The 230,686-nt window shown below is 72.1% G+C and carries 173 protein-coding genes and 2 pseudogenes (2 of these 175 only partly in view); 71 read left to right on the top strand and 104 right to left on the bottom strand.

Annotation, left to right across the window (positions count from 1 at the left end; genetic code table 11):
- The 6 genes from ACWC5C_RS18095 to ACWC5C_RS18070 all read right to left on the bottom strand — a co-directional run.
- Positions 1 to 152: the 5' end (the start) of an AMP-binding protein gene (locus ACWC5C_RS18095; RefSeq protein WP_450876345.1), read on the bottom strand. Its footprint begins 1,432 nt before the window's first position; 152 of the gene's 1,584 nt are visible here — the first part of the coding sequence; it begins with the start codon at positions 150 to 152; its stop codon lies beyond the left edge, outside the window.
- The gene (locus ACWC5C_RS18090; protein WP_450876344.1) at positions 149 to 2,500 is read right to left on the bottom strand and encodes a CoA transferase; all 2,352 of its coding nucleotides are present in this window, start codon (positions 2,498 to 2,500) and stop codon (positions 149 to 151) included. The genes ACWC5C_RS18095 and ACWC5C_RS18090 overlap by 4 nt, the downstream gene beginning before the upstream one ends.
- A gap of 43 nt (positions 2,501 to 2,543) precedes the next feature.
- The gene (locus tag ACWC5C_RS18085; protein ID WP_450876343.1) at positions 2,544 to 3,410 is read right to left on the bottom strand and encodes an alpha/beta fold hydrolase; all 867 of its coding nucleotides are present in this window, start codon (positions 3,408 to 3,410) and stop codon (positions 2,544 to 2,546) included.
- Between the two features lie 98 nt (positions 3,411 to 3,508).
- Positions 3,509 to 4,462 (bottom strand): quinone oxidoreductase family protein, encoded by a 954-nt coding sequence (locus ACWC5C_RS18080; RefSeq protein WP_450876342.1) that lies wholly within the window; start codon positions 4,460 to 4,462, stop codon positions 3,509 to 3,511.
- The gene (locus tag ACWC5C_RS18075; protein ID WP_450876341.1) at positions 4,459 to 5,280 is read right to left on the bottom strand and encodes an ABC transporter permease; all 822 of its coding nucleotides are present in this window, start codon (positions 5,278 to 5,280) and stop codon (positions 4,459 to 4,461) included. Before ACWC5C_RS18075 ends, ACWC5C_RS18080 begins: the two co-directional genes overlap by 4 nt.
- Before the next feature lie 73 nt (positions 5,281 to 5,353).
- Positions 5,354 to 6,208 carry an ABC transporter ATP-binding protein gene (locus ACWC5C_RS18070; protein WP_450876340.1) on the bottom strand — a complete coding sequence of 285 codons (855 nt, stop codon included), beginning with the start codon at positions 6,206 to 6,208 and terminating at the stop codon, positions 5,354 to 5,356.
- Positions 6,209 to 6,444: 236 nt separating this feature from the next.
- Here ACWC5C_RS18070 and ACWC5C_RS18065 point away from each other — a divergent pair, with 236 nt between their 5' ends.
- Genes ACWC5C_RS18065 through ACWC5C_RS18030 form a run of 8 tightly spaced genes read left to right on the top strand, consistent with a single transcriptional unit; the run spans position 6,445 to position 12,733 of the window.
- Entirely contained in the window at positions 6,445 to 7,686 is a 1,242-nt protein-coding gene (locus ACWC5C_RS18065; RefSeq protein WP_450876339.1) for a Rieske 2Fe-2S domain-containing protein, read from the top strand.
- Positions 7,683 to 7,805, top strand: coding sequence for a hypothetical protein (locus tag ACWC5C_RS18060; protein ID WP_385443461.1), 123 nt, complete (start codon positions 7,683 to 7,685; stop codon positions 7,803 to 7,805). The genes ACWC5C_RS18065 and ACWC5C_RS18060 overlap by 4 nt, the downstream gene beginning before the upstream one ends.
- Positions 7,802 to 9,154, top strand: coding sequence for a M20 family metallopeptidase (locus ACWC5C_RS18055; RefSeq protein ID WP_450876338.1), 1,353 nt, complete (start codon positions 7,802 to 7,804; stop codon positions 9,152 to 9,154). Before ACWC5C_RS18060 ends, ACWC5C_RS18055 begins: the two co-directional genes overlap by 4 nt.
- Positions 9,151 to 10,137, top strand: coding sequence for a DODA-type extradiol aromatic ring-opening family dioxygenase (locus ACWC5C_RS18050; RefSeq protein ID WP_450876337.1), 987 nt, complete (start codon positions 9,151 to 9,153; stop codon positions 10,135 to 10,137). Before ACWC5C_RS18055 ends, ACWC5C_RS18050 begins: the two co-directional genes overlap by 4 nt.
- Complete coding sequence (locus ACWC5C_RS18045) at positions 10,134 to 10,997, top strand: alpha/beta fold hydrolase (RefSeq protein ID WP_450876336.1); 864 nt, start codon at positions 10,134 to 10,136, stop codon at positions 10,995 to 10,997. The genes ACWC5C_RS18050 and ACWC5C_RS18045 overlap by 4 nt, the downstream gene beginning before the upstream one ends.
- A gap of 13 nt (positions 10,998 to 11,010) precedes the next feature.
- Complete coding sequence (locus ACWC5C_RS18040) at positions 11,011 to 11,793, top strand: IclR family transcriptional regulator (protein WP_450876335.1); 783 nt, start codon at positions 11,011 to 11,013, stop codon at positions 11,791 to 11,793.
- The gene (locus tag ACWC5C_RS18035; protein WP_450876334.1) at positions 11,790 to 12,320 is read left to right on the top strand and encodes an FAS1-like dehydratase domain-containing protein; all 531 of its coding nucleotides are present in this window, start codon (positions 11,790 to 11,792) and stop codon (positions 12,318 to 12,320) included. Before ACWC5C_RS18040 ends, ACWC5C_RS18035 begins: the two co-directional genes overlap by 4 nt.
- Positions 12,317 to 12,733, top strand: coding sequence for an acyl dehydratase (locus tag ACWC5C_RS18030; RefSeq protein ID WP_450876333.1), 417 nt, complete (start codon positions 12,317 to 12,319; stop codon positions 12,731 to 12,733). The genes ACWC5C_RS18035 and ACWC5C_RS18030 overlap by 4 nt, the downstream gene beginning before the upstream one ends.
- Here the strand turns inward: ACWC5C_RS18030 and ACWC5C_RS18025 are convergent.
- On the bottom strand, positions 12,730 to 13,707 hold the full coding sequence (locus ACWC5C_RS18025) for an ABC transporter substrate-binding protein (protein WP_450876332.1): 978 nt from the start codon (positions 13,705 to 13,707) through the stop codon (positions 12,730 to 12,732). The genes ACWC5C_RS18030 and ACWC5C_RS18025 overlap by 4 nt on opposite strands.
- A gap of 138 nt (positions 13,708 to 13,845) precedes the next feature.
- Between ACWC5C_RS18025 and ACWC5C_RS18020 the strand changes: the two genes are divergently transcribed.
- The 7 genes from ACWC5C_RS18020 to ACWC5C_RS17990 all read left to right on the top strand — a co-directional run bounded on the left by ACWC5C_RS18020 (position 13,846) and on the right by ACWC5C_RS17990 (position 19,962).
- Entirely contained in the window at positions 13,846 to 14,868 is a 1,023-nt protein-coding gene (locus ACWC5C_RS18020; RefSeq protein ID WP_450876331.1) for an NAD(P)/FAD-dependent oxidoreductase, read from the top strand.
- Position 14,869: 1 nt separating this feature from the next.
- Positions 14,870 to 15,196: a ferredoxin gene (fdxA, locus tag ACWC5C_RS18015; protein ID WP_385443439.1), complete on the top strand. Its 327-nt coding sequence runs from the start codon at positions 14,870 to 14,872 to the stop codon at positions 15,194 to 15,196.
- A complete protein-coding gene (locus ACWC5C_RS18010; RefSeq protein ID WP_450876330.1) occupies positions 15,193 to 15,999 on the top strand; it encodes a 2-keto-4-pentenoate hydratase in 807 nt (268 codons plus the stop codon). The genes fdxA and ACWC5C_RS18010 overlap by 4 nt, the downstream gene beginning before the upstream one ends.
- 3 nt (positions 16,000 to 16,002) lie before the next feature.
- Positions 16,003 to 16,950: an acetaldehyde dehydrogenase (acetylating) gene (locus ACWC5C_RS18005; protein WP_450876329.1), complete on the top strand. Its 948-nt coding sequence runs from the start codon at positions 16,003 to 16,005 to the stop codon at positions 16,948 to 16,950.
- Entirely contained in the window at positions 16,947 to 17,969 is a 1,023-nt protein-coding gene (dmpG, locus tag ACWC5C_RS18000) for a 4-hydroxy-2-oxovalerate aldolase (RefSeq protein WP_450876328.1), read from the top strand. The genes ACWC5C_RS18005 and dmpG overlap by 4 nt, the downstream gene beginning before the upstream one ends.
- Positions 17,966 to 19,015: an LLM class flavin-dependent oxidoreductase gene (locus tag ACWC5C_RS17995; protein WP_450876327.1), complete on the top strand. Its 1,050-nt coding sequence runs from the start codon at positions 17,966 to 17,968 to the stop codon at positions 19,013 to 19,015. Before dmpG ends, ACWC5C_RS17995 begins: the two co-directional genes overlap by 4 nt.
- 122 nt (positions 19,016 to 19,137) lie before the next feature.
- Positions 19,138 to 19,962, top strand: a complete 825-nt coding sequence (locus ACWC5C_RS17990) for an IclR family transcriptional regulator (RefSeq protein ID WP_450876326.1) — start codon at positions 19,138 to 19,140, stop codon at positions 19,960 to 19,962.
- A gap of 28 nt (positions 19,963 to 19,990) precedes the next feature.
- Here the strand turns inward: ACWC5C_RS17990 and ACWC5C_RS17985 are convergent, their stop codons facing one another.
- Complete coding sequence (locus ACWC5C_RS17985; protein WP_450876325.1) at positions 19,991 to 21,190, bottom strand: ROK family protein; 1,200 nt, start codon at positions 21,188 to 21,190, stop codon at positions 19,991 to 19,993.
- A 238-nt stretch (positions 21,191 to 21,428) separates the two neighbouring features.
- Between ACWC5C_RS17985 and ACWC5C_RS17980 the strand changes: the two genes are divergently transcribed.
- From ACWC5C_RS17980 to ACWC5C_RS17950, 7 genes are all read left to right on the top strand, one after another.
- Positions 21,429 to 22,532, top strand: a complete 1,104-nt coding sequence (locus ACWC5C_RS17980) for a Gfo/Idh/MocA family protein (RefSeq protein ID WP_450876324.1) — start codon at positions 21,429 to 21,431, stop codon at positions 22,530 to 22,532.
- 48 nt (positions 22,533 to 22,580) lie between these two features.
- Complete coding sequence (locus ACWC5C_RS17975; RefSeq protein WP_450876323.1) at positions 22,581 to 23,468, top strand: sugar phosphate isomerase/epimerase family protein; 888 nt, start codon at positions 22,581 to 22,583, stop codon at positions 23,466 to 23,468.
- A gap of 35 nt (positions 23,469 to 23,503) precedes the next feature.
- Positions 23,504 to 25,009, top strand: coding sequence for an ABC transporter substrate-binding protein (locus ACWC5C_RS17970; RefSeq protein ID WP_450876322.1), 1,506 nt, complete (start codon positions 23,504 to 23,506; stop codon positions 25,007 to 25,009).
- A gap of 20 nt (positions 25,010 to 25,029) precedes the next feature.
- Positions 25,030 to 25,971 (top strand): ABC transporter permease, encoded by a 942-nt coding sequence (locus ACWC5C_RS17965; RefSeq protein ID WP_450876321.1) that lies wholly within the window; start codon positions 25,030 to 25,032, stop codon positions 25,969 to 25,971.
- Positions 25,968 to 27,803: a dipeptide/oligopeptide/nickel ABC transporter permease/ATP-binding protein gene (locus tag ACWC5C_RS17960; RefSeq protein WP_450876320.1), complete on the top strand. Its 1,836-nt coding sequence runs from the start codon at positions 25,968 to 25,970 to the stop codon at positions 27,801 to 27,803. The genes ACWC5C_RS17965 and ACWC5C_RS17960 overlap by 4 nt, the downstream gene beginning before the upstream one ends.
- Positions 27,800 to 28,678 (top strand): ATP-binding cassette domain-containing protein, encoded by an 879-nt coding sequence (locus ACWC5C_RS17955; RefSeq protein WP_450876319.1) that lies wholly within the window; start codon positions 27,800 to 27,802, stop codon positions 28,676 to 28,678. The genes ACWC5C_RS17960 and ACWC5C_RS17955 overlap by 4 nt, the downstream gene beginning before the upstream one ends.
- A gap of 85 nt (positions 28,679 to 28,763) precedes the next feature.
- The gene (locus tag ACWC5C_RS17950) at positions 28,764 to 29,693 is read left to right on the top strand and encodes an NADP-dependent oxidoreductase (protein WP_450876318.1); all 930 of its coding nucleotides are present in this window, start codon (positions 28,764 to 28,766) and stop codon (positions 29,691 to 29,693) included.
- Between the two features lie 7 nt (positions 29,694 to 29,700).
- On the opposite strand, the gene ACWC5C_RS17945 is transcribed toward ACWC5C_RS17950, so the two are convergent.
- The 6 genes and pseudogenes from ACWC5C_RS17945 to ACWC5C_RS17920 all read right to left on the bottom strand — a co-directional run bounded on the left by ACWC5C_RS17945 (position 29,701) and on the right by ACWC5C_RS17920 (position 33,798).
- A complete protein-coding gene (locus ACWC5C_RS17945) occupies positions 29,701 to 30,993 on the bottom strand; it encodes an MFS transporter (protein ID WP_450876317.1) in 1,293 nt (430 codons plus the stop codon).
- Between the two features lie 54 nt (positions 30,994 to 31,047).
- The gene (locus tag ACWC5C_RS17940; protein WP_450876316.1) at positions 31,048 to 31,998 is read right to left on the bottom strand and encodes a catechol 2,3-dioxygenase; all 951 of its coding nucleotides are present in this window, start codon (positions 31,996 to 31,998) and stop codon (positions 31,048 to 31,050) included.
- A 28-nt stretch (positions 31,999 to 32,026) separates the two neighbouring features.
- Positions 32,027 to 32,209, bottom strand: a pseudogene (locus tag ACWC5C_RS17935) (4-oxalomesaconate tautomerase); the annotation flags it as partial.
- Positions 32,210 to 32,380: 171 nt separating this feature from the next.
- A pseudogene (locus tag ACWC5C_RS17930) lies at positions 32,381 to 32,464 on the bottom strand (PIG-L family deacetylase); the annotation flags it as partial.
- A gap of 66 nt (positions 32,465 to 32,530) precedes the next feature.
- Positions 32,531 to 33,181, bottom strand: coding sequence for a GntR family transcriptional regulator (locus ACWC5C_RS17925; RefSeq protein WP_450876315.1), 651 nt, complete (start codon positions 33,179 to 33,181; stop codon positions 32,531 to 32,533).
- 140 nt (positions 33,182 to 33,321) lie between these two features.
- The gene (locus ACWC5C_RS17920) at positions 33,322 to 33,798 is read right to left on the bottom strand and encodes a hypothetical protein (RefSeq protein ID WP_450876314.1); all 477 of its coding nucleotides are present in this window, start codon (positions 33,796 to 33,798) and stop codon (positions 33,322 to 33,324) included.
- Positions 33,799 to 34,032: 234 nt separating this feature from the next.
- Here ACWC5C_RS17920 and ACWC5C_RS17915 point away from each other — a divergent pair, with 234 nt between their 5' ends.
- From ACWC5C_RS17915 to ACWC5C_RS17900, 4 genes are read left to right on the top strand one after another with little or no spacing between them, the layout of a single operon-like run.
- Positions 34,033 to 35,913 (top strand): glycoside hydrolase family 2 protein, encoded by a 1,881-nt coding sequence (locus ACWC5C_RS17915; protein WP_450876313.1) that lies wholly within the window; start codon positions 34,033 to 34,035, stop codon positions 35,911 to 35,913.
- Complete coding sequence (locus ACWC5C_RS17910) at positions 35,910 to 37,214, top strand: extracellular solute-binding protein (protein ID WP_450876312.1); 1,305 nt, start codon at positions 35,910 to 35,912, stop codon at positions 37,212 to 37,214. The genes ACWC5C_RS17915 and ACWC5C_RS17910 overlap by 4 nt, the downstream gene beginning before the upstream one ends.
- A 34-nt stretch (positions 37,215 to 37,248) precedes the next feature.
- Positions 37,249 to 38,121, top strand: coding sequence for a carbohydrate ABC transporter permease (locus tag ACWC5C_RS17905; RefSeq protein WP_450876311.1), 873 nt, complete (start codon positions 37,249 to 37,251; stop codon positions 38,119 to 38,121).
- Between the two features lie 58 nt (positions 38,122 to 38,179).
- The gene (locus tag ACWC5C_RS17900; RefSeq protein ID WP_450876310.1) at positions 38,180 to 39,070 is read left to right on the top strand and encodes a carbohydrate ABC transporter permease; all 891 of its coding nucleotides are present in this window, start codon (positions 38,180 to 38,182) and stop codon (positions 39,068 to 39,070) included.
- On the opposite strand, the gene ACWC5C_RS17895 is transcribed toward ACWC5C_RS17900, so the two are convergent.
- The 6 genes from ACWC5C_RS17895 to ACWC5C_RS17870 all read right to left on the bottom strand — a co-directional run bounded on the left by ACWC5C_RS17895 (position 39,064) and on the right by ACWC5C_RS17870 (position 45,795).
- Positions 39,064 to 40,161, bottom strand: a complete 1,098-nt coding sequence (locus tag ACWC5C_RS17895) for a LacI family DNA-binding transcriptional regulator (RefSeq protein WP_450876309.1) — start codon at positions 40,159 to 40,161, stop codon at positions 39,064 to 39,066. The genes ACWC5C_RS17900 and ACWC5C_RS17895 overlap by 7 nt on opposite strands.
- A gap of 32 nt (positions 40,162 to 40,193) precedes the next feature.
- Positions 40,194 to 41,132, bottom strand: a complete 939-nt coding sequence (locus ACWC5C_RS17890; RefSeq protein ID WP_450876308.1) for a carbohydrate ABC transporter permease — start codon at positions 41,130 to 41,132, stop codon at positions 40,194 to 40,196.
- Positions 41,132 to 42,016 (bottom strand): carbohydrate ABC transporter permease, encoded by an 885-nt coding sequence (locus ACWC5C_RS17885; RefSeq protein ID WP_450876307.1) that lies wholly within the window; start codon positions 42,014 to 42,016, stop codon positions 41,132 to 41,134. Before ACWC5C_RS17885 ends, ACWC5C_RS17890 begins: the two co-directional genes overlap by 1 nt.
- 8 nt (positions 42,017 to 42,024) lie before the next feature.
- Positions 42,025 to 43,365: an ABC transporter substrate-binding protein gene (locus tag ACWC5C_RS17880; RefSeq protein ID WP_450876306.1), complete on the bottom strand. Its 1,341-nt coding sequence runs from the start codon at positions 43,363 to 43,365 to the stop codon at positions 42,025 to 42,027.
- 207 nt (positions 43,366 to 43,572) lie between these two features.
- The gene (locus tag ACWC5C_RS17875; RefSeq protein ID WP_450876305.1) at positions 43,573 to 44,661 is read right to left on the bottom strand and encodes a LacI family DNA-binding transcriptional regulator; all 1,089 of its coding nucleotides are present in this window, start codon (positions 44,659 to 44,661) and stop codon (positions 43,573 to 43,575) included.
- A 120-nt stretch (positions 44,662 to 44,781) separates the two neighbouring features.
- Positions 44,782 to 45,795 (bottom strand): hydroxyacid dehydrogenase, encoded by a 1,014-nt coding sequence (locus ACWC5C_RS17870; RefSeq protein WP_450876304.1) that lies wholly within the window; start codon positions 45,793 to 45,795, stop codon positions 44,782 to 44,784.
- A 230-nt stretch (positions 45,796 to 46,025) separates the two neighbouring features.
- Between ACWC5C_RS17870 and ACWC5C_RS17865 the strand changes: the two genes are divergently transcribed.
- The 4 genes from ACWC5C_RS17865 to ACWC5C_RS17850 all read left to right on the top strand — a co-directional run bounded on the left by ACWC5C_RS17865 (position 46,026) and on the right by ACWC5C_RS17850 (position 53,512).
- The gene (locus ACWC5C_RS17865; protein WP_450876303.1) at positions 46,026 to 47,561 is read left to right on the top strand and encodes a glycosyl hydrolase family 28 protein; all 1,536 of its coding nucleotides are present in this window, start codon (positions 46,026 to 46,028) and stop codon (positions 47,559 to 47,561) included.
- Positions 47,558 to 50,959, top strand: coding sequence for an alginate lyase family protein (locus ACWC5C_RS17860; RefSeq protein WP_450876302.1), 3,402 nt, complete (start codon positions 47,558 to 47,560; stop codon positions 50,957 to 50,959). Before ACWC5C_RS17865 ends, ACWC5C_RS17860 begins: the two co-directional genes overlap by 4 nt.
- Complete coding sequence (locus ACWC5C_RS17855; RefSeq protein ID WP_450876301.1) at positions 50,956 to 52,212, top strand: alginate lyase family protein; 1,257 nt, start codon at positions 50,956 to 50,958, stop codon at positions 52,210 to 52,212. Before ACWC5C_RS17860 ends, ACWC5C_RS17855 begins: the two co-directional genes overlap by 4 nt.
- Positions 52,213 to 52,306: 94 nt before the next feature.
- The gene (locus tag ACWC5C_RS17850) at positions 52,307 to 53,512 is read left to right on the top strand and encodes an alpha/beta hydrolase (RefSeq protein ID WP_450876300.1); all 1,206 of its coding nucleotides are present in this window, start codon (positions 52,307 to 52,309) and stop codon (positions 53,510 to 53,512) included.
- Positions 53,513 to 53,518: 6 nt separating this feature from the next.
- On the opposite strand, the gene ACWC5C_RS17845 is transcribed toward ACWC5C_RS17850, so the two are convergent.
- From ACWC5C_RS17845 to ACWC5C_RS17815, 7 genes are all read right to left on the bottom strand, one after another.
- A complete protein-coding gene (locus tag ACWC5C_RS17845) occupies positions 53,519 to 54,733 on the bottom strand; it encodes a 2-oxoadipate dioxygenase/decarboxylase family protein (protein ID WP_450876299.1) in 1,215 nt (404 codons plus the stop codon).
- 39 nt (positions 54,734 to 54,772) lie between these two features.
- A complete protein-coding gene (locus tag ACWC5C_RS17840; protein ID WP_450876298.1) occupies positions 54,773 to 55,783 on the bottom strand; it encodes a LysR family transcriptional regulator in 1,011 nt (336 codons plus the stop codon).
- Positions 55,735 to 56,439 (bottom strand): hypothetical protein, encoded by a 705-nt coding sequence (locus tag ACWC5C_RS17835; protein ID WP_450876297.1) that lies wholly within the window; start codon positions 56,437 to 56,439, stop codon positions 55,735 to 55,737. Before ACWC5C_RS17835 ends, ACWC5C_RS17840 begins: the two co-directional genes overlap by 49 nt.
- A gap of 5 nt (positions 56,440 to 56,444) precedes the next feature.
- On the bottom strand, positions 56,445 to 57,773 hold the full coding sequence (locus ACWC5C_RS17830) for an MFS transporter (protein WP_450876296.1): 1,329 nt from the start codon (positions 57,771 to 57,773) through the stop codon (positions 56,445 to 56,447).
- Between the two features lie 70 nt (positions 57,774 to 57,843).
- A complete protein-coding gene (locus ACWC5C_RS17825; RefSeq protein WP_450876295.1) occupies positions 57,844 to 59,574 on the bottom strand; it encodes a thiamine pyrophosphate-binding protein in 1,731 nt (576 codons plus the stop codon).
- Positions 59,575 to 59,661: 87 nt separating this feature from the next.
- Positions 59,662 to 60,825: an NAD(P)/FAD-dependent oxidoreductase gene (locus tag ACWC5C_RS17820; RefSeq protein ID WP_450876294.1), complete on the bottom strand. Its 1,164-nt coding sequence runs from the start codon at positions 60,823 to 60,825 to the stop codon at positions 59,662 to 59,664.
- A gap of 156 nt (positions 60,826 to 60,981) precedes the next feature.
- Positions 60,982 to 62,490 (bottom strand): cryptochrome/photolyase family protein, encoded by a 1,509-nt coding sequence (locus ACWC5C_RS17815; RefSeq protein WP_450876293.1) that lies wholly within the window; start codon positions 62,488 to 62,490, stop codon positions 60,982 to 60,984.
- A gap of 232 nt (positions 62,491 to 62,722) precedes the next feature.
- Here ACWC5C_RS17815 and ACWC5C_RS17810 point away from each other — a divergent pair, with 232 nt between their 5' ends.
- Positions 62,723 to 63,742, top strand: a complete 1,020-nt coding sequence (locus ACWC5C_RS17810) for a DUF5954 family protein (protein ID WP_385443347.1) — start codon at positions 62,723 to 62,725, stop codon at positions 63,740 to 63,742.
- Positions 63,743 to 63,755: 13 nt separating this feature from the next.
- Here ACWC5C_RS17810 and ACWC5C_RS17805 read toward each other — a convergent pair whose 3' ends face one another.
- The 5 genes from ACWC5C_RS17805 to ACWC5C_RS17785 all read right to left on the bottom strand — a co-directional run bounded on the left by ACWC5C_RS17805 (position 63,756) and on the right by ACWC5C_RS17785 (position 68,330).
- Positions 63,756 to 64,640 (bottom strand): SDR family oxidoreductase, encoded by an 885-nt coding sequence (locus ACWC5C_RS17805; RefSeq protein WP_450876292.1) that lies wholly within the window; start codon positions 64,638 to 64,640, stop codon positions 63,756 to 63,758.
- Positions 64,641 to 64,820: 180 nt separating this feature from the next.
- A complete protein-coding gene (locus ACWC5C_RS17800) occupies positions 64,821 to 66,122 on the bottom strand; it encodes an MFS transporter (RefSeq protein WP_450876291.1) in 1,302 nt (433 codons plus the stop codon).
- Positions 66,119 to 67,249, bottom strand: a complete 1,131-nt coding sequence (locus ACWC5C_RS17795; RefSeq protein WP_450876290.1) for a PLP-dependent cysteine synthase family protein — start codon at positions 67,247 to 67,249, stop codon at positions 66,119 to 66,121. The genes ACWC5C_RS17800 and ACWC5C_RS17795 overlap by 4 nt, the downstream gene beginning before the upstream one ends.
- A gap of 57 nt (positions 67,250 to 67,306) precedes the next feature.
- Positions 67,307 to 67,741, bottom strand: coding sequence for a hypothetical protein (locus ACWC5C_RS17790; RefSeq protein ID WP_450876289.1), 435 nt, complete (start codon positions 67,739 to 67,741; stop codon positions 67,307 to 67,309).
- A gap of 181 nt (positions 67,742 to 67,922) precedes the next feature.
- The gene (locus ACWC5C_RS17785) at positions 67,923 to 68,330 is read right to left on the bottom strand and encodes a DUF6153 family protein (protein ID WP_450876288.1); all 408 of its coding nucleotides are present in this window, start codon (positions 68,328 to 68,330) and stop codon (positions 67,923 to 67,925) included.
- A 253-nt stretch (positions 68,331 to 68,583) separates the two neighbouring features.
- Here ACWC5C_RS17785 and ACWC5C_RS17780 point away from each other — a divergent pair, with 253 nt between their 5' ends.
- The 3 genes from ACWC5C_RS17780 to ACWC5C_RS17770 all read left to right on the top strand — a co-directional run bounded on the left by ACWC5C_RS17780 (position 68,584) and on the right by ACWC5C_RS17770 (position 73,154).
- Positions 68,584 to 71,265 carry a SpoIIE family protein phosphatase gene (locus ACWC5C_RS17780; protein WP_450876287.1) on the top strand — a complete coding sequence of 894 codons (2,682 nt, stop codon included), beginning with the start codon at positions 68,584 to 68,586 and terminating at the stop codon, positions 71,263 to 71,265.
- Between the two features lie 153 nt (positions 71,266 to 71,418).
- Positions 71,419 to 72,432 carry a permease gene (locus tag ACWC5C_RS17775; RefSeq protein ID WP_450876286.1) on the top strand — a complete coding sequence of 338 codons (1,014 nt, stop codon included), beginning with the start codon at positions 71,419 to 71,421 and terminating at the stop codon, positions 72,430 to 72,432.
- The gene (locus tag ACWC5C_RS17770; RefSeq protein ID WP_450876285.1) at positions 72,429 to 73,154 is read left to right on the top strand and encodes a TIGR03943 family putative permease subunit; all 726 of its coding nucleotides are present in this window, start codon (positions 72,429 to 72,431) and stop codon (positions 73,152 to 73,154) included. Before ACWC5C_RS17775 ends, ACWC5C_RS17770 begins: the two co-directional genes overlap by 4 nt.
- 24 nt (positions 73,155 to 73,178) lie before the next feature.
- On the opposite strand, the gene ACWC5C_RS17765 is transcribed toward ACWC5C_RS17770, so the two are convergent.
- A complete protein-coding gene (locus ACWC5C_RS17765) occupies positions 73,179 to 74,744 on the bottom strand; it encodes a GMC family oxidoreductase (RefSeq protein WP_450876284.1) in 1,566 nt (521 codons plus the stop codon).
- A gap of 366 nt (positions 74,745 to 75,110) precedes the next feature.
- On the opposite strand from ACWC5C_RS17765, the gene ACWC5C_RS17760 reads away from it, so the two are divergent.
- The 3 genes from ACWC5C_RS17760 (at position 75,111) to ACWC5C_RS17750 (ending at position 78,037) form a co-directional block, all read left to right on the top strand.
- The gene (locus ACWC5C_RS17760; protein WP_450876283.1) at positions 75,111 to 76,067 is read left to right on the top strand and encodes an FkbM family methyltransferase; all 957 of its coding nucleotides are present in this window, start codon (positions 75,111 to 75,113) and stop codon (positions 76,065 to 76,067) included.
- Positions 76,068 to 76,150: 83 nt separating this feature from the next.
- Positions 76,151 to 76,717, top strand: coding sequence for a hypothetical protein (locus ACWC5C_RS17755; protein WP_450876282.1), 567 nt, complete (start codon positions 76,151 to 76,153; stop codon positions 76,715 to 76,717).
- A gap of 39 nt (positions 76,718 to 76,756) precedes the next feature.
- Entirely contained in the window at positions 76,757 to 78,037 is a 1,281-nt protein-coding gene (locus tag ACWC5C_RS17750; RefSeq protein ID WP_450876281.1) for a DUF1266 domain-containing protein, read from the top strand.
- Positions 78,038 to 78,041: 4 nt separating this feature from the next.
- Here ACWC5C_RS17750 and ACWC5C_RS17745 read toward each other — a convergent pair whose 3' ends face one another.
- The 7 genes from ACWC5C_RS17745 to ACWC5C_RS17715 all read right to left on the bottom strand — a co-directional run bounded on the left by ACWC5C_RS17745 (position 78,042) and on the right by ACWC5C_RS17715 (position 86,331).
- On the bottom strand, positions 78,042 to 78,773 hold the full coding sequence (locus ACWC5C_RS17745) for a GntR family transcriptional regulator (RefSeq protein ID WP_450876280.1): 732 nt from the start codon (positions 78,771 to 78,773) through the stop codon (positions 78,042 to 78,044).
- Between the two features lie 38 nt (positions 78,774 to 78,811).
- Positions 78,812 to 80,683, bottom strand: coding sequence for a bifunctional sugar phosphate isomerase/epimerase/4-hydroxyphenylpyruvate dioxygenase family protein (locus tag ACWC5C_RS17740; RefSeq protein ID WP_450876279.1), 1,872 nt, complete (start codon positions 80,681 to 80,683; stop codon positions 78,812 to 78,814).
- Positions 80,680 to 81,663, bottom strand: a complete 984-nt coding sequence (locus tag ACWC5C_RS17735; protein ID WP_450876278.1) for a C-terminal binding protein — start codon at positions 81,661 to 81,663, stop codon at positions 80,680 to 80,682. Before ACWC5C_RS17735 ends, ACWC5C_RS17740 begins: the two co-directional genes overlap by 4 nt.
- A gap of 8 nt (positions 81,664 to 81,671) precedes the next feature.
- Positions 81,672 to 82,532 (bottom strand): isocitrate lyase/PEP mutase family protein, encoded by an 861-nt coding sequence (locus ACWC5C_RS17730; protein ID WP_450876277.1) that lies wholly within the window; start codon positions 82,530 to 82,532, stop codon positions 81,672 to 81,674.
- 43 nt (positions 82,533 to 82,575) lie between these two features.
- Entirely contained in the window at positions 82,576 to 83,943 is a 1,368-nt protein-coding gene (locus tag ACWC5C_RS17725) for an MFS transporter (protein WP_450876276.1), read from the bottom strand.
- A gap of 51 nt (positions 83,944 to 83,994) precedes the next feature.
- Positions 83,995 to 84,804: an SDR family NAD(P)-dependent oxidoreductase gene (locus tag ACWC5C_RS17720; RefSeq protein WP_450876275.1), complete on the bottom strand. Its 810-nt coding sequence runs from the start codon at positions 84,802 to 84,804 to the stop codon at positions 83,995 to 83,997.
- Between the two features lie 171 nt (positions 84,805 to 84,975).
- Positions 84,976 to 86,331: a hypothetical protein gene (locus ACWC5C_RS17715; protein ID WP_450876274.1), complete on the bottom strand. Its 1,356-nt coding sequence runs from the start codon at positions 86,329 to 86,331 to the stop codon at positions 84,976 to 84,978.
- 131 nt (positions 86,332 to 86,462) lie between these two features.
- On the opposite strand from ACWC5C_RS17715, the gene ACWC5C_RS17710 reads away from it, so the two are divergent.
- Together ACWC5C_RS17710 and ACWC5C_RS17705 are read left to right on the top strand one after the other, a co-directional pair.
- Positions 86,463 to 86,543 carry a putative leader peptide gene (locus tag ACWC5C_RS17710; protein WP_450876421.1) on the top strand — a complete coding sequence of 27 codons (81 nt, stop codon included), beginning with the start codon at positions 86,463 to 86,465 and terminating at the stop codon, positions 86,541 to 86,543.
- Positions 86,544 to 86,685: 142 nt separating this feature from the next.
- Positions 86,686 to 88,002, top strand: coding sequence for an MFS transporter (locus ACWC5C_RS17705; protein WP_450876273.1), 1,317 nt, complete (start codon positions 86,686 to 86,688; stop codon positions 88,000 to 88,002).
- A 48-nt stretch (positions 88,003 to 88,050) separates the two neighbouring features.
- Here the strand turns inward: ACWC5C_RS17705 and ACWC5C_RS17700 are convergent, their stop codons facing one another.
- The 11 genes from ACWC5C_RS17700 to ACWC5C_RS17650 form a co-directional block, all read right to left on the bottom strand.
- Positions 88,051 to 90,009, bottom strand: a complete 1,959-nt coding sequence (locus tag ACWC5C_RS17700) for an RICIN domain-containing protein (protein ID WP_450876272.1) — start codon at positions 90,007 to 90,009, stop codon at positions 88,051 to 88,053.
- A 270-nt stretch (positions 90,010 to 90,279) separates the two neighbouring features.
- Positions 90,280 to 91,392 (bottom strand): class I SAM-dependent methyltransferase, encoded by a 1,113-nt coding sequence (locus tag ACWC5C_RS17695; protein ID WP_385442970.1) that lies wholly within the window; start codon positions 91,390 to 91,392, stop codon positions 90,280 to 90,282.
- Entirely contained in the window at positions 91,389 to 92,699 is a 1,311-nt protein-coding gene (locus ACWC5C_RS17690) for a glycosyltransferase (RefSeq protein WP_450876271.1), read from the bottom strand. Before ACWC5C_RS17690 ends, ACWC5C_RS17695 begins: the two co-directional genes overlap by 4 nt.
- A complete protein-coding gene (locus ACWC5C_RS17685) occupies positions 92,696 to 93,565 on the bottom strand; it encodes an alpha/beta fold hydrolase (RefSeq protein WP_450876270.1) in 870 nt (289 codons plus the stop codon). Before ACWC5C_RS17685 ends, ACWC5C_RS17690 begins: the two co-directional genes overlap by 4 nt.
- A gap of 2 nt (positions 93,566 to 93,567) precedes the next feature.
- The gene (locus ACWC5C_RS17680) at positions 93,568 to 93,837 is read right to left on the bottom strand and encodes an acyl carrier protein (RefSeq protein WP_450876419.1); all 270 of its coding nucleotides are present in this window, start codon (positions 93,835 to 93,837) and stop codon (positions 93,568 to 93,570) included.
- A 68-nt stretch (positions 93,838 to 93,905) separates the two neighbouring features.
- The gene (locus tag ACWC5C_RS17675; protein ID WP_450876269.1) at positions 93,906 to 98,798 is read right to left on the bottom strand and encodes a beta-ketoacyl synthase N-terminal-like domain-containing protein; all 4,893 of its coding nucleotides are present in this window, start codon (positions 98,796 to 98,798) and stop codon (positions 93,906 to 93,908) included.
- A 2-nt stretch (positions 98,799 to 98,800) separates the two neighbouring features.
- A complete protein-coding gene (locus ACWC5C_RS17670) occupies positions 98,801 to 105,799 on the bottom strand; it encodes an SDR family NAD(P)-dependent oxidoreductase (RefSeq protein WP_450876268.1) in 6,999 nt (2,332 codons plus the stop codon).
- Between the two features lie 446 nt (positions 105,800 to 106,245).
- The gene (locus ACWC5C_RS17665) at positions 106,246 to 106,923 is read right to left on the bottom strand and encodes a YoaK family protein (protein WP_450876417.1); all 678 of its coding nucleotides are present in this window, start codon (positions 106,921 to 106,923) and stop codon (positions 106,246 to 106,248) included.
- Between the two features lie 79 nt (positions 106,924 to 107,002).
- A complete protein-coding gene (locus ACWC5C_RS17660; protein ID WP_450876267.1) occupies positions 107,003 to 107,665 on the bottom strand; it encodes a hydrolase in 663 nt (220 codons plus the stop codon).
- A gap of 89 nt (positions 107,666 to 107,754) precedes the next feature.
- Entirely contained in the window at positions 107,755 to 109,638 is a 1,884-nt protein-coding gene (locus ACWC5C_RS17655) for an amidohydrolase (RefSeq protein ID WP_450876415.1), read from the bottom strand.
- 156 nt (positions 109,639 to 109,794) lie between these two features.
- Positions 109,795 to 112,920 carry an AfsR/SARP family transcriptional regulator gene (locus ACWC5C_RS17650; protein ID WP_450876266.1) on the bottom strand — a complete coding sequence of 1,042 codons (3,126 nt, stop codon included), beginning with the start codon at positions 112,918 to 112,920 and terminating at the stop codon, positions 109,795 to 109,797.
- A 141-nt stretch (positions 112,921 to 113,061) separates the two neighbouring features.
- Between ACWC5C_RS17650 and ACWC5C_RS17645 the strand changes: the two genes are divergently transcribed.
- Together ACWC5C_RS17645 and ACWC5C_RS17640 are read left to right on the top strand one after the other, a co-directional pair.
- Positions 113,062 to 114,219, top strand: a complete 1,158-nt coding sequence (locus ACWC5C_RS17645) for a helix-turn-helix domain-containing protein (RefSeq protein ID WP_450876265.1) — start codon at positions 113,062 to 113,064, stop codon at positions 114,217 to 114,219.
- An 81-nt stretch (positions 114,220 to 114,300) separates the two neighbouring features.
- Positions 114,301 to 115,278: an alpha/beta hydrolase gene (locus ACWC5C_RS17640; protein ID WP_450876264.1), complete on the top strand. Its 978-nt coding sequence runs from the start codon at positions 114,301 to 114,303 to the stop codon at positions 115,276 to 115,278.
- A gap of 11 nt (positions 115,279 to 115,289) precedes the next feature.
- Here ACWC5C_RS17640 and ACWC5C_RS17635 read toward each other — a convergent pair whose 3' ends face one another.
- Both ACWC5C_RS17635 and ACWC5C_RS17630 read right to left on the bottom strand, forming a co-directional pair.
- Complete coding sequence (locus ACWC5C_RS17635) at positions 115,290 to 115,616, bottom strand: branched-chain amino acid transporter permease (RefSeq protein WP_450876263.1); 327 nt, start codon at positions 115,614 to 115,616, stop codon at positions 115,290 to 115,292.
- The gene (locus tag ACWC5C_RS17630) at positions 115,609 to 116,394 is read right to left on the bottom strand and encodes an AzlC family ABC transporter permease (protein ID WP_450876262.1); all 786 of its coding nucleotides are present in this window, start codon (positions 116,392 to 116,394) and stop codon (positions 115,609 to 115,611) included. Before ACWC5C_RS17630 ends, ACWC5C_RS17635 begins: the two co-directional genes overlap by 8 nt.
- Positions 116,395 to 116,474: 80 nt before the next feature.
- Here ACWC5C_RS17630 and ACWC5C_RS17625 point away from each other — a divergent pair, with 80 nt between their 5' ends.
- Positions 116,475 to 116,915 (top strand): Lrp/AsnC family transcriptional regulator, encoded by a 441-nt coding sequence (locus ACWC5C_RS17625; RefSeq protein ID WP_385442982.1) that lies wholly within the window; start codon positions 116,475 to 116,477, stop codon positions 116,913 to 116,915.
- On the opposite strand, the gene ACWC5C_RS17620 is transcribed toward ACWC5C_RS17625, so the two are convergent.
- From ACWC5C_RS17620 to ACWC5C_RS17540, 17 genes are all read right to left on the bottom strand, one after another.
- On the bottom strand, positions 116,899 to 118,152 hold the full coding sequence (locus tag ACWC5C_RS17620) for an amidase (protein WP_450876261.1): 1,254 nt from the start codon (positions 118,150 to 118,152) through the stop codon (positions 116,899 to 116,901). The genes ACWC5C_RS17625 and ACWC5C_RS17620 overlap by 17 nt on opposite strands.
- Positions 118,153 to 118,175: 23 nt before the next feature.
- The gene (locus ACWC5C_RS17615) at positions 118,176 to 119,126 is read right to left on the bottom strand and encodes a PDR/VanB family oxidoreductase (RefSeq protein ID WP_450876260.1); all 951 of its coding nucleotides are present in this window, start codon (positions 119,124 to 119,126) and stop codon (positions 118,176 to 118,178) included.
- Between the two features lie 12 nt (positions 119,127 to 119,138).
- Positions 119,139 to 119,612 (bottom strand): aromatic-ring-hydroxylating dioxygenase subunit beta, encoded by a 474-nt coding sequence (locus tag ACWC5C_RS17610; protein ID WP_450876259.1) that lies wholly within the window; start codon positions 119,610 to 119,612, stop codon positions 119,139 to 119,141.
- Between the two features lie 34 nt (positions 119,613 to 119,646).
- Positions 119,647 to 120,897 (bottom strand): aromatic ring-hydroxylating oxygenase subunit alpha, encoded by a 1,251-nt coding sequence (locus tag ACWC5C_RS17605; RefSeq protein WP_450876258.1) that lies wholly within the window; start codon positions 120,895 to 120,897, stop codon positions 119,647 to 119,649.
- Positions 120,894 to 121,202, bottom strand: coding sequence for a hypothetical protein (locus ACWC5C_RS17600; RefSeq protein ID WP_450876257.1), 309 nt, complete (start codon positions 121,200 to 121,202; stop codon positions 120,894 to 120,896). Before ACWC5C_RS17600 ends, ACWC5C_RS17605 begins: the two co-directional genes overlap by 4 nt.
- On the bottom strand, positions 121,202 to 121,681 hold the full coding sequence (locus ACWC5C_RS17595) for a nuclear transport factor 2 family protein (protein ID WP_450876256.1): 480 nt from the start codon (positions 121,679 to 121,681) through the stop codon (positions 121,202 to 121,204). Before ACWC5C_RS17595 ends, ACWC5C_RS17600 begins: the two co-directional genes overlap by 1 nt.
- Complete coding sequence (locus ACWC5C_RS17590) at positions 121,645 to 123,003, bottom strand: MFS transporter (protein ID WP_450876255.1); 1,359 nt, start codon at positions 123,001 to 123,003, stop codon at positions 121,645 to 121,647. Before ACWC5C_RS17590 ends, ACWC5C_RS17595 begins: the two co-directional genes overlap by 37 nt.
- Positions 123,004 to 123,145: 142 nt before the next feature.
- Positions 123,146 to 123,901 (bottom strand): IclR family transcriptional regulator, encoded by a 756-nt coding sequence (locus ACWC5C_RS17585; protein ID WP_450876254.1) that lies wholly within the window; start codon positions 123,899 to 123,901, stop codon positions 123,146 to 123,148.
- 166 nt (positions 123,902 to 124,067) lie between these two features.
- Positions 124,068 to 125,189 carry a glycoside hydrolase family 53 protein gene (locus tag ACWC5C_RS17580; protein ID WP_450876253.1) on the bottom strand — a complete coding sequence of 374 codons (1,122 nt, stop codon included), beginning with the start codon at positions 125,187 to 125,189 and terminating at the stop codon, positions 124,068 to 124,070.
- Entirely contained in the window at positions 125,186 to 127,591 is a 2,406-nt protein-coding gene (locus ACWC5C_RS17575; RefSeq protein WP_450876252.1) for a glycoside hydrolase family 44 protein, read from the bottom strand. Before ACWC5C_RS17575 ends, ACWC5C_RS17580 begins: the two co-directional genes overlap by 4 nt.
- A gap of 125 nt (positions 127,592 to 127,716) precedes the next feature.
- Positions 127,717 to 128,928: an FAD-dependent monooxygenase gene (locus tag ACWC5C_RS17570; protein ID WP_450876251.1), complete on the bottom strand. Its 1,212-nt coding sequence runs from the start codon at positions 128,926 to 128,928 to the stop codon at positions 127,717 to 127,719.
- 62 nt (positions 128,929 to 128,990) lie between these two features.
- Positions 128,991 to 129,287 (bottom strand): muconolactone Delta-isomerase, encoded by a 297-nt coding sequence (gene catC / locus ACWC5C_RS17565; RefSeq protein ID WP_450876250.1) that lies wholly within the window; start codon positions 129,285 to 129,287, stop codon positions 128,991 to 128,993.
- A 6-nt stretch (positions 129,288 to 129,293) separates the two neighbouring features.
- Positions 129,294 to 130,160 carry a catechol 1,2-dioxygenase gene (gene catA, locus ACWC5C_RS17560; protein ID WP_450876249.1) on the bottom strand — a complete coding sequence of 289 codons (867 nt, stop codon included), beginning with the start codon at positions 130,158 to 130,160 and terminating at the stop codon, positions 129,294 to 129,296.
- Between the two features lie 61 nt (positions 130,161 to 130,221).
- A complete protein-coding gene (locus tag ACWC5C_RS17555; RefSeq protein WP_450876248.1) occupies positions 130,222 to 131,325 on the bottom strand; it encodes a mandelate racemase/muconate lactonizing enzyme family protein in 1,104 nt (367 codons plus the stop codon).
- Positions 131,252 to 132,262 carry a LysR substrate-binding domain-containing protein gene (locus ACWC5C_RS17550; protein ID WP_450876247.1) on the bottom strand — a complete coding sequence of 337 codons (1,011 nt, stop codon included), beginning with the start codon at positions 132,260 to 132,262 and terminating at the stop codon, positions 131,252 to 131,254. The genes ACWC5C_RS17555 and ACWC5C_RS17550 overlap by 74 nt, the downstream gene beginning before the upstream one ends.
- A 119-nt stretch (positions 132,263 to 132,381) precedes the next feature.
- A complete protein-coding gene (locus ACWC5C_RS17545) occupies positions 132,382 to 133,308 on the bottom strand; it encodes an SDR family oxidoreductase (RefSeq protein ID WP_450876246.1) in 927 nt (308 codons plus the stop codon).
- Positions 133,305 to 133,490, bottom strand: a complete 186-nt coding sequence (locus ACWC5C_RS17540; protein WP_450876245.1) for an RraA family protein — start codon at positions 133,488 to 133,490, stop codon at positions 133,305 to 133,307. The genes ACWC5C_RS17545 and ACWC5C_RS17540 overlap by 4 nt, the downstream gene beginning before the upstream one ends.
- A 159-nt stretch (positions 133,491 to 133,649) precedes the next feature.
- On the opposite strand from ACWC5C_RS17540, the gene ACWC5C_RS17535 reads away from it, so the two are divergent.
- The 3 genes from ACWC5C_RS17535 to ACWC5C_RS17525 all read left to right on the top strand — a co-directional run bounded on the left by ACWC5C_RS17535 (position 133,650) and on the right by ACWC5C_RS17525 (position 137,994).
- Positions 133,650 to 134,540: an FCD domain-containing protein gene (locus ACWC5C_RS17535; protein ID WP_450876244.1), complete on the top strand. Its 891-nt coding sequence runs from the start codon at positions 133,650 to 133,652 to the stop codon at positions 134,538 to 134,540.
- A gap of 76 nt (positions 134,541 to 134,616) precedes the next feature.
- Positions 134,617 to 137,265, top strand: coding sequence for an aconitate hydratase AcnA (gene acnA, locus ACWC5C_RS17530; RefSeq protein WP_450876243.1), 2,649 nt, complete (start codon positions 134,617 to 134,619; stop codon positions 137,263 to 137,265).
- 42 nt (positions 137,266 to 137,307) lie between these two features.
- Positions 137,308 to 137,994, top strand: a complete 687-nt coding sequence (locus ACWC5C_RS17525; RefSeq protein WP_450876242.1) for a GAF and ANTAR domain-containing protein — start codon at positions 137,308 to 137,310, stop codon at positions 137,992 to 137,994.
- Positions 137,995 to 138,146: 152 nt separating this feature from the next.
- Here ACWC5C_RS17525 and ACWC5C_RS17520 read toward each other — a convergent pair whose 3' ends face one another.
- Positions 138,147 to 140,123, bottom strand: coding sequence for an aconitate hydratase (locus tag ACWC5C_RS17520; protein WP_450876241.1), 1,977 nt, complete (start codon positions 140,121 to 140,123; stop codon positions 138,147 to 138,149).
- A 137-nt stretch (positions 140,124 to 140,260) separates the two neighbouring features.
- The gene (locus tag ACWC5C_RS17515; RefSeq protein WP_450876240.1) at positions 140,261 to 141,193 is read right to left on the bottom strand and encodes an EamA family transporter; all 933 of its coding nucleotides are present in this window, start codon (positions 141,191 to 141,193) and stop codon (positions 140,261 to 140,263) included.
- A 68-nt stretch (positions 141,194 to 141,261) separates the two neighbouring features.
- Here ACWC5C_RS17515 and ACWC5C_RS17510 point away from each other — a divergent pair, with 68 nt between their 5' ends.
- The gene (locus ACWC5C_RS17510; protein ID WP_450876239.1) at positions 141,262 to 142,116 is read left to right on the top strand and encodes a LysR family transcriptional regulator; all 855 of its coding nucleotides are present in this window, start codon (positions 141,262 to 141,264) and stop codon (positions 142,114 to 142,116) included.
- A 12-nt stretch (positions 142,117 to 142,128) separates the two neighbouring features.
- Here ACWC5C_RS17510 and ACWC5C_RS17505 read toward each other — a convergent pair whose 3' ends face one another.
- Complete coding sequence (locus tag ACWC5C_RS17505) at positions 142,129 to 142,284, bottom strand: DUF6131 family protein (protein ID WP_385443032.1); 156 nt, start codon at positions 142,282 to 142,284, stop codon at positions 142,129 to 142,131.
- Between the two features lie 153 nt (positions 142,285 to 142,437).
- Here ACWC5C_RS17505 and ACWC5C_RS17500 point away from each other — a divergent pair, with 153 nt between their 5' ends.
- Entirely contained in the window at positions 142,438 to 143,988 is a 1,551-nt protein-coding gene (locus ACWC5C_RS17500; RefSeq protein ID WP_450876238.1) for a carboxylesterase/lipase family protein, read from the top strand.
- Here the strand turns inward: ACWC5C_RS17500 and ACWC5C_RS17495 are convergent.
- Positions 143,981 to 144,478: a MarR family winged helix-turn-helix transcriptional regulator gene (locus ACWC5C_RS17495; protein ID WP_450876237.1), complete on the bottom strand. Its 498-nt coding sequence runs from the start codon at positions 144,476 to 144,478 to the stop codon at positions 143,981 to 143,983. The genes ACWC5C_RS17500 and ACWC5C_RS17495 overlap by 8 nt on opposite strands.
- Positions 144,479 to 144,599: 121 nt before the next feature.
- Here ACWC5C_RS17495 and ACWC5C_RS17490 point away from each other — a divergent pair, with 121 nt between their 5' ends.
- Both ACWC5C_RS17490 and ACWC5C_RS17485 read left to right on the top strand, forming a co-directional pair.
- Positions 144,600 to 145,064 (top strand): low molecular weight protein-tyrosine-phosphatase, encoded by a 465-nt coding sequence (locus ACWC5C_RS17490; protein WP_450876236.1) that lies wholly within the window; start codon positions 144,600 to 144,602, stop codon positions 145,062 to 145,064.
- Positions 145,061 to 145,921, top strand: coding sequence for a fructosamine kinase family protein (locus tag ACWC5C_RS17485; RefSeq protein ID WP_450876235.1), 861 nt, complete (start codon positions 145,061 to 145,063; stop codon positions 145,919 to 145,921). Before ACWC5C_RS17490 ends, ACWC5C_RS17485 begins: the two co-directional genes overlap by 4 nt.
- Before the next feature lie 6 nt (positions 145,922 to 145,927).
- Here the strand turns inward: ACWC5C_RS17485 and ACWC5C_RS17480 are convergent, their stop codons facing one another.
- Positions 145,928 to 146,908, bottom strand: coding sequence for a helix-turn-helix transcriptional regulator (locus ACWC5C_RS17480; RefSeq protein ID WP_450876234.1), 981 nt, complete (start codon positions 146,906 to 146,908; stop codon positions 145,928 to 145,930).
- Positions 146,909 to 147,000: 92 nt separating this feature from the next.
- Here ACWC5C_RS17480 and ACWC5C_RS17475 point away from each other — a divergent pair, with 92 nt between their 5' ends.
- Together ACWC5C_RS17475 and ACWC5C_RS17470 are read left to right on the top strand one after the other, a co-directional pair.
- Positions 147,001 to 147,393, top strand: coding sequence for a VOC family protein (locus ACWC5C_RS17475; RefSeq protein ID WP_450876233.1), 393 nt, complete (start codon positions 147,001 to 147,003; stop codon positions 147,391 to 147,393).
- Between the two features lie 33 nt (positions 147,394 to 147,426).
- On the top strand, positions 147,427 to 150,240 hold the full coding sequence (locus ACWC5C_RS17470; RefSeq protein ID WP_450876232.1) for a SpoIIE family protein phosphatase: 2,814 nt from the start codon (positions 147,427 to 147,429) through the stop codon (positions 150,238 to 150,240).
- On the opposite strand, the gene amaB is transcribed toward ACWC5C_RS17470, so the two are convergent.
- The 3 genes from amaB to ACWC5C_RS17455 are packed head-to-tail and all read right to left on the bottom strand — an operon-like array spanning position 150,227 to position 154,401.
- On the bottom strand, positions 150,227 to 151,756 hold the full coding sequence (amaB, locus tag ACWC5C_RS17465; RefSeq protein ID WP_450876231.1) for an L-piperidine-6-carboxylate dehydrogenase: 1,530 nt from the start codon (positions 151,754 to 151,756) through the stop codon (positions 150,227 to 150,229). The two genes, ACWC5C_RS17470 and amaB, sit on opposite strands and share 14 nt — an antisense overlap.
- Positions 151,757 to 151,785: 29 nt before the next feature.
- Positions 151,786 to 153,189, bottom strand: coding sequence for a 2-oxoadipate dioxygenase/decarboxylase (gene hglS / locus ACWC5C_RS17460; protein WP_450876230.1), 1,404 nt, complete (start codon positions 153,187 to 153,189; stop codon positions 151,786 to 151,788).
- Between the two features lie 27 nt (positions 153,190 to 153,216).
- A complete protein-coding gene (locus ACWC5C_RS17455; RefSeq protein ID WP_450876229.1) occupies positions 153,217 to 154,401 on the bottom strand; it encodes an NAD(P)/FAD-dependent oxidoreductase in 1,185 nt (394 codons plus the stop codon).
- A 176-nt stretch (positions 154,402 to 154,577) separates the two neighbouring features.
- On the opposite strand from ACWC5C_RS17455, the gene ACWC5C_RS17450 reads away from it, so the two are divergent.
- Both ACWC5C_RS17450 and ACWC5C_RS17445 read left to right on the top strand, forming a co-directional pair.
- Positions 154,578 to 155,516 (top strand): LysR substrate-binding domain-containing protein, encoded by a 939-nt coding sequence (locus ACWC5C_RS17450; RefSeq protein ID WP_450876228.1) that lies wholly within the window; start codon positions 154,578 to 154,580, stop codon positions 155,514 to 155,516.
- 108 nt (positions 155,517 to 155,624) lie between these two features.
- On the top strand, positions 155,625 to 156,770 hold the full coding sequence (locus ACWC5C_RS17445; protein WP_450876227.1) for a Glu/Leu/Phe/Val family dehydrogenase: 1,146 nt from the start codon (positions 155,625 to 155,627) through the stop codon (positions 156,768 to 156,770).
- Between the two features lie 20 nt (positions 156,771 to 156,790).
- Here ACWC5C_RS17445 and ACWC5C_RS17440 read toward each other — a convergent pair whose 3' ends face one another.
- On the bottom strand, positions 156,791 to 158,581 hold the full coding sequence (locus ACWC5C_RS17440; RefSeq protein WP_450876226.1) for an FAD-binding dehydrogenase: 1,791 nt from the start codon (positions 158,579 to 158,581) through the stop codon (positions 156,791 to 156,793).
- Between the two features lie 269 nt (positions 158,582 to 158,850).
- Here ACWC5C_RS17440 and ACWC5C_RS17435 point away from each other — a divergent pair, with 269 nt between their 5' ends.
- From ACWC5C_RS17435 to ACWC5C_RS17425, 3 genes are all read left to right on the top strand, one after another.
- Positions 158,851 to 160,029: a PucR family transcriptional regulator gene (locus tag ACWC5C_RS17435; RefSeq protein ID WP_450876225.1), complete on the top strand. Its 1,179-nt coding sequence runs from the start codon at positions 158,851 to 158,853 to the stop codon at positions 160,027 to 160,029.
- 185 nt (positions 160,030 to 160,214) lie between these two features.
- Positions 160,215 to 160,865, top strand: a complete 651-nt coding sequence (locus tag ACWC5C_RS17430; RefSeq protein WP_450876224.1) for a YceI family protein — start codon at positions 160,215 to 160,217, stop codon at positions 160,863 to 160,865.
- Between the two features lie 64 nt (positions 160,866 to 160,929).
- Positions 160,930 to 162,924, top strand: a complete 1,995-nt coding sequence (locus tag ACWC5C_RS17425) for a phosphatase PAP2 family protein (protein ID WP_450876223.1) — start codon at positions 160,930 to 160,932, stop codon at positions 162,922 to 162,924.
- A gap of 10 nt (positions 162,925 to 162,934) precedes the next feature.
- Here the strand turns inward: ACWC5C_RS17425 and ACWC5C_RS17420 are convergent, their stop codons facing one another.
- The 7 genes from ACWC5C_RS17420 to ACWC5C_RS17390 all read right to left on the bottom strand — a co-directional run bounded on the left by ACWC5C_RS17420 (position 162,935) and on the right by ACWC5C_RS17390 (position 173,858).
- Positions 162,935 to 164,272, bottom strand: a complete 1,338-nt coding sequence (locus ACWC5C_RS17420) for an NAD-binding protein (protein ID WP_450876222.1) — start codon at positions 164,270 to 164,272, stop codon at positions 162,935 to 162,937.
- 90 nt (positions 164,273 to 164,362) lie between these two features.
- Positions 164,363 to 166,261 carry a glycoside hydrolase family 9 protein gene (locus ACWC5C_RS17415; protein WP_450876221.1) on the bottom strand — a complete coding sequence of 633 codons (1,899 nt, stop codon included), beginning with the start codon at positions 166,259 to 166,261 and terminating at the stop codon, positions 164,363 to 164,365.
- Positions 166,262 to 166,379: 118 nt separating this feature from the next.
- Complete coding sequence (locus ACWC5C_RS17410; protein ID WP_450876220.1) at positions 166,380 to 168,422, bottom strand: RICIN domain-containing protein; 2,043 nt, start codon at positions 168,420 to 168,422, stop codon at positions 166,380 to 166,382.
- Between the two features lie 29 nt (positions 168,423 to 168,451).
- Positions 168,452 to 170,515 carry a beta-galactosidase gene (locus ACWC5C_RS17405; RefSeq protein ID WP_450876219.1) on the bottom strand — a complete coding sequence of 688 codons (2,064 nt, stop codon included), beginning with the start codon at positions 170,513 to 170,515 and terminating at the stop codon, positions 168,452 to 168,454.
- A gap of 45 nt (positions 170,516 to 170,560) precedes the next feature.
- Positions 170,561 to 171,901, bottom strand: a complete 1,341-nt coding sequence (locus tag ACWC5C_RS17400; protein ID WP_450876218.1) for an ABC transporter substrate-binding protein — start codon at positions 171,899 to 171,901, stop codon at positions 170,561 to 170,563.
- A 78-nt stretch (positions 171,902 to 171,979) separates the two neighbouring features.
- The gene (locus ACWC5C_RS17395; protein WP_450876217.1) at positions 171,980 to 172,927 is read right to left on the bottom strand and encodes a carbohydrate ABC transporter permease; all 948 of its coding nucleotides are present in this window, start codon (positions 172,925 to 172,927) and stop codon (positions 171,980 to 171,982) included.
- Between the two features lie 4 nt (positions 172,928 to 172,931).
- Complete coding sequence (locus ACWC5C_RS17390; protein WP_385443084.1) at positions 172,932 to 173,858, bottom strand: carbohydrate ABC transporter permease; 927 nt, start codon at positions 173,856 to 173,858, stop codon at positions 172,932 to 172,934.
- A gap of 283 nt (positions 173,859 to 174,141) precedes the next feature.
- Between ACWC5C_RS17390 and ACWC5C_RS17385 the strand changes: the two genes are divergently transcribed.
- Positions 174,142 to 175,131 (top strand): LacI family DNA-binding transcriptional regulator, encoded by a 990-nt coding sequence (locus tag ACWC5C_RS17385; RefSeq protein ID WP_450876413.1) that lies wholly within the window; start codon positions 174,142 to 174,144, stop codon positions 175,129 to 175,131.
- 77 nt (positions 175,132 to 175,208) lie between these two features.
- Here ACWC5C_RS17385 and ACWC5C_RS17380 read toward each other — a convergent pair whose 3' ends face one another.
- Positions 175,209 to 176,804, bottom strand: coding sequence for a solute symporter family protein (locus tag ACWC5C_RS17380; RefSeq protein ID WP_450876216.1), 1,596 nt, complete (start codon positions 176,802 to 176,804; stop codon positions 175,209 to 175,211).
- The gene (locus tag ACWC5C_RS17375; protein WP_450876215.1) at positions 176,801 to 177,196 is read right to left on the bottom strand and encodes a DUF485 domain-containing protein; all 396 of its coding nucleotides are present in this window, start codon (positions 177,194 to 177,196) and stop codon (positions 176,801 to 176,803) included. Before ACWC5C_RS17375 ends, ACWC5C_RS17380 begins: the two co-directional genes overlap by 4 nt.
- Positions 177,197 to 177,752: 556 nt before the next feature.
- On the opposite strand from ACWC5C_RS17375, the gene ACWC5C_RS17370 reads away from it, so the two are divergent.
- The 5 genes from ACWC5C_RS17370 to ACWC5C_RS17350 all read left to right on the top strand — a co-directional run bounded on the left by ACWC5C_RS17370 (position 177,753) and on the right by ACWC5C_RS17350 (position 183,574).
- Complete coding sequence (locus tag ACWC5C_RS17370) at positions 177,753 to 179,246, top strand: L-lactate MFS transporter (RefSeq protein WP_450876214.1); 1,494 nt, start codon at positions 177,753 to 177,755, stop codon at positions 179,244 to 179,246.
- On the top strand, positions 179,246 to 179,389 hold the full coding sequence (locus tag ACWC5C_RS17365) for an MFS transporter small subunit (protein WP_385443091.1): 144 nt from the start codon (positions 179,246 to 179,248) through the stop codon (positions 179,387 to 179,389). Before ACWC5C_RS17370 ends, ACWC5C_RS17365 begins: the two co-directional genes overlap by 1 nt.
- A gap of 228 nt (positions 179,390 to 179,617) precedes the next feature.
- Complete coding sequence (locus ACWC5C_RS17360; protein ID WP_450876213.1) at positions 179,618 to 182,476, top strand: nitrate- and nitrite sensing domain-containing protein; 2,859 nt, start codon at positions 179,618 to 179,620, stop codon at positions 182,474 to 182,476.
- A gap of 32 nt (positions 182,477 to 182,508) precedes the next feature.
- Positions 182,509 to 182,943: a roadblock/LC7 domain-containing protein gene (locus tag ACWC5C_RS17355; RefSeq protein WP_385443097.1), complete on the top strand. Its 435-nt coding sequence runs from the start codon at positions 182,509 to 182,511 to the stop codon at positions 182,941 to 182,943.
- A 16-nt stretch (positions 182,944 to 182,959) separates the two neighbouring features.
- Positions 182,960 to 183,574 (top strand): DUF742 domain-containing protein, encoded by a 615-nt coding sequence (locus ACWC5C_RS17350; RefSeq protein WP_450876212.1) that lies wholly within the window; start codon positions 182,960 to 182,962, stop codon positions 183,572 to 183,574.
- Here the strand turns inward: ACWC5C_RS17350 and ACWC5C_RS17345 are convergent.
- The 5 genes from ACWC5C_RS17345 to ACWC5C_RS17325 all read right to left on the bottom strand — a co-directional run bounded on the left by ACWC5C_RS17345 (position 183,571) and on the right by ACWC5C_RS17325 (position 189,983).
- Entirely contained in the window at positions 183,571 to 184,995 is a 1,425-nt protein-coding gene (locus ACWC5C_RS17345; protein ID WP_450876211.1) for an alpha/beta hydrolase family protein, read from the bottom strand. The genes ACWC5C_RS17350 and ACWC5C_RS17345 overlap by 4 nt on opposite strands.
- Positions 184,992 to 186,374: an MFS transporter gene (locus ACWC5C_RS17340; RefSeq protein WP_450876210.1), complete on the bottom strand. Its 1,383-nt coding sequence runs from the start codon at positions 186,372 to 186,374 to the stop codon at positions 184,992 to 184,994. Before ACWC5C_RS17340 ends, ACWC5C_RS17345 begins: the two co-directional genes overlap by 4 nt.
- Positions 186,375 to 186,550: 176 nt before the next feature.
- On the bottom strand, positions 186,551 to 187,372 hold the full coding sequence (locus ACWC5C_RS17335; RefSeq protein WP_450876209.1) for a PaaX family transcriptional regulator: 822 nt from the start codon (positions 187,370 to 187,372) through the stop codon (positions 186,551 to 186,553).
- A gap of 173 nt (positions 187,373 to 187,545) precedes the next feature.
- The gene (locus tag ACWC5C_RS17330; protein ID WP_450876208.1) at positions 187,546 to 188,529 is read right to left on the bottom strand and encodes a quinone oxidoreductase family protein; all 984 of its coding nucleotides are present in this window, start codon (positions 188,527 to 188,529) and stop codon (positions 187,546 to 187,548) included.
- A 53-nt stretch (positions 188,530 to 188,582) separates the two neighbouring features.
- Entirely contained in the window at positions 188,583 to 189,983 is a 1,401-nt protein-coding gene (locus tag ACWC5C_RS17325) for an MFS transporter (RefSeq protein WP_450876207.1), read from the bottom strand.
- A 231-nt stretch (positions 189,984 to 190,214) separates the two neighbouring features.
- Here ACWC5C_RS17325 and ACWC5C_RS17320 point away from each other — a divergent pair, with 231 nt between their 5' ends.
- A complete protein-coding gene (locus ACWC5C_RS17320) occupies positions 190,215 to 191,270 on the top strand; it encodes an aldo/keto reductase (protein WP_450876206.1) in 1,056 nt (351 codons plus the stop codon).
- An 82-nt stretch (positions 191,271 to 191,352) separates the two neighbouring features.
- On the opposite strand, the gene ACWC5C_RS17315 is transcribed toward ACWC5C_RS17320, so the two are convergent.
- Both ACWC5C_RS17315 and ACWC5C_RS17310 read right to left on the bottom strand, forming a co-directional pair.
- Positions 191,353 to 191,982 carry a TetR/AcrR family transcriptional regulator gene (locus ACWC5C_RS17315; RefSeq protein WP_385446664.1) on the bottom strand — a complete coding sequence of 210 codons (630 nt, stop codon included), beginning with the start codon at positions 191,980 to 191,982 and terminating at the stop codon, positions 191,353 to 191,355.
- 83 nt (positions 191,983 to 192,065) lie between these two features.
- Entirely contained in the window at positions 192,066 to 196,820 is a 4,755-nt protein-coding gene (locus ACWC5C_RS17310) for a beta-ketoacyl synthase N-terminal-like domain-containing protein (RefSeq protein ID WP_450876205.1), read from the bottom strand.
- A 261-nt stretch (positions 196,821 to 197,081) separates the two neighbouring features.
- Between ACWC5C_RS17310 and ACWC5C_RS17305 the strand changes: the two genes are divergently transcribed.
- Entirely contained in the window at positions 197,082 to 197,879 is a 798-nt protein-coding gene (locus ACWC5C_RS17305) for an AfsR/SARP family transcriptional regulator (protein ID WP_385446666.1), read from the top strand.
- On the opposite strand, the gene ACWC5C_RS17300 is transcribed toward ACWC5C_RS17305, so the two are convergent.
- From ACWC5C_RS17300 to ACWC5C_RS17280, 5 genes are all read right to left on the bottom strand, one after another.
- Positions 197,848 to 198,636 carry a thioesterase II family protein gene (locus ACWC5C_RS17300; protein ID WP_450876204.1) on the bottom strand — a complete coding sequence of 263 codons (789 nt, stop codon included), beginning with the start codon at positions 198,634 to 198,636 and terminating at the stop codon, positions 197,848 to 197,850. The two genes, ACWC5C_RS17305 and ACWC5C_RS17300, sit on opposite strands and share 32 nt — an antisense overlap.
- Before the next feature lie 80 nt (positions 198,637 to 198,716).
- Entirely contained in the window at positions 198,717 to 199,421 is a 705-nt protein-coding gene (gene fabG, locus ACWC5C_RS17295; RefSeq protein WP_450876203.1) for a 3-oxoacyl-ACP reductase FabG, read from the bottom strand.
- Positions 199,422 to 199,449: 28 nt separating this feature from the next.
- The gene (locus ACWC5C_RS17290; protein WP_450876202.1) at positions 199,450 to 200,670 is read right to left on the bottom strand and encodes a beta-ketoacyl-[acyl-carrier-protein] synthase family protein; all 1,221 of its coding nucleotides are present in this window, start codon (positions 200,668 to 200,670) and stop codon (positions 199,450 to 199,452) included.
- Positions 200,670 to 200,909 (bottom strand): acyl carrier protein, encoded by a 240-nt coding sequence (locus tag ACWC5C_RS17285; protein WP_385446670.1) that lies wholly within the window; start codon positions 200,907 to 200,909, stop codon positions 200,670 to 200,672. Before ACWC5C_RS17285 ends, ACWC5C_RS17290 begins: the two co-directional genes overlap by 1 nt.
- Positions 200,910 to 200,962: 53 nt before the next feature.
- The gene (locus ACWC5C_RS17280) at positions 200,963 to 201,964 is read right to left on the bottom strand and encodes a beta-ketoacyl-ACP synthase III (protein WP_450876201.1); all 1,002 of its coding nucleotides are present in this window, start codon (positions 201,962 to 201,964) and stop codon (positions 200,963 to 200,965) included.
- A gap of 286 nt (positions 201,965 to 202,250) precedes the next feature.
- On the opposite strand from ACWC5C_RS17280, the gene ACWC5C_RS17275 reads away from it, so the two are divergent.
- The 7 genes from ACWC5C_RS17275 (at position 202,251) to ACWC5C_RS17245 (ending at position 218,311) form a co-directional block, all read left to right on the top strand.
- Complete coding sequence (locus ACWC5C_RS17275; protein WP_450876200.1) at positions 202,251 to 203,276, top strand: ScbA/BarX family gamma-butyrolactone biosynthesis protein; 1,026 nt, start codon at positions 202,251 to 202,253, stop codon at positions 203,274 to 203,276.
- Positions 203,273 to 204,382 (top strand): 3-oxoacyl-ACP synthase, encoded by a 1,110-nt coding sequence (locus tag ACWC5C_RS17270; RefSeq protein WP_450876199.1) that lies wholly within the window; start codon positions 203,273 to 203,275, stop codon positions 204,380 to 204,382. The genes ACWC5C_RS17275 and ACWC5C_RS17270 overlap by 4 nt, the downstream gene beginning before the upstream one ends.
- A complete protein-coding gene (locus ACWC5C_RS17265) occupies positions 204,379 to 205,971 on the top strand; it encodes an FAD-dependent monooxygenase (protein WP_450876198.1) in 1,593 nt (530 codons plus the stop codon). Before ACWC5C_RS17270 ends, ACWC5C_RS17265 begins: the two co-directional genes overlap by 4 nt.
- A gap of 31 nt (positions 205,972 to 206,002) precedes the next feature.
- Entirely contained in the window at positions 206,003 to 206,998 is a 996-nt protein-coding gene (locus ACWC5C_RS17260) for an aldo/keto reductase (protein WP_450876197.1), read from the top strand.
- 82 nt (positions 206,999 to 207,080) lie between these two features.
- Positions 207,081 to 207,803, top strand: coding sequence for an HAD family hydrolase (locus ACWC5C_RS17255; RefSeq protein ID WP_450876196.1), 723 nt, complete (start codon positions 207,081 to 207,083; stop codon positions 207,801 to 207,803).
- 120 nt (positions 207,804 to 207,923) lie between these two features.
- Positions 207,924 to 210,146, top strand: a complete 2,223-nt coding sequence (locus ACWC5C_RS17250) for a family 43 glycosylhydrolase (protein WP_450876195.1) — start codon at positions 207,924 to 207,926, stop codon at positions 210,144 to 210,146.
- Positions 210,147 to 210,217: 71 nt separating this feature from the next.
- Positions 210,218 to 218,311, top strand: a complete 8,094-nt coding sequence (locus tag ACWC5C_RS17245; protein ID WP_450876194.1) for an SDR family NAD(P)-dependent oxidoreductase — start codon at positions 210,218 to 210,220, stop codon at positions 218,309 to 218,311.
- On the opposite strand, the gene ACWC5C_RS17240 is transcribed toward ACWC5C_RS17245, so the two are convergent.
- The 4 genes from ACWC5C_RS17240 to ACWC5C_RS17225 all read right to left on the bottom strand — a co-directional run.
- Positions 218,290 to 219,744, bottom strand: a complete 1,455-nt coding sequence (locus tag ACWC5C_RS17240; RefSeq protein ID WP_450876193.1) for a glyceraldehyde-3-phosphate dehydrogenase — start codon at positions 219,742 to 219,744, stop codon at positions 218,290 to 218,292. The genes ACWC5C_RS17245 and ACWC5C_RS17240 overlap by 22 nt on opposite strands.
- Before the next feature lie 139 nt (positions 219,745 to 219,883).
- A complete protein-coding gene (locus tag ACWC5C_RS17235) occupies positions 219,884 to 220,450 on the bottom strand; it encodes a cupin domain-containing protein (protein WP_385446680.1) in 567 nt (188 codons plus the stop codon).
- A gap of 1 nt (position 220,451) precedes the next feature.
- The gene (locus ACWC5C_RS17230; protein WP_450876192.1) at positions 220,452 to 222,428 is read right to left on the bottom strand and encodes a class I adenylate-forming enzyme family protein; all 1,977 of its coding nucleotides are present in this window, start codon (positions 222,426 to 222,428) and stop codon (positions 220,452 to 220,454) included.
- Positions 222,425 to 230,686, bottom strand: partial view of an amino acid adenylation domain-containing protein gene (locus tag ACWC5C_RS17225; RefSeq protein WP_450876191.1) — the 3' portion only. Its footprint extends 3,480 nt past the window's final position; 8,262 of the gene's 11,742 nt are visible here — the last part of the coding sequence; the start codon falls outside the window, past its right edge; its stop codon occupies positions 222,425 to 222,427. Before ACWC5C_RS17225 ends, ACWC5C_RS17230 begins: the two co-directional genes overlap by 4 nt.

Raw genomic sequence — 230,686 nt, 5'->3', positions numbered from 1 at the left:
GCGAGCGCCCCCGCCATGGTGGCCGCCGCCTCGCGGGACTGCCGGTAGGTGCGGGTCACCCCGCCGACCCGCAGGAACACCCGGTCGCCGAATCGCGTCGCGGCGGCGTCGAGGAGAGCGGGAAGCGTCATCGCCGCGCCCGGTGTGGTCACCGCAGGACCCCCGCGTCGCGGAGGTGCCGGATGCGTTCGGCCGTCAGTCCTGCCACCTCGCGCAGCACCGTGTCGGTGTCGGCGCCGAGGACGGGTGCGGGGGCGCGGACGGCGCCGGGGGTGCGGGTGAGGTGGATCGGCAGGCCCTCGTGGAGGAAGCCGCCCGCGACCGGGTGTTCGGCGTGGACGTAGAAGCCGCGCGCCCGCAACTGCGGGTCGTGTTCGACGAGTTCACGTCCGTCCTGCGCCGCTCCGGCCGGTACGCCCCGCTCCTGGAGCCGTTCGGCCGCGGCGTCGGCGGGCATGCCGCGCGCCCATCCGCTGAGCGCGCCGTCCACGAGGTCGGCGGCCCGGCGGCGGCCCTCGGCCGTGCGGGTCCGCTCGTCGGTGGCCAGCTCCGGGCGCCCGATCACCTCGCACACGGCCGCCCACTCCGCGTCGGTGCGGACACTGACGGCCAGCCACCGGTCGGCGCCCAGACAGCGGTAGACGCCCTGCGGGCTCCACCGCGGATGGGCGTTGCCCATCGGCCTCGCCACGTCCGCACCCGGGCGCGACGCGGCGAGGAGGCTGGTCCCCATGTGGGCGGAGATCGCCTCCAGCTGGGACAGGTCGATGTGCTGTCCACGGCCGGTCTCGTCACGGTGTTCCAGCGCGGCCACGGTGGCGAGCGCGGCCTGGAGGCCCGCGACGATGTCGCCGTGGCCGTAGATCACCCCGACCACGTCGTCCGGCCCCCAGCCGGTGAGGCCAGTCAGCCCGCTGCTCGCGGACACGGTGTCCGCGTACGACACCCAGCCGTTGCGCGGCCCGGTGTGGCCCATCCCGGACATGCTCACGTACACGATGCCGGGGTTGATCTCGCGGAGCGCGTCATAGCCGAGACCCAGTTTTCTCATGACCGTGGAGCTGAAGTTCTCGACCAGCACATCGCAGGAGGCGATGAGTTCGCGGAGCACCGCGATGCCGTCCTCGGTGCGGGTGTCGAGGGCGATGCTCTGCTTGTTGCGGTTGACCTCGTTGAAGTAGCCGTTGGTGTTCGGGTCGGTGTGGTCTCCCCGGGAGAGGTGCATGAAGGGGGCGAACCGGGTGGGGTCGGGGCGGCCCGCGGACTCGACCTTGATGACCTCGGCGCCGTGGTCGGCCAGCACCTTGGTGCAGTACGGACCGGCCAGCACCCAGGTCAGGTCCAGCACCCGGACACCGTCCAGCGCGGGACGTACGGGCTCCTCGACAGCGGTGGCGGTGGCCGCGCGCACCGGGCGGCGCTCGTCGAGCAGGCCCTGATCGGCGCCGCATCCGGGGACATCGAGCTTCCCGGGCCGGTGGCCCTCGGGGAACGCGAAGGGGAAGCCGAGGTCGGTCCGTTCCCCCTGCGGTGTCCGCAGCCGGGTGAAGAAGCCGCGCGCGGCGAGCTGTGGGTTGTCCGGCAGCTCATGCGGCAGGTCGACGGCCGCCCAGGGCAGCTTCCTGGCCTGGGCCCGCTCCGCGAACTCGGCCTTGGGCCAGCGGTTCAGGAAGTCCTGGACCACCGCGAACACATGCTCCTGGCCCTTCTTGCGCTCGACGGGGTCCTGCCACCGGGGTTCGGCGAGATCGGCCTCGGCGCCCTCCTCGCGCAGCCACTCCAGCAGCGCGTCCCACATGCGCGGACTGCCCCCGAGCCCGCCGCCCAGATAGCCGTCGGCGGCCCGGAACAGCCCGTGCGGCACCAGCGGATGCACCCGCCCCGGGCGGCCCGGGGTCCGGTCCTCGTGCAGATAGGCGAGGGTGCCCGCCTCCAGGGCGGCCGCCACGCACTCCTGCGCGGAGACGTCGATGAGCTGCCCCGGGCCGCGCCGCCGGGCCCGCAGCCCGAGCACGGCGGCGATGGCCGCGCCCACGCCCGCGAGGTGTTCCGCCTGGCCCTCGGGCATCCGCAGCGGCGGGCCGCCCGGGTCGCCCACCTGCGCGAGCATCCCGCCCAGCGCCGCCACCACGAAGTCGCTGCCCTGCCAGCCGCTGCGCGGCCCGGTCAGGCCGAACGGGGTGACCCGTACGTGCACCAGGTGGCCGAGGCCTTCGGCGCTCGCCTCCGCGCCGCCGGGAGTCCCGTCGAGCAGGATGTCGGCGCCCTCCAGCAGCCCGCGCAGCCCGGCCGCGCCGTCGGGCGCGGCCACGTCGAGGGTCACCGAACGCTTCCCGGCGTGCCAGTGGGCGAACGCGTCACCGCCGTCCTCACGCCGGGTGGCGTCGCCTTCGGGCGGCTCGACCAGCACCACCTCGTACCCCAGTCCGACCAGCAACCGGCCCGCGAACCGGGCGAACGGGCTGGACAGTTCGACGACTCGCAGAGCGGGCTCGCTCACGTTTCCTCCGCGTTCTTTCCGATGTGTCAGGCGTGCTGCTGGTTCAGGCGTGCTGTTGATTCAGGAAGGCGGAGACGACGGTGTAGTAGTCGTGGGGGCGTTCTTCCTGGAGGTGGTGCGAGACGTCGTTCATCACATGCAGATTGCCCCGGGGGATCATGCGGGCCAGCATCAGCGGATAGTCCGGGGTGAGGAACGCGTCGTACATGCCCCACATGAAGAGCGTCGGCGCCTGGATGCGGCCGAGCGCGCCGGTGAGGTCCTGCCAGTCGCCGCGCGGGTTGTCGGAGGCCCCGGCGAGCGCCCTCTCCTCCGGGTCCAGGCTCTGTTCGTAGCGCATCGTCACCGTGGCGTCGGGGATGGCGTCGGGGTCGTACCACTCCAGGCGCGCCATCAGCTCGCGCATCTTCTGCCACGACGGGCCGGTCCCGCCGTAGTACACGTCCCGGGCGTTGCGGCCGCGGCGGCCGCCCTCCGGCAGCGGGGCCAGCGGCCCGTGGAAGACGGGCATGCTGCCGGTGACGACGAGGGACCGGACCCGCTCCGGGTACAGGGCGGCCAGGTTGAGCGCGATGGTGCCGCCCCAGGAGTTGCACACGAAGTCGGCGCGCTCCAGGCCGAGGGTGTCCATCAGCGCCACGGTCTTGGCGGCGTGGTAGTCCCACATCGGGCCCTTGATGACCGGCTTCGCGGACGTGCCGTACTGCAGGATGTCCACCAGGAAGCACCGGCGGTCCGCGGCGAAGAGCCGCGAGACCTGACCGAAGTCCGACCAGCCGGTGCACCCGGGGCCGCCTCCGTGGAGGAAGACGGTGGGGCTGCCCTGGCCCGTCTCGATGTAGTGGTACGTGACGCCGTCCGCCTCCGCGGAGGCCCCGGCCGGGGGTGCCTGGATGTCCATGAGGTCCATGCACCGATGGTGTGGTGGCCGGGCGTTTCGCCCAAGCGATCCGGTCCACTGAGCGGGCCGCCGGGGCAGCCCGCTCACGCGCGTCAGCGTCAGGCGGCTCAGGACAGGTCGAGCGCCACCTTGCCCACCGCGGCCCCGGTGCGCAGCCGTTCCACCGCCTCGGCCAGCCGGTCGGGCGTGTAGCGCTCGATGGGCAGGGTCAGCTCGCCGGACGTCAGATCGCCGAGCAGCGCGTCGGCGTCGGCGGCGACTTCCTTGCCGCGCCTCATCAGGTTGACGGGCAGCAGCGCCACGTCGGCCAGCAGCCAGTCCGCGAGGTCGACGGCCAACTCGCGCCCGGCGGTGTAGCCGACCAGCGCGGCCCGGCCGCCCGGGCGGACCAGCCCCAGCGCGTCGCGCAGCACCGGGCCGCCCACGGTGTCGATGAGCGCGTCCACCGGCCCGCCCACGGCCTCCGGCGACAGCTCCGTGGCCAGCACCGCCTTGCCGGGCGCGGGGACGTGGGCGAGCTTGGCCGGGCGGCCGACCACGCCGATGACCTCCGCCCCGGCGCGCGCCGCCACCTGCACCGTCAGGGCGCCGACCGCGCCCGCCGCGCCGGTCACCAATACCCGCTCCCCCGGCTGGATCGCCGCGACCGAGTGCACCGCGGCCCAAGCCGAGCCCGCCGGGGAGAAGTAGCTGCATGCCAGGGCGGGGTCGGTGCCCTCGGGCACCGGGGACACAGCGGCGTCGGGCGCCACGGCGTGGTCGGCCCAGCTGCCGTCGCGGCGCATCCCCAGCCCCTTGCCGTTAATCTTGACGAGGGCGCCCTCGGGGTGGGTGTCGGAGGCCACGACGACACCGCATCCGGTGGTGCCGGGCACGGTGGGCAGATCGGGCAGGATGCCGAACGCGCCGTCCACGATGTTCAGGTCGAGGTGGCCCACTTGCGCGGCACGCACCCGTACGAGCGTCTGGCCCGGCTGCCGCTCCGGCACCGGGCGCTCCGACAGCCGGGGCAGGGTGCCGAAGCGCTCCAGGACGAGGGCGCGTGACGTCTGGCTGCTCACAGTTTCACTCCATAACGACTCAGGGCACGGGAGGCGACGACGCGGAGCACGCGGTCGTAGACGAACCCGAGGATGCCCAGGGTGATGATCCCGACGAATACCCAGTCGATGCGACCGTAGTTGCGGGAGGTCCAGATCAGCGATCCGAGGCCGACCTGCGAGGCGACGATCTCCGCGGACACGATGGTCAGAAAGCTGTTGCCCATCGCCAGCCGCGCCCCCGTGACGATGTGGGGCACGGTCGACGGCAGCACGACGCTCCGCAGGATCTGGCGGCGGTTCGCGCCCAGGCTGGCGGCGGCGCGCAGCTTCGACTCGTTCACGGCCATCACACCGGCGCTGGTGTTCAGGGTGACGATGAAGACCGACGTGTAGAAGATGAGGACGACCTTCGACGACTCGCCGATGCCCAGCCACACCACCGCCAGGGTCACGAACGCGACCGGCGGGATGAACCGGAAGAACTCGATGTAGGGGTCGAGCAGATGCCGCACCAGCGGGATCTGCCCGATCAGCAGGCCGACCGGTACGCCCACGGCGAGACCGAGCCCCCAGCCGATCAGGATGCGGCGGCCGGAGGCGACGACCGAGTTGAACAGGGTGCCGTCGGCCGCCAGCTCCCGGGCCGCCGACAGGGTCTGGCTCGGGGAGGCGACCAGGGCGGAGCCGTACGTCGCCGCCAGCAGCTGCCACACGGCGACCCCGGCGAGGACGGACACCGCGTACAGCCCGGCGGTGCGCAGTCTTACAACGGTGGCGCGGCGCTGCCGCCGCCCCGGGCGCGGGGTGGCGGAGGTGCCCGCCGTCACGGTGGTCATCGCGTCTCCTCCACCATCGTGTCCTCGGTCATCGTGTCCTCGGTCATCGTGTCCTCGGTCATCGTGTCCTCGGTCATCGTGTGTCCTCGAGGTCGAGCCCCTGGTCGCGCAGGGCCTTGCGCACCTCTTCGCCGATGTCCTCGCGCAGGGCGCGGCGGAGTTCGACTGCGGCCGGATCCGTCTCGTCGCGGGGCCTGGGCAGGTCCACGGGGTAGACGGCCTTGACCGAGGCGGCCGGGCCCGCGGTCATCACGGCGATCCGGTCGGCCAGCAGGATGGCCTCGTCGATGTCATGGGTGACGAAGACGACCGTGCAGCCCGACGCCTTCCAGATGCGGCCCATCTCGTCCTGCATCACCTGGCGGGTCTGGGCGTCGAGCGCGCCGAACGGCTCGTCCATCAGCACCACGCGCGGCTCGTTCGCCAGCACCCGGGCGATCTGCACCCGCTGGCGCATGCCGCCCGAGAGCTGGCCGGGAAACCGGTCGGCGCAGTGGCGCAGCCCCACCAGGCCGAGGTAGGTGTCCGCCAGTTCGGCCCGCGCCGCCCGGGACTGGCCGCGCATGCGCGGGCCGAAGGCCACGTTCTGCCGTACGGTCATCCAGTCGAACAGGGCCTCGCTGCTCTGGAAGACCATGCCGAGGTCGGGGTCGGGGCCGCTGATCTGGGTGCCGTCGACGGTGAGGCCACCATCGGACACCGGGACGAATCCGGCCATGGCGGACAGCAGGGTGGACTTGCCGCAGCCGCTCGGCCCGAGCAGGCAGAGGAATTCACCGGCGGCGATGTCGAGCGAGATGTCCCGTACGGCCTCGAAGGAGCCGAACCGGATGCCGACCCCGGTGGCGGACAGGGCCGCGCCGCGGGTGCCGCCGCTCCCGGGCGCCGAGCCGTCCGGGGGCCGGGGGGTGGCGATGGTCTTCGTCATCGTGCTCCCTTCACCGAATTGGCGCACGGTAGACCGCGGCGGCGCGCCCGCGCATGGAGGTGGTTCCGCTCAACGGGACATGGCCCTTCCGGGCGGTGCGGCGCCAGGTGAATGCCACCTCCGCGCGCCTCCCCGGACACCGGGCGTTCTGCTGAGCGGGACGAGTCCGTAGGCGAACGCGCCGGGCCCGCGCATGCTCGGTGCCACGTTTCCACGGCAGCGGGAGGACAGGCACGATGACGGTCGAGGGCTCGCCCGATACCAAGCACACCGGCCGGGGCCGCGGCAGACCTGCCGGGGAACCCGGCCGCCAGGACTGGAGCTCATGGCCCCACTACGATGCGGCGGGCGCGGGCTTCCGCGGGTACTGGTACCCGGTCACCTGGTCCAGCCACATCACCGGCAAGCCACTGCCGTTCACCCTCTGCGGCGAGAAGATCACCCTGATCCGGGACGGTGGCACGGCGTACGCGCTGCACAACCGCTGTCCGCACCGCGGGGTGCCGCTGTCGGAGGGTGACCAGCAGTTTCCGGGCACCGTGAGCTGCCCGTACCACGGCTGGACGTTCGATCTGCCCACCGGCAAGCTGGCCGCGGTCATCACCGACGGGCCCGGCTGCCGCCTCACCGGCAAGGTCGGGGTGCGGACGTACCCGGTGGAGGAACGCCTCGGCATGGTGTGGGTGTACATCCCGCTCGCCGACGAGGAGCCGCACTCCATCGACTCGCAGCTTCCCGAGGAGCTGGTCGGCAACGGGTTCGTCATGGGCGGCCGGATCGAGCCGCGCGGTGGCAACTGGCGCTTCGCCTGCGAGAACGGCTTCGACGAGGGCCACGCGAAATATCTCCACCGGACCGCGCTGTGGCGGCTGTTCAAGCCGATGCCCACGTGGAACATCACCCGGATCGTGCCCAAGGGGCGCTGGATCTTCCGGGTGCAGGACGAGGTCCACTGGGAGGCCGACTACCCGGGTGTCGGGCACTGGTCCAACAAGCGGTGGTGGAAGATGCAGCCGCCCAAGGAGACCTTCAACATCGGCAACACCGGCAAGGCCGACAAGATCAACCCGACGATCGAGGCGCAGGAGTTCCCCGGCTTCGCGTCCCTGTCGATGCCGGGTGTGCTGCGCATCGCGTACCCCAAGTTCATCCACTACGAGTTCTACGTGCCGGTGGACGAGGACAACCACCGCTACGTCGGGGTAATGGTCAACTTCACCGAAGGCTGGAAGACGCTCGGCTTCTACGCCAAGTACCTGGGCGCCGTCCGCTGGCTGTTCCACGGGCAGTTCTCCGGCCAGGACGCCTGGATGGTCGACGTCACGGACGCGCCGCCGGAGAAGCTGTACCGCCCCGATGTCTCGCTGACCTCCTGGCGGAACCTCAGCGAGGAGGAGTACGGCAAGAAGCTGGCCGCGGTCGGCGCCGAAGCCGACTCCCCCGCACCCACGAAACCCACCCGCGAGAAGAAGGCATGACCATGGGCCGCACCCTGCTCACCCTGCTGGCCGGAGCCGCGATCGCCGTGTGCCTCCCCCTGGCCAGGAAGCGCGTCGCGCGCACCACCATGACCCAGGTCCACCGGGTCAACCAGTGACCGGCGGCGGACCGGACGGACCGGACAGCCTGGCCGGGCTGGACGAGCGACGTCGCGCCTGGGTTTCCGAGGCCTGGCGCCACATCACCCCCGGCCGGTTGCGCGAGCTGATCGTCGGGCTGGTCGACGTCCCGAGCCCGACGGGCGACGAGGGGCCGCTCGCCACCCACATCGCCGACACCCTCGCGGCCGCCGGATGCCACGCCCGGGTGCAGCCGGTCGACGACCGGCAGGCCAACGCCTGGGCGCGGCTGACCGGCGACGGCACCGGCCCCGACCTCATGCTCTACGCGCCCATCGACACCCTCACGGTCGGCGAGGAGAGCGAAGACCTCCCGTGGATCGGGCCCGAGCTGCGGGACGACATGCGTCCGCGCGCCACCGTCCACGGCGATCTGGTGACCGGGCTCGGGGCGTCCAACCCCAAGGGCCACGCCGCGTGCGTGATGATGGCCACCGAGGCCATCCGCCGGGCGGGGATCCCGCTCACCGGCGATCTCGTCGCGGCGTTCGGCGCGGGGGGCATGCCCACCAACGCCCGGCCCGGTGGCGTCCGGTACAACACGGGCCAGGGCGTGGGGTGTTCGTTCCTGCTGGAACAGGGGGTGTGGACCGACTACGCGCTGATCGCCAAGCCCGGCTGGACGGTGTCCTGGGACGAGGTCGGGCTCGTCTGGTTCGAGGTCACCGTGCGCGGCCTGCACACCTATGTGGGTTCGCGCCACCGGCTGCCGTACGACAACGCGATCGCGAACGCGGGCACGGTGGCGCTGCGGCTGGAGGAGTGGTTCGCGACGTACGCGCTCCACCACACCGGTGGCACCGTCGCACCGCAGGGCGTGGTGGCGTCGGTGCGTGGCGGATGGCCGCGCATGGCGGCCACCACCCCGGCGGCCTGCACGCTCCGGGTGGATCTGCGGATCGGCCCGGACACGACACCGATGCGGGCCAAGCGGGAGTTCCTGGCCGCGCTCGCCACCCTCCGCGAGGACACCGGGATCGATGTCACCGCCGAGATGATCCTCGCCATCCCCGGTACCCGGACCGATCCGGACAGCTGGGTGTGCCGCAGCGCGATCGCGGGCTGGGAGGCCCTGGAAGACCGTCCGCATGAGGTGATCCGTGGCAACAGCGGCGCCACCGACGCCAACATCCTGCGCGGCCGGGGCGTGCCCACGGTGCGCGTCGGCATGCCGAAGGTCACCGAGGCGCCCTTCGAGATCGACTTCGCGCGGGGGATGAACACCGTCGACGTCCGGGCCATGGAGCGGCTGACCCGCCATCTGATCCGTACGGCCGTCGACACCGTCACCCGCACACGCGACGAGGTGGAAGGAGAGCCGGAATGACCGAGATCGTCCTGGGTGTGGGCGCGTCGCACAGCACGCTCATGAACACCCACTGGGAGGAGACCTTCCACAAGGACCGCGCCGAGCGGTTCCGGGACGCGCTGCGCGAGGCGCGCGACGAGATCGCCGCCGCCCGGCCCGACACCGTGATCCTGGTGGGCTCGAACCACTTCCGCGGCTTCTGGCTGGACCTCATCCCCAGCTTCACCCTCGGCGTCGGCGAGTGCGTGGCCAGCGGCGAGTCCGGCACCCCGGAGGGCCCCCAGCCGGTGGACGTGCCGCTCGCCCGGCACATCGCGAACACCCTGGTGGAGGGCGGCCGTTTCGACCCGGCGTACTCGGCCAGGCTGCAGATCGACCACGGCCAGTCGCACGCCATCCAGTATCTGCTGGACGGTCTTGACGTGGAGATCGTGCCGCTGGTGGTCAACGTCTTCGCGCATCCGCTGCCCACGCTGGAGCGCTGCGAGCAGCTGGGCCGGGCCATCCGGGACGCGGTGCTGGCGTTCCCCGGCAACCGCCGGGTGGCGGTGATCGGCTCCGGCGGGCTCTCGCACCGGCTGCCGTGGCCGGACTGGCGCGATCCACGGGGCGACGACGAGGAGTTCATGGTGGGCGCGTGGCTGAACGGCCGCGACCACTGGAAGGACTACGACGTCAGGCGCCGCGAGATCATCCGGGCCGCCGAGGCCGCCATCAACGAGGACTTCGACGACGAGTTCCTGCGCCTGGTGACCAGCGGCCGGACCCACGAGGTGACCCGGTACACCACCGAGGAGCTGGAGAAGGTGGCGGGCAACGGCGCCCAGGAGGTGCGCACCTGGCTGCTCATGGCGGCCGTGCTCGGCCACGTCCCCGGGCGGCGGCTGGCGTACGAATCCCTGCCCGAATGGCTCACCGGCATGGGCGTCGCCGTCCTCGACCCCACCCAGAACCCCACGCAAGACCCCGCAGAGCACACCGCGAGCGAAAGGCAGCCATGAGCATCTGGACGGAACTGTCGGGCATCGACTACCGGCACGCCTACGTGGAAACCGGCGACCTCACCACCCGGGCCCTGCAGGCCGGTCCCGAGGACGGCGAGCACGTGGTGTTCCTGCATGGCACCACCGGCCACCTGGAGGCGTTCGTACGGAACATCCCCGCGTACGTCGAGCGGGGCTACCGCTGCCACGCCATCGACATGCTCGGCCACGGCTACACCGGCAAGCCGGACCACCCCGCGGAGATCCCCGCCTACGTCGATCACCTGATCGCCTACCTCGACGCGGTGGGGGCCCAGCGCGCGCATCTGGTCGGCGAGTCGCTGGGCGGCTGGGTGGGGTCCTGGCTGGCGAGCGAACACCCGGACCGGGTGGCCTCCCTCCAGCTGCTCTGCATGGGCGGCACCAAGGTCAACCCGGAGGTGATGGAGCGGCTGAAGACCTCGACCCGCGCCGCCGTCCTCACCGACGACATCTCCGCCACCCGCAAGCGGCTGGAGCTGCTGTGGGCGCACTGGGACGAGGAGCTGGGCGAGGAGCTGACCCAGGTCCGCTACGAGATCTACCACCACCCCGACTTCCAGGCCAACGTGGACAACCTGCTGGCGCTCCAGGAGGTCGAGCGGCGCGAGCGCAATCTGCTGCGGCCGGACCGGATGGCGAGGATCAAGGCGCCGACGCTGGTGGTGTGGGGCAACAAGAACCCGTTCGGGGCCGTGCCGGAGGCCGAGGCCATCACCGCCGCCATCCCCGGGGCCCGGCTGGAGATCTTCAACGAGTGCGGGCACTGGCCGCAGCACGAGAAGGCCGAGGTCTACAACCCGCTCAGCCTGGCGTTCCTCGACGAGGCGACGCGATAAGGAGGTACGTGGCATGACCGTCGTCCCGCTCGACCCCGCCGCTCCACCCGATCCGGGCTCGATGAACTCCGTCCTGGGCAAGGTGCGCCCGATCCTGGAGGCGTTCACCGCCGACGACGACACCCTCTCCCTCGCCGATCTGGTGCGCCGTACGGGCGTGGCGAAGGCCACCGTGCACCGGCTCGCCCAGGAGCTGGTCGTCTGGGGGCTGCTGGAGCGGGCGAGCTGCGACTACCGGCTGGGGCTGCGCCTGTTCGAGATCGGCCAGCGGGTGCACCGGCAGCGGATCCTGCGCGAGGTGGCGCAGCCGTACATGGAGGATCTGCTGCTGGCCACCCGCGAGACCATCCACTTCGCGATCCACGACGGCCTCGACGTGGTCTATCTGGAGAAGATCCTGCCGCATCGCGGGCTGAGCGAGGAGTCCCGGGTGGCGGGGCGGCTTCCGCTGTACTGCACCGCCACCGGCAAGGCCATCCTGGCCTTTTCGCCGAAGTCGCTGGCCGGTGAGGTGATCGGCAACGGACTGAAGCCCTTCACCCGGTACACGATCACTTCGCCCGCGCGGCTGCTGTGCCAGCTGGAGCGCGTCCGGGAGCAGGGCATCGCGACCGAGGCGGAGGAGATCCGGCTGGGCTATCTCAGCATGGCCGTACCGGTCTTCGCCCGTGGCGGCTCGCTGGCGGGCGCGCTGTCCATCACCGCGCCCACCTACCGTTTCGACATGGGCGCCCACACGGGCGCGCTGCGCACCGCTGGTCTGGGGATCAGCCGAGCGTTGCGGGCCGCCCTGTGACGGCGCTGGAGGAGGTGGTGGCGCGGGCCCGGACGCTGATCGGCCGGTGGGAGACCGAGGACTGCGGGGTGCTGACGGTCAAGGAGTTCTGCCGGTACGCGGCCGCGGTGGGCGATGGCGGGTACGTGGCGCGGGCCCGCGCCCGGGAGGCGGCCGGGGAGCCCGTCGAGGCTCCCCCGCTGTTCCTCGCGGCGATGATGAGCTGGGAGGACGGTCCGGACGAGGACGCGCTGCGCCCGGACGGCCTGGCCGCCCGGGAGTCCCCGTGTACGCAGGGGTTGCCGGTGCGCCAGGTGCACGGCGGCCAGTCGGTGCGGCTCGCCGGGGTCCCGGTGGCGGGCGTGCGGATCACCGCGTCCCGGTCGGTGACCTCGGCGGACCGTAAGGGCGGCCGCTCGGGGGAGTTCGTCCTGCTGGGTGTCACGACCCGGTTCACCTCGGGGGGCGGGAAGGAGCTGATGGCCGTGGACGAGACGATCGTCGTGCTGGACGGTGGCATGGTGCCGAACGGGGGTGCCGCCGCGTGAACACCCCCGCCGCCGGGCAGGTCTGCCCGCCACGCCGCTACACCCACAGCAGGGTGCAGCTGTTCCGGTTCAGCGCCGTGTCCTGGAACGCCCACCGCATCCACTACGACGGGGAGTTCGCCGCCTCGGAGGGGTTCCCCGACGCGGTCGTGCAGTCCACCCTGCACGGCGAGATGCTCGTGCGATACGCCCTCGACTGGTCCGGGCCGGGCGCGCGGCTGGAGGGGGTGAGCTGGCGCAACCGGGCGACCGCCGTGGCCGGTGAACCGCTCACCTGGACCGCGACGGTCACCGCCATCGAGCCCACCGACCAGGGGCATCGGGTCTCGCTCGACGTGTCCGTCCTCAAGGACGACGGCACCGCGTGCGTCACCGGGACGGTCGAGCTGAGCCATGCTGGTGGACCGGCCTAACCGGCGTACCGCTCGTACCAGCCCTGCAGCAGGGCGCGGTCCAGATCGGGCGACTTCTTGATGAGGTTCTGCCCGGTGAGGAATCCGGTGATCCTGGCGGACTGCTGGATATCGGCGCCGGTCAGTCCGCGGACGCGGAAGGTGATCTCCGGGAGCACCTTCCGTGTCTGCGCCTCGGGCAGTTTCACCTGCCGGTTGGTGGCCTCCGCGGCGGCGCCGGGGTCGCGGGTCACCAGCCGGTCGGCCTCGGCGAGGACCTTGAACACCTTGGCCGCGACCGCCCGGTTGCTCTTCAGCCAGCGCTCTTCCGCCAGCAGCCACTGCACATACGTCACCCCGAAGTCGCCGCTGTGGCCCGCGATGTGGCCGCCCGACTCGGCGCCCTTGGCCGCCCACGGCTCGTAGAGGACGTAGGCGTCGATGGTGCCGCGCTGGAGCAGCCCGGGCATCTCCGGCGGGGAACTCTGATGGATCTTCACGGACCCGGGGTCGATGCCGTGGCGGCGCAGATACGTGTGGGTCGCGTACAGGCCGAGGCCCTGGATGGACGCCATCGTCTTGATCTGGCGCGGCGAGGTGATGCCATCGCGCATCACGACCTTGAGATAGCGGTCGGAGGACTGGAAGACGCCCAGCGCCCGCAGCCCCGGATCGCCCGCCATCAGCGGCAGCGCGGTGGAGTCGGCGTTGGCCGCCAGCTGTGCGGTACCGGCCGTCACCGCCTGGCCCGCGGTCGGGCCGCCCTCGGTGCGCATCAGCTCGACGTTCACGCCCGCCTTGGCGAACATCCCGCGCTCCTTCGCCAGGTAGAAGGGCGCGTACGAGGCGTCGACGCCGAGGGCGACGCGCACCGTGGGGCCGCCCTTCACCTCCCCCGCGTCGGAGTCCACCGTCCCCGCCATGCAGGCGGGGACGAGGAGGAGCGCCGTACAGGCGACGAGCAGCCGCCCCGCTCTGCTGTTGTCCGGGTTCATGAGCCATGACCTCCGAGCGCGGGATCCCTGTGGTCGCGCCACGTTCCCAGGCGCGGGTGCCTCTCCCGAAGCGCGGTGTCCCGCCAGACGGAACGGTTTCATTGGGCCCGGCCACGGCGGTGCCTACGCTCCCGGGCCATGAGCGTTCTTACCGATGTTCCGGCCACCGCGTCCGCCCCGGACGTGGTGGACACCGACATCCTCATCATCGGCGCCGGTCCGTCGGGACTCTACGGCGCGTACTACGCGGGGTTCCGCGGGCTGCGCGTGGCGGTCATGGACGTCCTTCCGCAGTGCGGCGGCCAGATCAGCGCCATGTACCCGGAGAAGCCCATCTTCGACATCGCCGGTTTCCCCTCGGTGCGCGGCCGCGACCTGGTGGACAGCCTGGTGGCCCAGGCGGAGCCGTACGGGCCCGTGTATCTCCTCGGTCAGCGGGCGGTCGAGCTGTCCCACGGGGAGGACGGACGGCCCGTGGTGCGCGGCGACGGCGGGACCACGGTCCGGGCCGGAGCCGTCGTCATCACCGGCGGGGTGGGGACGTTCACGCCCCGGCCGCTCCCGGCGGGCGAGGACTATCTCGGCCGTGGGCAGGTGTACTTCGTCCCGGATCCGTCCGGCCACACCGGTCATGACATCGTGATCGTCGGCGGCGGCGACAGCGCCTTCGACTGGGCGGCGACGCTCGCTCCGCTGGCCCGGTCCGTCACCCTGGTCCACCGCCGGGACCGGTTCCGGGCGCATGGCGCGACCGTGGAGAAGGTGCGTTCCCTCGGCATCGAGATCATCACCGACACCGAGGTGACCGGGCTGCACGGCGCGGAGCAGCTCGAAGAGGTGACGATCCGCCACCGGCTGACCAAGGACACCCGTACCCTCCCGGCGCAGACCGTCGTCGCCGCCCTCGGCTTCACCGCCGACGTCGGCCCGCTGCAGAACTGGGGGCTTGAGCTGCGGGCGCGGCGGATCGCCGTGGACACCCGGATGGCCACCAACGTGCCGCGGGTGTTCGCCGCCGGGGACATCACCGACTACCCGGGCAAGGTGCGGCTGATCTCCGTGGGCTTCGGCGAGGTCGCCACCGCGGTGAACAACGCGGCCACCGTCATCGATCCGGAGGCGATGTTGTTCCCCGGGCATTCCACAGAGAAGGAGAACTGACATGGCCTACGTCATCGGCCCGGCCTGCGTCGACATCATGGACCGCTCCTGCATGGAGGAATGCCCGGTCGACTGCATCTACGAGGGGGAACGCAAGCTCTACATCAACCCGGTGGAGTGCATCGACTGCGGCGCCTGCGAAACCGCCTGCCCCGAGCAGGCCATCGCGGTGGACCGGCTGGCCAGGCCCGAGCACCGGGAGGACAACCGCCGCTTCTTCACCGAGCCGCTGCCCGGCCGTACGGAGCCGCTGGGCACCCCGGGCGGCGCCACCGGGCTCGGTCCGGTCGGCGTCGACACCCCGCTGGTCGCCGGGGCCGCCTCATGACCGGCCAGGGACTTCCCCCGGAGGTGGCCAAGGCGGCCGACACGCTGCTGGAGGCCACGCGGAGCGGTGTGGTGTGCCCGCCGGTGCGCACGTACCTCGCCGAGGGGGACATCGGGGCCGCGTACGCGGTGCAGCGGGTGAACGTCGGGCGCGGTGTGGCCGAGGGGCGGCGGATCGCGGGCCGTAAGATCGGCCTGACCTCGCCTGCGGTACAGGCTCAACTGGGCGTCGATCAGCCGGACTTCGGGACGCTGTTCGCCGACATGGCGGTGACCGAGGGCGGTGTGGTGGCGGCCGGGCGACTGCTGCAGCCCAAGGTGGAGGCGGAGGTGGCGCTCGTCCTGGGCGCCGATCTGCCGCACCGCGACTGCACGGTGGCCGATGTGCTGCGCGCGGTCGACTTCGCGCTGCCCGCGCTGGAGATCGTGGACAGCCGCATCGCCGGGTGGAACATCGGCATCGTGGACACCGTCGCCGACAACGCCTCCTGCGGGCTGTACGTGCTCGGCGGTACACCCGTGCCGCTGACCGGGCTCGATGCGCGCGGGGCGCGGATGTCCCTGACCCGCGGCGGCCGGACGGTCTCCGAGGGCAGCGGCGCCGACTGCCTCGGCAGCCCGCTGAACGCCGCGGCCTGGCTGGCCTCGGCCGTCGCCGCCCAGGGCGATCCGCTGCGCGCCGGGGAGATCCTGCTGACCGGGGCGCTGGGCCCGATGGTGCCCGCGGCGCCGGGCGACCGGTTCGAGGCCCACATCAGTCAACTGGGCCGGGTCACGGTCGAGTTCGCGACGGAGGGAGAGTAGGCCATGAGCACCCGTACCAAGGTCGCCGTCATCGGCTCCGGCAACATCGGCACCGATCTCATGATCAAGGTGCTGCGGCTGTCCGACACCCTGGAGGTGGCGGCGGTGGCGGGCATCGACCCGGACTCCGACGGCCTCGCCCGGGCCCGCCGCCTGAAGGTGGCCACGACCCACGAGGGCGTGGACGGGCTGGTGGCGCTGGACGAGTTCGCCGATGTGCGGATCGTCTTCGACGCCACCTCGGCCGGTGCCCACCGCCGCCACGACGAGGTACTGCGCGCCCTCGGACGTACGGTGGTCGACCTCACCCCGGCCGCCATCGGCCCGTATGTGGTGCCGCCGGTGAACCTCGACGCCCAGCTGGACAGCCCCAACGTCAACATGGTGACCTGCGGCGGACAGGCCACGATTCCCATCGTGGCCGCCGTCTCGGCCGTCACGCCCGTGCACTACGGGGAGATCGTCGCCTCCATCGCCTCCCGCTCGGCCGGTCCGGGCACCCGCGCCAACATCGACGAGTTCACCGAGACCACCGCCTCCGCCATCGAGCGGGTCGGCGGAGCGGGCCGGGGCAAGGCCATCATCGTCCTCAATCCGGCCGAACCGCCGCTGATCATGCGGGACACCGTGCACTGTCTGGTGTCGGAGTGCGACGACGCGGCGGTCACCGCCTCGATCGAGGCCATGGTGGGCCGCGTCCAGGCGTATGTCCCCGGCTACCGCCTCAAGCAGAAGGTGCAGTTCGACCGGATCGCCGACGACGACCCGCTGCGCACCCTCGTACCCGCCGGAGCGGGGCACGGCGCGGTGAAGGTGTCGGTGTTCCTGGAGGTCGAGGGCGCCGCCCACTACCTCCCGGCCTACGCGGGCAACCTCGACATCATGACCTCGGCAGCGCTGCGCACCGCGGAGCGGCTGGCCGCACACCGGACCGTGGAGGCAGCCCAGTGACCACGCCAGAGGCCTCCCTGTACATCCAGGACGTCACCCTGCGGGACGGCATGCACGCCCTCCGCCACCGCTACACCACGGACCAGGCCCGCACCATCGCCGCCGCGCTCGACGCCGCCCGTGTCGGCGCCATCGAGATCGCCCACGGCGACGGGCTGTCCGGGTCCAGCGTCAACTACGGCGTCGGCGCGCACACCGACTGGGAGTGGATCGAGGCGGTCACCGACGCCGTCCGGCACGCCGTGCCCACCACCCTGCTGCTGCCGGGCATCGGCACCCTGCGCGATCTGAAGCAGGCCCACGCGCTCGGCATCCGCTCGGTGCGCGTCGCGACCCACTGCACCGAGGCGGACATCTCCGCCCAGCACATCTCCGCCGCCCGCGAGCTGGGCATGGACGTCGCGGGCTTCCTGATGATGTCGCACATGGCGCCCCCGGCCGAACTCGCCCGGCAGGCCGTGCTCATGGAGTCCTACGGCGCCCACTGCGTGTATGTCACCGACTCCGGCGGGCGGCTGACCATGGACGGAGTGCGCGACCGCTTCCGCGCCTACCGCGACGTCCTCTCCCCCGACACCGAGCTGGGCATCCACGCCCACCACAATCTGGGGCTCGGCGTGGCCAACAGCGTGGTCGCCGTGGAGAACGGCGTCACCCGCGTCGACGCCTCGCTGGCCGGGCAGGGCGCGGGCGCCGGAAACTGTCCGCTGGAGGCCTTCATCGCGGTGGCCGATCTGCAGGGGTGGTCGCACGGCTGCGAGCTGTTCCCGCTGATGGACGCCGCCGACGACCTGGTCAGGCCGCTCCAGGACCGGCCGGTGCGGGTGGACCGGGAGACCCTGAGCCTCGGCTACGCGGGCGTGTACTCCAGCTTCCTGCGCCACGCCGAGACGGCGGCGGCCCGCTATGGCCTGGACACCCGCTCCATCCTGGTCGAGGTCGGGCGGCGCGGCATGGTCGGCGGCCAGGAAGACATGATCACGGATGTGGCGCTGGACCTGGCGGAGGGGCGGGCATGAGCGCCGGGGCGACGCGGCCACGGATCGGGATCCGGGTGCCGCCGTGCGACCGGGCGGACCGGATCGCCCGGACCGTGCGGCGGGCCGAGGAGCTGGGCTTCGACGAGGTGTGGTTTCCCGACTCCCAGCTGCTGTGGCGGGACGTGTTCACCACCCTGACCGCCGCCGCGCTGGCCACCGAGCGCATCGGCCTGGGTACCGCGGTGACCAATGTGGCGACCCGCCATCCGGCCGTCGTGGCATCGGCCGCCCGCAGCGTGGCCGAGCTGGCGCCCGGCCGGTTCACCCTCGGCCTCGGCGTGGGCAACAGCTCGGTCGGGCCGGTCAATCTGCGGCAGACCACCTCGGCGGCGATGCGCGACGGAGTGGCCATGCTGCGGGGGCTGCTGGACGGCCGGGAATGGGACTTCGGCGGCGGTGTCCGCTCCCGGCTGCGCGATCCGGGGCCACGTATTCCGGTGCACCTCGCGGCGAGCGGCCCGAAGAACCTGCGGCTCGCGGGGGAGATCGCCGACGGCGCCATCCTGCTCAGCGGCGTGTCCCAAAAGCCCCTGGCCGGGGCCGCCGCCCGGGTGCGTGAGGGCGCCGAGGCCGCGGGCCGGGCGGCCTCGGAGGTACCGCTGACGGTGTCCGCGTTCTGCGCGGTCACCGATGACATCGAGGCCGAGGCGCGGCTGATCAAACCGATCTGCGCGTCGATCGCGCAGAACGGCGGGGCGCCCTTCCTCGCCCTGGCGGGGATAGAGGTGGACGTCCCGGCCACGGTGGAGGGCGTCTACCCGGATCTGGTGCACGCCGAGGACTGGGACGCGGCCGTCGCCGTGTGTTCGCGGTGGATCAGCGACGAGGCGGCCGTGCGGTTCGCCCGGGAATTCTGTCTGTTCGGCACCGCCGCGCAGATCGCCGAGCGGCTCACGGCCCTGCACGGCGCCGGGGTGTCCGGGGTCTTCCTCCAGCATGTGGGTTCGTACGACCCGCCGACCGAGCTGATCGAGGCGGTCGGTTCCGGGGTGCTGCCCGCCCTCGGCGGCCATTCCGGGCATTGACACGGGCATGGACACGGGGATCGACACGGGTATTGACAAAGGGGGGCCGATAGGCGTGGATCACGCTCCCTACCGGCCTCCCCGAAAAGCGCCTATCGTTCCTTTCCTCGGCTTTGGCGGCCGTGAGGAGGTCAGGTGCGGTGACTGGGTACGTGTATGTCGAAAAGGACAAAGAGCCGCGGCAGATCCCGGAGACTCCCAAGTCGGTTCTCGGTAAGGTCGGCCTTATTCTGTCCGCATTCCGGGACAACGACTTCGCTCTCAGTCTCGCGGAGTTGACGGCCCGTACCGGGGTCGCCAAGGCCACCGTCCACCGGCTGTGCCAGGAACTCGTCGCCGGAGACCTCCTGGAGCGGGAGGGCGCCAAGTACCGGCTCGGGCTGCAGCTCTACGAGATCGGCCTGCGCGCGCCCCGCCAGCGCACCCTGCGCGAGGCCGCCCGGCCCGTCATCGAGAACCTCGCGCAGCAGCTCGACAACGCCGTGAACCTGGCCGTGCCGAGCGCCCCGGAACTGCTGGTGATCGAGAACGCCGGACGCCACCGCAACCGGGCCCGCTCCACGGCGGGCGGCCGTCACCTCCCGCTGCACTGCAGCGCCGCGGGCAAGCTCACCCTCGCCATGCTGCCCGAGCAGTACCCGCTGTCCAACGTCCTCCCGCTGATGGACCGCCGTACGCCGCACACCCTCACCCCCGCCCGGCTGGCCGCCGAGCTGGTCCGGATCAGGGAGCAGGACTACGCCGTGGAGGTCGAGGAGGCCCGTCGCGGCTATCTCGCCGTCGCGGTGCCGGTGCGCGGTCTCGACCACGCGTATCTGGCCGCCCTCGCGGTGATCGCCCCCACGGCGGGCAGCAGCATCCCCCGGCTGCACACCGCGCTGACCGAGGCGTCCCGCGACATCACCGCGCGGCTCGCCGTCTTCGAGGCCCACCGCGCCCCGCTCTGAGCACACTTCAGCGACGCTCTGACCCGCTTCAGCGGTCGGCCACCGGCGCTCCCGCCGCGTCCTCCACCAGCATCCGCGCAATGCCCTCGGCACTGAAGACGTCCCGGGAGGCGAGGGCGACGCCGCCGTGGATCCCGGAGTCGCTGCCGAGCTGGGCCGTGGTGATGGTCAGCTTGCGGGTGGCCAGGGGCAGGGCGCGCTGGTAGACGGCGGCGCGGACCCCGGAGAGGAGGTCGTCGCGCAGCTCGCTCAGCGGCCCGCCGAGCACCAGGGTGCGCGGGTTGAACATGTAGACCAGCATGGCCGCGATCTCGCCGATCTCGGTGGCGGCCTGGCGCAGCGCGCGCACGGCGGGCGGGTCGTTGTCGGCGACGCGCTCCGCCAGGACGTGCACGCCGTACAGCGGGTCCTCGTCGGTCGACTCGGGGATGCCGAGGCCACGCAGGATGCTCCGGTGGGAGGCGATCGCCCCGACGCAGCCGACGTTGCCGCAGGAGCACAGGGCGTCGCCGCCGCCGATGGCGCGGATGTGGCCGACGTCCCCGGCGGCGCCGTCCGCGCCCCGGTACACCTCGCCGTCCGCGGTGATGACTCCGGCCCCGATGCCGGTCGAGATCTTGAGGCACAGCAGCGGAGTGTCCATGCCGTCCTGGCAGGCCTCGCCGAGCGCCATCAGGTTGGAGTCGTTGTCCACGATGGCCGGGGCGCGGAAGGTCCTGGTCACCCACTCGGCGACCGGATAGCCGTCCCAGCCGGGCATGCCGGTCGGCTGCACCGGGCAGCCGCGCTGGAAGTCCACAGGCCCGGGCAGCCCCACCACCACTTCGCGGACCCGGTCCGGATCGCGCCCGTACGCCGCCAGCAGGCCCGACAGCCGCTCGGCCACCGCGGCCAGGACCGCGTCCGGCCCGGCGGCGACCCGGATGTCCACGGCCTCCCGCGCGATCACGCGCCCGGTGAGATCCGCGATCGCCACCCGGGATTCCAGCGTGTCCACGTCCGCCACGGCGATGGTCCCCGCCCTCGGGCTGAGTGTCAGCACCCTCGGCGGCCGCCCCCGCACCGACTCGCTCGACCCCAGCTCCTGCAGCAGGCCCCGCCCGACGAGATGGTCGACCTGCTGGCCGACCGTCGACCGGGCCAGGCCGCTGCGCCGCGCGATCTCGGCGCGGCTGGTCGCCTCCCCTGACACCACGAGATCCAGCACGCTGCGCAATGCGGAAGGCACCGCGGGCAGCAAGGCCCTATCGGTAGCGCGCGCCTCGGGTTTATGCACTTTCACGTACCTAATCTCTCCCTCTCGCGCCCAACGGCGTTGCCGCCTGCCCGACAGGCTGTTCATTGGACCGGCTTTAGTCAAGAGAAAAAACTAAAAACGGCATCTTGCCTTGGCCATGCGAACTAACAGACGGTGTGGGCGGCAGAACCCGCACGGTCCCATCCCTTTCCGGAGAGGAATCACCTCCATGGCCAAGCAGACGCATCGGATCGGCATCCTGGGCAGCGGCAACATCTTCGGCCGGTACGTCACCGGGCTGGCCCGCTACCCGGAGCTGGAGATCGTGCGCGTGGCCGACATCGACGTGGCGCGCGCCAAGGCGGCCGCCGCCGAATACTCCATACCGGCCTGGGGCGATGACGCGGAACTGTATGCCGACGCGTCGGTGGACATCGTCGTCAATCTGACCCCGCCGGTGCACCACGGGCGCACCATCATCACCGCGCTGGAGTCCGGCAAGCATGTGTACGTGGAGAAGCCCCTGGCCACGACGGTGGCCGAGGGACGGACCGTACTCGAAGCGGCCGCCCGCAGCGGACGCCTCCTCGGCTCGGCGCCGGACACCTTCCTCGGCAGCGCGGGCCAGACCGCGCGCAAGGCCATCGACGACGGGCTCATCGGCACACCGATCGGCGCCTCGGCGTTCATCCGCCACAGCAAGGCGGAGACCTGGCATCCGGACCCGCGCTTCCTGTTCCAGGAGGGCGGCGGCCCGGTGATGGACATGGGGCCGTACTACTTCGCCCTCCTGGTCAACATGCTGGGCCCGGTCAGGACCGTCACCGGGTCGAGCCGGATCGGGGCGGAGCGGCGGACGGTGACCGCGCCCGGCCGGGCCGTCGACTCGATCGACGTCACGGTCCCCACCCACGCCGCTGCCGTGCTCACCTTCGCTTCCGGAGCCATCGCGACGATGCAGATGAGCTTCGACATCTGGGACACCGACCTGCCCTTCATGGAGATCTACGGCACCGGCGGCACGCTGTCCCTGCCGAACCCGAACCACTTCGACGGCGATGTGCGGCTCAGGCGGCACGGCGACGCCGAGTGGTCCGTACTGGAGCCGGTGGTCGACCTGTTCGGCGCTGTCGGCACCAAGGAGCAGGCCCGCCGCGGTCTCGGGGTGCGCGACCTGGCGAACGCCGTCGAGGGCGGCCCGCACCGGGCCGACGCCCCGTTCGCCTTCCATGTGCTGGAGGCGATGTGCGCCGTGGAAGCGGCCTCCGTAGAGACGCGTGTCGTGACGCTGGACAGCACCTGCGAACGCCCCGAGCCCCGCTTCTCCGCCTGAGCGCGCAGCCCCCTTCAGCCACCAGCCGCGTAGGAAAGAGGACACCGCATGACGATCGGCGAGAAGAACATCGCGATCAACCCCCTGCAGTTCGTGCAGACCGAGGACGGCTGGATCGACCCCGCCCTGGCGCCGCCGCTCCCCGAGCGGCTGAAGATCATCAGCGATGCGGGGATCCGCGCGGTGCACGCTGACGTCCCCGCCGACATGACGGCCGCCGAATACGGCAAGCTGCTCTCCGACCACGGTCTCGCGCCCGCCCCGGGCTACATATCCGGCCCGCTGCCGGAGGATGACGCGAGCCTGCGGGCGCATCTCGACAAGACGGCGCGGATCAGCGAGCAGCAGGCCGAACTGGGCCTGTCCACGGTTTTCGTGGCCACGGGCATGTCCAAGGAGGCACCCCGGGTGAAGCGCCCGGCGGTCGGCGCGGAGTCCGACCCCGCCCGGCTGGAGCGGGTCCGCGACGTGTTCGCGAAGATGGGCGAGACCACCCGGGCCAACGGGGTGGCCTCGGCCTTCCATCCGCATGTGGGCACCTGGGCGGAGACGGAGGAGGAGACCCGGTTCATCCTCGACACCGTGCCCGCGGACACCCTCTCCTTCGGCCCGGACATCGGCCACCTGGGCTGGGCCGGTGCCGATGTCCCCGGCCTCCTGCGCGACTACGGGGACCGGGTGGCCGCGATGCACATCAAGGACTACCACGCCGAAGTGGCCGCCCGGGGCAAGGCCGAGGGTCTGGACTACCGCGCCACGGTCCTCGCGGGCCTGTGGGCCGAACCGGGGCACGCCTCGGTGGACATCCCCGGGCTCATCGCGGCACTGCCCGGCACCTTCGACGGCTGGCTGATCATCGAGGTCGACCGGGGTGCGCGGGACACCGCCGAGGAAAGCATCCGGCTGTGCGGCAAGTGGGCCCGGCAGAACCGCTGAACGACGCGCGACAGCACAAGGTGAGGAGGTGCGCGATGCGACGAGTGGGGCTGACCGGGGCCGTTCTCGCCCTCGTGTCCGCGACGGCATGCGGTGGCGGCGGCGTCTCCGGCATGGGGAACGGGGACAAGACCCTGACCCTCGCGGTGGGGGTCACCGCCACCCCCTGGGATCTGGCCTCGGCCGGTCTGGGGGACTACATCAACTACTACGAGCCGGTCTTCGACTCGTTGGTCCGCCTGGACAAGAACGCGGAGGCCACCCCCAACCTGGCCACGTCGTGGCGGTACGACACCTCGCGGACCGTCCTGACGATGAAGCTCAGGAAGGGGGTGAGGTTCACCGACGGCACCGCCCTGGACGCCACCGCGGTGAAGGCGAATCTGCTGCACACCAAGGAGGGCACGAACGAGGCCGCCGGAAAGCTGAAGGCCATCGACACCGTCGAGGCCGTGAACCCCTCCACGGTGGCCATCCACCTGTCGGCGCCCGATCCCTCGCTCGTCACCAGCCTGGGCGACCCGTCCGGCATGGTGGCCAGCCCGAAGGCGCTGGACGGGAAGCGGGGCCCGGTCGGCTCGGGGCCGTATGAGCTGGACAAGGCCGCCTCGACCAACGGCAGCGTCTACACCTTCACCCGCAACCCCCGCTACTGGAACACCAAGGCGTTCCCCTTCAACAAGATCGTCATCAGGACGATCAGTGACCCGACCGCCCGCCTCAACGCGCTGCTGGGCGAGCAGGTGGACTGGGCGCGGATCGATCCGCGGAGCGCGAGCCAGGTCAAGGGCCGTGGGCTGCGGGTGAGTTCACATGTGGACGCCGTCGAGGGCCTGTACATCTGGGACCGCGCCGGAAAGATCGTTCCGGCCCTGGGCAAGGTGAAGGTCCGCCAGGCCCTGAACCACGCCTTCGACCGCGACGCCATCGCCAAGAAGATCAACATGGGGTATGCCACCGCGACCTCCCAGATGGCCATCCCCGAGAGCAGCGCCTACGAGAAGTCGCTGCAGAGCAAGTACGCGTACGACCCCGAGAAGGCCAGGAAACTGCTCGCCGAGGCGGGTTACCCGCATGGTTTCACGGTGACGATGCCCGACGTGTCCTCGGTGGCGGCGGCCCAGCAGGCGGTGATGACCCAGGCGCTGGAGGACATCGGCATCAGGGTGAAGACCAAGAAGGTGCCGAGCACCGAGCTGTTCACCTCACTCCAGCGGGGCAAGTACGCGATGTCCTGGTTCAAGCTCGCCTCGTACCGGCCCTGGGACTACATCTCCACCCAGCTCACCGAGAACGGCGCCTGGAATCCGGCGGGGGACTTCGACCCGAGGCTCAACCAGCTGATCGGCAAGGCCCGGAAGGCGACCGGCGCCACCCAGCTGCATCTGTTCCAGCAGATCAACCGGTATGTGCAGACGAACGCGTTCAACGCCCCCTGGGACGTTCTCGACTCCGTCCACGGCGTCTCGAACAGCATCAAGGTGACCCCGCAGCCGTTCGAGTCATCCATACCGATCTACCAGATGACCCCGGCATCCTGAGGAAACGAAAGAGGGTTGCGATGCTGACATTCCTCATACGCCGCGTGGCGGCCGGGGTGGTGCTCCTCTACGTCCTCGCCACGGCGGCGTTCGCGATGATGAGCCTCACCGGCACCGATGCCGTGCGCAACATCTCCGGCAACACGGCCACCGAGGCGCAAGTGGCGGCCAAGACCCATGAACTGGGCCTCGACCGCCCGTGGCTCAGCCAGTACGGAAGCTGGCTCGGCCACGCCGTCCGCGGTGACTTCGGCGTCTCCTGGTTCAGCGGTGACTCGGTGTCCGCCAGCCTGGCGCTGAAGGTGCCGGTGACCCTGTCGGTCGTGGTGGCCGGGCTGGTCCTCGCGACGGTGCTGAGTGTCGTCCTCGGGGTGGCCGCGGCCGTACGGCGGGGCTGGCTCGACCGGGTCGTCCAGCTGCTGGCGATCCTCGGCTACGCGGTCCCCAGTTTCCTGGCGGCGCTGGCGCTCTCCGTGATCGTCGCGGTGAAGCTGCGCTGGCTGCCCGCGACCGGATACGTGCCGTTCGAGGCGTCGCCCTCGGGATGGTTCACCTCGATCACCCTGCCCGCCGTCTCGCTGTCCATCGGTGTGATCGCGGCGACGGCCCAGCAGGTCCGGGGCTCGGTGATCGACGTACTGCGCCAGGACTTCGTCCGGACGCTGCGCAGCCGGGGACTCAGTGAGCGCCGGGTGCTGTTCCGGCATGTGCTGCGCAACGCGGCGCCGCCCGCGCTGACGGTGCTGTCCGTGCAGTTCATCGGCCTGGTCGGGGGCGCCGTCATCACCGAGAAGGTGTTCGGGCTGCCCGGGGTCGGCTCGGCGGCGGTCACGGCGTCGACCAACGGCGACACCCCGCTGGTGATGGGCGTCGTGGTGTATCTGGTGTTCATCGTGGTGGCGGTCAACCTCCTGGTGGACGTCGCCTACGGCTGGCTCAACCCGAAGGTGCGCGTACGATGACCGACTCCCCCGGCGAGACCACGCTCGCCACCTCGTCCGCGCCCGGTACGGCCGACGCGCTCCCCCGCCGCAGCGGTGTGTGGCGCCGTCTGCTGCGCAACCCGGTGGCGGTGGTCTGTCTGGCGGTGCTGGCGCTGCTGGTCCTGGCCAGCGTGTTCGCGCCGCTGCTCACCTCCTACAGCCCCACCCGCCCGACGCTGCTGGACACGTTCGCCCCGTTCGGCGCCGACCATCCGCTCGGTGCCGACAGCGTGGGCCGGGACGTCCTGACCCGGCTGCTCTACGGCGGGCGGGTGAGCCTGCTGGGCGCGTTCATCGCGGTCGCGGTGGCGCTGCTGATCGGTGTCCCGGCCGGGCTGGTCAGCGGCTACTACCGGGGCTGGGTCGACGCCGCGTTCAGCTGGGTGGCGAGCCTGGTGATGGCCGCGCCCGCCATCATGGTGCTGCTGGTGGCCATCGCGGCGATCGGGCCCAACGCCAACGCGGCCATGGCGGTGCTCGGTGTCATCCTCGCGCCGGGCGTCTTCCGCCTCGTCCGCGCCTCGGTGACCTCGGTGCGCGAGGAGCTGTACGTCGACGCGGCCCGGGTCTCGGGCCTCGGCGATCTGCGGATCGTGCGCCGCCACATCCTGCCGGTGGTGCAGGCGCCCACGATCATCCAGGCGGCGCAGATGTTCGGTGTCGCCGTCGTCATCCAGGCGGGCATCGAGTTCCTCGGCCTCGGCTCGGCGAGCGAGGCCAGCTGGGGCGCGATGCTCAACGAGGCGTTCGCCAACCTGTACATCATGCCCACGCTGCTGGTGGGGCCCGGAGTGGCCATCGTCGTCACTGTCGCCTCGATCGGGCTGCTGGCCAACGCGCTGCGGGACACCCTCCTGGAGAGCGGTTACGCGGCTCCCGCCCGCCGCCCGGGGCGTACCAAGGCGCCTGATGCCCCGCCTGCCAAGTCTGCCGCTGCCGACTCTTCCGCCAGTGACGATGACAGCGGCGCGCTGCTGACCGTACGGAATCTGAGGGTGTCGTATCCCACCCGCGACGGTGAATCCACGGTCGTCGACGGGGTCTCGCTCAGTGTCCGCGATGGCGAAGTCGTCGGGCTGGTCGGCGAGTCGGGGTCGGGGAAGAGCCAGACCGCCTTCTCCGTCCTGGGCCTGCTCCCGCCCGAGGCGCGGCGCGAGGCCGACGGCCTCTCGTTCGCCGGACAGGATCTGCGGCGCCTGAGCGGCAAGGCCATGAACGGTCTGCGCGGTCGGCGGATCGCCTACGTACCGCAGGAGCCGATGTCCAACCTGGACCCGTCCTTCCCCATCGGTACCCAGCTCGCCGACCCCATGCGGCTCCATCTGAAGATCTCGGCCGGTGAGGCGCGCAAGCGGGCGCTGGCTCTGCTGGAGCGGGTGGGCATCGCCCAGCCGGAGCGGGTGTACGACGCGTATCCCCACCAGATCTCCGGTGGCATGGCGCAGCGGGTGCTGATCGCCGGTGCGGTCTCCTGCGACCCCGATCTGCTGATCGCCGACGAGCCGACCACGGCACTGGATGTCACCGTCCAGGCGGAGGTGCTGGACCTGCTGCGGGAGCTGCAGCGGGAGCGCCGGATGGGCATGATCCTGGTGACCCACAACTTCGGTGTCGTCGCCGACATCTGCGACCACGTCGTCGTCATGCGGTCCGGGAAGGTGGTCGAGTCGGCCCCCGTCGGGCAGCTCTTCGCCAACCCGCACCACGCGTACACCCGGATGCTGCTGGCGTCGACGCTGGAGGACGCCCCGCACCGTACCCCGCTCGCCGACGGCCCCGCGGCCCACGCCACCGTGCAGGAGAAGGCATGACGACGATCCCGACACCGCAGCCGGACACCCCGGGCACCCCGGCTCACGGCAGCGTCCTGGAAGTCGACCGGGTGGTGGTGGAGTACCCCGCCAAGGGGTGGCGCACCCCGCCGTTCCGGGCGCTGCACGGGGTCTCGCTGGACATCCGGGCGGGCGAGACCGTGGGGCTGGTCGGCGAGTCCGGCTCCGGGAAGACCACGCTCGGGCGCGCCGTGCTCGGCCTGGCCCCCGTCTCGGAGGGCCGGATCGCTTACGCGGGCCGGGACATCTCACGGCTCGGCGCGCGCGAGCGGCGTGCGCTCAGCGACGAGATCCAGGTGGTGTTCCAGGACCCGTACACCTCGCTGAACCCGGCGATGACCGTGGGCGACATCCTCACCGAACCGCTGCTCGTGGCCGGTGTGTCACGCGGTACGGCACACGGGCGCATCCGCGAACTCCTCGACCAGGTGAGCCTGCCCACGGACGCCGCTCACCGGCTGCCCCGGGAGTTCTCCGGCGGACAGCGCCAGCGCATCGCGATCGCGCGGGCGCTGTGCCGCGACCCCAAGCTCATCGTGTGCGACGAACCGGTCAGCGCGCTGGACCTGTCCACCCAGGCCCGGGTGCTGGATCTGTTCATCGACATCCAGGAGCGCACCGGGGTCGCGTATCTGTTCATCACCCATGACCTGTCCGTCGTGCGCCGCATCAGCCACCGGGTGGCCGTCATGTACGGCGGGAAGATCGTGGAATCCGGTGACACCCGTGCGGTGACGGCCCAGCCCCGCGACCGCTACACCCAGCGGCTCATGCTCGCGGCCCTCGTACCCGACCCGGACCGGCAGCGGGACCGCCGTGAGCAGCGTCGCGGGCTCGCGGCGGCGGGCTCGTAGCCCCGTGTCCAGGAGCCATGTGTCCCGTAGCCATGTGTCCCGTAGCCATGTGTCCGGGACAGCCACCGACGCGGGGAGACACACCGTGCCCGACGCTTACGGATTCACCCGGTACGGCGGACCGGAGACGCAGGCCTTCCTCGATCCGCCGACACCCGTGCCCGGCCCCGGTGAGCTGCTGATCGCGGTGTACGCGGCGGGCGTCAACCCGGTGGACTGGAAGGTCCGCGCCGGTATGCACCGCGACTTCCTCCCCCTCGACCTCCCGGCCGTTCTCGGCCGGGAGGCGGCGGGGGTGGTCGAGCGGGTCGGCGAGGGTGTCACCGGCTTCGCCGTCGGCGATCCGGTGTTCGGCAGCAGCGCGGCGGGCTGCGGCGGTTACGCACGCTTCGCCGTCCTGACCGCGAACCGGACGGCGCGGAAGCCCGACGGGATCTCGTTCACCGACGCCGCGGCGCTGCCCGTGGCGGCGGGGACCGGCTATGACGCGGTGCGTCTGCTCGGTCCGGCGCCCGGCGAGACCCTGCTGATCCTGGGCATCGGGGGCGGTGTCGGCGTCGCGGCGGCACAGATCGCGCGCGAGGCCGGGGTGGCGGTCGTCGGCACCTCGGCCGAGGCCAAGCGGGAGTTCGTCACCTCGCTGGGCGCCACCTCGGTCCCCTACGACAGCGGCCACTTCGGCGAGGAGCTGAAGGCGGCCCTGCCCGAGGGCCCCGACATGGTTCTGGACCTGGTGGGCGGCGCGGCGCTGGAGGGTGTCGCGGCGCTGATCCCGCCGCGCTACCGGGTGCTGACGGTGGCCGACGCTCGTACGGCGGCCCGGTTCGGCGCCCGGCCGCTGACCCGTAACAGCTCGCCACAAACCCTCACCGAGCTGGCCCGCCGGGTGGTGGCGGGACGGCTGGACCCACGGGTGACCAGGGTCTTCCCCTTCGAGGAGGCCGAAGCGGCGCTGCGCGAAGTCGAGTCCGGCCACCCGTGGGGCAAGGTGGTGCTGGAGATGCGCCGAACCTGACGCACCGTTATGCGCCGGTCCGGACAAGGCCGCTCAGGACCATCAGGACGGTGGCGCACAGCGCGGTGACGGCGAACACGGTGAACCCCCAGCCCTCCGCGTTGCCGTCGACGAGACGGCCGCCGAGCCACGGGCCGAAGACGGCGCCGAAGCGGCCCATCCCGGACGTCCAGCCGATCGCGGTGGCCCGGTTCTCGGTGGTGGAGCGCCCGGCCACCGTCGCGTACACCATGGTCTGGGCGCTGAAGAGCCACAGACCGGTCAGGAAGACGACGGCGTAGGTGAGTGCCAGGGGCATGTGGACGCCCAGCAGATAGATGCCGAGGGCGGTGCACCCGAACCAGATGGCCGCGACGCGGGCGGCGCCGAAGCGGTCGGCGGTGCGCCCGGCCAGCAGCATGCCCACGATGCCACCGAGGTTGATGACGATGAGGAAGGACAGCGCGGAGCCGAGTTCATAGCCCTGGCCGCGCATCATCGTGGGCAGCCAGGTGCTGACGCCGTAGACCAGGAGGAGCCCGCCGAAGGAGGCACACCAGAAGAGCACGGTCTGCGGCCAGCGGCCGTCGCGGAAGAGCGCTGCCAGGGCGCCCCAGCGGTCGGGCGGCGCCGTGGGGGCGTGGGTGGTGGCGGGCAGTTCGACCTCGTAGTGGCGGGCGAGGCGGCGCGCCTCGTCGGTGCGGCCCCGGACGATGAGGAAACCGAGGGATTCGGGCAGGAACTTCGCCACCAGTGGCACGGCGATGACGAGCGGCGCCACCCCGATCCAGAAGGCGGAGCGCCAGCCGAACGGCTCCACCACCCACAGGCCCAGGCAGGCGGCGAGGATGCCGCCCGCTTGGTGGGCGGTCATCAGCAGTCCGATCATGAGGTTGGAGCGGCCGCGCGGGGCGTATTCGGCGACGAGCGTGATGGTGGTGGGCAGCAGCCCGCCGAGGCCGAGCCCGGCGATGAACCGGGCCAGCCCGAACACTTCCAGGGTGGGGGCGGCCGCGCACAGGGCCGAGGCCAGCGAGAACACCACGGTGCACCCGATGATCACCTTCTTCCGCCCGGCCCGGTCGGTGAGCGTGCCCGCCGACAGGGCGCCGAGCAGCATGCCGAACGTGGCGTAACTGCCGAGGTCACCGGCCCGGCCGGGGGTGAGTCCGAGGTCCGGGTCGTCGAGCATGCCCGGCAGCACGGCGCCGTAGATGAACAGATCGAGGCCGTCGAAGAGGACGACCATCCAGCACAGGCCGACGACCACGGCGGCCAGTCGTATGCCGTGTGTTCCGGCGGGGGCGGTTGTCGGGGACATGGGGGTTTCCTCTCGTCCTGGAGGCCGAGGCCCCTCGAAGGGATGGAGGGAGGGTCAGTCGACGGGCGGTGTGCCGTGGGTGTGGAAGGACTCGATGGTCTTCAGACCCCAGGCCTGACCCTTGGCGCGCTCGGCCTGGGTCCAGGTGATCAGCGGCCAGTCGGGGGCCAGGACGAGGCGGGTGAGCGGGTTGCACAGCTCGATACGGTTGCCGCCCGGCTCGTAGACGTAGAGGAAGAACGTCTGCTGGATGGCGTGCTTGTGCGGGCCGGTCTCGATGTGGACACCGTTGTCCAGGCACAGATCGGCGGCGCGCAGGATGTCCTCGCGGGTGTCGGTGGCGAACGCGATGTGGTGCAGCCGGGCGTGGGAGCCGGACCAGTCCTCGGTGTAGACGAGGTCGTACGACTTGTTGGTGAAGGTCAGCCACTGGGCGGCGAGCCGTCCGGTGTCGAGGACGATCTGCTCGGTGGGGCGGGCGCCGAGGAGGTCGCGGGTGAAGACCGCGTTGGGTTCGACGTCGGCGGCGAGGAAGTTGACGTGGTCGAGGCGGCGGACGCCCACGCCGTGGGCGGGTTTGGCCTGGGGCTGGTTCTTCAGCCCTGGCGCCAGCTCGGGCGGTGCCTCGTACCACTCGCTCTCCCAGTACAGGGCGAGTTCATGGCCGTCGGGGTCACGGGTGACATAGAGCGGGCCGATGCCCGGTTCGTCCTCGGCCCAGTGGCCGTCGTGTCCGGCCTTCTCCAGCGCCTCCACCCGGCGCCGCAGGGCCTCCTCGCCGGACACGCGCAGCGCGGTGCGGCGGATGGCGGCGGTCCGGTGTGCGGTGAGGGTGAGGCTGTGGTGTTCGTAGTCGTCCCAGGTCCGCAAGTACACCGAGTCGCCGGAGCGGCCGTTCTCGGTCAGGCCGAGGATGGTGGTGAAGAACCACAGGCTGCGGTCCGGGTCGGGGGTGAGCAGTTCGACATGCCCGAGGTGGGCGATGTCCCCGAGCGGCGGGGCCATCGGCAACTCCTTTGAGGTGAGGGGGAGTTCAGACGGGACGGGGGAAGACCGTGCCGTCGAAGAGCTTGCGCGCGGTACGGACGACCGCGGCGATGTCCTCGCCGACGTTTCCGGGGACGCGCAGCCCCGCGGCGACGCTCGCGGCGCCCAGCACGCCGATGGCCGTATGGCAGCGGACGGGGACGAAGGTGCGGGTCATGACGGTGCCGCCGTAGGCGCGTCGGGCAGATCCTCGGCCAGGAAGTACGCGCCCTTGGAGGTGCCGCCGCGCATCAGCATGCAGCGCCCCCCTCGGGACCGCTCATGCCAGCTCCCCCGTGACCTGCGGGGTGACGTCGCACAACTCAGGCTGGTGCGGTTCGGAGAAGAACACCGGCGGCGTGCCCGCCCGCCACACGAAGTCACCGGCGTGCGCGCTGATCACCAGCGTCGAGCGGGTGGCGGTGGGCGCCTTGCCGTGCGTCATAGCCGAACTCTCCTTGATGGACGGGTCGTTGACCCTCCACCCCTGCCGCGCCATGCGCGCGACGCGTCATTCGCGCAACGCGTCGATCACACCCGCGAGGTGGGTACGGACGGCCGACTCGGCCGCCCGTGGGTCCCGGGCCCTGATCGCTTCGATCATGGCCAGATGCTCGCTCAGGGACTGCTGGGGCCGCCCCGGCCGCAGGGCGAGCTGGAAACGGTGGCGCACCAGCTGCGCGTTGAGCCGCTCCAGCAGTTCCACGGCCACCTGCTGGCCGGAGATCTCCCTGATGCGGGCGTGCAGCTCGTGGTTGAGCCGGGAGTACGTCATCGGTTCGCCGTCGGCGACCGCCTTGGACATCGCCGCGCCCAGGTCGGCCAGCTCGGTCAGCTGCTCCTCACTGGCCTCGGCGGCCGCCTTGGCCGCGCAGAGGCCTTCGAGGACCATGCGGCACTCGGTGATGGCCACCGCCTCCTCGACGGTCACCACCCGCACCCGCGATCCGCGGTTGCGGATCCGTTCCACCAGCCCCTCGGACGCCAGGTCGATCAGGGCCGCGCGGATGCTGGCCCGGGTCACCCCGAACTGCTCGGCGAGTTCGTTCTCCACCAGCCGCTGGGCGGGCGCCATGTCGCCGCGCAGGATCGCCTCCCTCAGCTGCGTCAGCGCGTGCTGCTTGGCCTGTTCTCCGGTGCCTGGACGGGCTTCCTTCGGCATCGTGCTCTCCCTGAGTGAGTGCGTGTCGAAGGTAAATCTAGGCCAACAAGATTGTCAACGATTTTGTTGGCTACATTGCCGACAGAGCACTCCGCTCGTACGGGCGGCCATCGAGGGCATCAGGGGCGAGGTCTGGCCCCTCAGAGCTGATGGATGGCGAGCTTGAACTCGGCGAGCACCAGCCTCACCGGAGAGCGGCTGTTGTGAGAGACCATCAGCGCCAGTGGTGTCCCCGGATGCACGAAGATCTCATGGTGCTTGGTGAAGCACTGCATGCCGCGGCTCGGGGGACGGTGATCGGTGGCGGTCGAGTCCGCACCCGTGGACAGCCCGAGCGGATCCCGTACGAACCGGTCCCGTAATTCGCTGTAGCCCCCGGCCTCCCACTGGACCATCGCCGTCAGCGCGCCCCACCCGTCGGCCGAGGGCCAGATCAGCCCCGCGCGGTCATCGGTACGCCAGTTGCGGATCGTATAGCCGTCGGGCTGGGCCACTTGATGCATGCCCCGCGCGTCGTAGGCCTCGGCAGTGCCGAAGGGGAACCGCACCACGCGGTAGCCGCCGGGCTGGATCACCTGCGGTTCAGCGACGATCAACGAACAGATCTGCACGGCCACGATGTCTCCAGCGGGTCGGCCGGGGCGCACCCCGGGACGTATGCGGGGTGGCTCCTGAAGCCTTGTACGGGGTGACTCCTGGAGCCTGGGGCCAGTCTGCGACGGCGTGTGCCGAGTGTCCATGAACCCCACCAGACCCGGAAACCCGCGCTGCACCAGCTCTTTACAACGATGTAAGCGGGTGATGGCATACCCCTGCCCGCTGAACCGCACTTCCGCGCCCCGGAGTTGACCATGCCCAGCGCCGCCACCGCTCCGCCCGATATCCCGAACGATGTTCCACGACCCGAATATCCGCGTCCCGGTTTCGTCCGCGAAGACTGGCTGAACCTCAACGGCACCTGGCAGTTCGCGTTCGACCCCGGCGACAGCGGTCTGGAACGCGGCTTGGTGCACGCGGAGTTAGGCGGGCGGATCCTCGTCCCGTTCTGCCCGGAGTCCGAGCTGTCGGGGATCGGGGACACCGACTTCCACCCCGCCGTCTGGTACCGGCGTACGGTGCGGATCCCGGCGTCCTGGGCCGGGCGTCGAGTGCTGCTGCACTTCGGGGCGGTCGACCACGACGCCACGGTGTGGGCCGACGGGCGCGAAGTGGCCCGGCACAGCGGCGGGTTCACCTCCTTCACCACCGACCTCGGCGATGTGGCGGGCGCGGCCGGGGGCGGCGAGGCCGAGGTGACGATCGTCGTACGGGCGCGGGACGCCCGCCACGGGCCGCAGGCGCGTGGCAAGCAGGCCACCGACTACGCCAACAGCGACTGCCACTACACCCGCACCACCGGCATCTGGCAGACGGTGTGGATGGAGCCGGTGCCCGAGGTCCATCTGCGCAGGCCCCGGATCACCCCCGACCTCGGCTCCGGCGCGTTCCACCTCGAACTGCCGCTCAGCGCCAACCGCCCCGGCCACCGGGTCACGGCCACGGCACGCGACGCGGACGGCGCCACGGTGGCCGAGGCGACGGTACGCGCCGACCTGGACTTGGCGCCACGGCTGGTGCTCACGCTGCCCGAGGACGCCGTCAGGCCGTGGTCGCCGGAGGACCCGCATCTGTACCGGATACGGATCGAGCTGCGGGACGCCGACGGCCGGGCCGTCGACCGCGCCGAGTGCACCGCCGGGCTGCGGTCGGTGGCCATCGACGGCAAGCGGCTGCTGCTCAACGGCCACCCCGTCTTCCAGCGGCTCGTCCTCGACCAGGGCTGGTACCCGGACGGGCTGATGACCGCGCCGGACGATGCCGCCCTCGTCCGCGACATCGAACTGTCGCTGGCCGCCGGGTTCAACGGGGCCCGGCTGCACCAGAAGGTGTTCGAGGAGCGGTTCCTGTACCACGCGGACCGGCTGGGCTATCTGGTGTGGGGCGAGTTCGGCGACTGGGGGGCGAACCAGGGGCGTACCACCGGGGACAACCAGCGGCCGACCGCCGGTTTCGTCGCCCAGTGGCTGGAAGCCGTGGAGCGGGACTACTCCCATCCGTCGATCATCGGCTGGTGTCCGCTCAACGAGACACACCAGGAACTCCACGACCGGCAGACCGTCCTGGACGACGTCACCCGGGCCATGTTCCTGGCCACCAAGGCCGCCGACACCTCCCGCCCGGTGCTGGACGCCTCCGGCTACTCCCATCGCGTGGCCGAGACCGACGTCTACGACTCGCACAGCTACGAGCAGGACCCGGAGGCGTTCCGCCACCAGATGGCGGGGCTGGACAAGGACGAACCGTTCATCAATCCAGACCGCACGGGCAATCCCGGGAAGCGGGACACCGACGCGGTGTGGTCGCTGACGTACCGTGGCCAGCCGTACTTCTGCAGCGAGTTCGGCGGCATCTGGTGGAATCCGGAGGAGGCCGCGGCCGCCGGGGACGACCGCGATGTGTCCTGGGGTTACGGGGAACGGCCACGGAGCGAGGAGGAGTTCCACGAGCGCTTCGCGGGGCTGACGGCGGCGCTGCTGGACGACCCCCAGATGTTCGGCTACTGCTACACCCAGCTCACCGATGTGTTCCAGGAACAGAACGGCGTCTACCGCTTCAACCGCGGGCCCAAGCTGGACGTGGCGCGGGTGCGAGCGGCCCAAGTGCGCCCCGCAGCCTTCGAGGAGGGGCGGTGACCGACCCCTCACGGCGCGGTCTGCTGCGCGGGGCGCTGTACGGCGCGGGCGCCGCCGCCACCGGGTCAGCGCTCACCGGCTGCGGGTCGATCGCCGGAAGCGTGGCGAGCCCGGACGAGATCAATTACTGGAACCTGTTCACCGGCCCGGACGGCGCGCTGATGAAGCAGCTCACGCGCGACGTCGAGAAGCGCACAGCGGGTCTCAAGGTCAGGACGACGGTCCTGGAGTGGGGCCCGCCGTATTACACCAAGCTCGCGATGGCCTCGGCCGGTGGCCGCTCGCCCGACGTGGCCATCATGCACCTCACCCGGCTGGCGGGCTACGCCCCCGGCGGTCTGCTCGACCCGTGGGACATGGATCTGCTGGCCGAGTTCGGCCTGAAGCGGGACGACCTCAACAGCACGCTCGTCAAACGGAGCCTGTACGAGGGGACTCCGTACGCCATCCCGCTGGACACCCACCCCTTCGTGGTCTTCTTCGACCGGGACGTCCTCGACAAGGCGGGTCTGCTGACCGGCGAAGGGCGGCTCGTGCCCTTCGAATCGCCACGGCACGCCCTGGAGCTGATGGACAAGCTCCGCAAGGACGGTGGCAAGCTCGGGCCCGTCTTCGGCCACTCCAACGACCCGGCGATGAGCTGGCGGATGTTCTGGACGCTGTTCAGCCAGACCGGCGCCACCTTCGACCTCAGTGGCGAGCGGGCCGAGATAGACGAGGACACCGCCGTCGAAGTGGTGCGTTTCATGGCCGAGCTGGCACGCGACAGCCGCACCATGGACGTGCAGACGGCGATCGCCGCCTTCGCGGGCGGCCGGTCACCGATGATCTTCTCGGGCGAGTGGGACATGGCCACCTACCAGTCAACCCTGAAGGACCGGCTGGGCGGCGCCCCCATCCCCACGTTCTACGACCGTCCGGCGGGCGCCGCCGACAGCCACGCGCTGGTGCTGCCGCACCAGGACAACCCGGATCCCGAACGGCGCCGCCGCACCCACCAGTTCGTCGCCGGGCTGGTCAAGTCCGGGCTCCAGTGGGCGGCGGCCGGTCATATCCCGGCGTACACCCCGGCGGTCTCGTCCGCCGCGTACGCCAAGCTGCGCCCGCAGTCCGAGTACGCGGCCGCCGCGCAGCAGCTCGCGCTCGACCCTCCGGTGTGGTTCGCGGGCTCCGGCTCGGACTTCCAGACGCGGATGTCCCAGGCGCTCGACCCCGCGATCGGCGGCTCGTCCCCGGCGAAGGCGGTCCGCACGATGGTCTCCCAGATCAACACCCTGCTGGCCCAGCCGAATCCGGCCTGATGGCGAGGGAAACACAACGGAAAGGAGCATCGTCATGACGCCACGCCCTCAGGGCGCCACCGGCTGGCTCTTCGCCACCCCCTTCCTGGTGTTCTTCGGGCTCTTCCTCGCCGTGCCGCTCGGCATCGGCCTGTGGATGAGCTTCACCGACGCGAGCCTCACCGGGGCCGGTGGCAGCAGCTTCACCGGCCTGGACAACTACACCGAGGCGCTCGGCGACGGCCAGGTGTGGCAGACCCTCGGCAACACGGTCTGGTTCACCATCCTGTCCACGGTCCCGCTCGTGCTCGTCGCCCTCGTGATGGCCCTGCTGGTGTACACGGGGCTGCCGGGGCAGTGGCTGTGGCGGCTGTCCTTCTTCGCCTCGCATCTGCTGCCGGTCGCGGTGGTCTACCAGATCTGGAACATGGTGTTCCAGCCGGATCGCGGCATGCTCAACGGCCTGCTGGACGTGGTCGGCATCGAAGGGATCGGCTGGCTGACGGACGAGAAGTACGCGATGTGGTCCATCGCGCTGGTGACCCTGTGGTGGACCGTGGGCTTCAACTTCCTGCTCTACCTGGCCGCGCTGCAGGCCATCCCCGACCACCTCTACGAGGCGGCCGCGCTCGACGGCGCCGGGGCGTGGCGCAGGCTGTGGTCGGTGACGCTGCCGCAGCTGCGCCGGATCACCGTGATGATCGCGGTGTTGCAGGTGATGGCGTCGCTCAAGGTGTTCGACCAGATCTACCTGCTGACCAAGGGCGGTCCCGACGGGGCCACCCGGCCGATCCTGGAGTACATCTACGACACCGGCTTCACCAACTACCGGCTGGGCTACGCCTCGGCGATCTCGTACGTGTTCTTCGCGGTCATCATCATCCTCTCGCTCGCCCAACTGAAGATCTTCTCGCGCAGGGAGGACTGATCACCCCATGGCCCCCGGGACACTCTCACCCCGTACGCGGAGAAAACCGCGCTCGACCATGCCCCGCGAGGTGGCCCGGCGGCGCCGCCCCGGCGGCGACCGCGCCTGGCACCCCACCCTCGGGACAGGTCCCCTCCCCCGTGTGCTGACGCTGCTGGCGCTGGCGCTGATGGCGGTGGTCTGGCGGGTGCCGTTCGGCTGGGGCGTGGACACATCGTTCAAGTCGGAGGTCGACGCGAGCGCGTCGGGCGTCGACTGGCTACCCGACGCGGGCTTCACCCTCGACGCCTACCGGACCATCTTCGGGCAGGGCAACCTTCCGGTGTGGGCGGTGAACAGCGTCGTGGTCGCCGTGTGCGTCACGGCGCTCACCGTGGCGGTGTCGGCGATGGCGGCGTACGCCTTCTCGCGCACCCTCTTCCGCGGCCGCCGGGTGCTCTTCGCCGTCATCGTCGCCTCGATCATGGTGCCGCCGCAGATCCTGATCGTGCCGCTGTTCCGGCAGATGCTCGCGATGAACCTCGTCGACACCTACGCGGCGGTGATCCTGCCGCAAGTGGTGGCGCCCGCGATGGTGTTCATCCTGAAGAAGTTCTTCGACGGCATTCCGCGCGAGCTGGAGGAGGCGGCCCGGATCGACGGGGCGGGAAGCTTCCGGGTGTTCTGGAACGTGGTGCTGCCGCTTTCCCGGCCGATCCTGGCGGCGGTGGCCATCTTCGTCTTCATCAACACCTGGAACAACTTCCTCTGGCCGTTCATCAGCACCAGCGATCCCCAGCTGATGACGCTGCCGGTGGGGCTGTCGACCGTCAAGGACTCCACCGGGCTCCGGAACGCGCAGGAGTCGGCCGCCTCGGTCCTCGGCTCCCTCCCGCTGCTCATCGTCTTCATGCTCTTCCAGCGCCGCATCGTGAAGTCGGTGGCCACCACGGGCCTGGGAGGTCAGTGACCGTACTCGTGCATCGCGCCGCCCTCGGTGGACTCGCGGGCGCGCAGCGTGTGCCCGACGACCACCTCCCGGGGCGGTCTGCCCGGCGCGTCGATCCGCTCCAGCAGCAGGCTGACGGCGTGCCGGGCGATGGCGCCCTTGTCCGGGGCGACGGTGCTCAGGCTGGGCGTGCTGTAGCGGGTGGCCTCGATGTCGTCGAACCCCATCACGGCCACGTCCTGCGGGACCCGCAGCCCGCGCTCGTACAGGGTGCGCAGCGCGCCGAGGGCCAGCGCGTCGTTGAAGCAGAACACGGCGTCCGGTGGTTCGGCCCCGTCCAGCAGCGCGTCCATCGCCCGCGCGCCCTCCCGCAGGTGGTAGCGGGGGGTTTCGTGCTCCAGCCGGGGGTCCAGCGGCAGTCCGGCCTCCTCCAGCGCCTGGCGGTAGCCGGTCCTGCGCAGCAGCGGCGTGCCGATGTACGGCTCGGGCTGCGGGCCGACGGCGGCGATCCGGCGGCGCCCGCCACGGATCATATGGGTCACCGCCTCCCGGGCGGCGGCCACGTTGTCGATCACCACACGGTCGGTGAGCCCGCCGCTGGGCCGTTCGCCGATGAGCACGAGCGGCACGGCGCCGAGGTGGCCCGCGAGCGCGCTGCCGTGCAGGGCGAGCGGGCTGACCACCAGGCCGTCCACGATGCGCTCGCCGAGACCGTGGATGACGGACGCCTCGCGGTCGCGGTCGCCGAGGGTCTGCTCGATGAGCAGGGTGCGGCCGTGTGCCTCGGCCGTGGTGAGGAAGTGGCGCCCCAGTTCGGCGAAGTACGGGACGTCCAGCTCGGGCAGGACCAGCGCGATCATGCCGGTGCTGCCACGGCGCAGATTGCGGGCGGCCCGATTGGGCCGGTAGCCGAGCTGCCGGATGGCCCGCTGGACCCGCTCCCGGGTCGCGGGCGACACATGCACGAAGCCGTTGATGACGTTCGACACGGTCTTCGGGGAGACCCCGGCGAGCGTCGCCACGTCCTTGACGGTGGCGCTCCGGGCCGCGCCCGCACGCGTATCGCCCGGCGACGCCTCACTCTTCCCGGTCTGCTGGTTCGCGGCGGTCACCGGGCGATCCTAGGCGTTGCGGAGCGCCACGGTCACTTGAGGGCGCCCAGGGTGACACCGGTCCGCCAGTAGCGGCGCATCGCGGTCATCATGACGGCCAGCGGCACGATCGACAGCAGTGCGCCGGTCAGGACGAGGCTGGTCAGGTCGATACCCGACTCCAGCCGTTTGCCGGTCCAGTTGTACAGGCCCAGGTTGAGGGTCCAGTTCTCCTCGCCGCGCAACACGGTGAGCGGCAGGAAGAAGGCGTTCCAGGTGTTGACGAAGGCGAGCAGGAACACGGTGGCGCCGCCGGTGGCCATCATCCGCAGCACGATGCTGAAGAAGATCCGCAGTTCCCCGGCGCCGTCCAGGCGGGCCGCTTCCAGGAGTTCGAAGGGGACCGTGGACTCGGTGTAGACCTTGGCCAGGTACACGCTGAACGGGTTGATCAGGCACGGGATGAGCATGGCCCAGGGGGTGTCGACCAGCCCGATGGACGAGAACATCAGATACAGCGGGAGGGTGAGCAGGGCGATCGGGATCAGGAAGGAGCCCACGACGCACGCGAACACCACGCCGCGCCCGGGGAAGTCGAAGCGGGCGAGGCCATATCCGGTGGCCAGGGCGATGAGGGTGCCGCCGAGCGACCCCACTCCGGCGTACAGGAACGAGTTGGCGGTCCAGCGCAGGAAGATGCCGTGGTCGTAGGTGACCAGCTGGTGCAGGTTGTCCCACAGGTGCATGCCGGAGAACCACAGACCGCTGGTCTGGTACAGCCCGGTCCGGTCCTTGGTGGCGGCGACGATCAGCCACCACACCGGGAAGAGGCTGTACGCCCCGGCCAGGATCAGGCCGAGCAGCAGGAAGCGCTGGCCGCCTCGCCCGCGCGCGGCCGGATCGGGGCGGGCGAGCCGCCGTACCGTGCGCGCCTCGGGCCGCTCGGTGGCGGATTCCGGGGCGGATTCCGAGGCGGGTTCCGTCATCACCATCAGTCGGTCTCCTTCGAGGTCAGCCGGTAGAAGAGGAAGGAGGCCGCACCGAGGACGAGGGCGAGCAGCACCGACAGCGCCGCGGCGTAGTGGTAGTCGCCCGCGTTGAACGCCTGGTTGTAGACGATCATGATCGGGGTGAAGCTGTCGCTGACCGTCTGCGGCGTGACGTTCCGGAACAGCGCGGGCTCGTTGAAGATCTGCAGCATCTGGATGATGGAGAGCATGCCGGTCAGCACCAGTGCACCGCGCACCCGTGGGACCTTGATGCTCAGCGCGATGCGCGTCTCGGAGGCGCCGTCCAGCCGCGCGGCCTCGAACAGCTCGCGGGGCACCGTCTGGAGTGCCGCGTAGATGATCACCATGTTGTAGCCGATGCCGTGCCAGGTCAGCAGGTTGCCGATGGACGGCCAGACCATCGAGGGCGCGAAGAAGTTCCAGGAGAGCCCGAAGAACCTGCCGAGTGCGGTCAGCGGGCCGACATCGGGGCTGTAGAGGTTGATCCATACGATGGCGGCCACCACCCCGGGGATCATGTACGGGATCAGCAGCAGCATCCGGAACCGGGCGGCCGCCCGCGAGGTGAGCGCGTCCAGGCACAGGGCGAGCAGCAGGCTGATGGCGAGCATCACCGGGATCTGGACACAGGCGAACAGCACCACCCGCAGGACGGAGGCCATGAACGCCGGGTCGGTCAGGCCGTGCCGGTAGTTGTCCAGTCCGGCGAACGTCACCGTGGCGCCGCCGAGTCCGAGGCCGGAGCGCTGCTCCCGGAACAGGGACTGGTGGACCGCGTAGCCGATCGGGACGAGGTAGAGGAAGACGAAGCCGAGCTGGAAGGGCACCGTGAAGGCGGCCCCCTTCCAGCGCTGGGAGCGGATCATGCGGGCCCTCAGTCCTTGACGCTGATGCCGCGGGACTTCAGGTCTGCCACCGTCCACCTCTGCATATGGGCCAGCAGGTCGGTGACCTTCTGCTGCTTGTTCAGGACCTTGGCCCAGCCGGACTGCAGTTCGGTGAACATCGCGGTCCAGTCCGGACCGAAGATCCAGTCGGTGGTGACGGTGTTCAGGCTGTCGGTGACCACCTTCTTGCCCGGTTCGTAGTGGTCCCCGAGCAGCTTGGCGGAGAGCGGCTTCTCGACGTACGCCGCGCTGTCGGCCAGCGCGGGCATGACGCCGTTGCCGGTCTCCGGACTCGCCATGGTGGACACGGCGCCGCTGTCGGTGGACATCCACAGCGCCGCGGCCGCGGCCTGCTCCTGGTGCGCGCACTGCTCGGTCACCAGGGTGAGCCCGCCGCTCTGGTTGGTCCCGGCCGGGGTCTTGGCCGGTTCGCCCGGGAAGGCGGGCCACGGGGACAGCGCCCACTTGCCGTTGGATTTGGTGAAGTTCTGGACCATACCGGCCATCTGCCAGGTGGAGATGTGCCGGGTGGCGGTGCGGCCGTTGTCGTAGTTGCGCTGGACCGCCGCGTAGTCGGCGAAGGAGAGCGTGGAGTTCAGATCGTTGTCGATGATCCGCTGGATCACCTTCGCCGCCTTGAGGGTGCCGGGGCCTTGGAAGTTCACCCGCCAGGCGTTGCCGTCGATGGCGTACCAGTGCGCCCCCGCCTGCATCGCGAGGATTTCGAGCGTGCTCGGGTCCTCGCCCGCGTAGTTGGTGATGTGGATGCCGTGCTTCTTCAGCACCTTTCCGGCGGCGATGAAGTCGTCCCAGGTCGCGGGCGGCTTCAGGCCGTACTTCCGGAAGATGTCGGTGCGGAGGATGGTGAAGGCGGGCGCGGAGCTGGTGGGAACGCCGTAGACCTTGCCCTGCACCCCGGCCCCCGCCCACGCACCGGCGTTGAACTTGTCCTTCGCGGAGCGGACGTACCGGGTGATGTCGGCGAGCACACCCTGCGAGACGAGGGTGGTCACGTATTCGGCGGTGTTCTGGACCAGACAGGGGGCCTTGCCCGCCTTGACGGCGTTGGCCAGCTGCTTCTGCGTCGTCAACTGGTCGGTGACCTTGGTGTATTCGAGCTTGATGTCCTGGTGGCTCGCGTTGAACGCCTTGACGACGGCCTCATGGCCATTGGCCCAGCCCCAGTAGGGGAGGGTGACCGGGCCCGAGTCCCCGGATGACCCAGGACCCCCGGAGCCGGATCCGCCGCAAGCGGAGAGCAGACCTGTCAGCGCGAGACCCGCGACGGCGGCGCGGGAGAACCTTCTCCGGGGCAGGGTGAAGTTCATCTGACCGTGATCCTTTGACTGTTGGCGTTACCGGAACGCGAGGACGGCGGGTCGGTGGCGGCCAGGCGCGGCAGGCGGAGGCCGGGCAAGCGAAAGCGGTAGTAACCGGTTGCTGTGGACGGTAGGCCGGTTGGCCTGGACTCGACAAGAGGCCGGACGCGATGAGTTGCGGAAACCGTTTACGACAGTGGTCCGCCGGGGCGGTGGTCAGGAACGGCGGGCCGGCGGCTGGACGGAGTTCCGTACGACGACATGGGTGCCCAGCACCAGATGGTCGCCGTCACCGCCCGCACGGCGGCCACCGCCACCCTCGCGCCGGTCGGCCACCGCGCGCAGCGCGGCCCGCCCCATCTCCTCGTACGGCACATGAACGGTCGTCAGCTGCGGGGTGAGCTGAGAGGCCAGCGGAATGTCGTCGTAGCCGACGATCGAGACGTCCTCGGGGACCCTCAGCCCGGCGGCGCGCAGCGCCTGCATGGCGCCCGCGGCGACCACGTCGGTCCCCGCCAGCACCGCCGTGAAGTCCAGCGCGCGGCGCAGGCCCTCCTCGACCGCCTCGTACCCGTGGCCGTAGTCGTACGGGCCGTGGAGCACCATGCCCGGGTCGAACGGGACGCCGTACGCCTCGAAGGCCCGCTGGGCGCCCCTCAACCGGCCCTGGGCCGTGGTGAGTTCGGCGTGGCCAGGCAGCACGAGGACCCGGCGGTGCCCGGCGGACAGCAGGTGGCTGGCCATGGCGTAGGCGCCGCCCTCGTTGTCGTAGTCGACCGTGGTGGCCGCCACGTCGCCCTCCAGCGGCGGCCTGCCGACCAGGACGAGGCGCGATCCGGCCGCGTCGAGGGAGCGGGCGAACCGGGCCATCCTCAACTGGTACTCGTCGACGTCGTACGCGCCGCCGAGCAGGACCACCGCGGCGACGCCCTGCTGGCGCATGAGGTTCACCAGCGTGAGTTCCCGCTCGGGGTCGTCTCCGGTGGTGCCGACCAGCGAGAGCCAGCCGCGCAGCGTGGCCGCGCCCTCGACTCCCTTGGCCACGTGGGCGAAGGCGGCGCCGGTGATGTTGTTGATGAGGATGGCCACGGTGGGCGTGCCGCCGCCGGCCAGTGAGCGGGCGTGGGCGTTGGTGACGTAGTCCAGGTCCCGTACGACCTTCATCACCCGGCGACGCAGCTCGTCCGACACCGGATAGTTGCCGGACAGGACGCGCGAGACGCTGGCGACGGAGACACCCGCGCGCTCCGCCACGTCGCGGATGGTGGCCCGTCCGGCGCCGTCCGACGCCTTGCGCTCGCTCACCGTAGCGGCTCCTTCACCGTAGCGACTCCCCCCGCCGGCCGGGCCGGGTCCCGTGGCTTGCGCCGGTGCGGAAACCGTATCCCATCGTTACTCCGCGGCGGCGGGCCGCAGGGGCGGTCCTCAGGCGACGCGCGCCAGGTCCGCATGGCGCACCTCGTGGGCCAACGGCAGTCCCGCCACCATGCGTTCCAGCTCCTCGGCGACGACGCGGCCGAGGCGGGCCAGCTCGTTGCCGAGCGAGCCGGCGATGTGCGGGGTGAGGAAGACGTTGGGGAGTGTGTACAGCGGGGACCCGGCGGGCAGCGGTTCGGGGTCGGTGACGTCCAGCACCGCGCTCAGGCGGCCCGTGACCAGCTCGTCGGTGAGGGCCCGGGTGTCGACCAGCGCGCCCCGGGAGGTGTTGACCAGCACGCCGCCGTCCCTGATGAGGGCGAGCCGCTTACGGTCCAGCATCCGGTGGGTCTCGGGGATGTCGGGGGCGTGCAGGCTCACGATGTCACTGCGGCGCAGCAGGTCTTCCAGCGGCAGCGGTTCGGCGCCGAGCTCCGTGGCCTCGGCGGCGTCCACGTAGGGGTCGTACAGCGAGACGGCGAAGTCGAACGGCCGCAGCAGCTCCAGCAGTCGGCGGCCGACGCGTGAGGCGCCGATGACGCCGACCCGGCGGCCGAGGTTGCCGGTGGCCGAGGTCTCGGCGGGGGTGGGAAAGGTGTGGGTGTCCCGGAAGCGTTCACGGTGGGCCAGGGCGTCCTTGCCCGCGAGCAGGATCATGGCGAGGGTGTATTCCGCGACCGGCAGGGCGTTGCCGGTGACCGCGCTGGACACGGTGATTCCGCCGTCCCACAGGGCGTCGCCGATCAGTGAGCGCACGGAGCCCGCGGCGTGCAGGACGGTGCGCAGCTCGGGCGCCGCGGCGAGGGCGGAGGCGTCGAGGCGGGGGCAGCCCCAGCCGGTGATGAGCACCTCGGCCCGGGCCAGCGCGGGGGCGGCGGCGGGGTCGGTGAGGTCCCGTACGACGAGCGCGGTGTCGATCTCGGCCACCTGCCGGAGCCGGTCCATGAGCGGCGGCGGGAAGAGCAGCGGGAGGTGCACCGGGTCCATGGCGAACACGGCTCTCGGCGGCTGGGCACTGGGCATGACTCTCCTGAGGCGCCGGGGAAACACTCTTGTAGAAACACTGCCAGAAAGCGTCTTCTAACGTAGATCTGACGGGGAGGCAGGTCAATCGGCAGACCGTACGCCGCCGGGGCGACCGATCCTTTCGAAAGTGCGCCCGGACCCTTGACTCCGTTTCCGGACAGGGCGGAAGCTCTGGCCACTTGGCCGCAGTAACCGGTTTCCGTTTTCCACTGCGCAGGGAGTCAGCCATGAACCCACCCTTGTCCCGTCGCGCCACCCTTCAGGCGGCAGGTGCCACCGCGCTCGCCACGGGTCTGACCGGCACCACCGCCACGGCCGCCACCGACGCCCGGGCCGGTGAAGCCGGTGAGGCCGGTGGCGCGGCACGGCTCGTCACCTATCCGGTGCCGTCGGGAGCCCCCGTGAAGACCGACAGCTTCACCGTCAAGGTCCGCACTCCCGGCGGCAGATGGCGGAGGCTCGGCACCTATCTGGCCACGCTGAACCTGGTCGACACCACCACCGGCAGCGGCCGTCAGCAGAACTCGACGCTCGCGTACTTCGACTTCTCGGGCAGCGTCGACGTCGAGGTGACCTTCATCAAGGGCGGCGTCGGCAAGGTGCGGATACGGCCCGACTCCTACGGCATCACTCCCGAGGTGCGCGGAGACACGGTCCGGTTCCGGCTCACCGAGCCGCGCAACCTCGTCGTCCAGGCCGACGACCAGATCTTCGACTGTCTGCATCTGCTCGCCCGCCCCCTGGAGACGGACCGCCCGGCCGTGGACGATCCGGATGTCATCCACTTCGGCCCCGGGGTGCACACCACCCCGTCAGGCACCCTGACCGTGCCGTCCGGCAAGACCGTCCACCTGGACGGCGGTGCCGTCCTGAAGTCCCGGGTGATCTTCAAGGACGTCGAGAACGCGGGGCTCACCGGGCGCGGTGTCATCCACGCGGCGCCCGGCGGCGGCGCCACCGTCGAGGGGTCGAAGAACATCACCATCGGCGCCGTGACGATGCTCAACCCGGGCGGATACGCCGTCACCATCGGCGAGTCCGAGCACATCACCCTCAGCGGCATGGCCGCCTTCAGCTCCAAGGGCAACGGCGACGGCATCGATGTCTTCTCCAGCTCCGACGTCACGATCGACGGTGTCTTCATGCGCAACGCCGACGACTGCGTGGCCATCTACGCCCACCGCTGGGACTACTACGGCGACACCCGGAACGTCACTGTCAAGAACTCCACCCTGTGGGCCGACGTGGCGCATCCCATCAACGTGGGCACGCACGGCAACACCGACGCGCCCGAGGTCCTGGAGAACCTGACCTTCAGCAACCTCGACATCCTCGACCACCGCGAACCCCAGACCGGCTACCAGGGCTGTATCGCGCTCAACTCCGGCGACAGCAACCTCATCAGAGACGTGCGCGTCGACGGTGTCCGGGTCGAGGACTTCCGGCAGGGCCAGCTCATCCATATGCGGGTCATGTACAACGCGAAGTACAACACCTCGGTCGGCCGGGGCATCGAGAACGTGTACGTCAAGGACCTCAGCTACTCCGGGACCCACGGCAGCCCGTGTCTGCTGCTCGGCTACGACGCCGAGCACGCCATCAGGAACGTGACCTTCGAGAACCTGGTGGTGGGCGGCACGGTCATCGCCGACAGCATGAAGAAGCCGACCTGGTACGTGGCCGCGGACTTCGTCCCCATGCACGTCAACGAGCATGTGACGAACCTCAGGTTCCTCACCACCGCCGAGGCCGCCGCGTCATGACGGCCCCCGCACCGGGCCGCCGGGGCTTCCTCGGCGGCGCCGCGGCCCTGCTGCTCGCACCGGGCGCGGGCGGCCTCGCCGCGCCTGCGTTGGCACAGCCGGGCCGGGACACCGGCCGGACCTTCACCCACCCCGGGCTGCTGCACGGCGCCGCCGACCTGGCCCGGATGAGGGCCGCGGTCGCCGCCGGGGAATCCCCGGTCCACGACGGCTTTTCGGCGCTCGCGGCAAGCCCCCGCTCGTCGTCCGTGTACACCGTGCGCAACACCGGCCAGATCACCTCCTGGGGCCGCGGTCCGGCCCGGTTCATGAACGAAGCCGTCGCCGACTCCGCCGCCGCCTACCAGAACGCCCTCATGTGGTGCGTCACCGGCGACCGTGCCCACGCCGACAAGACCCGCGCCATCCTGGACGCCTGGTCGGCGTCGCTCACCGCCATCACCGGAGCGGACGGACCCCTCGGCGCCGGGCTGCAGGCCTTCCTGTTCGTCAACGCGGCCGAGCTGCTGCGGCACAGCGGCTACGACGACTGGGACCCGGCGGCCATCGCGCGCTGCGAGGAGTCCTTTCTGCGCGTCTGGTATCCGGCGGTGTCCGGGTACATGCTCTACGCCAATGGCAACTGGGACCTCACGGCGGTCCAGACCATCCTGGCCATCGGTGTGTTCTGCGAGGAGCCCGCGCTCTTCGAGGACGCGCTGCGGTACGCGGCGGTCGGCGCGGGCAACGGAAGCGTCCGGCACCGCGTCGTCACCGACGCGGGTCAGGGCCAGGAGAGCGGCCGTGACCAGGGCCATGAGCAGCTCGCGGTCGGCCTGCTCGGCGACGCCGCCCAGGTGGCCTGGAACCAGGGCGTCGACCTGTGGGGATTCGACGGCAACAGGATCCTGGCGAACGTCGAGTACGCCGCCCGCTACAACCTCGGCGGCGACGTCCCCTTCTCCCCCGACCTGGACCGCACCGGCAAATACCTCAAGACGTCGGTGTCCGACAAGGCGCGCGGCGCCCTGCCACCGGTCTACGAGATGGCGTACGCGCACTACGCGGGCGTACGCGGCCTCGCCACCCCGCACACCAAGCGCGCGGTCTTCCGCGGCACCGGCGGCGCCCGCGCCGTCGAGGGCGGCAACGACGACCTGCCCGGGTGGGGCACACTCACCTACGCCGGGGCCAAGGCCACCCCCGCCGTGCCGACAGCGCCCGCCGGGCTCACCGCGACCGGCGCCCGGCACGCCGTCACCTTGGCCTGGCTGCCGTCCGCGTGGGCGACCGGCTACACGGTCCGGCGCGCCACCGGACCCGACGGGCCGTACGAGCCGATCGCCTCCGGCGTCGGGACACCCGCGTACACCGACCGTGCCGTGCGCACCGGACGGACCTACTACTACACGGTTACTTCTTCCAACTCCCTTGGCATCAGCCGCAGTTCGGACTGGACGGCGGCGACGGCCGGGCTGCCCCGGCCGTGGTCGACCGGGGACGTGGGGACACCGCGCACAGCGGGCTCCGCCGCCTTCGACGGTGAGCGCTTCGTCCTGGAGTCGGGCGGAAGCGCGGACACCTGCCGCCTGGTGCGTCTGCCGCTGCACGGCGACGGCACGGTGACCGCACGGATCGTGTGGCCGCTCAGCTCTCAGTACTCCACCATCGGCGTCACGGTCCGCGGCTCCCTCGACCCGGACGCCCCGTATGCCTCGATGCTGATCCAGGGGCTGCCGCTGCACACCTGGAGCGGTGTGTGGTCCGTACGCCGCTCGGCCGGTGCTCCCGTCTCGGCCACCGGCAGCACGCCCGTGCCGCCGTCCCAGCGGCAGGCCATCACCACCGCCGCGGCGTTCCCGATCTCCGACCTGGGCACCCTGCCCGCGTCGGCCACGCCACTGGAGGCTCCCTGGGTCGAGGGCGCGGGCGACGGCTACCGGCTGCGGGCTCCGTACTGGGTACGGGTGACCCGCCGGGGCGGCCGCTGCACCGGCGCCATCTCCCCGGACGGAGAGCGGTGGACCGAGGTGGGCTCGACCGAGGTCCGGCTCGGCCGCACCACCTGCGCGGGCCTCACCCTGACCTCCTGTCTGGGCGCGGACGAGGCGTACGCCGAGACCGGTACCGGCGCCTTCGACAACGTCAGCGTGGTCTCCCCGGCAGGACCGCTGTGGACCGTGCCGCGCCCGGTGCGCACTGCCACCGGCCTGCGGGCGTCGGCCGAGGCCGACGCCATCGAGCTGGCCTGGACCGATCCGGACCCCGCCGCCCGGTACACGGTGCTGCGGGCCGAGCGCGCCCTCGGCCCGTACGAGACCGTCGCCACCGGCGTGGGCCCGGTCGGCTTCGGCACCCGCGTCCGGTACGCGGACGCCACCGGGGCGCCCGGGCGGACGTACCACTACGCCGTCGCGAAGACGAACCGCGGCGGGCGCGGGCCGCGCTCCGCTCCCGCGAGCGCCCGCATGCCGACCCCTTCGATGCCCCAACTCACCTCAGCGGAGACGGCGTTCGCGAACCTCGGTGTCCCGTTCCGCCATCTCCTCCGCGCCACGCACGAGCCGGTACGGTTCACCGCGACCGGCCTGCCCGGTGGCCTGCGCGTCGACGAACGCACCGGGCTGATCTCCGGACGGCCCTCGGCGACCGGCACCTTCACGCTCACCACCAGGGCGGGCAACGCGTCCGGCACCGCCACCGGCAGCCTGACCCTTGACGTCGGCACGCCACCGCCCGCTCCCTGGTCGTACGGCGATCTCGGGGATCCGGTCCTCGACGAGCGCGCCTTCGGCACGTACGGCGTCGTGGCCGTACGCACCCCAGGAATCACCGCGTACGACGCGGGGACGTTCACCGTGCGCGGCGCCGGGACCGATCTCACCGTCAACGGGCAGGGAATGACGGGACAGTTCGCGCGCAGGTACGTCAGCGGCGACTGCGAGTTCACCGCCCGGCTCGTCTCGCGGACCGGCGCCACGGCCGCGGACCGGGTCGGGCTGCTGATGGCCAAGTCCCTGTCGCCGTTCGACCAGGCGGCCGGGGCGATCGTCACCGGCGGGACCACCGCGCAGCTCATGCTGCGCCCGGTGGTGGCGGGCCCGTCCGCCTTCACCGGAAACGGCCGCCTCGCGGGAAACGGCCGCCTCACCGGAGACGGCCACCTCGCGGGAGACGGCCGCCTCGCCCTGCCCTGCCTGCTGCGGCTGAAGCGCACCGGGACCGCCTTCGCCGCCGCCATGTCCACCGACGACGGCGCCACGTGGATTCCCCTCGCCGAGGGCACCGTCCCCGGCTTCGGTGACGCCCCGTACCACGTGGGCCTCGTAGTCTGCTCCCGCGACCCACTGGCCCGCACCACCACGCGGTTCGACCGCGTGCACATCACCCCCGCACAGAGCGGAGACACCCCACGATGAGCTGTGAACACACCCCCACTCCCCCGCCCGCACACCGGCCGACCCGCCGCACCCTGCTGCGGTCCGCGGGCGGCCTCACCGCCGCCCTCGCCGTCGGCGCCGGAGCGGCCGCCGTCACCGGCGGCAGCGCGGACGCCGCGCCCGCCGCCTTCACCCACCCGGGCATGCTGCACGCTTACGGCGAACTCAACCGCGCCAAGGTACGGGTCGCCGCGGGCGCCGAGCCGTGGCTGTCCGGATGGAACCGCCTGACCGCCAACCGCCACTCCGCGAGCACCTGGGCCCCCAACCCGCAGAAGACCATCATCCGCGGCGGGACCGGCGAGAACTACGGCATCCTCTACAACGACATCCACGCCGCCTATCAGAACGCCCTGCGCTGGAAGATCGCGGGCACCACCGCCCACGGCGACACCGCCGTCGCGATCCTCAACGCCTGGTCGGCCACCCTCACCACCGTCACCGGCAACGCGGACCGCTTCCTGGCCGCCGGGCTCTACGGCTACCAGTTCGCCAACGCCGCCGAACTCATGCGCGGCTACAGCGGATTCGACCTCGGCCGCTTCCAGACGATGATGCGCGACGTCTTCTACCCGCTCAACAACCAGTTCCTCAACCAGCACAACGACGCCTGCGTCACCAACTACTGGGCCAACTGGGACCTGTGCACCATGAGCTCGATCCTCGCCATCGGGATCCTGTGCGACGACGCCGCGAAGTACGACCAGGCGGTGAACTACTTCAAGAGCGGCGCGGGCAACGGCTCCATCCGGCACGCCGTCCCGTTTGTGTACGACAACGTCGACGGCTACGCCCTCGGCCAGTGGCAGGAGTCCGGCCGGGACCAGGGCCACACCATGATGGGCATGGGCCAGCTGGGCGCCTTCTGCGAAATGGCCTGGTCCCAGGGCGACGATCTGTACGGCTACGACGGCGACCGCTTCATGAAGGCCGCCCAGTACGTCGCCAAGTACAACCTCGGCCACGATGTGCCCTTCACCACCTACACCTGGGGCACCGGCCAGAACTGCGCCCAGCGGTCGCACACCGTGATCTCCGCCGCGAGCCGTGGACAGGTCCGCCCGGTCTGGGACCTCCTGTACTACCACTACGGCCGCAGGCGCGGCCTGGACGTGCCGTACATCAAGGCCATCGCCGAGAGCGTCCGGCCCGAGGGCGGCGGCGGTGACTACGGCTCGACCAGCGGCGGCTTCGACCAGACCGGCTTCGGCACCCTGCTGTACGCCAAGTAGCCATGCGCTGGCTACCCTGAATTCCGAGCTGGGCCCTCCTCACTGCTGACGGCGCCTGAGCCAACGACGACAGCGAACAGGAGAACGGCCCGATATGAACACCCGTGTCCGCATATCCTCACGCAGCGCCGTGCCCCGATGGGTGCGCCGCTCGGCCCTCGGCCTGGGGCTGGTGGTCTCGGGGCTGGTGGCGCTGGTCACACTCGGCACGCTCGTCCCGGCCGTTCCCGTGCTCGGCTATTACGCGACCACCTGGGTCGGGCCCCGGCCGCTGTGGTACGTGGTCTTCGGCCTGCTCATCGCCGCGGGCGCGGTGGTGGCGTGGAAGCGCGGGAAGCGCCGGACGGCGGTGTGGACCACCGCCACCTCGGCCATCACCGCCATCGGCGCGGCCACCGTGCTGATCACCCAGCTGCTCTACGCCCACGCCCAGCACGTGCCCGTGTCCACCGCCGACGTCCTCGCCGTCGATCAGCCCACCGCGCCGCCGGACCATGTGATCGGCTACGCCCGCGCCGAGGGCCGGACGCTCGCGGCCGGGCTGTGGGCACCGCGCGCGGAAGACAGCCAGGGCGACAAGCCCATGGTGGTGTGGATCCACGGCGGCGGCTTCGCCACCGGCAGCCGGAACCAGCGGGAGGGCGACTACCGCTGGCTGGCGAACCACGGCTACCCCGTCCTGTCCATCGACTACCGGCTCAGCCCGCCGCCGCGCTGGCAGGACGCCTCGGGCGATGTGGTCTGCGCCATGTCCCGGCTCGCCAGGAAGGCCCGCCAGTACGACGTCAACACCTCCCGCACCGTGCTGGTGGGCGGCTCCGCGGGCGGAAGCCTCGCGCTGAACGTGGCGTACGGGCTGAAGACCGGCCAGGTCAGCAGCAGCTGCACGGAACGGCTGCCCGACCCGCCGGTCGCCGTCGCCGGGTTCTACCCCGCCGCGGACCTCAAGGGCACCTGGCAGGACAACGGCCTGCTGGGATACGGGCGCGAGATCACCGAGGCCTACACCGGCGGCACCCCCGCCCAGCACCCCCAGCGCTACCGCTACGCCTCCGCCACCAGCCGCGTCCGCCCAGGGCTGATGCCGTCGCTGCTGGTCACCGGCGCCTCCGACCACCTCATCCGGGAGTCCCGGGTCCACGGGCTCGCCGACCAGCTGCGCCAGGCCGGTGACGATGTGCGGTTCAACGCCATCCCCTACAGCGACCACGCCTTCGACGACACGTACCACAGCATCGCGGGCGCGGTCGGCCGCAACCTGCTCCTGCGCTTCCTGAACGGCACGGTGCCGCGCACCTGAGGGCGCTCAGCCGTTGGCGTCGGCGTCGGCGGGGGCGGGGGCGACCGGAGGTGCGATGGGGGCGATGCCGAGGGCTCGCGCCGCCTCGTCCAGAGAGTCCCTGCGCTGCCGGGCGTAGTGCTCGTCGGGGTCGTGTACGGGGCGCTCCAGCACCCCGGCCAGCCAGTCGGCGCCGAGGGGCGTGGAGTCCGGGTCCGGCGGGGGCAGGGCGTCCTCGTAGACGATCGGCCGCGCGGTGATCCAGCCGCCGTGGAGCAGCCCGGCCAGCCCGGCGGGCGGGCCCAGGCCGTCGCGGCGGTGGGCGGGGTCGGTGGCGTGGTAAGTGAAGTACGCGAGATCCCGCCGGGCGAGTCCGGCCTGTGTGTCGGGCAGGCACATGGCCCAGATCTTGGCGGCGGCCTCCTGGCGGGAGAGCCCCGGATCGATGGCGAGCAGCCGGTCGGTCTCGGCCGTCATCGCCTCGTAGCGGGCCCATCCGGCGGGGGTGAGCGCGATGCCACGGGTCTCCGCCGCGCACCGTGGGCCGAAGGAGGTCCGGCGCAGCAGGATGTCCGGGCCGTCCCAGCGGGGCGGGCCCTGGATCTCGTCGGCCACCGCGACGCCGCGTTCCGCCATGCGCCGGTGCAGCTCGTCGATGTCGAGGACCCGGGGTGTGAGGTCGACCGGTGCGCGGGAGGGCCGGAAGGCGGCGGTGGCGAGGTCGAGGAACCGCCGCGCGTCCTCGGGCGGCAGCCCGTGTTCGGCCTCGGCGCGTTCGGCGAGGCCCAGCAGCTCCGGCGGGAAGACGCACTGTCGGCGTTCGGCGGTGCAGGACCGGCGGTCGCCGGGGACGAGGACGGAGGCGAACACCCGGAAGGGAGCGCGGGCCAGTTCCCCGGGGTCGACCGGCCGGAACAGCGTCGAGACGGCCGGGGCCGGGCGGGCCGCCGCGTCCCCCGGGTCGTAAGCGCCGACCGGGTGCATCCCCAGGGCGGCGAAGATCTGGCCCGCCCGGCGCAGCTCGGCGGGTGTGCCGACCCCGATGGCGGCGTGCCGCTCGGCGGTCACCCGCTCGATGCCGCCCAGCTGCTGTGCCGTGGCGCCGTCCCGGCGCAGCACATCGGCGTTGACCCGTGCGGTCATGTCCACGAGCGTGGTGTGGCCGGACACCTCGTGGGCGTACAGGTCGGATAGGGAGCGGGCGAATCGGGCCCGCAGCTGCCAGGGGGGAACCACGTTCATGGGAAGGTCCTTGTGCGGGGTGGCCCGGCTGTCGCGGGCTCAGCCGGGGGTCGTGGCGAGGGGGGAGTCGACGCGGGCGCCGAAGGCCTCGGTGGTCCAGGTCACGAACTCCTCCGCCGCCTCGCGGATGGCGTCGACGGCCGCGGGCACCAGCGGGTTGGGGTCCGTGGACCGGTGCACGGCGAGCACTTTGCGGCGCGGGCCGGGGGGCCGCATGCGGCGCATCGTGATCGCCCGGTCGATGCCGAGGGAGAGCGCGGGGACCAGCGCGACGCCGAGGTTCTCCCGCACGATGCCACGGATGACGTCGTAGTCGTTGCTGGTGAAGCGGATTTCGGGGCGGAATCCGCACTGGGCGCAGAGCCGCAGGAGGTTCTGGTGGGCGGCGGTGCCCTCCTCGTTGGTGACCCAGATGGCGCCGGAGAGTTCGCGCGGGTCCACGGTGTCCGCGTCGGCGGTGTGCTGTTCCGGTCCGCAGAGGATGAGCAGTTCCTCGTCGAGGATCGGGCGGAGCGTCAGTTCGCCCGGCCAGGTTTCGGGGACGAGGTCGTACGCGTAGACGAGGCCGAGGTCCGCCCGGCCCTCGCACACGGCCAGGGCCACGTCCGTGGGGTCGTCGTCGTTCTGCAGGGTGATCTCGGCGTCGGGGAGCCGGGCGACCAGTCGCCGCAGCGCCCTGGGCAGGAGCCCGGCGCTCACGGTCGGGAACGCGGCCACTCTGAGCCGCCCCCGGTTGCCGTCGGCGTACCCGCGGATGTCCTCCTCGGCCTCCTCCAGCCGGGACAGGAGGGCGGTGGCGTGGCGGCCCATCTGGAGGGCGGCCGTGGTCGGCCACAGATTGCGCGGGCCGCGTTCGAAGAGCCGTACGCCGAGCGCCCGCTCCAGCGCGGCGATCTGCTGGGACACCGCCGAGGTGGTGTAGCCGAGTTCCTTGGCGGCCCCGCTGAGCGAGCCGGTGGCCAGCACCGCCTGGAGGGTCTGCAGATGCACCATGTTCAGCATCATCGTGTCCCGGGTGCCGTCGTCCCCGCGCATCCGCCGTGCAGCCATCGGATGAGGGTGAGCGCGTCCCAGACGGGGCGGCCGGTGGCAGCCTTGATGGCGGCGGAGTAGGGCGGGAGGTTGGTGCATTCGAGGACGAACGCGCCGACGTCGGGGTGCTCGCCGAGCACGGCCTGTGCCACGGCCACCACCTCGGCCTCCGCACGCGCCACGTCGAGGGTCTCGTCGTCGCCGGTGAGCACGTGGAAGAGGTGTTCGGTGTGTTCCAGCCCCGCGAGGTGGACGCGGTCGCGCAGGCCGGGTCCGACGCCGACCGCTCGCAGATGGGCGTCGGTGAGCGTGCCCGCGTTGACCGTGAGCACGCAGCACGTCTGGTCGTGGCGCAGGGTCTGGAGCACCAGGGGGACCTGGAGGAGGCTGGAGGTGGCCACCGGGACCCGCAGGGCGTCGGCCAGCTCCGGCTGGTGCACGGCGAGGAAGCCACAGCAGGTGGTCACCGCGGCCGCCCCGTCCTCCTGGAGGCCGACGGCGGCGGCCGTCAGCGCGGGGAGCAAGCCCTCGGCCGAGCGCTCCACCACCCGGCGGGTACCGGCCCCGGGGGCGACCGCCATGGCGACGGGGAAGTCGAAGCTGGCGGGATTGCCCACGTCACCGGCCGGGCGGGGAATCCGGTTGTCCAGCATGACGATCCCGATGTCCGCCATCGTCTCTACTCCTTCGTCAGTTCGGTGCGATGGGTCTCCTTGAGCGCGATCACGCAGATCAGCGAGATCACCGACGCCCCGATCACATACCAGGAGACTGCCATGCCCGATCCGGTGGCGGACACCAGCGCGGCGGCGACCAGTGCCGCGGGCGCTCCAGCGACCACGCTGGACATCTGGTAGGCCACCGAGGCTCCGGTGTAGCGGTAGCGCGTGGGGTACTGCTCGGCGTACAGGACGCTGTTGAGCGCCCCGGTGGGACCGTAGCCGCACACCAGCGCCAGGATGATGGCCAGCGCGATGAGATACGGGTTGCGGGTGTCCAGCAGCCAGAAGAAGGGGACCGCGAACAGGGCGATGAACAGGGTTCCGGCGAAGTACACCGGGCGGCGTCCGATCCGGTCCGACAGGGCGGCGTACAGCGGCATCGCGACCAGCAGCAGCGCGGCGCCGATGAGCACTCCGCTCAGCGCCCAGGACTGCGGCAGTCCCAGATCGCCTTCGACGTAGGACAGCGAGTACACCGTGAAGAGGTAGTAGCCGATCGTGGACGCGGCCTGCACGAAGATCAGCAGGAGGGTCTGTTTCTTCGCATGGCGCAGGACCTCCGCGAGCGGCAGTTTGGGCCGCTTCCGCGCGTCCTTCAGCGCCTGGAACTCGGGCGGTTCGGGCAGCCGCTTGCGCAGGTAGAGGCCGAAGGCCACGAGCAGGCCGCTGAAGAGGAACGGGATCCGCCACCCCCAGCTGAGGAACTGGTCCTCGGGCAGCATCGAGAACAGGGCCACCATGCCCGCGGAGGCCAGTTGCCCGGCCGGTACGCCGAGCTGGCAGGCCGACGCGTACAGCCCGCGGCGTTTCGTGGGGGCGCTTTCGACGATGAGCAGCGCCGCGCCACCCCATTCGCCGCCGAGTCCGATGCCCTGGAGCATGCGCAGGAACACCAGCAGGATCGGGGCGAGGACACCGACCTGTCCGACGGTGGGCAGCAGCCCGATCGCGAAGGTGCCGATACCCATGATCAGCAGCGTGGCCACCAGGGCCTGCCTGCGGCTGAGCCGGTCGCCGAAGTGACCGAAGATCACGCCGCCGAGGGGCCGGAAGAAGAAGGCGACACCGAAGGTGGCCAGGGAGGTGAGCGTGCCCGCGGTGGCGCCGAGGTCGGAGAAGAACACCTTGGGGAACACCACGGCGGCGGCGCTGCCGTAGAGGAAGTAGTCGTACCACTCGATGGCGGTGCCGGTGAAGCTCGCCCGGGCGGCCCGCATGGCGGTCGGATGATCGACCACGGGGGTGGCGGAGTCAGGCGGCGTGGAGAGTGTTGCGGGAGCCTCCATGAGCGGATCCTTCCGGAAACCTGCGAGTGCTGTGAAGTGGGCGGACGAGCGGGGGCGGGAAGCGGCGGGGTCAGTACACGGGGCGGCCGGTGGACCGTCCGGTCAGCGCGGCCTCCCAGGGTGCGACGGGCGGCGGCGCGTCCTTGTGCTCGGGGACGGGGACGTGGACGACCGACGGCCCCTGGCGGCCGGCCGACTCCTTGACCAGCGCTTCCAGCTGGTCAAGCGTGGTGGCCTTGGCGCCGGGCAGACCCATGCCGGTGGCCAGCGGGACCGGGTCGATCGGCCCGGGGTCCACCCCGAAGTAGCGCTGTTCGAGGAACAGGTGCTGGAGCATCTTGATCCAGGCCATCGAGGTGTTGTCCAGCACGACGTAGGTGATGGGGAGCGCGAGACGGGCCGCGGTCTCCCAGTCGCCGACGCCCATGGCGAGGCTGCCCTCGGTGGTCACGCACAGGACCCGCTCGCCGGGGTGGGCGACGGCCACGCCGATCGCCGCCGGGACGGCGTAGCCCATCGGGCCGTGGCCACGGGGTATCACCACCCGCCAGCCCTCCCCCGCGCTCACCCAGTACGCCGAGAGGTTCGGCGTCGGTGTGCCGGGGTCGGCCACCACCCAGCACCGCGGGCCGAACACCCGGTGCAGGACCCGGATCACCTCGCGCGGCTGGAGCACGCCCTCGCCCGGGTCCGGCAGCGCCTCGGCGGCGGTGCGCGCCCAGGTCTCCCGTACCTCGGCGATGCCCGCCTCCCGGGCCGCCACGACCTCGGCGGGGGCGGCCGGGAGCTGCCCGCGCAGCTGGTCCAGGACGGTCGCCGCGTCACCGACGAGGGGCACGCTGCCGGGGAAGTTGCGGCCCGCCCGGGAGGCGTCCGTGTCGATCTGCGCCACCCGGACACCGGGGTCGCGGGGCGGGGCGGTGTAGCCGTTGGTGTCGGTGGCGTTGGCCCGGCTGCCCACGAGGAGAACGGCGTCGGCACCGGCCAGGTACGCGTTGGCGTAGCCTCGGCAGCCGTTGCCGCCCGCCACGCCGAGGGAGAGCGGATGGTCCTCCGGGACCGCGCCCTTGCCGTGGATCGTGGTGGCCACCGGGAGCGCGCCGTGCTCGGCGAGCGCGCGCAGTTCCCGCCAGGCGCCCGAGGCGTGGACACCGCCGCCCGCGAAGATCACGGGCCGCTCCGCGCGGGCCAGATCGGCGGCGACGCCCGCGACGGCGAACCCGGAGGCGCCGGGGCGGGCCGCCGGGAGCGCCGGATCCCCCTCGGGGACGTCGGCCGCCGCGTGTTCCTCCAGGATGTCCTCGGGGAAGATCAGCGCGACCGGTCCGGGGCGGCCACGGGTGGCGGTGGCGACGGCCTCCGCGACCAGTGCGGGAATGTCCGCGGCGCGCTCGGCGGTGCGGCACCACTTGGTGACGGCGCCGAAGAGCGCCGCCTGGTCGATCTCGGTGATGGCGCCGGAGCCCCGGCTGCGCCGGTGGATGTCGCTGGTGATCGCCAGGACCGGCACGCTGGAGGCGTATGCCTCGCCCAGGCCACCGGCCAGATAGACGGCGCCACCGCCGCTGGACGCCTCGCACACACCGAGCCGCCGGTGGGTCCTGGCGTAGCCGTCGGCCATGTAGCCCGCGTGGCGTTCGTCCCGGGCGAGCACGTGGCGGAGGGTGCCGGTGTGCCGTGCGAACACGTCGTACAGGACGACGCCCGTGTCGCCGGGGACGCCGAAGACGGTGTCGACGCCGTGCCGGACGAGCGTTTCGACGAGCAGTTCGGCCCCGGTCGGATTCGGGTCGCAGGCCATGGCGGGCTCCGTTCGGAAGACGGCTCGGAAAGACGGCTCGGAAAAGCGGCTCGGAAAGGTGGCTCAGCAGACAGACCGGAAGACGGCTCAGAAGACGGCGGTTTCGAGTTCGAGCGCCCGGTCGGTGAACCGGGACAGCCGCAGCGCGGAGAGGTCCAGGGGCGGAGCGCCCGTCAGCCACCACTCGGCGAGCGCCGCGCCGACGGCCGGGGACTGCATGAAGCCGTGGCCGGAGAAGCCCGCCGCGACCCACAGCCCGGGCACCGCGTCGACCGGGCCGACGATCGCGTGGTCGTCGGCGGTCATCTCCCGCAGCCCGGCCCAGCCCCGGGTGACCTCCAGCCCTTCCAGCGAGGGGAACCGGTGGGACAGCGCACCGGCCAGGGACTCGACCCGCGACCAGTCCACCGCCGCGTGTTCGCTGCTGGGCGCGTCGCGGTCGTTGCCTCCGACGATCGCCGTCCCGGCCGCCTCGGGGTGCACATACGCGCCACTGGCCATGTCGACGGCGAGTGGCAGCCCGCCGTGCAGGGCGGGCAGCGGGCCGGTGGCGAACGCCTGCCGGGGGTGCGGCCGTACGGGGATGTCCACCCCGCACAGCCGCCCCACCCCGCGGACCTGCGGCCCCGCCGCGAGCACGACCAGCTCGGCGTCGAGCGTGCCGTGCGCGGTGCGGACGCCGCGTACCGCGCCGTCGGCGTCGGTGATGAGCCCGCGGAACTCGGTGTGCTGCCGGACCTCGACCCCCTGGGCCCGCGCGGCGCGCAGATATCCGGCGACGGCGTCGGCCGGGGAACCGGACCCGTCGTCGGCGGAGTAGGTCGCGCCCAGCAGGTCATCGGTCCGGATTCCGGGAAAGATGTCGGCCGCCTGCCGGGGGTCGAGCATCGTGACGTCGACGCCGAGGGACCGCTGCAGTTCCACGTTCTTCTCGAAGACACGGAGGGTGGCGGCATCCGAGATGAGGAAAAGGTAACCGTGCTGCCGGAAATGCATCGGCGCCCCGGTCATTTCCTCGAAGTCCCGCCAGAACGGGAGCGAGCGCCGCACCAGCTCGATATTCACGCGCGTCGAGAACTGCTGCCGGATGCCTCCGGTCCCGTACGCCGTCGTCCCCTCTCCCGGCAGTCCGCGTTCCACCACGGTGATATCGCGGTATCCGCGTTCACTCAGGTGGAATGCGATGGAGGTGCCGATAACGCCGCCGCCGACAATGACGACGCGGCCGCCGTTCAGTGTTTCCGGGCGCAAGGGGAACCTCCTGAAGGGCGTGCGGGTCTCGGTGTTGCGTCAGTTGTAGACCCGGCACCCACGGCGGACAAGAGGCTTGAGATTCAGCGATACTTCACATGCCGTAAAGCAATTGTTGGGGAAGCAGGGAGCCGACATCTCACGCGCGCTTTTACCTCACGGCGGCGCGTCGCCCCGCGCCGTGGCCCGCTCCAGCACCTCCGGCAGATCGCCCAGCCGGTCCAGCCCCCGCACCGCCCGCACCATGCGGTGGTTCCCGGCCAGGCGCTCGCGGTGCCGGTGCAGAAAGGACCAGTAGCCGGTGGTGTACGGGCAGGCCCGCTCCCCGGTCCGGTCCGCCGGGCGGTAGGCGCAGGGGCCGCACAGGTCGCTCATCCTGTTGATGTACGCCCCGCCGGAGGTGTACGGCTTGGTCGTCATGAGCCCGCCGTCCGCGTACTGCGACATGCCGACGACGTTCGGCAGCATCACCCAGTCGTACCCGTCGACGAAACAGCGGTGGAACCAGTCGGTGACCGCCACCGGGTCCCAGCCCTCCTGCAGCGCGCGGCTGCCGAGCACCATCAGCCGGGGGATGTGATGGGTCCACCCGGTGTCCCGGACCTGGGCCAGCACCGTGGCGAGGCAGCGCGCGGTCACCGCGTCGGCGTCCAGGTCCAGGAACCAGCCGGGCAGCGGGGCGGTGTGGCGCAGCGCGTTGCGGCCTCGGTAGTCCTCGCCGAAGTGCCAGTACAGCTGCCAGACGTACTCCCGCCATCCGGCGATCTGCCGTACGAACCCCTCGACCCCGGCCAGCGGCGCGGCACCGTCGCGCCACGCGCGCTCCGCCCGGTCCACGCACTCGGCCGGATGCAGGAGCCCGAGGTTGAGCGGCGCCGACAGCAGGCTGTGGCACATGACCGGGTCCGCCGCGAGCATCGCGTCCTCATGCGGCCCGAAGCAGGGCAGCCGGTGGGTCACGAAGTGGCGCAGCGATGCCAGCGCCTCGCGCCGGGTGGCGGGGAACCGCCGTGGGCCGTCCCGGCCGACGAAGGAGACCGTGCCCTCGCGTTCCCAGCGGTCCAGGTCGTGCCGTACCCGCTCGTCGATCTCGTCCTCGTCGGGGCGCCAGGGGCCGGGGGCGTCGAGGGTGCGCGCGCCGCGCGGCGGGGGTTCGCGGTTGCGCTCGTCGAAGTTCCACCGGCCGCCCGCGGGCTCGTCGCCCTCCATCAGCAGCTCGTGTCCACGGCGCACCCAGCGGTAGAAGTCCTCCATCCGGAGGCGGCCGCTGGTGTGCCCAGCGGCCCAGGTGGCGAAGTCCTCCCTCGTCACCAGGAAGCCCTTCGCGGGCAGGACGTCGACCTGGTCGAGCGACCCGACCAGCTCCAGCGCCCGGCGGGAGGTCGGGTGGCAGACCGTCACCCGGTCGCGTCCGGCGGCCTCGGCCAGCCCCTCGCGGTAGGTCCGGGCCTGGACGTACGTCACCCGGTCGCCGAGTTCGGCCGCCCGGTGGCGCATCGCCGACAGCAGCAGCTGCGCCTTGGCCCGGTGGAAGCGGCGGCGGCTCAGCACCGACCGCGCCTCGATCATGATCAGCTGGGCCCGGGCGTCGGGGCCGTGGTGGCGGTGGTCGGCGAAGTGGGGACCGAGCTGATCGCCGAAGAGCCAGTGCTGACGTGCCGTCATCGTTCGAACGCCTCCCGGCAGACACGGATATGTCAGGCTATGCGCCGCACCCCATCGCCCTTCCGCGACGCGCCACGCCGAGCGCTCCGTCGACCACCTCGCGACCATTCCGCCGACCACCTCGCGACCGGCCCGGCTCGGCGAACACACAGTAGTGACATCGGATTTAAGGCTTTTGATCACTTGAGGCGTTCCCGCCCGTGTGCCGCCCCGAAGCCTCGACAATGTGCGCATGGCCGAACACTGGAAGCGAAAGCTGGACCGGCTCCACGCGGATCTGGTGCGGCGCGACGACCCCGCCGCCTGGGTGACCGAAGCCGACGCCGTGGACGCGTCCTCCCGCTATCCGCATCTCGCCCTCCGCGGACCCGTCTTCGGCCTCGCCATACAGGACCCCGCCGCCGGACCGCACTGGCGGCTGGTGAAGCCCGTGACCAGCGGCATGCCGCAAGAGGTCCGCGACGAGCTGAACTCGTACCTGTGGTTCAAGGCCAAGGACGACACCGACGACCCCGCCACCCGCCGCGCGCTGCTGGCGGCGGTCGCCCAGCTGGAGAAGAAGCCGCTGAACGAGGTGACGGTGCTCGGGGTGCGCTACCGGGTGGTGCGCGGGGACGAGTTCGCCCGTACCGGCGAGCACAACCTGGAGCCGCCCCGGCCCACCGACCCCGAACCGTCCCTCATCTCCTGGGACGGGCGGCACGAGGCCCGGTCGCCCGACACCGGGTTCGTCCTGGACGCCGAGCAGGACGAGGCCGGGCTGATGGCGGGCGCCATGAAGCTGGCGCTGAGCACCTTCGCCTACTCCGGCTCGCGCTTCCCCGCCGTCGTCCGCAAGCACTCCGAGCGGGCCGTCGCCACCCACCCCGACATCATCCTGCTGCCGGTCGGTTTCGGCGTGGCCGAGCGCTCCGGGCAGCGGTGGCGGCCGCAGGGCGCCCTGATGCCCACCCCGCACGACGCGCGGCGGCTGCTCTACCAGGGGATGGCCGAGATGTGGCCGCTGCTCTACGAGTACGACGACCACAAGCGCGCGGTGTACGCGCGGGCCGCCGAGGAATTCCGGCGCGCCCGCCGGGCCGACGAAGCCCGCGTGGAGGGCCGTCTGTTCCGGATCTGCCGCATCGAGCGGATGGTGCGCAGCGGCCCCGAGGGGCCGGAGACCCCCCGCCCCTCGGACCTCGACACCTACGGCCCCATGAAGATGCACCCGACCATGGACGAGCACGGCACCATCCTCGACAACGGCTGACCCCGGTGGCGTCTCACCCCTCGGCGGCCGCCTGGTCCGCGCGGCCACCGGCCCCGAGGAGTCCGGTGGCCTCGAAGCGGGTCCGCTCGGCCAGCCGGGGCAGCTCGCGCGTGGACAGCCAGGTGACCAGCGGCGGCAGCAGCGGGCGGACCGGCTGGGCGAGGCGCAGCCAGGGCGGTGCGTAGACGGTGGCGGCGCGGCGTTCGACGGCGGTCACCATGCGCGCGGCCACCGTGGCGACGGGGTGGACGCGCCGGGCCGGTGGCGGCATATGGGCACGCAGTTCCCTCAGCACCCCGTACCGGTCCGCGTCGCGGATCATGTCGGTGTCGGTCCAGCTCAGATAGCCGATGCCGACACCGACCCCCTGGTGGGCGAGTTCGGCGCGCAGGGACTGGGCGAAGGACTCGGCGCCCGCCTTCGATGCGCAGTACGCGCTCATCATGGGCGCGGAACCGAAGGCGGCCGTCGAGGCGATCTGGAGGAAGTAGCCGCGGGTGGCGAGCAGGCCGGGCAGAAAGGCCCGCGCGGTGTTCGCGCTGCCGATGAGGTTCACCTCGATGACGCGCCGCCAGGTGGCCGGGGTCGACTCCCCGAAGGGCCCGCCCTCGGCCACGCCCGCGTTGGCGACGACGACCGACGGGCTGCCGACGCGGTCGTGGATCCGGTCGGCCACCCGGGCCATCGCCGCGTCGTCGGCCACGTCCACCGCGTAGCAGTGGGTCTCCGTGGCGGCCGGGAGCGAGTCCGCCACCTGCACGAGGGTGTCCTCCTCCCGGCCCAGGAGGACGATCCGTGCGCCGCGCCCCGCCAGTTCCCGGACCATGGCCGCGCCCAGTCCACGGGCGGCACCGGTCACGACGGCGAGCCGTCCGGTCAGGGGGCTGGTGTTCCGCACGTGGCGCTCCCGGGGGTCGGCTGGGCGGGTCCAGACGACCGTACGAGCCTGATCCGGGCCCCGGCGCGACCACCGCCGCGGCCGCCCGGCGGTGGCACCTGTTCGGCGGTGGCCGGGAACGCCCCCGCCGGTGGCCGGGCGTGGCCACCGGCGGGGGCGTCGTCGCGACTCTTCGCCGGGTCAGGCCGCCGCGGGGCGCCGCTCGGGCACCACCGGTGCCAGTCGGCCCGTACGGTGCAGCCCGAACAGCGCGGCCGCGCAGGCCAGGCCGAGGGCGAGCAGCACAAGCCACGGGACGGCGGGCATGCCCGCTTCGCGGGCCGCGTCCAGCGAAGCGCCGGTGAGCAGGTTCCCGAGCGTGATGCCGACTCCGCAGATGGTGTTGTACAGCCCGTAGTGGGTGGCGACGAGCCGCTCCCCCGAGAGCCGGACGATGGTGTCCATCTCGAACGGGTACGCGATCATCGTGCCCAGCGCCAGCAGGAACGCGGCGAGCGCGGGCGGCACGGCCGCGAGCACCCACCGGCCGGGCCCGCCGTCCGGGACCGGCAGCGCGGTCGCCACCAGCAGCGGCAGGAAGGCCACGCCCATGAGGGCCAGCCCCCAGCCCAGGGCCCGGCCGGGCGCCATGCGGGCCTTGCACCACGCGGTCACCCGGGTCTGGCCGACGATGGTGCTGAGCCCCGAGACGGCGAAGAGCAGCGCCACCGCCGCGGTGCCGAACTCCCCTTCGCCGCCCAGCCGTCGTACCTCCAGCGGCAGCGCCAGATAGACCTGGAACGACAGCACATACGAGCCGATCATGGCGAGGGAGAACAGCAGGAACGGGCGGTTGGCCAGGATCCCGCGCCACTGGGTCAGCACCCGCTCCCGGCCGTCCTGCCCCGGGGTGGCCGGGTCGTCATCGGCGCGGCGGGCGGGCAGCGCCCGGATCTGTACGACGCTCAGCAGGGCGAAGATCCCCGCCGAGACCAGACAGGTGACCTGGAAGTCGACGCCGGTCAGCACCATGCCCACCAGCGGGCCGAGCAGGATGCCCGCCTGGTAGAAGATGTTGAACAGGGCGAACGCCTCCACCCGGCGTTCCCCCGCGTCCGCCGCCAGATAGGCCCGGACCGCCGGGTTGAACAGGGCCCCGGCGAGCCCGGTGGCCGCGGAGGCGGCCAGCAGCGCGGGCAGCGACTCCACGAGCCCGAGCGTGGCGAAACCGGCGGTGCGCAGCACACAGCCCGCCACGATCAGCGGCTTGTAGCCGAACCGGTCGGCGAGCGCGCCGCCGACCAGGAACATGCCCTGCTGGCTGAAGTTCCGTACGCCCAGGACGAGTCCGACCAGCCACCCGGCGAGCCCGAGCGTCCCGGACAGATGGGCGGCGAGGTAGGGCATGAGCATGTAGAAGCCGAGGTTGATGGTGAACTGGTTCACCATCAGCAGCTGGACGCTGCGCTCGTACGACCGCACTTGGGTGAGTGTCGCCTTCATCGGGCGGCCTCCGAGGCGACGGCCTCCGGCGCGGCGGTGGCGGCGGTGGCGGCCCGGGCGGCGAGCGGGTCGGCCACGGCGGTGCAGCGGGTCCAGCGGGACACTTCCCGCTCACCGGGATGCCCCACCACGTCCGGTTCGGACGCGGGCGGCTGGTCCAGCAGGCCGTTGGCGGCGCAGTAGTCGTCGTTGTACACGGTGTCCAGGTACCGCTGCGGGCCGTCCGGGAAGACCGTGACGATCCGCGCGTCCACGGGGTGGGTCCGGGCCAGCCACCCGGCGACCAGGGCGACCGCGCCCACGCTCCAGCCGCCGGTGGCGTAGTGCGAGGAGGCCAGTTGGCGGCAGGTCCACACCGCCTCGTGCGGGGCGACCCAGTGCACTTCGCTGAAGTTGTCGTAGGCCACGTTGCGTGGGTAGATGCTCGATCCCAGGCCGCGCATCAGCCGGGTGCGGGCGGGCTGTCCGAAGATGGTGGAGCCGATGGTGTCCACGCCGACCACCGTGATCTCGGGGTAGAGCTGGCGCAGCACGCGGGAGATCCCGGCGGAGTGTCCGCCGGTGCCGACGCTGCACACCAGGATGTCGATGTGGCCGAAGCGGGAGGCCAGTTCGAGGGCGAGCGGGGTGTAGGCGGCGGTGTTGTCGGGGTTGTTGTACTGGTCGGGGCACCAGGAACCGGTGTCGCGGGCGAGGAGTTCGGTCACCCGCTCGCGGCGGGCCTGCTGCCACCCGCCCTCCGGATGCGGTTCGGTCACCATGTCGACCCAGGCTCCGTAGGCGGTGAGCAGCCGGGTCATGGACGGCTCCAGGCCGGGGTCGGTGACGAGGGTGACGGGGTGGCCGTACACCAGTCCGGCCAGGGCGAGGCCGAGCCCCAGCGTACCGCTGGTCGACTCGACGATCGTGCCGCCGGGGCGCAGGTCACCCCGGGCGCGGGCCCGTTCGACCATGTGCAGACCAGGCCGGTCCTTGATGCCGCCAGGGTTGAAGCCCTCCAGCTTGGCCCAGAAGCCACGGCCGGCCGGGGTCAGGGGCTCGGACACCCGCAGGACGGGCGTGTTGCCGACCAGCCCGGACAGGCCGGGGGTGGTGGGGGTGGCGTCGTTGAGGGTCAGAGATCGCATCTGTCCGCTTTCGGTGGTTGATGGCTCGTCGGATGCTCATCTCGGGCACGGGCAGGTCTATATGCGCCACCGACTGGTCGAGCAGAGGGTGGATCTGACGGGCGGCGCCCGCAGAGCGGGCGTGTGCGGGCGGTCCGGATCCGCCACGGGGACCACGGTCCGGGAGGCCTCGGTCGCGGCGGAGGCGGGCAGGGCCCGCGCCGACGGCTGGGCGGCCCGGCCGGACGTCTCGCGGGGAGAGGGCGCGCAGTGCTCGTCGCCCGCCGGGCCGTCGGCGGAGGGCTGCGCGGCGGGCCCGGTGGCCGGGGACTGCCGCGCGTCGTACGCGGCCCGCGAACCCTGGGCGTGTTCGGCACCGGTCAGGTGGCCGAGGCAGGTGGGTCCGGTCAGCAGCAGGGCGCCGAGGACGAACGCCAGGATCCGGCGAGGCCACCACGGACCCCACGGACCCCGAGCGGCCCGGGGAGGTGGGCAGGAGACAGGAATCGGCACGGTTTCTCGGTTTCTCCGCACGGCGGCCGCCCTCCCGCCACGTGGGCGGGAGGTGGCGGACGGGAAGTGGCAAGGAAACGGAAGACGGGCGCCGGTGGGCATGGCGCGGGGCCGGAAGACCCCGGACGCGGAAGGCCGCTACGACGCCATCACGGCGCGGAACTCGTCGCGCCGGTCCGTGCTAGATGCGCAGAACCGTGGTCCGCTGGAGATCGGGCGGTGTGAAACCGGTGGCCGTGGCCGGGTGCGAGGAGGACGTACGCCGCGCGGCATCGGCTACGGCACCGGCCGGGAGAGCCGGGCACGGGGCCGCCACGTCGGGACCCTGCTCCGGCTGGGCGAGGACGCATTCGTGCGTGGAGTGGGCCGACTCGTCGTCGTGATGCCCCTCCGCATCGCCGCGCTCCCCGGTCTCCGCGCTCGCCGATGCCGAGGACGCGCAGCCGGTCAGGTGGCCGGAAACGGCTTCGGCGCTCACCGCGTGCAGCGAGACGAAGCCGAGCAGGAGCGCGACCAGGCACAACAGACGCAGCGGGCTCGCCACCACGCGAGCCAACTGGATACCGAAAAGCGACCGGGCCGTGACCATGCGGTGATCCTAAGCGTTTGACACGGCTACGCTGCGACACCGCCGGGAACGCGTCGTTAACAAGCCAGGCGCACCCCGCGCACGGCCCACGAAGCAAGGCACCTCTCCCGGCGACGGGCGGAATCCCCGGCGGCGATCCGCCGGATGACCAGGCAGATCACCCTCGTCCCCGGATCGGCCGGAACATGATCCTCCACAGCGGATGGCGGGCGCACGGGTCAGCCACCCGAAGCCAGATGTTATAAATGCCGACATGAGCAATTTTGCTCGTATGGTCCGGGGCCGAATATGGGCGCTGTCACGGGCGCCGAGCCTCGCCGGACAGGTCTTCATCCTCCAGGTCCTGCTGACGCTCGTCCTCGTCTCCTTGGCGGTGGCCGCGCTCGCGCTGGAGGCCCGCAGCCACGCCTCGGCGGAAGCCCGCCAGCGGTCCCTGAGCGTCGCCAGGGCGTTCGCGGGCGGCCCCGGGGTCCCCGAGGCCATGACCGGCGACCGCCCGACGTCGCTGCTCCAGCCCCGCGCCGAGGAGGTGCGCGAGCGCACCGGCGTCGACAGCGTCGTGGTCTTCGACCGGCGCGGGCTGCGCCTCACCCACCCCGAGACGGCGCTGATCGGCAAGCGCATCGTCGGCCCCGACGAGGTGGTGCGTCAGGAACTGGCCGGGAAGACGGTCGCGCGGACCTTCCGGGCGAGCCAGGGCCCCTCCGTGATCTCGGCGGTCCCCATCACCGGGGCCGACGGCAGGCTGCTCGGCGGGGTGTCGGTCGGGGTCAGGATCGACAGCGTGAACAACGAGGTCCACCGCCAGCTGCCGCTGCTGTTCGGCGCCGGTGGCGCCGCCCTCGCCCTGGCGACGGCCGGGACAGCCCTGGCCAACAGGCGGCTGCGGCGGCAGACCCATGGGCTCGGGCCCGCCGAGATGACGCGCATGTACACCCACCACGACGCGGTGCTCCACTCCGTCCGGGAAGGCGTACTGATCTCGGACGCCGACGGGCGGCTGCTGCTGGTCAACGACGAGGCCCGGCGGCTGCTCCAGCTGACCGCCGAACCCGAGGGGCGGCACGCCGCCGAACTCGGCCTCGAACCGCCACTGACCCGGCTGCTGACCGCGGGGCAGCCCGTCACCGACGAGGTGCACGCCGCCGGGAACCGGCTGCTGGCCGTCAACATCCGGCCCACCGACCGGGCGGGCGGCCCCGCCGGAAGCGTGGCCACGCTGCGGGACACCACCGAACTGCGCGCACTGTCCGGCCGGGCCGAGGCGGCGAGCGAGCGGCTGCGGCTGCTGTACGACGCGGGCGTACGGATCGGCTCCACCCTGGAGCTGAGCGGCACCGCCGAGGAGCTGGTGGGGGTGACCGTCCCCCGGTACGCCGACATCGCCACCGTCGAACTGCTGGAGCCGGTACTGCGGGGCGAGGAACCGGCGACACCGCACGGCGTACTGCACCGCACGGCGGTCGGCGGCGTACCGCCCGGGCACCCCCTCTTCCGGCCGGGCGAGAAGGCCGTCCACTCACCGTCCTCGCCGCAGCGCCGGGCGCTGGAGAGCGGGCAGGCCGTCCTGCACGCCGATCTGAGCGACCCCGCCGGATGGCCCGAGGGGTACGAGTCCGAGGCCCGCCGCCTGCTCGACCAGGGGATCCACTCGCTGATCACGGTCCCGCTGCGGTTCCGCGACGTACCCCTGGGCGTGGCCACCTTCTGCCGGACGCGGCCGAGCGGGCCGTTCGACGACGAGGACCGGGTGATCGCCGGGGAGCTGGCCACGCGCACCGCGGTGTGCGTCGACAACGCGCGCCGCTACACCCGCGAGCACACCATGGTCACCACCCTGCAGCGCAACCTGCTGCCCGGCGCCCTGCCCGACCAGGACGCCGTCGAGGTGGCCTCCCACTATCTGCCCGCGCGGGCCGGGGTCGGCGGGGACTGGTTCGACGTCCTCCCGCTCCCCGGGGCACGGGTCGCCCTGGTCGTCGGGGACGTGGCCGGACAGGGGCTGCACGCGGCGGCCACCATGGGGCGACTGCGCACCGCGGTGCAGAACTTCTCCGCCCTGGACCTGCCGCCCGACGAGGTCCTCGCCCTGCTGGACGAGCTGGTCGCCCGGCTCGACCTGGAGCGCGAGACGGACGCCGACAGCGCGCGCATCACCGGCGCCACCTGCCTGTACGCCATCTACGACCCGGTCTCCGGCCGGTGCAGCGTGGCCCGGACCGGGCACCCGGGCCTCGTTCTGGCCCGCGCGGACGGCACCGTACACGTCCCCGAGATCCCGGCCTCCCCGCCGCTGGGCCTGGGAGGGGAACCGTTCGAGGCGGCCGACCTGGAGGTGCCCGAGGGCAGCCGTCTGATCCTCTACACCAACGGACTCGTCGCCAGCCACGACCGGGACCACGACACCGGTCTCGACCTCCTGTGCCGCACCCTCGCCGCCGCACCGGAACTCAACCCCGCCCAGACCTGCCGTGAGCTGTTCGCGACCGTCCTCCCCGCGCGTCCGACCGACGACGCGGCCCTGCTGGTGGCCCGCACCCGGCTGCTCGACCCCAAGGACGTGGCCCAGTGGGAGGTGCCCACCGACCCGGCGGCGGTCGCCCCGCTGCGCGCGGCCTGCGCCGAGCGGATACGGGACTGGGGGCTGGACGATGTCGCGTTCTCCGCCGAGCTGGTCATCAGCGAGCTGGTCACCAACGCGCTGCGGTACGGCGCCCCTCCCGTACGGATACGGCTGCTGCACGGGCGCAGCCTGATCTGCGAGGTGTCCGACGGCAGCAGCACCTCGCCCCATCTGAGGCGGGCCGGGGTGACCGACGAGGGCGGCCGGGGCCTGTTCCTGGTCTCCCAGCTCGCCCGGCACTGGGGCACGCGCTACACCGCGCAGGGCAAGGTCATCTGGGCCGAGCAGGCGCCGCAGGGCCTCGACGGCTGACCGCCCGGGGCCCCGGCGGCCCACTGGCCGCTCGGAGATCACGAGATTGCGAAGATCACGAAGATCACAGTGAGAAGCCGCGCCTGAACCGGCGTACTGAACGGCGAGGGAAACCCACCCTCGACGCTCGTCCACGCCGGAGGTACCTCACCCGTGACCCTCACCAAAGCGCCCCCGGCCCGGGGCGGCCGCCGGGACGACGCGGACGGCCCCCGGGAGCGGCGGTTCAACTCCTCCCTCGCGCTGACCCTGTTGCTGGTCCTGGTGGTGGCGCTGCAGGGACCGGTGCGCGGGGCGCTGTCCGCACCGGTGATGCAGAGCTGGATGACGGTGTTCGTGGCGGTCATCGTCCAGGCCCTGCCGTTCCTCGTCCTCGGCGTACTGCTGTCGGCCGTCATCGCGGTGTTCGTGCCACCGTCGTTCTTCGCCCGCGCGCTGCCCGGGCGGCCCGCCCTCGCGGTGCCGGTCGCCGGGATGGCCGGGGCGGTGCTGCCCGGCTGTGAGTGCGCCTCCGTACCGGTGGCCGGGGCGCTCGTACGACGGGGTGTCACCCCGGCGGCGGCGCTGGCGTTCCTGCTGTCCGCCCCCGCGATCAACCCGGTCGTGCTGACCGCCACGGCCGTCGCGTTTCCCGGCGAACCGCGCATGGTGCTCGCCCGGTTCGTGGCGAGCCTGCTCGTGGCCTGCGCGATGGGCTGGCTGTGGCAGCGGCTGGGCCGCACCGACTGGATGCGGCCACCGGCCCACCCGTCGCTCGACGGCGCGGGCAAGGGCGCGGCGTTCTGGGGATCCATCCGCCACGATGTGATGCACGCCGGTGGCTTCCTGGTCGTGGGCGCGATGGCCGCGGCCACCCTCAAGGCCGTGGTGCCCGCGAGCTGGCTGCACACGGCGGCGGACAATCCCGTGGTGGCGATCCTCGCCCTGGGGCTCCTCGCGGTGGTGTTGTCGATCTGCTCCGAGGCCGACGCGTTCGTGGCCGCGTCGCTGTCGCAGTTCTCGCTCACCGCCCGGCTGGCGTTCCTCGTCGTCGGGCCGATGATCGACCTGAAGCTGTTCGCCATGCAGGCCGGTACCTTCGGCCGCGGGTTCGCGCTGCGGTTCGCGCCCGCCACCTTCGCGGTGGCCATTCTCGTATCGGCGCTGGTCGGGGCGGTGCTGCTGTGAACCGCCAGGCCCAGGCAGCCGTGCTGTTCCTGCTCGGCGTGGCGGTGCTGCACGCCGGGTTCACCGACCTCTACCTGCGCTACGTCAAGGCCGGGTTGCGCCCGTTGCTGCTCGCCGCCGGTGTCGTCCTCATCGCCACCGCGCTGGCCACCGTCTGGTACGAACTGCGGCAGCCGCGCGACGACCACGAGCACGGCCACGGGCACGGCCACCGCGAACCACGCGTGTCCTGGCTGCTGGTGCTGCCCCTGTTCGCCCTCATCCTGGTCGCCCCGCCCGCGCTGGGCTCGTACAGCGCCATGCACACGGGCACGGCGCTGCAGCGGCAGCCCTGGGGCTTCCCCGACCTCTCCGCGCGCGGCCCGCTCACCCTCAACGTGGCCGACTACGCGGGCCGCGCGGTCTACGACCACGGCCGGTCCCTCCGCGACCGGAACATCAAGATCACCGGCTTCGTCGCCCTCGACCGCCACGGCGCGCCCTATCTCGTGCGCATGGCCCTCAACTGCTGCGCCGCCGACGCGCAGCCCGTCAAGGTCGGCCTGTCCGGGCGCACTCCCCCGGTCCTGCGGCCGGACACCTGGCTCGAGGTCACCGGCACCTACACCGCCAAGCGGACGAAGGATCCGGTGGGCGGGGGTGTCATCCCGTATCTCGACGTCAGCCGCGCCACCCCGGTCCCGGCCCCGCGCGACCCGTACGACGAGAGCTGGAACGGCTGAGCCGGGCCGGGTGCGGTGAGGGCGTCAGCGTATGGCCGCGGGGAAACCCCGGATGAGGTCGGCGGCCTTCTCCGCGGCCATGATGACGGGCGCGTTGGTGTTCCCCCGCGTCACCGTCGGGAACACCGACGCGTCGACGACCCGCAGCCCCTCCGTGCCGAACACCCGCAGCTCGGGGTCGACGACCGAGCCGATGGCACAGGTCGACGTCGGGTGGTAGAGGGTCTGCCCGACCCGCTGCGAGAAGGCGAGCAGGGCCGCGTCGGAGTCCGATTCCGGCACGTCGAACGGCCCGGTGGTGACCGCCGTCAGCGCGTCCTGGGCCGCGATGCGCAGCGCGATACGGACCCCCTGGACCATGCAGTACTGGTCCTCGGCGGTCATCAAGTAGTTGTGCGTGATGCGGGGTTCGGCGTCCGGGCGGGCGGAGCCCAGCGTCACCCGGCCACGGCTGGTCGGGGCGAGCACGCACGGACCCAGCGCGAAGCCGTGCTCGGTGGCGGGGCCCAGCCCCTCCTGGTGGAAGAGCACCGGCGCCATGTGGAACTGCACATCCGGTATGTCCAGTCCGTCGCGGCTGCGGAAGAAGCCACCGGCCTCGCCGATGTTGCACGTCAGCGGGCCGCGCCCCTCATTCGCCAGCAGCGCCGCGTTCTCCGGGCTCGCCGCGGTCATCAGCGATTCGACATCGGTACGGAAGTTCAGCAGCGCCATGTAGTGGTCCTGCAGGCCCTCCCCCACCGGGAGGTCGCTCACCACGTCGAGTCCGAAGGCCGACAGCGTGGCGGCGGGCCCGATCCCCGACAGCATCAGCAGCTTCGGGGACTCGTAGGCACCCGCGGACAGGATCACCTCGCGCTCGGCGCGGAGCACCTCGACCGCGCCGCCACGCTCCACCTCCACGCCGGTGGCCCTGCCCCCCTCGATCCGCACGCGGTGGACCCGCGCCGACGAGAGCACGGTGAGGTTCGGCCGCTTCAGAACGGGATGCAGATAGGCGACCGCCGCGCTGCAGCGCATGCCACCCCGCTGGGTCACCTGATGCCGCCCGACGCCGAACTGCGTCGGGCCGTTGAAGTCCTCGTTGCGCGGATATCCGGCCTGCACCGCGGCCTCGATGTACGCGGTGGCGAGCGGGTGGTTGGACCTGCTGTCGCTGACGGCGAGCGGTCCGCCCACCGAGTGGAACCTGTCCTCGCCGCGCTCGTTGTCCTCCGCACGCCGGAAGTACGGCAGCACCTCGGCGTACGACCAGCCGGTGGCCCCGGCGGCGGCCCAGCCGTCGTAGTCGGCGCGGTTGCCGCGCATATAGATCATCGCGTTGATCGAACTGGAGCCGCCCAGCACCTTGCCACGGGGCAGATAGGTTCGTCGGCCGCCGAGCCCCGGTTCCGGGCCCGTGTGGAGGTCCCAGTCGACCTCGCTCTTGAGCAACTGCGGGAAGGCGGCGGGAGTGTGGATCTCCTGCGCCGTGTCCGGGCCTCCCGCCTCGATCAACGCCACCCGGACTTCGGGGTCCTCCGACAACCTGGCCGCCAGCACGCACCCCGCGGATCCGGCGCCGACGATGACGTAGTCGTGAGTGTTCATCCGATTTCCTTTGACCGAGACTGCGTTGACCGTGCGCAAACCATTGTGCTGGTGTCCATCATGTGCGGCCCAGCCAGGTACATCTGACGGACCGGTAGGCCCCGGCCCGCGCCACCATGACGGCCGCGTGGACCGTGGAGGTGGGGCCTGCTCATTCCCGGCCGTTTTCGGCCACCTCCCGTTAACCCGAGCACGGCTCAGTCACTCTCGGCGGTCGAGCCGCTTGGCACATTTTTTCTTAAGAAATAGGAGGCCAGCCCGGGGAGGCGGCAGAGAAGTCAATCAATTGGCCGCAAGGGGGGAGCCGAGCGGGCCGAGACCTGCGACGCTGTCTGAATGCAAACCCTTTACAGAAGACTGCTGAATGTGCTTCCCCGGATCGGTGTGCAGGTGCTCGACCTCGGCTCGGGCACCGCGGTGCTCTCCCGGCGCGGTAAGCGGAAGCGCGTCGCCGTGGGCCGGGACGCCGATCTGGTGACACGCGGCGGCGGCCGCTTCGCGGTGACGCGGGTGCGACCGGATACCTGGGTGGTGGCCCGCGGCCGCGGCGACCCGCCGGACACGTGGACGAACGTCCGGCTCGGTGACACCGGCGCCCATCTGCTCTTCGACGCGAAGGCCTCCGACGAACGCTCGCTCCAGCTGGCGGCCGCCGCGTATCTGTGCGGCCACCACGTGGCCGGGCTGCTGGAGAAGTACGAGGTGAACTGCGTCTTCGACGTGGGTGCCAACGCCGGTCAGTACGGCAGGCGGCTGCGCAGCCTCGGCTATACCGGCAGAATCGTTTCCTTCGAGCCCACCGACGAGGCGTTCGCCAAGCTGGAGAAGGCCGCCGAGAACGATCCCGAGTGGTGGGTGTTCCCCTTCGCCCTCGGGCGCGAGGAGTCCAGCCAGTCCATGCACGTGGGCTGGGCCACCATGAACTCCCTGCTCCCGGCCAGCGATTACGGCAAGGACCGCTACCGCCGGTTCGCGAAGGACCGTACGGAGGAGATCGAGATCCGCAGGCTGGACAGCGTGCTGGACAAGGCGCTGGCCGGTCTCACCGATCCCCGCCCCTATCTGAAGATGGACACCCAGGGATACGACCTGGAGGTGTTCGCGGGCGCCGGGGACCGGATCAAGGAGTTCGTGGGGTTGCAGTCGGAGGTCGCGGTGCTGCGGCTCTACGAGGGAAGCCCGCCGATGAGTGAGGCCGTCGCCGTGTACGAGGACAACGGCTTCGGGATCACGGGCATGTACCCGGTGACGCGCGAGAACACGACGGGACGCGTGGTGGAGTTCGACTGCGTGATGATGCGCGCGGACGCCGCCCCCAAGTGACGACAACACCCGTACGGGGCCGGTGCGTCCGGCCCCGTACGGGCAACCTGGGCCGCGCACGGCGCGTCGCATAGGGTGACATCGTGAGGAAGTCGATATCGCCGCCGACACTGCCCGCCAGCAACCCTTATGGCGCGGTTCCCGGTACGGGGTACGGAACAGCGCAGCCCGTGGCCGATCGGCCACCGCTGCCGGGGTATCCCCTCCGCCCCGCCCCGTCGGCGCGCCAGGCCGGGCCGGAGGCCCCGTATGCCGCGCCGGAGCAGCTCGCCTGCCAGATGTGCGGCGGGTCGCCCGCGGCGCAGATGGCGATCCGCCATCACCAGGGCTTGGTCCTCTTCATGCTGTTCCGGAAGCGGAAGGGACACTTCTGCCGGACCTGTGGCACGGCGCTGCTCCGGAAGCACACCGCCATGACGCTGTGGCAGGGGTGGTGGCATCCGCTGTCCGCGCTGCTGTTCAACCCCGTCACCCTCCTGCTGAATTGGCGGGTCCACTCAAAGATCGAGCGCCTGCCGGGCCCCGGCCCCGACCCCTTCGCCTCCCGGCTCGCCCCCGGCAAACCCCTCTTCCTCCGTCCGGGCGCCCTCATCGGGCTGCCGCCCGCCGCGTTCGTCGCGTACATCCTGGCCATGGTGATCGCGGGGTGACGCACGGCGGACCGGAAGGGCTCGGTAGAGTCCTGTGGCATGGGTGACGGGGAGGGAATCGCGGTCGGCCGGACGGAATACCAGGCGCCGCCCGCATGGCAGGCGCCGGGTGCGGTCGAGCGGACGCTGTACGAGGCCAAGCTGCGCGGCGACTGGCCCGCGTTCTTCGATGCGCTGGCCGAGGCGGATCTCTTCTTCGCCGACTCCGTCGCCAAGATCGAAGCCCATCCGGGAACACATCTGTTCACGTCCTACTGGTACTCCCAGGTCCGGACCAACTGTCTGCCCCTCCTCACCGAGGGCATGCTGCCCGCTCCCGATGCGGAGACCGCCTTCTGCCGCACCTCCCTGGACTGGCTCGCGGACGGGTGGCAGGACAGCGCCGTCTCATGGATCGTGATCAACCCGGGAAGTCCGTGCGAGGTGTTCTTCCCCGCGACACCGGCCCATCGCGCCCTGTGGCAGCAGCATGTGCGGCGCATCGAGCAATCCGACTGCGATCACTCGCACCAGCACATGCGGTTGCGCGCCGTGGAGGGAGACATGGCGGCCTCGGGAGCGCTGGCGCACGGGCTGGGGCTGATCGGGCTGCTGTCCGTCAGCAACGGTGATCTGTGGAACACCAGGGCCTACCACGGCACGGGCTACACCGGGGAGAAGAGGCGCCTCAAGGAGTGGTGGGGCATCACCAGCCGCGAGGAGTGGCGCAGCTGCGAGGAGCGGCTGCTGGACGCGGAACTGGTCAGCGGCGTCTGGGAGTTCGTGCTCGGCGTCCGGCGGGCGCTGTCCCGGGAGTTCGGCGGCCATGTCGAGGTGGACCAGTGGCGGCAGGCGGCCGAGCAGGTGCTGCGGCGGGGCTCCGAGGAGACCGAATACCGGCTGAGTGCCGACGGGGTGACCAAGGTCGGCCCCCGCGACAGCGCCGATGTGACGGCGCAGATCGCGGGAGTGCAGCGGCTCATCGGCCGTATCGCCCGCTACGAGAAGCGGTTCCGGGCCGACGGTCTGCTGGCGGAGGGGAAGTTCATCCCCACCGTGGAGGCGTGGGACTACGGGCGGGCCGTCGGAATGGCCCGCTGGGGACTGGGTGCCCGCTACTGCGACCAGCGAGAGGCTGAGAACGCGATCCTCCGTGCCAGCAGGCTCGGCCGGGCCAACTACCGCTCCTGGGAAGAGTTCTCCGCGTCGTACATTCTGGGCCGCTGCCTCCACTTCGACGAAGAGGAATTCGGCAGCTGGTACCAGGACATGCTGGAAGCGCATCGCATCCTGACCACCGACCCCACCAGCCCGTGGCTGACGATCCCCTGGAAGCCGTGAGCGGTCAGCTGGACAGGCCCAGCTTGCGGCGCAGGCCCGCCGCCTTGGACTCGGTGTCGCGGGCGGCGCGGGCGCGCAGGGCCAGCAGGTAGTTCTCGCGGGTCCGCATGATGTGCGCGTTCAGGATGTCCTCAAGTTCGTCCATACGGCCCGCCGCGAAAATCTCGGTGATCCGCCGGTGTTCCTCGAAGGAGCGCGCCGGTTCGGTCGTGGCGAGGAAGGTGAGGTGGACGCGGAGGGCCGAGACGCGGGCCAGGCTCATCTGGTACGCGTCGCTGAGGTAGCGGTTGCCGCAGTGGGCGAAGAACGCCTCGTGGAAGGCGGTGTCGGCGGTGCCGTACGCCTTGGTGTCATTGCCCGCCAGGGCGTCGGTCATGGCCTCGACGGCCCGGCGCATGGCGGCGAGGGTGGCATCGGGGTTGCGTTCGAGGGCGAGCTGGGCGGCGCGGATCTCCAGGGTGGTGCGGTATTCGCACAGCTCGAAGATCTCGTCCTCGGTGGGCTGGAAGACATACGTCCCGGACTTCGGCACGATCTCGACCAGGCCCTGGAGCCGCAGCATGCGCAGGGCCTCGCGGACCGGGGTGCGGCTCACTCCGAGGGCGGAGGCGAGGCCGTCCTCGGAGAGTGCCTCGCCGAGGTCGAACTCGCCGTCCACGATGGCCGCGCGCAGACGCCGTGCCACCTCGGAGGCCAGCGAGGATGACCGTCCGCCGCCGCCCGTTGTGCCTGTCATGCCCCTCCCAGCGCTAATGTCCATCGGTATACCGAACGTTACCGTAGCTGCCGTATCGCCTGATCCGGTCCGGGCTGAGTGAGGGCGAGGCGGGCGGTGCGGTGGGCGGCCATGCGGACGGGGGCGTTGGCGGCGCCGTAGCCGGTGTAGCGGCCGAGGCGCTGGACGAGTTCGAAGAACACCGCGCCGCCCAGGATCTCCGTATAGCAGTGGAGGAACGCGCCGTCGGCGTCGCGGTCGTAGAAGATGCCCAGCTCTCGGAGGTCGGCGAGGAGCGCGGGGTCGGGGCCGAGCCGGGCGTCGAGGTCGTCGTAGTAGTTGTCCGGGACGGCCAGCAGGGGCGCTCCGCGGTCGCGTACGGCACGGGCGGTGGCCACGATGTCGTCGGTGGCGAAGGCGATGTGCTGGGGGCTGGCCACCGGCGGCGCCCAGTCGCCCCGGCGCAGCAGGGTGACCGACAGTGCGATGCGGAGCCGCTCGGCGGGGTCGGTGAAGGCGCGGCTGCGGACCAGGCCGAAGGGCGCGGCGTATTCGGCGGTGGGCTGCGGGGTGAGGCCGAGGACGGCGCGGTAGAAGAGGGTGGCCTCGTCGTAGTGGTCGAACGGCTGGGTCAGCGCGATGTGGTCGATGCGGGTGACGCCCGCGCCGGGCCGGTCGGGCGGCGCCGCGGCGGGTGTGAAGTCGGCCAGCCAGTCGTCGCCGGTGCCGCAGAAGAAGACCTCGGTGCCGTCCGGGGCCGCGACGGCGGCGAGGTCGGCCTCGGCCGGGCCCCGGGTGCGCGGCAGGACCGGTGCGAGCAGTGCCTCGGCGCGCGCGGCCGAGGCGTGCGGGTCGGCGGTGTGCAGGCCCAGCGCGCTGATGGCGCCGCCGGGGCGGGTGGCGCCGGTGTTGAGGAGCAGCCGGGCCTCGCCCTGGGTCCACAGCTGGACGGGTTTGGTGCGGTGGTGGCCGGTGTGGACGAAGCCGAGCCCGGCCAGCGCCTGGGCGATCAGCGGCCCGGACTCCGTGTCGACGGCGACCTCGGCGAACGCCACGCCACTGGGCGCCGAGGCGGCCGGTACGGCGGGCACGGCGCCCGCCGTACGCCCGTCCGCGTGGCGGGCGGTGGCGTCCCGCAGGGCGAGCAGCGAGCGGTGGGCGTCGATGGCGGTGCGGCCCGGGTCGGCCTGCCGGAAGACATCGTTGAACACTTCCAGCGACAGCGGTCCCCGGTAGCCCGCGGCCAGCACATGGGTGAGGAACGCGGAGAGGTCCCAGGCGCCCTGGCCGGGGAAGAGCCGGTGGTGGCGGCTCCACTGGAGGACGTCCATGTCCAGGTGGGGCGCGTCGGCGAGCTGGAGGAAGAACAGCTTCTCGGCCGGGATGTCGCGGATGCCCGCCGGGTCCGAGCCCCGGGAGAGGATGTGGAAGCTGTCCAGGCACAGCCCGAGCGCCGGGTGGTCGGCGCGGGCGGCCACGTCCCAGGACGCCTCGTACGTGTTGATGTGGGCGCCCCAGGCGAGGGCTTCGTAGGCGATGCGGATGCCGTGTGCGGCGGCGCGTTCGGCGGCCGTGTGCAGCTGCCCGGCGAGCAGGTCGGGGTCCGGCACCACGTCCGGGGAGACCGAGGAGCACACCAGCAGGGTGTCGGTGCCGAGCGCCCGCATGACCTCAAGCTTCCGCTCCAGCCGGGTGAGGTTGGCGGCGAAGCGGTCCGGCGAGGTGGAGTCGAGGTCGCGGAAGGGCTGGTAGAGGTCGATGGACAGGCCGAGGTCGGCGCACCGGGCCCGGATCGCGGCGGGGGCGAGCGGAGAGGCGACGAGGTCGGGTTCGAAGATCTCCACCCCGGCGAATCCGGCGTCCGCCGCGGCGGTGAGCTTGTCGTCCAGGGTTCCCGACAGGCAGACCGTGGCCACCGCTGTACGGGTCATGTGTGCCGTCCTCCTACGGTGAGGTTCACGTCGTTGACCAGGTACGTGGGCAGCCGCCCCTCGGCGACGTCTACCACATTGCGGGCCGTCTTCGTACGGATCTCGATCTCGGAGTCCTCCGAGTACCAGGCGGTGTGCGGGGTGAGGACCACGTTCTCGCAGTGTGCCAGGGGGCTGTCGGGGCCGATGGGCTCGTGGGCGAAGACGTCCAGGGCGGCGCCCGCGATACGTCCCGAGCGCAGCGCCTCGATGAGCGCGGCCTCGTCCACCACCGGGCCGCGCGCGGTGTTGACCAGGCAGGTGGTGGGCTTCATGGCGGCGAACTGCGCGGGCCCGAGCATCCCTTGGGTCCGCTCCGTCAGCGGGGCGTGCACGGACACCACGTCGGCCTCGCGGCAGAGGGTGTCGAGGTCCACGAGCCGGACGCCGAGCGCCGCCGCCCGGGAGGCGTCCGGATAGGGGTCGTGGGCGAGGAGGGTCATCCCGAAGCCGCTCATCTTCTCGGCGAGCCGCTGCGGGATGCGGCCGAATCCGACGAGCCCGAGGGTGCGTCCGCGCAGCCGCCGCAGTGGTTTCGCGACGGTGTAGTCCCAGGTGCCCCGGCGGATGGCAGCGTCGTAGCGGTGCAGTCCCCGGGCGAGGGTGAGGATCTGGGCGGCGGCGTGGTCGGACACCTCCTCCAGGGAGCCGTCCGGCACGTTGGCGACGGCGATGCCCGCTTCGGTGGCGGCCGGGACGTCGATGGTGTTGAGCCCGATGCCGTAGCGGGAGATCACCTGGCAGCGGGTCAGGTTGCGGATGACCTGGGCGGTGACGGGGGCGTACTGGTTGATCACGGCGTCGGCGTCGGCGCAGATCTCGATCAGCTCGTCCTCGGTGCGGGCCTGGGCGGGGACGAGGGTGAGTCCCGCCCCCTCCAGGACCCGCCGCTCGGGCTCCAGGTCGGCGAATTCGTAGTCGGTGACGACCACGGTGAACATGATGGCGCTCAGCTCCCGAAACGGTGGTCGAGGTCCTGGTGGAAACCGAGGTCGACCAGGTCGCAGAACTCGGCGTAGGTGTGCTGGGCCGGGCCGCCCGCGGGGGTTCCGGCGGTGCGCAGATGGTCCAATGCGTCGGCGACCGCGCGGGTGGCGGTGAACAGCGCCGTGACCGCGTAGAAGACGAGCGAGAATCCCATGTCCGCCAGGTCGGTGGCGGTGAGCCGGGTGGTCTCGTTGCCGTCCACGATGGAGACCACCTTGGGTCCCTCGATGGCCTTGGCGACGGCCTCCACCTCCTCGACGCGTTTGATGCCGTCCACGAAGACCAGGTCGGCGCCCGCGTCCCGGTAGCGGCGGGCGCGGCGTACCGCCTCGTCGATACCGGCGGCGGGCAGGGCGTCGGTGCGCCCGATGACCAGCAGGTCGTCGGTGCCGCGGGCCTCGACGGCGCAGGCGATCCGGGCGGCGCTCTCGTCCTCGTCCATCAGCCGGATGCCGCTCATCTGGCCGCACCGCTTGGGCGCCACCTGGTCCTCCAGGTGGATGGCCGCCACCTGGGCCTGGAGGTATTCGCGCACGGTGCGGTGGATGTTGGAGGGGCCGCCGTAGCCGGTGTCGGCGTCCGCGATGACCGGGATGGACACGGCGCGGGTCATGTTGCGGGCGTGTTCGGTCATCTCGGTCTGGGTGAGCAGCCCGATGTCGGGGGTGCCGAGTCGGCTGGCGGTGGCGCCGAAGCCGGTCAGGTAGACGGCCGGGAAACCGGCGGCTTGGACGAGGCGGGCCGTGGCCGAGTCGGGCGCGCCCGGGGCCTGGACGATGCCGGGGCCGTCCAGCAGGGCCGTGAGCGACGTGGCGGCTGACACGGTCGGCTCCTTTCGGTGGGTGTCACGGGTCGTCAACGGACGGTCAACGGGCGGCGGCGGGTGTGTCGGCCACCGCCGCCGGGCCGGTTTCGGAGCCGGGCTGCCGCGCGGGGCTGCGCCACAGCAGGATCAGCACGACGGAGACGGCCAGGGACACGACGGGGATGAGCAGGCCCGCGGTGACGGTGCTGCCGTCCGTCTCCTTGCCGACGATGTACGGGCCGAAGAACCCGCCGAGGTTGCCGATGGAGTTGATGGCGGCGATGCCGACCGCGGCGTGGGTCTTGGACAGGCTGTCGGTGGTGAGCGCCCAGAACGGCGGCAGCCAGGCGAAGGCGCCGATCCCGGTGATCGCGAGCGCGACCACCGCGGGCCCGGGGTGGTCGCGCAGGGCGATGACGGCGGCGAGGCCGACGGCCCCCATGGCGAGGGGGATGGCGACCAGGTATTTGCGTTCGCGGGCGCGCTTGGACAACTGGGCGGTGACCAGCAGCGCGAGCGCGGCACAGATATAGGGGACGGCCGCGGTGAAGCCGATGTTGGTGGCCGAGTAGGAGGGGTTGATCTGCTTGATGATCAGTGGCAGGAAGAGGTTGAACCCGTAGGTGCCGATGGCGAGCGCGAGATGGGTGGCGGCCAGGTGCAGCACCCGGCGGTTGCGCAGGGCGGCGAGCTGCGCCCGTACGCCCTCGTCGTGGCCGGTGCCCTGCTCGGACTCCAGGGAGGTGCGCAGCCAGTCGCGGTCGGCGGGGGCGAGCCAGCGCGCGGTGGCCGGGGAGTTGGGGAGGAAGGCGTACGTCACGACGGCCATCAGGACGGCGGGGACGCCGGTCAGGATGAACAGCCAGCGCCAGCCCGCCATGCCGAACCACCCGGTGTGGTCCAGGATCAGACCGCCGAGCAGCCCGCCGCAGATGAACGAGACCGGCTGGGCCAGCACCAGCCAGCCGAGCGCGACGGCCCGGTCGCCGGAGCGGAACCACAGGGTGAGGTAGACGATGATGCCGGGGAAGAAACCGGCCTCCGCGATGCCGAGCAGGAAGCGCATCACGTACAGCATCTGCACGTTGGTGGTGAACCCGGTGAGTACGGTGATGATCCCCCAGGTCGCCATGATGCGGGCGAGCCAGGCGCGGGCGCCGAAGCGGCGCAGCAGCAGATTGCTCGGCACCTCGAAGAAGAAGTACGCGACGAAGAAGATCGAGGCGGCAAGGCCGTACGCGGCGGCCTTGATGCCCAGTTCGGTGCCCATGCCCAGCTGGGCGAAGCCGATGTTGGTGCGGTCGACGTACGCGATGACGTAGCCGACCGCGATGAGCGGGAGGATGCGCCAGGAGATGCGCGAGACGGCCGCGCGCTGCCCGGCCTCGTCCAGGGCCGGGGCGGGGGTGCCGCTGGGTGCGTGTGTCATGTGCTTCCTCGATCGTGCGCTTCGTTGCGCGTCGTGCGGGAGGAGGGCGGCTCAGCTCATGATCAGTCCGCCGTCGATGTTGACGGCCTGGCCGGTCATGTAGTCGGAATCGGGTGAGCAGAGGTAGAGGGCGAGGCCCGCGACGTCGTCCGGTGTCTGCGGGCGGCCCATCGGTACGGTGGCGGTGCGCCGCTGCCACGCCTCGCCCGCGGTCCACCCCTCGGTGGCGGACCACTCCTGGTCGATCTGGCGCCACATGTCGGTGCCGACCAGGCCGGGGCAGATGGCGTTGACGGTGATGTCCGGTGCCAGCGCGTAGGCCGCGGTCTGGGTGAGGCTGATGACGGACGCCTTGCTGGCGCGGTAGTGGGGGGTGAGGGGCGCCATCGGACCGGCGCCGTAACGTCCGGCGATCGACGACATCGTGATGATCTTCCCGCGCGGACGGGCGGCTTGCGGGGGTTCCTGCGTGCGCATCCGGGCGGCGGCGGCCTGCATGGTCAGGAACGCGCCCTTGACGTTGACGGCGAAGGTGGCGTCCCAGTCCTCTTCGGTGATGTCCAGGAAGGGTTTGACCTGCACGATGCCCGCGTTGCAGACCATGACGTCGAGCCGCCCGAGGCCGTCGGCGGTGCGCGCCACCATCTCGGCGCAGTCGGCGGCCCGGGTCACATCGCCCGCTACGGCGAGCGCCGGGCGGCCGAGGGCGGCCACTTCGGCGCGTACGGCCTCGGCGCGGGCGGCGTCGCGGTCGATGACGGCCAGGTGCGCGCCCGCCGAGGCGAGCCGCAGGGCGATGGACCGTCCGATGCCGCGCCCGGCACCGGTGACCGCGACGCAGAGACCGCTGAGGTCTGCCACTCTCGTCCCTTTCGTCGATGCGCCCGGCGGGAGAGGGTGGGCAGGCCGGGCCGCTGAGACTGGGACACTAGAGTTCAGCAATCTGGGATACAAGATGTGTGCACAAGATTGCTCGGCAGATTTGAGAGGTCGGGTTCCGGCCGGGCTTCGGTCCGGCCGGGGCGGGTGACGTCACCCTCCGCCGAAGTCTCCCCCGCCGAAGCCGCCGCCATCGAAGCCGCCGCCGAAATCGCCCGAGTCGAAGTCGCCGCCCGACTGGTCGCCGCCGGAGTAGTCGCCCGCCGGACCGGCGCCGTAGTAGTCGCCGTACGCGAGGGGTGAGGCGAGCGAGGTGCCGAGCAGGGTGCCCGCCAGCAGGCCCGGCAGCAGCGCGCCGCCGTAGTAGCCGGTCGCCCAGGGCGCGTAGACGGGTCCGGCGTCCCAGTACGGGCGCCGCCCCTTGGCGGTGTCGACCTGCCGGGCCAGCGGCTCCTCGCCGTCATCCAGCCGGGCGGCGTCCGCCGCGCACACCGGTACGGTCCGCTCGGATGTGCTGCCCGCCGGGGTCCACTGCCGGTCCTCGACCGAGGGGCCGTGGCGTGGGTCGAAGAAGCACGGCGGGCGGCGCTCCGGCAGCGGCCTGCCGTCCTGCCTGGCCTCCAGGGTGGCCAGCGAGAACCGGCCGTCCTCCAGGGCCTCGCTCACGTCCCGTACGTCCCTGGGCGACCGCGCCTTCTCCATCCCGGTCTTCGCGTGCTCGTAGGAGTCCAGGGCCCGGGCGTAGTCCTCGCGCATCGCGTCGTCGGCCTTCGGGGACGACGGCTCGAAGCCGATCCGGGTCAGCTCCTCGCCGAAGGCGGTGATGTCCTCGTCCACCACCGGGCGGAGTTCTTCCAGCCGGGCCCGGTCCTGCTGCTGCCGTCGCTTGGTGACGCGCCTGCTCACCAGGAAGGTGCCGCCGACGCCGACGATGACGAGCACGCCGAGCGTGATGAGCAGGCCCAGCGCGCCGGTGCTGCTGGTGGGCGTGGCGCCGTTGTTCCAGGTGGCGGGCGCGTCGCCCTTGGCCTGCTGCACGGCCTGGTCGACGAAGTCGGTGAGCATGGCCCCGGAGTCGCCGGGGTGGGACCGCTGCGCGGCGCCGGTCAGGTTGTGCACGGCGTCGCGGGACAGGACGGATCGGTCGGCGCCCGCGTCGAAGCGGTCACCGAGCGCGACCGCGTACACACCGGTGACGCCGACCTTCGTCCGCAGATCCCGCAGCAGGGTCGACCGGTCGTGCTTCTCGGCGGCGGGGAACGCGGCGACGAAGACCGGCTTGCCCGCCTTCTCGATCTTCTGCGACAGGGCGTCGGCCTCGGTCCTGGGCAGGATGTCCCGGGCTCGTGGATCGACGTAGACCGGCCCGTTGCGCAGCGAGGCCGCGGCGGTGTCGAGGGAGTCGGCGGCCCGCGCGCCGGGAGCCGCGACGATGGCGGCGAGCAGCAGCGCGAGCACGACCAGCGGAAGCACCAGCGTCATCCGGAAGACGCGTCGTACGGTCTTCATATCTACGACGCTAGCCCATTTTGCGCAATTTTGTGGCTTTTACCCAGAAGGGACCGTCGCCCGTCCCAGCCGGTGAGACTCTTCCGGCGCCGCCTTGAGCCGGGTGGCGGAGGCCGACCATACTGGCGGCCATGTTGAGTACTGTCGGCCCGCTCGTGGAACGCCTCCACGTCGACCTGTGCCGTCAGTCCAGCGCCTGCTGTCGCCCCTGATCCCGGCTTCTTCCCCGCGGATGGCGACGCTTCCGGCCCCGTAGCGGGCTTCTGACGGTTCGTCACCGCATTTCCGGCGCTCCGGCATGCAACGAAACGGTAGTTCCCCGTGCCCGACACGTCTCGTCGGCCACTTCGTACCGTGGTGCTGTCCAGCCTCCTGGGCACCACGGTGGAGTGGTACGACTTCTTCCTCTACAGCACCGCCGCGGGCCTCGTCTTCGGCGACTTGTTCTTCCCCACCGGCAACGACACCGTCGGAACCATCCTCTCCTTCGCCACCTTCGCGGTCGGCTTCCTGGCCCGGCCCATCGGGGGCCTGCTCTTCGGGCACATCGGCGACCGGATCGGCCGCAGACGTACCCTCGCCGTCACCATGAGCGTGATGGGCGGCTCCACCACCCTCATCGGCCTGCTGCCCACCTATCAGCAGATCGGCATCTGGGCGCCCATCCTGCTGCTCGTCCTGCGCGTGGCGCAGGGCGTGGCGCTCGGCGGGGAGTGGGCCGGTGCCGTGCTGCTGTCGGTGGAACACGGCCCTGCGGGCCGCGAGGGCCGCTACGGCAGCTACCCGCAGATCGGACTGGCCCTCGGGCTGGCGCTGGGGACGGGCGTGTTCGCCCTGCTCAGCAATGTGCTCAGCGACGACGCCTTCCTCAGCTACGGATGGCGGGTGGCCTTCCTGGTGAGCCTGCTGCTCGTCGTCCTCGGCATCACCGTGCGGCTCAAGGTGGACGAGACCCCCGCCTTCCGTCAGATCGAGCAGCGGCAGTCGGCGTCCCGGATCCCGCTGGCGCGGCTGCTGCGGGACCCGGACACCCGGCGGCACACCGTGCTGGGCATGCTGGCCAGGTGGGGCGAGGGCGCCGCGTTCAACACCTGGGGGGTGTTCGCCATCTCCTACGCCACCTCGACGCTGGAGTTGCCGCGCACCCCGGTCCTGCTCGCCGTCACCTTCGCCGCACTGCTGATGGCCGTACTGATCCCGCTGTCCGGCTCCCTGGTGGACCGGCACGGGGCGCGCCGGATGTACATGGTGGGCATGGCGCTGTTCGGGCTGAGCGTGTTCCCCGCGTTCTGGCTGTTCCACTCCACCGGCGTGTGGGGATTCGCCGCGGCGATCGCGCTGACACTGGGCGTGGTCCACGCCACCTTCTACGCGGCCCAGGGCACCCTGTTCGCCTCCCTGTTCCCGACGGAGGTCCGGTACACCGGCATGTCCGTGGTCTACCAGCTGTCCGGTGTGTACGCCTCCGGCATCACACCGCTGCTCATGACGACCTTCCTCGCGCTCGGCCACGGCACTCCGTGGATCGCCTGCGGCTATCTCGCGGCCACCGCGGTCGTCAGCGTGTGGGCGACCTCGCGGGTGCGGCCGTCCGACGTGTACTTCGCGTCCGGCACCGCCGACCGTCCGGTGCGCCCCTCGGCTCCGAGGTCGGCGGTGGCCGTGAAGTAGCGTCCTCGCGCCGGGCCGCGTCAGGCCACGTCGCGCCACGCCGCGTCGTCAGCGGTGGCCGCCGCGCCCCCAGCCGCGGTCGTGTCCGGCCCGGCTCCAGGGCTGCCCGTACTGCCCGTGCCACCCGTGGCGCCCGTGCCATCCGGGCTGCCCCTGCTGGCCGTACCAGGGGCCTGCTTGCCGTCCGGGCGGGTCCGCCGCCGGGGGCTTGGGACGGGGCTGTTTCGAGGGCTTCGACGGGGGCGGTGGCGCGGCGGACCGTGGCGGCGCCGAGGGCTCGGGCGGAGGCGCCGGGGGCGCGGTGCGGGCGGGCTTCTCGGGCTTCGGGCGGACGACGGACACCTGGCGGGTCGCCGTCTCCCCGCCCCGGTCCGGGCGGGCCGTCTCGGTCCGGTGCCGGTTCCCGGCCGCCGGGTCGCCCGCCAGCCAGCGCTGCGACATCGCGGAGTCGTCCCGTGTTTTGACGACCAGCCCGGCCCCCTTCTCCGTGGAGTCGGGGGTCAGGGCCAGCTCCTGGTTCCAGCGCGGCACCAGGGTGCCCTGGAGGGTGAAGTCGTACCGCACGTTCGCGGCGTCCCGGCGTGAGGTGGTCTCGCAGGCGCCGAGCCGGATCGAGAAGCTCAGGCGGGAGTTGAGGCAGAGGTCGGGGTCGGCGCCACTGCGCAGCAGGCCGTCGGCCTCGTACGACCACTCCTGGGTGGCCGCGGAGGCGCAGGAGACGGCCTCGGTCTCGGCGCCCGCCGTGGGCTTGCCGCCCGCGATGTCGAGGCACAGCCCGCTCGTGGCGTTGCGCAGTGGCCCGCGCAGGGTGTCCGTGCCACTGCCACCGGCGCCGATCCAGGAGGGCTTCGAACCGGGAGCGTCGGTGCCACCCGCGCCCGGTGTCGTCGAGGGGGTATCGCGGTCGTACGCCGCGTCGTCGCCACCGCCGGACGGGAGGACGGACGCCACCGCCACCGACACCAGGACGCAGCCGCTCACCGTGGCCGCCGCCACGACGAGGAGCCGTCCACGGGTGACACGTGGCCGCCTTCGGCGCGCGGGCGGGCGGGCCGCCAGGCGCACTGCCTGGCGCAACGCCGGGCCCGCCGCCGGGCGCGCCTTCCACCAGGGGTCCTTCCGCGCCGAGTGGCGAGGGCCACCGGCCCGTAGCGCGCCGATCCGTGGCGGGGTGGAGGGCATGGGTGGTACGGGGGAGGCATGCGCGGCCGGGTCGGGCTCGGAGGCGCGGCGGCCGGGCCGGGAGTCGAGATAGTCCCGCGCACCCCACCCCAGGACCGCTTCGGCGAGCAGGACGCCCGGCCGGCCGGTGGAGTGGTCCAGCTGGTCGGCGGCCTGACGGCAGTGTTCGCACCGGGACAGATGCTGCCGCAGATCGGGGTCGAGGTGGGTGTCGCCACGGTGGAGCGAGACGTCCAGCAGACGGCTGTAGTGTCGGCACTCCTCCTCGGGGGCCGTGTCGCAGTGGGCTTCGAGACAGGCCTGACGCCAGCGCTCACGGGCCCGTTCCAGCTCGGCGTGGGCCCCGTCGGTCATCCCCAACAGCCCTGCTGGTACAGCCAGTTGATCCGCCTCGACCTCCGTGTGCCACAGCAGACAGCGGGCGCTGTCGGGGAGCCGCTGGAACGCGCGGAACACCAGTCGCCTGTTCTCCGGCGGCCGCAGCCGCCCGTCCAGGTGTCCCCGCTCCCTGGGGGCGGCCCGCAGGCCGGGGTGGAGCAGCGCGCCACGCGGGCCCGTGTTCCACTCCTCCGCGATGCCCCGCACGGTGGCCAGCACCCGTGGCCGCCACGCGGTGGCCGGTGCGGTCCGCCGTAACGCTTCCCCGAACAGTCTGGTGAACGCGGTGGAGGTGAGGATCCCCGCCGGGTGGGCGCCCGTGGTGCACAGGCTCGCGTAGGAGAAGGCCGCCTCCCAGTGACGGCCCAGCAGCTCCCCGACGGGGTGTTGCTCGGACAGTTCCCCAGAACACTTCTTGAGTTCGGCCGTGAGCTGTTCATCCGTCATGCCGAAGAGGGGGGTGGGGGTCAAGAAATGCGTCAGGGCAGCATCGTTCACGTCTTTTCCCTTTCACAGGGCAGCGAGAAAAGTCCGTACCAATGGGGGGTGTCGGCCCTGTCGGTGGCGCGGAAAAACACCTGTCCCACGTGGCGACACCTGCACCTTTGCATACGGAACCGATGCGGCTCAAGGGAGTTCACATTATTCGAGTTCAGGCGCTACGAAGGGCCACTGACATGTCCACTGGCGTTACGAAACGCAAAGTGCTGAACGAATTCACCCATTGCGCCGGGCTACTACTCGGTAGGCATTGGACATCTTCCCCAGCCCGGCCAGTGGCTTGAGCAGCAGCCGGTCCAGGGTGGTGGCCACGACGAGGGCGGGAATGGCCGCCACCAGGCCCGCGCAGCGCAGCAGCCAGCGCGCGCGGCCGGGCGGCTTGGCCAGCCAGGGGGCGTCGTCGACGGGCAGGGCCGCGTTGGCCGCCAGCCACACGGCGCCGAGCAGGTCGACCGTGTCGGACGACTCGCGGTGCTGTTCGAGGACCACGGTGAAGCCGAGCGCTTCCAGCTCCTTGCGCAGGGCCGCCACCGGGAGGAAGTACAGGTGCTGGGGCTGGAGCCAGGGCAGCCAGAAGCGGCCGAAGAGGCGGGCGAACCAGCACTCCGGGTCGGGCACTTCGATGAGCAGATGGCCACCGGGACCGAGAGCGCGGTGGGCCGCGCGGAGTTCCGCGCGGGGGTCCGTACTGTGCTCCAGGTAGTGGAACATGCTGACCACGTCGTAGCGGCCCGCCAGCCGCTCCCCGGCCAGCTCCGGGAAGCTGCCCCGGATGCCGTGGTCGATCCGGCCCTCCCGCTCGGCCAGTTCGACGCCCTCGGTGAAGTCCAGCCCGTCGAAGACCGTGTCGGGGAAGACGGTGCGGGCCACTTCGGGGAAGTGGCCGTGGCCGGTGCCGACGTCGAGCCACTTCGCCGGGGCGTCGGCGGCGGGTCTCAGCGCCTCCGCGCGGCCGCGGTACATCTTCTGCCGCCCGGAGAACACGTTGCCCATGCCCTCCTCTCCCAGCCCGTCGTAGAAGTCGCGGTAGTAGAACTCCAGCCCGTCGCCGTTCAGCCGGGGGTTCTGGAACACCAGGTGGCAGTCCCGGCACAGGTCCAGTCCGAAGCGGCCCGGCTTGTTCTGGAACCGGTCCCTGGTGCGCAGCCGCCGCTTCAGCCGGGATGAGCCGCACAACGGGCAGTCCGTGCGGCGCGGTTCGAAGAACCGCTCGGTGCCCTGGTCGAGGTCGGCCTGGTAGCGCGGCCGGAGAGCGGCCACGGCCTCGGCGCGGGACGGTCGCGGGGCTTCCGCGCCGGGTATGGACGAGGTGGCGTTGTCCTGGCTCATCGTTCCCCCTCGGGGGTCGTGGTGGCGTGGGTGGTGGCCGTGGTGGCGGCCAGTCGCTCCAGGTGTCGCGCGGCCGCGCGGGCGCCGCCCGCCGCGCGGAAGGACGCGCCGACGCGCTCGGCGGCGGCGCGGTGGCCCGGTCCGTCCAGCACGGCGTCGATGGCCTCGCCGAGCGCCGCCGCCCGCGCCCTGCCGAACCTGACCCGGACGCCCGCGCCCGCGGCCACCACCTGGGCGGCCACCACGGGCTGGTCGTCCCGGATCGGGGCCACGACGAGCGGGACGCCGTGCCACAGGGCCTCGCACACGGTGTTGTGTCCCGCGTGGCACACGACCGCGGACACCTTCTCCAGCAGGCGCAGTTGGGGGATGCGCGGGATCGTGAGCAGGTTCTTGTCCCCGTCGATGGGTGGTCCGAGGGTGCCCGCCGGGTCGACGATGACCGTCTGGAAGCGGTCGGCCCTGGCCCGTACGGCGTCCCGCGAGGCGGCGAGGAAACGCGCCCCGGCGTCGGTGTTCGCGGTCCCGAGGGTGATCAGGACGGTGGGGCGGGCGGGGTCCAGCCACTCCCAGGGAAAGTCCGGTTCGGCCGGGCGCCCGGCGATGGACGGGCCCACGTACCGGATGTGGTCGGCCGCCCGTACGGGCCGCCCGGCCAGCTCCTCGGTGGTGAACGCGAGCACCAGGCCGGGCGAGAACCGGGGGTCGGCCGTGCCGTACCGGTCGCCGATCCGGCCCCGTAGCGTGGCCAGCAGCCCGTCCAGCCAGGCGTCGATCTTGGGCATGCCGTCCAGCGCGCCGGTGAACTCCGCCGAGGTGGTGGCGGAGGTGGCCCACCGTATGCCCAGCCGCTCGGCCACGAGCGGGCCCGCCACGGTCTGCTGGTCGGCCACCACCACGTCCGGGCGGAACTCCTCGATGGCCCGCGCCACGCCGGGGGCCATGGCCTCGGCGAGTGGCACCAGGAAGTCCTCCCACAGGAACTTCAGCGCGCCCGGGCCGCGCACCTCGGGCGGGCGCTCCGCCCCGCCGTCGCCGATCACCGGCCCGGCGCAGCGGTGGACCGTGGCGTCGGGGCCGACCAGCGGCTGGACGACCTCCGGCAGCCCGGCCCAGGCCACGTGGTGGCCACGGGCGGTCAGTTCGGCCGCGACGCCGACGGTGGGGTTGACGTGGCCGACGAGCGGCGGGACGACGAAGAGGAAGCGGCTGCCGGGCGCGGGTGCGGATGCGGGCGCAGGTACGGGTGCGGGTACGGGTACAGGTACGGGTACGGGTACAGGTACGGGTACGGCCATGTCGCTCACGACACATCAGCCCCTTCGAACCCGGCCGCCACCGGGACGGCGGCGCTCTCCTGTTCGCTGATCCAGGACAGCAGCAGTGCGCGGATCCGCGCGGGCGCCTCGGCCAGCACCGAGTGCCCCTCCCCCGGCAGCATGACGGTCCGGGTGCCGGGTGGCAGCGCCCTGAGCCATCCGTCCTCACCGGCGAGTTCGGAGTCGGCGCCGTACACGGCCAGCGCCGGGCAGCGCAGGGAGCGGGCCCGCTCCTCGCTCACCGTCCGGCTCGCCGCCACGTCCTCGGCGATGGTGGTCGTACGGACCAGCCGGGCCGCCGACTTGGCCAGCCGCGCGGTGTGCGCGCCCCGGTGGGCGGTGACCCAGGCCAGTGACTCGGCCTCGTGGGCGACGAGTTCGACGACGATGCGGCGCATGATGCCGCTGATGTCCGTCAGCCAGCCCTCGGTGGCGGGTTTCGCCTCGATCGTGGCGATACCGGCCACTCGTTCCGGGTGGCGCAGGGCGTATCCGTACGCCACCGTGCCGCCGAAGCAGTTGCCGACCAGGTGAACGGGGGTGGTGATGTCCAGCTGGTCGAGCAGCCGCTCCAGATCGCTGACGAACGTCTCCAGCCGGTAGCCGGAGCCGGGGCGCTCGCTGCGGCCGTGCCCCCGCTGGTCGTACATCACCACGTCCAGCCCGGCGGCGGCGAGGTCGGGGGCCACCGTGAAGTACCAGCTGGCCAGGGAGTCGGTGAGCAGTCCGTGGACGAGGACGACGGTGGCGGTGGGCGGGCGGCCGCCGGGCGGGGACAGCCGCTGTACGTGCAGACGGATGCCGTCCGGTCCGTCGCCGGTGCCGGGCGGGCCGCCGAGGTGGATCATCGCCATGATCAGCTCCCCTCGCCCACTCTGACATTGGTCACGGCGAGGCACCTCACGATGTATTCCACGAGCTGTCCGACGGTGAGGCCGATGATCTCGTCCAGCTCCAGATCGGCCACGAACTCGGCGAAGTTGACCTCCTGCCCGTACCGGTCCTGAAGGGTGCCCGCGAGGGTCACCAGGTCGATGCTCTCCAGCTCCAGGTCGTCGGTGAAGCGGGTGTCCATGGCGACCTCGATGTCGTCGAGGCCCTCCTCGTCGAGCATGGTCCGGAGCATTCCGGCGACGTCCGCGAGCACGGTCGATGGTGTATGCGCGGGTGCCGGGGCGGTGGGTTCGACGGTGGTCACTGATCGGTCTCCTCGTCCTGATCCCGGTGGCCCGGACCGGTCGTCCAGGCCACGGCGTACTCCCTGCCCGGCAACCCGGACGGGTTGGCGGTCGTCGTGCGGTGCACCCGGTAGCGGCGCGGCGGGTGTCCGGGGGCGGCGGCCACCTCGACGGTGAGCGGCGTCGTGTCCGCGCCGACGATGGTGATGTCCCGGCCGGTGCCGTCCGCCTTCGCCACCGCCTCCTTGGCGGCGGTGGCGAAGGCGGTGGCGAGGGCCGCCCGGTCGAGGTCGGCGATCTCCTGGATGGCGATGCCGGGGCCGCCTTGCGCGCTTTCCGCGTGGCGCGGCACCACGAGGGCGACCCCGGCCTCGGCCGCGTGTGCCAGCGTCAGATCCAGCGGGGGCAGGGTCCGGCCATGGACGCCGACGGCGTACGGGCGGCCGTCTTCGTCGTCGTACACCCGGATCTCGGCCGGGAAGACCGGCCCCTCTCCGTGCTCCCACAGCCATCGCCGTACCGCGTCCTTGGCCGCGATCCGGCCCAGCAGCCACTGTCTGCGGCCGAGCGGTGGCCGCCGCGCGTACTCGGCGCGTTCGGCGCTGCCCAGGTGATTGCGCATGATCAGATCCCGCGAGGCCAGATCCGGCCAGCGCTCGTACACCAGCGACCAGCCGCCCGGCTGGGGCTGCGACAGCGTGTTGCGCTGCGGGAAGCGTTCCACCGGGCGGGTCTGCGGATCGTTGTCGAACCGGCGGTCGTGCCAGCCGTTCAGCTCGGCCCACACCTGACCGCCGGTCAGCAGCTGGACGTCCGCTTCCAGCGCCGCATCGGTCAGCGCGACGATCCTGACCAGGCACTCCACCTCGGTGCCGGGCTGAGGAGGCGGACCGTAGAAGCGCATCAGGCGCATGCCGACCGGGAAGACGACGGAGCGCTTGGTGCGGGTCGCCATGATCCAGTACCCGAGGAGCTGACCGACGTTGTCCAGAAGCGCGCCGGGCGCGGCCGGGGTGGCGATCGTGCCGCGCACATGCGACTCCCCGATCGCGGTGAGCCGGGTGAGCCCCTGGAACGCCGGGCCGTGGAACATCCAGCGCTCGCCGTAGATCTGCGCCGCCGTGTGCTCGGGTTCGCGCTCGGCGGCGGGGTCGATACGCCACGGCGCGGGCCGCTCGGCGGCGTCCGGGTAGCAGGCCGCGACCTGAACGGTGCCGCGTGCACTGCGCCCGAACGTAGCGGTGTAGGACGCCGGATCGGCGGCGGACGGTGTCACGGTGACCGCGACGGTGCTGGGCGGCGTCGCGGTCACCCACTGATCGAACCGCGCCCCCCGCACGGCCACGGCCACGGCCCCGTTTCCCGCTGCGTGCTCCACCGCGTCGATGAGGTGCTGCACGATCGTGGTGGCCGGAACAACGGGCCACCGGTCGGACTCATCGGGCCAGCCGGGCCGCTGCGGAAAGAAGCAGTGATCGCGGAGGTAGGGCATGGACTCGGTGGAAACGCGCACGTCAAAGGTCCGCGCGACCCGCCTGCTACGCCCCGCCGCGACCACCACGGCCGCCGTGTCGGCGGTCTCCCGGAGAAGCGCGTCGAACTCGGCGGCCCAGGGCGGGGACGAGGGCGTGGCGTGACGGGTGCCCGCCACCCCTGCGAACGGCGGCGCGACGTTGGGCGCGCCGACCGTCGCGGAGTACAGCGACCCGGCGTGGGGCAGCACGGCCTGCACCGGACCCGCCGTCGCGGGATACGGCGACGCGGCCTGCTGGACACCCACCGTCGGCGCCTGCGGCGAGGCGGCCTGGCTCGTGCCCGCCACCGAGTGCGGCAGCGCAGCCTGGCCCGCACCCACCGTCGCGGGGTACGGCGGTGCGGCGGGGGGCGTGCTGGCCGTCGCCGGGGGCGGTGGCGCGGGCTGGGGCGCGTATGGCGGCGTGGGCTGGGGCGTGCCCGCCGTCGCGGGGTACGGCGGCGGGGCGTAGTAGGTGTCCGCCGTTGGCGTCTGCGGCGGGGCGACCTGGCCCGTGCTCGCCATTGCCGCGTGCGGCGGTGCGGCTGGGGGCACGTTCGCTGTCGCGGGGTGTGGAGGCGCTGGCTGGCTCGTGGCGGCCGTCGCCGGAAGGGGGGCCGGGGGGCGGAGCCCCCCGGTTTCGGGAAGGGGCGGGGTGGGGGAATCGCCCAGCAGCGCGCGCAGCTCCGCCAGGCGGGGCTCGGGCAGGGAGATCAGGGCGGCGTTCAGGTTCAGGCGTACTGGGGAGGAAGGGCGCGTCGCCCGGCCTGGGCGCGGGAGGGTGGGGTCCGTGGGGGCGCCCTCCGTCCATAGGGCCGTGGCCACGCGGCGCAGCTGGGCGACGCCGTCGCGGTGGGGCGAGTTGGCGGCCACCGCGATGTGGTCGCGGCCCTGCAGGGTGTCGCCGATGAGCGAGGTCAGCTGGCCGGTGCCCAGCTGGACGAAGGCGCGGAAGCCCGCGTCGTGCAGGGCCTCGGTCAGCCGCCGGAACCGCACCGGTTCCAGGAGGTGCCGGACGAACAGCCGCCGCACCTCGGCCTCGGTGTCCGGATACGGCGCGGCGGTGGTGCCGGACCAGACGGGGACACGGGGTGGCAGGAGGAGTTCGAAGCGCTCCGCCAGGGTCCGGATGGGGTCGAGGTAGGGGGCCAGCATGGGGGTGTGGAAGCCGGATTGGAACGGCAGGACCTGCGCGATCACGCCCGTCGCGCGCAGCGACCGGACGAACGCCTCGACGTCGGCCCGGGGTCCGCACACCATCGACTGGCTGGGCGCGTTGTCGTGTGAGAGCACGATGCGGCTCTCCGGCAGCTCCGCGAGCGCGCCGAGGACGCGTTCCGCGCCCGCGCCGAGGGCGGCGAAGGTCACGCCGGGGACGCGCAGCGCGTCGGGGTCGAAGGAGTCGAGGAAGGCGTCGACCGCGTCGCCCGCGTAGAGGCCGCCCGCGGCCATCGCGGACCACTCGCCGACGCTGTGTCCGGCCACCGCGTCCGGCACGATTCCCATGCGCCCGAGCGCCGCGTGGAGCAGTCGTCCGACGCCGAAGACACCGACGCCGTGGCGGCCGATGTCGCCCACGCGGGCGGCCTCACCGTACTGGTCACGAGTCTTGCGGGACAGCCCGAAGTACTCGGCGATCCCGTCCGTGCGGGGTTCGAACTCGGCCTCCAGGCCGGGGAAGACGAAGGCCAGCTTCCCGCCGGTCGCGAGCAGCGGCTCCGGGGTGAACCACACGTCGTTGCGGCCGCGCCACGGGCGGCCCTTGGCGACCACGCGCCGCGCGAGGGCGAGGCGTTTGGCGGTGGGGTCGACGATGCCGAGCCGGGTGGGGCCGCCCCGAGCGGACGCGGGCGCGGCGGCCCGTACGGTCGCGTCGTCGGCCGCGAGCAGTTCGGCCAGCCGCTCCGGCGTGTCCACGGCCAGGGCGAGCACCCGCTCGGGTTCCGTCACGACCGCCGCCGGGCGGCGCTTCACCGCCTCGGTCGGCTCCTGCTCCAGCACCACATGCGCGTTGATGCCACCGAACCCGAAGGCGTTGACCGCCGCGCGCCGCACGGTGGCCTCCCACGGCGTGGCCGCGTCGAGGGTACGGAAGCGGGTGGCCATGAGCCCCGGGTGGGGGTCGTCGCAGTGCAGGGTGGGGAGCAGCCACCCGTGGTGGACGGCGAGGGCGGCCTTGACGAGCCCCGCGACCCCGGCGGCGGGCATGGTGTGGCCGATCATCGACTTCACGGAGCCGATGACGGCGGGCTCGCCACGAGCCGAACCGGGCCCGAACGCCTCGGCCAGCGTGGTGAGTTCGGCCGCGTCCCCGGCAGGGGTGGCCGTGCCGTGCGCCTCCAGCAGGCCGATCGAGCCCGGTGCGCGCGGGTCGAGGCCCGCGGCGCGCCAGGCCTGCCGTACGGCGCGGGTCTGGCCGCCCGGGTCGGGGTTGACCAGGCCGGTGGCGCGGCCGTCCGAGGCCACGCCCGTACCGCGGATGACGGCGTACACGCGGTCGCCGTCGCGCCGCGCGTCGGCGAGCCGTTTGAGGACGACTACTCCGGTGCCCTCGCCGATCAGCAGGCCGTCGGCGGCGCGGTCGAAGGGCCGGATGCGCTGGCTCGGGGACAGCGCGCGCAACTGCGTGAAAACACTCCACAGGGTGATGTCGTGGCAGTGGTGCACACCGCCCGCGAGCATCACATCGCACCGCCCGGAGGCCAGTTCCGCCACCGCCTGGTCGACGGCGACGAGCGACGACGCGCACGCCGCGTCCACGGTGTAGGCGGGCCCGCGCAGGTCGAGCCGGTTGGCGATGCGGGAGGCGGCGAGGTTGGGCACCAGCCCGATGGCCGCCTCGGGGCGGTCCGGGCCGAGCTGTTCGGTGAAGGCGTCCCGGATCCGGTCCAGGTGGCCGGGGCCGAGGCCGGGCAGCAGCTCGCCGAGGGTCCGTACGAGCTGGTGCGCGGTACGGACCCGCTGGTCGAGCCGGACCAGCCCGGGGGTGAGGTAGCCGCCCCGGCCCAGTACGACGCCCACCCGCTCGCGGTCGGGCAGCCGGTCGCCACCGCCCGCGTCGGCGAGGGCGGCCGCCGCGACACCGAGGGCGATCAGCTGGTCGGGCTCGGTGCCGGACACCGAGTTCGGCATGATGCCGAACCGGGCCGCCTCCACCTCCGCGTACGTGTCGACGAAGCCGCCCCGGCGGCAGTACACCCGGTCGGGCGCGGCCGGGGTGCCGGTGCCGCCCTGCGGGTCGTAGAACCCCGCGTCCCACCGCCCGGCCGGGACGTCGGTGATGGCGTCCACGCCACCGGTCAGGTTGCGCCAGTACGTGTCCAGGTCCGGGGAGCCGGGCAGCAGGACGGACATCCCGACGATGGCCACCGGTGGCAGCTGGTGACGGTCGGTCATGGTCACCAGCCCGAGGCGGTGTAGACGACGGCCTGGTCCGGCTCCTCGCCCCAGGCCAGCTCGCGCAGCAGCGCCAGCGCGCCCTCTTCGGGGTCGATGAGCGAGATGCCACGCCGGGCGTACTCCCGGCCGAGTTCCGGGGTGACCATGCCGCCGTGGGCGCCGCTCGGGGCCCACGGCCCCCAGTGCACGGTCAGCGCCCGGCGGCCGGTGCGGTCCCGCCACCGCGCGGCGAGGGTTTCCAGCGCGTCGTTGGCCGCCGCGTAGTCCACCTGACCCCGGTTACCGAGGGCGGCGGAAATGCTGCCGAACAGCACCGTGAACGCCGGAGGTTCGGGCAGTTCCGCGAGGGCGTCCAGCAGGGTCCGCGCGCCGTCCACCTTGGTGCCGAAGACCCGCCCGAAGGACGCGGCGGACTTCTCCGCGATCAGCCGGTCCTCGATGACACCGGCCGCGTACACGACGCCGTCCAGCCGCCCGTGGTCGGCGTGGATCTGCTTCACGGCCTGGAGCACCGCCGCGTCGTCCCGGACGTCCAGCGAGCGGTAGCGCACCCGGCTGCCCAAGGCGGTCAACTCCGCTACGGTCACGGCGACTTCGCGCCGCGCGAGGATCCGGGCCACCTCCCGCTCGATCTCGGCCGGTGTCGCCCCGCCCCGGGCGGCGAGCACCGCGCGCAGCGCCGTCTCCTCGCGCGCCGAGGCGGTGTCCGGGTCCTCCGGTCCGGTGGGCTCGGGCGTGCGGCCGAGCAGTTCGATCCGGCAGCGGGCGGCGGACGCGAGGGCGAGGGCGCACCGGGCGGTGATGCCACGCGCCCCGCCGACCAGGACCACCACGGAGTCGCGGTCGAGGCCGAGCGCGGCGGCCTCCGCCACGCCGTCTCCGGCGGGCCCGGCGCCCGAGGCCGCGAGCGGCCCGAGCGGGGCCTGTGTCAGGTCCAGCCGGTGGCGGCGTCCATCGGCGGTGCGCAGGACGACGGGCGTACGGGCGGGTGCGGACAGCTCGTCGAGCAGGGCGTCGGCCACGTCATCGGCGGACACGGGCGCGTCGGTGGCCAGCTCCACCAGGGTGGCGGCCGTGTCCGGGTACTCCCTGGCCACCGTACGGAACACTCCGCGCAGCCCGGCCGGGCGCGGGTCGAGCGGGTCGGCCGCGCGCACGGCCAGCAGCCAGTGCGGTCCGTGTCGCAGCGCCGCCTGGAGCACGGCGAACGCCTCGGGCAGCAGGGGCGCGCCGGACCCGGCCAGCGGGTCGAGCAGCACCACGCCATCCACCGGGCCGTCCGCCTCGGCGAGAAGGTGGCCTGCGGCGAGGGGCAGGGCCTCGGCCCCGTGCGCGGCCAGGCGGGTGGCGACGGCGGTGGCTATCCCGTCCGTGTCCCCGCCGAGCAGGGCGAAGCGCTTGCCGGTGAGATCGGGCCGCCCGCCTGTCTCCTCCAGAGGTACGGGCACCAGCCGCATCCGCCGGGGTGCCACGCCCGGCGCAGGCGTGGGTTCCTCCTGTACGACCACGGTGTCGGCGGGGGCGGTGTCAGCGACGGCGGGGGCGAGCCGCGCGGTGAGCCATTCGGTGACGGCCGCCGTCGTACGGGCCTTGGCCAGCTCCTCCAGCTCCTCATCGCCCAGCGCGGCGGTTCCGGCGCCCGCGACACCGAGGCGTCTGGCCAGCTCACCGGCGATCTCGGCGCGCTTGATGGAGTCGATGCTGAGGTCGGCTTCGAGGTCGAGATCGGGGTCGATCATGTCGACTGGATAGCCGGTGCGTTCGCTGATGATCTCGGAGACCGCGCGCAGGACATCGGGCCCGGTGGCGGGTGCGGCCGGTTCTTCCGCCACGGGTGGGACGGCGGCCGGTACGGCGGTGGCGGGCACCGGAGTGGGCGCCACGTGCTGCGCGGGCAGGGGCAGCGCGGTGGCCGGGGCGGCCAGGGGCACGGGTGCGGCGGCGGCCACCGGTGGCGGGGCAGTGGGCCGCTCCCCCGGCGCGCCACCGAAGTAGGTCAGCAGGACATCGCGCTGAGCGGCGATCATCTCGCGGCTGGTTCTCAGGTATTCGGCGATCAGGGCATCCCGGTCGGCCTCCCGGTCCCCGTGTCCGCCGTTGTCCGTGCGGTCCGTCTGGCTCACCGTCGCCTCCACGACACGTCGGGCCGGTGCCAGCGCACCGGGGAGAAGGTCACCGTCAGCGGTGCGGACCAGGTGTCCGTCGACCGTCCATCCGGGCCGCTTCGGCGGGGCGGTGGACGCCGGGTCGACGGCGTCCCGGCCCCGGAACAACCAGCCCGTACGCACCGGAACCCCGGCGACGGCCAGCTGGGCGAGGGCGTCGAGGAACCCGCGCGGGCCCTCGAAGCCACGCCGCCCATCCGTACCGGCGGCGCGTCGCGCGTCGCAGGCGACGGTACGGTGCGGCCGGTCGCCCAGGATCTCCGCCACCAGGCGGGTCAGCACGGTGCCGGGCCCGGCCTCCACGAAGACGCGGGCGCCCGCCGCGTACATGGCCTCGATCTGTTCCTGGAAGCGGACCGGGGCGCCGATCTGGGCGGCGAGTTCGGCGCGGATGGCGTCCGGTTCGGCGCTGTGCGGGGCGGCGGTGCGGTTGGCCCAGACCGTGAACTCCGGTGTCCGCACCGGGTGTTCGGCCAGCGCCTCGGCGAAGCGCGGTCCGCCCCCGGCGACCAGCGGGCTGTGGAAGGCGCAGGCCACCGGGAGCCGCCGGACCGTGTGCCCGGCCTCCCTCAGCAACGCGACCGCCTCGGCCACTTCGCGCTCGGGACCGGAGATCGCGGTCTGCCGGGGTGCGTTGTGGTTGGCGGCCACCACGTGTTCGGCGAGTCCGGCTTCCCGCAGCAGCCGCTCGACGTCGTCGGCCGGGGCGGTGACGGCGGCCATGGTGCCGGGTTCGTGTCCGGCGGCCTCGGCGGCGCCGAGGATGGCGGCGGCCCGCTCGGCGCTGAGCCGGGGCAGGGTGCGCGGGTCGAGAGCGCCCGCGGCGCACAGCGCGACCAGCTCGCCGTAGCTGTGTCCGGCCGCCATGTCGGGCCGTACCCCGGCCTCGGTGAGCAGGGTGTGGGCGGCGAGCCCCACGATCCCCAGGGCGGGCTGGGCCACCCGGGTGTCGGTGAGGGCGGCGTGTTGCGCCTTCTTCCCGTCCTCGTCGAAGGCGGCCGGGGGGTACAGCACACCGGCGTAGCCGGAACCGTGGAGCAACTGGTGCCGCAGTTCGGGGAAGGCCACGAACACGTCCGCGAACATTCCGGGACGCTGACTGCCCTGCCCGGGGAAGAGGAAAGCCACCTTGCCCACGGGCTCGTCGGGCGCGGTGTCCGGCGCAGCCTCAGAGGCCACGTACAGCCCGGCGTTGTCCCGTCCGCCCGGTCTGGGCGGCGATCCGGGGACGGCCACGGCCACGTCGCCCGCCAGCACCCGCCGTAACCGCTCGGCCAGGTCGTCCAGGTCCGTGGCCACCACCGCCACCCGCACCGGCTCGTGGCCCGCGTCGGCCCGCCGGGAGGCGGTCAGCGCGAGGTCGCGCAGCCGCCACGGCCGGCCCGCTGTGTCGTTGGTCTCGGCCTGCCGCAGCGTGTCCCGGGCCGCGCGCAGCGCCGCCGCCCGGTCGGTCCCACGGAAGAGGAAGAGTTCGCAGGGCCAGGCGTCGAGCGTGTGCGCGGGTGGCGGCGCGCCCTTCCCGTGTGCCGCGAGCACCACATGGAAGTTGGTCCCGCCGAAGCCGAACGCGCTCACCCCGGCCACCCGGTCCACGGGCGCCGTGGCCCACGGCCGCGCCTCGGTGTGGAAGGCGAAGGGGCCGCGCTCGGCGTCCCATGCCGGGTTCGGTCGCGACATATGCAGGGTCGGCGGCTTGACGCCCGTGTACAGCGCCAGCGCCGTCTTCACCAGTCCGGCCAGCCCGGCGGCGCATTTGGTGTGCCCGATCTGGGACTTGACGGAGCCGAGCGCGCAGCCGCCGGGGGCCGCCCCGGCGTCGGCGAACACCTCGCTGAGGACGGTGAGTTCCGTACGGTCCCCCACCGCCGTACCGGTGCCGTGCGCCTCGACCAGGCCGACGCTCGCCGGGGACACCCCGGCGCTCGCGTAGGCGCGCTCCAGCGCGGCCCGCTGGCCCTCGGGGCGCGGGGCGGTCAGCCCGAGCGAGCGGCCGTCGCTGGACGAGCCGACGCCCTTGATGACGCCGTAGATCCGGTCGCCGTCGCGCTCGGCGTCGGCCAGCCGCTTGAGGACGACACATGCCACGCCCTCGCCGAGCGCGATGCCGTCGGCCGACGCGTCGAACGCCTTGGAGCGGCCGGTCGGGGACAGCGCGTGCACGGAGGAGAAGAGCACATAGTCGTTGATGCCGTTGTGCAGGTCGGCGCCGCCGCACAGGACGAGGTCGCTGGTGCCCGAGGTCAGCTCCTTGCAGGCGACGTCGACGGCGGCCAGCGAGGACGCGCAGGCCGCGTCCACGGTGTAGTTGGCGCCGCCGAGGTCGAGCCGGTTGGCGATCCGCCCGGAGATGACGTTGGCGAGCATGCCGGGAAACGAGTCCTCGGTGAGCCGGGGCAGCTGCTCGGCCAGGGCGTCCGGCACCGCACGGAAGTACGACGGCAGAACGGTGCGCAGGGTCTGCGCGTTGGACAGATCGCTGCCCGCCTCGGCGCCGAAGACCACGGAGGTGCGCGAGCGGTCGAAGGCCCGGCCACGATCAGCGGGATCCCCGTACCCGGCGTCGTCCAGGGCGCGGCGGGCGGCCTCCAGGGCCAGCAGCTGGACGGGTTCGATGCTGCCGAGGGAGGCCGGGGGGATGCCGTAGCGCAGCGGGTCGAAGGGGATGCGCGGCAGGAAGCCGCCCCACTGGGAGGTGGAGGCGCCGTCCCCGTCGCCCGTGTAGTGGACGGCGGGGTCCCAGCGCTCGGGCGGTACCTCGGTGATGGCGTCCACGCCGCCCACCACATTGGCCCAGAACGAGGCGAGGTCGGGCGCCTGCGGGAACTTGCAGGCCATGCCGACCACGGCCACGTCCAGCGGCGCGGGCGCCGGTGCCGCCGAGGGGGCCGCGTCCACGCCCAGCGGCGTACGCAGCGCACCGGCCCGCTCGGCGAGGAAGTCCGCCGAGGCGGGGCCCACCGCGTGGTGCAGCGCGGCGATGGTGGTGGTGTCGGAGCGCAGCACCGCGACCTGTCCGGCCATGAACATGCCGTCGGAGAGCTGGCGTTGCTCGTCGGCCTCGGTCAGTCGGCCGTCGGTGGCGCGGTCCAGGCCCTTGCTGGCGATGCGCAGCCGCCCCACGTTCAGCCGCTCCAGCCGCTCCCACAGCTCCCGGTCGGGGACGCCCTCGTCCCGCAGCCGGTCCTTGAGTGCGTGATAGCTCTCGGTGAAGGGGCTCGGCACACAGCGCGTGGCGTGGCCGGGGGCGGTCTCCAGCAGCGCGGTGCGCTCGGCGGCCAGCACCTGGCGCTGGAAGAGGGGCCGTACGGCGCCGTGCGCGACGGCCTCGTCGGTGAACAGGTACGCGGTGCCCATCAGCAGCCCCACCGCGACGCCGCGCCGGGTCAGCGGGGCGGCGAGCGCGGCCACCATCGCGGCGGACCGTGCGTCGTGCACGCCACCGGCGAAGTACACCTCGATGCGTGTGCGATCCGCTGGGCGCGCGGGGTCGTCGAGGTAGTCCTCGATGACCGCGATCTGTGCCTCCCACAGCGGGAAGCTGGCGCGCGGGCCGACGTGGCCGCCGCATTCGGAGCCCTCGAAGACGAACCGCCGCGCCCCGCCCTCCAGGAACTGGCGCAGCAGTCCGGGCGAGGGCACATGCAGATACGTGGTGATGCCGTCCTGTTCCAGCGCCGCGGCCTGGGACGGCCGTCCGCCCGCGATGATGGCGTGGCTCGGGCGGATCTCCCGTACGGCCTCCAGCTGGGCGCTTCTGATCTCCTCGGGGGCGAAGCCGAGCACGCCCACTCCCCATGGACGCCCGGCCAGCGCGGCCGAGGCCTCCTCCAGCAGGGTGCGCGCCTGCTCGCGTCCGGCGAGGGCGAGCGCGATGAACGGCAGCCCGCCGTCCGCCGCGACGGCGGAGGCGAACCCCGCCCGGTCGCTGACCCGCGTCATCGGGCCCTGTGCGACGGGCAGTTGGGGGGCGGGCTCGTGCGTGGCGTCCCGTACGGCGTCCTGGACGGCCTCGGTGATGCCCCTGACGGCCCGGCCGACGTCTCCCCAGCGCTGGGCGAACCGCGCGGCGAGGAATCCGTCCTGGCCCACCGGCAGGGGCGGCGCCACGGGGTGCGGGGAGCGGGCTCGCGGGCGCAGCGCACGGTGTCCGTCGACCACGGTGGTCTCCGACCCGTCCATGGGCCGGAGCAGCGCGGCGCGGTCTTCGGGGAGCCCCGATTCGGCGAGCAGGGCCAGCTGGGTGTCCAGGACGACCCCGGCCGCGCCGCCGATCACCGCCGCTGCGGCGGTACGCGGGCCGATGCCGCCCCAGGCCCACACCGGTACGGACACCTCGGGCTCGGCCAGGAGCCGCTGGAGCAGGACGAAGGTGCTCAACTCGCCTACTGGGCCGCCGCATTCACTGCCCCGGGCGATCAGCCCGTGTGCCCCGGCCCGTACCGCTTCGAGGGCCTGGTCCAGGTCGGCGACCTCGACCAGTACGCGGTGGCGGGTGGCGACGGCGTCGATGGGCCAGGGCGCACCGGCGCCGAGGATCACGGTGTGCGGTCCGGGCCCGCCGCCGGGCCCCGGGGGTCCGGTGTCCGGTGGCGCCGCGTGCCGCAGATCCGCGGGCGTGAGGGGGCAGCCCGCCCCCACACGCACCGCGTACCGTCCGTCGGCCACCCAGTCGTTGACGCGTTCCCACGCGTCCAGTGCTGTTCGGCGCGTCGTTCCCAGGTCGAGGACGCCGAGACCGCCCGCGCGGCTGACCGCCGCGGCGAGTCGGGGGTCCGGTTCCCCGAACGGAGTGATGCCTATAACAAGATCGCCAGGATACGCAACGGATGACATGTTTTCTCCGGGTAAATCGCTAAAGCCGCGAAAGGGGAGATAATTCTGGCATGTGCATCTAACGTACGGCTTGCGCCATTTACACAGAACGACGCGGAGGCGAAATTAGCGATCCGGTTACTGAGCCGTCAACAAGTTGCGGGCGGCGTACCTGCCAGGACGGGCTGGATCACGCCATAGGTGGGGAGATCCATCGCGGCACCGCCCCTCTCTTCCCTTGTTAAATATTGATGTACCTTTCGTGAGCTGGGACGGAAGAGAGCGTGTCACCGGCGTCCCTTGTGCCCCTCGAATGCACCATTTACCCAGCGGGAGTCCCACTGGGTAAACCACTTGAGCGGGCCGATCGAACCCAATCGGCGGAGCACATTCCGGATTCTGAATTCCACGCCCACGCGGTGCGTCGCCGTAAAGTGCGGCCTGAATCAGCCCGCGGAGGCGGCCGCTCAACTCCCCGGCCGGACCCGGGCAGCGGCGACGGTGGTGGCGGCGAGCAGCGCCAGAGCCAGCCCCAGGGCGGCGGAGAGCCCGCCGTGCGCGAACAGCCAGGCGCCGGTGAGGGCCCCGAGGAACATCGCGAGGACGGACAGCACGCGGCGGGCCACTCCACCGCCGGGGGCGGTGGAGTCGGCGGCGAGGCCGGTCAGGGTCAGGGTGAGCACGGTGGTGGTCAGGTCGGGGACGCCCAGGCGCCGTACGACCGCGTTCTGGAGCCCCATGGCGAGGCCGAGCAGCACGATCAGGGCGTAGCGGACAGCGCCCGTACCGGCCTGGCCGTGGGCGAGTGCCGATACGGCGGTGGCGGCCGCCACCAGGGCCGCCTGGGTGCCGGTGGCGACGGCGAGCAGTCGCCCGCGGTGCGCGGGCGGCCGGGCGCCGACGCGGCCCCCGGCGAACGCGCCGGTGAGGAAGGCGCCCAGGGACACCAGGGCGGCCGGGGCGGACAGGCCGGGGGCGCCCGCCAGGGCGAATCCGAGAAAGACCACATTGCCGGTCATGTTGGCGACGAAGACATGGCCGAGCCCCAGATAGCTCACGGCGTCGACCAGCCCCGTCACCACGGTCAGCGTCAGCAGAAGCGGTGGCAGCGGGCCGTGGGGGCCGCTCGTCAGCAGTCCGCGCATCGTCAAGGTCCGTTCCCCGGCGGTTCGGTGACACCGATGGCGGCGGTGGCCGCCATCGGTGTGGGCGAAAGGGGGGCGCTCAGCCAGCGGCGTGCTCGCCGAGCATGGACTGCGCGTACAGCACCCCGAGGCCGTAGGCGCCCGCGTGCTCCTTCACCAGGTCCGTGACCGCGTCGTACGTCACCGTGCGGGCCCAGTCGCGCTGCAGCTCCAGCAGGACCTGCACCCAGGTGACGGGCGCCGCACCGGCCTGCACCATGCGCTGGACGGCGTGTTCGTGGGCCTGCGGGGTGACGCCGCCGGACGCGTCGGTGACCACGTACACCTCGTAGCCCTGGGCGATGGCGGACAGCACGGGCAGGACGAGGCACACCTCGGTCCACAGCCCGGAGATGACGATCTTCTTGCGGCCGGTGGCCTTGACGGCCTCGACGAACGCCACGTCCTCCCAGGCGTTCATCGAGGTGCGGTCGATGACCTTCTGGTCGGGGAAGACGGCCGCGAGCGGCGGCAGGAGCGGGCCCGAGAAGGTGTCGGCGGCGACGGTGCTCAGCACGACGGGCACATCGAACACCTTGGCCGCCTTCGCCAGGCCCACCGTGGAGTTGATGATCGTGGTGCGGTCGTGGCTGCCGGTGCCGAAGAACATCTGCGGCTGGTGGTCGATGAACAGCATCACCGCGTTGTCCGGGGTGAGCAGGGCGGGGCTGGGGGTGGCGGTGACCTGGGCGATGTCGGCCATGGTGGGCCCTTTCTCTTAAGTACGTGGGGGTGTGGGGTGTGTTCGCGTGGTACGCGTTGGTGGCGGATCCCGGGCGGTGGCTCGGGCGCTCACAGCGCGAAGCAGCTGTCGAACGCCGGGGCGTGGTCCTCGGGGAGGGCGCCGCGCCGGACACGCCACTGCCGGTGCTGCTCCGACTCGGCGACCGCTTGGCCGAGCGACTCCGCCTGGCGGGCGCCGGAGTTTCCCGGCTGACGCGTGGCCTGGTAGCCGCCGAAGTGTGCCACCGGGCTCCACTCCGGGCTGACGGCCGGGATGTCCTCGTCCAGGCCCTCGTACTCGGCGGCCGCGTACACGATCCGGCCGCCGACGATCGTCAGCACCGATTCGATGTGCGGGATGTCCTGCTCGGGCACGGTGAAGTAGTCGTCGGAGAGGATCGCCAGATCGCCGTAGAAACCCGGCCGCAGCACGCCCTTGACGCCGTCCTCGCCGGTCAGTTCGGCCCCGGCCCTGGTGTACATCGCGAGCGCGGTCTCCCGGCTGACCCGGTTCCGCGGTGGCCGCAGGGTCAGGTCTCCGGCCGATCGGCCGGAGACCAGCCAGTGCAGGGCGACCCACGGGTTGTACGAGGACACCCGGGTGGCATCGGTTCCGGCGCCGACGGTCAGCCCCCGGCCGAGCATGGCGCGCATCGGCGGCGCCTCGGCCGCGGCTCCGGCGCCGTACCGCCGCAGATACGCCTCGCCCTGGAACGACAGCCGGTTCTGCACCGACAGCGCCCCACCGAGTGCCGCGATGCGGTCGAGGCTGTCCGGGGAGACGGTTTCCGCGTGGTCGAAAAGCCACCTGTTCCCGGCCGGGAACAGGCCCTCCGCGGCGAGCTTCTCGAAGACGGCGAGGTCGCGCCGGATGGTCTCGTCGTAGGTGGCGTGCAGCCGGAAGCCCCAGCCGTTCTCCATGAGCAGGCGTACGGCCTTCTCGAACGCGGCCTCGTAGTCGCCCGTGAGCTGCGGTCGGGGCTGCGCGAAGTTCTCGAAGTCGGCGGCGGCCCAGGTCAGGTTCTCGCCCGCGCCGTTGAGCCGAAGCCACGCGTCCCCGTCTCCGGGGCGCACCATCTCGATCCAGCGGGTCAGGTCCTCGATCTCCTGGCCCGCCGTCTGCGGGAACAGGTGGTAGGAGATGCGCAGGGAGAGCATGCCACTCGCAGCCAGTTCGGTGACCGTGCCGTAGTCTCCGGGGAAGTTCTGGAAACCTCCGGCGGCGTCGATGGCGGAGGTCAGCCCGAATCTGTTCAGCTCGCGCAGGAAGTGGCGGGTGGAGGTCTTCTTGTCCTCGCCGTGCAGGGCCGGTGCCTTGGCCAGGGTCGAGTAGAGGATCAGGGCGCTGGGCGCGGCCAGCAGCAGGCCCGTCGGCTCGCCGTCGCGGCCGCGTACGATCTGCCCGCCCTTGGGGTCGGGCGTGTCCTTGGTGAATCCGGCGGCCTTGAGTGCCGCCCGGTTCAGCAGGGCCGACTGGTAGAGGTGCAGGACGAACACCGGGGTGTCCGGGGCGGCGGCGTTGAGTTCGGCGACGGTCGGCATGCGCCGTTCGGCGAACTGCTCGGCGGACCACCCGCCCACCACCCGCACCCACTGGCCCTTCGGGGTACGCGCCGCCTGCTCGCGCAGCATCGCCAGGCCCTGGCGCAGGGTGGGCACGCCGTCCCAGCGCAGCTCCAGGACGTAGTTGAGTCCGCCGCGGATGACGTGGAGGTGGGAGTCGTTGAGGCCGGGGACGACCCTGCGCCCCAGGGCGTCCACCACGCGGGTCCTCGCGCCCAGATACGGGGCGATGTCGGCGTCGTCCCCGACGGCCCGCACCACACCGTCGCGGATGGCGACCGCACCGGCCTGCGGGCGGGCCGCGTCCTGCGTGTGCACCTTCGCGTTACGGACGATCACGTCCGCGGCCTCGTCGTCGGTGGCGACGGGCACGAGCCCGCCGACCGGCATCGTGGACACCTCGGCACCCTCCAGGGAACAGCGTGGCTTCGTGACCGACCCTCGCGGTCACCTGGTGTCCGGCACGCTAAGTCGGCCCGGTCGCCGCGCGTTGTCCGCCAGCGCACCGGGTGTTTTCCCTGCGCGCACGGGGGTGTTCGTCTGCCGTCAGGCGAGGTCGCGTTCGCGGTCGCGCATGCGGGCGCGTACGTCGTCGGCCTCACCGGCCCGGCCCAGTTCGGTGAAGAGCGTGAGGGCCTGCCGCCAGGAATCCCGGGCGGTGGCCTGCTCCCCCGTCGCCTGGTGGGTGTCGCCGAGGCGGGTCAGCGTGTCGGCTTCCTGGTACGGCACGCCGAGTTCGCGGTACACGGTGAGGGCGTTGTGGAAGCCGATGACCGCCTGTTTGTACTGGCCGAGGTGGTGGTGTGCGTGGCCGATGCTGTCCCAGGTGGCGGCCTCGCCGTAGCGGTCGCCGGTTTCCCGCATCATGGCGAGGGCCTGCTCGCAGTGGGCGAGGGCCTGTTCGTAGCGGCCCAGCTGGGACAGATACCAGCCGACCGCGTTGAGGACCCGGGCCTCGGCGGCCCGGTGGCCCGCCGCCCGGAACAGCTCCAGCGCCCGCTGGTTGTGGCCGAGGGCGGCGGCGAGGTCGCCCTGCTGGTCGGAGGTCCAGCCGAGGCTGCGGTGGGTGTTGGCGAGCCGTACGGTGTCGCCCAGCCGCTCGAACACCTCGGCGGCCCGGTCGAGGCCGGTCCGGGCCTCGGCGTAGTGGCCGAGCCTGCCGTCGACACGGGCGAGAGAGCGTGTCGCGAAGGCTTCCCACTCCGGGTGGCCCAGCCGGTGCGCCGCGTCCAGCGCGGCGCGCTGGGCGGTGTGCCAGTCGTGCCAGTGTCCGCGCCGGTCGAAGAACGCCTCCAGGGCCCAGGCCAGGTGGCAGAGGTGGGCGTCGAACCCGGACGTGGCGGCCCGTTCCATCGCGGGGAGCAGCCCGGTGTACTCGGCGGTGAGCCAGTCCAGGGCCTGCCGGTCGTCGGCGAGGGCTTCGGGCGTGACACCGGGCAGCGGCGGGCCCGGCGGGATGAGGTCCGTGTCCGGGGACAGCAGCAGCGCGGCCGGGTGGGCGGTGTGCACGTAGTGGTCGAGCATCCGGTGCAGCGCGGCGTGGCGGGTGGCCTCGGTGTCCTGGTCCTCGACGAGTTCGGTGGCGTACGCGCGCACCAGGTCGTGGAAGGTGTAGCGGCCCCAGGTGTGTTCGGTGAGGAGATGGGCCCGGGTGAGTTCGGCCAGCAGGGTCCGGGTGCGGCGTACGGACAGCCCGGTGAGGCTCGCCGCCGCGGCGGCGGTGAGGTCCGGCCCCGGGTGCAGGGCCAGCAGCCGGAAGGCCCTGGCCGCCTCTGGGCGCAGGGCGTCGTAGGACCAGGAGAAGGCGGCGCGGGCGTCGATGGCGCTCCCGGTGTCGGCGAACGCGTCGAGGCTGCCGTGGGTACGGCGGAGTTCGGCGGCGACGGCGGCCAGCGGAAACCCGGGGTGGAGGGCGGCCCGGGCGGCGACGATGGCGAGCGCCAGCGGAAGCCGCCCGCACAGCCCGATGATGTCCTCCACGGCCCCCGGCTCGGCGGCCGCCCGCTCCTGCCCGATCCGCCGCACCAGCGAGGCGCGGGCGTCGCTGATCGGCGGCAGCCGCAGGGCCACCGGCACGGCCCCGTCCGAGGCGACCAGCCCCGGCAGCTGGCTACGACTGGTGACGACGGCCAGGCACCCGGGACCGCCCGGAAGTAGCGGACGCACCTGCTCGTGGTCCCGCGCGTTGTCCAACAGCACCAGCACCCGCCGCCCCGCGAGCAGGCTCCGGTACAAGGCGGTCTGTGCGTCCAGCCCGGCGGGCAGCTGCTGCGGAGGCACACCCAGGGCGTGCAGCATCCCGGCAATGGCCTCGGCGGGATGAGTGGGCGCCCCACCGGGATCGAAACCACGGAGGTTGAGGTAGAGCTGCCCATCGGGAAACCGGTGAGCGATGCGATGAGCCCAGTGCACGGCGAGCGCGCTCTTCCCGACGCCCGCCATCCCGCTGATCACGGCGACGGCCGCGGTGCGGTCTCGCGGGCCGCCGGTGGGCTGTGGGGTGTCGGTGGGCTGCCCGGTGCCGGTCGGCTGCGCGGGGTCGGTGAACTGCCCGGTGCCGGTCGGCTGGCCCACACCATCGGGGTGCCCCGCACCGCCAGACCGCCCCGTGGCGGTGGGCTGCTCGGGGCTGGTGGCCTGCCGCCCCGAGCCGGTGGCCTGCCCCGCGCCGCAGCTCTGCCCCGCGCCGGTCGGCTGCCCGGGACCGGTGAGCTGGTCTGCGCCGCAGGTCTGTCCAGAGCCGGTGCGCGCCCCCGCGCCGCCGGTGTGCTGTCCGGGATCGCCGGGCTGTCCTGCGGTGTCGGTCCGCCCGGGGCGATCGGGCTGCTCATTGGCCGGAAGCAGGCTGAGGAGCTGGGTGAGTTCCGCTAGGCGGCCCGCGAATACCGGTAAATCTGCTGGTAGTTGGGCGGGGCGGACCCAAGGTGGTCGTCCTGTGGGGGCCGGGGTGGAAGCGGTAACCCGCTGGTGGGCTGCGCGTAGTTCGGGGCCTGGGGGGACGGACAGGTCCTCGGCCAGGCGGGTGTGGATGTCGGCGTAGACGGCCAGGGCCTGGGCGCGGTGGCCTGAGGCGGACAGGGCCAGGACGAGGCGGGCGTGCAGGGGTTCGTTCAGCGGGTCGCGGGCGGCGGCCTGGCGGAGCAGGCCGACCACGCGGCCCGCCCGGTCGCAGCGCAGGGCCACGTCGGCGGCCTCGGCCACGGTGTCCAGGTACTCGCGGTCCAGGCCGGTGAACACCGGATGGCTGCGCACCTGCTCCGGGACGCCCGTCGCGACCGGGCCACGCCAGAGGGCTAGGGCCTCCGTGAGCAGCTCTAGTGCCGCCTCCAGTTGACCAGCGTCGGCGGACCGCACGGCCCGGTGCGCGAGGTCTCGGTGGCGCAGCAGGTCCACCGAGTCCGGCGCCACCAGCAGCCGGTACCCGCCCGCTTCACGCGGCAGCAGCGTGCCCGGCGCGCGGGGCGGCAGTTGCGGTTCCAGGAGGCGCCGCAGCAGGCCGACGTAGCGGTGGACCACGTTCACGGCGGTGGCGGGAGGCCGTTCCGCCCACAGGACGTCGACAATCTCGCTCAGCCGCAGGTGTTCCCCGGCCCGTATCAACAGCAGCCCCAGCAAGGCCCGTTGCTGCGGAACCCCGAGATCCAGCTCGGTCGTCGCCCGCCAGGCGCGCATCGGACCCAGGATCTCGAACCGCAAGGACTCACCCGCCGGGGGCACCGGGCCCCGGCGGCCCCCCGTTTTCACTCTTCTTCCACCGCATGAACCTACGCTCTCCACACCCGACCGCGAACGGTATCCCGAGGAGGATGTGCGGTGCACAAAAATGCGCCACTGGGTGGAGAGAGCAGGTTATCCGCGCGGCACGCCCTGCATTGCCCGGCGACGCTTCCGCCGGACGACAAACCGTCGCACTGGAGCAGCGCCGTAGCGCGCAGTTTGCTCTCGCTCGATATGCGCCTGGAAAAGCCGGACCGATGGTCCGCCCGCATCACGGCCGACGAACTCGACCCGGTGCGGATAGCGGCGATCGACTCGGATCCGATACGAATTTCCCGCACCCCGGGGCATATTCTCGCGGACGGCCGTGACTGCCTGCTGGCCCGTCTGCAGGAGGGCGGAACGTCCACGGTCCATCAGGACGGCCGAACGGGGGCGCTCCTGCCCGGAGCCCTGGCCTTCTACGACGCCTCGCGCCCCTTCACCCTGGTCATGCCGGAGGCGTATCGGGCGACGGTCCTCTCGCTGCCGCGCGGCGCGCTGGGGCTGCCCGAACCCGAACTCGCCCGCCTCACCGCGCGGCCCATTCCGGCCGATACGGCGCTGTCGGCCATGCTGCTGCCCATCATTTCCCGGCTCGCGGGCGGCGCGGGCGCCCATCCGTGGCACATCCGGCGCCAGATCGCCCGCACCCTGCTGGAACTGCTGGCCACGCTCGCGACAGGCACCCTCGACACCCTGGACGCGCTCGACACCCGCGCCGCTGAGGACCGGCGCACCGGTGCGGACCGCGCGCATCTGGCCCGCGTGCAGGCTTTCATCAACAAACACCTGGCGGATTCCGGGCTTTCACCGGAAACGATCGCTCGGCATCATGGAATATCCGTGCGCTATCTGCATAAGCTCTTCCAGGAACACGGCACCTCGGTCGGCCGGTGGATCAGACAGCGCCGACTGGAGGAATGCCGGAAAGAGCTGGCGCGTGGCGGCCGGGCGAGCCGGACGGTCGCCGCCGTGGCGCAGCACTGGGGATTCATCAGCCCGGCCCATTTCAGCCGGGTCTTCCGGGCCGCCTACGGAATGTCACCCCGTGAATGGCAGGCGCTGTGGCGGGAGCCGGTGGGCACCACCCACGACGGCGCGACGGGAAAGCGGACCGGCACTGCCGCTGCCGGTGCCGGTGCCGGTGCCGCTGCACGGATGGACGACAAGGCGTGCGTCCCTGGTCAAGGCGGGGCGCGGCAGCGCGCCTAGGGTCGCGCCGTACCTCTCCGCCCGGGGGACCACTCTGTCCGGTTTCCACCGGCGTACGACACCACAGTTCAGGAGTGACGCATGTCCAACGGCATCAGGCCGGTTCAGCCGGTCCTCGAACCGGCCGCGGCCGCCTTCGCGGAGGCGACGGCCAACCCGCCGTATCTGTTCGACCTCGCCCCGGCCGAGGGCCGCAAGGCCGTCGACGAGGTGCAGTCCGGCCCGGTCGACACGCCGGACGCCGACGAGGAGTGGATCACCGTCACCGGCGGTCCCACCGGCAGTGTGCGGGTCCGTATCGTCACACCGGCCGGTGCCACCGGCCCCCTGCCGGTGATCCTCTACATCCACGGCGCGGGCTGGGTGTTCGGCAACGCGCACACCCACGACCGCCTGGTGCGCGAACTCGCCGTCGGCGCGGGCGCCGCCGTGGTCTTCCCCGAGTACGACCTCTCCCCCGAGGCCCGCTACCCCATCGCCATCGAGCAGAACTACGCCGTCGCTCAGTGGATCGTTCGGGACGGCGCGGCCAAGGACCTGGACGGCACCCGGCTGGCCGTGGCCGGGGATTCGGTCGGCGGCAACATGTCCGCTGCCCTGACCCTGATGGCCAAGGAGCGCGGCGATGTGCCCCTGCTCCAGCAGGTGCTGTTCTACCCGGTCACCGACGCGGCCTTCGACACCGGCTCGTACCACCAGTTCGCGGCGGGCTACTTCCTGCGCCGCGACGGCATGCGCTGGTTCTGGGACCAGTACACCACCGACGAGGGCGAACGCGCCGAGATCACCGCTTCCCCGCTACGGGCCAGCACCGAGCAGCTCACCGGGCTGCCCGCCGCCCTCGTCATCACGGCGGAGGCCGATGTGCTGCGCGACGAGGGCGAGGCGTACGCGAACAAGTTGCGCGCGGCCGGTGTCCCCGTCACCGCCGTACGTTTCCAGGGCATCATCCACGACTTCGTCATGCTCAACGCCCTGCGCGGAACGAACGCGGCCCGGGCGGCCATCACGCTCGCCACGGACACACTGCGCACCGCGCTGCACGGCCAACGCCCGTAATCCCCGGCCGATCAGAGGGCGTTGACGAGGGCCACGTAGACGGCGGTACCGATGCCGACACTCAGGATCGTGCGGCGGCCGCAGGCGAGGTGAACGCCCACCGTGACGGCGACGGCGAGCAGCGCGTACGACGTGGTGTGCGGTGCGGCGGCCACGCTGCCGTGCAGGGCGGTCACCGCGAGGATGGCGAGGATGCCCACCGGCATCCACACCGACAGCTGCCGCACGATCGGCGAGGTGCGCAGGGTGCGCAGCACAGCGAAGGGCACGGCGCGCAGCGCGAGGGTGATGGTGAAGACGATCGCGAGGACGGCGACCAGGTACGACGTGCTAGGCATCGGCGGCCTCCTCGGCGGAGCAGCGGGTCGGGCGGCGAGTCGGGCGGCGGGTGGTGTACGCGTGGCGGGCCAGCAGCAGGGCGACGAACAGCAGCAGCGCGGTGAACAGCGCGACGCCCGGGGTGAGGACGAGCGCGACCGTGACACTGGCCCCGGCCAGCAGGACGGAGGGGATCTCCTCGCGCGAACGGAACGCGTCCAGCGTGAGCACGGTGAACAGGGCGCACAGCGCGAACTCCAGCCCCTTGATCGGCCCGGGGAGGGCCGCGCCCAGGGCGACACCGGCCAGGCCGCCGCCGACCCAGTAGATCTCGGAGGCGATCTGCATCGCCAGCAGGCGTGGCGCGGAGCGTTCCGCCTCGGGCAGGGAGGCGCTGACGGCGTACGCCTCGTCGATCATCGCGTACACGGCGTACGCCTTCGCGAACGGATTCCTGACCAGGTGGAGCGGGAACGAGAAGGCGTAGAACACATGCCGGAAGTTGACCACCAGGACGGTCAGCGCGATCGAGGCCAGTGGCGTGACGGTGGCCACCATGCCCACGAGCAGCAGTTCCAGCGATCCGGCGAACGCGGACAGGGACAGCGCCGGGGCGAGCCACCACGGCAGTCCGGCCTGGACGACCAGCAGGCCGAGCGCGATGCCCAGCGGGAAGATCCCGAGCCCCGCCGAGAAGGAATCGCGCACCCCTGCGGCGATGCGCTGCCGCTGAGTGTCCGAGGCGGAAGCCGGTGGCGGATCCGGCGCTGTGGTCTGGGTGGGTACGTCGTGTCGCACCTGCTCATCGTCTCGCGGAAGCCGCGCCATGTGGTTGCGAATATTGCAGGCCGCCCCCGTCATCGTGCAATCTTTATGCCATGGATGCCATGGACCGAGCAATCATCGCCGAGCTGGAGCGGGACGGGCGGCTGACCAACGTGGAGCTGGCCCGTCGGGTCGGGCTCACCACCGGGCCGTGCCTGAGGCGGGTGCAGCGGCTGGAGGCCGACGGGGTCATCTGCGGCTACCGGGCCGTCATCGACCCCGTCGCCGTAGGGCGGTCCTTCGAGGTGCTGCTCGACGTCAGCCTCGACTCCCAGGACGCGCGGACCACCGGACACTTCGAGCAGACGCTCACCCAGGCCGAGGAGGTGGTCGAGCTGCGGCGGCTGTTCAGCACGCCCGACTTCTTCGTGCGCGTGGCCGTGGCCGACCTGGCCGCCTACGAGACGTTCCTCAGCCAGCACGTCATGACCATCCCGCGGGTCAAGAACGTCACCTCGCACTTCACGATGAAGACCATCAAACCGGCCCCATAGCGGCTATGGCCCGCTCCATGGCGTGGCCGAGCGAGAAGAGCCCCTCCAGCCGGTCCGGGTGTCCGATGAGCTGGAGTCCCAGGGGCAGGCCGTGGCCGTCCCGGTGGCCCGGCACGGTCAGCGCGGGCAGGCCCAGGAGCTGCCACGGGCGGCTCAGGACCGGCGAACCGGTGGCCGCGAGGCCGCTGGGGGCGGGGCCGGGGGCGGCCGGGCCCAGTACGGCGTCCACGTCGGCGAGCAGCGCCAGCATCTCGCCACGCCCCCGCTCCGCGACGGACAACGCGTCCACGTACTCCGTGGCCGTGGTGGCGCGCCCCCGCGCGAGGAGTTCGCTTAGGGGCGTGCTCAGCCGCTCCGGATGTGCGGCCTCGATGGCCAGGGCGCGGGCGGCCTCGTAGGCCATGACCGTGGCGTGGGCCTCGGTGAGCGCGGGTGTCCGCGCGGCCCAGTCGACGTCCACGAGCACCGCGCCGTCCGCCACCGCCCGGTCGGCGGTGCGCCGCAGGGCCGCGCGCATGGTGTCCGCGATGTCGGTCAGTTCGGTGCCCGGCCACACCGCGAGCCTCACGCGAGCGGGCGGTTCGGGTGGCGGGCCGGGAAGCCGGTCCGCGCCGGTCAGCGCCAGATAGGCGAGGTGCAGGTCGGCGACGGTCGGAGTGAGCAGTCCGACCGCGTCGAGGCTGTGGGACAGCCCCGCGAACCCGGTCGTGTCGAGCGCCCCGACCGGCGCCACGAAGCCCGCGACACCGCAGTACGCGGCGGGCCGGGTCAGCGAACCGGCGGTCTGGCTGCCGAGGGCCAGCGGCACCACGCCCGCCGCCACGGCAGCCGCCGAGCCGCTGGAGGAGCCCCCGGGCGTGTGCGCGAGGTGGTGCGGATTACGGGTGGGTCCGGGCGCGAAGTAGGCGAATTCAGTGGTCACCGTCTTGCCCAGGGGAATCGCGCCGAGCTGCCGGAGCCGGGCGACCACCGGGGCGTCGGACGCTGCCACCCGGCCCTGCCGCAGGGGCGAACCGCATTCGGTCGGCAGGCCACGGACGTCGATGATGTCCTTGACCCCGAACGGGACGCCGCGCAGGGGCCCGCCCGGTGGCGGCGTGGCGTCGAGTTGCCGGGCGGTGCCCAGCGCCCCGTCCCGGTCCACCCGCACCCACGCCCGGATGTCGGGCTCGGTGGCGTCGAGCCGTTCCAGCGCGTCGCGCACCAGGTCCGTTGCCTTGTACCGGACTTCCGGCATCGGTGTCTCTCCCTTCCGGTGGGCTACAGCTCCAGTACGAGGCGGGCGGTGCGGGCCCGTGACACACACGTGGCGATCTGGTCCCCGGCCTCCTTCTCCTTGCGGGTCAGGCAGTTGTCCCGGTGGTCCGGTACGCCGCCCCGCACCGGGAGCACACAGGTGCCGCAGATGCCCTCGCGGCAGGACGTGTCGACCTCGATGCCACCCTCCGCCAGCACATCCACGATGCTCCGCCCGGGCGGCACGGCGAACACCTCGCCCGTGTCCAGCTCCACCTCGAACGCGTCACCGGCTTCGGCCACCGGCTCCAGGGGCTGGAAGTGTTCGACGTGGACCTGGTCCTCGGGCAGCGAGCGGACCGCCGCCACCTCCACGACACGTCGCATGAACTCCTTCGGGCCGCAGGTGTAGACGTGCGTCCCGGGGGCCGGGTCCGCCAGCGCCTCCGCCAGCGCCCCGGGCTGTGCGTCCCGGCCGAGCCCGAAGTGGAACTCCACATCTGCGGCGAACTCGGCGCTCTCCAGGAGCGGGACGAACGCCGCCCGCTCCCGGCTGGTGGCGAAGTAGTGCAACCGGAACGGCGCGCCCGTACGGCGGAGTTGATACGCCATGCTGAGCAGCGGCGTGATCCCGATACCGGCCGCGACCAGCACATGGCGGGCCGCCGCGGGCTCGATGCGGAAGAGGTTGCGGGGTTCGCTGATGACGAGTTCGTCACCGGCCCCGACCTGGTCATGGAGCGCCGAGGACCCGCCCCGGGAGAGTTCCTCCCGCTTGACGGCGATCACATAGGCGCCACCGTCGTCGGGTGGTCCGCACAGCGAGTACTGCCGGGTGACGCCGCTCGGGCCCACCACGTCCACGTGCGCCCCCGCCTCGTACGGTGCGAACGGGCGACCGTCGCTGCGCCGCAGCCGGAAACACTTCACGGCGCCGGTTTCGGCCGTGACCTCGCTGACCGTGGCCCTGATCATGGTGTGCCTCTCCTACAGCAGGAAGCCGGACGCGTTGACGGCGTCCTCGGAGTTGACCAGCCGGATGACCTTCTCCTGGATCAGCGGCTCGGGCCCGTCCAGCCGGATCCGGTGGGTGACGTCCGCGCCGAGTACGAAGGTCCGCTCCCGCCGGTGGCCGACCAGCACCTGCGCGGAACTGAGCGTGACGGTGTCCTCGTCGCGGCGCAGGACCACGAACCGGGACAGGGTGCGCACGGTGCGCGCGGCGGCGGCGACCGAGATCGAGTAGCCGGACGTCAGCCGCTCGATCCGCATCCGGCGCATGCGGTCGTCGTCGTAGACCATGTTGAGGCTGGACTCAAAGTCCTCGGTCTCCGGGTCGATGGGGATGACGTACCGGCCGTCGGGCGCCCAGAGCCGGTCCCACTCGTGGTACTGCTTGCGGTCCAGCACGTGGGCCTCGCGCCACATGAGTTCGATGGCCGGGGCCAACTCAACGGACATCGGCCCAACAGACATCGGCTCAACGGACATCGGCTCAACGGACATCGGTCATCATCGCCTTCCACATCGCGTACGCCTCGCGCATACCGGTCTCGTCGGTGGCGTGCGCCACGCGCCCCTGGTGGTCGTCCCGCTCCCGGGACAGACCGCGGTTCACCATGATCGGCACGCCGGGACCGGCCGCCGCGCCGCGCTGGACCCGGTCCCAGGCCTCGGAGTCGTCGGGGCTGCCGAACCCGAACGGGCCCTGGAAGTGCTCGTGGATCCGCAGCCGTTCACGGTTGACGATCTCCGGGCCGCCGTCCAGGCCCAGCGCCAGGTGCCGGATCTCCGTCTCGGACACGGAGATGGGGCGCAGCACCCGGAAGAACGCCATCGACATCGCCACGTTGGGGAACAGGTTCAGGTTGAATCCGGCGCCGTGCATCGAGCGCACGATGCGCCGCACCGTCGCCGGTTCGAACTCCCGGGACAGCTCCTCGATGATGTGGCCGAAGCGCCCCTGCAACTGCTCGGTGCCGTCGTCCTCGTCGAGGTCGACATGTTCCGGCACCATGATCATGACGCTGTGGCCATTGCCGAGGGAGTGGGTGACCGCCTTCTCGTCGGTCATGAACGACAGCATCTCGGCGGTCTCCGCGTCCACGGAGGACATCCAGGAGCGGTGCACGATCGGGAAGTGGTAGCCGTCGGTGGTGTTCTCCAGCTGGATCTTCCAGTTGCCGTCGAAGCGGAACTTGTGCTCGCCCTGCACCTTGACCGGGTATCCGGCGCCCTGTTTCATGAACAGGTCCATCCAGTGCCGGGCAGGGCCCAGGAAGTCGGCGAGGGGTTCCACGTCCGGGTTGAAGCTGGCGAAGATCATCCCCGCGTAGCTGTCGACCTTCAGCCGGTGCAGCGGGAAGTCCTTCTTCTCCAGGACGTCCTCGTAGCCGTCCGGGTACGGGATGCCGCGCAGCTTTCCGTCGAGCGCGTACGACCAGGCGTGGTACGGGCAGGTGAAGCCGTTGGCATTGCCCCGGGGCGCCTCGCACAGGCTGGCCCCGCGGTGGCGGCAGCGGTTCAGCAGGACGTTGATCCCGCCGCGCCGGTCGCGGGTCACGATCACCGGCTGCCGCCCGACCATGGCCGTCCGGAAGTCACCGGCGTTCGGGATCTCGCTCTCGTGCGCCACCCAGACCCAGGTGCGCTGGAAGATGCGCTCCATCTCCCGCTCGAACAACTCCGGGTCGGTGTAGAGCGAGACGTCCACGCGGTCGTTCTGGACGAGGCTGGATATGTTCATTCCGTCGCTTCCTGTGAGTCGTCGCGTGCGGCTTGTTGGTCCCACTCGGCTTCCGCGGTCCAGTAGTCGCTGCCGTCGGCCCGGATGCCATGGCGCCACTCGGTGGTCCTGCGCAGGGTGGGTTCGACGGCCGCGCAGGCGGCGTCCGCGCCGTCGAGGCCTTCCTCGGCGGCGCCCCAGTGCACCCAGTTCAGCTCTCTGCCGTCCCGGTCACACAGGAACAGGTCCACGTGGTGCCAGCCGTAGGGGCGGATGTCGCGGTAGCAGGTGAGGAGCATCGTCCGGCCGTCGCCGGGTGCGGTCATCACGCCGCCCCCGCTGCCTCGTCGGGGAGCGCGGTCGTGAAGACGCGCTCGGTGCGGAAGTGGCGGATGCGGGCGGCGCGGGTGGCGCGGGCGGCGGGGTCGCCGTCGATACGGAAGTCCACCTCCAGCCGGGCCACGACGAGTTCGGCGGCTCCGGACACGTACCGGGCCAGCTGCTGCATCAGCCATCTCCCCCGGACCTCGCCCCCGGTGGCGCTTGTCGTGCCGGGGTGGAGCAGATGCACATTCGCCCGGAAGTGCGGGTTCGGCGGCAGATGTGCCGCCACCATCTCCGCGATGGCCCGCGCGCCGGTCGTACGGCCGAACTTCGCGGTGTAGAGCGGGCCGACGCCCTCCCATACGGCGTCCGGGGTGAACAGGTCCTCCAACCGGCCGGTGGCGTCCGATGGCCGGGGGACGTCGCACAGCTCCAGGTAGCGGATCAACGTCCCGTGTGCGAGATGTTCGGGCGAGGACATGCGGGAACGGCCTCCTCTGCGTGATCGGGGTGTGCCGCCGTCTCGGGGGCGAGCGCCACGGCGACGACGGTGATCACACCCATGCCCATCAGGAACACGGCGATCGGCCAGGACGCGCCCGCCCAGGCGAACAGCGCGGTGGCGATGATGGGCGAGAAGCCACCGGCGACCATCGAGGCCAGCTCGTGGCCGAGGGCGACCCCGCTGTAGCGGACCCGGCTGTCGAAGAGTTCGTGGAAGAACGCCGGTTGGGTGCCGATCATCGTCCCGTGGCAGATCACGAGCGCCACGAACGCGGCCACGAACACCAGGACGGGGTTGCGCGAGTCGAACATCGCGAAGAACGGGTACGCCCAGACGATCATCGCGAGGGCACCGCCGAGGTAGACCGGGCGGCGGCCGACCCGGTCGGACAGCGCTCCCCACATCGGCATCGCGAACGATTCGACCAGCATCCCCACCACGACCGCGGTCAGCACCAAATCGCCGTCCAGGCCGATCGTGGCCGCGTAGGAGAGGCTGAAGGTGAGGAACACGTACAGCGCGCCGTTCTCGGCGATGCGCGCGCCGAAGGCGATCAGCACCGCCTTGGGGTGGGTGCGCAGGACGTCGAGGAGAGGCAGCCTGGCCTTCTGCCCGGTCTTCCCGGCCTTCTCTGCCGATGCCGCCCGCTGGGCCGCGGGTGTTTCCATGACCCGCATCCGGATCACCAGGCCGACGGCGGTGAGCACGATCCCGGCCAGGAACGGGATGCGCCATCCCCAGGCGAGGAACGCGTCCTTGCTGGTCACGGCCTGGACCAGGGTGAAGACCGAGGCCGAGAGGACGAACCCGAGCCCCACGCCCGTCTGGCTCCAGGCCGAGTAGAAGCCCCGGCGGTGGTCCGGGGCGTGTTCGCTGACGATCAGCACACCGCCGCCCCACTCGCCGCCGACGGCGATGCCCTGCACGATCCGCAGGCCCACCAGCAGCACCGGGGCCCACACCCCGATGGTGGCGTAGCCCGGCAGTACGCCGATGAAGAAGGTCGAAACCCCCATGATCATCAGGGTGATGACCAGCATCGCCTTGCGGCCGAGCCGGTCACCGAAGTGTCCGAAGACGATGCCGCCGAGCGGTCTGGCGAGGAATCCCGCCGCGTTGGTACCGAAGGCGGCGATCGTGCCCACCAGCGGGTCGAAGGTGGGGAAGAACAAGGTGTTGAACACCAGCGCGGCGGCCGTGCCGTAGAGAAAGAAGTCGTACCACTCCAGGGCGCTGCCGACCAGGCTCGCTATCGCTGCCGTGCGCACCTGGCGCGGGGCGCCCTTCGTTGCTGCCATATTGGCCCTCCATCGGGCCGCTTCTCCGATCACCAATGCGGCCCAGCTGTTCACGCATTGTTTGCGGAGGCGTGGAGGGAGGAAATGCCATTGGCCCGGTCACCGGACCGAAAAGTTCGCGTGCGCGGCCGCTTTGCCGGACTCAGCCCTTCACCGGTGCGACGTCCCGCGTCAGCGCGCGGCCCGCCGCCCCGACCACGGGGGCCAGCTTGCGTACGTCCAGCCGCTCGGCCGGGCCGACCACGGTCAGCGTCGCCACGGCGACACCGTCGGCGAACACGGGCGCGGCGACCGCCGCGTAGCCCGCGACCAGTTCCTGGCGGTCGACGGCGTAGCCCTGGCGGCGCACCTGCTCCAGCTCGGCCTCCAGCCGGGCCGGATCGGTGATCGTCCACCGGGTGCGGCGGCGCAGCGGTGAGGCCATGACGGCCTCGCGTATCTCCTCGGCGCCGAAGGCCAGCAGGGCCTTGCCCGACGCCCCGCAGTGGAACGGGACCCGGCCCTCCACCTCGGTGACGGCGACGCCGCCACCGCGCTGGCTGAAGTACTTCTCGACGAAGAGCACGTCATGGTCCCCGGGGAAGGCGAGCACCACGGTCTCCCGGGTGGTCAGCGCCAGGTCTTCGAGGTAGCGGGCGGCGATCAGCCGCAGGGCCCTGGTCCGGGGCGCGCGCTGGCCCAGCTCGAAAAGGAGCGACCCCAGCTCGTAGCGGCGGCCGTGCCGGTTCAGCAGGCCGACGCCGACCATCTCGGTGGCCACCCGGTGGACGGTGGTCTTCGCCAGTTCGGTCCGCCGCGCCAGCTCCGACAGACCGAGCACCGGGGCCCCGGTGTCGAAGGCGCCCAGGATCAGCCGCACCTTGCGCAGCAGGGAGTCGCCCTCCAGCTCAGCACGCATCGCCTTCACCTTCCTCCCGCATGAGCAGGTGCGTGGTCAGGCCATGAGCATCGTGCAAAGCGTCGGCCCGCTCAAGAGGCCACGTGTTCACCGCACACCGGCGGGCCGGAACTGGACGCTGATCCGGGGCCGCGTGGCGCGTTCGAGCATGTGTACGATGACGTGGCTACGGAGACCACCTGATGCTGGGGTTCAGCTGGCCTGTCCAGTTGAAGACGGCCATGTTGTCCCAGCCGTCCCCGCTGTTGTTGATGTCGGCCGGGTCCCAGCCGTTGCCGGGCACCGCGTACCAGGTGGGCTCCCAGTAGAAGACACCGATCGCACCGGCGTTGCGGGCGGTGTTCTGGACGTCGGTGAAGTTGGCGGCCTGGCCCGCCCAGGTGAGCGGATAGCCCGAGCAGCCGGAGGTGACGGAGTTGCCGGTGCTGTCGGCGTTCGCCGTGGTGAAGGGGTACGCGGTCTCGGCGATGACCACGTCCTTGCCGTACCGGGACCGCATGTCGGCGGTGACGTCGTACAGGGTGGACAGCGAGCCGTGCCACATGCAGTAGTACGACAGCCCGGTGATGTCCCAGCTGACGCCCTTCGCCTTGATCCCGTCGTAGAACCAGCGCGCGTGGGCGTCGCTGTCCGCGTTCGCGGTGTGGATGATCACCTTGGTGCCGCCGTTGCACGCCTTGGTGGCGTTGTAGCCCGCCTTGAGCAGCAGGCTGAGGTTGGTGAAGTCGTTGTTGACCACCTTGCCGTCGTTCCACAGCATGCCGACGTTGATCTCGTTGCCGATCTGCACACTGTCCGGGGCCGTGCCCTGCGCTTTGAGGCTGTTGCACACGTCGTAGGTGTAGTTGTAGACGTCGGTCTGCAGCTGGCCGATGCCGTGGCTCGCCCAGGCCGCGGGCTTGCGCTGATTGCCCGGGTCGGCCCAGGTGTCCGAGTAGTGGAAGTCGACCAGCAGCGCCAGCCCCTTGGCCTTGACCTTCTTCGCGTAGGCCAGCACCTTGGCCTTGTTGTTGTAGCCGCTGGCGGGGTTGTTCCAGACCCGCAGGCGGACGTAGTTCACTCCGGCGCCCTTGAGGATGTCGAGCGGGTCGGCGGCGTTGCCGTTCGCGTCGTAGTACGGGGCGCCGAGGTCGAGGGCGCGCTGCGCGGTCGACACATCGGCGCCGCGCATGCTGAGCGCGTCGACGGCGGACGCCTGGGTGGGCGCGGAGAGCAGGGCCGCCGCCAGGGCCAGCACAGTGGCGAGCAGGGCGGCCCTGAGCGTGCGTCCGACGGCGTACGCGGTCACCGTGTCCTCCTCCGGTCCGGTACGGCGTCCGGGCCGGGCGCGTAGCCGACCGGGGCCGTGATGTGTGCGGCGGCCGAGGTGCCGGGGGCGGTGCACGGCTTGCCGTTCAGGGTGAAGTCCCGTGGCGCGGGGTTGGTGCCGGTATAGGCGCCGTTGAAGCCGATGGCGGTGGAGCCGCCGGTGGCCAGGGTGGCGTTCCAGCCCGCGTCCTTCACGGTGACCTCGGTGGCGCTCTGGCGCCACGTGCCGTTCCAGCCCTGGGTGACCTTCTGGTTGCCGGTGAAGGAGAAGCCCAGTTGCCAGCCGTTCAGGGCGGGGCCCTTGTTGGTGATCGTGACGTTGGCCGTGAAGCCGCTGCCCCAGTCGGTGGTCACCCGGTAGTCGACCGTGCAGGAGGCCGCTGGGGCCCCGGCCGTGGTCACCCGTACCGGGGCCGAGGGCGGGGAGCTGCGTCCGGCGGTGTCCTTGGCCACCACGCGGAAGGTGTAGGCGGTGGCCGGGGACAGCCCGGCGACAGTGGCGCTCGTGGCGGGCGCGTCGACGGTGGCGACCGGGGCGCCGGTGGTGTCGCCGGAGTACACCTCGTAACGCGCCACCGGGGACGATCCGGCGGTGGAGGCGCCCCAGGTGAGCGTGGCCCGGTCGGACGCCACGGCGGTGGCGGCCGGGGTGCCGGGCGCGGTGGGCGGCTTGGCCTCGGAGGATCCGGCGGGCAGCACGTACTCGGTGATGGAGTAGGCCGGGAAGGTGGCGGTGAAACCACCGTTGGTCAGCGGCTGGTCGGCCAGGTGTTTGATCGCGGTGACGTCGTCCTGACCGTAGCGGTAGACCTGCGCCGCGCCGCCCGGGGCGGTGGCGCCGGTCACGGACACCGGGGCGGTCAGATCACCGGTGGTCTTGTTGACGACGAGCACGGTCAGGGCCTTGTCGCTGCTGCGCTCGGCCGCGTACACCGCGAGCTTGTCCTGATCGGCGCTGGCGGCGCGGACCGCGGTGTCGCCGAAGGAGCCGCCCTCACCGTCGTAGTTGCGGAACATGCGGAACGCGAAGGCGCCGGGCTCGGTGGACGTGGGCGGATCCCACAGGGTGGCGAGGTCCAGCCCCTCCCGTCCGAAGATGCCGAGCACATCGGCCTGGGCGAGGGCCCCGTTGATGTGGTCCAGCGCGCCCCAGTTGTACTCGGTGATGGCGAGCTTGGTGCCCGGGTAGTTCTCGTCGACCAGGGAGCGCATGCGCGGGATGAACTGGATGGGCTGGTTGATCCAGCTCTCGTCCACGTACGTGGGGTCCCACAGCTGCCGGGTGGAGCGCAGCCGCAGCTCCTGGGTGGCGGCGTCCACGCTGCCGCCGAACACCCCGGTCTGCTGGGGGTAGATGTGCTCGTCGAAGTAGTCCAGGATGCGGCGGTCGTGGGTCTGCTCGTACGTCTTCATCTGCTGGAGGTACCAGGGGGCGAACAGCTGCCCGCCGTGGGCGGCCCGGTCGGGCGGATTGTTCCAGCAGTCGCCGCCCTTCTCGCTACAGGTCTTCTGGTCGAGGCCGGAGTAGATCAGGGAGTTGAAGCCCCAGCCGACCGGGCCGAGGGTCTGCGCCTTAGGGTCGGCGTCCTTGATGGCGGCGGCGGTGGCGTACGTGCTGTCGCGCATCTCGTCGTAGCCCGTGCCCTCGGGGTGGACGTCGCGATGGGTGCTCCACCACAGGTCGGGCTCGTTGTCGAGGTTGTAGAAGCGGACGCCGCCGTCGTCCGCAGGGCCGTACGTGCGCTTCAGGTACTCGACCCAGCCCTTGGTGAACTCCGGGCCCGCGGGGATGCTGGTCTCGGCGGGGTCGTTGCCGGTGACGTTCGTACCGTCGGTCTTCACCCCGTTGCCGCAGTCCGGCCGCCACTGGGCGTCGTTCGCCTTCTGGGGGCCGTACTTGGCGATGCTGAAGCCGCAGGCGGCGTTGCGCGCCCCGGTCGTCCAGCCGCTCATGGGCACGGTCATCACGGTGTCGGTGCCGGTGCGGCGGTCCTGCTCGACGAACTTGTTCGCTTGCGAGCCGTCCGGGAGCTGGGCGGTGCCGTTCTCGTAGTACAGGTTCTCGAAGTACCAGTCGTGGCCCGCGTTGTAGGCGTCGCGCTGGTAGTTGTAGCGGCTGGTGGCGTTGCCGCCCCAGCGCCGGACCGGCAGGCGCAGTTCCTCGGCCAGTGCCTCGTCGGCGAAGTTGATCCCGTAGATGTTGGGGTCGATCGCCTTGCGGCCGGTGGTGGTGTCGACGCTGAGGGCGGGGCCTTCCGCGACGGCGGAGGAGGCGGCCGACCGCGCTCCCCCGTCCGGTAAGGCGCTCGCCTGGTGGGGGCCTGCCAGACCGGCGGCGGCCACCAGCAGCACCACGGCCGCCGACGCGGCTCTCGGAGTCATGCGCGTGGGTCTCCTTCGGGGCGGCCGTGCTGACGACGGGACATGGAGATGGGACGAGGCGATGGGAGCATTCGCGATGGGAGCGCTCCCACCTCAGCGCATGGTCAGGGAGCCGCGCAGGAGTGTCAACCTTCTCGACGGAACCCGGCGGCAGTTCCCGCACGCCGTACGTCGTACGCGTGGATCCAGCCGAAGTCCTCGGGCACGGTGGCCAGTTCGCGGTCGCGCCGCTGGGCGGCGGGCCCGTCGGGCAGATGCAGCAGGTCCGAGGTCACCCACGAGCTGCGCTGGACCTGCCGGGTACGGGCGCGGCGCAGCCGCTCGTAACGGCTCAGCGCCGAGCCGTACGCCTGCGGCCCGTCCGCCCCGGCCAGACAGTCCGCCAGGGTGGCGGCGTCCTCGATGGTCTGGTTGGCGCCCTGCCCGTGGTGGGGCAGCATGGCGTGCGCGGCGTCGCCGAGCAGGACCGCGCGGCCTCGGGTCCAGCTGCGCAGCGGGTCCTGGCCGAACAGGGCCCACCGGTCGCTCTGCGGGGCGCCGGTGACCATCTCGGCCATCGCCGGATGCCATCCGTCGAACGCGGCGGCGAGTTCGCCCGGCGCGGCCTCGGTCCGCCAGGAACCGGCGGTCCAGCGGGCGGGGCCCCGGACCACGGCGAGGAAGTTGATCGTGCCGTCCCGGTCGATCGGGTAGTGCAGGACGTGCGCGCCCGGACCCATCCAGAACTGGATGGCCCCCGGGTCGGGCAGCGACGGCATCCGTTCGGCGGGGACCAGGCCCCGGAAGCCGCTGGTGCCCGAGTACACGGCGGGCTCACCGTCGTGCACCCAGCGGCGCACTGCGGAGTGGACGCCATCGGCGCCGACCACAAGGTCGAAGCGGTCCTCGCGGGGGCCTTCGTCCAGCTCCAGGCGCAATCCGTCGCGCTCCTCGGCCAGGCCCCGCACCCGCGCTCCGAGGTGCAGGCCGTCCCGGCCCCACGCCGTGCTCAGGAGGGTCTGGAACACCGCCCGGTGCACACCCCGGTACGCGCCGCCGTACCGCTCGCGGTACACCTCGCCGACCGGGTGCGCGGCCACGCGGTGGCCGTCCCGCCAGTGGCGGTAGACCAGTTCGGTGGGGACCGCGGAGGCCTCCGCGAGGGCGGCGCCGAGGCCGAGTTCGTCCAGCAGCCGGGTGGCGTTGGCGGACAGCGCCACCGCGGCACCGGTCTCCTTCAGCTCCTCCGCCTGCTCGAAGATCTCGGCGTCGATGCCGCGCTGCCGCAGGAAGAGCCCGAGGGTCAGTCCCCCGATGCCCGCTCCCACGATCGCCACGCGCGGTGCAGCCGTGCCCATGGTGTTTCCGCCTCCGTTCCTCGTCATGCTCGTTGTGCTCGTTGTGCTCGTCGTACGTCCCCTCATGTCCCGGCGGCGTCGGCCGCCAGGTCGGAGGGGTGCTGGGCCAGGGGTGTGACGTCGATCGCCATATAGGGGAAGAGGGGCAGGTTCCACAGGATCTGGTGAAGCGCCTCGTTGTCCTCGACGTCGAAGACGCTGAGGTTGGCGTACTGCCCGACGCAGCGCCAGATGTGCACCCAGGTGCCCGCTTTCTGCAGCTCCTGGCAGTACGCCTTCTCGCGCGCCACCAGGTCCGCGCGCACCCCGGGGTCGAGGTCGCGCGGGATGTCGACGTTCATCCGTACCGCGAACAGCATCGGGCGTCACACCTTGTCGAGGACGAAGTCGTAGGTGACCTGGCGGCCGCTGCCGTCTACGGCGGGGCCGGGGTCGAGGATGAGTTCGGGCTTCACGGCCTGGGCGATGTCGTCCGCGACATGGCTGCCGCCCTTGAAGTACAGCTGGGTGGTGATGAGTTGGTGGCCGGGGGCGGACACCTTCAGATGGAGGTGTGCGGGGCGCCAGGCGTGCCAGCCCGCGGCGGAGATCAGCTGCCCGCAGGAGCCGTCGGTGGGGATCTGGTAGGGCGCGGGCTCGATGGTGTGAATCCTGAAGTGGCCCTGGCCGTCGGCGACGACCGTGCCACGCAGATTCCACTCGGGCAGGTCCGGGGCGAACTGGGAGTAGTAACCGTCGTTGTCGGCGTGCCATATCTCGATCACGGCGCCCGGCAGCGGGGTGCCGAGCGCGGTGGTGGCCTGGCCCTGGAAGAGCAGCGGGGTGCCCTCCTCGCCGTCGCGCATGGGCAGCGTGGCCTCGGCGGGCAGGCTCGGCGCGCCGGGGACGTAGTACGGGCCCTCGATGGTGCCCTTGCTGCCCTCGCGGCTCTCGTTCGCCACCTCTTCCACGACGTGTTCGACCCACACGTCCAGGAACAGCGGCCACTCGCCGTCCTCGCCGACCTGGATCAGCCACGCCTTGAGCGCGTCGTACTCGGCGTAGGTCAGCTTGTGGCGGCGGATGATGTCGTGGGTGGCGGCGAGGAGTTCGGAGACCAGGGTGTCCACGCGTGCGGTGTCGGCCCCGGCGGCGCCGGTGTGCTGCTTGGTGCGGAACCGCTCGGTGGCGGCGGCACCGGACGCGGCGGCGGTGGCCTGTTCGGTGGGCCGGTCCGTGCTGATGTCGGTCATGATCGCTTTCCTTGTCCGTCGAATCGTGGGTGGTGGGGTGGTGTCGGGGTCGGGGTCGCGGTCAGCGGTCCTGGCGGTAGCGGGCCAGCTTGGCGGGGTCGACGGCGATGCCGAGCCCCGCGCCCTCGCGGACGCGCAGGGTGCCGTCCGCGATGGTCAGCGGCTCGGCGAGGAGGTCGTCGGACATGTCGAGGAAGTTGGAGAGTTCGCCCGGGTGCCGGGAGGCCGTCCGGTGGGCGGCGCCGAAGGCTACCGCGCACAGCGTGCCGATCTGGCCGTCGATCTGGTTGCCCATGACCACCTCGACGCCCAGCCCCTCGCACTGGTGCAGCACGCGCTGGGAGGCGGTGAACCCGGTGCGGGCGGTCTTGATGCTGATGGCGGTGGCGGATCCGCCGAGGAGTTCGCGGGTGACCTCGGCGGCCCGGGTGGCGCTCTCGTCGGCGATGAAGGGGATGGGGCTCTGGGCGACCAGCCAGCGCCGCCCCAGCACATCGTCGGCGGGGCACAGTTCCTCGGCGAAGGTGAGGCCGAGGTCGGCCATCTCGCGCAGGGCGCGCGCCGATTCGGACGCGGTCCAGCCACGGTTGCCGTCGATGTACAGCCCGGCGTCCGGGCCGAGGGCGTCGCGCAGCGCCCGGCAGGCGTCGACGTCGGCGCGGTAGGGCTGCCGTCCGACCTTCACCTTGAACGTGGTGATGCCGTAGGTGTCCCGGACCCGCAGCGCCTCGTCCACCATCTGCCCGGTGGGCGCGAATCCGACCATGTGGCTCACCCGCATCCGGTCGCCGAAGCCGCCGAGCAGGGCGGACACCGGCATGCCCGCGGCCTGGCCGAGGATGTCCCACAGGGCCATGTCGACGGCGGCCTTGGCGGTGGGGTTGCCCACCGTCCGGTCGAGCTTGTCGTGGACGGCCTCCCGCTCCAGTGGCGTCAGGCCCAGGATCTGCGGTGCGAAGATCTTGTCGATCACCGCCACGATCGACTCCTGGGTCTCGCCGTAGGTGTACGGCCGGGGCGGCGCCTCGGCGGTCCCCGTCAGGCCTTCGTCGGTGTGCACACGTACCAGGACGTGGTCGGCGGTGTGGACCTCACCGCTCGCGAACCTCAGGGGCTTCTCGTAGGGGATGGCGAAGGGGATGGCCTCCACCTTGACGATCTTCAATGCCGCTCTCCTCCGAGTCTCCTTCGAGCTCTCCTTCGAGCGTGTTCTCCGCGAGAAACACGTCGTTCTGCTCCAGCGCCTTCAGCAGGTTCCGCAGCAGCGGTGAGTCGTCGTCCTCGCGCCAGGCGAGGTCCAGCCGGACGCACAGCGCGTCCTCGATGTCCTTGCACACCACTCCCTCGCGCGGCGCCGAGCGGATCGAGTCCGGCAGCACGGCCACCCCGAGCCCCGCCGCCACCAGGGCGAGGGCGGCCGAGGTCTCGGTGACCTCGTAGGCACGGTGCGGATAGAAGCCGGAGGCGAGACAGCTGCGGATCACCGCGTCGCCCACGACGGAGCCGAGCGCGGCCGCGTACATGATGAAGTTCTCGTGCCGCAGCTGCTCCACCCGTACGGAGTCCGCCTCGCCGAGCCAGTGGCCCTCGGGGACGGCGGCCACCAGGGGCTCGGTGGCGATGGGGCGGTGGACGATGCCCTCCTGGCGCACCGGCGGACGCAGTACGCCGACGTCGAGACGGCGCTCGGTCAGCCCCGCTTCCTGGGCGGGTGTGAGCATGTCGGTGTGCACCTCCAGGATCACCTGCGGCAGCTCGCGCTTCACCAGCCGGGCCAGCACGGGCAGTTGGCGGTACGAGGCGGAGCCCGTCAGCCCGATCCGGAGCACACCTTCCGCGCCGGAGGCGAACCGCCCGACCCGGGCCACCGCCTCGTCGACCACGGTGAGGATCCGTTCCACATCGGTACGGAACACCTCACCGGCCCCGGTCAGGGCGACGTGCCGGGTGGTGCGGGCGAACAGCTCCACCCCCAGCTCCGTCTCCAGCCGCCGGATCGCCTGGGACAGCGGGGGCTGGGCCATGTGCAGCCGTTCCGCGGCCCTCCCGAAGTGCCGTGTCTCGGCGACGGCCGCGAAATACCGGAGCTGCCTGAGTTCCATCGGAAACTCCCCTCACACTGCGACTCAGCGTAGGGAACGCGTCCCATACACCACAAATACCTGGTCACAGCCTATTGAGACGTGGGAGATATCAATAGGGTTCGAGTGCGGGGAGCGGGTCAGCCCGCGCTCCAGATGTCCGGCCGGGAGCCGTCGGTGTCGGTGAATCCGTACTCCGCGGCGAGCTGGGCGGAGCTGACGGACCGCTGGTTCCACCGGGCCCGGCCGGGGTCGGCGGCCAGCGTGGCGATGGCGCGGCCGACGTAGCGGGGCGACTCGGAGGACGCGAAGCTCTCGGGCGCGGTCGGGCGGCCCTCGCCCCGGTCCGCGAGCAGCGCGTCACGCCAGTTCTCCTCGCGGACCCCGTAGTTGTCGAGCATCATTTCCGAGCGCAACCAGCCGGGCGTGATGGCCACGGCCGTCGCATCGTAGGGGGCCAGCTCATGACCCTGGGAGAAGGCCAGCCGGTTCACGGCGGTCTTCACCAGGTCGTAGAAGACCGAGATCCGGTAGCGCCCGGCGTTGTACTCGGCGGTGCCGTCCGTCACCTCGACGAGCAGACCGCCCGGCTTCCCGATCAGGAGCGGCAGCAGATGGTGCGAGGTGATCAGGTGGGTGTCGAGGCCGAGCCGGAGGATGCGCAGACCGGCGTCGAGGTCGTGGTCCCAGATCGGGGTGTTCCAGTCGGCGGGCCCGCCCTTGAGGCGTTCGGCGCCCCAGATGTCGTTGACGAGAATGTCGATGCCGCCGTGGTCGTGGCGGATGCGCCGCGCCAGGCCGCGGACCTGCTCGGAGTCGAGGTGGTCGGCCTGGATGGCGATTCCGGTGCCGCCGAGGCGGGTGACGAGGTCGGCGGTCTCCTCGATCGTCTCGGGCCGGTCGTAGTCCGAGTGGCCCGAGCCCGTGACGCTGCTGCGTCCCGTACAGATGACGGTCGCACCGGCCTCGCCCAGCGCGGTGGCGATGCCGCGCCCGGCGCCACGGGTCGCCCCCGCGACGACGGCGACCCGTCCGCGCAGCGCCTCGTGATCCGGTGACCAGCTCACCCGATGAGTGTCGCACGCGCGCCGGAGGGCACGCCGATCGCGCCGCGCCCTGCCTTCCCGCTCTTGCGCGGGGTGGCACCGAGGGCCTGGACGCCGACCCGCACCTCGGCGAGGGCGGCGCTGTCGCGGATGGCTCCGCGCAGGACGAGGCCCGCCCCACCCGTTATGGCCACGGTACTCATCGTTGCATCAAAGCACAGGTTGATACAATCTGCATTCCTGTCTCCCGTACGCGCACACGATCGGGGTCGCCCGTGTGCGCCCTCTGCTCGCGGCCGCGGCGCAGCGGTCAAGCCTAGGATGAAGCGTCCTCGTCCACCACACGAAGAGCGCAGGGGCTGATGTCGCGGCCGAATCTGACCACCTCGATCGCCACCCGCCTGGTGGACCTGATGCGCCACAGCGGCCTCGACGAAGGGGCCCACATCACCGAGCAGTGGGCGGCGGACGCACTGGACGTCTCGCGCACCCCCGTCCGCAAGGCCATGGCCTTCCTCACCGAGGTCGGCATCCTCACCCGGGTCCCGAACCGCGGCTTCTTCCTGGCCCGTGGCGCGGCCACGCTGACCCGGCGCGATCTGTCCGAGGACACCGACGTCGAGCAGGAGGCGTACTTCCAGATCGCCGACGACTACGTCGGCGGCCGCTTCACCGGCTCGTTCACCGCCGCCGACATCAGCCGCCGCTACCGCCTGACGCCGCGCCAGGCCGACCGGGTACTGGTCCGGATGGACGGCGAGGACCTGGTGCGCCGCAGAGCGGGCGGCCGGGGCTGGGAGTTCCAGCACGTCCTCACCACCGTCGAGGCGCACGACCAGAGTTACCGCTTTCGGATGATCATCGAGCCCGCGGCGCTGCTGGAGCCCGGCTTCACCGTGGACACCGAGGCGTTCGCACGGCACCGACGGCAGCAGGAGGCGCTGCTGCGCGGTGACATCCTGCTGCTGCCCCGGGCCGAGCTGTTCCAGGTCAACGCCTCGTTCCACGAGATGCTGGTGGGCTGCTCGGGGAATCAGTTCCTGCTGGACGCCGTACGGCGGCAGAACCGGCTGCGCCGCCTGATCGAGTACCGCCACCAGGTCGACCGCTCCCGGCTGACCCACCAGGCCCGCGAGCATCTGCGCCTGCTGGATCTGATGGAGGGCGGCGGCATCAAGGAGGCGTCGGCGTTCCTCCAGGGCCATCTGGACAAGGTCCGCTCCCTCAAGACCGGGATCGACCCGGAGGCGTAGTCCCGCAGCGCTCCTGAGGCAACCGAGTGCGAGGTCTGTTGTATCAATGCGCGCCTTGAAACAATATTGTGGGACCATGAACGCTGACCGCACCGCCGTGCTCACCGTGGACGGCCGCCCGTACCGCTATCTGCCCCTGGACCGCCTCCTGCCGCGCGCGGAGCTGGACACCCTCCCGTACGCGGTGCGCGTCCTGCTGGAGAACGTCGCGCGGCGCGCTCCCGGTGCGCTGGCGGATGTGGTCGGCCGGGCCCGGTCCGGGGGCGGGGGATGCGAGGTGCCGGTGCATCCGAACCGGATCATGCTGCACGACACCACGTGCCTGCCCGCCCTCGCCGACTTCGCGGCCATGCGGGACAGCGTCGCGGAACTGGGCGGCGAGGCGGAGCGGTTGCAGCCCGCCATCCCGGTCGACCTCACCGTGGACCACTCCGTCATCGTCGAGGAGTACGGCCACCCCGACGCCGTCGAGCGCAATCTGCTGATCGACTTCCGCCGCAACCGGGAGCGCTACGAGTTCGTCAAGTGGGCCGAGCGCAGCGTGCGGAACTTCCGGGTCGTCCCGCCCGGGACCGGCATCATCCACCAGGTCAACATGGAGGCGCTGGCCCGGGTCGTCTGGCAGCAGGACGCCCCCGGCGAGGACCCGCCGTGGCTGTACCCGGACGTGCTCGTCGCGACCGACAGCCACACCCCGATGATCAACGCGCTGGGCGTCATCGGCTGGGGTGTCGGCGGGCTGGAGGGCCAGGCGGCCATGCTGGGCGAGCCGGTCACCATCCCGTACCCGACGGTGGTGGGCGTGCGGCTGACCGGCCGGCTGCGGCCCGGCGTCGGCGCCACCGACCTCGCCCTCACCCTGACCGAACGGTTGCGCGCCAAGGGCGTGGTGGACAGCTTCGTGGAATTCTGCGGCACCGGCGCCACGACGCTGGGCTGGGCGGAGCGCGCCGCGGTCGCCAACATGGCGCCCGAGTACGGAGCCACCTGCGTGTTCTTCCCGTACGACGACGAGACCGCCGCGTATCTGCGGCTCAGCGGGCGGGACGAGGCACACGTCCGGCTCGTCGACGCCTACCTGGACGCCCAGGGGCTCAAGCGCACCGAGGACCGGCCGGAACCACGCTACGACGATGTCATCGACCTCGACCTCGGCACGGTGGAACCGAGCATGGCCGGGCCGAACCTCCCCCACCAGCGGCTGTCGCTGTCGCGGGTGCCCGCCTCGTACCGCGCGGCGGCGACTCCCACGGCGGTGGACACCGGGGACAAGGACACCGGGGACACCTTCGGCGAGCCGCTTCCCGAGGGCCCGGTGGCCATCGCGTCGATCACCAGCTGCACCAACACCGCCAACCCGGCGCTCATGGTGCAGGCGGGGCTGCTCGCCGAGCGGGCCGTCCAGGCCGGGCTGAGTGCCAAGCCCTGGGTGAAGACGTCCCTCTCCCCCGGTTCGCGGGTGGTCGAGGAGTATCTGCGGGCGGCCGGGCTGCTGCCCGCCCTGGAGAAGACCGGTTTCCACATCGTCGGCTTCGGCTGCATGACCTGCATCGGCAACTCAGGACCGCTGCACCCGGCGATGGAAGACCTCGCCGAGCGGGGCGCGGTCGAGCCCGTCGCCGTCCTGTCCGGCAACCGCAACTTCGCCGGGCGGGTCAACCCCCGCACCCCGCTGTCCTATCTGGCCTCCCCGCCCCTGGTCGTGGCCTACGCCCTGGCCGGTTCGATCCTGCACGACTTCGGCCGCGACCCCCTGGGCACCACCCCCGGCGGCCGACCCGTCCACCTCCGGGACCTGTGGCCGACGGACGAGGAGGTGAGCGCCCGTATCGCCGAGCACGTCCGCCCCGAGCTGTTCCGGGCGAACGCCGCCCGTCTCCACGACGGCACCGAGGCGTGGCGCGGCGTCGAGGCCCCGGGCAGCACCCGCTTCCCCTGGAGCCCCGAGTCGACGTACGTCCGCCGCCCGCCGCATCTGACCGGACTGTCGGCCACGGCCCCGGACCGCGTCACCCTGGGCCGGGCGAAGGTGCTGCTGCACCTCGGTGACGACGTCACCACCGACCACATCTCCCCCGCGGGCCGGATCCCCGCCGACAGCGCGGCGGGCCACTGGCTGACCGAGCGCCAAGTGGCCCGCCGCGACCTCAACCAGTACTCCACCCGCCGCAGCAACCACGAGGTGATGCTGCGCGGCGCCTTCACCAACCCGGCCGTCGCCAATCTGCTGCCCGGAACCCAGAAGGGACCCGGCGCCCACACCCATACGGCCGACCGCACCCGGGTCCTGCCGGTGCACGAGGCCGCGCCCACCTACCGCGACGCGGGCTACGACCTGGTCGTCGTCGCGGGCCGCAACTACGGCGCCGGTTCCAGCCGCGACTGGGCCGCCAAGGCGCAGGCCCTGCTCGGCGTCCGCGTGGTGGTGGCCGAGTCGTACGAGCGCATCCACCGCAGCAACCTGATCGGCATGGGCGTCCTGCCCCTGGAGTTCCCGGAGAGCGACAGCGCGTCGGCCCACGCGTTCACCGGAGCGGAGGAACTGTCCTTCGAAGGGCTCGGCCAACTGAGCGTCGGCACCAACCGGGTGGTCCTCCGCCTCCACGGCGACAGCCCCACCACGGCGGAGCTGCGGCTGCGGATCCACTCCCGGCAGGAACTCGCCTACCTGCGCCACGGCGGCATCCTGCCCTACGTGGTCCGCCGCTCCCTTCAGGGACCATGATGTCCCTGCGGGGCGAGATGGCGTCGACGAGAGACGGTGGGCATGGACTGGGAGAGCTTCGCGGAGCAGATGGCCGTCATGGCGCGGGACCTGCTGGCACAGGACTCGGTGGACGCCACGCTGGAGCGGATCACCGCGAGCGCCGTGGAGAACGTCGAGGGGTGCGACGCGGCGGGGATCCTGCTCCTCCACGGTCAGCACGTGGAAACCCTGGCCCCGACCGAAGGGCTGGTGGTCCGCTCCGATGAGCTGCAGGAGCACACCGCCGAGGGACCGTGCTTCGACGCCGCTCTCCACAGCGAGCCCGTCTACCGGATCAGGGACCTCGCCGAGCCGCAGGAGAAGTGGCCCGAGTTCGGGCGCCGCGCCCGTGACCTGGGCATCGGGAGCATGATGGGGTTCTTGCTCTACACCAGGGAAGAGGAACTCGGTTCGCTGAACCTGTATGCACGGCGTACGGGCGTCTTCACCAAGGGCAGCGAGACGGCGGGCTGGCTGCTGGCCTCGCACGCCGCGGTCGCGTTCTCCAGCGCCCGTACGGCCGACCAGCTCCAGCAGGCGCTCTCCACCCGGCACACCATCGGCGAGGCCATGGGCATCCTCATGGAACGCCTCAAGGTCAGTGAGGACGACGCCTTCAACGTGCTGCGGCGGGTGTCCCAGGAGCGCAACATCAAGCTGCGGGACATCGCCCGGCAGGTATGTGAGAGCGGCGGCATCGACGGCTGAGGGCCGCCGTGCCGCCGCAATGCGGCTCCACCGGCCCGCATTCTGGACCGGAAGAGCCTGGCCATCGCGTTCCCCCGGGGGACTCACTGACAGCGTGGGGCGCGGGTACCCGGCGCCCCAACCCGTATGCATGCCTCTCAGCAGACAAGGGCTCAGCGGGCGAGGGCCGGGATGATGCCGCCCGCGAGAACCGCCTCGCGCTGCCGGGGCGAGAGCCGGTGGCGCAGCAGGTACTCCTCGTCCCGGGTGGTATTGCGTACGCGGAGGGTCCGGTCGTCCGTCCGGTTAAGGGCCTCGTGCAGACCGGACAGAGAGAGCCGGTCGTCGGCCTCGACGCGCTCATAGTCGCCGGGATCGTCGAATTCGAGCGGCAGGACACCGAAGTTGGCGAGGTTCTGCCAGTGGATGCGGGCGTACGACACCGCGATGACCGCTCGTAGCCCGAGGTAGCGCGGAGTGATGGCGGCGTGTTCGCGGGACGAACCCTGCCCGTAGTTCGCACCGGCCACGATGAAGTGTCCGGTGGTGTCCCGCACCGACGCGGCGCGCCGCGGGTAGTCGGGGTCCAGCCGGGTGAGGGTGAACTCGGCCAGCTTCGGGACGTTGGACCGGTAGGGCAGGGCCTTCGCCCCGGCCGGGGAGATCTCGTCCGTCGAGACGTCGTCACCGGCCTTGAGCAGGACCGGCCCTTCGAGGGTGTCCGGCAGCGGGTCGAGGTCGGGCAGCGCGGAGATGTTGGGGCCGCGCACCAGCTGGACGCGGTGGGCCTCGTCCGGCGGCAGCGGTGGCTCCAGCATGGCGTCGTTGACCGACGGCGGCTCGGGTGCGGGTGGCGCGGGCGGGTCCGCAGAGAGGCGGTCGGCCCAGTCGCGCGGGTCCGTGATGACGCCGGTCAGCGCGGACGCCGCGGCGGTCTCCGGCGAGCACAGCCACACCGCGTCGTCCTCGGTGCCGGAGCGGCCGGGGAAGTTGCGCGGGAAGGTACGCAGCGAGTTGCGCCCCGCCGCGGGCGCCTGCCCCATGCCGATGCAGCCGAGACAGCCCGCCTGGTGGATACGGCCACCGGCGGCGATCAGGTCGAACGTGGCGCCCGACCGCGTCAGGTCCTGCAGGATCTCGCGGGACGTGGGGTTGACGTCGAAGCTCACCCCGGGCGCCGTCTGCCGGCCCGCCACCATGGCGGCCGGTACGGCGAAGTCGCGGAATCCGGGGTTGGCGGAGGAGCCGATGACCGCCTGTCCGATGGGCTCCCCGGCGGCCTCCCGGACCGGCACCACGTTGCCCGGCGAGGTGGGCCGTGCGATCAGCGGCTGCAGGGACGACAGGTCGATCTCCTCGTCGAGGTCGTACGTGGCGTCCTCGTCGGCGACGATCTCGGTGAAGTCCGCGCCGCGCCCCACTCCGTCGAGGAAGCCGCGCACCGCGTCGTCGGAGGGGAAGACGGTGGTGGTGGCGCCGAGTTCCGCGCCCATGTTGGCGATGACGTGCCGGTCCATGGCGGTGAGGGAGGCCAGCCCGGGCCCGTGGTACTCCAGCACGCGGTGGACACCGCCCTGCACACCATGGCGGCGCAGCATCTCCAGGATCACGTCCTTGGCGCTGACCCACGGCGCCAGTTCGCCGGTCAGCCGGATGCCCCAGATCCTCGGCATGGTGAGGTGGAGCGGCCGTCCGGCCATGGCGAGGGCGACTTCCAGGCCGCCGGTGCCGATCGCCAGCATGCCGAGCGAGCCGCCCGCGCAGGTGTGGGAGTCGGATCCGGCGAGTGTTCTGCCGGGGGCGCCGAAGTGCTGCATATGGGTCGGGTGGGAGACGCCGTTGCCGGGCCCCGAGAACCACAGGCCGAAGCGGCGGGCGGCCGAGCGCAAAAAGAGGTGGTCCTCGGCGTTGCGCTCGTCGGCCTGGAGGATGTTGTGGTCGACGTACTGGACGCTGACCTGCGTACGGACCCGGTCCAGCGCCAGCGCCTCCAGCTCCTGCATCACCAGGGTGCCGGTGGCGTCCTGGGTGAGCGTCTGGTCCACGCGCAGCGCGATCTCCTCCCCCGGCTCCATGCGGCCGGAGACGAGGTGGTCGCCGATCAGCCGCTGTGTCACGGTGCCGTGTGCGCGGCCACGAGGGGGACCCATAGCGGTACCGCCTTCCCGGTGCGGAGCGGCCGGATTGTCCGGGCGCCACCATGCGGGTTCCCTTCAGCGGCGGCTATGACGGCCGCGCGGCGGCACGGTCACCCGTACGGGCCCTCGACTCGTACGGGTCTCCCGCGTCAGGCGCGTGAGGTGAGGATGCTGAGCGCGTTGGCGGCGACGATGGCGCCGATGCTCGCCCACTCGGTCCACCCCAGGCTCTGGCCGAGGATGATCCATCCGACGACCGCGGCGAGGACCGGGTTGACGCTCATGAACAGCCCGAAGGTCTGCGCGGGGACGCGGCGCAGGGTCAGCAGGTCGGCGAGGTAGGGCACGGCGGAGGAGAGGACACCGGCGGCGATGGCGTAACCGGCCGCCCCCGGCGTCGGCGGGTGTTGCACGGCGATGACGATGCCGACGGGCAGGAACAGCAGGGCGGAGAGCGCGGCGGCCGCCGCCGACCCCTGGAGTCCGGGGACGCGGCGGCCGACGGTGCGGTTGAGCAGGATGTACGACGCCCAGCAGGCGGCGGCCAGCAGCCCGAGGCCGAGGCCCAGGTAGTCGGTGGAGGGCTGCGGGCGCATCAGGGTGACCACGCCCGCCAGGGCGACCAGCGCACAGCACGCGTCCGTGCGGCGGCGGGAGGCGGACAGGGCGATGGTGAGCGGGCCGAGGAATTCCAGGGTCACCGCCAGCCCGAGGCCGATGCGGTCGATGGCGCTGTAGAGGGACAGGTTCATGACGCCGAAGACCAGGGCCAGCAGCAGCACCGGCCACCACTGCCGCTTGGTGAAGGAGCGCAGTTGGGGGCGGCCGACGGCCAGCAGGGCGATGGCGGCGACGTACTGGCGTACCGCGACGACGCCGGTGGCGCCGAGGACGGGGAAGGCGAGGGAGCCGATCGCGGCCCCGGTCTGGTTGGACAGACCGCTCCCGGCCATGGTGAGCACCCCGGCCAGCGGCCGCCCGGCCGGTTTCGGTTCCGGGAAGTCCGGGCTCGTGGGTGACGTAGCGGTCCGGTGCGCGGGGGCCGGGGAGGGGGCGGAAGCGGGGGCGTGGGCTGCGTCCATGCCCCGATCGTGGGGCCGGGCGACCATTGCGCAAAATGCGTTCCACAACGCACCTATACGCTGTGGTTATGGATGTGGAGCTGCGGCAGTTGCGCTGTCTCGTCGCGATCGTGGACGAGGGCACCTTCACCGATGCCGCGATCGCGCTCGGGGTGTCCCAGGCGGCCGTTTCCCGCACGCTGGCCTCGCTCGAACGCGCCCTCGGAGTGCGGCTGTTGCGGCGTACGTCCCGGACGGTGACCCCGACCGGGACCGGGCTGCGGGTGGTGGCGCAGGCCCGGCGGGTGCTCGGGGAGGTGGACGATCTGGTGCGGGAGGCCACGTCGGGCCACACCCGGCTGCGGATCGGCTACGCCTGGTCGGCGCTGGGCAGCCACACCCCCGCCTTCCAGCGCCGCTGGGCGGCCGCGCGTCCGGAGACCCGGCTGCACCTCGTACGGGTCAACACGGCCACGGCAGGTCTCGCGGAGGGGGCCTGTGACCTGGCCGTACTGCGCAAGCCGCTGGAGGACCACCGCTTCGACTCGGCCATCGTGGGGCTAGAGCGGCGGCTGTGCGCGATGGCGGCGGACGATCCCCTGGCCCGGCGCCGCTCCATCAGGCTCGCCGACATCGGCGACCGCACGCTGCTGGTCGACCGGCGGACCGGCACCACCACACCCGAGCTGTGGCCGCCCGGCGCCCGCCCGGCCACCGAGGAGACGCATGACGTCGACGACTGGCTGAACCTGATCTCCACGGGCCACTGCGTGGGGATGACGGCCGAGTCGACCGCGCACCAGTATCCGCGGCCCGGCATCGTGTACCGGCCGGTGCGCGACGCCGAGCCGATCGCGGTACGGCTGGGCTGGTGGCGGGACGATCCGCATCCCGCCGGACAGGCGGTGATCGAGCTGCTCACCGCGCTCTACCGGGCGGGGTGAGCAGCGGTCTCCTTAATAGAAGTGCCTGCGCCCGGCGACCGCGTGACCCGCGGTGCCCAGGGCCCACAGGACCGCCCCGATGACGAGAAGGACGATGCCGATCGTCCACAGGACGGCGATACCGGTCAGCAGGCCGATGATGAGGAGAATGACCCCGAGGACAATCATGGCGTCCTCCGATCTCTCGGGATTGCTCCACCTCAACTATCCGCCTCTTCCGTCCGCCGCGCCAACGCGTCGCACCCCCGCCGGGGGCATCCGCGCGCGGCTCGGGCATCGTGGCTACCGACGTGTTCGCCCAGGAGCCGTGAGGAGTCATCGATGACGACAGCCGAGTCCCGTGAGGCGGCGGCCGGGTCCGCCGAGCCCGTGGTGCGCGCCGCCGCCGGTGCGGTGCGCGGCCGCCGGGAGGACGGTCTGGCCGTGTTCCGTGGCATCCCGTTCGCCGAGCCGCCGGTCGGGGAGGCGCGGTTCCAGGCGCCGCGCCCCGTACGCGCCTGGGAGGGGACGCGGGACGCGTTCACCTTCGGGCCGCCGCCCCCGCAGGAGTCGGGGTTCATGGGCCGCACCGGTGTGCTGGAGGCGCCCACGGGCGACGACTGGCTGACGGTCAACGTCTGGACCCCCGAGCCGGACCCGGCCGCGCGCCGCCCGGTGATGGTGTGGATCTACGGCGGCGCCTACAAGCTCGGCCACTCCGGCAGCCCCGGCTACGACGCCCGGCGCATCGCCCGCGACGGCGACCTCGTCGTGGTCACCCTCAACTACCGCGTCGGCATCGAGGGCTTCGCCCACCTCGACGGGGCGCCCGCCAACCGCGGTCTGCTCGACCAGGTCGCGGCCCTGGAGTGGGTGCGGGAGAACATCGCGGCGTTCGGCGGCGACCCCGGCCGGGTCACCGTGTTCGGCGAGTCGGCCGGAGCCGGGTCGGTCGCCTCGCTGCTGGCCATGCCGAGCGCGGCGGGGCTGTTCCGGCGCGCCATCGCGCAGAGCGTGCCGGGCACGTTCTTCTCCGGCGAGCTGGCCCGGGACATCGCGGGCGCGCTCGCCACCGAGGCGGGCCTGCGCCCGACCGCCGCCGATCTGGCCACGGTCGACCCGCGACGGCTGACCTCGGCGGGCGAGGCGCTGGGCCCCAAGATGCGCCAGTACGAGGAGACGTGGGGGAAGGTCGTCCACACGCAGACCCCCTTCTCCCCCGTCGTCGACGGCGAGGTGCTGCCGACCACCCCGTGGCAGGCGCTGGCGGCCGGTGCGGCGCGCGACGTGGAGCTGATCGCCGGGCACAACCGGGACGAGTACCGGCTGTTCCTCGCCCTCAGCGGACAGCTCGGCGAGGCGGGCGAGGAGGAAGCGGCGGCGGCCCTGCGCACATTCGGGCCGGGGCCGGACGGCGAACGGGCCTACCGCGCCGCCTTCCCGGACGCCTCCCCCGCCGGACTCCACGAACGCGTCCAGTCCGACTGGCTGTTCCACATGCCCTCGCTCCGGCTGGCCGAGGCCCAGGTGGCCGGGGGCGGCCGCGCCCATGTGTACGAGCTGACCTGGCCCGCCCCGGGAGGCGGCGGCGCCCTGGGCGCCTGCCACGGCCTGGACGTCCCGCTGCTGTTCGGCACCTTCGACGCGGACCTCGGCATGCTGCTGTTCGACGCCTCCGGGCCCTCGCCGGAGGCCGAGGCGCTGTCGTCCCGCTTCCGCGCGGCCTGGACCGCGTTCGCCGCGACGGGCGACCCGGGCTGGCCCGCGTACGACCCGGCGCGGCGGCTGACCCAGGTCTTCGACGCGGCGCCCGAGGTCACCGCCTACCCGGAGGAGGTCTCCCGCGTCCTCTGGCAGGACCACACCTTCCCGGCCCTGCCCCTGCTCAGCTGACGCCCTCCTCGGCACGCCGGACGTTGGCCACCATCGTGCGCAGCACCTTGAGCGCGGCCACGTACTCCTCGTCGCCGACGCCCTCGTGGACCACCGCGCGCAGCTCGGTGACCAGGGCGCGCAGCCGGGCGCGGGCGGCTTCGCCCGCGTCGGTGAGGTGCAGACGGCCGTCGGCGTCGGCCCGCAGCCAGTCGCGGTGCAGCAGCTGGTCGATGACGCGCGGAATCTCGTACGGGCCGTCCGCGAGGGGCGTCAGCCGCTCGGCCACGTCCGCGCGGCTGGGCGCGGCGGGCCAGGAATGTACGCAGTTGAGCACCCAGTACTGCGGCTGGGTGGCGTCGGTCCTGGCCATCGCGTCGCGCAGCTGCCGGGTGACGGTGGTGTGGGCCAGCCCGGTCCAGTAGCCGACCGGCTGGCTCGCCAGCATGTCGTCGGTGGCGGCGGGATCGGCCGGGGCCTGGTCGGTGAGGCCGTTACGTAACGGGGTCATGAGCAGGACGCTACCCCCGGTTGTGGGCGTTCCGCGGGGTCGTCGGTGGCCGGGGGATCGGCCGGGCCTGAACGCGGCCCCGTACACCGGCGGCGGGTGGGGCGGCCTTACGCTGGTGGCCGTGCACATCTGCTTTGTCTGTAGCGGGAACATCTGCCGTTCACCCTCCGCCGCCCTGGTCTTCGCCGAGCAGCTGCGCCGCGCGGGCCTCGACGGCGCGGTACGGGTCACCAGCGCCGGGATCGGCCCCTGGCACGTCGGCGAACCCGTCGACGAACGGGCCGGTGAGGTGCTGGACCAGCGCGGCTATCCGGTCGAGCACGTCGCGGCCCAGGTCGGTGCCGAGCATCTGGACGCCGATCTCTTTCTGGCCATGGACAGCGGCCACGAGCGGGCGCTGCGCCAGCTGGTCGACGATCCGTCCCGGGTCCGGATGCTGCGGTCCTTCGACCCGGACGCGACCGGCGACCTGGACGTGCCCGATCCGTACTACGGCGGTCCGGAGGGATTCGACGAGGTGCTGGACATGATCGAAGCCGCGACACCCGGCCTGCTCGCCTGGGCCCGCGAGCGCGCGAGCGTATGACCGGCGAAGGACCGGGCGCGGCGGCGGCCCGGCTCACCGGCCTCCCGGTGACCGGCGAGCGCGCGCTGTCCGGGGCGCTCGCCGAAGTCACCCTCGACGGTGGGCAGGTGGTGATGGTCAAGCGCGGGGACGACCCCGGCGCGGTGGCGGCCGAGGCGGCCGGGCTGCGCTGGCTGGCCGACACCGGCACGGTCAACGTCCCGGTGGTGCACGGCCACGACCCGCGCTGGCTGGTGTCCGACCGGGTCCCGTCCGGCCGGGCGAGCGCGGAGACGGCGGTGCGGTTCGGCGGCGCTCTGGCCGCCCTGCACGCGTCCGGCGCGCCCGCGTTCGGCGCCCCGCCGCCGGGCGGCCCCGAGGACGCGTACATCGGGCTCGCCCCGATGCGCAACGTCACCGGCGGCGACTGGCCGGGCTGGTACGCAGAGCACCGGGTGCTGTCCTATCTGCGCCGCGCGGTCGACGACGGAACGGTGCGCGCCGCCGAGGCGGCCACGATCGAGCGGGTCTGCGAGCGGCTGCCCGAGCTGGCGGGCCCCGCCGAGCCGCCCGCCCGGCTGCACGGCGACCTGTGGAACGGCAATGTGCTGTGGGGCGCGGACGGGCAGGCCTGGCTGATCGACCCGGCCGCGCACGGCGGACACCGGGAGACGGACCTGGCGATGCTGCACCTGTTCGGCTGCCCCCACCTGGACCGGGTGCTGGCGGGCTACCAGGAGGCGTCGCCGCTCGCCGAGGGCTGGGCGGACCGCATCGGGCTGCACCAGCTCTTCCCGCTGCTGGTGCACGCGGTGCTCTTCGGACGCGGCTACGCCGAGCAGGCCCTCACGGCGGCCCGCACCGCCCTGGCGGGGTAGCCTCCGTCATGCCTGGGCGGCCCGCGTAAGCCGGTCGGCGAGGGCCGCGACGAGGGCGCGCAGCTCGTCGGGGCGCTCGATGACGAACGGCAGGTCCAGCGACGCGAGCACGCCGGGCAGCCAGTCGAGCCGTTCCACGCGCAGTTCGACGCGCGACCACTCCCCGGCCGCCGGGGCTTCGGTCACGAGCGCGACACTCGCGGGCAGCCGGGTGTGGATCTGCTCGGCCGTCCCCTGGATCCGCAGCGTCACCTGATGCCGGTACGGCGCGGTGGCGAGCCCTTCCAGGACGCGCCGCGCCGGGTCGAGTCCGGCGGGCGGCTCGAACGAACCGGGCAGGGTGCGCGCATCGGCGACGCGGTCCAGCCGGAACGTCCGGTCCTCGCCGATCCCGGCATCCACGCCGGTCACGTACCACTTGCCCGCGTGGGCGACGAGCCCGTACGGGTGCAGGGTGCGCTCGCCGGACCGGCCGTCGGCGGCGGTGTAGCGGATACGGACCGGCCGGTGGTGGCGCACCGCGTCGGCGATGGCCAGCAGGACCGGGGTCTGCGGGGCGGCGGACGCGCCGGGCGGGGCCGTGAAGGCGAGGGAGTCGAGCACGGCGTCGAGTCGGTGGCGGAGCCGGTCGGGCAGCACCCGCCGGATCTTGGCCGCCGCGGTCTCCCCGGCCACGGTCTCGGCCGCCGTGCCCGGGGCCGTCGTCAGGCCGCTGCGCCGCCCGGCGGCCAGGCCGAGCAGCACGGCGAGCGCTTCGTCGTCCGTCAGCATCAGCGGGGGCATGCGGAAACCGGGGGCGAGCCGGTAGCCGCCGTAGCGGCCGCGCACCGACTCGACGGGTACGTCGAGGTCGATGAGGTGGTCGGCATACCGCCGCACCGTGCGTTCGTCCACGCCGAGCCGGTCGGCGAGTTCGGCGACGGTGCGCAGGCCGCCCGACTGCAGAAGTTCCAGCAGGGTGAGCACGCGCGCGATCGGTCGGGGCATACCGACAAGTCTCCCGTAGATACCGGGCGGGTTCTGCCCGGTATTGCCCGTAGCGTGCGGTCCGAAGCACCGACCGACCAGGAGAAACACCCATGGACTTCGTCTCGATCCGCGTCATCACCGGCGACATCACCCGCCTCGTCGGCTTCTACGAACACGCCACCGGAGTGCGGGCGCGCTGGGCCACCGAGGACTTCGCCGAGCTGAGCATCGGCTCGGCCACCCTGGCGATCGGCAGCACCCGCACCGTCCCGATGTTCGCGCCCGGCTCGTCCCACCCGGCCGACAACCGCAGCGTCATCCTGGAGTTCCGGGTGGACGACGTGGACAGCGTGTACCGGAACCTGACCGGCACCGGCTTCGTGCGGGACGTCGTCAAGGAGCCCACCACGATGCCCTGGGGCAACCGCTCGCTCCTCTTCCGCGACCCGGACGGCAACCTCGTCAACTTCTTCACCCCCGCTGCGTCCCATATGCCCGGATAGGGTGGATAAGAGCATGTGGGAACAGGTGACGCGATGAAGAGGGACCCCCGGATCGGCATGCTCATGGCCGCGGGCGAGGACATCGGCGCGCCGGAGGCGCTGCGGATCGGTCTCGATCAGGCGGTGGCCGGGGTGGGCGGGCTCGGCGGCATGGTGCATCTGGGCGGCGGGGGCAGCGGACAGCTGTATCTGGCGACGCGCTGCGGGCTCTCCGAGGCCCTGATCGAGGCGTGGAAACGCGTCGGGGGTGACGAGCCGGTCGCGCCCGCCCTCGCCGTACGGGACAACACCTTCGCCTGGACGCCCCTGACCGGCGGCACCGGGGGCCGGGGATTTCCGGTCGGCACCGGGCTGGCCTCCGTCCCCATGCCCGCCGCGCGCGGACCGCAGGGCGCGCTGTCCGTCCTGGCGGCCGCGCGCGACGGGCCGGGACCGGCGGACCGGGCCCTGCTCACCGCCGTGGCCGGATGGGTCTCGGAGCGGCTGCACGAACCGGCGCTGCCGCAAGGCGGCCCGCCCGGCTGGACCTGGCCCACCCGCTCCGCCCTCCGGCGGTCCCGGAGCGGGACCGGCGTCGGCAGCTGGGCCTGGGACTTCACCGCCGGAACGATCCACTGGGACGAGCCCGCGCTGGCGATCCTCGGCGCCGGTTCCCTCCCCGCCTCCGCGCGCGTCGAGGAGTGGATGGACCTCGTCCACCCCCAGGATCTGCCCCAGGTGCTCGCCACCGCCGAGGAGGCGATCCGCACCCGGGGCACCTACGGCGCCGTCTACCGGGTGCGCCAGCCGGACGGACGGTACCTCCGGGTCGAGGCCCGGGGTCATCTGCTGTCGGGGGACGACGGCACTCCGTTTCGCATGACGGGAAGCCTCCAGGACGCGCCGGAGAACCCCGCCGGGCCGCCGCCGGACCACGCCGAGGGCGGGTTCCTCACCCTCGATGCCACCGGTCGCGTCACCCGGATCGACGCGGAGGCCGACCACCTCCTCGCACCCACCGCACCCCCCGTCGGCACCGTGCCCTGGCAGTCGGTCCCGGCGCTGCGCGCCCTCGGCCTGGAGGCGGCGTACCGGCAGGCCATGGCCGATGGACACCCGTTCAGCTTCGACGCGCGCTGGCCCGCCACCGGCCACCTCTACCGGATACGGCTGGTCCCCGTGGACGGCGGCGTGACCCTCCACCTCGCCGACGCCGCCCAGGAGCGGGGCAGCGCCCGCACCGGGGGCGACCGCGCCACCCGGCTGGAGGAGCTGGCCGGGAGCCTGGCCGCGGCGGCCACCGTGGACGATGTGGTCGACGCCCTGGCCGACCGCGTGCTGCCGCTCTTCGGCGCCGTCGGGCTGCTGGTCCAGCTGGTCGACGGCACCAGCCTGGTCACGGCGGGCTCCCGGGGCTACTCCGAAGACTTCATCGCGCTGCTGGCGGACCCGGGGCATCCCCGTGAGAACCCGCTGACGGTGGCGCTCCGTTCGGCCGTCCCCACCTTCGTCTCCTCGTCGCAGGAGTTCGTCCAGCGCTACCCCGAACTGGCCCATCTGCCCACGGCCTCCGGCAAGCAGGCCTGGGCGTTCCTCCCGCTGATCGTCTCCGGGGACGCCATCGGCTACTGCTCCGTCTCGTTCGACCATCCGCGGATCCTCAGCGGCGAGGAGCGCACCCTGCTCACGGCGCTCGGCGGGCTGGCCGCCCAGGCCCTGGCGCGGGCCCGCCTGTACGACGCCGAGCACCAGCACGCCCAGGAGCTGCAGCGCGGGCTACTCCCCCGCAGCCTGCCCGAACTGCCCGCCGCCACCGCGGCGGCACGCTATCTGCCCGCCAGCGCGAGCGCGGAAGTGGGCGGCGACTGGTACGACCTCATCCCGCTGTCCGGGGGCCGGGTGGCGCTCGTCATCGGCGATGTCATGGGCCACGGCCTGTCCGAGGCCGCCACCATGGGGCGGCTGCGCACGGCCGTCCGTACCCTCGCCGACCTCGAACTCCCGCCGGGGGAACTCCTCTTCCACCTCAACGACCTTGTCAGCGGGCTCGGCGACGACTTCTACGCCACCTGCCTGTACGCCGAATACGACCCCACCCGCCACCTCTGCGCCATCGCGCGTGCCGGACATCCGCCGCCCGCCGTGGTCCGCGCCGACGGCTCGGTGTTCTTCCCCGACCTCCCCCTCGTACCGCCGCTGGGAGCCGCGACGCCACCGTTCGACACCTGTGAACTCGCGCTGCCCGAGGACGCGTTGCTGGTGCTCTACACGGACGGCCTGGTGGAGACGGCGGCCCGCGACATCCAGCAGGGCATGGCGGACCTCGCCCGCGACCTCACCAGCGCGGTGCGCCGCACACCGGACGGCGACACCGCCGATCCCGACCGGCTGTGCGACACCCTCATGGCCACTCTGCTGCCGCCCGGCGAGCACACCGACGACGACGCGGCGCTGCTCATCGCCCGGCTCCGGCCCCTCCCCGCCGAGGACATCGCCACGTGGTCGCTGCCCGAGGACCCCCGGGCGGCCGGACAGGCGCGCGCCCATGTGCGCGGCCAGCTCGGCGCATGGCATCTGGACGAACTCACCACGACCACCGAGCTGCTGGTCAGCGAGCTGGTGGGCAATGTCGTCCGCCATGCCGAAGGCCCCATCGGGCTGCGCTTGCTGCGCAGCCGGGCCATGATCTGCGAAGTGTCCGACGGCAGCCCGGCCACACCGCGGATCCGGCGGGCGGGCGACCTGGACGAGGGCGGCCGCGGACTGCAGCTGGTCGCCGCCCTCGCCCATCGGTGGGGCGCCCGCTACACCGCCCAGGGAAAATGCATCTGGGCGGAGCAGCCTCTTGAGAACATCACAGGAAGCTGACGTTCTGGGCCAGGGCCAGCTGGCTGGAGTAGTTGATGGTGTTGGTGGCCGGTCGCATGTACGCGCGCCACGAGTCGGAGCCGGACTCGCGGCCGCCGCCGGTTTCCTTCTCGCCGCCGAAGGCGCCGCCGATCTCGGCGCCGGAGGTGCCGATGTTGACGTTGGCGATGCCGCAGTCGGAGCCCTCGGCGGAGAGGAAGAGTTCGGCTTCCCGCTGGTCGCGGGTGAAGATGCTGGACGACAGGCCCTGCGGTACGTCGTTGTGCAGGGCGATGGCCTCCTCCAGGGTGTCGTAGGTCAGCACGTACAGGATCGGCGCGAAGGTCTCCTCCCGTACGACCTCGCTCTGCTCGTCCACCCGGACGATGACGGGTTCGGCGTACGCGGCCTGCGGAAGCGCCTCGGCCAAGCGGCGGTTGCCACCCGCCAGGATCGTGCCGCCCTCGGCCTGGACGCGGGTGAGGGCGTCCCGCATGGTGTCGAGGGCGCCCGTGGAGATGAGCGGGCCGACGAGGGTGTCCTCGTCGAAGGGGTTGCCGATGGGGAGCTTGGTGTAGGCGGCGGTCAGCCGGGCGATGAGGGTGTCGGCGATGTCCCGGTGGACGATGAGGCGGCGCAGCGTCGTACAGCGCTGCCCGGCGGTTCCGGCCGCGGCGAACACGATGCCCTGGACGGCGAGGTCGAGGTCGGCGGAGGGGGCGACGATGGCGGCGTTGTTGCCGCCGAGTTCGAGCAGGCTGCGGCCGAAGCGGGCGGCCACGCGGGGGCCGACCTCGCGGCCCATGCGGGTGGAGCCGGTGGCGCTGACGAGGGCGACCCGGGGGTCGTCCACGAGCTTTTCGCCGATGGCGCGGTCGCCGAGCAGCAGCCGGTGGACGTCGCGGGGCGCGCCGACGTCCTCGGCGGCCTGGGCGAGGAGCCGGTCGCAGGCCAGGGAGATCAGCGGGGTGAGGTCGGAGGGCTTCCAGATCACGGTGTCGCCGCAGGCCAGGGCGACGGCGGTGTTCCAGGACCAGACGGCGGCGGGGAAGTTGAACGCGGAGATGACCCCGACCACGCCGAGCGGGTGCCAGGTTTCGGCGAGCCGGTGGCCGGGGCGCTCGGAGGCGATGGTGCGTCCGTAGAGCTGGCGGGAGAGGCCGACGGCGAAGTCGCAGATGTCGATCATTTCCTGGACCTCGCCCAGCGCCTCGGAGCGGATCTTGCCCGCCTCGATGGTGATGAGGTCGGCCAGGTCGCCCTGGTGGTCGCGCAGCAACTCGCCCAGGCGGCGCACGAGTTCACCGCGCCGGGGGGCGGGGGTGGTGCGCCAGGCGAGAAAGGCCGTACGGGAGGCGGCGATGGCGTCCTCGGCGTCGGCCGGGGTCGCGGCGGCCAGGCCGAAGAGGTCGTCACCGGTGATCGGGGTGCGCGCGGTGAGGCCGCTGCCTTCTGGGACATGCGCGCCGACGCGCTCCAGGGCGGTGCGGGCCCGGCCGCGCAGGTCGTCGGTGGTGGGAAGGGTGGTGCTGGTCATGGATGCTCCCTCGGGACGTGTGGGCTGTTTCAGCTGAGCGCGCCGTCGAGTCGCAGCGCCTGGGCGGCCCGGGCGATGGAGTCGTCTCGCTGCCGCTCGTAGAGGGCGAAGGGGTCGAGGACGTCGCGTCCGATGGCGCCCGACAGCCACGCGCTGTCGTAGGGGGTGCCCGCGTGGTCGTTGTCGCGCGCGCCCTCGCTGGTCAGGTTGGACTGGAAGATGCCCGCCGCGGAGCGGGGCAGGAAGTCCTCGTAGACGATGGGTTCGGCGCGCAGCCAGCCCCCGGCCACCAGCTCGCCGAGGTCGGCGGGCGGGCGGCTGCCGTCCCGTGGCCGGTCGGGCACCACGTGGTAGGTGAAGTAGCCCAGTCTCCGGTCGGCGAGCTGCCGTTCGGTGGCGGGGACGTGGTCCGCCCACAGCGCGCGGGCGATGTCGCCGCGGTCCGCGTCGGGTCGGGCGGCAGCCTCCTGGTCGATCCGGGTCAGCAGGTGGTCGTAGAGGGCGCGGCCCTCGCGGGTGAGGGCGATGCCGCGCGCCTCGACCTCGCCGAACCGCACCCGCAGGGACCCCTCGGCCACGCCGCCGTCGGCGGTGCGCATGGCGCGGGGTTCGGCGAGGGCGCGGAAGGAGGTCTGGCGCAGCAGCAGATCGGGGCCGTCCCAGCGCGGCGGGCCCTGGATGGCGTCGATCATTTCGATGCCGCGCTCGGTCATGCGCCGGTACAGCTCGTCGATGTCCAGGACGCGTGGGGTGAGGTGGTTGATGTGGGTGCTGCGGACACCGCCGATGTCCGCGGCGACGGCGGAGACCCGCTCCAGGGTTCGGTACCAGCCCTGGTCGATCGGCTCGGTCGACAGCTCGAAGGCGTGCACGGCGAGCTGGAGGAAGCGTGTCGCCTCCGCTTCGGGCAGTTCGGCCTCGGCCTCGGCCCGGTCGGCGAGGGCCAGCAGCTCCGGCGGGAACAGCTCGCGTCCGGCGAGGAAGGTTTCCAGCCGGGCGCGCAGATCGTCGTCGAAGAAGCGCGGATCGGCGGGGGTGAGCATGGAGGTGAAGACGCGGAACGGGTTGCGCGCCAGCTCCTCGCCGTCGGTGGGGCGGAAGGCGGTGGAGACGACGGGCACCGCGCTGGCGGCGGCCTCGCGCAGGTCGTAGAAGCCGGTCGGACGCATGCCGAGGGCGCCGAAGACGCGCGCGACCTGGTTCATCTCCCGTGGGGTGCCGACCCGGATGGCGCCGTGGCGCTCGGCGGTGACGCGGCTGATGGAGCCCAGCCGTTCGGCGTCGGCGCCCCGGGCGCGCAGCACATCGTCGTTGACCTCGCGGGAGACGTCCACAAGGGTGGTGTAGGCGGGGACCTCCCGCCCGTACATGTCCGAGAGCCGGGCGGCGAACGCGGCGCGCAGCTGCCATTGGCGATGTGTCCGGCTGGTCATGGAGAGTGCTGCCTTTCGGTTGGCCGTTCACACGACGTGGGCTTCGGGGCGCGCCGTCGCCCCGATGGTGAAGCGGTCGGCGCTGAACGGCGTGACGTCGACGAACGGTGTGCGGTCCAGATACAGGTCACGGACGATCTCGCCGACCGCCGGGGCCTGGAGGAAGCCATGCCCCGAGAACCCGGTCGCGTAAAGGAAGTTGCTCACCTCGCTTGAGCGGCCGATCAGGGCGTTGTGGTCCGGGGTGATCTCGTAGAGCCCGGCCCAGCCGCCGACCGTCTCCATATCGGCCAGGGCCGGGGCCTGTCGCCGTGCGGCGGCGCGGAACAGCTCCAGCCAGTCCGGGGTCCAGGTGGTGTCGTAGCCATCGGCCTGGCCGGGGTCGGCGAGGCCGAACAGCAGCCCGTCGTCGCTGTTGTGGAAGTAGGCCGTGGACGAGAAGTCGATGGTGAAGGGGATGCGCGGGGCGGGCGGGGTGAGCGGGGCGGTGAAGGCCACCTGACGGCGCACCGGGCGCACCGGGAGGCTGACGTCCAGCATGTCCCCGATCCGCGCCGACCAGGCGCCCGCGGTACAGATGACGGTGGCGCAGGAGATCGGCCCCTGGTCGGTGTGCACGGTGGTGATCCGGTCCCCGGCCGTGTCGATGGCGGTGACGGCGGTGTGGGTGGCGATACACACGCCGGAACGGGACGCGGCGCGCGCGTAGCCCTCGATGACCAGCCCGGGGCGGGCGTGGCCGTCGGTGGGCGAGTGGACGGCGGCCACGAGCCCGTCGGTGCTGACGTAGGGGCACAGCGTGCGTGCCTCCTGCGGGCCGATCATGCGGCTGGGCACGCCGAGGCCGTTCTGGGTCCTGACGCAGGCCTCGAAGTCCGCGGCCTGCTGGTCGCTGGTGAGCAGGAAGAGGTAGCCGACGCTGTCGAGCCGGATGTCGGCGCCGGGGCGGTGCGGGAAGTCCTGGTAGGCGCGCAGACTCCGGCTGCCCAGCTGGATGTTGAGCGGGTCGGAGAACTGGGCCCGCACACCGCCGATGGGCTTGCCCGAGCTGCCGCAGCCCAGGTCTCCGCGCTCGACGACGACGATGTTCTCCACCCCGGCCTCGGCCAGGTGGAAGGCGGTGCTGGTACCCATCACCCCGCCGCCGATGATCACGACGTCGGCGGCGGGCGGAACGGTGCGGAAGGAGGGCGAGGAGGACGAGGAGGACACGTGGCCGATCCCTTCCTGAGGCGGGCGCCGGGGGCCGGACGGGTCTCCGGCCCCGGGCGCGGCGCGGCTGTCGCAGTGCAGGACGATGCCGATCAGCTATCTGCCGGTCATCGTGCAGCACCCCGACCGTTGACGTCCATGAACAGTTATTGCTCGTGATCTATTAGGGTCGCTATATGGATTGGACGAGTGCCCAGCTGCGTTCCCTCGTCGAACTGACCCGGCGCGGCACCATCACGGCGGTGGCCGAGTCGCTGGGGTACACCCCCGGCGGGGTCTCGCAGCAGATCGCGGCGCTGGAGAAGGCCACCGGCATGGAGCTGCTGCGGCGCACCGGGCGCAGGGTGGAGCTGACCGACGCGGGGATGACGCTGGCCCGGCACGCGGAGCGGATCCTGTCCACGGAGGCCGAGGCCGTCGAGGCGCTGGAGCGCACCCGCAACGACGCCTCGGGCACGCTGCTGGTGGGCCTGTTCACCACGGCCGCCGCCGAGCTACTGCCCCCGGCGCTGCGCACGGCGCGCGAGGACCATCCGGGGCTGACGGTGCACAGCCGGGACATGGACGTGGACGAGGTGTACGACGCGGTGGCCTCCGGGGCCGTGGATCTGGCGCTCGGCCTCGACTACCCGGACGTGCCGATCCCGCGCGATCCGGCCCTGCGGGTGACGCGGCTGCACCGGGAGCGGTTCTCGCTCGCGGTGCCGACCGGTTCGATGGGCGGCCGGGAGAGCGTTTCGCTGGCGCAGACCCGGGGGCTCGGGTGGATCCTGCCGTCCGCCGAGAGCTATTACGGGCGCGCCGTGCGCACCGCCTGCCGCCGGGCGGGCGTCGAGCCCGAGGTGCTGCACGAGGTGACGGACACGGCGGCGACGCTGGCGCTCGTCGAGGCGGGGGTGGGGGTGAGCACGGTGACGGATCTGATGCTCCGGCTGCGGCCCTCGCACTTCGATGTGGTGCGGCTGCGCGAGCCGATCGAGCGGCACATCGTCGTGGTGTTCCGCTGCGCCGCGGAGCGCCGTCCCTCGGTGGTGGCCCTCGTCGACGTTCTGCGCGCCGTGGTGCGGACGGGGCTGGGCGGGGCGGCGCAGTCCACCGAAACCCAGGGAGCGTAAGCGTTGCTTGCTCCCCGGCGTCATTTCTGTCGTCCTGCCGACCCTTGTGGGGCGGGGTCAGCGGCCACATCGTGAGGTGGACCGATCTACGGAGAAGGACGGACAGACGTGGCTGACGCACTCTCGCTCGTCGACGACTGGGGCCCCGAGAAGATCGTCGTCGTCTCCCACCGGCGCACCGGCATGAAGGGCGTGCTGGTCATCGACAACACGGCCCGGGGCATCGGCAAGGGCGGCACCCGGATGAGCCCCACGGTGACGGTCGGGGAAGTCGCCCGGCTGGCCCGGGTCATGACGTGGAAGTGGGCCGGTGTCGACCTCTTCTACGGTGGCGCCAAGGCGGGCATCGCGGCCGATCCCGCGTCCCGCGACAAGGAGGCGGTCCTGCGCGCGTTCGCCCGCGCGCTGTCCAACGAGGTGCCCCGCGAGTATGTGATGGGGCTGGACATGGGGCTGACGGAGAGCGACGCGGCCATCATCCAGGACGAGTTGGGCGACCGTGGCGCCGCCGTCGGCACCCCGGAGCACCTGGGCGGCGTGGCCTACGACAAGCTCGGGGTCACGGGCTACGGCGTGGCCGAGGCCGCTGACGCCGCCGCGCGGCGGCGCGGGCTGTCCCTGTCCGGCTGCCGGGTGGCCATCCAGGGGTTCGGCGCGGTGGGCGCGGCGGCGGCGCGGCGCTTCGCCGAACTGGGCGCCACCGTCGTGGCCGTGTCCACGGCGCGCGGGGCGCTGCACGCCCCGGGTGGGCTGGACGTACGGGCCCTGCTGGCCGCCCGCGAGGAGCACGGCGACGACTTCGTCGGGCGGCACTCCCAGGGCGAGGTGCTCAGCCCCGGGCAGGAACTCACCGTCGACTGCGACATCCTGGTCCCCGCCGCGCTGCAGGACGTCATCGACGACCGGACGGCCCACCTGATCAAGGCGGGGCTGGTGGTCGAGGGCGCCAATCTGCCCACGTCCCCGGCGGCCCAGGAGATCCTTGCCGGGCGGGGTGTCACCGTGCTGCCCGACTTCGTGGCCAACGCGGGCGGTGTGGTGGCCGCCGCGTTCGCCATGGACGCCCGCTACTCCGGCTTCCGGCCCGAGACCGCCACCATCTTCGAGACGATCTCCACCCGGCTGCGCGCGAACGCCGTCACCGTCCTCGACGAGGCCGAGCGGCGTGGCACCACCCCGCACACGGCCGGGCGCGGGCTGGCCGAGGATCGGGTCCGCGCCGCCATGCGCAGCAAGGGACGGCTGCCCGGCTGAGCCTCCTGTGCAGGAGGCTGTCAGGTCGCGGTGGCGTCCGCCGCGGCCCGGCCCGTACGGCGGCCCGAGAACAGGCAGCCGCCCAGGAACGTACCCTCCAGGGACCGGTAGCCATGGACCCCGCCACCGCCGAACCCCGCGGCCTCACCCGCCGCGTACAGCCCGGGGACCGGCTCGCCGTCGGCGCCCAGGACCCGGCCGGACAGATCGGTCTGGAGGCCGCCGAGCGTCTTGCGGGTGAGGATGTTGAGGCGTACGGCGATCAGCGGTCCGGCGCCGGAGTCCATGATCTTGTGCGCCGAGGCCGTGCGGCTCAGGGTGTCCCCGGGGTAGGCGAGTGCGTTGCGGATGCCCATGACCTGGACGTCCTTGGTGTACGGGTTGTCGATCTCCCGGTCCCGGGCGTCGATCTGCCGCTTGAGGTCGGCCAGGTCGATGAGGCTGTCCCCGGTCAGCTTGTTCATCCCGCGCACGAGTTCGGACAGGGTCGTGGCGACGACGAAGTCCACGCCGTTCTTCTTGAACTTCTCGATCGGCTCGGGCGTCTGCCAGATGCGCGAGAGGAGTTGCAGGATGTCCTTGTTGGTGAGGTCCGGGTTCTGCTCGGAGCCGGAGAGTGCGAACTCCTTCGCGATGATCTTCTGCGTGGTGACGAACCAGGAGTAGTCGTAGCCGGATTCGGTGATCGTCTTCAGGGTGCTGAGGGTGTCGTACCCGGGCAGGTCTGGGGCGGAGAAGCGCTTGCCCTTGGCGTCGAACCACATCGAGGACGGCCCCGGCAGGATCCGGATGCCGTGGTCGGCCCAGATCGGGTCGTAGTTCTTCAGCCCCTCGGTGTAGTGCCACATCCGGTCGGGGTTGACGATCCGCCCGCCCGCCTTCTCGGTGATGGCGAGCATGCGGCCGTCCACGTACGCCGGGACACCGGTGATCATGCGCTTGGGCGGGGTGCCCAGCCGGTCCGGCCAGTTCTGCCGTACGAGGTCGTGGTTGGCGCCGATGCCGCCCGAGGTGACGATGACCACCGGAGCGCGCAGCTCGAATTCGCCGACCACGGTACGTGAACTGGCCTTGCCGCGCTGGGCGTTGCTCGGTTCCAGGACCGCGCCGCGCACCCCGGTCACGGCGCCGCCGCTCGTCACGATCTCGTCGACGCGGTGCCGGTGCTTGAACACCACCCGGCCGTCCGCCACCGCTGCCCGCACCTTCTTCTCGAACGGCTCGACCACCGCCGGTCCGGTGCCCCAGGTGACATGGAAGCGGGGCACCGAGTTGCCGTGCCCGTCCGCGAGACCGCCGCCGCGCTCGGCCCAGCCGACGATCGGGAACCAGCGCACCCCGAGCCCGTGCAGCCAGGACCGCTTCTCGCCCCCGGCGAAGTCGACGTACGCCTCGGCCCACTGGTGGGCCCAGTAGTCCTGGCCGCGCGGATCGCCCACGCCACGGTCAAATCCGGCCGTGCCCAGCCAGTCCTGCCAGGCCAGTTCGTGGGAGTCCTTGATGCCCATCAGGCGCTGCTCTTCGGAGTCGACGAAGAAGAGTCCGCCGAACGACCAGAACGCCTGCCCGCCGACGTTGCTCTCCGGTTCCTGGTCCAGGAGCAGCACCTTGCGCCCCGCCGCCGCCAGTTCCGCCGTCGCGACGAGTCCGGCCAGCCCGTGGCCGACCACGATCGCGTCCGCGTCCTCGGCCGCGGACCCGGCCGCGAAGGCGGGGGCCGCCTGGTCGAGGGTGGCCGCCGCGAGCACGCCTCCGGCCACCGTCAGGGCGCGGCGCCGGGTGAGCGACGTCGGGGATACGGGGTTCTCCATGGGATGCCCTCCCGGTGAAGCGCGGACGGTGCGAGCCGTGCGGACGGTGCGGGTGCGTGTGTGCGGAGGTGCGGGGTGCGTGTGTACGGACGGTGCGCGGTGGGTGCGGGCAGCGCGGAGCGACGCGATGGCTGTCACCGCGACGGCCGCGCTGTTACCGTCGGTAGCGCACAGGAAATCAGGTCGGCACAGCGGCGCGGTAGTAGCTGGGCGCCAACGCGGTCACCGCTTCGTTGTGTCCCGGCGACAGCGCCAGAGAAGAGGGGCGCATGGCCGTCGTCCACGAGCGCGAGCCGGTCACCGAGATCCTGCTGGCCATGGCCGACGACGCGGACGTGTGCGGCGAACTCGTCCGCGCGGCGCGCACCCACTCCCCCGAGGTGGCGCGGCTGACCGAGGCGGAGACCCGGGCCCATGTCCTCGCGATGATCCGCGCGGCCGGTGCGTGGTTCAGCACCTTCGACCGGGTCGAGGAACAGGACTTCACCACCGCCCTGCTGCTGGGCGCCGACCGGGCGGGCCAGGGCGTGCCGATGACCGCCGTACTGCGCGGTGTGCAGGCCGCGCTCACCCGGGCCGTGGAGATCAGCGTCGACCGCTGCCGGATGTCCGGAGTGCCCGACGGCGCGCTGCTGCCCGTGGTCCTCCGGCTGAAGGAGTACGGCGACGCTATCGAGCGCCATGTCATCAACGGGTACCACGCGGCGGAGCGGGGACCGGCACACGAGACACACGAAATCCGCACCAGACTCCTCCGGCAGGTGCTGATCGACGGAGTCACGCCCCGCGCCGAGGAGTTGACGAGCGCCGGGATCCGGGCGGAGGACGGCCACGCCCCGCACCACTGTCTGGTCGCCGAGGCCACCGAGCCCGGCCACGCCCACCGCCTGCTGCGCGGGCTGTCCGCGCTGCGCGGGGTGACCGGTGTGGTCGAGGGCCGTGTGGTGAGCCTGTGCGCCCGGCTGCCGCAGGACGGCGGGGACCCGGACCTGCCCGCCGTGCCCGCCCTGATCGTGGCCTCTCCGGCGGCTCCCCTGGACCGGTTACGCCCGCTGTACCGGCTCTGCGTACGCGCCGTGGACCTCGGAGCGGCGGCGGGACGGCACGGATGGTACGAACTCACCGACTTCGCCGGGGAGATCGCCGTGGCGGACCAGCCGCTGCTGGGCTCACACCTGAGCGACCGGCTCCTGGGTGGCCTCGACCCGTCGGACACGTTTCACCGGCAACTCGCGCTCACCGCACTGACGTTCCTCGACCACGGCCGCCGTCTGGACCAGACCGCGGCGGCCCTGTTCACCCACCCCAACACCATCCGCTACCGGCTCGGCCGCTTCCAGCAGATCACCGGCACCTCGCTGGCCGACACCCGGCCGGGCGGCCGTGGCGGGCCGCTGGACGCGCTGCACTGGTGGTGGGCCCTGACCACCTGGCTGGAATACCGATAGTGGAGATCTTTTGAAGAAATTCGCGCCCGCCGTTTATATGTGAAGACCCGGTGCCGGACCCGTCGCGAAAAGGCGGGCTCTCACCGGGAATTGAGACCCGGGCGGTAGGGTGACGTGCGCAGTCCCGGGTTGGTTCCAGAACAGGACTTGCAGCGAAACTCACCCTTGCAGTAACTAGATGCCCCATGAAACTTTTTACTCGCAACTTCTCGCCCCGGTCCACTGCCGCCCAGGACACCCCGGCCGCCCACGCCACCCCCGACCGCACCGACCAGCCGGGCACCGGACTGCCGGCGCTCACCGGGGAGTGGACTATCGACGCGGCGCACAGCAGGATCGGCTTCTCCGTCCGGCACGCCATGGTGACCACGGTGCGCGGCGCCTTCACCGAATACGAGAGCCGCCTCTACTTCGACGGCCACAACCCGGCCCGCTCCCGCGCCGAGATCGTGCTGTCCACCGCCAGCGTCGACACCGGTGTCGAGCAGCGCGACGCCCATCTCATGAGCCGTGACTTCCTGGACGCACGCGCCTTCCCGCGCATCAGCTTCCGGAGCCGCGAGGTGCGGCTCGCGGGCCAGGACGTGTACCGCATGGCCGGTGACCTCACCCTGCGGGACGCCACCCGCCCCGTGGTCCTGGAGCTGACCTACATCGGACACGTCACCGACCCCTTCGGCGACGAGCGGGTCGGCTTCGACGGCACCACCACCATCAACCGGTCCGACTGGGGCCTGACCTACAGCGCCAAACTGGCCCAGGGCGGCGCCATGGTGAGCGAGAAGGTGCGCCTCCAGTTCGACATCGCGGCCATCCGCACCCCCTCCGCCGGGTGACGACCTCTACACTCCTTCGCGTTAACGCATCGCAAGCGCTTACGACACGAATCGCGAGGGCAGCATGACGGCGCGTACCTCCCCCGGCCGGTCCACGGGATCCCTCCTGGACCGCAGGGGTTTCCTCCGGCGTTCCGCCTCGGTGCCGGCGGGGCTGATCACCGCCCCGGCGGCGTTAGCCCTCCTGACGGGCCCACCGGCCCGGGCTGCGGAGCGGGCGGCCGGGCAGGCCGCCGGGCGGGCGCTGACGTCCTTCGTCGACGACTACAAGACCAACACCACCGCCAATCTCACCCCCGAGACCAACGCCGTCCTCCGCGTCCTGAGCGGTGTGCAGCGGCTCTGGCACACCGGCACGGCCTGGGACAACGGCACCCCGCGCGCGGCCGCCGTGCTGCGCGCCAACATGCGCTACTCGATCGCCCTCACCGCGCGGCGCACCGACGCGCAGGCCCGGGAAACCTTCATCTACGACCGCCAGGACCAGAGTTACGCGGCCACCGCCGGTCTTGGCCCGCTCACCGAGATCTACCGCACCGGCGCCAAGGCCGTCACCAGCATCGCCAGCGCCCCGGACACCACCCCGGACACCACGGTCAGTGACGCCGTGCCGCCCGGCGCGCCCGCCGGTTCCGCCATCGGGGCCGGGGCCACCGACTCGGATCTGGGCGATGTCGTACGGCTCGTACAGACGCTGCGCGGTCCGTACGCGTCCAGCAACCCCGCCAAGTTCGGCTTCCAGTACCCGCGGCCCTGGCGGATGACGGAGCACAACGAGGTCGTGGCCACCGGCGCCACCGACGCCTTCGGCTTCCCCGTCTACGCGTCCGAGGTGTCCGTCACCCCGCAACTGCTGCGGCAGCGCGGCGGCAAGCCGTCCGAGGACGGCGGTTTCCCGAGCGGCCACACCAACGCCCTGTATCTGGCCGGACTCGCGCTGGCGTACGCCATTCCCGAGCGGTTCCAGGAGCTGGTGACCCACGCCTCCGCGGCCTCCCACACCCGCGTCGTATCCGGCATGCACTCCTCCCTCGACGTCGTCGGCGGGCGCGTCATGGCCACCGCGCTGGCCGCCGCCGCGCTGCACGACCCGGCCAACGCCGGGCTCAAGGCCGCCGCGCGGCGGCAGGCCGCCGACTACCTCCGCGCCCGGACCGGCACCACGGCCGACACCCTCTGGGACTACGCGCACGCGGCGGGCCCGGACACCGACCCGTACGCCGATCGCGCCGCCAACGCACGGGCGTTCACCCCGCGCCTGACGTACGTCCTGCCCCGGGGCGGCGAACACCGCGAGATGACCGTGCCCAAGGGTGCCGAAGTGCTCATCGAGACCCGGCTGCCCTATCTCAGCGCACACCAGCGCCGGGAGGTGCTGCGCACCACCGCCCTGCCCTCCGGCTACGCCCTGCTGGAGGGGCCCGAGCAGTGGGGGCGGCTCAACCTCTTCGCGGCGGCGGACGGTTACGGTGCCTTCGACCGCGACGTACGCGTGGAGATGGCCGCGCGCGACGGCGGGTTCAGCGCGGCCGACACCTGGCGCAACGACATCACCGGCGACGGCGGCCTCATCAAGCGCGGCACCGGCACCCTGGCCCTCACCGGCCGCAACCGCTACAGCGGCGGCACCCGCGTCGAGGCCGGAACCCTGGTCGCGGGGGCGCCGGAGGCGCTGGGCGCGGGCGAGGTCCACGTCCACGACGGCGGGACACTGCGGCTCGCGTCCCCGGGCGGCGTACGGGCGCGCCGGGGCCTCGTCGTGGCCTCCGGCGCCACGCTGGAGGTGGCGCCAAACCCCGGCGAACGGGAGGCAGTCGCAGCCAGCGGCGCGACTCCCGCGCTCACGGTGGCCCGCTCCGCCGTGCTCGGCCACGGCAGTGTCCTCGGCATCCGGCTGGACGGCCGCCACTCCCCCGCCCGGCACACCGTCATCCGGGTGCTGCACGCCCGTGGCGGACTGCACGGCCGGTTCGCCGCCATCAGGGTCCACTCGGAGGGGCACACGTACACGGCCATACCGTCGTACTCCCGGAACACGCTCACCGTACGGCTGACGTGAACCGCTGAGGTCAGGCGTGGCCGCAGCGCTCCGGCTGCGGCCACGGTACGAACGCCCCGTCCGACCGCTCGACCAGGAGCCGCTTGTCGTGGGCCAGCACCCCGCGCGGGCGGAGCCCGGTGAGGCTCGCGGTGGTGTACGCGGCGCTCAGGCTGCCCAGGTCGTGCACCAGGCCGATCTTGAACAGCGAGCGGGTCTCCGCGATGGCCTCGTGGTCCCCGGCGCGCATCACCACGCGCAGCTCCGGCGCGACGGCGAGCGCCGCCACCGAGACGGCGATGTTGTCGAGGTCGTCCGAGGCCACCGCGGCCATCGCCTGGGCGCGCCCGAGGCGGAGGGTGCGCAGCACGTACCGGTCCGTGGCGTCGGCGACGACGACGGGCACACCGAGCGCCCTGGCCAGCCGGAGGTTCGGGGCCGCCGGGTCGCGCTCGACCGCGACCACGCCGATGCCCAGGGCCTGCAGCTGGGTGCAGAGCCGCAGCCCCACCTGGCCGAGCCCGACGACGACCACGTGGCCGCCCCGGGGCACGGCGCGCGAGCCCACGATGCCGACCGCCCTCGGAGCCAGCAGCCGGTCCACCACACCTGCCGTGAAGACAGCGGTGAAGACGATGGTGATGAGCATCGCGAGGCCGGAGAACATCAGATACGCGTGCGAGCCGTGGGCGAGCGCCGGGCCCACGGCGGCCACGGTGCGCGCCGCCTCGAAGAACGCCTCGACGGGGGTGCGGTGGTGCAGGGCCACCAGCCAGACCCAGTCCGTCAGCAGCACGGCGAGCAGACCGGCGAAACCCATCAGCATGATCCGCGAACTGCCGTCGTGCGGCCGCAGCTGTCCCCGGAACTTGCCCAGCCACGCCCGGTACCGCAGCGGCCTCGGTGGCCGGTACGGCTGGAGGCGCACGGTGTCCCCGTCCCAGCGGGCGCCCGCGTGGCCCGAGGGGGTCGTGGTGAGCGCGAGCAGATCGGGCTGGAGGCAGCCCGCCAGGAGGACCGGCGCGGCCACGTCGGCCGGGGAGGTGACCTGGCAGTTCGGCACGACGCGCACCAGCTGGTCGGCCACCGTCCGGTCGAAGATCGTCACCACCAGGGTGACATGCGGGTGGATGTGTTCCACCGCGAGCGCGTAGCGCAGCGACTCGGCGTCCTCCTCCAGCAGGATCGCGACGCCCGCCACCTCCCGGTCCAGCGCCTGGCGCAGCTCCTCGTCCGTGGGCTGGGCGAAGTGGCGCACCCGGTGTCCGGCCGCCCGCAGGGAGCCGCACACCTTGCGCGCCACCTCGCTGCCGATCACGACGAAGTACCGCTCACCGGCCGTGTCGGCGGTGGGTCGCTCCTCCCGCATCCGGCTCCTCCTCGGCGCGCTCTGCCTGGGCGTTTGCCCGCACACGCTAGGGGCGGAGGCCGCGCGCCACCATGAACAGATGCCACAGGGTCAGCGCCGCTGATCAGACATATGCTCAACGTCGTCGAGGTAGGAGGACACCCAGGCCAGCGGCGCGTTCCAGTTGATGGTGATCTCGTTGGTGGAGAACGCCATGATGTCGTCGGTGTAGCACATCGCCGGGGCGCAGCCCTTCAGCTTCTTGGCCGACACCGGGTCCTCCAGCCCCGCGTTCGGGCCTCCGGCCAGCGAACCGCGGGCCGGGCTCGGCAGCTTGCGGTCGAGCTGGTGTGCCCAGAAGCGGTGGTGCTGGCGGTGCGAGTCCCGTTCGCCGTAGCCGGTGACGTAGGACTGGTTGAGCGGATTGCCGCCCAGCAGGTAGTCCATGCCGCGCAGCACCGCGTCCCGGTAGCGGATCTTGCCGGTCAGCTCGTCGGCGGTGGCGAGCACGACCATGTTGTTCAGCACCTGGCTGTTGGAGCCCCACTCGTACTTGCCGCCCTTGGGCGCGTAGGGGACGCCGTAGGCCGACTTCGCGGAGTCCGAGGCGTAGCGGTCGGCGGCCTTGGTCACCGTGGCGCGCACGGCGGCGCGCTGCTCGCGGGTGAGCTTGCTCGGCACGGTGGCCAGGTCGAGCGCGCCGAGGCCCGCGGTGGCCGACCAGGACAGCCCGCCGCCGCGCGGGAAGAGCGCGTCGGTGTCGCCGTGCAGCGGCGAGCGGAGGATCGCCGTACGGTACGTGTCCTCACCCGTGGTGAGGAACAGCTCGGCGGCGGCCCAGTAGAACTCGTCGTTGACGTGGCGGTCGCCGTACGCGCCGCCGCCGATGGAGTCCTTGTCGCTGGCGAACATCTTCGGGTGCTTCTTGGCCGCGGCCCAGGCGGTCCGGGCCGTCTCCAGGCACCGGGCGGCATAGGCCGGGTCGTACGGCTTGAACAGCCGGGCGCACTGCGCGGCGGTGGCGGCCAGGTTGAGGGTGGCCGCGGTGGACGGCGGGCGCAGGACACGGGGCTGCTTGTCCTGGTCGGGGCGGGTCGGGAAGCCGGTCCAGCGCTTGTCGTGCATCTTGTGGAACGCCATACCGGCGTACGGCTTGCCCCGGGGCACCTGCATACGCAGCAGGAAGTCCATCTCCCAGCGCGCCTCGTCGAGGATGTCCGGGACGCCGTTGCCGCGCTCGGGCACCCGCAGCTTGCCGTCACTGAGCGCGTCGCCGCTGGCACCCTGGGTGGTGCGGGTGCGCTCGTAGGCGGACATCAGCTGGGCGACCGAGATGCCGCCGTTGACGACGTATTTGCCCTGGTCGCCGGCGTCGTACCAGCCACCGGTCACATTGCGCCGGTACTCGGACCCGCCCGACCGGAAGGGGACGGCGGTGTCGCCCCCGTGCGGTGCGTTCTTGTCATGGCCCGCGGGGCGGGCGTACCGGGCGCCGACGAGATCCTTGTCGATCTTGATGCCGCTGCGGTTGTGGTAGAAGTACGCCAGCGAGTCGGTGCGCAGCCCGCTGTAGAGCTGGTCGCCGATGGTGAACGGCTCGCTCTTGTGCCCGCCGATGGTGACGGTGTAGCCCTCGCCCGCGTCGGTGACCTTGCTGAAGTCGAAGGTCTGGACGCCCTGCCGGGAGCTGGGGTCGACGCCCGCGGGGGTGGTGGTGCCGCTGGCCCGCTTCGTGCCGTCGGCGGTCTTGAGGGTCCACGTCAGGGGCTGGGCGGCGCCGGTCACGACGGTGCCCTTCTTGGGGCCGTGCGTGAGGTAGCCGACCTGGTTCACCCGCACCGGCGAGCCGGTGTGGACCTGGGGGCGGGGCTTCTCGGCACCCGGCCGGGCCCGGTGGTCCACGGCCCCGGCGGCGGGTGCGGCGAGGGCGCCCAGCGCCAGGCCCCCGGCGACGGCCGTGGCGATGGCCGCGCCCAGGGCGCGCGGGATTCGTTCGACGTGTTCAGCCATGCCTCAGAGCCTAGGAAGCGGGGCTGACCTGCGGCTTCGTACGGTTAGTCGAAATCTGGCTCCCGCGAGCGACCGAGGCCCGCCTCCCTCAATTGAGGTAGGCGGGCCTCTACGCACATCAGCTCACATCGGAGACCTTCCAGCGCTGGTTCGCGCCGGAATTCGGGGTGTACGTGGTGACGGCGGCCCCGTCGTGGGTGGCCTGGCCGCCGACCTCCAGCAGTCGCCCGGTGGCCGCGTTGACCAGGGTCCAGGTGCCGTCACCGGTGGTCGACATGATCCACTGGGTGGCCTTGTCCCGCTTCCCGCGATCCGGCTCCGCTATCGGCGAGCCGTCGCGGACGGCCAGCCGCTTGCCTTCCGCCGGGTTGGTGAACACGTACCGCTGCCGGTTGCCGGTGTCGCCGCTGATCTGGCGCAGCCGCCACTTCTGGCCGGTGGCGGCGGCGTCCGTGGTCTTGATGACGAGCTTGGTGCCGTCGTCGGCGACCGAGAGCGCCTTGCCGCTCTGGACGCCGGACAGCTCGTACGTGTGGCCCTTACGCAGCTCGGCGGCGTCCTTCGCCACCCCGGACACGCCCTTGACCAGGAAGGTCGTCACGGACTGGGCGGGGGCGGAGAAAGTGGCCTTCTTGTCGGACACCTTGATGGCGTCCTGCCGCTCCAGCTTGCCATCGGCGCTGGTCACCACGGGGGTGACGGTGGCGTGGCGGCTGACCTTGCCGAACTTGGACAGGTCGAGGGTGACCGTACGCCCGCTCGTGGCGCTGTTGACGTGGACGACGGTGGCCGCGTCGCCCTTCTTGGCGACGGCCGCGGCGCTGGAGGTGTCATCGGTCTTGATGAGCCGGTCGCCGGGCTTGATGTAGTGGGTGAAGTTGCGGGCCGTGTCGAACTTGGTGTTCGTGCGGATGGGGCAGGTTTCGAGCGTGTCCTTCGAGGTGCAGCTGAAGGGGAGCTGGATGCTGCCCCAGTTGCCGCCCTTGGCCGACTCGCCGCCGGGCTTCATGTTGTCGTAGTCCTCGACGGGCTGCCAGAACACCCATGCCTTGGGCTCAAGTTCGCGCAGGTCGTCGACCATCTGCCGGGCGAGGCCGAGGCCGGGCCGCATATCGGTGAAGCTCTGGCCGTCGCCCCAGTCGCCCTCGACCTCGCTCATCCACAGCGGCTTGTCCGCCGCCTTGGCGAGGTCGCGTGCGCTGGTGCGGCCGCCGGTGCCGTAGGTGTGGACGTTCATCTGGCCGACGAGGTCACGCACCGCTTGCGGGTAGGTGTTCCAGTTCTGCGTGAAGATGCCGGGGTTGGTCTCGTCCATCGTGGAGATCTGTGCACCGGTCCGTGCCTTCTTCAGGGCCGGGGCCAGTGCGCTGATCACCTTCTGCTGGGCTTCCGGGCCGATGTGCGCGCCCTCCTGCCGTCCGCCGACCGGCTCGCCGTCGGCTCCCAGGCGGGTGCTCCAGTAGTTGGTGTTCGGCTCGTTGAACGGGTCGACGGTGTCGACCTTGATGCCGTGTGCCTTCTCCAGCCGCTTGGTGGCGCCCGCCATATAGGCGGCGAAGTCGTCCACGGACTCGGGCTTCAGCTGCTCGTCGGTGGCGTTGAAACCACCGGAGACATAGCCGCTCTCGGTCATGAACCAGGGCGGGGAGTTGCTGAACGTCTCCCAGTGGTCGATGTCCTTCTTGATGCGGTCGACCCACCAGCGCTGGGTGGCGTCGGCGTCGGGGTTCCAGTGCGCCGGGTCGTTCGCGTCCCACCAGTCGGTGTCCTCGCGCGTGGTGCCGTCCGGGGCCTGCCACCAGCCCTCGACCGCTCCCCCGGCACGGAGGTAGTCCTTGACGTCGGGGGCGTTGCCACCGCCGATGTTGTAGCGGGCGATGTTGAGGGCGAGGCCGCTGTCCCCGAAGAGGAGTTTCGCCAGCTTCTCGCGTATCTCCTTGGGGTAGTCGCCGGTGGCGTTGGCGAACCAGACCAGGCTGGTGCCCCAGCCCTCGAATCTCTCCGCCTTGTACGAGGGGTCGGGTGAGACGGTGACGGCGTCGGCCGTCGCCGCCGGGGCCTGCGCGGTCACCGGTGGCGCGGTGATCAGGGCGGCCCCGGTGGCCAGCGCGGTGACTCCGATGGTGCCCAGAAGTCGTCGTGTGCGGGTACGGCGTGCCAACGTGTGCTCCCAACTCGTGTGCGGACGATTCAGGTCGCGGGCTGTCGCAGTACGGCGACACCCCTGGGGGCCAGGACGAGCGCGCCGCCGTCTCCGGCACCGCCGATCAGGGGTTCCCCGGTGAGCCCGGTCAGCGGCACCGTCGTATCGGTGCGGTTGACCAGGAACAGATAGCGGCTGCCACCGCCGTGGCGCACCGCCAGCTCGACGCTTCCCCGGGCGCCGTCCGGCAGTTCACTGCGGACACTGGCGGGCGCGAGCAGCGCGGGCAGCAGTCCGGCGAGGCCGCCGGGGCCCAGCCGGGTGGAGACGTACGCGGCCGAGCCCCCGCCCGCCGCGCGGCGGGTGACGGCGGGGCGGCCCGTGTACGTACCACTGCGGTAGTGGGCCAGCACCTCCACCTCGGGGTCGGTGACGGTGATCCGGTCGCTCCACAGGGTGCCGGTGGCGGTCTCATCCGAACCGGACACGGCCTCGATGTCGACGCTCTCGCCGTCGAGCAGCGGGCCGAACTCCTCGACGCGGATGCCGAGCAGCTCGCTCAGGGCGCCCGGGTAGCCGCCGAGCCAGACGTGGTCGTTCTCGTCCACGACCCCGGAGAAGTAGGTGGCGATCAGGTGGCCGCCCTGCTCGGCGTACCGGGTGAGGTCCTTGGCGAGGGCCGCGGGGACCATGTGCAGCACCGGCGCGATCAGCACCTCGTACCGGTCGATATCGGACTGCGACGTGATGACGTCGGCCCGGATGCCGAGGGCGAGGAGGGCCGAGTACCAGTCCAGCGTTTCCTGGCGGTAGTCGAGGCGGGAGGTCGGGTGGGAGTCCTGTTCGCTCGCCCACCACGACTCCCAGTCGAAGACGATACCGACCCGGGCCGGTTCGCGTTCGGTCCCGGCCACCGGGGCGAGGGTCCGCAAGGTCCGGCCGAGGGCGGCCACCGCGCGGAAGACCTCGCTGTCGGACCCGGCGTGCGGCACCATCGCCGAGTGGTACTTCTCGGCCCCGGCCGCCGACTGCCGCCACTGGAAGAAGCACACGGCGTCGGCGCCGTGCGCCACGTGCAGCAGCGCGTCCCGGGCCAGCTCGCCCGGCCGCTTGGCCACGTTCACCGGCTGCCAGTTCACGGCGCTGGTGGAGTGTTCCATCAGGAACCAGGGGCGGTGGCCGGAGATGCCGCTGGTGAGGTTCGCGGAGAAGGACAGCTCGTCGCGGTCCTGCGGGCCGGGGTGGACGTAGTGGTCGTTGGAGACGAAGTCGATCTCACCGGCCCAGTCGGCGTAGTTCATGCCCTTGGTGCCGCCCGTCACCATGAAGTTGGTGGTGACGGGGATGCCGGGGGTGAGGTCGCGCAGCAGGTCCCGCTCCGCGCGCAGGTGTTCCTTCAGCACGTCGGAGGAGAAGCGCTTGAAGTCCAGCTGCTGGGTGGGGTTCGGGTGGGAGGCGGCCAGCCGGGGCGGCAGGATCTGCTCCCAGGCGCTGTACCGCTGGGACCAGAACGCGGTACCCCAGGCGTGGTTGAGCGCGTCGAGGGTGGTGTAGCGGGCGCGCAGCCAGTCGCGGAAGGCGCGGGCGGCGTCGTCGGAGTAGTCGTAGATGTTGTGGCAGCCCAGCTCGTTGGAGACGTGCCAGGCCACCAGGGCCGGATGACCGGCGTACCGCTCGGCCAGCTTCCGCACCAGGCGCAGCGCGTGGGTGCGGAAGACGGGCGAGGTGGGGCGCCAGTGCTGCCGCGCCCCCGGCCACACCGTCTCACCGGAGGCGGTCACCGGGAGGATCTCCGGGTGCGCCGTGGTGAGCCAGGGCGGCGGGGACGCGGTGGCGGTGGCCAGGTCGACCCCGATGCCACCGGTGTGCAGCAGGTCCATGATCTCGTCGAGCCACCCGAAGTCCCAGGTGTCCTCGGTCGGCTGGATGCGGGCCCAGGAGAAGATCCCCACGGAGACGATGGTGACACCGGCCTCGCGCATCAGCCGGATGTCCTCCTCCCACACCTCGCGCGGCCACTGCTCGGGGTTGTAGTCCGCGCCGTAGCCGAGGCGTGGGGTGGGGTCACCGTCCGTCCCGTGCGGGGGCTGGGACTGGAGGGTGGAGATCATGGTGGTCCTTCCGGTGAACCGTACGGGGCGGCGCGAGGGAGCTGGTTACTTCTCGACGGTGAAGCCCTGCTCTTCCCCGTACTTGACGGAGGCGTCCTGCCAGGCCTTCAGGCCGTCGGCCAGCTTGGTGCCGGAGACGTAGGCCTTGCCGACGGTGTCGTTGAAGATGGAGTTGGCGTAGACCTGGTAGGGCAGGTACGACCAGCCGCGGCCGACGTTCGCGGCCGACTCGGCGAAGATCTTGTTGGCCTTCTGGCCGCCGAAGTACGGGAACGCGGTGTTCTGGAACGCGTCGGATTCGAGGTCCGCGGTGGTCGCCGGGAAGGCGCCCTCCTTGATGCGGGTCTGCACACCCTTGCCCGCGGCTGCGTACTCGGCGAAGGCGAAGGCGAGTTCCTTGTTCTTGCCGAGGGTGGGCAGCGCCAGGGAGCTGCCGCCGTTCTCCGCGGTGGTCGTGTCGCCCTCCGTCCACTGCGGCAGCGGTGCCACGCGCCAGTCGCCGGAGGCGTCCTTCACGCCCGAGACGAAGTTGGCGGGCATCCAGGCGCCGGTGGTGAGGGTGGCTATGGTGCCGTCGCCGAGGCCCTTGTACCAGTCGTCGGTCCAGCCGGTGATGGGCGCGACCAGCTTGTCGTCGAGGAGCTTCTGCCAGGTGTCGGTGTACTTCTCGGCGCCCGAGTCCGAGAAGTCGATCTTCACCTTGGTGCCGTCGACCTTGTACGGGCGGGAACCGGCCTGCCACAGCATGCTGGTGGCGGTGCCACCCTCGCCCGTGTCGGCGGCGATGTACGCCTTGGGGTTGGCCTTGTGCAGATCGCGGGCGGTCTCGACGTACTCGTCCCAGGTGGTCGGCACCTTGAGCTTGTACTTGTCGAAGACCTTCTTGTTGTAGAACATCGCCATCGGCCCGGAGTCCATGGGCAGGGCGTAGACGTCCTTGCCGGACTTCACGGAGTTCCACGGACCCGGCGAGTACTTACCCGCGAGCTTGTCGGCGCCGTACGGGGCCAGCTTGTCGAGGGCCTTGGTCAGGGCGTACTCGCCGAGCGCGTAGTACTCGATCTGCGCGACGTCGGGGACGCCCTTCTTCGCGGCGATGGCGTTCTGCAGGGCCTTGTACTGGTCCTTGTTGGTGCCCGCGTTGACCAGGTCGACCTTGACCTTGGGGTGTTCCTTCTCGAAGTCGTCGGCGACCTTCTTGAGCGTGGGCTCCCAGGCCCACACCTTCAGGGTGCCGCCCTTCTTCAGGGCCGCGTCGATGTCCTTGGCGGACACCGGCTTCTGTTCGGCGGCGCTGTCGTCGGAGCCACCGCAGGCGGTCGCTCCCAGGGTGAGGGCGGAGACCAGGGCGATGCCGCGCAGCAGGCGGCGAGCGTTCTTGGGCATGGGCGTGCTTTCCACTTCTTCGTGGTGCGGGACTCTTCGTGGTGCGGGACGGAGGGGCTGTTCCTTGACGGGGCGGGGCTATTCCTTGACGCTTCCGGCGGCGAGCCCGGACTGCCAGTACTTCTGCAGCAGCAGGAACGCGGCGATCAGCGGCACGATGGTGATCAGGGAGCCGGTGATGACGAGGTTGAACACGGCCTCGCCACCGGCGGTCGCGGCCTGGGCGTTCCAGCTGTTGAGGCCCAGCGTCAGCGGATACCAGTCCGGGTCCTTCAGCATGATCAGCGGCAGGAAGTAGTTGTTCCAGGTGGCGACCATCGTGAACAGCAGCACGGTCACGATGCCGGGGGCGAGCAGCGGCAGGACGACCTGGAAGAAGGTGCGCACCTCGCTCGCCCCGTCGATGCGGGCGGCCTCCAGCAGTTCGTCGGGTACGGCCTCGGTGGCGAAGACCCACATCAGATACAGGCCGAACGGCGAGATGAGGGACGGGATGATCACCGCCCAGGGGGTGTTGGTCAGCCCCATCTCGCTGAACATCAGGAAGGTGGGGACGGCCAGCGCGGTGCCGGGCACCGCCACCGCGCCGATGATGACGGCGAAGACGGCGCGCTTGCCCGGGAAGGTGAACTTCGCCAGGGCGTAGCCGCCGAGGACCGCCAGCAGCGTGGCGCCACCGGCCCCGACCACCACGTACAGCACGGTGTTCAGCAGCCAGCGGGTGAAGACACCGTCGTTGTAGGTGAATGTCTGGCTGATGTTGTCCCACAGGGCGAAGTCGCCGCCGAACCACAGCCCGAACGACCGGGCCAGTCCCTCCTGGGTCTTGGTGGCGCTGATGACCAGCCAGGCCAGCGGCACCAGCGAGTACAGCAGGACCAGCCCGGTGAGGACGGTCAGCAGCACACTGCGGCGCGGGCGGCGCCCTTCGGCGCGCTTGCGGGGCCCGCGCAGCCGGGGCACGGAGCCCTGGGCGCCGGACGTGGCGGGGGCGGGCCGGGAGGCGGTGGTGACCGGGGTGCTCATCGCTTCACGCTCCCTTGCGCATGCCGCGCAGCTGGACGACGTAGGCGATGACCATGGTGATCAGCCCCATGATGATGGCGACCGTCGCGGAGTAGTTGTGCTGCTGGCCGGAGAAGGACAGCGAGTACGTGTAGAAGTTCGGGGTGTAGTCGGTGGTGATGGAGTTGGGCGCCAGCTTCTGCAGGATGTTCGGCTCGTTGAACAGCTGGAAGGTGCCGATGATCGAGAAGATCGTGGCGATGACCAGGGCGCCGCGGATCGCGGGGAGTTTGATGGCGGTGATGACGCGGATCTGCCCGGCGCCGTCGATCTCCGCGGCCTCGTAGAGGGAGTGCGGGATGACGCGGAGCGCGGAGTAGAAGATCAGCATGTTGTAGCCGACGAACTCCCAGGTGACGATGTTGCCGATGGACGTCAGCACCAGATCGGGCGACAGCGGGTTCGGCAGCGACGTCCCGAGGGCGTCGTTGATGTCGCTCACCAGGCCGAAGCGGGTGCCGTACATGAACCCCCACATGAGGGTGGCGACCACGGCGGGCACCGCGTACGGCAGGAAGATCGAGATCCGGAAGAAGTCGCGCCCGTACAGCCGCCCGCTGTCCAGGGCGAGCGCGACGAGCAGGGCGATGCCCAGCATGATCGGCACCTGCACCATCAGGAACAGCGACACCCGGGCCAGGGACTGCCAGAACCGGTCGTCCTGCAGGGCCTGTTGGTAGTTGTCGAAGCCGACGAACGTGGTGCCGCCGATGAGCTGGTCGCGGAAGAGGCTGAGGTAGACCGAGTAGGCGATGGGCGCCAGGAAGACGAAGGCGAAGACCACCACGAAGGGGCCGATGAACCCCCAGCCTGACCAGGAGCGGCGGTCCCGCTTCGCCGGAGGCCGGGCCGGACGCCGTTTCACGGCGGCGGGGGGTTGCAGCGTCGTCATGTCGTTCCTCGCTCGTCCATCACGGAACCGGCGCCATGCGCCGTCGCGATGTTTGCGTAAACATTTCGGCGCTCACGCAGACGCGGAGGTGTTATGTTTACGTAAACATCTGATGGCGGAATGTCTACACTGCCCCAATGACGGTGGTCAAGAGCCGTCTGGCAAATCCGGAACGAGCGCGGCGAGGAAGAAAGTGGAAGCAGCGGACAGCCCCTCGGCGGACGGCACGACGGACGGCGACACCGCCCGGACCCGGACCGCCCGGCGCGCGCAGCGCGCGTCCATGGCGGACGTGGCCCGTCTCGCCGGGGTCTCCGCGCAGACCGTCTCCCGGGTCTCCAACGGCTTCCCCGGTGTCACCGAGGAGACGCGGCAGGACGTGCTGGCCGCCATGAAGCAGCTCGGCTACCGGCCCAACAGCGCCGCGCGGGCGCTCAAGCGCGGCGAGTTCCGCACCATCGGCGTCATCACCTTCACCCTCGCCACCACGGGCAATGTGCGCACGCTGGAGGCGATCGCCACCTCCGCGGCACACGAGGGCTACGCCGTGACCCTGCTGCCCGTCGCCGTCCCCACCCAGGACGAGGTGCGCGGCGCCTTCTCCCGGCTGGGCGAACTCGCCGTCGACGCCGTCATCGTCATCATGGAGGTCCACCTCCTCGACGCGGCGGCGCTCTCCCTGCCGCCCCACGTCCAGGTCGTCGTGGCCGACTCGGACGCCGGGGACCGCTACACGGTGGTCGACACCGACCAGGCGGGCGGCACCCGGGACGCGGTGGACCATCTGCTCGGCCTCGGCCACCGGACGGTGTGGCATCTCGCCGGGCCCGAGGGCTCGTTCGCCGCGCAGCGCCGCGCCGACGCCTGGCACGCGGCGCTCACCGAGGCCGGGCGCGCCGCGCCACCGCTCGTACGGGGCGACTGGTCGGCCGAGTCCGGCTACCGGGCCGGGCTCGCGCTCGCCGCCGAGGACGACTGCACGGCGGTGTTCGCCGCCAACGACCAGATGGCGCTGGGACTGCTGCGGGCCCTGCACGAGAAGGGCCGGAAGGTGCCGGACGACGTCAGCGTCATCGGCTTCGACGACATCCCCGAGGCCGGGTCGTTCCTGCCGCCCCTGACCACCGTGCACCAGGACTTCGCCGAGGTCGGGCGCCGCTGCGTCGAGGGCGTCCTGCGCCAGGTGCGGCAGAGCGCCCCGGGGCGCGGGACCACGCTCGTCCCCACCCGGCTCGTGCTGCGCCACAGCACCGCGCCGCCGCCCGGGCGGTAGCGACGCGAACGGCCGGTCCGGGGAGCGGTGTGCTCCCCGGACCGGCCGTCGTGGCGTATCCGGCTGTCGCGGCTCGGCTAGACCTTGCTGCCGATGCCGGTCAGCGACCGTACTTCCATCTCCGCCTGCTTCCCGGGGTCCGCCTTGTCCTTGCTGAGGACCGTGCCGAGGAAGCCGAGCAGGAACGAGAGCGGGATCGACACGATGCCGGGGTTGGTGAGCGGGAACCAGTGGAAGTCGACGCTGTTGAAGATGGCCGTCGGGGAACCCGAGATCGCCGGGGAGAAGAGGATGAGGATCAGCCCCGACCCCAGGCCGCCGTAGATGCTCCACAGCGTCCCCGACGTGTTGAAACGCTTCCAGTACAGGGTGTAGAGGATCGTCGACAGGTTCGCGGACGCGGCGAGCGCCAGGGCCAGCGACACCAGGAACGCGACGTTCTGGCCGCTGGTGACGATGCCGCCGACGATGGCCAGGACGCCGACCGCGATCGCGGTGAGGCGGGCGACCTTGATCTCGGAGCGCGCGTCGGCCTTCCCCTCCCGCAGCACGTTGGCGTAGACGTCGTGCGCGAACGAGGCCGACGCGGTCAGCGTCAGACCGGCCACCACCGCGAGGATCGTCGCGAACGCCACCGCGGAGACGATGCCGAGGAGCACCGCGCCGCCGACCTTGAACGCGAGCAGCGGTGCCGCCGAGTTCTCCCCGCCGGGGGCCTCCAGGATCGCGTCCGGGCCGACCAGCGCGGCAGCGCCGTAGCCGACGACCAGGATGCCCAGGTAGAAAATGAACATCGACCAGGAGCACCACACCACCGAACGGCGCGCCTCCTTGGCGTTCGGCACGGTGTAGAAGCGCATCAGCACGTGCGGCAGGCTGGAGATGCCGAGGACCAGCGCCAGCGACAGCGAGACGAAGTCGAGCTTGTCCATCGCGCCGTCGCCGTACCAGCCGCCCGGCTCCAGCAGGCTCTCGCCCAGCGGGCTGCGCTGCGCCGCCTGGTCGAGGATCGCCGAGAAGCTGAAGCCGAACTTGCCGACGATGAACACGCTCATGAAGGTCACACAGGCCAGCAGCAGACCCGCCTTGATGATCTGCACCCAGGTGGTGCCCTTCATGCCGCCCACCAGGACGTAGAAGACCATCACGAGGCCGACGGCCGTGATGACGAGGGCCTGGCCGCCCTTGCTGTGCACGTTGAGCAGGAGGGCGATGAGCCCGCCCGCGCCCGCCATCTGGGCGAGCATGTAGAAGAACGTGATCACCAGCGTGGCGTTGGCCGCGGCCGCGCGCACCGGGCGCTGCTTCATCCGGTAGGCCATCACATCGCCCACGGTGAACCGGCCGGTGTTGCGCAGCCGTTCGCCGACGAGCAGGAGGGCGACCAGCCAGGCGACGAGCCATCCCACGGAGTAGAGGAAGCCGTCGTAGCCGTGGACGGCGATCGCCCCCGAGATGCCGAGGAAGGACGCCGCGGAGAGGAAGTCGCCGGAGAGGGCGATGCCGTTCTGCACGCCGGTGAAGGCGCTTCCCGCGGCGTAGTAGTCGGCCGCGGTCTGATTCCGGGTGGTGGCCTTGTAGACGATGAACAGCGTAATCAGGACGAATACGACGAATACGCTGACGTTGATGACCGGGCTGCCGGTCGCCTCACCCGCGCTCTGCAATGTCATTCCTTGTCGGCCCCTGCCAACTCGCGCACCTTGTCCACCTGCGGGTCGATTTTCCTGTCGGCGAAGCCCCGGTACAGCAGAACGATCGCCATCGTCGACACGAACTGCAGCAGGCCGAAGGCGGTCCCCATATTGACCGAGCCGAACACCTTACGGCTCATGAAACCATGACCATACGCCGAGAACAGGGCGAAGGTCATGTACCAGCAAAAGAAGAGCGCGCTCATGGGGAAGATGAACCGGCGCAGCCTCTTGCGTAGCCGGTCAAATTCCGGGCTCTCCTGGATCGCGGCGAAGTCGGGCTCGCCGTTTTCATTGCCGCGACCGGCGAACCCGTGTCCAGTGGCCCGCTCGGATGAAATGGGCGCGGGCGGCCGCACCGCTTTCGTCATGGTCCTCTCCCGGAGTTTCGGGCAGGAGAATTCGTACCGATCTGCCTGCAGTGGATGGTGGGGAGGAGGAGCAACCCGCAGCCCCATGGCGGGGTCAGTGTAGTAAGGCGCCGGATGCCGTCAACGACCGGGGATACCCCGTGGACCGGACCGTCCTGGGATGCACCAGTGGCACCCCATCCAGGTGATTCGGTGCCACATATGCCGCTACGAACCGCTTGTGATCACCTGTCAGAACTTCTCAGGATGTGCGCTTTTACCGATCCTTCCTCCTTTCGGTCCGTCTGACCTGGTGTCACGCCATGGCGGCGACCCCCGACCACCGGACTTGCGGACTTTTCGTGAACGGAGGATGCATGCAATGTGATGATGTTGGTGGATCGCCCCATCTATGCGAACGTGTGGGAGGCTGCTCCACTACGGGGCCCGTAATGATGTCCCGCCGTTGTTACCGCTGATCAGAGTGCTCTACACTCGCCACCGCCCGAGACGCGTTTGGCGTCTCCACAAATAGAGCCTGCGGCAATGGGTTCCCGAGGACGGAGGTAGGTAAGCGGTGGGTTTCCTCGACCGCTCGCGCATTATCGCAGGGCCGGGGTGGAATCGATGGCTGATTCCCCCGGCGGCGCTTGCGATTCACTTCTCCATTGGCCAGGCATATGCCTGGAGCGTCTTTAAGACGCCGCTGGAAAAAGCCCTAGACATATCGGGCACCGCCAGCGCACTGCCCTTCCAGATCGCCATTCTCGTCCTCGGTCTCTCCGCCGCCTTCGGTGGCACGCTCGTCGAGCGCAAGGGACCGCGGTGGGCGATGTTCGTGTCGCTCGTGACCTTCTCCTCGGGCTTCCTGATCGCCTCGCTCGGCGTCGCCACCAGCCAGTACTGGCTGGTCATCTTCGGATACGGCGTCGTCGGCGGAGTCGGCCTCGGCATCGGCTACATCTCGCCGGTGTCCACGCTGATGAAGTGGTTCCCGGACCGCCCGGGCATGGCGACCGGTACCGCGATCATGGGCTTCGGCGGCGGCGCGCTGATCGCCTCCCCCTGGTCGTCGCAGATGCTGTCCTCCTTCGGCAGCGACACCAGCGGCATCGCCCAGACCTTCCTGGTGCACGGCCTGGCCTACGCCGCGTTCATGACGCTCGGCGTGCTGCTCATCCGGGTACCGGCCGACGGCTGGCGTCCGGCCGGCTGGGTCCCCCGCGAGGACACCGGGAAGCAGCTCGTCACCACGGCGAACGTGTCCGCGAAGAACGCGGTGAAGACCCCTCAGTTCTGGCTGCTGTGGATCGTGCTGTGCATGAACGTCACTGCGGGCATCGGGATCCTGCAGAAGGCCGCCCCGATGATCCAGGACTTCTTCCAGGACACCGACGCCCCGGTGAGCGCGACCGCCGCCGCCGGATTCGTCGCCCTGCTGTCCCTGGCCAACATGACGGGCCGCTTCGTCTGGTCGTCGGTCTCCGACGCGATCGGCCGGAAGAACATCTACCGCCTGTACCTGGGCGCGGGTGCTCTGCTCTACCTGACCATCCTGCTCGGGAAGAACAGCAGCACCGTGCTGTTCGTGGTCGCGGCCATGGCGATCCTGTCGTTCTACGGCGGCGGGTTCGCGACCGTACCGGCCTATCTGAAGGACCTGTTCGGCACGTACGAGGTCGGCGCGATCCACGGTCGGCTGCTGACCGCGTGGTCGGTCGCCGGGGTCGCCGGGCCGATCATCGTGGACGCCGTGGCGGACGCCGGGAAGAAGTCCGGGAACTCCGGACCGGACCTCTACGCCATCTCCTTCTACCTCATGATCGGGCTCCTCGTCATCGGCTTCATCGCCAACGAGCTGGTGCGCCCGGTGAACCCGAAGTTCCATGAGCCGGAGCCGGAGCCGGAGCCGAAGTCGGAGCCGGTGGCCTCGGGTGAGCGGGGCGGCGAGGCCGAGAAGGCCGAACCGGCTGAGAAGGCCCAGGAGGCCGAACCGGCCGCGGAGAAGGCTGAGTCGACCGACAAGGCCGAGTCGGCTGAGAAGGCCGCGTCGGCCGAGAGGGGTAACTGATGGCTCACCAGGACGATCCTTCGCAGAGCGCGGCCGTGAAGTCGTCGCCCGTTCTGCTGGCCGTGGCGTGGCTGTGGGTGGCCATTCCCTTCGCGTACGGCCTCTATGAGCTTGCCATGACGAGCCGAAAGCTGTTCGAGTAGAGGTGTTCGCGCCGGCACATCACCAGTCCGGCCGCGGGCGTTTCCGCCGCCCCCGGCCAGGCCGGTGTGCCGCCGGTCGTTCGACTTCCTCTTCAGGAGAAATCCCAGGAGAAAGCGCATCGTGATACATCGCTGTGGCCAAGCCGCTCCGGGCGCGGAGCGCGTCTCGTGACCCCGGGCAGGCATGCGGCCGAAGTTGCACGCGGCCCGGGGCTGTGGGCCACTATCGTGCAATGGCGAAACTGGCGGCTTCCGGTCAAGATGGGCGCCGTGCTGGTGGTGCCCGCGCTGCTGGCGGTCGCCTTGGGTGTCGTCCAGATTCAGCGCGAAGTCGAACGCGCCAACTCGTACGCGGACATGCAGCAGCTGGTCAAGCTGCGCTCCGGGCTGATGCCACTGCTCGGAAGCCTCCAGATGGAGCGCACCATGGCCGCCGAACACCTGCGTGAGAAGGCGGACGCCGGTTCCGCCGACATGCTGCGGCAGACCCGGTCCACCGACCGCGCCCGGACCGTGCTCACGAACACCGAGCAGCAGGCACCCCTGCTCAAGGGCGCCGCGGGGGTCCGCTACAAGGACGCCACCAAAGCCCTGGGCGGCCTGACCGACCTGCGTCAGCAGGTGACGTCCGGCAGCATCAGCTCCTGGGCCGCGGTGAACAGGTACCGCACCGTCATCAACAGCCTGCTCGACCTGGACCAGTCCCTGGGCAGCCGGTTCGCCGAACCCAAGCTGACCGGGCCCGCGTCCGCGCTGTACGACCTGGAGGCGGTCCAGGAAGAGGTCCACCTCCAGCATGTGACCCTCCTGGAGGGCATGGAGCCCGGGCAGCCCATGGACACCAAGCTGATCCGGGCGCTGGAGGAGTCCGACATCCGGCTGCAGGAAAAGCTCGGCGACTTCCGGGCCGTGGCCACCCCCGCGGAGCAGGAGATGTACCAGCGGACGGTCACCGGCAAGCTGGTGGCCAAGCGCTCGGATCTGGTGCGTACCGCGCTGTCCCGGTCCCAGGACGCCGAGCAGGGCGTCACCACGCCGCCGATCCCGGCCTCCCAGTGGAACCGCAGCTCGGAGACGACCGCGATACTCCTGGGCAAGGTCGAGAAGAACCTCGCCCAGCAGCTGCGCGTGAACTCCGCCCAGCTGCAGGACCAGACCAGTAACCGGGCCGGTGCCTACTCCGTGGGCCTGCTCGCGGTGCTGCTGCTCGCCCTCTGGATCGGTTTCGCGATCGGCCGGTATCTGCTGCGGTCGCTGACCCTCCTGCGCTCCACCGCGCTCGACGTGGCCGAGAACCGGCTCCCGGCCGCCGTCTCCAGCATCCGCGACGGCGAGAAGGCGGACACCGCCGTCAGCGCCGTGCCGGTGCACACCACGGAGGAGTTCGGGCAGCTCGCCCGGGCCTTCGACGCGGTGAACGGGCAGGCCGTGCGCCTGGCGTCGGAACAGGCCGCGCTCCGCGGCGACCTGCGGGACACCCTGGTCAACCTCTCCCGGCGCAGCCAGACCCTGGTGGACCGGCTGCTGCGGCTGATGGAGCAGCTCGAACGGCACGAAGAGGACCCGGACCAGCTCGCCAACCTCTTCCAGATGGACCACCTGGCGACCCGGATGCGGCGCAACAACGAGAACCTGATGGTTCTCTGCGGCAGCACGCTCGTCCGCACCCACGGTCACCGCGTGCAGCTGGAGGACGTCCTGCGGGCCGCGGTCTCCGAGATCGAGCACTACCAGCGCGCCGAGGTGCAGGCCTCCACCTCCGTGGCGGTGACCGGCTACGCGGCCGGTGACCTGGCGCGGATCATCGCCGAACTGCTCGACAACGCCACCGCGTTCTCCCCGCCGGAGACCCAGGTGGTCATCAGCACCACGCCGCGCCGCGACGGCTCCGCCCTCATCGAGGTCCGCGACCAGGGCATCGGGATGAGCGGCGCCGAACTGGCCAAGGCACATCGGCGGCTGGAGGCAACCAGTTCCGAGGAAGCCTCGTCTTCCCGTCAAATGGGCCTCTTCGTCGTCGGCCGTCTGGCAAACCGCCACGGCATCTCTGTGAACCTCAGCTCGGAGTGGGGCGCGGGTCTGCGGGCCGGTGTGCTCGTCCCGGCGAACCTCGTACCGTCGGACCGGTCCGACGACGCTCCCCGGGGGAACGCGCCCCGGCGCGGCGGTCCGACGCCTACCGCCGCCAAGGCCTTCGAACCGGCGCGGCCACAGGGTCAGGTCACGGCTGCCCCCGCCGTGCGGGAGACCTCCAACGGGGTCCGCCCGGCGGCCGCCGCCGACTCCGGTACGCGGTCTGGGGGTTGGGGCGGGCCGCAGCAGGAACGTCCCGCCTCGGCCGGAACCGGTACGGCTGGCTCGAACACGCAGGGCGGCCTGCCGAAGCGACTGCCACGCCGTACGCCGGGCGGGCCCGACGGGGCCAACGGGGCCGGACGCCCCGACCCGGTCGGCAAGGGCACACCGGACGCGTCCCGCGACGGCGCCGAGCACGGGTCCCAGCACGCCGCCGAGCACGGCAGGACACCGGCGGACGGACCGGCCGCCCAGCACGACGCCCAGAAGGCCCGGCCCACCACCGGAAACGGCCTGGTGCCACCGCAGCGTTCCGGTCAGGAGCGGTCCGGTCAGGAGCAGCGGTCGGGTCCGGAGCAGCAGCGCGCCACCGGCGCGTCGTGGTTCACGCCGCCCGCCTCGGATGACGCGCCATCGGCACCGGCACCGGCACAGCCATCGGCACCGGCACCTGGTGCGGCGCGCCCCCGTCCCCAGGGCTCCTCGCGTCTGTTCACCCCGCCCTCCGAGCAGACGGAGCCCCTGCCGGGGAACGGCCCGGACCTGGGGGCCGACCGCCGCCCGGGCGGTCCCGCCGAGGCCCCGGCCGACTCCTCGGACACCGCGGAGGAGGCCGACCGCACCCAGTCCGGGCTGCCGAAGCGGACCCCGCGCGGGCCCCGGCCCGGTGAACGTCCCGCGCCGCGTACCGCCCCCGGCAAGGCCAAGCCGAGCCAGGACGCGGGACAGACGCACAGCTTCCTCAGCAACTACCAGTCAGGCATCCGTCGGGCCCGTCCCGACGAGCGCTAAAATTCCATCGACGAACGGGCAGGAAAGAAGCCATGACCTCACCCCACCCGCGGGAGGTGAGCCAGTTCGGATGGCTGGTCACCAACTTCACCGAACGTGTTCCCAATGTGGCCCACGCCGTGGTGGTATCAGCCGACGGGATTTTGCTCACCGCCTCCAACCGGCTGGCGGGCGACTACGCCGAACACCTCGCCACCATCGCCGCGGGCGCCATCAGCCTGATCCAGGGCGCCGCGCGGTGTCTGGACACCGGTGAGGTGAAGAGCACGGTGATCCAGATGGAGTACGGACATATGCTGCTGATGTCCATCAAGGACGGCTCGTGCCTGGTGACACTGGCGGCACCGGACTGCGAGATTGGTCAGGTGGCTTACGAGATGGCCGTGCTCGTGGACCAGGTCGGCGAAATGCTGACCCCCGAACTACGCGCCGAGCTGCAAGGATTCCAGCAGACAGCAGCCCGCTAGCCCGGATGAGGAGATCATGAGCACCGGTGAAGGCCCTTCCGGGCACACTCGGAGAGACCAGGGCGCGGAGGACGACCAGACCTTCGCCGACGTGCTCAACGCGTTCAGTTTCGGCAAAGCACGGCGGCCGCGGAAGAAGTCCGGCTCAGACTCCAGCTCCCAGCCGGAGGCCGCGGCCCGCCAGCAGCCGGAGGAGGCGCCGCCCGCCGCTCCCCAGGACCCGTACGCGTACCCCCCGTCGCAGGACGGGGAGCACGCGGCGTGGGACGACGGACACGAGCAGCAGCAGGGCTCGCCCTCGTTCGTGCGCGCCTATACATGGACGGGTGGTCGCACCAGGTCCCAGCATCACTTCGAGCTGGAGACCCTGGTGACGACCACCGAACTGGGGCACCAGTCCGCCGCCTTCACCCACGCGGACCACGTTCCCGTGATCTCGCTGTGCCAGGAGCCGAAGTCGGTGGCCGAGGTGGCGGCACGGCTCTCGGTGCCGCTGGGTGTGGCCAGGGTCCTGCTCGGCGACATGGCGGACCGGGGGCTGATCGCCGTCGAGCAGACCGGGACCGAGGAGGGCGAGGCCCCGAGCGTGACGCTGATGGAGCGGGTCCTGACCGGGCTCAGGCGGCTCTAGGAGCCATCACCCCGGTGGCGTTCGTCCCGGTGGCGCGGGCCGTCCTGGTGCGCCAGGTCGTAGGGGCGCGGATAGGCGGTCGGCCGGTAGCCGACGTAGCGTGCCTCGGCTGCCGGATCCTGCGCCTTGGCCGTGGAGTTGAGCGCGTCCGGCGAGGTGTTCCAGCGGCCGGTGGCGAGCCGCCGCTCCAGCGTGTGCACGGCGGCGAGGGTTTCGCCGGGGCTGAAGGTGCAGTGGCCGGGGGCGTCGACGTACGCCTGGCGCAGCAGCTCCGCCGATCCGCCCGCGGTGGCGGCCCGGCGGTAGGCGCTCTCGGACTGTACGGGGATCAGCCCGTCGCCGGTGGTGTGGATGTTCAGCTGCGGGTCGGTCAGCCTGCCCGTGAAGCCGCTGGTGTGCCGCATCCACCCCACGGCCTTCGGGTCGGCGGTGGTGCGGGGCGCGCGGTCCAGGGCGGCGAGGTCGTCGCGGAGGGTCAGCCCGGCCTCCTTGTACAGCTCGGTCACCTCCTTGTAGACCGAGGACCGCCGCAGCATCGCCGCGTAGTCGACGCCGGTGTTCCAGGACGGGTTGCCGCCCGCGCGGGACTCGGCCTCCTGCCGCCAGGAGAACGCGGCGGTCCGCAGCAGTCCGGTGACCGCCGCGTACTGGTTGGCCTGCTGTCCGGCCCAGTCGGCCGGGCCGGGCTTCGGCTGCGACGCGTCGTTGTGGCCGGGGATGTTGTGCAGGGCGGCGGCGAGCGCGATCCGGGCCCGGCCCTGCGGGGTCTGCTGGGCGGCGGTCAGCTTCCCGGTGAGCGCGGTCGCGGCGTCCTTGGCCGCCGCCTGGTCGGCGAAGCCGGTGAGGCGGATGCCGGAGTCGGGGGCGAGGAGGGTCTTCAGCGCGAAGACGGGGTCGAGGGTGCTGTTCCAGTTGGCGACCCCGCCCTGGACGAGTCCGCACATCGACAGCGATCCGTCGATCCGGTCGGGGTGCCGTTCGGCGATCGCGGTGGTGACGAACCCACCGTACGACTGGCCCCAGGCGAGGGTCTGCCGGGCCGCCCCGAACCGCTGCGCGAACAGGTCCAGCGTGGCCAGCTGGTCGGGCACCGCGTCGGTCACGGCCCAGCCGGTGGTGGCGTACGAGGAACCCGCCAGGGCGTACCCCTGATCGAGGAGCCGGGCGCGGGTCTGTGAACTCGGCGCGTTCTGGGCCGGGTTGGGGGCGCCCTGTGGGGTGTAGCCGTGGCTGAAGAGCAGCAGGGTGCCGTTCCACCGCGCGGGCACGTCCACCAGGTACGCGGCCCCGGACGCCAAGTGACCTTCCAGGTGTTCGCCCTCGGCGCTCGCGGCCTGCGCGGGCAGGGCGGGCAGCGTGGTGGCGGCGAGCACGGCGGTCGCGGCGAGGGCGAGAGCGCGGGCGCGGGCGCGGGGCTTCACGGGCGGACTCCTTCGGTGGCGGGGACATCGGCGGAGGGGGCGGTGGCGCGGTCGTCGAGGGTGTCGGCGTGGGTCTCGCGCAGCCGCCACACGGTGAGCGCGGTGATGGCCGCGCCGCCGCACAGCAGCAGCGAGAGCGGGGTGCTGCCGCCGCCGTACGCCGCGAGCAGGCTGCTCGCGATCAGCGGGGAGAAACCGGCCCCGACCAGGGTGGCGAGCTGGTAGCCGAGGGAGGCGCCGGTGTAGCGGACACGGGTGCCGAACATCTCGCTGAGCAGGGCCCCGAGCGGTCCGTACATGGTGGACTGCGCCACGCCGTGGCCCAGCGCCAGGGCCAGGATCAGCAGCCCCGGGGATCCGGAGTCGACGAGCGCCAGGACGGGGAAGGCCAGCGCGGCCGACGCGACGGCCCCGGCGAGCACGACCGGGCGGCGGCCCACCCGGTCCGACAGCGCGGAGGCGGCGGGCAGCGCGAAGAGGGCCACGCAGGAGGCGACGGTCACGGCGGTGAGCACCTGCGGCCGGGTGTACCCGTTGCGTACGGCGTACGAGATCATGAAGCTGGTCAGCAGCGCCTGGGCCGTGAACGCGCCGATGCCGACGCACCCGGCCAGCAGCAGCGGCTTGGGGCTGCGCAGCACCTCGGCGAGCGGGGGCTTGTCGTGCGGCCGGGTGTTCCGCGACTGGGCTTGGGCCTCCGTGAACAGCGGGCTCTCGGCCACCCGCAGCCGTACGAACAGCCCGACGGCGAGCAGCGCCACGCTCAGCAGGAACGGCACCCGCCAGCCCCAGGCCCGGAACTCGTCGTCCGGCAGGGTCGAGACGATCGTGACCACGCCCGCGGAGAGCATCGAGCCGAGCGGGGCGCCGAGTTGGGTGAAGCTCGACCACAGGCCACGGCGCTGCCGGGCACCGCCGGTGCGCTCGGCGTGTTCGACGACCATGAGCATGGCGCCGCCCCACTCACCGCCGATCGCGAGGCCCTGGACGACGCGCAGGGCGACGAGCAGCACCGGTGCCCAGACGCCGATCGCGTCGTAGGTGGGGAGGAGTCCGATGGCGAAGCTGCAGGTGCCCATCAGGACCATCGTGAGCAGCAGCATCGACTTGCGGCCGAGCCGGTCGCCGAAGTGGCCGAAGACGATGCCGCCGAGGGGGCGCGCCAGGTATCCGGCGGCGAAGGTGCCGAACGCGGCGATGGTGCCGACGGCGGGGTCGGCGTCGGGGAAGAACAGCTCGCCGAAGACGAGCGCGGCGACCGTGCCGTACACGAGGAAGTCGTAGAACTCGACCGCGGTGCCGAGCAGGCCGGACAGTGCGACGCGGCGCAGCTGCCGGGAATCGGGGGGCGGCGGAACGGGGACGGGGGCTGGCTGCACGGGAAGCTCCCTGGTGCCGTCGGGGTGGCATGGAGACGGTGCCGTTGGTTCCCGCGAAGGTAGGCAGATATCCGACTGCGGTCAATGTTCTGCACAACATTTGTGCGCGACTGACAGCGCGACGGACTGCGGGACCGGCTTCGGTCACCTGTTATCGCGTGCGGTTGAGCAGTCGGCTAGCGCACCGGCACCAGGTCGAGCAGGCGCTCCGCCGCCGTCCGCGCCCCCGGTGTCAGGCGCTCGTGGACGGCGCGGAAGGTCTTCTCGGCCTGCTCGGCGGGCCAGTCCTCGGGCAGGTGCCGGACCGGGAGCCGGGGGTCCTGCCGGATGATCCGCAGCCACTCGGTGGACAGCCGCAGCCGGGCCACCAGCGACGCGTCGTCCCCGGCGGACGTGTGCTCCTGGGGCTGCCAGCGGCGTACGAACTCCTCGTACCGCCCGGCCAGCGCGGGCAGCTCCCAGGTCTCCTCGATCATCGCGCCGATGTCCATGCCCGCGTCGGCGTGGGCGCGGAACACCTTCACATGCGCGGCCAGGCCCAGTTCGTTGAGGATGGGCACCACGTCGACCTCGCCCTGTGCGATCCACAGCCCGCTGAACAGCGGCCCGAAGCCGTTCCAGGTGAGCTGGGAGCGGAGGTCGTGGCGCTGGCGCTGCCAGGACTCGGGCAGCGAGAAGCCGAGCAGGGTCCAGGTGCCGTCCCAGGTGCGGTTGACGGCGCCGGTCTGCCAGATGCGGCCCTCGCCGTCCCGCAGCACCGTCTCCGAGCGCTCGGTGAGCCCGAAGTACATGCGGCGGCCCTCGCGCTGCCGCCGCAGCAGGCCGCGCCCCACCATGCGGGTGAGCGTCGAGCGGGTCGCGTGTTCGCCGACACCGGCGCGGCCGAAAAGGTCGATGACGCTCCCCGAGTACACGCACACGTCCCGGCCCAGCACCCAGTCCCCCAGGAAGGTGAGCATCAGCGACTGGGGCCGGGGGGCGGCATCAGCAGTGGTCACGGAGCCAACGGTACGCGCATCCGCCGACAGCGCGTCCGCCGCCACCCGTGGGACACCCCGTGAGACACGACGGCGGCCCCGGCCCTTCGGGGGTGGGCCGGGGCCGCCGGTACACCCGCGCCGCTGGGCGCGGGAGTCGCGCGCCGCTGGGCGCGGGGGTCACCGTGAGCAGGTCACTCCTGCCCCACCTCCAGCACCAGCTTGCCGGTGGTGCGGCCGCTCTCGAGGCGGCGGTGGGCCTCGGCGGCGTCCCGCAGCGGCAGCACCTGGCCGACCGCCACGCGCAGTTCGCCGTCGAGCACGGCGCCGACCGCCTGCCGCAGCACGGCGGACACGGCTTCGGGGCGCTCACCGCTGAGCGCGCCGAGGTTGAAGCCGAGCACGCCCTTGCCGCTGAACCACAGTTCGTTCGCGCTGAACGGGACGTCGTCCGCGCCCGAGGCGTTGCCCATGGCGACCAGGCGCCCGCCCTGGGCCAGCGCGTCGAGGCTCGTACGGCGGGCCGCGCCGCCGACCGGGTCGACGGCCACGTCGAAGCCCCGCCCATCGGTGAGCCCGGCCACGGATCCGGGGAGGTCGTCACGGAGGACGACCTTGTCGTAGCCGAAGGCGGCCGCCGCCTCGATCTTGTCCGGCGAGCCCACCGTGCCCACGACCTGGCTCGCGCCCAGCAGCCGCGCCACCTGGCCGAGCTGGCTGCCCACGCCACCGGCCGCGGCGTGCACGAGCACCCGCTCGCCCTTGCGCAGCCGGGCCACCTCGCTCAGGACCAGCCACGCGGTGGTGCTATTGGAGGGGACGGCCGCCATCAGGGACCGGTCGGCGTCGTCCGGCAGCGGGGCGACCAGGTGTGCGTCGGTCACCGCGACCGAGCCGTAGCCGCCGCCCATGGTCATGGTCAGCGCCGTGACCGGCTGGCCCACCCGCAGGCCGGTGACGCCGTCGCCGAGGGCGCGGATGTGTCCCGCGGCCTCGATGCCGGGTACGTACGGCAGCGGAACGTCCACCGCGCCCTGCCGGAACAGGATTTCGGCGTAGTTCACCCCGGCGTGGGTCACCTCGATGGATACCTGGCCAGGACCGGGCACGGGCGCCTCGGCCTCGGTGTACTCCAGCACCTCGGGTCCGCCGAAGCGGGGGATGGTCACAGCGCGCATGGCACGTCACTCCTCAAAGAAACATCGTGAACAGAGAGAAATCAGGGAGGTGTTCAGGTGGCGACGGCCTCGGCGTCGCGCTCGCCCTCCGCCGCCACGGTGACGGGCTTCGCCGCCCTCGACCGCAGCAGTACCGCCGTGGCGACGGCGGACACCAGGCAGAGTCCGGCGAAGATCCACAGCGTGAGGTGCAGCGCCTCGGGGAAACGCGGGCCGGACAGCCGTCCTCCGGTACGGGCCGCCAGGACCGCGCCGACGACGGCGATGCCCAGCGTCTCCGCCGTCAGCTTCGCGGTGTTGAACGTGCCCGCGGCGGCGCCCGCGTGCTCGGCGGGGACCGCGTCGACCGCCAGTCCGTCGAGCAGCCCTTGGGCGACGGCCACGCCGACGCCCGTCACGACCAGTGCCGGGAGCAGCGAGGATCCGGTCGCCAGCCAGGCCGACCCGGCGGCCACCAGCACCAGCGAGGCCACCACCTGCACCGAGCCGGGCACCCAGCGGACCAGCGCCCCGCAGATCAGCGGGATGAAGAGGACCGGGCCGGTGAGGGCCACCATGGACAGTCCGGCCTCACCGGTGCTCATGCCCGCGACGGCGTGGAAGTAGGCGGGCAGATAGGTGAGCAGCGGGCCGAACAGCCCGACCACCGCGACCACGGCCAGGCACAGTCCCAGGAAGCGGCCGGTGCCGAAGAGCCGGAAGTCCAGCAGCGGTTCGGCCACCCGCCGCTCGACGGCCACGAACGCCCCGGACAGCACCACCGAGGCGACGAGCGAACCCGCCACCGCCAGGCTGCCCCACCCCAGCTCGGGGCCCTCCACCAGGGCGAAGATCAGCAGCAGCAGCGCGAGGGTGAACAGTGTGCCGCCCGCCCGGTCCAGCTGGCCGCGCGCGGCGGCGGGCCGGGAGGCCGGGAGGGAGCGGAAGAAGACGAGGCAGCCCAGGCCGATGACACCGGGCAGGGCGAACGCGGCCCGCCAGCCCCAGCTGTCCACCAGCAGCCCGGCCAGTGTCGGCCCGAAGGCCAGGCCGACGCCGATCGTGGTGCCGAACAGGCCGAACACCTTGGACCGGGCCGGGCCCGTGAAGGCCTCGGCGAGCACGGCGCTCGCCCCCGTGGTGGTCGCGGCCGCGCCGACCCCGGAGATCAGCCGCGCCACGTCCAGCACCACGATGTCCTGGGCGGCGGCGCTGATCAGCGCGCACACCGCGAAGAGGGTCACGCCGGACACGAAGACCCGGCGGCGGCCGAGCCGGTCCGCGAGGGCACCGGTGATCAGCATGAATCCGGCGAAGGTGGCGCTGTACGCGTTGACCACCCACTGGGTGGCGGCCAGGCTCGCGTCGAGCTGCGCACTGATGTCGGTGAGCGCCACCGAAGCGCCGGTCAGGGTAAAGGGAACGAGAAAGACCGCCACCAGTGGCAGCAGCAGCGTCCCGGCGCGACGCATCATCACATCCAATTCGCGGTGGGGGGTATGGATCCGACACGGGGCTCACCCCGTGTACCTACCACTGTGTCCGCCTCCGCTCATGGCCCACTCACGCCGGACTCACGCCTTCCGGTGGATCTTCCGTCGGACGCGGGCAACCGTGTCAGACTCCCCTGCGAGGGCGGTGACATGAGACCCGCCGCGAGTTGAGACCACATTCTCTCCAAGCGCGAATGAGGTGCAAGGAAATCCATGCGCAGGACATCACTGGGATCGACCGGGATATCCGTCAGCAGGTTCTGTCTCGGCACCATGATGCTGGGGTCGTGGGGTAACGCCGACGTTTCCGACTGTGTGCGGCTGGTGCACACCGCGCTCGACGCGGGGGTCAACTTCATCGACACCGCGGACATGTACGCCGGGGGCGAGACGGAGGAAATCGTCGGCCAGGCGCTCAAGGGGCGCCGGGACGATGTGGTGCTGGCCACCAAGGTCCATTTTCCGATGGGCGACGACCCGAACCACGGCGGGAATTCCCGGCGCTGGATCAGGCGGGCCGTCGAGAACAGTCTGCGCCGCCTCGGCACGGAATATCTCGACCTGTACCAGATACACCGGCCGGATCCGTCCACGGACATCGACGAAACGCTGTCGGTGCTGTCCGATCTGGTGCGGGAGGGCAAGGTGATGGCCATCGGGTCGTCCGACTTCTCCGCCGAGCAGATCGTGGAGGCCCGGTGGACGGCGGAGCGCCGCGGCCATGTGCCGTTCCACACCGAGCAGCCCCCGTACTCCCTGTTCATGCGAGGTGTCGAGCGGTCGGTGCTGCCCACCGCGCAGCGGCACGGTATGGGGGTGATGACCTGGAGCCCGCTGGCCAGCGGCTGGCTGACCGGCCGCTTCCGCAAGGGGCACGGTGACGGCATCGGCGAACTGGGCTCGTTCCGCAGCGGCATGATCCCGTACAAGTTCGACCAGTCGCTGCCGGGCAACGCGCGCAAGCTGGCCATCGTCGAGGAGCTGGTGAAGCTTGCCGCCGAGTGCGGGCTTCCGGTGTCCCACCTGGCGGTGGCGTTCGTGCTGACGCATCCGGCCGTCTCGTCGGTCATCATCGGGCCGCGGACGGTCGAGCAGCTGACGGATCTGCTGGCCGGGGCGGAGGTGACGCTGGACGACGCGGTGCTGGACCGGCTCGACGCGCTGGTGGCGCCGGGGACCGACCTCAATCCGTCGGACGCCGACTACACGCCGCCGCACTTCGCCGACGCGTCCCTGCGGCGTCTGCCCGTGCGGCGGCGCGGCGCCTGAACCACTCCGTAACTGCTCCGGCCCGGGAAATCGGCGGTGTGCGTACCGCCGATTTCCCGGGCCGGGTGCGTTCGTCGCGCCTTCAGCGCCGCGAGGAATGCGAGATGCCTCCGAGCAAATGGCCCAGGACTTCCTGGAGTTCGTCGTTCAGCGATCCGGCGTCAGCGGAATCCCGCTGGTAGCACCAGCGGTAGAGCGCCCCGAGATACAGATCGCGCAGCACGTTTCCCATGAGGTTCGACGACAGGTTCTCGGCCAGTTCACCGGTGTGGCACCCGGTTTCCACGATCTCCGAGAAGATGTCCGCCATATACGGGTCTTCCTGGATCGGACGGCCCGCCTTCACCCAGGCGGTGAGCATGGCCACCGTCAGGTCGCGCTCTTCCTCGTTGATCCGCCCCAGTACGGACACGCACTGTTTCAGCTGCGCGACGGCACCGGCCCCATAGGAACGGGTCTCCGCGAGATGCGTCATGAGTTTCGCCCGCCGCCGTTCGCTCCAGGCGCCGATGAGATCTTCCTTGCGGGGAAAGTAATTGAAGAAGGTTCCCCGCGCCACATCGGCACGCTCCGCGATGTCGTCGATGGAGGTCTGGTCGTAACCCTTCTCGCTGAAGAGTTCCAAAGCCGCCGTGTACAGCCTTTCCTTGACCCGCTGCTTGTTGCGCTCCCGGCGACCCGCGGGCGGCGCCACTGACGCCGTTGAGTCCATATCGTCCTGTCTCCGTCCCTTGATAACCCCCAACTTTCTTATACCACAGTCTAACAATGACTTCTGGTCCTCGTTCAGCTCTGTCATCTCGGCGCGCCGTCCATCAGGCTGCGGGTCAGGGCTTCCAGGCTCTCGGCACCGAGCAGCCGACCTGCGGTGATCTCGATGCCGTGGTCGCGGCGCAGTTGTTGCCCGAGCCGCGCGGCCATCAGCGAGTCGAGCCCCACATCGCGCAGCGGCCTGCGGGGGTCGAGGTCGCCGAGTGACATCCCCAGGACGGCGGCGGCCGCGGCGGGCAGCGCCTTGGTGGAGTCGCGCCGGGTGTCCGGGAGGCGCGGCGCCGCCACGGGGCGCGCGTCGAGTGCGGGGCGCGCGTCGAGTGCGGGGCTCGGGGATCGCGCGGGGCGGGAGGAGACGGGCGCGGGGTGCGAGGACGGGCGGGCCACCAGCAGTTGGGAGAGCCGGGAGCCCAGCGGCGCGGTCCGTGCCCGCGCCTCCGCCACGGCCCGTGCCACTCCGCGCCGGGCCGCCCGCAGGGCCAGCCCGCCGGGCGCGGTGCCCGCCTGCCGGGCCGCGGCCCCCGGGCGGCGCATCCGTATCCCGGTGAACTCCGCGAGCAGCCGCCCGTCCTGGGCGACCATCCGCACATCGGCGCGCGCGGGCCGGTCCCCGCGCGCGGGGGTGAACCGGCACAGCGTCCAGAAGTCGTCCGGGAGCGGAGCCAGCAGCCGTACGGAGTCGATGGCCACCGGGATATACGGGCGGGCCTCGGCGCCCGGCGCCGCCGGGGGCACGGCGGCCAGCAGCGGCAGCAGGCCCGCTTCCCAGGCCGCCGGTCCCGCCACCTGCGGTTGCCGCATCCGGGCCGCCACCACACCGCCGCCCCGCCACAGCCGCTCCACCGCGTGGAAGGGCTCCCCGACGGCGAACCCGCGCCCGGCGGCGAGTTCGCGGAACTCGTCCGCCGACCGGTGGTCGCGGCACCGGCCCAGCACCGAGTCGAGCGCCCAGGAGGCGTCGTACGGGCCCTCCTCCCGGTCCGCGACCAGCCGCGCCACGGCGGCCCTCCGCCACTCAGTCCCCCCGGCGGTGCGGAATTCCACCACGGCCCGCAGGCCCTCCTCGGTGTCCGGGCCCGGACCGGTGAGGACCACCCGGAGGTCGGTGTCATGGAGGGCCTCCAGGAGCAAGGGCTCTTCGCCAAGACGCAATTGGCGGAGCGTCAGTTTTTTGTCGTACCCGGCCTCGCGGGCCGCCTCCAGCATCGTGGCGCAGTAGACCGCCGGTGGTACGGGGGCCACGCCCCGCACCCGGATGCCACCGCCCCAGGTGTCGGCCGCCCAAGCGGCCGGGTCGAGCCGCTTGACGTACGGCGCCGCTCCACGGTTTCCGGTCTCCGGCGGCCGTGGCTCGCGGCGGAACCGTACGGCGTCCCACGGATAGGCGGGCAGTGGCACCGCGCGGTGGTTCCCGCCGTACCAGGCCGTCCGGTCCACGGCGCCACCTGCGGCGAAGATCTGCCCTGCGGCGCGCAGCATGTCGGTCCTGCCGTCGGAGTCCCGGCGCAGCGTGCCCACGGCGGCGCCGTCGAGGTCCGCGTCGGTGAGCGTTTCCTCAACCGCCGTGACGAGCAGGGGGTGCGGGCCGACCTCGACGAACACGGTCCCGGCCTGGCGTGCCGCCTCGCGCACCGCCGGGGCGAACCGCACCACGCGGCGCAGGTTCTCCGCCCAGTAGGCGGCGTCGAGTTCAGGGCCGCGCACCGGGGTGGCGTGCACGGTGGAGAGCATGCCGGTCTGTGTTTCCGCCGGTGTGATGTCCTTCAGCCGCTCGCGTAGTTCACCGAGGAGCGGGTCCATGGCGGGCGAGTGCGAGGCCACGTCGACCCGGACCATGCGGCTCAGCGCTCCGCGCGCCTCCAGGCCCGCCGCGATGGCGGTCAGCGCGTGGTGGTCACCGGCCAGCACGGAGGCGGACGGCGCGTTCTCGGCTGCCACGCAGACGCGGTCGCCGTAGGCGGCGACGATCTCCCGCGCCCGGTGCGCCGGGAGTTCGGCGGCGAGCATGGCGCCCCGCCCGGCGGCCCGCTCCATCAGACCGCTGCGGCGGCAGATCACGGCGGCGGCGTCCCGCAGGGTCAGCGCGCCGGACACATACGCGGCGGCGGCCTCCCCCATGCTGTGGCCGAGGCACAGCTGCGGCGCCACCCCCAGCTCCCGCCACGCGGCGGCCAGCGACACCTGCACGGCCCACAGGGCGGGCTGGACGGTGGCGACTCCGGTGGGAAACGGCGTCGCCGCATCCCCCAACAACTCAAGTACGGACCAACCGAGTTCGTCCCGGATGGCCCGGTCGCACTCCTCCATCTCAGCCCGGAAGGCGGGCGACGAGGCGAGCAGGTCCCGCGCCATCCCGGCCCACTGCGAGCCCTGCCCGGCGAAGACGAACGCGATGCGCCTGGCCTCGCCGAACCCGGCCTCCCCGATCCCCCCGTCGCGAATGGCGCGCCCCTCGGCGAGCGCGCGGAGCTTGTCCGCGAGGTCATCGTGCGAGTCGCCAACCACCCACAGCCGATACGGATGCGCCGCCCGCCGGGTGGCGGCGGTGGCGCAGATGGCCTCCAGCGAATCGGCACGCCCGGACCCGCCGGGCCCGAGGTGATCGGCGTACCGTCCCGCCATCCGACGCAACGCGACGGCCGAACGGGCGCTGAGCACGAGCAGCTGCGGCGAGGGTAGCGCGGGCGCGGCGGGGGTGGCGGCGGACGCGGACGCAGCCGGAGTGGCGGACGCACCCAGCGCCGGAGTGGGCGCGGGCACGCCCGTGGCCGGGGCGGCGCACGCGCCCGTGGCCGAGGGGGACGCGGGCTCACCCATGGCCGAGGCGGCGGACGTGCTGGTCGCCGGGGCGGACGCGGGCACGCCCGTGGGCGGAGTTGCAGCGGGCACAGCCGCAGCCTGGGCGGCAGACGCATCCGTGGCCGAAGTGGCGGTGGGCGCAACCGCAACCGGAGTGGCGGCGGACGCGGCCGGGGTGGACGCGGGCACGCCCGTGGCCGAAGTCGCGGCAGCCGGGGCGGCAGGCACACCTGTAGCCGGGGTGGACGCGGACTGCGCGGCGGCCCGGGTCGTGGCAGGCGCACCCGTGACCGGAGTGGGCGCGGGCTGCGCGGCAGCGGCCGGAGCGGACGCGGGGACACCCGTAGCCGGGGCGGCGGACGCCGCTGTGGCCGAAGTGGCGGCGGGCACACCCGTAGCCGGGGTGGACGCGGACTGCGGGGCGGCCCGGGTCGTGGCAGACGCGCCCGTGGCCGAAGTTGCGGTGGACGCGGCGCCAGCCGGAGTAGCGGCGGGCATGTCCGCAGCCGGGGTGGACGCGGGCTGCGCGGCGGCCTGGGTTGCGGCGGGCACACCTGCAGTCGGGGTGGCGGCGGGCGCGGCAGCAGCCGGGGCGGCAGGCACACCCGTGGCCGAAGTGGCGGCGGGCACACCCGTAGCCGGGGTGGACGCGGGCTGCGGGGCCGTCGGGGGGACGTACTCGCTGACCACCACGTGGGCGTTGGTGCCGGACAGGCCGAACGAGCTGACGCCCGCGAGCGCGGTCGGGCCCGACTTCGGCAACTCGCGGGCCGCCGTGACGATGTCGACGGCGGACGCCTCGCCGTCCAGCAGCGGGTTACGCCGCTCCAGGTGGAGGGAGGCCGGTATGACGCCGTGCCGGACCGCCAGCACCGTCTTGATCAGCCCGGCGATGCCCGCGGCCGCCTCGGCGTGGCCGATGTTGGTCTTGACCGACCCGGTGAGCAGCGGGCGGTCCCGGGCGCGCCCGGGGCCCGCGGCCTCGGCCAGGGCGCGGAGTTCGACCCCGTCGCCGACGGGCGTGCCGGTGCCGTGCGCTTCGACGTAGTCGAGCTGGTCGGGGCGGATTCCGGCGCTCCGGCAGGCCTCGCGCACCATCGCGGCCTGCCCGTCCACGGAGGGCTGCATCAGCAGCCCGCTGGCCCGGCCGTCGCAGGTGACCGCGGAACCGGACAGGACGGCCCACACCGTATCGCCGTCGCGGACCGCGTCGTCCAGCCGCTTGAGGACGACGGTGCCGACGCCTTCGCTGCGTACGAAGCCGTCGGCCGTGGCGTCGCCGAACCGGCAGCGCCCCGAGGGCGAGAGCATGCCGCCCTCGGAGTAGGCGACGGCGTCCTGCGGCGACAGGATGATGTTGGTCCCGGCGGCGATGGCGAGGTCGCTCTCGCCGGTCAGCAGGGTCTGCCGCGCCGTGTGCACGGCGACCAGGGAGGACGAGCACGCGGTGTCGATCACCACGCTGGGGCCGCGCAGGTCCAGCGCGTGGGAGACGCGCCCCGCGGTGACGGCCCTGATCCGCGCCCCCACGGCGTCCCGCAGCACCGGCCCGGCGGGGGCGTCCTCGGCCTCCGCGTACTCGGCGGTGGCCTGGCCGACGAAGACGCCGGTCCGGCTTCCGGCCAGCCGCTCCGGCACCAGGCCCGCGTCTTCCAGGGCCTCCCACACCACGTGCAGCAGCAGGCGCGCCTGCGGATCCATGCTCTCGGCCTCTACGGGCGCGATACCGAAGAACGCCGCGTCGAACCCGAACGCGTCGTCCAGGAAGCCGCCGTGGCGGGAGACGGTCCTGCCGGGCGTGCCGGGCGTGGGGTCGTAGGCGCGGCTGATGTCGAAGCGGTCGGCCGGGACTCCGGTGACGGCGTCGGCTCCCCCCATGAGCAGGTCCCAGAACGCGTCCGTACCGGCCGCCCCCGGGAACCTGCACCCCATCCCGACCACGGCGATCGCGGTGTCGTCCATCTGTCGTCTGCGCTCCACGGCGCTCCCCCTTCATGACGTGAGAATGACGCCGTCATAGTGCCAATCACTGTGATTCAAAGTTGTATCGGAGAGCAAAAGTTTACCCAACTCGATAACTATGCGTCCCCGGAATTCAGCAGACAGCGACACTACGCGCGCCGATTTGCCCCACTTTCCCCGTAGTTGACGTCCCATCACCGCCGCGAGCACGCTGAGTTTGTACTTGCGCTCATAGATGTACGGCGCTATATGTTTACCCTCAAGGAGGGGGACTGACGGATGATCGCCAACGTACTCGGGCCGCTGCGTGTGACCTTGAACGGCGGCTCGGTCGTACCGGCCGCGCCGAAGGCCAGAAAGGTGCTCGCCCTACTGGTGCTCAACCGGGGGCGGGTCGTGCAGATCGACGCGATGGAGCGCGAGGTGTGGGGCGCCGCGGCGCCCAAGAGCGCGGCCACCAGCCTGCAGAACTACGTGATGCAGATCCGCAAGCACCTGGGGATGGTCCTGCCCGGCGGGCCCGGGAGCGCCCTCGCGAAACAGGTCCTGGTCACGGAGCAGACCGGATACCGGCTGGCGGTCCGCGACGACGAGTTCGACGTACGCCGCTACCAGGACCGGGTGGCCGAGGCGGGCCGGGCGGAGGAGGCGGGCCAGCTGGCCCAGGCCTCGGCGCTCCTGCGATGCGCCCTCGACCTGTGGCGCGACGAGCCGCTGGCCGATCTGCCGACCGGGCCCGTGCTGCAGTCGCACGTGCTGCGGCTGGAGGAGGACCGCAAGTCCGTACTGCGCCGCCGCATCCTGCTCGACCTGCGGCTCCAGCGGTACGAAGTAGTCGGCGAGCTGCGCGCGTTGACGGCGCTGCACCCGTACGACGAGATGCTGCACGAGTGCCTGATGATCGCCCTGAACCGGTCCGGCAGACGCAACGACGCGCTGTCGGTCTATCAGGGGCTGCGCTCCGCCCTGGCCGACGGGATCGGTCTTGAGCCCTCGATGCGGCTCCAGGAGCTGCAGAAGTCGATCCTCGTGGCGGGCGGCTCGCTCACCCCCGCACTGCCGTCCGTGGGGCTGTGACACCTGCCTCCGCGTCATGACCCACCGCGCTCAGCGCCGCGGTGAGTTCCTCCAGCAGCACGTCCGCTCCGGCGGGCGAGAACGGGAAGAAGTGGCCGCCCTCCACGAGCCGCCCTCGATGGGCGGCCCGGGTGAAGGCGGCCCACCCGGGCAGGGTGGCGGCCGGGACCAGCGGGTCGTTCGTCCCGGCGAGGGCCGTGAGCGGCACCGCGAGGCATACGTTCCGTACGGCGCGCAGCGCCTGGCGGCTGAGGGCCAGGTCATGGGCCAGCGTCCGCGCGCGCTGGTCGAGCGCGGTGTCGTGGAGCGCGCCCGGCGGCAGCCCGTGCAGCGCGAAGATCTCATCCAGTCCGGCGGCCGTGTGCAGCCGCTCCGGGTGCGGGTACGCCCGCTCCCCCGGCAGCCCGCAACTCACCACCACGGCGCCCGTCTCCACTACGTCCGCCACCGCGACGGCGAGCAGCGCGCCCAGGCTGTGCCCGTAGAACACGGTCGGTACGGACGGCAGCCCGCGCAGTGCGCCGCGTACGCCCCGCACCACGTCCGCCACGCGCGCGGCCGGGGGCTCGGCGGCCCGCTCGGCGTGTCCGGGCAGGGTGATGCCGAGGAGTTCCACGTCGCCGGGCAGCCGTGACAGTGGCGTCAGAAAGCGCGGCGCGTCGCCGCCCGCGTGCGGGAAGACGACGATCCGGGCGGCCGGGGCGGGGCGCGCGGGACGCAGACCGGCCGTCCAGCCGCCGCCGGTGGTCGGGAACATGATGGTCTGCCTCCGGGTGCGAGTTGAGGGGGAAGGGCCCGGTACGGGCGGGTGTCCGTACCGGGCCCCGGGGTTCATCGTCAGAGGCCCATGCCGATCCCTCCGCCGACCGGCAGGACCGCTCCGGTGATGTAACTCGCCTGCTCGCTCGCCAGGAAGCGGACGGCGGCCACGACCTCCTCGGGCCGCCCAGGGCGGCCCAGCGGCGTCATCCGCATCAGATCCGCCATCCGGCGGTCGGACAGCGGCGCCGTCATATCGGTCTCGATGATGCCGGGCGCCACCACGTTCACCGTGATGCCACGGTCGCCCAGCTCCCACGCGAGGGAGCGGGCCATGCCCACCAGACCTGCCTTGGCCGAGGCGTAGTTGGTCTGCCCCGGCGAGCCGAGGAAGCCGAGCGCCGACGAGATGAGCACCACCCGGCCGCGCCGGGCCGGGAGCATGCTGGTGAGCGCGGCCCGGACGGTGGCGAACGCGCCCGTGAGGTTGGTGGAGAGCACCTCCTCGAACTGCTCGTCCGACATCCGCAGCGCGGGCCGGTCCCGGGTGATCCCGGCGTTGGCCACCACGACCTCCACCGGGCCGTGCGCCGCCTCCGCCTCGCGCAGCGCCTTCTCGACCTCCCCGGGCACCGTGACATCCGCGTGGACACCGAGCACCCCGTCCGGCGGGCTGCCCGAGCGGTGGCTGACGGCGACCTTGTCGCCATCGGCCGCGAAGGCGGCGGCGACGGCCGCGCCGATGCCCCGGTTGCCGCCGGTGACGAAGACCGAACGGTTCATCGTTTCCCCTCCCTTCCCGCGCTCGTCGTCACGCGGGCGTGACGACGAGCGCGGCGTTGTGGCCGCCGAACCCGAGCGAGGTGCTGACGGCCGCCTCGATACGGGTGCGGCGCGGCTCCCCCGTGACGATGTCCAGGTCGATCTCCGGATCCTGGTTCTTGAGGTTGGCGGTCGGCGGTACGGTGCCGTGCTGCACGGCCAGCACGGTGTACGCCGCCTCGATGGCCCCGGCCGCCGCGAGAGCGTGGCCGGTGACACCCTTCGTGGAGGTCACGGCGGGCCCCTCGCCGAGGACCCGGCGCAGCATCCGCCCCTCGATCACATCGTTCATGGCGGTGGCCGTGCCATGGGCGTTGACATGGCCGATGTCGCGCGCCGCCACGTCGGCGTCGGCCAGCGCCTCCCGCAGCGCCCGTTCGATGCCCCGCCCCTCCGGGTCGGGCGCGGTGGCGTGGTGGGCGTCCGAGGTGGCGCCGTAGCCCCGTACGACCGCTCGCACCGTGGCGCCGCGCGCGCGGGCGTCCTCGGCGCGTTCGAGGACGAGGATCCCGGCGGCCTCGGCCGCCACGAAGCCGTCCCGTTCCGCGTCGAAGGGGCGGGCGGCGTGTTCGGGGGCGTCCCGGCTCTTGGACAGCGCGCCCATCTTGGTCAGCCCCGCCAGCACGGTCGGGGTCAGCGCGGACTCGCTGGCCCCGGCCAGCACGATGTCGCACACCCCCGATCGCAGCAGGTCGCGGGCGGTACCGACGGCGGTGGCGCCGGAGGCGCAGGCGGTGGCCGTCACCAGGCCGGGGCCGGTGGCGCCGCAGTCGATCGCCACGTAGCCGGCGAGCATGTTCGGCATGTACTTGGTGATCATCAGCGGGGAGACCCGGCCGGGGCCCCCGTCGCGCAGCTCCTGGTACTGCTCCTCGAAGGTGGCCGCGCCGCCGAGGGAGTTGCCGAGGACCACGCCCACCCGGGTGCCGTCCCAGCTGTCCCGGTTCCATCCGGCGTCCTCGATCGCCCTGCGGGAGGCGACGATGGCCAGCTGGACGAAGCGGCTCAGCTGCCAGGAGGCGAAGCCGCCCAGCAGTTCACCGGCGTCGAAGCCGGGGACGCGGGCGGTGAAATCGACGGGCATGCCGTCCAGGGACGGGTCCCTGGTGGCGCGGGAGCGGCCGGTGAGCAGCGCGTCCCAGTTCTCCGCGACACCGGTTCCGGCCGGTGTCACCAGCCCGAGTCCGGTGACCGCTATGCCGTCGGCCATCAGGCCACCGCGCCCTTGTCGGTGAGGAGTTCGGCCAGCTGGCGCACGGTGTGCTGATCGGTGAGGTCGCCCTCGTCGATCACCACCTGGAACTCCTTCTCCAGGACGAGGCTCAGCTCGATGAGCACCAGGGAGTCGAACGACAGGTTCTGGAAGGTCACCTCGGGGGTGATGATCTCCTTCTTGAGCTTGAACTGTCCGGAGAGGATGCCGGTGACGCGCTCTTCGATCGCATGCATGGTGAAACTCCTTCTGTCAGTGGTGAGTTGCCGATGTGAGATCAGCCAGGGGTTCAGACAGGGGTGACGTCGGGCCAGCGCAGCCCCAGCGCGCCCCAGGTGAGGCCGCCGCCGAAGCCGCCGAGGACGACGCGCTGCCCGGGGCGCAGCGCGCCCTCGATGACGCCGTCCGCGAGGGCGAGCGGAATGGAGGCGGCGACGGTGTTGCCGACCCGCCCGATGTTGGAGACGAACCGCTGCGCGGGCAGTCCCATGCGGTCCGCGATGGCCGCCAGGATGCGGGCGTTGGCCTGGTGCAGGACGACGCGGTCGACATCGCCGGGGGCCCAGCCGAGGCGCTGCGCGGCGGTTTCGACCGAGGTGGTCATCCTGCGGACCGCCTCGGAGAACACGGCCCGGCCCCGCATGGTGAAGTAGGCCCCGACCTCCTGTGCGGACAGGCCCGACGCCTTCTGCCGCGAACCGCCCGCCGGGACCTCGATGAGTTCGCTGCGGCTTCCGTCGCTGCCGAGGTCGAGTCCGCCGAGGGCACCCGGCTCCCCGGGGTCGCCGGGGCGCAGCAGGACGGCGCCCGCGCCGTCGCCGAACACCGCGCGGGTGGTGCGGTCCTCGGGGTCGAGGATGGTGGAGAAGGTGTCCGCGCCGATGACCAGCACGCTGCCCGCCGCACCGGAGGCGATGACGGAGGCGGCCATGCCCAGGGCGTAGACGAAGCCGGTGCACACGGCCGCGATGTCGAAGGCGGGGACACCGGTGAGCCCGAGCCTGCTCGCCACGTCCGGCGCGGTGGCCGGGCACGGCCGGTCCGGGGTGCTGGTGGCCACCATGACCATGTCGGCCTGTTCGGTGCCCGCCGACTTCAGCGCGCGCCGCCCGGCCTCCACGGCGAGGTCTCCGGTGGACTGTCCGGGGCCGATGACATGGCGCTGCCGGATTCCGGTGCGGGTGCGGATCCACTCGTCGGAGGTGTCGAGCCGACGGGCCAGTTCGTCATTGGTGACGACGTTCTCCGGCAGCCAGGTCCCGAGCCCCGCGAGAACCGCCGCGCGGTTCACCCGGCGCTCCCCGTAGCTATGGCGCGAAACACCTGCGTGAATGCGCCGTCAACAAGGAAAAAGTCCATCGATGCTTTCCCTTCTGGCCCGCCTCGCCGACTCGTGCGGCGTTTCCGGGAATTCATGCTGCAGGCCGCCGCTTGAGGCGTTCTCACGTACGGCACAGAAGGCACTCACGGTCGGCTCATTCGCGGCGTGAGAGGGACGTGAGCGGGCCGGTAGCGGGCCCAGCCAGCATGGTTGCCGTGCCGAAACACCCCACGACCTCGAGGGAAAGGGGACAGGCGTGACAGTGGCCACCGAAGCGGCCGACGCACGAGCCATCGTGCCGGACCTCGACTTCTCCCGCACCGTCCCCAAGGACCTGGTGCACCGGGAGGCGTTGTCCGAGCTGTTTCTCACCGACAGCAGGAAAGTGACGGACGGGCATTTCGTGGCTGCCGCCCAAATACCCCCGTCGCACGCCTATTACACCGATCACACGAGCCCGTCTCCGATTGATCCGCTGCTGCTGCTGGAATGCTGCCGACAGGCGGAAACCCATGCGGTGCACGCGCATTTCGGAGCGCCGCGCGACACCGTTTTCATTCTGCGGTCGTGGTCGATGCGGCTGCCCGGCGCTGCCACCGCCCGCATCGGCCCCGGGCCCGCGGAACTCATCATGGACGTGACCACGCGCGACAGCCGGTGGCGGGACGGCACGCTCCTCGCGACGACGTACGTGATGCGGCTGTCCGTGGCCGGGCGGTACCTCGGCGATGTGTCGCTGCGCGCGGCCTATATGCCCGGCGGTACGTACGCGGCTATGCGCACCCGGCGGCGTGGCAGCACACCGCCCACCTCGGACGCGTTCCGCCAGCTGCGGGACGGCACGCCGGTGGCGCCGGGGCGGGTCGGGCGCGCCCGGGCGGAGAACGTGGTGCTGCTCGACGCCGTGACCGGGGCCGACAGCGTTACCGCCCGGCTGCGCCCGGCGGGTGAGCACCCCAGCCTCTTCGACCATCCGCTGGACCACTTCCCCGGCATGGTCCTGATGGAGGCGGCCCGTCAGCTCGGCGTCCTGTACGCCGCCGAACGCGCCGGTGATCCGGCGGGGGCGTGGGCGCTGACCGAGCTGGCCTCGTCCTTCCAGACGTACGCGGAGCTGGACAGCCCGCTGCTGCTGACCGCCCGCCCGTCGTCCGGCCACGAGCCGGACACGGGCGCGGAGCTGAGTCTGAACATCGCCTTCGAGCAGGACGAACAGCTCGTCGCCGAGGCGGACATCACGCTCGCCCGCGACCAGCGGACGACGACCGAGGACGCGTCGTGAAGCTCGACGGACCGCTGTATCTGAGCGCCGCGACGACGTGGCTCCCGGCCACCGTCGAGACCCCGGACGACGCCGTGCGCGCCGGGCGGCTGAAGCCGGAGGACGTGGCGGCGACCGGCTACCGGCGGCTGCCGGTGTCCCGTACCGAGGCGCCGCCGGAAATGGCCGTCCGGGCCGCGCGGCGTGCGCTGGAGCTGGCGGGCGACGACCCTCGGGACGTGGGCCTGCTGGCCCACGCCTGGACGTACCACCAGGGCCATGACTTCTGGTCGCCCGCCCACTACATCGCGCACGGCGCGGGCGCCCTCGACGCGGTGCCGGTCGGAGTGCAGCAGATGTGCAACGGCGGTGCCGCCGCGCTCGAACTCGCCGCCGCACGGCTCCGGGCCGACCCGGCGACGGGCGCCGCCGTGGTCACCACGGCCGACCGCTTCTGCGCGCCCGGGTTCGACCGCTGGCGCGGCGACTACGGCCTCTGGTACGGCGACGGCGCCACGGCCGCCGTGCTGCGCGCCACCGCGCCGGAGCAGGGCGGCGGGCCGGGGCTTGAGCTGCTGTCCCTGGTCACCGCCGCGGCTCCCGCCATGGAGACGATGCACCGCGGCCGTGACGCCTTCAGCCCGGCGCCGCGCGAGCACAGTCCGGTGGTGGACATCCGCCGCACCAAGAAGGCGTTCCTGGAGGACAACGGCAAGGAGCACTTCGCCAAGGTCGTGCAGCAGCGGGTGCCTTCGGTGATCCGGGCGGCCCTGTACGACGCGGGCGTGTCCCCGGACGACCCGGCCCTGCGCGGTGTGCTCCTGCCGCGCCTGGGCCATACGGCGCTGAGCGCCGCGTACACCCCGGCCGTCGCGCTGGTCACCTCGGCGCCCGCCTGGGACGTGGGGCACGACACCGGCCATCTGGGCGCGGGGGACATCCTCGCCAACCTCGCGCTGCTGGCCGGGCCCGGCCGGTGGCGGCTCTCCCCCGGCGAGGTGGCCGTGGTGCTCAGCGCCGGGGGCGGATTCACCTGGTCGTGCGCGGTCGTCAGGCGACCGGCAGACGGTCCGGCGGACGACGACGCTCAGAACAGCGACAGCAGAGACAGGAAGGAGGGGGCATGACCCCCGCACAGCACAGCACGAACGGCCCCGACCCGGTCCTGGTGGTGGGCGCGGGACCGGTCGGCATGGTGATCGCCTGCGATCTGCTGCGCCAGGACATCCCGGTACGGATCGTCGACGCGGCGCCCAGCACCACCATTCACTCCCGGGCCGTCATCATGTGGCCGCGCAGCCTGGAGCTGCTGCGCCGCATCGGGGTCGCCGAGGAACTGTCCCAGACCGGCAAGCACATCGACGCGGTGTCGTACTACTCCGGCAGCAGCCGCCTGGGCGCCATCGAGATGAGCCGCCTGCACGACACCCCGTACCCGTTCGGGCTGTGCACCCCGCAGTGGAAGACCGAGGACGTCATCCGCAAGCGGCTGGTGGAGCTGGGCGGCCGGGTCGAGTCGGAAACCGCCCTGGTGGGCTTGGACAACTCCAGCGACCGGCCGGTGGCGACGCTCCGCCACCCGGACGGCGCGGAGGAGCGGGTACGCGCCGACTGGCTCATCGGCGCCGACGGCTCGCACAGCACCGTGCGCAAGGAGCTGGGCATCGAGTTCCAGGGGCAGGGCGCCGATGTGCTGTTCGCCATCGGGGACGGTCCGCTCGACGGCCCGCTGCCGCCGGACGAGATGGTGTACTGCTACAACGCGGGCGGCGCCATGGGCCTCGCGCCGTTCGGCGACGGCACGTTCCGCGTGGCGTGCAGCGTCCCGGTGTGGAACGACGAGGACGAGCCGCCGCGCGAGCTGTTCCAGGAGAACCTGGACCGGGTCGTGCCCTTCCCCGCCAAGCTCGGCGAGTTGAAGTGGACGACCGTTTTCCGGGCGCGCCGCAGGACCGCCGCCGCGTTCCGCGCGGGCCGCTGCTTCCTCGTGGGCGACGCGGCGCACATCTTCAGCGCGGCGGGCTCGCAGGGCATGAACACCGGTATCCAGGACGCGGTCAACCTCGCCTGGAAGCTGGGCGGCGTGCTGCGGGGCACCGTCGACGCCCGCGTCCTGGACACGTACGACCGCGAGCGCCGCCACTCCGCCGAGCGGGTGTCCCTGGTGACCGCCAAGCAGACCTCGTGGGGCCTGGTGCAGCAGCCCGCGAAGGTGGCCCTGCGCGACGCCCTGGTGCGCGGGGCGAAGGTGACCGGCGCGTTCCAGCGGCTGGTGACACCGCTGATGAGCCAGACCAGTGTCAACTACGCTTCCGACCGGGAGGATGTGAAGGCCGACATCCGCTGGCGGCGCAAGCCGCTGGGCGTCGGGGAGCGCCTTCCCGTCTTCGTGTCCGAGGGGTACGAGGACGGCGAGCAGGGGCCGTGGCCCGCCATCGCCGACGACCGTTTCACCGTACTGACCTGGTCGGGCGGTGTCCGTGGCGTGCGGTGGCAGGAGCGGGTCGAGTCCCTGCGCACGGCACTCGCCCCGCACCACCCGGTGCGGGACGTGTCGGCCTGGTCGGCGCTGAAGGAATTCCTCGGCACCAGGCCGCGCACCGTCGTGGTACGCCCCGACGGCCACATCGCCGCCATCGAGCCGCACGTGGACGCGGCGCGCCTGCGCGCGGTCCTCGCCCGCGTCGGCGCGACCCGGCCCGAAGAAGCGGCCTGAGCACCACAGATCGAAGGAGACAAGGACACACATGGAACAGCGCAAGCTCGGCGCCAGCGGGCCCTCCATCGGCGCCATCGGCCTCGGCTGCATGGGCATGAGCTGGGGGTACGCCGAGGGGCAGCGGAACGACGACACCTCGGTCGGGGTCATCGCGGAGGCCCTCGACCTCGGCGTGACGTTCCTCGACACCTCGGACGTGTACGGGGACGGGCACAACGAGCGGCTGCTCGGCCGGGCCCTCGCCGGGCGCCGCGACGACGTGGTGCTGGCCACCAAGTGCGGGCTGGTGGTGGACGATCTGGCCACCCGCGCCATGCACCGCGACGGCAGCCCCGCGCAGGTGCGGGCGGCGGTCGAGGCGAGCCTCACCCGCCTGGACACCGATGTGATCGACCTGCTCTATCTGCACCGGGTCGACCCCGAGGTGCCGCTCGCCGACACGTGGGGCGCCATGGCCGAACTCGTCGCCGCGGGCACGGTGCGGCGGCTCGGGCTGTCGGAGGTGAGCATCGCGCAGGCCGCCGAGGCCCACCGGCAGCACCCGGTCGCCGCCATCCAGTCGGAGCTGTCGCTGTGGACCCGTGGCCCGCTCGGCCGCCCCGGTGACGAGCTGGAGGGGCTGCCCAGTGCGGAGAACCTGGTCGGCTGGTGCGCCGAGAACGACGTCACCTTCGTCCCGTTCTCCCCGCTCGGCCGGGGCTTCCTCAGCGGCGCGTACGTCAGCCCCGAGCAGTTCGAGGACAGCGACTTCCGCAAGACCAACGCCCGTTTCCAGGACGACGCGCTGGCGGCCAACGCCCGCATTGTCGAGGTGGTCCGTACGGTCGCCGCCCGGCACGGCGCCACGCCCGCCCAGGTCGCCATCGCCTGGACGCTCGCCCAGGGGGAACACGTGGTGCCGATCCCCGGCACCAAGAACTCCCGCTACCTGAAGGAGAACACCGGCGCCGCCGCGATCCGCCTGAGCGACGCGGACCTGGCCGAGCTGGACGCCGTACCGGACCCGGTGGGGTCCCGCTACTGATCCGCCACATCCCGGTCGCGGGGGCGGCGGCCCCCGCGACCGGGAAACGCTCCCGCAGAAACCGCAGAAAAGGAACCTCGCGATGACACCGGCCCAGGCGACCACAGCGCGCGGCGCCGCGTTCTTCGACGTCGACGAGACGCTGATCACGCGCAAGAGCATGCTCTCGTTCCTCCACGACTACTACCGGTGGCTCGGCCGCCCCGACTCGGCGGCCGACGACGCGGTGTCGTCCCTGCGGGACATCGCGGCGGGCCCCGGTGGCCGGGCGGCGTCCAACCGCGCCTACTACGGGCTGTTCGCGGGCCACCGGGTGGCCGAGGTGGCCGCCGCCGGGCAGCAGTGGTTCGACAACGGGATGACAGCCGGGGGGCTGTTCCATCCCCCGGCGCTGCTGGCCCTGCGGGTGCACAAGGAGCGGGGCGATCTGGTGGTCCTGGTCTCCGGCTCCTTCTCGGCCGTACTGGACCCGATCGCCCGGTACACGGGCGCGCACATCGCGCTCGGCACGGTGCCGGAGGTCTCCGGCGGCAGCTACACCGGCGAGGTCCACGACGTACGGATCGGGGCGGGGAAGGCCGAGGCGGTGGCCGGGGTGCTGCGGGAGCGGGAGCTGCGGGCCGAGGACTGCTACGCGTACGGGGACCACGCCTCCGACCTGGACCTGCTGCGCCAGGTGGGGCATCCCGTCGTGGTGGGGGACGATCCGGTCCTGCTGGAGCACGCCCACCGGGGCAGGTGGCGGCGGCTGCCCCCGGCCGTCGACGCTGCCCCGGTGGGCCTTGGCGGCGCGTCGGCGGGCTGAGGGGGCGTCGAAACTTTCGCTCGGGCCGAGGGGGCCACACACCGTTGACGCACCGGGTCCCCACTGGACACACTCCGGTGCAACCACAACAGAATGCACCAGACTCCCACAGGATGTGTCATGGGTCCCCGCTCAACCCGCATGCTCCTTGTGCCACTGCTCGCCCTGCTCACGCTGGTGACGAGCATCTTCACCGCTCCGCCCAGCCCCGCGCTGAGCGGAGCGGAGTCCGAAGCGCAGGCAAAGCCCAAGTACGCCGGGTATGTCTTTACCTACTTCACCGGTGAGGGCACCGCCGACGGCGAACAGATACGGATGGCGCTCAGCCGTGGCAACGACCCGCTGCACTGGCGGGAGTTGAACGCCGGGAAGCCCGTCCTCACCTCCAGCCTCGGCGAGAAGGGCCTGCGCGACCCGTTCGTCATCCGCTCCCCCAAGGGCGACAAGTTCTTTCTGATCGCCACCGATCTGCGGATGTACAAGAACAGCAGCGGCAGCTGGGACCAGGTGCAGCGCACCGGCAGCAAGTCGATCATGGTGTGGGAGTCGAAGGACCTCGTCAACTGGACCGACCAGCGCCTCGTCAAGGTGTCCCCGGACACCGCGGGCAACACCTGGGCGCCCGAGGCGTACTACGACGAGAAGCTCGGTGAGTACGTCGTCTTCTGGGCGTCGAAGCTCTACGCCGAGGACGACCCGAACCACACGGGCTCGACGTACAACAAGATGCTGTACGCGACCACGAAGGACTTCCGCACCTTCAGCGAGCCCAAGGTGTGGAACGACCCCGGCTACTCGGTCATCGACTCCACCGTCATCAAGGACAAGGGCGCCTACTACCGCTTCACCAAGGACGAGCGCGACCCGTCCTCCGGCACGCCCTGCTCGAAGTTCATCACGGCGGAGAAGTCCACCTCGCTGACGGACACCTCGTACGACTTCGTCTCCGACTGCATCGGCAAGGAGGCGATCGACCGCGGCGAGGGCCCGACCATCTTCAAGTCGAACACCGAGAACAAGTGGTATCTGTTCATCGACGAGTTCGGCGGCCGTGGCTACATCCCCTTCGAGACCACCGACCTCAGCTCGGGCAAGTGGACCCCGTCCACGAACTACCAGCTGCCCGCCAGCCCCCGGCACGGCACGGTGCTGCCCGTGACCCAGGCCGAGTACGACCGGCTGCTGCGCACGTACCCGGCGTCCGAGGCCGCGCCCGCCGATGTCACGGCGAAGGGCCAGAAGGGGTACGCGATCGTCACCGAGGCGAGCCGCAAGGCCGTGCTGCCGATGGACCCGAAGGCCGATCTGCGGCGGCTGGCGCCCCGCTTCGCGCTCCCGGCCGGTGCCACCCTCAGCCCGCCCTCGGGCACCCGGCGGGACTTCCGCAAGCCCCGGACGTACACGCTGACGTCCGCCGACGGCACGACCCACGACTGGACCGTCGAGGCCGTGCCGATGCGCAGCCCCATCCTGCCCGGATTGAACGCCGATCCGGACATCCAGTACGCCGACGGCCGCTACTGGATCTACCCCACGACGGATGGCTTCCGTGGCTGGGGCGGCACCAAGTTCAAGGCGTACTCCTCGAAGGACCTGGTCCACTGGAAGGACCACGGGGTGATCCTGGACCTCGGCCCCGATGTGAGCTGGGCGGACAAGTACGCGTGGGCGCCCGCGATGGCCGAGCGCGACGGCAAGTACTACTTCTACTTCTGCGCCGAACAGCAGGTCGGCGTCGCGGTGGCCGACTCCCCCGCCGGGCCCTTCACGGACGCCCTGGGCAAGCCGCTGGTGCCCAAGGGCCAGCTGGAAGGCCAGATGATCGACCCGTCGGTGTTCACCGACGATGACGGCCAGGCCTATCTGTACTGGGGCAACGGCCAGGCGTACGGGGTGCCGCTGAACGACGACATGACGTCGTACGACCCCGCGAAGATGCGGAAGTTCACCCCGGACAACTTCCGGGAGGGCTCCTTCGTGGTCAAGCGCAAGGGCACCTACTACCTGACGTGGTCCGAGGACGACACCGGCAGCGAGAACTACCACGTCGCGTACGCCACCGGCTCGTCGCCGATGGGGCCGTGGACCAAGCGGGGCACGATCCTCTCCAAGCGCCTCGACTACGGGATCAAGGGCCCGGGCCACCACTCGGTGGTCAACGTCCCCGGCACGGACCAGTGGTACATGGCCTACCACCGGTTCGCCGTGGGCGGCCCCGGCACGGCGGGCGGCGACGGTACGCACCGGGAAACCACCCTCGACCGCATGGAGTTCGCGGCCGACGGGACCATCAAGCCGGTGGTGCCGACGCTGGAGTCGATCGACCCGCTGCGCCGCCGCTGACGCCGATTCCCCCACTCCGCCGGGTACGGTGCGTAGGTCACGTTGCGCCCGTTTCACCAGGAGGAGTGGGGATGGCGGAGGTTCGTGGGGAGTTCATCCGTGCATTGCCCGGCGTCCTGGCGGAGCATGCGAGGCGGGCCGGGGACAGCACAGCGTTCGAGGATTCCCGGCGGGCGGTGACGTACGCGGCGCTGGAGCAACGTACCGCGCGGCTGGCGGGCCACCTGGCGCGGCTCGGTGTGCGGCACGGCGAGCGGGTGGCGTTCCCGTTGGGCAACCGCGTGGAGATGGTGGAGAGTTACCTGGCGGTGCTGCGGGCGGGAGCGGTAGGGGTGCCGCTCGATCCACGGGCCACGGACGCGGAGTTGGCGTACTTCCTCCAGGACAGCGGCGCCACCGCGATCATCACCGAGGAGGCGCTGCTGCCGCGCATCACCCGGCCCGTGGACGGCCCGCCACCCGTGACGGTCGTCGTGGCGGCCACGGACCGCTTACCCGGCGATGCCCCCACCGGGGCAGTCCTGTTCGAGGCGCTGGCCGGTACGGATCCAGGTGTCCCGCCCCGGGACGACCTCGGCCTGGACGAACCGGCGTGGATCCTCTACACCTCGGGCACCACCGGCGAGCGCAAGGGCGTGGTCTCCAGCCAGCGCGGCGCCCTGTGGTCGGTGGCGGCGGGCTACGTGCCACGGTTCGGCCTCCAGCGGCAGGACCGGTTGCTGTGGCCGCTGCCGCTGCACCACGCCCTGGCCCACTCGCTGTGCCTGCTGGGAGTGGTCTCGGTGGGAGCGAGCGCGTACCTCCTCGACCGGGGCGCGAACGTCGCGCGGGCACTCGCCGAGCGGCCGTTCACCGTGCTGGCCGGTGTGCCCGCCACCTTCCACCTGCTGCTGGACACGGTACGGAAGGGGGTACGGCCGCTGCCCGGCCTGCGCCTGTGCGCCACCGGGGGCGCGCCGTGTCCCCCGGCGCTGCGGGCGGAGGCCGAGGAACTGCTGGGCGCGCCGCTGTTCGACGGCTACGGCTCCACCGAGGCCTGCGGGAAGATCACCGTCAACGGGTTCGGCAGGTTCCGCACCGACGACTCCAACGGTCTGCCGCTGCCGGGCGTCGAGGTGCGGGTGGCCGATCCCACGACCGGGGACGAGGTGGCCGACGGCGACGAGGGCGAGCTGTGGGTCCGTGGCCCCAACCTGATGCTCGGTTACCACAACCGCCCCGAGGCCACCGCCCGGGCCTTCCACGACGGCTGGTACCGCACCGGGGACCTCGGCCGCCGTCTGCCGCACTCCGGTATCCAGGTCACCGGCCGTCTCAAGGAACTGATCATCCGCGGTGGCCAGAACATCAACCCGCCCGAGGTGGAGGAGGTCCTGCTCGGCTGCCCGGACATCGCCGACGCGGCCGTCGTCGGCAGGCCGCACGATGTACTCGGCGAGGTGCCCATCGCCTTCGTCGTCCCCGTCCCCGGGTCCGGCGGTGTCGACATCGGGCGGGCGCTGGCCGCCTGCCGGGAGCGGCTGTCGGCCTTCAAGGTGCCCGACGAGGTGTACGAGACCGGCTCGGTGCCCCGTACCTCCTCCGGCAAGATCATCCGGGCGGGCCTTGTGCAGCAACTCGCCGAACGCCTGGCCACGGCGCGCGAGTCCGCCTCGGCCGCACTGCGGACACGGCTGCTGCCGCTGCCTCCGGGCAGCAGGTACGACGCCGTGCTGCGCCTCGTCCTCGACGCCACGGCCCGCGTGTGCGGCGTTCCCGAACCCGGTCCGGAGCCGGACCGTCCCTTCACCGCGCTCGGGCTCGCCTCCCTCGGGGGCGTACTGCTGCGGGACCAGCTCGGCGCGGCGACCGGTCTCGACCTGCCCGCGACCCTGGTGTTCGAGCGGCCGACACCGGCCGATGTGGCGGACCAGCTGCTCACCGCGCTGTTCGGCGGAGGTACGGCGCACACGGCCGGGGCGGCGACGGTCGTAACGCCTCGTACCTCCGCCGAGGAGCGCGAGGACCCGGTGGTCATCGTCTCCATGGCCTGCCGTTATCCCGGGGACGTGAACTCGCCGGAGGACCTGTGGCGGCTGGTCACCGAGGGGACGGACGCGACCTCGGACTTCCCCACCGACCGTGGCTGGGCGACGACGGGGCTCTTCGACCCCGATCCGGACCGGCTGGGCACCTCCGTCACCCGGCGGGGCGGATTCCTGCAGCGGGCGGCCGAGTTCGACGCGGCCTTCTTCGGGATGTCCCCGCGCGAGGCCCTGGCCACGGACCCGCAACAGCGGCTGCTGCTGGAGACCGGCTGGGAGCTTCTGGAACGGGCCGGTATCGACCCGGCAGATCTGCGCGGCAGCGACACCGGCGTCTTCGCCGGGATCATGCACGGTGACTACGGCGGCCGGTTCATCCACCACGGCCCGCACGAGCTGGAGGGCCACCTCGCGCTGGGCTCGGCGGGCAGCGTGGCATCCGGCCGCGTCGCCTACACCCTGGGCCTGCGCGGGCCCGCCGTGACCGTGGACACCGCCTGCTCCTCGTCGCTGGTGGCGATGCACTGGGCGGCGCGGGCGCTGCGGTCCGGAGAGTGCTCACTGGCCATGGCCGGAGGCGTCACCGTCATGGCGACTCCCAGCCCGTTCATCGCGTTCAGCAGGCTGCGGGGCCTGGCGCCGGATGGCCGGTGCAAGCCGTTCTCGGCGGCCGCCGATGGCACGGGGTGGGGTGAAGGAGTGGGCCTTGTACTGCTGGAACGGCTCTCCGACGCCCGCCGCAACGGCCATCCCGTACTGGCCGTCCTCCGTGGCTCCGCCGTCAACTCCGACGGTCCGTCCAACGGGCTGACCGCGCCCAGCGGCCCGGCCCAGGAGCGGGTGGTCCGGGATGCCGTGGCGAACGCGGGGCTGTCCCCGGCCGACATCGACGGCGTCGAGGCCCACGGCACGGGTACCGCGCTCGGCGATCCCATCGAGGCCCGGGCGCTGATGGCCGCCTACGGCCCCGGCCGGACCGGTGGCCGGGCGCTGTGGCTGGGCGCGCTGAAGTCGAACATCGGGCACAGCCAGGCCGCCGCCGGGGTCGCGGGGGTCATCAAGACCGTCCTGGCCATGCGCCACGGGCGGCTGCCCCGCACCCTGCACACCGGCGAGCCGTCGCCCCAGGTGGACTGGTCGTCGGGCGCCGTACGGCTGCTGACCCGGGAGGAGGAGTGGCATCCGGCGCCCGGCAGCCCACGCCGGGCCGGGGTCTCGGCGTTCGGGGTCAGCGGGACCAACGCGCACGTCATCGTGGAGGAGGCCGCCCCGGAAGACGCGGCCCGGGCCACGGGCACTCCCGGGCAGCTCCCCGGCGCCCCTGCCCGCTTGCCGTCGTCGCCTCCAATGCTGCTCTCCGCCGCGAGCCCGCGGGCGCTGCGCGCGCAGGCCGGGCAGATCGCGGCGCGATTGCGCGCACAACCCGAAGCGGAGCTGACCGACGTCGCGTTCTCGCTTGCCACCACGCGCGCCGCGCTCGCGCACCGGGCGGCCCTGCCCACCACGGACCGTACGGTGCTGCTGACCGGGCTGGACGCACTGGCCACGGACGGGCCCGTCCCGACGCCCGTGTCCGCCGGGCGGCTGGCCCTGATGTTCAGCGGGCAGGGTGCCCAACGACACGGCATGGGAAGGGAGTTGTACGCCGCCTTCCCCGTCTTCGCCCGGGCTTTCGACGCCCTGTGCGAGCGGTTCGACGAAGTCGGCGGCCTGGAGCGTCCCCTGCGCACCGTGCTGTGGGCCGAGCCGGGCACCGGGGACGCCGACCTGCTGGAGCGGACGGATTTCTCGCAGGCTGGCCTGTTCGCGTTCGAGGTGGGGATGTTCCGGCTGCTGGAGTCCTGGGGTGTGCGGCCGGACTTTCTGGCGGGGCACTCCATCGGTGAACTGGCGGCTGCCCACGTCGCGGGCATCCTGTCGGAAGCGGACGCCGTCGAGCTGGTCGGCGCCCGGGGGCGGCTGATGCGCCAACTGCCAGCAGGGGGTGCCATGGTGGCGCTGGACGCCTCCGAGGAGGAGGTGGCGGAGGCGCTGGCGGATGTCCCGGAAAGCGCCGACAGCGCGGACAGCGTCGCCATCGCGGCATTGAACGCTCCTCGTTCGGTCGTCATCTCCGGTACGGAGGCGCCCGTTCTCACCGTCGCGGCGCGGTTCGCCGCGCGCGGTCGCCGCACCACGCGGCTGCGGGTCTCCCACGCCTTCCACTCGCCGCTGGTGGAGCCGATGCTCGCCGCGTTCGGCCGGGTCGCCGCCCGGTTGACGTACCAGCCTCCGCGCGTCCCCGTCGTGTCGGCACTCACCGGGCGTCCGGCCGTCGGGGACGAACTGCGCTCCGCCGCCTACTGGGTACGGCACGCCCGTGAGGCGGTGCGCTTCGGTGACGTCGTGCACCGGCTGGCCCATGACGAGCGGGTGACCGCCTTCGTGGAGGTCGGGCCCGGCGCGCAGCTCACCGCGGCGGCCATGGCGGGCCTGGCCGGAACGGGCGAAGACCGGCTGTGCACGGCCACCGTACGGGCCGGTGCGCCGGAGCCGGAGACGGCTCTGGACGCCGTGGCCCGACTCCATGTGCGCGGGCTGCCGGTGGACTGGCGGCGGGTGTTCGCGAGCAGCGGCGCCCGGCGGGTGGAGCTGCCGACGTACCCCTTCCAGCGGAAGCGCTACTGGCTGGCCGACACCGCCGGTCCGGCGCCGGGCGCCACCGGCCCGGTGCCCGCGCCGGACGGCCATCCGCTGCTGGACCGGACGACCACCGTGCCCGGCACCGAGCGTTTGCTGTGCACCGGCCGACTGTCCGTGGTGGACCAGCCGTGGCTGCTCGATCACGTCGTCGCCGGTCATGTGCTGCTGCCCGGTACCGCGTTCGCCGAGCTGGTGCTCCACGCGGGCGACGTGTGCGGAAAGGAGGTGCTGGAGGACCTCGCGCTGCTGGCCCCGCTGGTCCTGCCCGTCGCGGGCGACCCGGTGGAGATACAGGTGATCCTCGGAGAGCCGGACGCGTCCGGCCGCCGCCCGGCCGACGTGCACTCCCGCCCCGTGGACTCCGGTGCGCTCGGCGCCTGGACCCACCACGCGACCGGGCGGCTCGGCCCGGCCACCGGGCCCCGTGCGCCCGCCCGCGACGCCACCGCCTGGCCGCCCCCGGACGCCGTCCCCGTGGACCTCACCGGCGCCTACCGGCGGCTGGCGGACGCCGGTTACGCGTACGGCCCCGCCTTCCAGGGGGTGACGGCCGTGTGGCGGCGGGACGAGGAGCTGTTCGCCGAGGTGGTGTTGGAGGAGCCGGTGGGCGCGGACGCCCGGCGGTACGGTATCCATCCCGCACTGCTGGACGCCGCCCTGCACGCCCGGCTGCTCGCCGCGCCGCCCGAGGGTAGCGCCGCCCGGCTGCCCTTCGCCTGGCGCGGCATGACCCTGTTCGCCGACGGGGCCACGGCCGTACGGGTGCGGATCCGCGCCACCGGCGAGGACACGGTCACCGTCGACCTCGCCGACCGTACGGGCCGACCGGTACTCCGGATCGACTCGCTCACCACCCGGCCGCTCCGGGAAGCCGGGAACGTGGCGTCCGGCCCCTTGTACCGCACCCGGTGGACCGATATCCCGGCCGCAGCCGGACCGGACGTACCCGCGCCGGTCATCGCGGCGCCCGACGACCTGGGCCTGGGCCAGGTCCTTCCCATCGGCGGCGGGGGCCCGGTCGTCGTCTCCCTCGCCGCCCCCTCCGGGGAGCCTGTCGCGGAGGCACACGCCCTGACCGCCCGCGCCCTGGACCTGCTGCGGACCAGGCTGTCCGCCCCCGGACCCGATCTGGTCGTGGTGACGCGTGACGCCGCCTCACCATCGCCGGACCTGGCCGCCGCCTCGGTGTGGGGTCTGCTGCGCACCGCCCAGTCGGAGTTTCCCGGCCGCCTCACCGTCGTGGACGTGGACGGGCGGCCGGAGTCGCTGCGGCTGCTGCCCGCCGCCATCGCCACGGGCGAACCCCAGCTCGCCGTCCGGGAAGGCACCGTACGCGTCCCCCGGTTGACCGCCGCCCCATCCCCCGCCGGCCCATCCCCCACCGACCTGGCAACGCTCCACGGCACCGTTCTGATCACCGGCGGCACCGGGGCTCTCGGCGGGCTGCTGGCGCGGCACCTGGCCACCCGTCACCAGGTCGGCCATCTGGTGCTCACCAGCCGCCGTGGCCCGGCGGCACCGGGCGCGCGGCGGCTACGGGCCGCGCTGGAGGAGGCGGGAGCGCGAGTGGACGTGATCGCGTGTGACGCCGCCGACCGCGACCGGCTCGCCACCGTGGTGGGGAAGTACGCGCCGGACCTGACCTCGGTCGTCCACGCCGCCGGAGTGCTGGACGACGGCGTACTGGAGGCGCAGACGCCCGAGCGGATCGCGGCCGTGTTCCGTCCCAAGGCGGACGCGGCCTGGCATCTCCACGAGCTGACGCGGGATCTGCCGCTGTCGCACTTCGTGCTGTTCTCCTCGGCGGCCGGACTGCTGGGCAACGCCGGACAGGGCAACTACGCCGCCGCGAACGCCTTCCTGGACGGGCTCGCACTCCACCGCGCGGCTCTCGGCCTGCCCGCGCTCTCCCTCGTCTGGGGCCCCTGGGCGGACACGGAAGGCGACGGGGACAGGGACGGGGACGGCGGAATGGCGGCCCGCACGGACCGGGCCGGACACGGCCCGGTCCGCCCGGTCTCGGCCGAACAGGGCCTCGCGATGTTCGACACCGCGCTCGGCATGGGCGAAGCGGTGCTGGCTCCGCTGCCGCTGGCCACTGCCCGGGCCACCGGCACCGCCGGGCCGCCCCTCCCGCCGCCACTTCGCGGGCTGATCCGCAGCCCCCGCCCGGCCGCCCGGTCCGTGGCCGACGGCGCGAACACGGCTGGCTGGCAGGATCAGTTGGTTTCGCTGACCGGGGCCGACCGGGCGTCCGTCCTGCTGGCGCTGGTCCGCGAGGAGGCCGCCCAGGTTCTCGGCCACCAGGACGCGATCGACGTGGACCCCGGCGCTCACTTCGGCGAGCTGGGCTTCGACTCCCTCACCGGTGTCCTGCTGCGCAACCGGCTCAGTACCCTCACCGGTCTGCCGTTGCCCGCGACGGTCACCTTCGACCGGCCCAGCGTCGCGGAGCTGGCCGACCACCTGCTCACGGAGCTGGGCGACGCGCTGCCCGCGCTACCCGAAGAACCGATGGCCGCCGCACCGGCACCGCACGCGCCACCGGCCCGCCCGACACAGGCTCTCGCCTCGCTCTACCGGCGGGTGTGCCGGACCGGGGACGTGGTCCAGGCGATGCACCTGCTGACGACCGCCTCGCTCGCCCTGCCCGTCTTCGACGGCGCCGACCGCGCCCGGCACGCGCTCGCGCCACTGAGGCTGGCCAGCCGTGGCGAACGTACCGAACAGGCCGTCCTCGTCTGCTTCCCGGGCTTCTCCCCCAGCCCCGGCGGGCCCTGGTACCGGACGCTGGCCGGTTTCTTCGGCGGCGAGCGGGACGTCCTGGAGATCCAGCACCCCGGCGTCGTCCACGGGGACGCCGTCCCGCGTGACTGGGAGACCCTGGTGGACCTGCACGCCGCCACCGTACGGGAGCAGGTCGGGGACCGCCCGTACGTCCTCCTGGGCTACTCGATGGGCGGCTACCCCGCGCACTCGGTGGCGGCCCGGCTCGCGTCGACCGGCACACCGCCGTCAGGTCTCGTCATCGTGGACACCTACCACGTGACCCCCGAACGCGAGGACGAGCCCTGGCTGCTGGCCATGCCCGCCCGCGTCCCCCTGGAGATGGGAGAGCGGTTCGACGTGGCCGTGGACGATATGTCCATGGCCGCGCTCGGGGCCTACACCCGCATGACCCGTGGCTGGCGCCCCGGGCCGACCGGTGTTCCCACCCTGCTGGTCCGCGCCACGGAACAGTTGCCCGAGACGCGGACCCACGGCGGGCGGGAGGCACACGGCGACGCGTGGCGTACGTCCTGGCTGGAGCCGTACGACACCGTGGACGTGCCCGGCGACCACTGGAGCATCACCGAGACGCATGCGCGGACGACAGCCGAGGCCATCCGCGCATGGCTCACCACGCTCGGTACCACCCCCCGAAGGGGGCGGCGGAATCAGACCACCGGGGCGGGGTAGGTCGGGTACTCCACGCCGGACACATGCTGGACAACGCGGATGACCTGGCAGGAGTAGCCGAACTCGTTGTCGTACCAGAGGTAGAGGATCGCGTTGTCGCCCTCGACCTTGGTGGCACCGGCGTCGATGATCGAGGCGTGGCGCGAGCCGATGAAGTCGCTCGACACCGCGTCCGGGGCGCTGATGAAGTCGATCTGGCGCTTGAGCGGCGAGGTCAGCGACACATCGCGGAGGTGGTCGAGGACCTCCTCGCGGGTGGTCTCGCGCGCGAGCTGGAGGTTGAGGATCGCGATCGAGACGTTCGGCACCGGGACCCGGATGGAGCTGCCGGTGATCTTCGCCTTGAGGTCGGGCAGCGCCTTGGCGACGGCGGAGGCGGCACCGGTCTCGGTGATGACCATGTTGAGCGGCGCCGACCGGCCACGGCGGTCCGAGTTGTGGTAGTTGTCCAGCAGGTTCTGGTCGTTGGTGAACGAGTGGACGGTTTCCACGTGGCCGCGCTCGACGCCGTACTCGTCCGCCATCGCCTTCAGCGGCGGGACGATGGCGTTGGTGGTGCAGGACGCGCAGGACAGGATCTGCTCGTCCGGCTTGATGGTGCTGTGGTTGACACCATGGACGATGTTGGGGACGTTGCCCTTGCCCGGCGCGGTCAGGACGACCTTGGCGATGCCGGGGCGCAGGTGCTTCGACAGGCCCTCGCGGTCACGCCACTTACCGGTGTTGTCGATGAGGATGGCGTCCTTGATGCCATGCTCCGTGTAGTCCACCGACGTCGGGTCGTCGGAGTAGATCACCTTGATCTCGTTGCCATTGGCGACGATCCGGCTGTTCTCCTCGTCGACCGTGATGGTGCCCTGGAACTGGCCGTGGATGGAGTCACGGCGCAGCAGCGAGGCGCGCTTGACGAGATCGTCGGCGGACTGGCCGCCGCCTCCGCGGACCACGATGGCGCGCAGCCGCAGACCGTTGCCGGACCCGGCCTTCTCGATGAGCAGACGGGCCACGAGCCGTCCGATGCGGCCGAAGCCGTAGAGGACGACATCGCGTCCCTCGCGGCGCTCGATCTTGTTGGCGCCGGTGGCACCGGCCACCGCCTCGGCGGTGAACTCCTCCACCGACAGACCTCGGTCGTCGGTCTTGTACGTGGCGGCGAGCATGCCGATGTCGATCTGGGACGGGCCGAGATCGAGGGTGGTGAGGGCCTGCAGGAACGGCAGCGTCTCGGTGACCGAGAGTTCGTCACCGGCGATCTGCCGGGCGAACCGGTGGGTCTTGAGGATGCTGACCACCGACTTGTTCACCAGGGAGCGGCTGTGAAGCAGGACGTTGACGTCTCGCTCCCGGTGCAGCTTCCCGATGATCGGGATCATCGACTCCGCGATCTCCTCGCGGGTGTTCCAGTTGGTGAACGAGTCCTCGTTGACAGTCACAAGTTCATCTTTCGAGCTAGGCGGTGCTCATATGGTAACCCGCCTGCACCTTTGATCAGCCACGAGGTTCGGCCATGAGGTGTCGCCGGGCCACCGGGCTCGCGGCGACACCTCCTGGCGGTCCGGCCCGAGGGGATGTCTAGCCGTGCTCGGCAGGCATGCCCGCACACGTCCGACAGGGACAGTGCGGACAGCCCACGGAGTGCAGGAAGCGCGGCGGACCGGCCGTGGACCCGCAGATCAGGCAGGTCAGCTCGCCGTCGTCGGCCACCACCTCCTCGTACGCCACCGGGATCATCCGGTCGTCCGCGCCGATCCGCTTGTGCGGCGCGCCGACGGCGAGGATCACATGGTCGGTGATCGCGCCGACCGCGTGCGGGATGCCGCCTTCGATCAGGAGGGTCTGTCCGGCGTGAGTCTCGTAGATGCGGCCGCCGTAGGTCATGGTGCCGATTCCGGCCACGATGGTGAGGATGTGATGGCCGGGGTGGGTGTGCGGGACGAAACCGGCGCCCGCGGGCAGCCGGATCAGATCGGCGCCGATGTCGTCGTTGGTCACCAGTTCGCGCCCGCTGGCCGACGATGTGCCGTGCACCTCGACCGGCAGCGCGGCGTGTTCCACGTGCAGCCCGGTGTGCTCGGGGCTCAGCGTCTTCTTCGCCCACGTGGCGATCTTCAGCGCGGGCTCGGTGTCCTGGTTGCGCATGTCACTCCCTCGGTTGTGAATCCCATACGACGCCGCCCAGGTCATGGCGGCCGGATCGCAGCACGGAGAAGCCCACCGTGGCCGGGTGGCCGGTGCGCGGATGCCGCACCCAGGTCCAGCGGTCGGCACGGGCGGTCCCGTGGTCGTCCGCGAGACAGCGCCACAGGTAGTCGAGCGCCCACGGCATGCCGTCGGTGGTTGAGGCTGTCGGGGCGTGGGCCAGCAGCCGCAGGCCGCCGCCACCGGACTCCCACCATGCCCCGAATTGGGGCACATCGGGCTTATCGGTTGTATCGCCTTCGGTGGCGCGGATCTCGGCGGCGCGGATCTCGGCGGCGAGTTCGGCGTGTTCCGAAAGAGGCCACTGGGACCGCAGATACGCGCGCCACCGGGCCTTCTCCGCTTCCGGCAGAGGTGTCCCGGCCCCGTGGGCGCGCACGTGTTCGCGCAGGAAGTCGAAGGCGGCGAAGACGGGCTCCTCGCCGGTGGGGACCGGCTCGTCGGCGGCGTACGGCGCGATCGCGCGCAGCGCCCGGCGCAGATCCGGTGAGGGCTGGGGACCCGTATCGGTGCCGAGCAGGGTACGGGCCGTGACGGCGGCGTAGCGCAGCAGCCGTTCGTAGCGGACGGCGGAGATCCGCCGTACGGCCAGGGTGCGGCCCATCGCGGTGCGCTGCGGTTTGCCGGTGGCGGTGGCGAGGAAGCCGCCCCACCGCACGGCTGCGGGGCGTACGGCGGACCGCTCGCACACGGTGCGCACCGCGTCGAGAGTGTCGGCGGGAGGGCCGTCGGCGACGAGGCCGACCTCATGGCCGAGAGCGGCCTCGGCGACGGGGACGGCGGCGAACCGGCCGTGCAGGCCCGCCTCGTGCCACATCCGCTCCACGTCCAGCGGATAGTGCTTCTCGCCGCCGCGGTCGATGCGCTCCTTGGCGCGGCCCCGCAGGACGAGCAGCCCGTCGCGCAGCTCGCCGAGGTCGCCGGTGCGCAGCCAGCCGTCGGGGGTGAGGGCCTGGGCGGTGGCGGCCGGGTCGCGCCAGTAGCCGTTCATCATGTCCGGTGTTCTGATCCACACTTCGCCGGATTCGAGCCGCACGTCCGTGTCGGGCAGCGGGAGTCCGACCGGCGGGAAGCGGTCCAGGTACTGCGCGGTGAAGTCCTGGCCGCCCAGCTCGGGCATGGTGAAGCTGAAGTTGACCGCTTCGGTGAGCCCGTACCCCTGGCGGAGCCTGGGCCCGTAGCGCTGGTGGAAACGGCGGGCGAGGTCGCCGGTGAGCGGGGCGGCCGCGGTGATCAGGTAGTCCAGGCCGTCCGGCCAGGCGGGACCGGCCTCCACCAGCTCCGCCAGCAGGGCGGGGACGATCGAGGCGGTGCGGGCGCCGCCCGCCGCCAGGTCGCGCAGATAGCGTTCGGGGTCGAAGGCGGTGTGCAGGACCAGCGGGGTGTGGGTGGTGTGGGCGCCGATGAGCGACATCACGAGCGCGTTGCAGTGGTACAGCGGCAGGCAGGTGCCGTGCGGACGGTCGGGGGCGAAGCGGTGCAGCCGCGCCGTCTTGGCGGCGTTGCCGAGGACGGCGCGGCGGCTGAGCATCACGCCCTTGGGGGTGCCGGTGGACCCGGAGGTGAACATGATGAACGCCAGCTCCGCCGCCCCCGGATCGGGCTCGGCGGGCGCCCCGGGAAGCATCCGCAGCCCGATCGGGCGCGTGGGGTCGCCGCAGGTGTCGATGACGGCCGAGGCCTCCACGCGTCGCACGGTGGCGGCCAGGTCCGCGTCGGAGGTGCGCGGATGTTGCGGTACGGCGACCAGCCGCCGGTCGAAGCAGGTGAGCAGGGCCCCGGCCAGCGGTTCGCCGTGCGGCAGCCGGATGACGACGCGGGCGCCCGCCGGAAGCGCGTCCAGGCCGAGCAGCTCCGCTCGGAAGCGGCGCGCCAGTTCCGTCGTGTCCAGCGGGGCTCCGTGCGCCACGGATGTCATGCGTTCTCCGTCCCTCGGGCGGTGCGGTCGTGGCGGCGCAGCTCTTCCGCGAGGAGGTGGCCGAAGCCGCCGATGTGCTGGTGCTGCATGATCCGCTCGTGGTCGCTGTCGACTTCGTGCAGCGTGAGCGCGCCGGTGACCAGCGGGCGCCACGCCTTCTCCAGCGCCGGGCGGTTCCCGGCCGCGGCCACGTGCACGGCGTCGCCGTCCAGGGCGGGCGGCCGGTAGGCGCGCAGGATCCGGGCGTTGTTCTTCGCCACCGCGACGATGCGGCCGATGTCCTCCTCGGTGAGGGTCGCGAGCGCGCTGCCCTCGGTGCGGAGCAGGGCGGTGACGGTGGCGAAGTCCAGCCCGCCGGGCGGGAATCGCCGCTCGTCGTGGCCCGCGGCGGTCACCAGGATGCGGTGGATGCGCTCCTCGTCGATGGGTGCGCCGGGTGCCTCGCCACCGTCGTCGCCGTCTCCGGTGGGTGGCAGGGCGTCGACGACGCACACCAGTCCCGGTGCGACGCCCAGCTCCCGCAGCCGTACGGCCATGGCGTGGGCGACGACTCCGCCGAAGGACCAGCCGACCAGGTGGTACGGGCCGTGCGGGCGCACCGCCCGCAGCTCGTCCACGTACCGCTCGGCCATCTCCTCGATGCTGGACGGCAGTTCGCCGATGCCACCGGGGTCCTCGCCCCGCAGGGCGTAGAGCGGATGGGATCCGTCGATGTGGTGCAGCAGCCCGGCGTACAGCCAGCCGATACCGCTCAGGGGGTGCACACAGAACACCGGCGCCGCCTCGCCGGTGGCGCGGTACGCGATGAGGTGGCCCCGGGCGGTCGGGGTGCCGTCGTCCAGGCGCGCGGCGAGCGTGGCCGGGGTGGCCGCCTCGAACAGGTCGCGGATGGAGGGCCGCAGGCCGAGGACGTCACGGATGCGGGTGGCGAGCCGGGTGGCGCTCAGCGAGTGGCCGCCCAGGGCGAAGAAGCTGTCCGTGGCGCCGACCCGGTCCACACCGAGCACCTCGGCGAACAACCGGCACAGCGTCTCCTCCCGGAGCGTGCCCGGAGCCCGGCTGCCGGTGCCGCTCCCCCAGTCCGGTTCGGGCAGTGCGCGCCGGTCCACCTTGCCGTTGCGGGTCAGCGGGAGGCGGTCGAGCGTATGGAGGCGGGCCGGGAGCATATAGCCGGGCAGCCGCGCGGCCAGGTGTGCGCGCACGGAGTCGAGGTCGAGGTCGGCGTCGTCGGGCCGCGGGACGACGTAGCCGACCAGCCGCCGGTCCTCCGGGCCCATGTCCCACACCGCCACCGTGGCGGCCCGGGCCTCGGGGTGTGCGGCCAACGCCGCCTCGATCTCGCCGAGTTCGACGCGGTGGCCGCGCAGCTTGATCTGGTCGTCGTCACGGCCGTGGAAGCGCAGCGTGCCATCGGCCCGCCACGAGGCCAGGTCGCCGGTGCGGTACATGAGGGTGCCGGGCGGGCCGAACGGGTCGGGGACGAAGCGCTGCGCGGTGAGCGACGGGCGGTGCAGATAGCCGTGGGCGACGCCCGTGCCCGCCAGGTACAGATCGCCGATGGCGCCGGGCGGCACGGGCCGCATCCGGGGACCCAGCACGTACGCGCGGGTGTTGGCGACCGGCCGCCCCAGGGGTACGCCGGGCTCCTGGGGACCGGTGACGGGGTGGCAGGCCGACCAGACGGTGGTCTCGGTGGGGCCGTAATAGGCGAACAGGCGGCAGCCGAGGTCGGTGAGGGTTTCCGCGAGCGGACCGGGGACGGCCTCGCCGCCGATCACCGCGCGCATGCCGCGCAGCACCTCCGGCCGCCGCTCGGCCAGGGTCTGCCACCGCGAGGGGGTGGCCTGCATGACCGTGACGCGGTGCCGGGCCAGCAGGGCGAGCAGCGCGTCCGGATCGCGGAGCGTCGCGGAGTCGGCGACCACGGTGGCGGCGCCGGTGACGGGGCCGAGGAACAGCTCGGGCACCGACATGTCGAAGTTGGCGGGGGCGGCGGCCAGGACGCGGTCCCCTTCGTGGACACCGAGGCTGTGGCGCATGGTGGCCAGCAGGTTGGCCAGCGCTCGCTGCGGCACGACGACGGCCTTCGGGTGGCCGGTGGAGCCGGAGGTGTGGATCGCGTACGCGGCGTCGTCGGGGAGCAGGGCCGGGTCGGGTGAGGTGGCGAGTGTCCACGGATCGCCACCGGTGTCCGGGGCGCGCAGGATCAGGGCGGGGCGGGCGTCGGCGAGCAGGGCGGCGATCCGCTCCGGCGGCAGCTCGGGGTCGTACGGCAGATAGGCGGCGCCGGTGGACATCACGGCCAGGCATGCCGTGATCAGGCCGGTGTCGCGTGGCAGGCCTACGGCGACCAGTCGGCCGGGGCCCGCGCCACGGCCCCGTAGCGTCCGGGCCAGGTCGGCGACGCGTTCGGCGAGCTGCCCGAAGTCCAGCGTCTCGGTGGCGCCGATCAGGGCGGGTGCGTGCGGGGTGCGGCGGGCCTGGGCCGTGAACAGCTCGACCACGCCCGGCCCGGCTACCTCGTGTGCGGTGTCGTTCCAGGTGGTGACGGTCCGCCGCTCCTCCTCCTGCGTGAGCAGGGGAAGGTCCGCGACGGCCCGGCCGGGGTCGGCCACGGCGGCGCGGAGCAGCCGGGCCAGCCGCTCGTTGAGCGCGTCCGCCGTCCCCCGGGTGAACAGGTCGGCGTTGTACTCCAGCACCCCGGTGATGCCCCCGGGCGCGCCGGTCGCGTCGTACTCCTGCCGCAGGCTCCACAGCAGGTCCAGCCGGGCCCGGTCGCCGTGCACGGCCACCTGCCGCGCGGTGATCCCCGGCAGGTCGATGTCGGCGTTCCCGGTGTCCTGGAAGGCCAGCATCACCTGGAAGACGGGGTGGTGTGCGGTGGAGCGCGGCGGGTTGAGCAGCTTCACCAGCTGCTCGAACGGCAGCTCCTGGTGGTCGAAGGCGTCCAGATCGAACGTGCGCACCCGGCGCAGCAGCTCGGCGAAGGAGGGGGTTCCCGACAGGTCGGTGCGCAGGGCGAGTGTGTTGACGAAGCAGCCGATGGTGTCGTGCAGTGCCGCGTCGTGGCGGCCGCCGACCGCCGTGCCGATCGGGATGTCCTCGCCCGCGCCGAGCCCGGACAGCAGGGCGCCGAGCGCGGCGTGCAGCACCATGAACACGCTCGCCTCGTGTTCGCGGGCGAGGGCGGTGATCCCTCGGTGCAGTTCGGCGTCCAGGGCCAACTCGACGGTGCCGCCACGGTGCGAGGTGGCCGGTGGGCGCGGGTGGTCGGCGGGCAGCGGCAGCACCTGCGGGATGCCGCTCAGGGCGCGCGTCCAGTACGCGGCGTCGGCGTCGGTGGACAGCTCCCGCTGCCAGAGGGCGTAGTCCGCGTACTGCGCGGGCAGCGGCTCCCAGCCGGGGGCGGCGCCGGAGGCCCTGGCCCGGTAGGCGGCCGACAGATCGCGGGTGAGCGGGGTCAGCGACCAGCCGTCGGCCGCGATGTGGTGCGGCAGCAGCATCAGGACGTGGCGGTCGGGGCCCAGCACGTACAGCGTCGCCCGCAGCGGCACCTCCGTGGCCAGGTCGAAGGGGCGGGCGGCGTCGGCGGCGAGCCGGTCGACGAGGCGCGCCTCGTCGGCGCCGTACCCGTCCGCCTCGTCCAGCAGCACCGTCTCGAAGGGCGGTTCGGCGGGGGTGGTGGGGCGCTGCCACGGCTCGCCGTCGTGGACCTCCACCACGGTGCGCAGGATCTCGTGGCGCGTCAGGACGTCCATGAGCGCGGCGCGCAGCGCCTCGGTGTCCAGCGGGCCGTGGAGCGTGAAGGCGAAGGGCATGTGGTACGTCGGCCCGGCCTCCTCGAAGTGGTGGAGGAACCACAGGCGGCGCTGGGCGAACGACAGCGGGACCCGGGCGGGCCGCAGTCCGGGGCGCAGTGGCGGGCGCTGCGCCGGACGTCCGGCCCGCGCCCGGCGGGGCTCGCGCTGCGCGGTGACGCGCGGGGCGAGCGCGGCCACGGTGGGCGCGTCGAACAGTGTGCGGATGGCGAGGTCGATGCCGAGGCCCGCCCGGATCTTGTTGATGAGCTGGGTGGCGAGCAGCGAGTGGCCGCCGAGGTCGAAGAAGCCGTCCTCCACGCCGACTTCGGGTACGCCGAGCGTTTCGGCGAAGGCGCGGCACAGGAACCGTTCCAGCTCGGTGGCGGGCGCCCGTCCGGCGCCGGTCCGCAGCCCTTCGGTGGGTGCGGGCAGGGCGCGCCGGTCGAGCTTGCCGTTGCGGGTCAGCGGCAGCCGGGCGATCGGCACGACGAAGCCGGGCACCATGTATCCGGGCAGGTGGTCGGCGGTGTGCTGGCGCAGCGCGGCGGGGTCGAGGCGGGTGTCGGCGGTGGCGGGGACGGTGTACGCCACGAGCCGTACGCTGCCGTCCGCGTTGCCGTCGGCCTCGGTGGCCTGGGCGATGACGGCGGCCTGGACGACATCGGGGTGGCGCTCCAGGACGGCCTCGATCTCGCCCGGTTCGATCCGGAAACCGCGCACCTTCACCTGCTGGTCGGTGCGGCCCAGGTACTCCAGCGTGCCGTCCTGCCACCGGCGCGCCAGGTCTCCCGAGCGGTACATCCGGGCGCCGGGCGGGCCGAAGGGGTCGGCCACGAAACGGGTGGCGGTCAGGGCCGACCGGCCCAGGTAGCCACGGGTCACACCGGGGCCGGAGAGGTAGATCTCGCCGGGACAGCCGGGCGGGACGGGCCGTAGCGCGTGGTCGAGCAGGTGCAGCCGCAGGTCGTCGAGGGGTTCGCCGATGGCGCTGCGGGTGTCGGCCGGGTCGGTGAGTTCGGCGTAGGTGGAGTGCACGGTGGTCTCGGTGATGCCGTACATGTTCACCAGCCGGGGGCGGCCGTGGATGCCGGGGCCATCGGGGTACCAGTGGCGGATCCGGCGCGGGTCCAGCGCCTCCCCGGCGAAGACCACGACGCGCAGCGCGTGCCGGGGCGGGCCGTCGGCCTCCCGAGCCATGTCGGCTTCCGCCTGGGCGAGTTGGTAGAACGCGGACGGCGTCTGGCACAGCGCGGTGACCCGCTCGCGCACCAGCAGCTGCCACATCTCGCGCGGCGACCGGCTGACGGTGTGCGGTACGACGACGAGCCGCCCGCCACGGCCGAGCGCGGCCCACAGCTCCCATACGGACACGTCGAAGGCGTACGAGTGGAACAGGGCGTGCACATCGGCCGGGCCGAAGCCGAACCGCTCATCGGTGGTGTCCAGCAGCCGTACGACGTTGTCGTGCGTGACCACGACGCCCTTGGGGGTGCCGGTCGAGCCGGAGGTGTGGATGACGTAGGCGGTGGTGTGCGGGTCGGTACATCGGCCGAGGTCACCGGCCGGGCCGGTGGCCAGGGCGGCGGCCGTCCCGGGGTCGTCCTCCGGGGCGTCCAGCAGCAACCGGCCCTGGCCGGGCGGCAGCATGGCGGCGGTGTCGGTCGTGGCCACGGCCAGCGGCGGGTTCGCCTCGCCGAGCACATGGCGCACGCGCTCGGGCGGGGTGGCCGGGTCCAGCGGCACATAGCCCGCGCCGGATTTGAGCACGGCGAGGATGGCGGTCACCAGGTCGGCGCCGCGTGGCAGGGCGAGGGCGACAAGACGGCCGGGGCCCGCGCCGCGCGCCACGAGCGCCCGCGCGAGGCGGTTGGCCCGTTCGTTCAACTCCCCATAGTGGAGGGTGCGTTCGCCATCGGTGAGCGCGGGGGCGTCGGGTCGCATCGCGGCCTGCGCCTCGAACAGGGCGGGCAGGGTGACCCGGTCCGGTGTCCGCTCGGCGTCGGCCAGCGGCTGAGGTATCCGCTCGTCGGGCAGCAGCAGGCCGATGTCGGCGAGCCGGGCACCGGGTGTGGCGGCGATACGGCCGAGCAGTGCGCCGAGCCGGTCGAGCAGGCGCCGGGCGGCGTCCGCGTCGAGGACCCCGGTGTGGTGGTCGAGCCGCAGGCCCAGCCGCGTGCCGTCGCCGGGGAGGACGATGAGCGACAGCGGGTAGTGGGTGCCGTCCATCACTCGCAGCCCGGTGATCTCGATGCCGGGCGCGACGTCCCGGAGCACATCGGCGTCGAGGGGGTAGTTCTCGAACACGACCAGGGTGTCGAAGAGTTCGCCGTGTCCGGCCAGGCGCTGCAGCCGGGTGAGGTCGGCGTACTGGTGCTCGACGACGGCGAGTTGCTGGTCGCGCAGCGCGCGCAGCGTCTCCTCGACGGTGCGGGAGGGGTCGAGGCGGACCCGGACCGGGATGGTGTTGATGAGCAGGCCGACGATGTTCTCCACGCCGGGCAGCTCGGGCGGGCGGCCGGAGACCGTGGAGCCGAAGACGACGTCGTCACGGCCGGTGTGGGCGCCCAGCAGCATGGCCCAGCCGAGCCGTACGAGCGTGTTGACGGTCAGCCCGTGCGTACGGGCCGCTTGCCGCAGCGCGTCCGTCACTGCGGCATCCAGCTCGGCGTCGGCCTGGCCGTGCTGTGCGGCGCTGTCCCGGCCACGCTCGCCACCGACCAGGGTGGGGCCGTCCAGCCCGGTCAGGACTCCGCGCCACGCGGCCTCGTCGGCCTCGGCGTCGCGGGTGGCGAGCCAGTCCAGATAGGCGCGGTAGGGCGTGGCGGCCGGGGGCGTTTCGCCCGCGTAGAGGGTGAACAGCTCCCGGACCGCGATCGGCCAGGACCAGCCGTCCAGGAGGATGTGATGGGCCGTCAGCACAAAGACGTGGCGCCCATCGGCGGCGCGCAGCAAAGTGGCGCGCAGCGCGGGCGGCTGGGCGAGGTCGAACCGCACCCGCCGGTCCCGGTCGAGGAAGGCGTCCTCCTCCGCGCGGGACGCCACCCGCTCCTCCCGCCACGGCACATCAATGTGGTCCGGCACCATCTGCACGGGCCTGCCGAGGTCGTCCGCCTGGAATCCGGCGGCCAGATTCGGGTGCCTGCGCAGCAGGGCGCGCAGTGCCTCGCGCAGCGCGGTGGCGTCGAGTTCGCCGGTCAGCTCGAAGACGAACTGCACGAGATACGGGTCGGCGCCGCCGTCTTCGCCATGGTCGTACTGGGAGTGGAACAGCAGCCCTTGGGCGAGGGGCGCCAGCGGCAGCGCCTCACCTCCGCGGTCTGCCACGGAACCCTCGCGGTCCGCTGCGGGCGCCACCGGTCGCTCGTCCGCAGCGGTGGCCAGCGCCGCGAGGTGGTCGAACCAGCGCCCGGCCAGGTCCGCCATGGGCGCGTCGTCCAGCAGGCGACCGGCCCAGGACCACATGGCGGTGAGCCGGGGGCCTTCGGGGTGGTCGACGATGACGGAGTCGAGTTCGACGGCGTGCGCCAACGGCAGCTCCGGCGAGGCGCCGGACGCGAGGACGCTCCCGTCCGGGCTCCAGTCCCGTTCGCCGTCCGCCTCGAAGCGGCCGAGGTAGTTGAAGGCGATCCGGGGCGGTGCCGGTGCGGCCAGCCGGGTGGCGGTGTCCGGGTTGAGGTGGCGCAGCAGGCCGTAGCCGAGGCCATGGGCCGGTACGTCGCGCAGTGCGGCGCGAACTCGGGCCACGGCCACATCCCAGGGCGTGTCCCCGTCTCCCGCGTCGAGCAGCACCGGGTGGATGACGGTGAACCAGCCGACCGTACGCGACAGTTCGAGTCCGGCGGCGAACTCCTCCCGGCCGTGTCCCTCCAGGTCCAGCCCGACGGCCGTCTCCCCCGGCTGCCCCGTCTCCCCCGCGCCCCGCCAGTCCGCGACGGCCCGGACGAAGGCGGTCAGCAGCAGGTCGTTGAGCGAGGCGCCGAACGCGGCGGTGGCCCGCTCCGCCAGGGCCGAGGTCAGCGCGGCCGGGAGGGTGCGGGTGTGGTGGCGGCGGGTGGCCTCGGTGTCCCGCGCCGGGTCCGGCCACTCCGGCCGCGTTTCCGTCTGGAGGTGGCCGACCGCGTTGGCGACCTGGGTCCAGTACGGGAGTTCGGCCAGCACCGAGGCGTCCCGGGCGTGTGCCGCGAGCGCCCTGCTCCAGCGTCCGAAGCCTGTGCCGACCGGCGGCGGTGCCGGGGTCCGGCCCTCGGCCAGCGCGCGCCAGCCGTCGCGCAGGTCGTCGAGCAGGATCCGCCACGACACCCCGTCGACGGCGAGGTGGTGCACGGTGAGGACGAGCGTGCCGGGCCGGTCGGCTCCGGCGTCGAACCACTCCGCGTGGACGACGCGCCCCTCGGCGGGGTCCAGCCGCTCCCCGGCCCGCGCGGCGTGTTCCCGTACGGCGTCCTCCAGCGCCTGCGG

It is taken from the genome of Streptomyces sp. NPDC001700 (assembly GCF_053596435.1).
Note: the sequence above shows the minus strand (reverse complement) of the source record. Positions and strands in the feature narration are given on the sequence as shown.

Bases quoted from the DNA above. Each gene is read 5' to 3' on its own strand.
- ACWC5C_RS18085 (WP_450876343.1), bottom strand. From the start codon at position 3,410: ATGGACCTCATGGACATCCAGGCACCCCCGGCCGGGGCCTCCGCGGAG.
- ACWC5C_RS18075 (WP_450876341.1), bottom strand. From the start codon at position 5,280: ATGACCACCGTGACGGCGGGCACCTCCGCCACCCCGCGCCCGGGGCGG.
- ACWC5C_RS18070 (WP_450876340.1), bottom strand. From the start codon at position 6,208: ATGACGAAGACCATCGCCACCCCCCGGCCCCCGGACGGCTCGGCGCCC.
- ACWC5C_RS18065 (WP_450876339.1), top strand. From the start codon at position 6,445: ATGACGGTCGAGGGCTCGCCCGATACCAAGCACACCGGCCGGGGCCGC.
- ACWC5C_RS18060 (WP_385443461.1), top strand. From the start codon at position 7,683: ATGACCATGGGCCGCACCCTGCTCACCCTGCTGGCCGGAGCCGCGATC.
- ACWC5C_RS18050 (WP_450876337.1), top strand. From the start codon at position 9,151: ATGACCGAGATCGTCCTGGGTGTGGGCGCGTCGCACAGCACGCTCATG.
- ACWC5C_RS18045 (WP_450876336.1), top strand. From the start codon at position 10,134: ATGAGCATCTGGACGGAACTGTCGGGCATCGACTACCGGCACGCCTAC.
- ACWC5C_RS18040 (WP_450876335.1), top strand. From the start codon at position 11,011: ATGACCGTCGTCCCGCTCGACCCCGCCGCTCCACCCGATCCGGGCTCG.
- ACWC5C_RS18025 (WP_450876332.1), bottom strand. From the start codon at position 13,707: ATGAACCCGGACAACAGCAGAGCGGGGCGGCTGCTCGTCGCCTGTACG.
- ACWC5C_RS18020 (WP_450876331.1), top strand. From the start codon at position 13,846: ATGAGCGTTCTTACCGATGTTCCGGCCACCGCGTCCGCCCCGGACGTG.
- fdxA (WP_385443439.1), top strand. From the start codon at position 14,870: ATGGCCTACGTCATCGGCCCGGCCTGCGTCGACATCATGGACCGCTCC.
- ACWC5C_RS18010 (WP_450876330.1), top strand. From the start codon at position 15,193: ATGACCGGCCAGGGACTTCCCCCGGAGGTGGCCAAGGCGGCCGACACG.
- ACWC5C_RS18005 (WP_450876329.1), top strand. From the start codon at position 16,003: ATGAGCACCCGTACCAAGGTCGCCGTCATCGGCTCCGGCAACATCGGC.
- ACWC5C_RS17995 (WP_450876327.1), top strand. From the start codon at position 17,966: ATGAGCGCCGGGGCGACGCGGCCACGGATCGGGATCCGGGTGCCGCCG.
- ACWC5C_RS17980 (WP_450876324.1), top strand. From the start codon at position 21,429: ATGGCCAAGCAGACGCATCGGATCGGCATCCTGGGCAGCGGCAACATC.
- ACWC5C_RS17975 (WP_450876323.1), top strand. From the start codon at position 22,581: ATGACGATCGGCGAGAAGAACATCGCGATCAACCCCCTGCAGTTCGTG.
- ACWC5C_RS17970 (WP_450876322.1), top strand. From the start codon at position 23,504: ATGCGACGAGTGGGGCTGACCGGGGCCGTTCTCGCCCTCGTGTCCGCG.
- ACWC5C_RS17965 (WP_450876321.1), top strand. From the start codon at position 25,030: ATGCTGACATTCCTCATACGCCGCGTGGCGGCCGGGGTGGTGCTCCTC.
- ACWC5C_RS17960 (WP_450876320.1), top strand. From the start codon at position 25,968: ATGACCGACTCCCCCGGCGAGACCACGCTCGCCACCTCGTCCGCGCCC.
- ACWC5C_RS17955 (WP_450876319.1), top strand. From the start codon at position 27,800: ATGACGACGATCCCGACACCGCAGCCGGACACCCCGGGCACCCCGGCT.
- ACWC5C_RS17945 (WP_450876317.1), bottom strand. From the start codon at position 30,993: ATGTCCCCGACAACCGCCCCCGCCGGAACACACGGCATACGACTGGCC.
- ACWC5C_RS17940 (WP_450876316.1), bottom strand. From the start codon at position 31,998: ATGGCCCCGCCGCTCGGGGACATCGCCCACCTCGGGCATGTCGAACTG.
- ACWC5C_RS17925 (WP_450876315.1), bottom strand. From the start codon at position 33,181: ATGCCGAAGGAAGCCCGTCCAGGCACCGGAGAACAGGCCAAGCAGCAC.
- ACWC5C_RS17915 (WP_450876313.1), top strand. From the start codon at position 34,033: ATGCCCAGCGCCGCCACCGCTCCGCCCGATATCCCGAACGATGTTCCA.
- ACWC5C_RS17905 (WP_450876311.1), top strand. From the start codon at position 37,249: ATGACGCCACGCCCTCAGGGCGCCACCGGCTGGCTCTTCGCCACCCCC.
- ACWC5C_RS17900 (WP_450876310.1), top strand. From the start codon at position 38,180: ATGCCCCGCGAGGTGGCCCGGCGGCGCCGCCCCGGCGGCGACCGCGCC.
- ACWC5C_RS17890 (WP_450876308.1), bottom strand. From the start codon at position 41,132: ATGGTGATGACGGAACCCGCCTCGGAATCCGCCCCGGAATCCGCCACC.
- ACWC5C_RS17885 (WP_450876307.1), bottom strand. From the start codon at position 42,016: ATGATCCGCTCCCAGCGCTGGAAGGGGGCCGCCTTCACGGTGCCCTTC.
- ACWC5C_RS17880 (WP_450876306.1), bottom strand. From the start codon at position 43,365: ATGAACTTCACCCTGCCCCGGAGAAGGTTCTCCCGCGCCGCCGTCGCG.
- ACWC5C_RS17870 (WP_450876304.1), bottom strand. From the start codon at position 45,795: ATGCCCAGTGCCCAGCCGCCGAGAGCCGTGTTCGCCATGGACCCGGTG.
- ACWC5C_RS17865 (WP_450876303.1), top strand. From the start codon at position 46,026: ATGAACCCACCCTTGTCCCGTCGCGCCACCCTTCAGGCGGCAGGTGCC.
- ACWC5C_RS17860 (WP_450876302.1), top strand. From the start codon at position 47,558: ATGACGGCCCCCGCACCGGGCCGCCGGGGCTTCCTCGGCGGCGCCGCG.
- ACWC5C_RS17855 (WP_450876301.1), top strand. From the start codon at position 50,956: ATGAGCTGTGAACACACCCCCACTCCCCCGCCCGCACACCGGCCGACC.
- ACWC5C_RS17850 (WP_450876300.1), top strand. From the start codon at position 52,307: ATGAACACCCGTGTCCGCATATCCTCACGCAGCGCCGTGCCCCGATGG.
- ACWC5C_RS17845 (WP_450876299.1), bottom strand. From the start codon at position 54,733: ATGAACGTGGTTCCCCCCTGGCAGCTGCGGGCCCGATTCGCCCGCTCC.
- ACWC5C_RS17840 (WP_450876298.1), bottom strand. From the start codon at position 55,783: ATGGCTGCACGGCGGATGCGCGGGGACGACGGCACCCGGGACACGATG.
- ACWC5C_RS17835 (WP_450876297.1), bottom strand. From the start codon at position 56,439: ATGGCGGACATCGGGATCGTCATGCTGGACAACCGGATTCCCCGCCCG.
- ACWC5C_RS17830 (WP_450876296.1), bottom strand. From the start codon at position 57,773: ATGGAGGCTCCCGCAACACTCTCCACGCCGCCTGACTCCGCCACCCCC.
- ACWC5C_RS17825 (WP_450876295.1), bottom strand. From the start codon at position 59,574: ATGGCCTGCGACCCGAATCCGACCGGGGCCGAACTGCTCGTCGAAACG.
- ACWC5C_RS17815 (WP_450876293.1), bottom strand. From the start codon at position 62,490: ATGACGGCACGTCAGCACTGGCTCTTCGGCGATCAGCTCGGTCCCCAC.
- ACWC5C_RS17810 (WP_385443347.1), top strand. From the start codon at position 62,723: ATGGCCGAACACTGGAAGCGAAAGCTGGACCGGCTCCACGCGGATCTG.
- ACWC5C_RS17800 (WP_450876291.1), bottom strand. From the start codon at position 66,122: ATGAAGGCGACACTCACCCAAGTGCGGTCGTACGAGCGCAGCGTCCAG.
- ACWC5C_RS17795 (WP_450876290.1), bottom strand. From the start codon at position 67,249: ATGCGATCTCTGACCCTCAACGACGCCACCCCCACCACCCCCGGCCTG.
- ACWC5C_RS17785 (WP_450876288.1), bottom strand. From the start codon at position 68,330: ATGGTCACGGCCCGGTCGCTTTTCGGTATCCAGTTGGCTCGCGTGGTG.
- ACWC5C_RS17780 (WP_450876287.1), top strand. From the start codon at position 68,584: ATGAGCAATTTTGCTCGTATGGTCCGGGGCCGAATATGGGCGCTGTCA.
- ACWC5C_RS17765 (WP_450876284.1), bottom strand. From the start codon at position 74,744: ATGAACACTCACGACTACGTCATCGTCGGCGCCGGATCCGCGGGGTGC.
- ACWC5C_RS17750 (WP_450876281.1), top strand. From the start codon at position 76,757: ATGGGTGACGGGGAGGGAATCGCGGTCGGCCGGACGGAATACCAGGCG.
- ACWC5C_RS17745 (WP_450876280.1), bottom strand. From the start codon at position 78,773: ATGACAGGCACAACGGGCGGCGGCGGACGGTCATCCTCGCTGGCCTCC.
- ACWC5C_RS17740 (WP_450876279.1), bottom strand. From the start codon at position 80,683: ATGACCCGTACAGCGGTGGCCACGGTCTGCCTGTCGGGAACCCTGGAC.
- ACWC5C_RS17735 (WP_450876278.1), bottom strand. From the start codon at position 81,663: ATGTTCACCGTGGTCGTCACCGACTACGAATTCGCCGACCTGGAGCCC.
- ACWC5C_RS17725 (WP_450876276.1), bottom strand. From the start codon at position 83,943: ATGACACACGCACCCAGCGGCACCCCCGCCCCGGCCCTGGACGAGGCC.
- ACWC5C_RS17715 (WP_450876274.1), bottom strand. From the start codon at position 86,331: ATGAAGACCGTACGACGCGTCTTCCGGATGACGCTGGTGCTTCCGCTG.
- ACWC5C_RS17710 (WP_450876421.1), top strand. From the start codon at position 86,463: ATGTTGAGTACTGTCGGCCCGCTCGTGGAACGCCTCCACGTCGACCTG.
- ACWC5C_RS17700 (WP_450876272.1), bottom strand. From the start codon at position 90,009: ATGACGGATGAACAGCTCACGGCCGAACTCAAGAAGTGTTCTGGGGAA.
- ACWC5C_RS17695 (WP_385442970.1), bottom strand. From the start codon at position 91,392: ATGAGCCAGGACAACGCCACCTCGTCCATACCCGGCGCGGAAGCCCCG.
- ACWC5C_RS17685 (WP_450876270.1), bottom strand. From the start codon at position 93,565: ATGGCGATGATCCACCTCGGCGGCCCGCCCGGCACCGGCGACGGACCG.
- ACWC5C_RS17680 (WP_450876419.1), bottom strand. From the start codon at position 93,837: ATGCTCCGGACCATGCTCGACGAGGAGGGCCTCGACGACATCGAGGTC.
- ACWC5C_RS17675 (WP_450876269.1), bottom strand. From the start codon at position 98,798: ATGACCGACCGTCACCAGCTGCCACCGGTGGCCATCGTCGGGATGTCC.
- ACWC5C_RS17670 (WP_450876268.1), bottom strand. From the start codon at position 105,799: ATGTCATCCGTTGCGTATCCTGGCGATCTTGTTATAGGCATCACTCCG.
- ACWC5C_RS17665 (WP_450876417.1), bottom strand. From the start codon at position 106,923: ATGCGCGGACTGCTGACGAGCGGCCCCCACGGCCCGCTGCCACCGCTT.
- ACWC5C_RS17660 (WP_450876267.1), bottom strand. From the start codon at position 107,665: ATGGCCGACATCGCCCAGGTCACCGCCACCCCCAGCCCCGCCCTGCTC.
- ACWC5C_RS17655 (WP_450876415.1), bottom strand. From the start codon at position 109,638: ATGCCGGTCGGCGGGCTCGTGCCCGTCGCCACCGACGACGAGGCCGCG.
- ACWC5C_RS17650 (WP_450876266.1), bottom strand. From the start codon at position 112,920: ATGCGCGCCTGGCGGGCGACGACCGAGCTGGATCTCGGGGTTCCGCAG.
- ACWC5C_RS17640 (WP_450876264.1), top strand. From the start codon at position 114,301: ATGTCCAACGGCATCAGGCCGGTTCAGCCGGTCCTCGAACCGGCCGCG.
- ACWC5C_RS17635 (WP_450876263.1), bottom strand. From the start codon at position 115,616: ATGCCTAGCACGTCGTACCTGGTCGCCGTCCTCGCGATCGTCTTCACC.
- ACWC5C_RS17625 (WP_385442982.1), top strand. From the start codon at position 116,475: ATGGATGCCATGGACCGAGCAATCATCGCCGAGCTGGAGCGGGACGGG.
- ACWC5C_RS17620 (WP_450876261.1), bottom strand. From the start codon at position 118,152: ATGCCGGAAGTCCGGTACAAGGCAACGGACCTGGTGCGCGACGCGCTG.
- ACWC5C_RS17615 (WP_450876260.1), bottom strand. From the start codon at position 119,126: ATGATCAGGGCCACGGTCAGCGAGGTCACGGCCGAAACCGGCGCCGTG.
- ACWC5C_RS17610 (WP_450876259.1), bottom strand. From the start codon at position 119,612: ATGTCCGTTGAGTTGGCCCCGGCCATCGAACTCATGTGGCGCGAGGCC.
- ACWC5C_RS17605 (WP_450876258.1), bottom strand. From the start codon at position 120,897: ATGAACATATCCAGCCTCGTCCAGAACGACCGCGTGGACGTCTCGCTC.
- ACWC5C_RS17600 (WP_450876257.1), bottom strand. From the start codon at position 121,202: ATGACCGCACCCGGCGACGGCCGGACGATGCTCCTCACCTGCTACCGC.
- ACWC5C_RS17595 (WP_450876256.1), bottom strand. From the start codon at position 121,681: ATGTCCTCGCCCGAACATCTCGCACACGGGACGTTGATCCGCTACCTG.
- ACWC5C_RS17590 (WP_450876255.1), bottom strand. From the start codon at position 123,003: ATGGCAGCAACGAAGGGCGCCCCGCGCCAGGTGCGCACGGCAGCGATA.
- ACWC5C_RS17585 (WP_450876254.1), bottom strand. From the start codon at position 123,901: ATGCGTGCTGAGCTGGAGGGCGACTCCCTGCTGCGCAAGGTGCGGCTG.
- ACWC5C_RS17575 (WP_450876252.1), bottom strand. From the start codon at position 127,591: ATGACTCCGAGAGCCGCGTCGGCGGCCGTGGTGCTGCTGGTGGCCGCC.
- ACWC5C_RS17570 (WP_450876251.1), bottom strand. From the start codon at position 128,928: ATGGGCACGGCTGCACCGCGCGTGGCGATCGTGGGAGCGGGCATCGGG.
- catC (WP_450876250.1), bottom strand. From the start codon at position 129,287: ATGCTGTTCGCGGTACGGATGAACGTCGACATCCCGCGCGACCTCGAC.
- catA (WP_450876249.1), bottom strand. From the start codon at position 130,160: ATGACCGACATCAGCACGGACCGGCCCACCGAACAGGCCACCGCCGCC.
- ACWC5C_RS17550 (WP_450876247.1), bottom strand. From the start codon at position 132,262: ATGGAACTCAGGCAGCTCCGGTATTTCGCGGCCGTCGCCGAGACACGG.
- ACWC5C_RS17540 (WP_450876245.1), bottom strand. From the start codon at position 133,490: ATGAGTACCGTGGCCATAACGGGTGGGGCGGGCCTCGTCCTGCGCGGA.
- ACWC5C_RS17535 (WP_450876244.1), top strand. From the start codon at position 133,650: ATGTCGCGGCCGAATCTGACCACCTCGATCGCCACCCGCCTGGTGGAC.
- acnA (WP_450876243.1), top strand. From the start codon at position 134,617: ATGAACGCTGACCGCACCGCCGTGCTCACCGTGGACGGCCGCCCGTAC.
- ACWC5C_RS17525 (WP_450876242.1), top strand. From the start codon at position 137,308: ATGGACTGGGAGAGCTTCGCGGAGCAGATGGCCGTCATGGCGCGGGAC.
- ACWC5C_RS17520 (WP_450876241.1), bottom strand. From the start codon at position 140,123: ATGGGTCCCCCTCGTGGCCGCGCACACGGCACCGTGACACAGCGGCTG.
- ACWC5C_RS17515 (WP_450876240.1), bottom strand. From the start codon at position 141,193: ATGGACGCAGCCCACGCCCCCGCTTCCGCCCCCTCCCCGGCCCCCGCG.
- ACWC5C_RS17510 (WP_450876239.1), top strand. From the start codon at position 141,262: ATGGATGTGGAGCTGCGGCAGTTGCGCTGTCTCGTCGCGATCGTGGAC.
- ACWC5C_RS17505 (WP_385443032.1), bottom strand. From the start codon at position 142,284: ATGATTGTCCTCGGGGTCATTCTCCTCATCATCGGCCTGCTGACCGGT.
- ACWC5C_RS17500 (WP_450876238.1), top strand. From the start codon at position 142,438: ATGACGACAGCCGAGTCCCGTGAGGCGGCGGCCGGGTCCGCCGAGCCC.
- ACWC5C_RS17495 (WP_450876237.1), bottom strand. From the start codon at position 144,478: ATGACCCCGTTACGTAACGGCCTCACCGACCAGGCCCCGGCCGATCCC.
- ACWC5C_RS17485 (WP_450876235.1), top strand. From the start codon at position 145,061: ATGACCGGCGAAGGACCGGGCGCGGCGGCGGCCCGGCTCACCGGCCTC.
- ACWC5C_RS17480 (WP_450876234.1), bottom strand. From the start codon at position 146,908: ATGCCCCGACCGATCGCGCGCGTGCTCACCCTGCTGGAACTTCTGCAG.
- ACWC5C_RS17475 (WP_450876233.1), top strand. From the start codon at position 147,001: ATGGACTTCGTCTCGATCCGCGTCATCACCGGCGACATCACCCGCCTC.
- ACWC5C_RS17470 (WP_450876232.1), top strand. From the start codon at position 147,427: ATGAAGAGGGACCCCCGGATCGGCATGCTCATGGCCGCGGGCGAGGAC.
- amaB (WP_450876231.1), bottom strand. From the start codon at position 151,756: ATGACCAGCACCACCCTTCCCACCACCGACGACCTGCGCGGCCGGGCC.
- hglS (WP_450876230.1), bottom strand. From the start codon at position 153,189: ATGACCAGCCGGACACATCGCCAATGGCAGCTGCGCGCCGCGTTCGCC.
- ACWC5C_RS17450 (WP_450876228.1), top strand. From the start codon at position 154,578: ATGGATTGGACGAGTGCCCAGCTGCGTTCCCTCGTCGAACTGACCCGG.
- ACWC5C_RS17440 (WP_450876226.1), bottom strand. From the start codon at position 158,581: ATGGAGAACCCCGTATCCCCGACGTCGCTCACCCGGCGCCGCGCCCTG.
- ACWC5C_RS17435 (WP_450876225.1), top strand. From the start codon at position 158,851: ATGGCCGTCGTCCACGAGCGCGAGCCGGTCACCGAGATCCTGCTGGCC.
- ACWC5C_RS17430 (WP_450876224.1), top strand. From the start codon at position 160,215: ATGAAACTTTTTACTCGCAACTTCTCGCCCCGGTCCACTGCCGCCCAG.
- ACWC5C_RS17425 (WP_450876223.1), top strand. From the start codon at position 160,930: ATGACGGCGCGTACCTCCCCCGGCCGGTCCACGGGATCCCTCCTGGAC.
- ACWC5C_RS17420 (WP_450876222.1), bottom strand. From the start codon at position 164,272: ATGCGGGAGGAGCGACCCACCGCCGACACGGCCGGTGAGCGGTACTTC.
- ACWC5C_RS17415 (WP_450876221.1), bottom strand. From the start codon at position 166,261: ATGGCTGAACACGTCGAACGAATCCCGCGCGCCCTGGGCGCGGCCATC.
- ACWC5C_RS17405 (WP_450876219.1), bottom strand. From the start codon at position 170,515: ATGATCTCCACCCTCCAGTCCCAGCCCCCGCACGGGACGGACGGTGAC.
- ACWC5C_RS17400 (WP_450876218.1), bottom strand. From the start codon at position 171,901: ATGCCCAAGAACGCTCGCCGCCTGCTGCGCGGCATCGCCCTGGTCTCC.
- ACWC5C_RS17395 (WP_450876217.1), bottom strand. From the start codon at position 172,927: ATGAGCACCCCGGTCACCACCGCCTCCCGGCCCGCCCCCGCCACGTCC.
- ACWC5C_RS17390 (WP_385443084.1), bottom strand. From the start codon at position 173,858: ATGACGACGCTGCAACCCCCCGCCGCCGTGAAACGGCGTCCGGCCCGG.
- ACWC5C_RS17385 (WP_450876413.1), top strand. From the start codon at position 174,142: ATGGCGGACGTGGCCCGTCTCGCCGGGGTCTCCGCGCAGACCGTCTCC.
- ACWC5C_RS17380 (WP_450876216.1), bottom strand. From the start codon at position 176,804: ATGACATTGCAGAGCGCGGGTGAGGCGACCGGCAGCCCGGTCATCAAC.
- ACWC5C_RS17375 (WP_450876215.1), bottom strand. From the start codon at position 177,196: ATGACGAAAGCGGTGCGGCCGCCCGCGCCCATTTCATCCGAGCGGGCC.
- ACWC5C_RS17365 (WP_385443091.1), top strand. From the start codon at position 179,246: ATGGCTCACCAGGACGATCCTTCGCAGAGCGCGGCCGTGAAGTCGTCG.
- ACWC5C_RS17355 (WP_385443097.1), top strand. From the start codon at position 182,509: ATGACCTCACCCCACCCGCGGGAGGTGAGCCAGTTCGGATGGCTGGTC.
- ACWC5C_RS17350 (WP_450876212.1), top strand. From the start codon at position 182,960: ATGAGCACCGGTGAAGGCCCTTCCGGGCACACTCGGAGAGACCAGGGC.
- ACWC5C_RS17330 (WP_450876208.1), bottom strand. From the start codon at position 188,529: ATGCGCGCTGTGACCATCCCCCGCTTCGGCGGACCCGAGGTGCTGGAG.
- ACWC5C_RS17325 (WP_450876207.1), bottom strand. From the start codon at position 189,983: ATGATGCGTCGCGCCGGGACGCTGCTGCTGCCACTGGTGGCGGTCTTT.
- ACWC5C_RS17320 (WP_450876206.1), top strand. From the start codon at position 190,215: ATGCGCAGGACATCACTGGGATCGACCGGGATATCCGTCAGCAGGTTC.
- ACWC5C_RS17315 (WP_385446664.1), bottom strand. From the start codon at position 191,982: ATGGACTCAACGGCGTCAGTGGCGCCGCCCGCGGGTCGCCGGGAGCGC.
- ACWC5C_RS17305 (WP_385446666.1), top strand. From the start codon at position 197,082: ATGATCGCCAACGTACTCGGGCCGCTGCGTGTGACCTTGAACGGCGGC.
- ACWC5C_RS17300 (WP_450876204.1), bottom strand. From the start codon at position 198,636: ATGTTCCCGACCACCGGCGGCGGCTGGACGGCCGGTCTGCGTCCCGCG.
- fabG (WP_450876203.1), bottom strand. From the start codon at position 199,421: ATGAACCGTTCGGTCTTCGTCACCGGCGGCAACCGGGGCATCGGCGCG.
- ACWC5C_RS17290 (WP_450876202.1), bottom strand. From the start codon at position 200,670: ATGGCCGACGGCATAGCGGTCACCGGACTCGGGCTGGTGACACCGGCC.
- ACWC5C_RS17285 (WP_385446670.1), bottom strand. From the start codon at position 200,909: ATGCATGCGATCGAAGAGCGCGTCACCGGCATCCTCTCCGGACAGTTC.
- ACWC5C_RS17265 (WP_450876198.1), top strand. From the start codon at position 204,379: ATGACCCCCGCACAGCACAGCACGAACGGCCCCGACCCGGTCCTGGTG.
- ACWC5C_RS17260 (WP_450876197.1), top strand. From the start codon at position 206,003: ATGGAACAGCGCAAGCTCGGCGCCAGCGGGCCCTCCATCGGCGCCATC.
- ACWC5C_RS17255 (WP_450876196.1), top strand. From the start codon at position 207,081: ATGACACCGGCCCAGGCGACCACAGCGCGCGGCGCCGCGTTCTTCGAC.
- ACWC5C_RS17250 (WP_450876195.1), top strand. From the start codon at position 207,924: ATGGGTCCCCGCTCAACCCGCATGCTCCTTGTGCCACTGCTCGCCCTG.
- ACWC5C_RS17245 (WP_450876194.1), top strand. From the start codon at position 210,218: ATGGCGGAGGTTCGTGGGGAGTTCATCCGTGCATTGCCCGGCGTCCTG.
- ACWC5C_RS17235 (WP_385446680.1), bottom strand. From the start codon at position 220,450: ATGCGCAACCAGGACACCGAGCCCGCGCTGAAGATCGCCACGTGGGCG.
- ACWC5C_RS17230 (WP_450876192.1), bottom strand. From the start codon at position 222,428: ATGACATCCGTGGCGCACGGAGCCCCGCTGGACACGACGGAACTGGCG.